Source organism: Chitinophaga eiseniae (genome assembly GCF_012641265.1).
In the GTDB taxonomy this organism is placed as follows: Bacteria; Bacteroidota; Bacteroidia; order Chitinophagales; family Chitinophagaceae; genus Chitinophaga; species Chitinophaga eiseniae_A.
Window position 1 is genome coordinate 519,044 of sequence record NZ_JABAHZ010000002.1, and the last position, 230,686, is coordinate 749,729.

At 45.9% G+C, this 230,686-nt stretch carries 196 protein-coding genes, 2 tRNA genes and 1 riboswitch (2 of these 199 cut by a window edge); of the genes, 87 read left to right on the forward strand and 111 right to left on the reverse strand.

Annotated features, from left to right (window positions below; all coding sequences use genetic code 11):
• On the forward strand, positions 1 to 35 hold the end of the coding sequence (locus HGH91_RS09755) for an AI-2E family transporter (protein ID WP_168738267.1). It extends 1,021 nt beyond the left edge of the window; 35 of the gene's 1,056 nt are visible here — the last part of the coding sequence; its start codon lies beyond the left edge, outside the window; its stop codon occupies positions 33 to 35.
• On the opposite strand, the gene nadD is transcribed toward HGH91_RS09755, so the two are convergent.
• From nadD to paaA, 5 genes are all read right to left on the reverse strand, one after another.
• The gene (gene nadD / locus HGH91_RS09760; RefSeq protein ID WP_168738268.1) at positions 26 to 595 is read right to left on the reverse strand and encodes a nicotinate (nicotinamide) nucleotide adenylyltransferase; all 570 of its coding nucleotides are present in this window, start codon (positions 593 to 595) and stop codon (positions 26 to 28) included. The genes HGH91_RS09755 and nadD overlap by 10 nt on opposite strands.
• Before the next feature lie 81 nt (positions 596 to 676).
• Complete coding sequence (gene paaD, locus HGH91_RS09765) at positions 677 to 1,168, reverse strand: 1,2-phenylacetyl-CoA epoxidase subunit PaaD (RefSeq protein WP_168738269.1); 492 nt, start codon at positions 1,166 to 1,168, stop codon at positions 677 to 679.
• Between the two features lie 3 nt (positions 1,169 to 1,171).
• Positions 1,172 to 1,936 (reverse strand): 1,2-phenylacetyl-CoA epoxidase subunit PaaC, encoded by a 765-nt coding sequence (gene paaC / locus HGH91_RS09770; protein WP_168738270.1) that lies wholly within the window; start codon positions 1,934 to 1,936, stop codon positions 1,172 to 1,174.
• Positions 1,933 to 2,301 carry a 1,2-phenylacetyl-CoA epoxidase subunit B gene (locus HGH91_RS09775; protein ID WP_168738271.1) on the reverse strand — a complete coding sequence of 123 codons (369 nt, stop codon included), beginning with the start codon at positions 2,299 to 2,301 and terminating at the stop codon, positions 1,933 to 1,935. The genes paaC and HGH91_RS09775 overlap by 4 nt, the downstream gene beginning before the upstream one ends.
• Positions 2,302 to 2,333: 32 nt before the next feature.
• On the reverse strand, positions 2,334 to 3,332 hold the full coding sequence (gene paaA, locus HGH91_RS09780) for a 1,2-phenylacetyl-CoA epoxidase subunit PaaA (RefSeq protein ID WP_168738272.1): 999 nt from the start codon (positions 3,330 to 3,332) through the stop codon (positions 2,334 to 2,336).
• A gap of 157 nt (positions 3,333 to 3,489) precedes the next feature.
• Between paaA and HGH91_RS09785 the strand changes: the two genes are divergently transcribed.
• Together HGH91_RS09785 and HGH91_RS09790 are read left to right on the forward strand one after the other, a co-directional pair.
• The gene (locus HGH91_RS09785; protein WP_168738273.1) at positions 3,490 to 4,158 is read left to right on the forward strand and encodes a hypothetical protein; all 669 of its coding nucleotides are present in this window, start codon (positions 3,490 to 3,492) and stop codon (positions 4,156 to 4,158) included.
• A gap of 57 nt (positions 4,159 to 4,215) precedes the next feature.
• Complete coding sequence (locus tag HGH91_RS09790) at positions 4,216 to 5,661, forward strand: S41 family peptidase (protein ID WP_168738274.1); 1,446 nt, start codon at positions 4,216 to 4,218, stop codon at positions 5,659 to 5,661.
• 53 nt (positions 5,662 to 5,714) lie between these two features.
• On the opposite strand, the gene HGH91_RS09795 is transcribed toward HGH91_RS09790, so the two are convergent.
• From HGH91_RS09795 to HGH91_RS09810, 4 genes are all read right to left on the reverse strand, one after another.
• On the reverse strand, positions 5,715 to 6,647 hold the full coding sequence (locus tag HGH91_RS09795; RefSeq protein WP_168738275.1) for a M28 family peptidase: 933 nt from the start codon (positions 6,645 to 6,647) through the stop codon (positions 5,715 to 5,717).
• A gap of 45 nt (positions 6,648 to 6,692) precedes the next feature.
• Positions 6,693 to 8,822, reverse strand: a complete 2,130-nt coding sequence (feoB, locus tag HGH91_RS09800) for a ferrous iron transport protein B (RefSeq protein WP_168738276.1) — start codon at positions 8,820 to 8,822, stop codon at positions 6,693 to 6,695.
• Between the two features lie 177 nt (positions 8,823 to 8,999).
• On the reverse strand, positions 9,000 to 10,775 hold the full coding sequence (locus HGH91_RS09805) for a PspC domain-containing protein (RefSeq protein ID WP_168738277.1): 1,776 nt from the start codon (positions 10,773 to 10,775) through the stop codon (positions 9,000 to 9,002).
• Positions 10,776 to 10,806: 31 nt separating this feature from the next.
• Complete coding sequence (locus HGH91_RS09810) at positions 10,807 to 11,148, reverse strand: PadR family transcriptional regulator (protein WP_168738278.1); 342 nt, start codon at positions 11,146 to 11,148, stop codon at positions 10,807 to 10,809.
• A gap of 364 nt (positions 11,149 to 11,512) precedes the next feature.
• Here HGH91_RS09810 and HGH91_RS09815 point away from each other — a divergent pair, with 364 nt between their 5' ends.
• From HGH91_RS09815 to HGH91_RS09825, 3 genes are all read left to right on the forward strand, one after another.
• Positions 11,513 to 11,806 carry a hypothetical protein gene (locus tag HGH91_RS09815; RefSeq protein WP_168738279.1) on the forward strand — a complete coding sequence of 98 codons (294 nt, stop codon included), beginning with the start codon at positions 11,513 to 11,515 and terminating at the stop codon, positions 11,804 to 11,806.
• 202 nt (positions 11,807 to 12,008) lie between these two features.
• Entirely contained in the window at positions 12,009 to 13,658 is a 1,650-nt protein-coding gene (locus HGH91_RS09820) for a SulP family inorganic anion transporter (protein ID WP_168738280.1), read from the forward strand.
• 92 nt (positions 13,659 to 13,750) lie between these two features.
• On the forward strand, positions 13,751 to 14,431 hold the full coding sequence (locus tag HGH91_RS09825; RefSeq protein ID WP_168738281.1) for a carbonic anhydrase family protein: 681 nt from the start codon (positions 13,751 to 13,753) through the stop codon (positions 14,429 to 14,431).
• Between the two features lie 123 nt (positions 14,432 to 14,554).
• On the opposite strand, the gene HGH91_RS09830 is transcribed toward HGH91_RS09825, so the two are convergent.
• The 3 genes from HGH91_RS09830 to HGH91_RS09840 form a co-directional block, all read right to left on the reverse strand.
• Positions 14,555 to 15,691 carry a methionine aminotransferase gene (locus HGH91_RS09830; RefSeq protein WP_168738282.1) on the reverse strand — a complete coding sequence of 379 codons (1,137 nt, stop codon included), beginning with the start codon at positions 15,689 to 15,691 and terminating at the stop codon, positions 14,555 to 14,557.
• A 101-nt stretch (positions 15,692 to 15,792) separates the two neighbouring features.
• Positions 15,793 to 16,875, reverse strand: coding sequence for a mannose-1-phosphate guanylyltransferase (locus HGH91_RS09835; RefSeq protein ID WP_168738283.1), 1,083 nt, complete (start codon positions 16,873 to 16,875; stop codon positions 15,793 to 15,795).
• Between the two features lie 11 nt (positions 16,876 to 16,886).
• Entirely contained in the window at positions 16,887 to 17,861 is a 975-nt protein-coding gene (locus tag HGH91_RS09840; protein WP_168738284.1) for an SIS domain-containing protein, read from the reverse strand.
• A 156-nt stretch (positions 17,862 to 18,017) separates the two neighbouring features.
• Here HGH91_RS09840 and recQ point away from each other — a divergent pair, with 156 nt between their 5' ends.
• The 3 genes from recQ (at position 18,018) to HGH91_RS09855 (ending at position 21,168) form a co-directional block, all read left to right on the forward strand.
• Positions 18,018 to 20,219 (forward strand): DNA helicase RecQ, encoded by a 2,202-nt coding sequence (gene recQ, locus HGH91_RS09845; protein WP_168738285.1) that lies wholly within the window; start codon positions 18,018 to 18,020, stop codon positions 20,217 to 20,219.
• Positions 20,220 to 20,245: 26 nt separating this feature from the next.
• Positions 20,246 to 21,013, forward strand: a complete 768-nt coding sequence (locus tag HGH91_RS09850; RefSeq protein ID WP_168738286.1) for a DUF3050 domain-containing protein — start codon at positions 20,246 to 20,248, stop codon at positions 21,011 to 21,013.
• 82 nt (positions 21,014 to 21,095) lie between these two features.
• Positions 21,096 to 21,168, forward strand: a tRNA-Phe gene (locus HGH91_RS09855).
• A 50-nt stretch (positions 21,169 to 21,218) separates the two neighbouring features.
• On the opposite strand, the gene HGH91_RS09860 is transcribed toward HGH91_RS09855, so the two are convergent.
• Both HGH91_RS09860 and HGH91_RS09865 read right to left on the reverse strand, forming a co-directional pair.
• Positions 21,219 to 22,019 (reverse strand): lipid II flippase Amj family protein, encoded by an 801-nt coding sequence (locus HGH91_RS09860; protein ID WP_168738287.1) that lies wholly within the window; start codon positions 22,017 to 22,019, stop codon positions 21,219 to 21,221.
• Positions 22,020 to 22,091: 72 nt separating this feature from the next.
• Positions 22,092 to 22,664, reverse strand: coding sequence for an NAD(P)H-dependent oxidoreductase (locus tag HGH91_RS09865; protein WP_168738288.1), 573 nt, complete (start codon positions 22,662 to 22,664; stop codon positions 22,092 to 22,094).
• Positions 22,665 to 22,761: 97 nt separating this feature from the next.
• Here HGH91_RS09865 and HGH91_RS09870 point away from each other — a divergent pair, with 97 nt between their 5' ends.
• On the forward strand, positions 22,762 to 23,127 hold the full coding sequence (locus tag HGH91_RS09870; protein WP_168738289.1) for a winged helix-turn-helix transcriptional regulator: 366 nt from the start codon (positions 22,762 to 22,764) through the stop codon (positions 23,125 to 23,127).
• A 109-nt stretch (positions 23,128 to 23,236) separates the two neighbouring features.
• Entirely contained in the window at positions 23,237 to 24,004 is a 768-nt protein-coding gene (locus HGH91_RS09875; RefSeq protein ID WP_168738290.1) for a hypothetical protein, read from the forward strand.
• Positions 24,005 to 24,195: 191 nt separating this feature from the next.
• Here the strand turns inward: HGH91_RS09875 and HGH91_RS09880 are convergent, their stop codons facing one another.
• Positions 24,196 to 24,738, reverse strand: a complete 543-nt coding sequence (locus tag HGH91_RS09880; RefSeq protein WP_168738291.1) for a hypothetical protein — start codon at positions 24,736 to 24,738, stop codon at positions 24,196 to 24,198.
• A 259-nt stretch (positions 24,739 to 24,997) separates the two neighbouring features.
• On the opposite strand from HGH91_RS09880, the gene HGH91_RS09885 reads away from it, so the two are divergent.
• The 3 genes from HGH91_RS09885 to cls all read left to right on the forward strand — a co-directional run bounded on the left by HGH91_RS09885 (position 24,998) and on the right by cls (position 29,734).
• Complete coding sequence (locus HGH91_RS09885; protein ID WP_168738292.1) at positions 24,998 to 27,139, forward strand: alpha-galactosidase; 2,142 nt, start codon at positions 24,998 to 25,000, stop codon at positions 27,137 to 27,139.
• Positions 27,140 to 27,264: 125 nt separating this feature from the next.
• The gene (locus HGH91_RS09890; RefSeq protein WP_168738293.1) at positions 27,265 to 28,218 is read left to right on the forward strand and encodes a carotenoid biosynthesis protein; all 954 of its coding nucleotides are present in this window, start codon (positions 27,265 to 27,267) and stop codon (positions 28,216 to 28,218) included.
• 37 nt (positions 28,219 to 28,255) lie between these two features.
• A complete protein-coding gene (gene cls, locus HGH91_RS09895) occupies positions 28,256 to 29,734 on the forward strand; it encodes a cardiolipin synthase (RefSeq protein WP_168738294.1) in 1,479 nt (492 codons plus the stop codon).
• On the opposite strand, the gene HGH91_RS09900 is transcribed toward cls, so the two are convergent.
• The 5 genes from HGH91_RS09900 to ybeY all read right to left on the reverse strand — a co-directional run bounded on the left by HGH91_RS09900 (position 29,729) and on the right by ybeY (position 35,630).
• Positions 29,729 to 30,151, reverse strand: coding sequence for a hypothetical protein (locus HGH91_RS09900; protein ID WP_168738295.1), 423 nt, complete (start codon positions 30,149 to 30,151; stop codon positions 29,729 to 29,731). The genes cls and HGH91_RS09900 overlap by 6 nt on opposite strands.
• 102 nt (positions 30,152 to 30,253) lie before the next feature.
• Complete coding sequence (locus tag HGH91_RS09905) at positions 30,254 to 31,570, reverse strand: outer membrane beta-barrel protein (protein ID WP_168738296.1); 1,317 nt, start codon at positions 31,568 to 31,570, stop codon at positions 30,254 to 30,256.
• Positions 31,571 to 31,578: 8 nt separating this feature from the next.
• Complete coding sequence (locus HGH91_RS09910) at positions 31,579 to 32,151, reverse strand: RNA polymerase sigma factor (protein ID WP_168738297.1); 573 nt, start codon at positions 32,149 to 32,151, stop codon at positions 31,579 to 31,581.
• 359 nt (positions 32,152 to 32,510) lie between these two features.
• Positions 32,511 to 34,379, reverse strand: coding sequence for a tRNA uridine-5-carboxymethylaminomethyl(34) synthesis enzyme MnmG (mnmG, locus tag HGH91_RS09915; protein ID WP_168738298.1), 1,869 nt, complete (start codon positions 34,377 to 34,379; stop codon positions 32,511 to 32,513).
• 879 nt (positions 34,380 to 35,258) lie between these two features.
• Positions 35,259 to 35,630, reverse strand: coding sequence for an rRNA maturation RNase YbeY (gene ybeY / locus HGH91_RS09920; protein WP_247651699.1), 372 nt, complete (start codon positions 35,628 to 35,630; stop codon positions 35,259 to 35,261).
• Positions 35,631 to 35,838: 208 nt separating this feature from the next.
• Here ybeY and HGH91_RS09925 point away from each other — a divergent pair, with 208 nt between their 5' ends.
• Positions 35,839 to 36,075 carry a ferrous iron transport protein A gene (locus tag HGH91_RS09925; protein WP_106526548.1) on the forward strand — a complete coding sequence of 79 codons (237 nt, stop codon included), beginning with the start codon at positions 35,839 to 35,841 and terminating at the stop codon, positions 36,073 to 36,075.
• Between the two features lie 1,620 nt (positions 36,076 to 37,695).
• On the opposite strand, the gene nadA is transcribed toward HGH91_RS09925, so the two are convergent.
• Positions 37,696 to 38,697, reverse strand: coding sequence for a quinolinate synthase NadA (gene nadA, locus HGH91_RS09930; RefSeq protein ID WP_168739007.1), 1,002 nt, complete (start codon positions 38,695 to 38,697; stop codon positions 37,696 to 37,698).
• 772 nt (positions 38,698 to 39,469) lie between these two features.
• On the opposite strand from nadA, the gene HGH91_RS09935 reads away from it, so the two are divergent.
• Both HGH91_RS09935 and HGH91_RS09940 read left to right on the forward strand, forming a co-directional pair.
• The gene (locus HGH91_RS09935; RefSeq protein WP_168738300.1) at positions 39,470 to 41,557 is read left to right on the forward strand and encodes a peptidylprolyl isomerase; all 2,088 of its coding nucleotides are present in this window, start codon (positions 39,470 to 39,472) and stop codon (positions 41,555 to 41,557) included.
• A gap of 140 nt (positions 41,558 to 41,697) precedes the next feature.
• Positions 41,698 to 42,204: a DUF2480 family protein gene (locus HGH91_RS09940; RefSeq protein WP_168738301.1), complete on the forward strand. Its 507-nt coding sequence runs from the start codon at positions 41,698 to 41,700 to the stop codon at positions 42,202 to 42,204.
• Here the strand turns inward: HGH91_RS09940 and corA are convergent.
• The 4 genes from corA to HGH91_RS09960 all read right to left on the reverse strand — a co-directional run bounded on the left by corA (position 42,201) and on the right by HGH91_RS09960 (position 46,027).
• Positions 42,201 to 43,307 (reverse strand): magnesium/cobalt transporter CorA, encoded by a 1,107-nt coding sequence (corA, locus tag HGH91_RS09945; protein ID WP_168738302.1) that lies wholly within the window; start codon positions 43,305 to 43,307, stop codon positions 42,201 to 42,203. The genes HGH91_RS09940 and corA overlap by 4 nt on opposite strands.
• A 287-nt stretch (positions 43,308 to 43,594) precedes the next feature.
• Positions 43,595 to 44,854, reverse strand: a complete 1,260-nt coding sequence (locus tag HGH91_RS09950; protein WP_168738303.1) for a DUF3472 domain-containing protein — start codon at positions 44,852 to 44,854, stop codon at positions 43,595 to 43,597.
• 203 nt (positions 44,855 to 45,057) lie between these two features.
• Entirely contained in the window at positions 45,058 to 45,453 is a 396-nt protein-coding gene (locus HGH91_RS09955) for a septal ring lytic transglycosylase RlpA family protein (RefSeq protein WP_211092256.1), read from the reverse strand.
• Positions 45,454 to 45,502: 49 nt separating this feature from the next.
• Positions 45,503 to 46,027 (reverse strand): DUF2867 domain-containing protein, encoded by a 525-nt coding sequence (locus HGH91_RS09960; protein WP_168738305.1) that lies wholly within the window; start codon positions 46,025 to 46,027, stop codon positions 45,503 to 45,505.
• A gap of 174 nt (positions 46,028 to 46,201) precedes the next feature.
• Here HGH91_RS09960 and HGH91_RS09965 point away from each other — a divergent pair, with 174 nt between their 5' ends.
• Both HGH91_RS09965 and HGH91_RS09970 read left to right on the forward strand, forming a co-directional pair.
• Entirely contained in the window at positions 46,202 to 46,498 is a 297-nt protein-coding gene (locus tag HGH91_RS09965) for a thiamine pyrophosphate-binding protein (protein WP_247651701.1), read from the forward strand.
• A complete protein-coding gene (locus HGH91_RS09970; protein WP_168738307.1) occupies positions 46,422 to 46,802 on the forward strand; it encodes a thiamine pyrophosphate-dependent enzyme in 381 nt (126 codons plus the stop codon). Before HGH91_RS09965 ends, HGH91_RS09970 begins: the two co-directional genes overlap by 77 nt.
• A gap of 59 nt (positions 46,803 to 46,861) precedes the next feature.
• Here HGH91_RS09970 and HGH91_RS09975 read toward each other — a convergent pair whose 3' ends face one another.
• From HGH91_RS09975 to HGH91_RS10020, 10 genes are all read right to left on the reverse strand, one after another.
• Positions 46,862 to 49,333 (reverse strand): BamA/TamA family outer membrane protein, encoded by a 2,472-nt coding sequence (locus HGH91_RS09975; RefSeq protein ID WP_168738308.1) that lies wholly within the window; start codon positions 49,331 to 49,333, stop codon positions 46,862 to 46,864.
• A complete protein-coding gene (locus tag HGH91_RS31485; protein ID WP_168738309.1) occupies positions 49,317 to 54,392 on the reverse strand; it encodes a translocation/assembly module TamB domain-containing protein in 5,076 nt (1,691 codons plus the stop codon). Before HGH91_RS31485 ends, HGH91_RS09975 begins: the two co-directional genes overlap by 17 nt.
• 268 nt (positions 54,393 to 54,660) lie before the next feature.
• Entirely contained in the window at positions 54,661 to 55,500 is an 840-nt protein-coding gene (dinD, locus tag HGH91_RS09985; RefSeq protein ID WP_168738310.1) for a DNA damage-inducible protein D, read from the reverse strand.
• Positions 55,501 to 55,605: 105 nt separating this feature from the next.
• Entirely contained in the window at positions 55,606 to 56,226 is a 621-nt protein-coding gene (locus HGH91_RS09990; RefSeq protein ID WP_168738311.1) for a hypothetical protein, read from the reverse strand.
• Positions 56,227 to 56,428: 202 nt separating this feature from the next.
• Positions 56,429 to 57,904 carry a glutamate synthase subunit beta gene (locus HGH91_RS09995; RefSeq protein WP_168738312.1) on the reverse strand — a complete coding sequence of 492 codons (1,476 nt, stop codon included), beginning with the start codon at positions 57,902 to 57,904 and terminating at the stop codon, positions 56,429 to 56,431.
• A gap of 63 nt (positions 57,905 to 57,967) precedes the next feature.
• Positions 57,968 to 62,497 (reverse strand): glutamate synthase large subunit, encoded by a 4,530-nt coding sequence (gene gltB, locus HGH91_RS10000; protein WP_168738313.1) that lies wholly within the window; start codon positions 62,495 to 62,497, stop codon positions 57,968 to 57,970.
• A 511-nt stretch (positions 62,498 to 63,008) separates the two neighbouring features.
• The gene (locus HGH91_RS10005) at positions 63,009 to 64,658 is read right to left on the reverse strand and encodes a M57 family metalloprotease (protein ID WP_168738314.1); all 1,650 of its coding nucleotides are present in this window, start codon (positions 64,656 to 64,658) and stop codon (positions 63,009 to 63,011) included.
• Positions 64,659 to 64,874: 216 nt separating this feature from the next.
• Positions 64,875 to 66,416, reverse strand: a complete 1,542-nt coding sequence (locus tag HGH91_RS10010; RefSeq protein WP_168738315.1) for a glycoside hydrolase family 10 protein — start codon at positions 66,414 to 66,416, stop codon at positions 64,875 to 64,877.
• 88 nt (positions 66,417 to 66,504) lie between these two features.
• Positions 66,505 to 68,370, reverse strand: coding sequence for a mechanosensitive ion channel family protein (locus tag HGH91_RS10015; RefSeq protein ID WP_168738316.1), 1,866 nt, complete (start codon positions 68,368 to 68,370; stop codon positions 66,505 to 66,507).
• Between the two features lie 102 nt (positions 68,371 to 68,472).
• Positions 68,473 to 68,925, reverse strand: a complete 453-nt coding sequence (locus HGH91_RS10020) for a methylglyoxal synthase (protein ID WP_168738317.1) — start codon at positions 68,923 to 68,925, stop codon at positions 68,473 to 68,475.
• 267 nt (positions 68,926 to 69,192) lie between these two features.
• Between HGH91_RS10020 and HGH91_RS10025 the strand changes: the two genes are divergently transcribed.
• The 4 genes from HGH91_RS10025 (at position 69,193) to HGH91_RS10040 (ending at position 72,761) form a co-directional block, all read left to right on the forward strand.
• Positions 69,193 to 69,747, forward strand: coding sequence for a NifU family protein (locus HGH91_RS10025; RefSeq protein WP_262713370.1), 555 nt, complete (start codon positions 69,193 to 69,195; stop codon positions 69,745 to 69,747).
• Between the two features lie 144 nt (positions 69,748 to 69,891).
• On the forward strand, positions 69,892 to 71,589 hold the full coding sequence (locus HGH91_RS10030; protein ID WP_247651702.1) for a PNGase F N-terminal domain-containing protein: 1,698 nt from the start codon (positions 69,892 to 69,894) through the stop codon (positions 71,587 to 71,589).
• A 27-nt stretch (positions 71,590 to 71,616) separates the two neighbouring features.
• Positions 71,617 to 72,240: a nicotinamide riboside transporter PnuC gene (gene pnuC, locus HGH91_RS10035; protein WP_168738318.1), complete on the forward strand. Its 624-nt coding sequence runs from the start codon at positions 71,617 to 71,619 to the stop codon at positions 72,238 to 72,240.
• On the forward strand, positions 72,237 to 72,761 hold the full coding sequence (locus HGH91_RS10040; protein ID WP_168738319.1) for an AAA family ATPase: 525 nt from the start codon (positions 72,237 to 72,239) through the stop codon (positions 72,759 to 72,761). Before pnuC ends, HGH91_RS10040 begins: the two co-directional genes overlap by 4 nt.
• On the opposite strand, the gene mtgA is transcribed toward HGH91_RS10040, so the two are convergent.
• Positions 72,762 to 73,478: a monofunctional biosynthetic peptidoglycan transglycosylase gene (gene mtgA, locus HGH91_RS10045; protein WP_168738320.1), complete on the reverse strand. Its 717-nt coding sequence runs from the start codon at positions 73,476 to 73,478 to the stop codon at positions 72,762 to 72,764. It abuts the gene before it with no gap.
• Between the two features lie 76 nt (positions 73,479 to 73,554).
• On the opposite strand from mtgA, the gene HGH91_RS10050 reads away from it, so the two are divergent.
• Together HGH91_RS10050 and HGH91_RS10055 are read left to right on the forward strand one after the other, a co-directional pair.
• On the forward strand, positions 73,555 to 74,172 hold the full coding sequence (locus HGH91_RS10050; protein WP_145662101.1) for an L-threonylcarbamoyladenylate synthase: 618 nt from the start codon (positions 73,555 to 73,557) through the stop codon (positions 74,170 to 74,172).
• 14 nt (positions 74,173 to 74,186) lie between these two features.
• Positions 74,187 to 74,489, forward strand: a complete 303-nt coding sequence (locus HGH91_RS10055) for a hypothetical protein (protein ID WP_168738321.1) — start codon at positions 74,187 to 74,189, stop codon at positions 74,487 to 74,489.
• A gap of 195 nt (positions 74,490 to 74,684) precedes the next feature.
• Here the strand turns inward: HGH91_RS10055 and HGH91_RS10060 are convergent, their stop codons facing one another.
• From HGH91_RS10060 to polA, 3 genes are all read right to left on the reverse strand, one after another.
• Entirely contained in the window at positions 74,685 to 75,830 is a 1,146-nt protein-coding gene (locus HGH91_RS10060) for an aminopeptidase C (RefSeq protein ID WP_168738322.1), read from the reverse strand.
• A 124-nt stretch (positions 75,831 to 75,954) separates the two neighbouring features.
• Positions 75,955 to 76,479 (reverse strand): GNAT family N-acetyltransferase, encoded by a 525-nt coding sequence (locus tag HGH91_RS10065; RefSeq protein WP_168738323.1) that lies wholly within the window; start codon positions 76,477 to 76,479, stop codon positions 75,955 to 75,957.
• Between the two features lie 126 nt (positions 76,480 to 76,605).
• Positions 76,606 to 79,428, reverse strand: a complete 2,823-nt coding sequence (gene polA / locus HGH91_RS10070) for a DNA polymerase I (RefSeq protein ID WP_168738324.1) — start codon at positions 79,426 to 79,428, stop codon at positions 76,606 to 76,608.
• Positions 79,429 to 79,525: 97 nt separating this feature from the next.
• On the opposite strand from polA, the gene HGH91_RS10075 reads away from it, so the two are divergent.
• Positions 79,526 to 79,855, forward strand: coding sequence for an arsenate reductase family protein (locus tag HGH91_RS10075; protein WP_168738325.1), 330 nt, complete (start codon positions 79,526 to 79,528; stop codon positions 79,853 to 79,855).
• Positions 79,856 to 79,905: 50 nt separating this feature from the next.
• Here HGH91_RS10075 and HGH91_RS10080 read toward each other — a convergent pair whose 3' ends face one another.
• Entirely contained in the window at positions 79,906 to 81,000 is a 1,095-nt protein-coding gene (locus HGH91_RS10080; protein WP_168738326.1) for a glycosyltransferase, read from the reverse strand.
• Between the two features lie 364 nt (positions 81,001 to 81,364).
• Between HGH91_RS10080 and HGH91_RS10085 the strand changes: the two genes are divergently transcribed.
• Positions 81,365 to 81,613 (forward strand): hypothetical protein, encoded by a 249-nt coding sequence (locus tag HGH91_RS10085; RefSeq protein ID WP_089764628.1) that lies wholly within the window; start codon positions 81,365 to 81,367, stop codon positions 81,611 to 81,613.
• A 105-nt stretch (positions 81,614 to 81,718) separates the two neighbouring features.
• Positions 81,719 to 82,858 (forward strand): formimidoylglutamase, encoded by a 1,140-nt coding sequence (locus HGH91_RS10090; protein ID WP_168739011.1) that lies wholly within the window; start codon positions 81,719 to 81,721, stop codon positions 82,856 to 82,858.
• A gap of 122 nt (positions 82,859 to 82,980) precedes the next feature.
• Here HGH91_RS10090 and HGH91_RS10095 read toward each other — a convergent pair whose 3' ends face one another.
• The 7 genes from HGH91_RS10095 to HGH91_RS10125 all read right to left on the reverse strand — a co-directional run bounded on the left by HGH91_RS10095 (position 82,981) and on the right by HGH91_RS10125 (position 89,593).
• Positions 82,981 to 83,382: a lysozyme inhibitor LprI family protein gene (locus tag HGH91_RS10095; RefSeq protein WP_168738327.1), complete on the reverse strand. Its 402-nt coding sequence runs from the start codon at positions 83,380 to 83,382 to the stop codon at positions 82,981 to 82,983.
• Positions 83,383 to 83,438: 56 nt separating this feature from the next.
• Positions 83,439 to 83,840, reverse strand: a complete 402-nt coding sequence (locus HGH91_RS10100; protein ID WP_168738328.1) for a lysozyme inhibitor LprI family protein — start codon at positions 83,838 to 83,840, stop codon at positions 83,439 to 83,441.
• A gap of 1 nt (position 83,841) precedes the next feature.
• Positions 83,842 to 84,648 carry a class I SAM-dependent methyltransferase gene (locus HGH91_RS10105; RefSeq protein WP_168738329.1) on the reverse strand — a complete coding sequence of 269 codons (807 nt, stop codon included), beginning with the start codon at positions 84,646 to 84,648 and terminating at the stop codon, positions 83,842 to 83,844.
• Between the two features lie 136 nt (positions 84,649 to 84,784).
• Entirely contained in the window at positions 84,785 to 86,065 is a 1,281-nt protein-coding gene (locus HGH91_RS10110) for a M16 family metallopeptidase (RefSeq protein ID WP_168738330.1), read from the reverse strand.
• A 43-nt stretch (positions 86,066 to 86,108) separates the two neighbouring features.
• Complete coding sequence (locus tag HGH91_RS10115; protein ID WP_168738331.1) at positions 86,109 to 87,347, reverse strand: M16 family metallopeptidase; 1,239 nt, start codon at positions 87,345 to 87,347, stop codon at positions 86,109 to 86,111.
• A gap of 88 nt (positions 87,348 to 87,435) precedes the next feature.
• Entirely contained in the window at positions 87,436 to 88,350 is a 915-nt protein-coding gene (locus HGH91_RS10120) for an aspartyl protease family protein (protein WP_168738332.1), read from the reverse strand.
• 13 nt (positions 88,351 to 88,363) lie between these two features.
• Positions 88,364 to 89,593 carry an aspartyl protease family protein gene (locus HGH91_RS10125; protein ID WP_168738333.1) on the reverse strand — a complete coding sequence of 410 codons (1,230 nt, stop codon included), beginning with the start codon at positions 89,591 to 89,593 and terminating at the stop codon, positions 88,364 to 88,366.
• 134 nt (positions 89,594 to 89,727) lie between these two features.
• Here HGH91_RS10125 and mqnC point away from each other — a divergent pair, with 134 nt between their 5' ends.
• From mqnC to HGH91_RS10140, 3 genes are all read left to right on the forward strand, one after another.
• Positions 89,728 to 90,852 carry a cyclic dehypoxanthinyl futalosine synthase gene (mqnC, locus tag HGH91_RS10130; RefSeq protein ID WP_168738334.1) on the forward strand — a complete coding sequence of 375 codons (1,125 nt, stop codon included), beginning with the start codon at positions 89,728 to 89,730 and terminating at the stop codon, positions 90,850 to 90,852.
• 204 nt (positions 90,853 to 91,056) lie between these two features.
• Positions 91,057 to 91,659 carry a DUF3300 domain-containing protein gene (locus HGH91_RS10135; protein WP_168738335.1) on the forward strand — a complete coding sequence of 201 codons (603 nt, stop codon included), beginning with the start codon at positions 91,057 to 91,059 and terminating at the stop codon, positions 91,657 to 91,659.
• A gap of 141 nt (positions 91,660 to 91,800) precedes the next feature.
• Complete coding sequence (locus HGH91_RS10140) at positions 91,801 to 92,343, forward strand: GNAT family N-acetyltransferase (RefSeq protein WP_168738336.1); 543 nt, start codon at positions 91,801 to 91,803, stop codon at positions 92,341 to 92,343.
• Here HGH91_RS10140 and HGH91_RS10145 read toward each other — a convergent pair.
• The 4 genes from HGH91_RS10145 to HGH91_RS10165 all read right to left on the reverse strand — a co-directional run bounded on the left by HGH91_RS10145 (position 92,340) and on the right by HGH91_RS10165 (position 99,104).
• Complete coding sequence (locus HGH91_RS10145; RefSeq protein WP_168738337.1) at positions 92,340 to 93,794, reverse strand: amino acid permease; 1,455 nt, start codon at positions 93,792 to 93,794, stop codon at positions 92,340 to 92,342. The genes HGH91_RS10140 and HGH91_RS10145 overlap by 4 nt on opposite strands.
• Positions 93,795 to 93,912: 118 nt before the next feature.
• Positions 93,913 to 94,806 (reverse strand): hydroxypyruvate isomerase family protein, encoded by an 894-nt coding sequence (locus HGH91_RS10150; protein WP_168738338.1) that lies wholly within the window; start codon positions 94,804 to 94,806, stop codon positions 93,913 to 93,915.
• A 583-nt stretch (positions 94,807 to 95,389) separates the two neighbouring features.
• Positions 95,390 to 98,278, reverse strand: a complete 2,889-nt coding sequence (locus HGH91_RS10160; RefSeq protein WP_168738340.1) for an outer membrane beta-barrel protein — start codon at positions 98,276 to 98,278, stop codon at positions 95,390 to 95,392.
• Positions 98,279 to 98,318: 40 nt separating this feature from the next.
• Entirely contained in the window at positions 98,319 to 99,104 is a 786-nt protein-coding gene (locus HGH91_RS10165) for a GLPGLI family protein (protein WP_168738341.1), read from the reverse strand.
• Positions 99,105 to 99,297: 193 nt separating this feature from the next.
• Between HGH91_RS10165 and HGH91_RS10170 the strand changes: the two genes are divergently transcribed.
• Positions 99,298 to 100,734 carry a sensor histidine kinase gene (locus HGH91_RS10170; RefSeq protein WP_211092257.1) on the forward strand — a complete coding sequence of 479 codons (1,437 nt, stop codon included), beginning with the start codon at positions 99,298 to 99,300 and terminating at the stop codon, positions 100,732 to 100,734.
• Between the two features lie 16 nt (positions 100,735 to 100,750).
• Positions 100,751 to 101,437, forward strand: a complete 687-nt coding sequence (locus tag HGH91_RS10175; RefSeq protein ID WP_168738343.1) for a response regulator transcription factor — start codon at positions 100,751 to 100,753, stop codon at positions 101,435 to 101,437.
• Here the strand turns inward: HGH91_RS10175 and HGH91_RS10180 are convergent.
• Positions 101,434 to 102,276: a sensor histidine kinase gene (locus HGH91_RS10180; RefSeq protein ID WP_168738344.1), complete on the reverse strand. Its 843-nt coding sequence runs from the start codon at positions 102,274 to 102,276 to the stop codon at positions 101,434 to 101,436. The two genes, HGH91_RS10175 and HGH91_RS10180, sit on opposite strands and share 4 nt — an antisense overlap.
• Before the next feature lie 92 nt (positions 102,277 to 102,368).
• On the opposite strand from HGH91_RS10180, the gene pheS reads away from it, so the two are divergent.
• The 3 genes from pheS (at position 102,369) to HGH91_RS10195 (ending at position 105,410) form a co-directional block, all read left to right on the forward strand.
• A complete protein-coding gene (gene pheS / locus HGH91_RS10185) occupies positions 102,369 to 103,397 on the forward strand; it encodes a phenylalanine--tRNA ligase subunit alpha (protein WP_168738345.1) in 1,029 nt (342 codons plus the stop codon).
• Between the two features lie 130 nt (positions 103,398 to 103,527).
• On the forward strand, positions 103,528 to 104,376 hold the full coding sequence (locus HGH91_RS10190) for a 3-hydroxyacyl-CoA dehydrogenase family protein (RefSeq protein WP_317166819.1): 849 nt from the start codon (positions 103,528 to 103,530) through the stop codon (positions 104,374 to 104,376).
• Between the two features lie 47 nt (positions 104,377 to 104,423).
• The gene (locus HGH91_RS10195; RefSeq protein WP_168738346.1) at positions 104,424 to 105,410 is read left to right on the forward strand and encodes an NAD-dependent epimerase/dehydratase family protein; all 987 of its coding nucleotides are present in this window, start codon (positions 104,424 to 104,426) and stop codon (positions 105,408 to 105,410) included.
• A gap of 2 nt (positions 105,411 to 105,412) precedes the next feature.
• On the opposite strand, the gene HGH91_RS10200 is transcribed toward HGH91_RS10195, so the two are convergent.
• The 13 genes from HGH91_RS10200 to HGH91_RS10260 form a co-directional block, all read right to left on the reverse strand.
• Positions 105,413 to 106,087 (reverse strand): hypothetical protein, encoded by a 675-nt coding sequence (locus HGH91_RS10200; protein WP_168738347.1) that lies wholly within the window; start codon positions 106,085 to 106,087, stop codon positions 105,413 to 105,415.
• Between the two features lie 88 nt (positions 106,088 to 106,175).
• Entirely contained in the window at positions 106,176 to 107,123 is a 948-nt protein-coding gene (locus tag HGH91_RS10205; protein WP_168738348.1) for a UDP-3-O-(3-hydroxymyristoyl)glucosamine N-acyltransferase, read from the reverse strand.
• A 608-nt stretch (positions 107,124 to 107,731) separates the two neighbouring features.
• Entirely contained in the window at positions 107,732 to 109,090 is a 1,359-nt protein-coding gene (hemN, locus tag HGH91_RS10210; protein WP_168738349.1) for an oxygen-independent coproporphyrinogen III oxidase, read from the reverse strand.
• 6 nt (positions 109,091 to 109,096) lie between these two features.
• Positions 109,097 to 109,804: a sulfite exporter TauE/SafE family protein gene (locus HGH91_RS10215; protein WP_211092258.1), complete on the reverse strand. Its 708-nt coding sequence runs from the start codon at positions 109,802 to 109,804 to the stop codon at positions 109,097 to 109,099.
• A 23-nt stretch (positions 109,805 to 109,827) separates the two neighbouring features.
• The gene (locus tag HGH91_RS10220; RefSeq protein WP_168738350.1) at positions 109,828 to 110,265 is read right to left on the reverse strand and encodes a FixH family protein; all 438 of its coding nucleotides are present in this window, start codon (positions 110,263 to 110,265) and stop codon (positions 109,828 to 109,830) included.
• A 33-nt stretch (positions 110,266 to 110,298) separates the two neighbouring features.
• On the reverse strand, positions 110,299 to 111,684 hold the full coding sequence (gene ccoG, locus HGH91_RS10225; RefSeq protein WP_168738351.1) for a cytochrome c oxidase accessory protein CcoG: 1,386 nt from the start codon (positions 111,682 to 111,684) through the stop codon (positions 110,299 to 110,301).
• Between the two features lie 31 nt (positions 111,685 to 111,715).
• The gene (locus HGH91_RS10230; RefSeq protein WP_168738352.1) at positions 111,716 to 112,792 is read right to left on the reverse strand and encodes a cbb3-type cytochrome c oxidase N-terminal domain-containing protein; all 1,077 of its coding nucleotides are present in this window, start codon (positions 112,790 to 112,792) and stop codon (positions 111,716 to 111,718) included.
• Positions 112,793 to 112,802: 10 nt separating this feature from the next.
• Positions 112,803 to 112,982, reverse strand: a complete 180-nt coding sequence (locus HGH91_RS10235; RefSeq protein ID WP_168738353.1) for a CcoQ/FixQ family Cbb3-type cytochrome c oxidase assembly chaperone — start codon at positions 112,980 to 112,982, stop codon at positions 112,803 to 112,805.
• Positions 112,983 to 112,993: 11 nt separating this feature from the next.
• Entirely contained in the window at positions 112,994 to 115,138 is a 2,145-nt protein-coding gene (gene ccoN / locus HGH91_RS10240) for a cytochrome-c oxidase, cbb3-type subunit I (protein ID WP_168738354.1), read from the reverse strand.
• Between the two features lie 18 nt (positions 115,139 to 115,156).
• Complete coding sequence (gene ccoS / locus HGH91_RS10245) at positions 115,157 to 115,327, reverse strand: cbb3-type cytochrome oxidase assembly protein CcoS (RefSeq protein ID WP_145662210.1); 171 nt, start codon at positions 115,325 to 115,327, stop codon at positions 115,157 to 115,159.
• Between the two features lie 7 nt (positions 115,328 to 115,334).
• Positions 115,335 to 115,625, reverse strand: a complete 291-nt coding sequence (locus HGH91_RS10250) for a cupin domain-containing protein (RefSeq protein WP_145662213.1) — start codon at positions 115,623 to 115,625, stop codon at positions 115,335 to 115,337.
• A gap of 199 nt (positions 115,626 to 115,824) precedes the next feature.
• Positions 115,825 to 118,323, reverse strand: coding sequence for a heavy metal translocating P-type ATPase (locus HGH91_RS10255; RefSeq protein ID WP_247651703.1), 2,499 nt, complete (start codon positions 118,321 to 118,323; stop codon positions 115,825 to 115,827).
• Positions 118,324 to 118,354: 31 nt separating this feature from the next.
• Positions 118,355 to 118,957 carry a Crp/Fnr family transcriptional regulator gene (locus HGH91_RS10260; RefSeq protein WP_317166820.1) on the reverse strand — a complete coding sequence of 201 codons (603 nt, stop codon included), beginning with the start codon at positions 118,955 to 118,957 and terminating at the stop codon, positions 118,355 to 118,357.
• A 135-nt stretch (positions 118,958 to 119,092) separates the two neighbouring features.
• On the opposite strand from HGH91_RS10260, the gene HGH91_RS10265 reads away from it, so the two are divergent.
• From HGH91_RS10265 to HGH91_RS10295, 7 genes are all read left to right on the forward strand, one after another.
• A complete protein-coding gene (locus tag HGH91_RS10265) occupies positions 119,093 to 119,728 on the forward strand; it encodes a pseudouridine synthase (RefSeq protein ID WP_168738356.1) in 636 nt (211 codons plus the stop codon).
• 115 nt (positions 119,729 to 119,843) lie between these two features.
• Positions 119,844 to 120,719 carry a YicC/YloC family endoribonuclease gene (locus tag HGH91_RS10270; RefSeq protein WP_168738357.1) on the forward strand — a complete coding sequence of 292 codons (876 nt, stop codon included), beginning with the start codon at positions 119,844 to 119,846 and terminating at the stop codon, positions 120,717 to 120,719.
• A gap of 16 nt (positions 120,720 to 120,735) precedes the next feature.
• Entirely contained in the window at positions 120,736 to 121,224 is a 489-nt protein-coding gene (locus tag HGH91_RS10275) for a gliding motility lipoprotein GldH (protein WP_168738358.1), read from the forward strand.
• A complete protein-coding gene (locus HGH91_RS10280) occupies positions 121,221 to 122,240 on the forward strand; it encodes a sensor histidine kinase (protein ID WP_247651704.1) in 1,020 nt (339 codons plus the stop codon). The genes HGH91_RS10275 and HGH91_RS10280 overlap by 4 nt, the downstream gene beginning before the upstream one ends.
• A gap of 62 nt (positions 122,241 to 122,302) precedes the next feature.
• Positions 122,303 to 123,013 carry a response regulator transcription factor gene (locus HGH91_RS10285; RefSeq protein ID WP_145662239.1) on the forward strand — a complete coding sequence of 237 codons (711 nt, stop codon included), beginning with the start codon at positions 122,303 to 122,305 and terminating at the stop codon, positions 123,011 to 123,013.
• A gap of 194 nt (positions 123,014 to 123,207) precedes the next feature.
• Positions 123,208 to 124,017 (forward strand): sensor histidine kinase, encoded by an 810-nt coding sequence (locus tag HGH91_RS10290; protein ID WP_168738359.1) that lies wholly within the window; start codon positions 123,208 to 123,210, stop codon positions 124,015 to 124,017.
• 106 nt (positions 124,018 to 124,123) lie between these two features.
• Positions 124,124 to 124,870, forward strand: a complete 747-nt coding sequence (locus tag HGH91_RS10295; protein ID WP_168738360.1) for a LytR/AlgR family response regulator transcription factor — start codon at positions 124,124 to 124,126, stop codon at positions 124,868 to 124,870.
• A gap of 4 nt (positions 124,871 to 124,874) precedes the next feature.
• On the opposite strand, the gene HGH91_RS10300 is transcribed toward HGH91_RS10295, so the two are convergent.
• The 3 genes from HGH91_RS10300 to HGH91_RS10310 all read right to left on the reverse strand — a co-directional run bounded on the left by HGH91_RS10300 (position 124,875) and on the right by HGH91_RS10310 (position 128,482).
• On the reverse strand, positions 124,875 to 125,663 hold the full coding sequence (locus HGH91_RS10300; RefSeq protein ID WP_168738361.1) for a tetratricopeptide repeat protein: 789 nt from the start codon (positions 125,661 to 125,663) through the stop codon (positions 124,875 to 124,877).
• A gap of 7 nt (positions 125,664 to 125,670) precedes the next feature.
• On the reverse strand, positions 125,671 to 127,623 hold the full coding sequence (locus HGH91_RS10305) for a BatD family protein (protein WP_168738362.1): 1,953 nt from the start codon (positions 127,621 to 127,623) through the stop codon (positions 125,671 to 125,673).
• Positions 127,624 to 127,780: 157 nt separating this feature from the next.
• Positions 127,781 to 128,482 carry an SDR family oxidoreductase gene (locus HGH91_RS10310; RefSeq protein WP_168738363.1) on the reverse strand — a complete coding sequence of 234 codons (702 nt, stop codon included), beginning with the start codon at positions 128,480 to 128,482 and terminating at the stop codon, positions 127,781 to 127,783.
• 97 nt (positions 128,483 to 128,579) lie between these two features.
• Between HGH91_RS10310 and HGH91_RS10315 the strand changes: the two genes are divergently transcribed.
• A complete protein-coding gene (locus HGH91_RS10315; protein WP_168738364.1) occupies positions 128,580 to 129,275 on the forward strand; it encodes a YjjG family noncanonical pyrimidine nucleotidase in 696 nt (231 codons plus the stop codon).
• Positions 129,276 to 129,361: 86 nt separating this feature from the next.
• Here the strand turns inward: HGH91_RS10315 and HGH91_RS10320 are convergent, their stop codons facing one another.
• From HGH91_RS10320 to HGH91_RS10340, 5 genes are all read right to left on the reverse strand, one after another.
• Positions 129,362 to 129,577 carry a hypothetical protein gene (locus tag HGH91_RS10320; protein ID WP_168738365.1) on the reverse strand — a complete coding sequence of 72 codons (216 nt, stop codon included), beginning with the start codon at positions 129,575 to 129,577 and terminating at the stop codon, positions 129,362 to 129,364.
• Positions 129,578 to 129,604: 27 nt separating this feature from the next.
• Complete coding sequence (locus HGH91_RS10325) at positions 129,605 to 130,258, reverse strand: phosphatidylserine decarboxylase family protein (RefSeq protein WP_168738366.1); 654 nt, start codon at positions 130,256 to 130,258, stop codon at positions 129,605 to 129,607.
• Between the two features lie 85 nt (positions 130,259 to 130,343).
• The gene (locus tag HGH91_RS10330; RefSeq protein ID WP_168738367.1) at positions 130,344 to 131,228 is read right to left on the reverse strand and encodes a phosphatidate cytidylyltransferase; all 885 of its coding nucleotides are present in this window, start codon (positions 131,226 to 131,228) and stop codon (positions 130,344 to 130,346) included.
• A gap of 107 nt (positions 131,229 to 131,335) precedes the next feature.
• Positions 131,336 to 131,584: a DUF2007 domain-containing protein gene (locus HGH91_RS10335; protein ID WP_168738368.1), complete on the reverse strand. Its 249-nt coding sequence runs from the start codon at positions 131,582 to 131,584 to the stop codon at positions 131,336 to 131,338.
• 26 nt (positions 131,585 to 131,610) lie between these two features.
• Entirely contained in the window at positions 131,611 to 132,555 is a 945-nt protein-coding gene (locus tag HGH91_RS10340) for a CPBP family intramembrane glutamic endopeptidase (protein ID WP_168738369.1), read from the reverse strand.
• A 183-nt stretch (positions 132,556 to 132,738) separates the two neighbouring features.
• Between HGH91_RS10340 and dusB the strand changes: the two genes are divergently transcribed.
• The gene (dusB, locus tag HGH91_RS10345) at positions 132,739 to 133,806 is read left to right on the forward strand and encodes a tRNA dihydrouridine synthase DusB (protein WP_168738370.1); all 1,068 of its coding nucleotides are present in this window, start codon (positions 132,739 to 132,741) and stop codon (positions 133,804 to 133,806) included.
• Positions 133,807 to 133,848: 42 nt separating this feature from the next.
• Entirely contained in the window at positions 133,849 to 134,418 is a 570-nt protein-coding gene (locus HGH91_RS10350) for an NUMOD4 domain-containing protein (RefSeq protein ID WP_145662278.1), read from the forward strand.
• A gap of 86 nt (positions 134,419 to 134,504) precedes the next feature.
• On the opposite strand, the gene HGH91_RS10355 is transcribed toward HGH91_RS10350, so the two are convergent.
• The gene (locus HGH91_RS10355) at positions 134,505 to 137,795 is read right to left on the reverse strand and encodes an AAA domain-containing protein (RefSeq protein ID WP_168738371.1); all 3,291 of its coding nucleotides are present in this window, start codon (positions 137,793 to 137,795) and stop codon (positions 134,505 to 134,507) included.
• Positions 137,796 to 137,882: 87 nt separating this feature from the next.
• Here HGH91_RS10355 and proC point away from each other — a divergent pair, with 87 nt between their 5' ends.
• Positions 137,883 to 138,680: a pyrroline-5-carboxylate reductase gene (gene proC / locus HGH91_RS10360; RefSeq protein WP_168738372.1), complete on the forward strand. Its 798-nt coding sequence runs from the start codon at positions 137,883 to 137,885 to the stop codon at positions 138,678 to 138,680.
• On the opposite strand, the gene HGH91_RS10365 is transcribed toward proC, so the two are convergent.
• The 6 genes from HGH91_RS10365 to rimP all read right to left on the reverse strand — a co-directional run bounded on the left by HGH91_RS10365 (position 138,677) and on the right by rimP (position 148,484).
• Positions 138,677 to 139,174: a SixA phosphatase family protein gene (locus HGH91_RS10365; protein WP_168738373.1), complete on the reverse strand. Its 498-nt coding sequence runs from the start codon at positions 139,172 to 139,174 to the stop codon at positions 138,677 to 138,679. The two genes, proC and HGH91_RS10365, sit on opposite strands and share 4 nt — an antisense overlap.
• A gap of 257 nt (positions 139,175 to 139,431) precedes the next feature.
• On the reverse strand, positions 139,432 to 141,279 hold the full coding sequence (locus HGH91_RS10370; protein ID WP_168738374.1) for an amidophosphoribosyltransferase: 1,848 nt from the start codon (positions 141,277 to 141,279) through the stop codon (positions 139,432 to 139,434).
• Positions 141,280 to 141,436: 157 nt separating this feature from the next.
• Positions 141,437 to 142,822, reverse strand: coding sequence for a peptidylprolyl isomerase (locus HGH91_RS10375; protein ID WP_168738375.1), 1,386 nt, complete (start codon positions 142,820 to 142,822; stop codon positions 141,437 to 141,439).
• 173 nt (positions 142,823 to 142,995) lie between these two features.
• Positions 142,996 to 146,625 carry a translation initiation factor IF-2 gene (infB, locus tag HGH91_RS10380; protein WP_168738376.1) on the reverse strand — a complete coding sequence of 1,210 codons (3,630 nt, stop codon included), beginning with the start codon at positions 146,623 to 146,625 and terminating at the stop codon, positions 142,996 to 142,998.
• A 130-nt stretch (positions 146,626 to 146,755) separates the two neighbouring features.
• Positions 146,756 to 148,003, reverse strand: a complete 1,248-nt coding sequence (gene nusA / locus HGH91_RS10385; RefSeq protein WP_145662295.1) for a transcription termination factor NusA — start codon at positions 148,001 to 148,003, stop codon at positions 146,756 to 146,758.
• 16 nt (positions 148,004 to 148,019) lie between these two features.
• Entirely contained in the window at positions 148,020 to 148,484 is a 465-nt protein-coding gene (gene rimP, locus HGH91_RS10390; protein ID WP_247651705.1) for a ribosome maturation factor RimP, read from the reverse strand.
• 241 nt (positions 148,485 to 148,725) lie between these two features.
• On the opposite strand from rimP, the gene HGH91_RS31600 reads away from it, so the two are divergent.
• From HGH91_RS31600 to HGH91_RS10405, 3 genes are all read left to right on the forward strand, one after another.
• Entirely contained in the window at positions 148,726 to 148,947 is a 222-nt protein-coding gene (locus HGH91_RS31600) for a DUF2752 domain-containing protein (RefSeq protein WP_410493791.1), read from the forward strand.
• Positions 148,948 to 148,957: 10 nt separating this feature from the next.
• Positions 148,958 to 149,308 (forward strand): TM2 domain-containing protein, encoded by a 351-nt coding sequence (locus tag HGH91_RS10400; protein ID WP_168738379.1) that lies wholly within the window; start codon positions 148,958 to 148,960, stop codon positions 149,306 to 149,308.
• A gap of 82 nt (positions 149,309 to 149,390) precedes the next feature.
• Positions 149,391 to 149,633 carry a DUF4834 family protein gene (locus HGH91_RS10405; RefSeq protein ID WP_168738380.1) on the forward strand — a complete coding sequence of 81 codons (243 nt, stop codon included), beginning with the start codon at positions 149,391 to 149,393 and terminating at the stop codon, positions 149,631 to 149,633.
• Between the two features lie 28 nt (positions 149,634 to 149,661).
• Here the strand turns inward: HGH91_RS10405 and HGH91_RS10410 are convergent, their stop codons facing one another.
• Positions 149,662 to 150,291 carry an HAD family hydrolase gene (locus HGH91_RS10410; protein ID WP_168738381.1) on the reverse strand — a complete coding sequence of 210 codons (630 nt, stop codon included), beginning with the start codon at positions 150,289 to 150,291 and terminating at the stop codon, positions 149,662 to 149,664.
• Between the two features lie 131 nt (positions 150,292 to 150,422).
• Between HGH91_RS10410 and HGH91_RS10415 the strand changes: the two genes are divergently transcribed.
• A tRNA-Ile gene (locus HGH91_RS10415) sits at positions 150,423 to 150,496 on the forward strand.
• Between the two features lie 150 nt (positions 150,497 to 150,646).
• Positions 150,647 to 151,846, forward strand: coding sequence for a hypothetical protein (locus HGH91_RS10420; protein WP_168738382.1), 1,200 nt, complete (start codon positions 150,647 to 150,649; stop codon positions 151,844 to 151,846).
• A 60-nt stretch (positions 151,847 to 151,906) separates the two neighbouring features.
• On the opposite strand, the gene HGH91_RS10425 is transcribed toward HGH91_RS10420, so the two are convergent.
• From HGH91_RS10425 to HGH91_RS10475, 11 genes are all read right to left on the reverse strand, one after another.
• Positions 151,907 to 152,713 (reverse strand): hypothetical protein, encoded by an 807-nt coding sequence (locus HGH91_RS10425; RefSeq protein WP_168738383.1) that lies wholly within the window; start codon positions 152,711 to 152,713, stop codon positions 151,907 to 151,909.
• Positions 152,714 to 152,795: 82 nt separating this feature from the next.
• On the reverse strand, positions 152,796 to 154,283 hold the full coding sequence (locus HGH91_RS10430; RefSeq protein ID WP_168738384.1) for a SusD/RagB family nutrient-binding outer membrane lipoprotein: 1,488 nt from the start codon (positions 154,281 to 154,283) through the stop codon (positions 152,796 to 152,798).
• Positions 154,284 to 154,305: 22 nt separating this feature from the next.
• Complete coding sequence (locus HGH91_RS10435) at positions 154,306 to 157,566, reverse strand: SusC/RagA family TonB-linked outer membrane protein (protein ID WP_168738385.1); 3,261 nt, start codon at positions 157,564 to 157,566, stop codon at positions 154,306 to 154,308.
• Between the two features lie 145 nt (positions 157,567 to 157,711).
• Complete coding sequence (locus HGH91_RS10440) at positions 157,712 to 158,050, reverse strand: hypothetical protein (protein ID WP_168738386.1); 339 nt, start codon at positions 158,048 to 158,050, stop codon at positions 157,712 to 157,714.
• An 88-nt stretch (positions 158,051 to 158,138) separates the two neighbouring features.
• Entirely contained in the window at positions 158,139 to 158,807 is a 669-nt protein-coding gene (locus tag HGH91_RS10445; RefSeq protein WP_168738387.1) for a hypothetical protein, read from the reverse strand.
• Positions 158,808 to 158,859: 52 nt separating this feature from the next.
• Complete coding sequence (locus HGH91_RS10450; protein ID WP_168738388.1) at positions 158,860 to 161,319, reverse strand: TIM-barrel domain-containing protein; 2,460 nt, start codon at positions 161,317 to 161,319, stop codon at positions 158,860 to 158,862.
• A gap of 136 nt (positions 161,320 to 161,455) precedes the next feature.
• A complete protein-coding gene (locus HGH91_RS10455) occupies positions 161,456 to 162,994 on the reverse strand; it encodes a RagB/SusD family nutrient uptake outer membrane protein (protein WP_168738389.1) in 1,539 nt (512 codons plus the stop codon).
• Between the two features lie 23 nt (positions 162,995 to 163,017).
• Positions 163,018 to 165,969, reverse strand: a complete 2,952-nt coding sequence (locus HGH91_RS10460; protein ID WP_168738390.1) for a SusC/RagA family TonB-linked outer membrane protein — start codon at positions 165,967 to 165,969, stop codon at positions 163,018 to 163,020.
• A gap of 374 nt (positions 165,970 to 166,343) precedes the next feature.
• Positions 166,344 to 167,942, reverse strand: a complete 1,599-nt coding sequence (locus tag HGH91_RS10465) for a DUF6377 domain-containing protein (protein ID WP_168738391.1) — start codon at positions 167,940 to 167,942, stop codon at positions 166,344 to 166,346.
• A 114-nt stretch (positions 167,943 to 168,056) separates the two neighbouring features.
• Complete coding sequence (locus HGH91_RS10470; protein ID WP_168738392.1) at positions 168,057 to 168,503, reverse strand: copper resistance protein NlpE; 447 nt, start codon at positions 168,501 to 168,503, stop codon at positions 168,057 to 168,059.
• 278 nt (positions 168,504 to 168,781) lie between these two features.
• Positions 168,782 to 168,934: a lmo0937 family membrane protein gene (locus tag HGH91_RS10475; protein WP_168738393.1), complete on the reverse strand. Its 153-nt coding sequence runs from the start codon at positions 168,932 to 168,934 to the stop codon at positions 168,782 to 168,784.
• A gap of 255 nt (positions 168,935 to 169,189) precedes the next feature.
• On the opposite strand from HGH91_RS10475, the gene HGH91_RS10480 reads away from it, so the two are divergent.
• Positions 169,190 to 169,648, forward strand: a complete 459-nt coding sequence (locus HGH91_RS10480; RefSeq protein ID WP_168738394.1) for a PA2169 family four-helix-bundle protein — start codon at positions 169,190 to 169,192, stop codon at positions 169,646 to 169,648.
• Between the two features lie 404 nt (positions 169,649 to 170,052).
• Here HGH91_RS10480 and thiH read toward each other — a convergent pair whose 3' ends face one another.
• From thiH to thiS, 7 genes are all read right to left on the reverse strand, one after another.
• On the reverse strand, positions 170,053 to 171,183 hold the full coding sequence (gene thiH, locus HGH91_RS10485; RefSeq protein ID WP_168738395.1) for a 2-iminoacetate synthase ThiH: 1,131 nt from the start codon (positions 171,181 to 171,183) through the stop codon (positions 170,053 to 170,055).
• 30 nt (positions 171,184 to 171,213) lie between these two features.
• Positions 171,214 to 171,987 carry a thiazole synthase gene (locus HGH91_RS10490; RefSeq protein ID WP_168738396.1) on the reverse strand — a complete coding sequence of 258 codons (774 nt, stop codon included), beginning with the start codon at positions 171,985 to 171,987 and terminating at the stop codon, positions 171,214 to 171,216.
• The gene (locus HGH91_RS10495; RefSeq protein ID WP_168738397.1) at positions 171,969 to 172,607 is read right to left on the reverse strand and encodes a thiamine phosphate synthase; all 639 of its coding nucleotides are present in this window, start codon (positions 172,605 to 172,607) and stop codon (positions 171,969 to 171,971) included. Before HGH91_RS10495 ends, HGH91_RS10490 begins: the two co-directional genes overlap by 19 nt.
• Positions 172,604 to 173,356, reverse strand: a complete 753-nt coding sequence (locus tag HGH91_RS10500; RefSeq protein WP_168738398.1) for a hydroxymethylpyrimidine/phosphomethylpyrimidine kinase — start codon at positions 173,354 to 173,356, stop codon at positions 172,604 to 172,606. Before HGH91_RS10500 ends, HGH91_RS10495 begins: the two co-directional genes overlap by 4 nt.
• Positions 173,332 to 173,916, reverse strand: coding sequence for a thiamine phosphate synthase (locus tag HGH91_RS10505; RefSeq protein ID WP_168738399.1), 585 nt, complete (start codon positions 173,914 to 173,916; stop codon positions 173,332 to 173,334). The genes HGH91_RS10500 and HGH91_RS10505 overlap by 25 nt, the downstream gene beginning before the upstream one ends.
• Positions 173,913 to 175,769: a phosphomethylpyrimidine synthase ThiC gene (gene thiC / locus HGH91_RS10510; RefSeq protein ID WP_168738400.1), complete on the reverse strand. Its 1,857-nt coding sequence runs from the start codon at positions 175,767 to 175,769 to the stop codon at positions 173,913 to 173,915. Before thiC ends, HGH91_RS10505 begins: the two co-directional genes overlap by 4 nt.
• Positions 175,770 to 175,852: 83 nt before the next feature.
• The gene (gene thiS / locus HGH91_RS10515; RefSeq protein WP_168738401.1) at positions 175,853 to 176,056 is read right to left on the reverse strand and encodes a sulfur carrier protein ThiS; all 204 of its coding nucleotides are present in this window, start codon (positions 176,054 to 176,056) and stop codon (positions 175,853 to 175,855) included.
• 53 nt (positions 176,057 to 176,109) lie between these two features.
• A riboswitch (TPP riboswitch) is annotated at positions 176,110 to 176,216 on the reverse strand.
• 74 nt (positions 176,217 to 176,290) lie between these two features.
• Between thiS and HGH91_RS10520 the strand changes: the two genes are divergently transcribed.
• Positions 176,291 to 176,770, forward strand: a complete 480-nt coding sequence (locus HGH91_RS10520) for a lipocalin family protein (protein ID WP_168738402.1) — start codon at positions 176,291 to 176,293, stop codon at positions 176,768 to 176,770.
• Position 176,771: 1 nt separating this feature from the next.
• Here HGH91_RS10520 and HGH91_RS10525 read toward each other — a convergent pair whose 3' ends face one another.
• The 3 genes from HGH91_RS10525 to dnaN form a co-directional block, all read right to left on the reverse strand.
• The gene (locus tag HGH91_RS10525; RefSeq protein WP_168738403.1) at positions 176,772 to 177,023 is read right to left on the reverse strand and encodes a hypothetical protein; all 252 of its coding nucleotides are present in this window, start codon (positions 177,021 to 177,023) and stop codon (positions 176,772 to 176,774) included.
• A gap of 58 nt (positions 177,024 to 177,081) precedes the next feature.
• Positions 177,082 to 177,906 (reverse strand): sterol desaturase family protein, encoded by an 825-nt coding sequence (locus HGH91_RS10530; protein WP_168738404.1) that lies wholly within the window; start codon positions 177,904 to 177,906, stop codon positions 177,082 to 177,084.
• Positions 177,907 to 178,247: 341 nt separating this feature from the next.
• The gene (dnaN, locus tag HGH91_RS10535) at positions 178,248 to 179,366 is read right to left on the reverse strand and encodes a DNA polymerase III subunit beta (RefSeq protein WP_168738405.1); all 1,119 of its coding nucleotides are present in this window, start codon (positions 179,364 to 179,366) and stop codon (positions 178,248 to 178,250) included.
• A gap of 384 nt (positions 179,367 to 179,750) precedes the next feature.
• On the opposite strand from dnaN, the gene HGH91_RS10540 reads away from it, so the two are divergent.
• The 7 genes from HGH91_RS10540 (at position 179,751) to HGH91_RS10570 (ending at position 189,233) form a co-directional block, all read left to right on the forward strand.
• On the forward strand, positions 179,751 to 181,010 hold the full coding sequence (locus tag HGH91_RS10540; RefSeq protein ID WP_168738406.1) for a pyridoxal phosphate-dependent aminotransferase: 1,260 nt from the start codon (positions 179,751 to 179,753) through the stop codon (positions 181,008 to 181,010).
• A gap of 242 nt (positions 181,011 to 181,252) precedes the next feature.
• A complete protein-coding gene (locus HGH91_RS10545) occupies positions 181,253 to 181,858 on the forward strand; it encodes a TetR/AcrR family transcriptional regulator (RefSeq protein WP_168738407.1) in 606 nt (201 codons plus the stop codon).
• A gap of 11 nt (positions 181,859 to 181,869) precedes the next feature.
• A complete protein-coding gene (locus HGH91_RS10550) occupies positions 181,870 to 182,484 on the forward strand; it encodes a TetR/AcrR family transcriptional regulator (protein ID WP_168738408.1) in 615 nt (204 codons plus the stop codon).
• Positions 182,485 to 182,510: 26 nt separating this feature from the next.
• The gene (locus HGH91_RS10555; RefSeq protein ID WP_168738409.1) at positions 182,511 to 183,866 is read left to right on the forward strand and encodes a TolC family protein; all 1,356 of its coding nucleotides are present in this window, start codon (positions 182,511 to 182,513) and stop codon (positions 183,864 to 183,866) included.
• A 44-nt stretch (positions 183,867 to 183,910) separates the two neighbouring features.
• Positions 183,911 to 184,981, forward strand: coding sequence for an efflux RND transporter periplasmic adaptor subunit (locus HGH91_RS10560; RefSeq protein WP_168738410.1), 1,071 nt, complete (start codon positions 183,911 to 183,913; stop codon positions 184,979 to 184,981).
• A gap of 40 nt (positions 184,982 to 185,021) precedes the next feature.
• Positions 185,022 to 188,204 (forward strand): efflux RND transporter permease subunit, encoded by a 3,183-nt coding sequence (locus HGH91_RS10565; protein ID WP_168738411.1) that lies wholly within the window; start codon positions 185,022 to 185,024, stop codon positions 188,202 to 188,204.
• A gap of 156 nt (positions 188,205 to 188,360) precedes the next feature.
• A complete protein-coding gene (locus tag HGH91_RS10570; RefSeq protein WP_168738412.1) occupies positions 188,361 to 189,233 on the forward strand; it encodes a hypothetical protein in 873 nt (290 codons plus the stop codon).
• Between the two features lie 54 nt (positions 189,234 to 189,287).
• Here HGH91_RS10570 and HGH91_RS10575 read toward each other — a convergent pair whose 3' ends face one another.
• The 3 genes from HGH91_RS10575 to HGH91_RS10585 all read right to left on the reverse strand — a co-directional run bounded on the left by HGH91_RS10575 (position 189,288) and on the right by HGH91_RS10585 (position 193,305).
• Positions 189,288 to 190,874: a transferase gene (locus HGH91_RS10575; RefSeq protein ID WP_168738413.1), complete on the reverse strand. Its 1,587-nt coding sequence runs from the start codon at positions 190,872 to 190,874 to the stop codon at positions 189,288 to 189,290.
• 98 nt (positions 190,875 to 190,972) lie between these two features.
• On the reverse strand, positions 190,973 to 192,382 hold the full coding sequence (locus HGH91_RS10580) for a nicotinate phosphoribosyltransferase (RefSeq protein ID WP_168738414.1): 1,410 nt from the start codon (positions 192,380 to 192,382) through the stop codon (positions 190,973 to 190,975).
• 17 nt (positions 192,383 to 192,399) lie between these two features.
• A complete protein-coding gene (locus HGH91_RS10585) occupies positions 192,400 to 193,305 on the reverse strand; it encodes an NUDIX domain-containing protein (protein WP_168738415.1) in 906 nt (301 codons plus the stop codon).
• 211 nt (positions 193,306 to 193,516) lie between these two features.
• On the opposite strand from HGH91_RS10585, the gene HGH91_RS10590 reads away from it, so the two are divergent.
• Both HGH91_RS10590 and HGH91_RS10595 read left to right on the forward strand, forming a co-directional pair.
• On the forward strand, positions 193,517 to 193,675 hold the full coding sequence (locus HGH91_RS10590) for a hypothetical protein (protein ID WP_168738416.1): 159 nt from the start codon (positions 193,517 to 193,519) through the stop codon (positions 193,673 to 193,675).
• A gap of 45 nt (positions 193,676 to 193,720) precedes the next feature.
• Positions 193,721 to 194,299: a GNAT family N-acetyltransferase gene (locus HGH91_RS10595; RefSeq protein WP_168738417.1), complete on the forward strand. Its 579-nt coding sequence runs from the start codon at positions 193,721 to 193,723 to the stop codon at positions 194,297 to 194,299.
• Positions 194,300 to 194,306: 7 nt separating this feature from the next.
• Here HGH91_RS10595 and HGH91_RS10600 read toward each other — a convergent pair whose 3' ends face one another.
• Positions 194,307 to 194,498 (reverse strand): hypothetical protein, encoded by a 192-nt coding sequence (locus tag HGH91_RS10600; RefSeq protein ID WP_168738418.1) that lies wholly within the window; start codon positions 194,496 to 194,498, stop codon positions 194,307 to 194,309.
• 185 nt (positions 194,499 to 194,683) lie between these two features.
• On the opposite strand from HGH91_RS10600, the gene HGH91_RS10605 reads away from it, so the two are divergent.
• Positions 194,684 to 194,911, forward strand: coding sequence for a helix-turn-helix domain-containing protein (locus HGH91_RS10605; protein ID WP_168738419.1), 228 nt, complete (start codon positions 194,684 to 194,686; stop codon positions 194,909 to 194,911).
• Positions 194,912 to 195,042: 131 nt separating this feature from the next.
• Here the strand turns inward: HGH91_RS10605 and HGH91_RS10610 are convergent, their stop codons facing one another.
• The 4 genes from HGH91_RS10610 to HGH91_RS31490 form a co-directional block, all read right to left on the reverse strand.
• The gene (locus tag HGH91_RS10610; protein WP_168738420.1) at positions 195,043 to 195,729 is read right to left on the reverse strand and encodes an NUDIX hydrolase; all 687 of its coding nucleotides are present in this window, start codon (positions 195,727 to 195,729) and stop codon (positions 195,043 to 195,045) included.
• Between the two features lie 10 nt (positions 195,730 to 195,739).
• Positions 195,740 to 196,150: a hypothetical protein gene (locus tag HGH91_RS10615; protein WP_168738421.1), complete on the reverse strand. Its 411-nt coding sequence runs from the start codon at positions 196,148 to 196,150 to the stop codon at positions 195,740 to 195,742.
• Between the two features lie 12 nt (positions 196,151 to 196,162).
• Positions 196,163 to 196,558, reverse strand: a complete 396-nt coding sequence (locus HGH91_RS10620) for a nuclear transport factor 2 family protein (RefSeq protein WP_168738422.1) — start codon at positions 196,556 to 196,558, stop codon at positions 196,163 to 196,165.
• Between the two features lie 107 nt (positions 196,559 to 196,665).
• Positions 196,666 to 197,952, reverse strand: coding sequence for a M28 family peptidase (locus HGH91_RS31490; protein WP_168738423.1), 1,287 nt, complete (start codon positions 197,950 to 197,952; stop codon positions 196,666 to 196,668).
• 202 nt (positions 197,953 to 198,154) lie between these two features.
• On the opposite strand from HGH91_RS31490, the gene gcvT reads away from it, so the two are divergent.
• The 22 genes from gcvT (at position 198,155) to HGH91_RS10740 (ending at position 227,383) form a co-directional block, all read left to right on the forward strand.
• Positions 198,155 to 199,243 carry a glycine cleavage system aminomethyltransferase GcvT gene (gene gcvT, locus HGH91_RS10630; RefSeq protein ID WP_168738424.1) on the forward strand — a complete coding sequence of 363 codons (1,089 nt, stop codon included), beginning with the start codon at positions 198,155 to 198,157 and terminating at the stop codon, positions 199,241 to 199,243.
• 89 nt (positions 199,244 to 199,332) lie between these two features.
• On the forward strand, positions 199,333 to 199,806 hold the full coding sequence (locus tag HGH91_RS10635; RefSeq protein WP_168738425.1) for an SRPBCC family protein: 474 nt from the start codon (positions 199,333 to 199,335) through the stop codon (positions 199,804 to 199,806).
• A gap of 16 nt (positions 199,807 to 199,822) precedes the next feature.
• Entirely contained in the window at positions 199,823 to 200,545 is a 723-nt protein-coding gene (locus HGH91_RS10640; RefSeq protein ID WP_168738426.1) for a 2-phosphosulfolactate phosphatase, read from the forward strand.
• A 279-nt stretch (positions 200,546 to 200,824) separates the two neighbouring features.
• Positions 200,825 to 201,364 (forward strand): RNA polymerase sigma-70 factor, encoded by a 540-nt coding sequence (locus tag HGH91_RS10645; RefSeq protein WP_168738427.1) that lies wholly within the window; start codon positions 200,825 to 200,827, stop codon positions 201,362 to 201,364.
• Between the two features lie 56 nt (positions 201,365 to 201,420).
• Entirely contained in the window at positions 201,421 to 202,608 is a 1,188-nt protein-coding gene (locus HGH91_RS10650) for a FecR domain-containing protein (RefSeq protein WP_168738428.1), read from the forward strand.
• Positions 202,609 to 202,861: 253 nt separating this feature from the next.
• Positions 202,862 to 206,263, forward strand: coding sequence for a SusC/RagA family TonB-linked outer membrane protein (locus tag HGH91_RS10655; protein WP_168738429.1), 3,402 nt, complete (start codon positions 202,862 to 202,864; stop codon positions 206,261 to 206,263).
• 10 nt (positions 206,264 to 206,273) lie between these two features.
• Complete coding sequence (locus tag HGH91_RS10660; RefSeq protein WP_168738430.1) at positions 206,274 to 207,692, forward strand: RagB/SusD family nutrient uptake outer membrane protein; 1,419 nt, start codon at positions 206,274 to 206,276, stop codon at positions 207,690 to 207,692.
• 10 nt (positions 207,693 to 207,702) lie between these two features.
• Positions 207,703 to 208,422 (forward strand): DUF4843 domain-containing protein, encoded by a 720-nt coding sequence (locus tag HGH91_RS10665; protein WP_168738431.1) that lies wholly within the window; start codon positions 207,703 to 207,705, stop codon positions 208,420 to 208,422.
• Positions 208,423 to 208,439: 17 nt separating this feature from the next.
• Positions 208,440 to 209,864: a PKD-like family lipoprotein gene (locus tag HGH91_RS10670; protein WP_168738432.1), complete on the forward strand. Its 1,425-nt coding sequence runs from the start codon at positions 208,440 to 208,442 to the stop codon at positions 209,862 to 209,864.
• Between the two features lie 7 nt (positions 209,865 to 209,871).
• Positions 209,872 to 211,095, forward strand: a complete 1,224-nt coding sequence (locus HGH91_RS10675; RefSeq protein WP_168738433.1) for a TlpA family protein disulfide reductase — start codon at positions 209,872 to 209,874, stop codon at positions 211,093 to 211,095.
• Positions 211,096 to 211,098: 3 nt separating this feature from the next.
• On the forward strand, positions 211,099 to 212,508 hold the full coding sequence (locus tag HGH91_RS10680; protein WP_168738434.1) for a TlpA disulfide reductase family protein: 1,410 nt from the start codon (positions 211,099 to 211,101) through the stop codon (positions 212,506 to 212,508).
• Between the two features lie 188 nt (positions 212,509 to 212,696).
• Positions 212,697 to 213,491 carry an MBL fold metallo-hydrolase gene (locus HGH91_RS10685; protein WP_168738435.1) on the forward strand — a complete coding sequence of 265 codons (795 nt, stop codon included), beginning with the start codon at positions 212,697 to 212,699 and terminating at the stop codon, positions 213,489 to 213,491.
• Positions 213,492 to 213,712: 221 nt separating this feature from the next.
• Entirely contained in the window at positions 213,713 to 217,450 is a 3,738-nt protein-coding gene (locus tag HGH91_RS10690) for an SNF2-related protein (RefSeq protein WP_168738436.1), read from the forward strand.
• 36 nt (positions 217,451 to 217,486) lie between these two features.
• Positions 217,487 to 217,780, forward strand: coding sequence for a nucleotidyltransferase family protein (locus HGH91_RS10695; RefSeq protein WP_168738437.1), 294 nt, complete (start codon positions 217,487 to 217,489; stop codon positions 217,778 to 217,780).
• Positions 217,770 to 218,117 (forward strand): DUF86 domain-containing protein, encoded by a 348-nt coding sequence (locus HGH91_RS10700; RefSeq protein WP_168738438.1) that lies wholly within the window; start codon positions 217,770 to 217,772, stop codon positions 218,115 to 218,117. Before HGH91_RS10695 ends, HGH91_RS10700 begins: the two co-directional genes overlap by 11 nt.
• A gap of 269 nt (positions 218,118 to 218,386) precedes the next feature.
• Positions 218,387 to 218,731, forward strand: coding sequence for a hypothetical protein (locus HGH91_RS10705; RefSeq protein WP_145662448.1), 345 nt, complete (start codon positions 218,387 to 218,389; stop codon positions 218,729 to 218,731).
• A gap of 239 nt (positions 218,732 to 218,970) precedes the next feature.
• Positions 218,971 to 220,683: a potassium-transporting ATPase subunit KdpA gene (gene kdpA / locus HGH91_RS10715; protein ID WP_168738439.1), complete on the forward strand. Its 1,713-nt coding sequence runs from the start codon at positions 218,971 to 218,973 to the stop codon at positions 220,681 to 220,683.
• Positions 220,684 to 220,703: 20 nt separating this feature from the next.
• Complete coding sequence (gene kdpB / locus HGH91_RS10720) at positions 220,704 to 222,749, forward strand: potassium-transporting ATPase subunit KdpB (RefSeq protein WP_168738440.1); 2,046 nt, start codon at positions 220,704 to 220,706, stop codon at positions 222,747 to 222,749.
• Between the two features lie 25 nt (positions 222,750 to 222,774).
• Positions 222,775 to 223,338, forward strand: coding sequence for a potassium-transporting ATPase subunit KdpC (kdpC, locus tag HGH91_RS10725; protein ID WP_168738441.1), 564 nt, complete (start codon positions 222,775 to 222,777; stop codon positions 223,336 to 223,338).
• 122 nt (positions 223,339 to 223,460) lie between these two features.
• The gene (locus HGH91_RS10730) at positions 223,461 to 224,543 is read left to right on the forward strand and encodes a porin (RefSeq protein WP_211092259.1); all 1,083 of its coding nucleotides are present in this window, start codon (positions 223,461 to 223,463) and stop codon (positions 224,541 to 224,543) included.
• Between the two features lie 9 nt (positions 224,544 to 224,552).
• Entirely contained in the window at positions 224,553 to 225,677 is a 1,125-nt protein-coding gene (locus tag HGH91_RS10735) for a sensor protein KdpD (RefSeq protein WP_168738442.1), read from the forward strand.
• The gene (locus HGH91_RS10740; protein ID WP_168738443.1) at positions 225,674 to 227,383 is read left to right on the forward strand and encodes an ATP-binding protein; all 1,710 of its coding nucleotides are present in this window, start codon (positions 225,674 to 225,676) and stop codon (positions 227,381 to 227,383) included. The genes HGH91_RS10735 and HGH91_RS10740 overlap by 4 nt, the downstream gene beginning before the upstream one ends.
• On the opposite strand, the gene HGH91_RS10745 is transcribed toward HGH91_RS10740, so the two are convergent.
• Positions 227,374 to 230,328 (reverse strand): response regulator, encoded by a 2,955-nt coding sequence (locus tag HGH91_RS10745; protein WP_168738444.1) that lies wholly within the window; start codon positions 230,326 to 230,328, stop codon positions 227,374 to 227,376. The genes HGH91_RS10740 and HGH91_RS10745 overlap by 10 nt on opposite strands.
• Before the next feature lie 283 nt (positions 230,329 to 230,611).
• Between HGH91_RS10745 and HGH91_RS10750 the strand changes: the two genes are divergently transcribed.
• Positions 230,612 to 230,686, forward strand: the beginning of a protein-coding gene (locus HGH91_RS10750; RefSeq protein ID WP_145662472.1) for a porin family protein. It continues 627 nt past the right edge of the window; the window shows 75 of its 702 coding nt (coding positions 1–75); the start codon lies at positions 230,612 to 230,614; its stop codon lies off the right edge, out of view.

Below are 230,686 nucleotides of genomic sequence, written 5' to 3' on the forward strand. Positions count from 1 at the left end.
CGCAAACACCTGTTAATCCCGGGCCTCAGCGATAGTAATTGTTATCCGCAATGTAATTGATCACCGGATCCGGCACCATGTAACGTACCGATTTCCCTTCCTTAATCCATTTCCGGATATCTGTAGCGGAAATGTCCAACATGGGCGCATCCAGTATTTCAATAGTAGCCCCAAAGGTGTCACTTATTTCGTGTCCCGGCCGGCGATATACGTAGATGGGATAGTTTTTTATGATCTGCTCATAGTTTTTCCAGCGGGGTAAATTCTGGAAACTATCGCTACCCATAATAATAGCAAATTCCTGGGTGGGAAACTTCTCTTCCAGGTAAGTGAGCGTATCTACAGTATAAGAAGGTCGGGGTAAAGAAAATTCGATATTGCTTGCCCGTAAACGAATCTCGTCTTTAATGGCCATTTCTACCAGGTGAAAACGGTCATGCTCATTGAGCAAGGCAGACTGGGGTTTTAGTGGATTATGCGGAGAAACCACCAACCATACTTTATCGAGATCTGTATTGTAAGCAACGTAATTGGCAATGATCAAATGCCCCGTGTGTATAGGATTAAAAGACCCAAAATACAAGCCTATTCTCATGTTTCATCGTATAAGTTGCCAATGGCGACATCAATAATGCGTGTAAAAGTAGGTATTTAATGCGGGAACATGACAATCAGCTTATTCCAACGGCTTAAACTGCTCAAATACCTGTCCGCAGGACTTACAAAAATGAATGGCCCTGCAAAGCGTAGAGCCAAATGGGGAACGTAAATAGGTTTCCTTACTGCCACAATGCGGGCAGGGCACCGCCAGTAATATTTCAGCATGCATTTCCCCTGCGAGTAGCTGGGGTGGCGCTATACCGAAGTTTTGCAACTTTTCTTTGGCGGCTGCCGTCATCCGGTTGCTTTGCCAGTGCGCCTGCTTATCCACTGTTACGGTGACGGCTATATCCAGTTCCTGCTCCAGTACCGTTTTTATTTGTTGCTGAATATAGCTTACCGCCGGGCAGGCTGCAAAAGTGGGAATCATTTTAACATGCACTCCCCCTTCCTCCAGCTCAACGCCGGTAATCATGCCCAGGTCTATCACACTTAACACCGGTATTTCCGGGTCCATCACGTGTTCCAGCGATTCGTATACCGACGCTATCGTAATTTTTTGTAACATGATTTACCAGCTGGCCTCCGCATCCAGGTTAAATACTTCTCCCATTTCCTTTAACAGCGGCCGTAGATAGGGCGTATGAATGGCCTGTCGGCCGCCATATGCAGGCGTAATGGTTTTCATATCAGGTAAATTGAGCGAGGCCTTTACCAGTATCGGGTAAATCCGGTCCAGCCAGCGCTGGTACAGGGCTGCCTCACCAGGATATATCCGTTCTGCTATCAAGATATTTTCGTATTCGGGAGACGGTTCAAAAATACCGGCTGCCAAGGCCACGGTATTATTCAACGCCTCCTGCATACGCTGGTAGCTTTCCTCTCCTGCCTGGCTTAACTGCATAATCCAGGCATTGGCGTGTAGCGTATGATATTTCAATTCCCCTTTTACTTTTTTACTGAGTATCCGGAATGGCTCAAAACTACTATCTACCAGGCTTTCATACCTGATCGCCTCTGCATGATCAAATAAAAAATGCCGCATCAGGCTAAACCCATATTCTTCGTTGGGCATTTCCACCAGGTGGCTGCATTTGAAGTCCTTTTCCGGCCGGTGAAAAGCAAACTTATCGGGATCTTTTCCTTCCAGGTTTTCGTGCAATATGCGGTACAATGCCCACGCATGGCCTATTTTATCCTGCGCCATGGAAGAAAAGGCAATATCTTCCTCCATTACAGGGCCTAGTCCGGTCCATTCAGAATTACGATGTCCCTGTATCAGTTCATCGTCTGCCATTTTGATGATCAGGTCCGTTAATGCTGCGTTATAGCTCATTTGGATTGTTTGAATTTATTGATCTTTTCCATCACCTTAAATCCGCTCGCATCGCGGTAGGTCTTTTCCAGGTTGTTGGCAAACATATCCTCATCTTCTACATCAAAAGCCAGGATATCCGCACTTTTCACTACCCAGAGGTTCACGCACTTTTTACGGCGGCCAAATTGCTCTTTGGCAAATACCAATGCCAGCTGCGGGTCCGGGGCATGTACGCACCCCACATGTTCGTGATGCGCCCCTCTTTTTTCCTGGTGAAATACTTCATATATGTTCCAGTTCTCCCCCTCTTCTACTTTCACAATTTCGCCCGCTTCTCCCAGTTTCAGCCTGTTTACGCGGGGGTCTAAAGATTCGTTCGACATGTAATTGTTGAATAGTTTTAAATCGAAAAAAATTAAGCTGCCGGGAAAGTCTTTCTTTCAGCCGGCCGCATGAGAGCCTTGCGTACCCAACGTCCATGCTCTTCTGCCCATTTACGCACCTGCAAACGCTCTGCGTTACAAGGACCGCCACCGTTGATAACGCGGAAAAACTCATCCCAGTCGGGGTCTGTATATTCCCAGCGACCGGTTGCCTCATTTTTACGCAACGCCGGATCAGGCAATGTAAGTCCCAGCTCCCATACTTTAGGTACGTAAGCATCCAGGAACTGGTTACGCATATCATCGTTGCTGGCCATTTTCACTTTCCACTGCATGAGCTTTTCGCTGTGACTGGATACTTTATCGGGAGGGCCAAAGAAATGCATAATCGGCTGCCACCAGCGGTTCAGCGCGTCTTGCAACATATCCCGCTGCGCCGGGGTACCCGTAGCCAGCTCAATAAAAGCATCGTGGCCTTGTTTTAAATGAAAACTCTCTTCATAGCAAATGCGTTCCAGTGCCCGGCAATAGGGACCATAGGAACCTTTTGCATTGGCTACCTGGTTTACAATCGCCGCCGCATCGATCAGGAAACCTATAACGGCCACATCTGCCCATGTTTCGGCTGGATAATTAAAGACATTGGAATATTTGGATTTGCCGCTCAACAGGTCGTTGATCATGGCTTCCCGGGATTTTCCCAGTGTTTCCGCTGCGTTATACAACAGCTGTCCATGACCTATTTCATCCTGTACTTTGGCTATCAGCGCGAGCTTGCGCTTAAATCCGGGCGCCCGGGTAATCCAGGTACCTTCCGGTAAGGCACCGATAATTTCTGAATGAGCATGTTGTTCTATCAAACGTATCAACTGTCTGCGATACTCTGCCGGCATCCAGTCGCCAGGTTCTATCTTCTCTCCTTTGGCAATACGTTCTTCGAAAGCAGCGAGTTTTTCGGGCTCATCATGCTGCTCTTCTTCCCGCAACTGTTTCTTGTTGGGTTCATCAAATATATATCCACCGCCGTACATAGTGCGATTGTTTTGGTCGGAAGTAATTTACGGAAAAAAGCCCGGTTTGGGGGGAAATGGTTGTCTAAAAAATGGGGCTAAATGTTATAGAATCGCCAAATTTTTCCGCAATGGAACAGATTTTTATCCATTGCAGTAATTTTAACGGTATCTGGTTTTGCTGATGTTATCTACTGCCACTATACTGTGTTTACTGTTGCTGCCTCCCGGGCATAAACACCCGCATGCCGGCAAAAAGGCGGATCCTCACTATACAGTCATAGAACTGAGTTTTGAAGACGTGCGTACCTCCCCGGCCTGTGGTGCTGATACTCTTTTTTATGATCCGGAGAGACGATTGCAATGGGACGATTTCCTGGCCCAGCCTTCGCCCGCCGGCCCCAGCGCGGCAGTAGCCTACACCAGCTTCGCCTACGATGGCAGCAGCAACCTGGTACATGATACCTTGCGGATTGTACTCCGCCTGCAGGTATTCTTCATCAAAAGCGCCTCCTGGGTACGGCCCGATGCCAAAAACAGCTATACCCTGGCCCATGAACAACTGCATTTCGATATCACCCGGCTGGTAGTGGAACGGTTTAAACAAAAACTCCGGCAAACAGCCCTGAATCGCGACGACTACGATAGTATCATACAATATCAGTACCTTCAATCATTCCGGGAAATGAACCGCCTCCAATATAAATTCGATGAGGAAACCAATCACGGATTAAATCCCGCAGCACAAATACGGTGGCGGGATAAAGTGAATATCGGATTAAAAAATAATGGCGTACTCCCGGAAGAGTTGGGCATTGAAGGCATTAACTTCACCCCCATAGAATAATAATAGCGTTTTTGCCAACGTTTAGCCATACTAGTTATACAGTATAAAAACCCATACATGCAATCTAATTATCTCTACAAATCACTGGTAACCGGACTTTTCCTGCTTTTTCTGCTGCCTGCCTGTAAAAAAAGTAACAATCCTCCGCCTGGTCGCCAGCCCGGAAACAATACAGGCGCCAGCATTAATGATAGCATCTTTTTTATTGCTAAAGATATTTACCTCTGGTACGATGCCTTGCCGGATAGCGCTACCTTTAAACCCAACAGTTTTTCTACCACCGGGGATATGTTTAAAGCCCTGATGTCGTATAAGAAAAACAGTAATAATCAACCGCTGGACCGATACAGCTTCCTCGATAACGGAGGTACTTCCCGCGCCCTGCAGCAGGGAGTAGCAGGCGATGTAGGCTTCGAGGTAGGCTTCCAAACCGCAACAGAGCTACGGGTAGTATATGTATACCCCGGCTCTCCTGCAGATAAAGCCGGAATTAAACGTGGCTGGCAGCTCACCGCGGTAAATGGGGTTACCTCATTCAAGTCAGACCAGGCTACCAACGACTTACTTAACAATGCCCTCGGTGGTGGCGGTAGTAACACTTTTAGCTTCCGCAAAGCTGATGGCAGCACCCAGGAAAATGTATTAACAGCTACCGATTATAAGCTCAATCCCATTTTATACTCGCACCTGTTCAACTTCAACGGCAATAAAATAGGCTACTTTGTATTCAACAATTTCGTGGCCCTGGCTGATGTAAAAACCCAGATAGACTCCATCTTTGGCGCGTTTGCTACAGCCGGCGTAAAACAGGTGATCATTGACCTGCGCTACAATGGCGGCGGACTCATTGAAACAGCCGAATACCTGGCCAACAAACTGGTACCAGCCGCCAAAACAAATACAGAAATGTATTCCCAGTATTTCAACAACAATGTGTATAACAACAAGTATAGCCGCTACTTCACTAATATGAAAGCAGTTCCCTGGTTTCCAACAGCCAACTGGAGCGATATTTTCTATAGTGAAGCCACTACTTATAAAATGGCTAAATTTCAAAAGGATGGCGCCCTGGCACTTGATAAATTAAACTTTCTGGTAACTGGTAATACGGTATCCGCCAGTGAATTATTATATAATGTGCTAAAACCCGTGATGACCACCAAACTGGTGGGTAGCACTACCTACGGGAAACCGGTAGGATTTATCAATATTACCTTCGGGAACTATGATATGTATGCCGTCAACTTCCAGACAAAAAACTCTGCTGGAGAAGGCGATTACTTCAGTGGTTTGCCGGTGCAGGTTTCCGCACAGGACGACTATACAACAGATTGGGGCAACTTAAGCGATCCGCTACTGCGGGCCTCTTTGGTCGATATGGGCGTACCGGTGTCGTCCCTGGGACGCACTGCAAGAGTAGTTAACAGCGAAATGGTTCGCACTCCCGCTAACCGGTTGGCGGCCACGCACTTCAAAGGAATGATACAAACCATTAAACAATAAATGGCGCAATGTAAAACAATAAGGGCTCGCCAAAATGGCGAGCCCTTATTGTTTTACATCTTTCTTGCCCCACTATATTTATTCTCCGGCATGTCACTGTCCATCTTCTTTACCACGTCCAGTATGGTTTGTACCGCCCGGTAATAAAAAGAGTAGTTAATTCGGGTATACTCATCTGTTAACCGGTGATAGTCGGGGTGATCTTCCACACCGAAGTACAGGAAGGGAATTTTCTGCTTAAAGAATTCATACTGATCACTTTGCCCGGTCCAGTCATCCATACCGGTTCCCGGTTTATCATGCCCCGCGATCAGTTGTACGCTGCTACCAGCCGCGATATCATCGATATATTTTTTAAGATCGGGATACTGTGTAGTACCACACACATACAATTCATTTTTATCATTGTGGGCAATCATATCCATGTTAATGTTCTGCCGGATTTGTGTTAAAGGTACCGGTGGTTGCGCCACAAAGGCCTTGGCGCCCTGTAACCCTTCTTCTTCTCCGTCAAAAGCAGCAAAAACAAGCGTATAGCGGGGAGGGTGTTTTTTAAAATACGCAGCAATGGCCAACAATCCACCTATACCGGATGCATTGTCATCCGCGCCATTATACACGGTATCCTGAGCGGCGGGGTCGGACTTCATTCCCAGGTGATCATAGTGGGCCGAAATAACCATTACGGTACTTAGCTTTCCCGGGATATAGCCGTACAGGTTAGTTCCCATTACTTTTTTTTCGCCTTCCTGGAAATAAAAAGGGTATTCGTACGTATCGTGGTAAGGCGTAATGTCGATTTGTTTGAAACGGTCAATAATGTAAAACTGGGCCAGGCGGCTTCCCCGGGTCCCTGCTTTGCGGCCTTCAAACTTATCGGACGAAAGGGTCCGTACATCCTTCATTAACAGGGAAGAATCTACCTTGGTTTGCGCTATGGCAGGCAGTGCTGTTAACAAACAAAAAGGGAAATAAAGCCATTTCATAAACATTGCATTAATGGTTTGACTATACCTGCAATGTACAAGATATTATCTGAAGATATGAAAGATGATATAACTGCAGATATACGCCAGTCCTGTCATGTAGAGCAGCTGTATAGCAGGGAATTTCCATGATTTAGTTTCACGTTTAACAATGGCCATTGTACTCATACACTGCATGGCAAATGCATAGAAAATCATCAGTGACAAACCGGCGGCGAGGGTATACACGGGGCTTCCATCGGGCCATTTAGCGGAAGATAACTTCTCCCGCAGGGTAGCATTGTTGTTGTCCGGGTCTTCTCCCACGCTGTATAGGGTAGCCATTGTACCCACAAACACTTCGCGGGCGGCGAAAGAGGTGATCAACGCGATACCAATTTTCCAGTCAAAACCCAGCGGACGAATAGCCGGTTCAATGGCATGGCCTAACACACCAGCATAAGAGGTAGATAATTTGGCAGACTGAAACTCCTTATTTAACTCTGCCGCCTGCGGAGAGCCTGGCGCCACCTGGGCTAATAACGGTTCATATTTCTGATGCACCGGCTCACGCTTGCTGGCAGGGCCATAAGAAGCCAGGAACCAGAGGACCACAGATATCACCACGATAACTTTACCGGCATCTTTCACAAATATCTTCGCTTTTTCCACCATGGTAGTGCCTACGTTTGCCCAACGCGGGGAACGATACACCGGCAATTCCATAATGAAATAACTTTTCTCTTTAATCCGCACAAACAGCTTCATCAACGCAGCAATGGTGATAGCCATGAAAAAGCCCAACAGGTATAGTCCCATCATCACTAATCCTTGCAGACCCAATATACCAAAGCGTTTATCGGGAATTACCAGGGCAATCATCATAGTGTAAATAGGCAACCTCGCAGAGCAGCTCATTAGCGGTGTTACCATAATAGTGATTAATCGCTCCTTCCTGTTTTCGATGGTGCGGGTAGCCATGATGGCGGGTACCGCACAGGCTACGCCGCTAATGAGCGGCATTACCGACTTCCCATTCAGGCCTACCTGTCGCATTAGTCTATCGGTCAGGAAACTGATACGCGCCATATAGCCAGTATCTTCCAGGATGGTGATAAGCCCAAACAGTATCATAATCTGCGGTACAAACACGGCAAACCCGCTGATACCTGCTAAAATACCATTGATGAAAAAGTCGGTTACTTTATTATCGGGCAAACTACTGCTTAACCAGCCACTCAGGGCCCCAAATCCATTTTCGATCCAGCTCATCGGGTAAGAGGCCAGCCAGAAAATGCTCTGGAACAGGAGGAACATTACTACCAGCAAAATAGCGTATCCCCAGAAACGATGCAACAGCAGGTCGTCTATCTTTTCTGAACGGAGCTGCTTCTGTAGCGGGTCGTTTTCCACTACGGAAGCTTTCATGATATGTTTGATACGGGCATAACGTTGCATGATTTCTTCTGCCTGCATCTTGGTTTTATTAAACTGATGTGCCTGCAGTGCCTTTTTGATTGCTTGCCGTTGTGCTTCATTTAAAAACGGTAAATCTTCCACATTTGTGGCAATATGCAACGCGCCATAATCGCTTTTACAGGGTACTACCCGCTTTACTTCTTCAATCACCTCTTTCGCCAGGGCGGTGTTGTTGATAAAGTCCCGGGGCGGTGGGCTGTATTGCGAACGGATAGCCAGGTCTATTACTTTCTTTATTTCGGTAACCCCTTTATTTTTACGGGGGTTAATAGCCACCACCGGCACACCCAGCTCTCTTTCCAGGCCATCGATATCAATTTCCACTCCTTTCCTGCGCGCAATATCCATCATCGTTAATGCGATGATCACGGGCGTTTTAAGGTCTATGATCTGGGAACAAAAGAGGAGGTTACGTTTCAGGTTGGAGGCATCCGCCACGATAATCACCAGGCGGGGAATATCAGCGTTATTCTGGTTAATCAGCACATCATAGGTTACATATTCATCGGCGCTTTTAGGATAAAGGCTATAGGTACCGGGCAAATCAATAATATTGGCCGTAAGACCAGGTACTATCTGTGCCATCCCGGTTTTCTTATCTACGGTTACTCCCGGAAAATTACCCACTTTCTGATTCAGACCAGTGAGCGCATTAAAAAGGGAACTTTTACCACTATTCGGATTACCTACCAGCGCGATGTTTATGGGAGCCTGCATTCCTTATCTTATCCTATTATTTAATATTATGTGCTGAATACGCAAAGTTAAACATTAATCAGGCTGTTGAATGATCCGATCGGGAAAATCTCAAAAGGTAACCCGCATAAAAAAAGTGTAACGAAAACCGGCGGTCGTTTTCGCTACACTTTTCTTATTATTAATTAATTATGCTTACTAAATACTATGTATGCGTATCAGGGCATCGGCCAGGAAAGACATGCTTCCCTTCATGACCATTGTATTTTTAACGGCTTTCACGGCATTTTCAGCAGAGGGGCCTTTATAACGATAAATCTTGGTGGTATCCTTCTTTTCGTCTTTTTCCGGTTTGTCAGATGGCTCCGTTTTTTCAGTTTCTGCTTTAGGGGCGTTCTGATCATCAGCGCCATCAGGCGTCATTTTCAGGTTGAGCGGTGCGGCATCGTCATCGTCATCATCCCAATCATCGCCGCGACCATACCTGCTGATTGAATAGTTGCGGGAAACTTCATGATCTATTTCGATATTCTTTCCTACCGGAACTTTTATGGTCAGTGTTAACCGTTGTCCGCGGTATTTGGAATGAGGAGCCAGGGAGAAACCATCTGGCAGGTAAATCACGGAGTCTTTCTGATTAAGCTGGAAGGCAATGTCATGCGCCAGTTCCTTGGCTTGTTGTGCATTCCGGCCCCGGGAAAAACGGGATACCTCTACTGCAAAGCTATCATTCCCGCTCTTTTCAATACGAACGTGGATGTCGTTGATTACCACGGTATCATCCGCAATGAGAATGTTGTCATCAAAGAGGCTCATTTCGGCCCTGTCGTTATCTGTTAAGATACCTGGCGATCTTTTCAGGATCAACTTTCCTTTACTGGGCTGTTGAATAGACAGCACTTCTGTTTCTGTGGCCGTTCTTCTGAAGTCTTTCACCAGTGAAGTAGCTACGATGGCTGCAAAAGCCAGTCCCAGCAACCACAGGAAGGTGAGTGTATATCCTGCATAGCGGTTTGTTTCTTTTACACCCGTAAGTTTACGGATGATGAAAATAACCAGCGCTACTATAGGAATACCGATTAACAACCCGATGGCCGGCCATATTAAGAAGGTTTGTGCCGGAGCAGAAAGTAACAGGTTCTTGATGGGGAAAAGGGCCGCGGAAGATACTGCAATGGCTATTCCCACCACGATCAGGCAGATCAGCATCACTACAGCAAAGAAATAAAAGAAGCCTTTGGTAACAGCCACCAGTACAGTACCCAGTACATTGGCCAGATTCACAAAGAAGCGTTCAATATCGCTACCTACTTGCTTTCCGCGGCCCTGCGAAAAATTTCGGATATCATCTCCTACATTTTTCATCTGGCCTTTCATGTGATTCAGTTCATCCTGGATGGTAGATTTGATACTGTTCATGTCTACACGCTCCCCCCGCATTTCCAGCTTTTCAGCAGCGGTGTCGGCAGATGGGGTCGCTATCCAGAGGATAAAGTATACCAGCACACCGGAGCCAAAACCACCGATAGCCAGCAGGGCGAATATGATACGGAAAATAACCGGGTCTACGTTGAAATAGGCGCCTAAACCGCTACATACACCACTCAATACCTTATTGTCAGGATCGCGGTACAGGCGTTTACGTGGACGGGGAGTAAAGTCAAAGGCGTCATCTTTCTGTTGTTGCTGCTGCTGCGCTCCTTCGCTAGTGGCGTCGTCAAACTGCTCTGGCGTGCCCATAGAAGCTTTGATGGCAATTACATCGGCATCGGTAATGCAATGAGCGCCTTTTTTCAATAAGTCCTGGAACACTTCAGCAATGCGGCTTTCAATGTCAGAAACAATTTCATCACCGCCCTCCTCTTTAGAAAAATATTTCTTCAGGCTGCCGAGGTACTGGTTAAGCAGCTCATACGCGCTATCCTCGATGGGGATAAGGCGGCCTGAGAGATTTATATTGATTATCTTTTTCATTATTAGTTGTTTTAGGTTTTAGGTAAGCTGCTTACAGCGGTGTGCTATTGGTTTTAGTTAATTCATGAACCGCGTTGGCCAGTTCGTTCCAGGTGCTTTCCAATTCCTTATAAAAGGTTTCCCCTTTTTCAGTCATGGAAAAATATTTTCTTGGGGGACCGGAGCTGCTTTCTACCCAACGATAGGTGAGCAATTCTGCATTTTTCAATCTTGTTAGTAAAGGATAAAGTGTGCCCTCCAGGATATCCAGCTTCGCCTCTTTCATCTTCTCGATAATATCTGAAGGGTAAGCTTCTCCTTGCTTAATAACGGACAAGATGCAAAACTCCAGCACTCCTTTCCTCATCTGCGACTGTGTGTTATCTATATTCATGGCAAGTGAGCTTTAGTTTTTTAATGTTGGTTTGTGATCAGTTGTGATAGCTATTTTTTCAACTTTACGATACAAAAATAGGAATTATTTACTACTATGCAATACACAATACCATAGAAAGCAAGTTATTTTGCTTTCCACGATACCCGGAAAATCGAGAGGAAAGCAATACCAGCAGGCATTCCAATGGGAAAAGTGATTTTTCGGAGAAAGTTTCAAAAGTGATAAACGGTCGTAAATACTGATAATCGGCACTTCAGAGCCAAACGGGTTGTATTGTTAAAATCCTTTAACATTATTTTAATTACCCTATGCAAGTATTTATGGTCTCCCTCCGTTACATTTGTACAAGCGTAACATACACATGAAGAAAATTATCGGCATATTCCTGTTGGCACTCATGGTGTCTCAACTCCTTCCTATTAAGGAAGTAGGGAAGCTGCTGTTTAATAACCAGATTGTGGAAGAACACCCGGTTGATGCCTGCGGCGACCATGTTAAAATTGCCAAGGATCTTAAATTCTGTAAGCAATTCGACGAACTGCAGTTTAATCCGCAGTTTGTAGTGGATGTTATACACTATCAGTTAATGGAAGATATTCCGAGCAACCCTGCCCAGGAAATACACGCCCCCCCTCCAAATATGCACATAGCATAACCTTCCCTTGCTGTTGTTTCACAACAGTTGTCTTTATTATTCATTTTTTTATTCACCGATCACTGCCAGGACATCGTGTATCCACTATGGAGATACCCGAACAGCGTTCCTGATGGTATCATTATACGAGCAAAGTCGTTTCCACGGTTGCAGCGGATGCTGCTATCCGGAAACGCGATCCTTCAACGGAAAAGCTTATTTTATGAACAAGCAAACATCCTTATTCTCCAATATAAAAGGCGACTTTTCTGCCGGCCTTGTTGTTTTCCTCATTGCAGTGCCACTGTGTTTGGGCATCGCCCTGGCCTCTGGCGCCCCCTTGTTTGCCGGTATGATTTCCGGTATCATCGGTGGCCTCGTAATTGGATTTTTAAGTGGTTCTCAATTGAGCGTAAGCGGCCCTGCAGCGGGTCTTACCGCCGTAGTACTGGTAGCCATTACCAAACTCGGCGCCTTCGATATATTTCTGCTGAGCGTAGTGATAGCCGGCGCCTTGCAATTAGTATTAGGCCTGGTGAAAGCGGGAACGGTAGCCAACTACTTCCCTTCTAACGTTATCACTGGTATGCTCACCGCCATCGGCATCATTATTATCCTCAAACAATTACCGCATGCATTTGGCTATGATGCCAATGCAGAAGGCGATTTCACTTTTTTCCAGGTAGATGGGGATAACACCTTTAGTGCCTTGTTATCTGCTGTAAATCACATCAGTATTGGCGCAACCATTATTACCATCATTTCCATTTTCATTATTCTGTACTGGGGCAAGATCCCAAAGCTTAACATCGTGCCAGCACCGCTGGTAGCAGTAATTACCGGCATATTGCTGAATATGGCATTTTCCGGCAGCGGACTGCTGGCACTGGGATCTAAGCACCTGGTAACCTTACCGGTAGCCAATAGCTTCAGCGATTTCATTCACCAGTTTACACTGCCCAACTTCAGTGCTATTACTAATAAAGAAGTATGGATCACCGCAGTAACCATTGCTATAGTAGCTTCTGTGGAAACCTTGCTGAATGTGGAGGCTACTGATAAACTCGATCCCCTGAAACGCTACACCTCTCCTAACCGGGAACTGAAAGCCCAGGGCATCGGTAACATGGTGAGTGGCCTAATCGGTGGATTGCCCATTACGTCTGTGATTGTTCGCTCCAGCGCCAACATCAACGCCGGCGGCAAAACGAAGATGGCCTCCATGGTACATGGCGCATTACTGCTGATCTGTACTGCCCTGATACCGGTGTTACTGAACAAGATCCCACTAGCCACCCTGGCCGCCGTGTTGCTCGTAACTGGTTATAAGCTTTGTAAGATTTCCATCTTCAAAGAGATGTTTAAAAATGGTAAATATCAATGGGTACCTTTTGTGGTAACGGTAGTAGCTATCGTATTTACCGACCTGCTCGTCGGTATTGCATTAGGTATGGTGGTAAGTGTGCTGGCTATTTTACGCGGTAATATGAAAAGCTCTTACTATTTCCGCAAAGAAAAATACCATACCGGCGATAGTATCCGGCTGGAACTGGCACAGGAGGTTTCTTTCCTGAACAAAGCCAGCATCCTGCTTACCCTGGATCATATGCCGGAAAATATCACGCTGGTAATAGATGCGCATAAAACAGCGTACATCGATTTTGATGTGCTGCAAACCATTCGTGAGTTTAAGGATATTAAAGCACCGCAAAAAAATATCAAGGTGATATTAACGGGGTTTAAGCCGGTGTATAACATACAAAATACGCCTGACCTCTCGGAGGAAGAACAGACGGAGCTTAGCTCCTCTTCTGTACATACTATTTCTTCCGGCAACCATAAAGAATTACTGAAACAGTTACAGTTAAATTAGGACGTAGGCCATGCGTCTCAATTATCAGGGAATCGTAAACGGAACACCATGCTTTTTTCCGTTCATTTTTCAAATTTTAAAAAATGACAATCATGAAAACACTTAATAAAATATCTCAGGCAAATATATCTCCCAGGAAAGCTTTAGAATTACTGCAGGCCGGTAATAACCGCTTTGTAGACAATCTTCGCTTTAATCGCAACCTTCTGCAAATGGTAAACGATACCAGCGACGGACAATGGCCCATGGCGGCTATTGTAAGCTGCATGGACTCCCGTACTTCCGCAGAGCTGATCTTTGACCAGGGCCTGGGCGACATCTTCAGTATTCGTTTAGCCGGGGCTGTTATTTCAGACAACGTGCTGGGAAGCCTGGAATATGCCTGCAAAATAGCCGGTTCCAAGTTCATCGTAGTACTCGGACACACCAAATGCGGCGCCATTAAAGGAGCCTGCGATGCGGTAGAACTGGGCAACCTGACTGGACTGCTGAACAAAATTTCACCTGCTGTTTTCGCAGAAAAAACAATTAAAACAGATCGCCATTCCCATAACAGCGCGTTTGTAGAAGCCGTAAACAATATTCACGTAGAACGCTCTGTACAAGCCATCGTAGAACAAAGCAATATTCTCCGTGATATGCTGCAAAAAGGGGAAATCGGCATTATTGGAGCAGTATATGATGTAGAAACAGGCCTGGTGCGCTTCATGGATCATACGCTGATCCTGGAAAGCAATAAGCCTTCCGAGCCGGCAGCGGCTGTAGCTGTCTAATTGATATGTTTTTTATAGAGGGGAATAAGTTTGCTTTTTCATGAGTAGAGGAGGCATTAATAACCCGTTGGGACATTTTATTTAAAGGCAATTGTCCCGGCAGTTATTAATTGCCTCCTTTTGCTATATCTGTCGCAGCTTGGCCGCAGCCTTTTCCAGGGTTGCCTGCTTCTTGGCAAAGCAGAACCGGATCACATGGTTATCTTTTCCATCGCGGTAAAAGGCGGATACCGGGATTACAGCTACGCCAAAATCTTTGGTCATGCGGACGGCAAAATCTTTGTCGCCCTCATCGGAAATACGATCGTATTTCATCAGCTGAAAATAACTGCCCTCACTGGCTAATGGCGTGAAGCGGGTATCTTTCATCAGCTCCAGAAAATAATCCCGTTTTTGCTGGTAAAACGCAGGCAGTTCGAGATAATGGGAAGGTGTTTCCAGGAACCTGGCCAGGCCATATTGCATGGGGGTATTCACAGAAAAACACAGGTATTGATGTACTTTACGGTATTCTTTCATCAGGTGCTCCGGCGCTACGCAGTAGCCCATTTTCCAACCGGTATTATGAAATACTTTCCCAAAAGAAAAAGTGACGAAGCTGTTACGGTAAATAGCCGGATAGCGTAATATGCTATGGTGCTGCGCACCATCGAAAATCAGGTGCTCATATACTTCGTCCGATAACACCAGCAGGTTAAACTCTTCCACTAACTTCTCCAGCTCCCGGATATCGTTTTCCTGTAAAATACTTCCTGTTGGATTATGCGGTGTATTGAGCATAATCATTTTGGTACGGGGCGTTATTTTGGCGCGCACTTCATTCCAGTTGATCCGGTATTCCGGGAACGATAGCGGGATGAGTACCGGCGTGCCTCCATTTACCAGTACATTGGGAATGTAGCTATCGTATGCCGGTTCAAAAATGATGACTTCATCACCGGGACGTATACACGTAGCAATGGCGGTAAAGATGGCATAAGTGCCGCCAGGTGTAATAGTAATTTCGGTGTCGGGGCTAACGGATTGCCGGTAGAGGTGACTTATTTTTTCAGCGATCGCGGTTCTGAGCGGCATCAGTCCCGGCATAGGCGCATATTGGTTATGTCCTTGCTGCATGGCTTCATTCACCAGTGCTTTCAGCTCATCACTGCAATCGTAGTCAGGAAATCCCTGTGAGAGGTTAATCGCCTGGTGGGTGGCCGCCAGGGACGACATAACGGTAAATATGGTAGTACCTACGTCGGGGAGTTTAGAGATCATTACCTGTTTTTTAGATATTGAAATTTAGCTATTTAGTGGCAAAGCGCAGGGCTTTTCCAGCGCTAAATATCTAAATTTCAATATCAAAAAACATAAAATCTTTAGAGGAACTTTTCGCCTTTATTGCGTTTTATTTCCGCTACATATTCCTTGATCTGTTGTTCATTGTCTTTTTTGCAGATCAGTAGTACGTCGCTGGTATCAATAACGATGAACTCATCGAGGCCCTGGAGCAGTACCAGCTTCTCGTTGGGCACTTTTACCATGCATTTGGTAGCATCGATTACGACTACGTTTTTGCCTTGTACGGCGTTGCCGAGGTAATCCTTTTCCAGGTTTTCGTAAGCAGAGGCCCAGGTACCCAGGTCGCTCCAGCCGAAATTAGATGGGATTACATATACGTTGCTGGCTTTTTCCATGATGCCATAGTCGATAGAAATGTTGGTACACTGAGGATATACCTGTTCAATTGCTTCTTTTTCCTGTGGTGTATTAAGGGCATAGGTGGCCTGTTCAAACAGCTCATCTATTTCCGGAAGATATTGTTTAAATGCCGCCAGGATAGTTTTTACATTCCATACAAAGATGCCGGCATTCCAGAGGAAGTCGCCGCTCTGGATAAAGGTTTTAGCCAGTTCCAGGTTGGGTTTTTCCGTGAATGTTTTCACCTGGTATACATTGTCGGCCACCGTTTGTGGTTCGAACTGTATGTATCCGTAGCCGGTATCAGGGCGGGTAGGCTTGATGCCCAGCGTTAGCAATGCACTGTTTTTCTGCACAAACAGCAGGGCGTTGAGGCAGGCATTGGTAAAGGCGGGTCCGTCCATAATCAGGTGATCTGCCGGTGCACAGATGATGTTGGCCAACGGATCTTGTTTATGGATTTTATGCGAGATATAAGCAACACAGGGGGCTGTATTTTTGCGGGAGGGCTCGCTCACAATATTGGCAGCAGGTAACTCCGGCAGTTGTTCACCCACTTTACCAGTATACTGGTGATGGGTGACTACGAATATGTTTTCCTTGGGAATGAACTGTGCAAAGCGTTCATATGTCCATTGAAGCAAGGTTTTCCCCGTGTTCAGGATATCCAAAAACTGTTTGGGGTTGTCTGTGCGGCTATGGGGCCAGAAGCGGCTGCCAATTCCCCCTGCCATTATTGCCACGTAAAAGTGGCTGTTCATTTGTGTCATTTCTAAATAATTCCTTCTCTAATTAAATCATGTAAGTGAATAATCCCTTGATATCGCGCTCCGTCCATTACCAGCAGTTGGGTAATATCGTGCTGGCGCATCATTTCTAATGCATTGACCGCCAGTTGATCCTGCTGTATCATTTTCGGATGTCGCGACATTATATCTTTGGCCGTTACAGCTGCTGTGGGAACATTTTTCTCCAGCATCCTGCGCAGGTCACCATCTGTAATTATACCTTTAAGTAATCCATTTTCATCCACTACGGCGGTAACACCCAGCATTTTAGATGAAATTTCCACAATTACTTCCCTTAAAGAGCTGTTTTCCAGTACCTGTGGGGAGAGATGTAACTTGCTGAGGTCTCCCACCCTGAGATACAATTTTTTTCCCAGGGCTCCTCCCGGGTGAAATTTTGCGAAATCAGCTGCCGTAAATCCATGCCATTCTATCAGGCATACCGCCAATGCATCCCCCATGGCCAGTTGTGCAGTGGTACTGGTAGTGGGTGCCAGGTTATTAGGGCAGGCTTCCTGGCTAACAGTTGTATTCAGTACAAAATCGGCTTCCAGGGCTAAAAATGAGCTGGTATTCCCCACCATGGCAATTAAAGTGTTGCCAAAATTCTTCACCAGTGGCACCAGTACTTTAATTTCCGCAGAGGTACCGCTTTTGGAGATACATAACACAATATCTTCTTCCCGGATCATCCCGAGGTCGCCATGAATAGCATCTGCCGCATGCATAAACAGTGCAGGGGTGCCGGTGGAATTCAGCGTGGCCACTATTTTCTGCGCAATAATGGCACTTTTCCCGATCCCGGTCACCACTAATCTCCCTTCACATTGTGCAATCCTTTCAACAACTTTCTCAAAATCTGCATTTATAAACTGCTGCAAATCATTAATAGCTGATGCTTCCAATGCAATAGTGCGTTTGGCTACGGCTCCTATATTGATAGTTTGATTCCTTTTCATGACGATTTACAAATTTATCATTTTTTAGTCAGCACTGGTACGCTCCGGTAATTTATATTGATACTCCGGGCTTTTTTAAGTAACTTCGTGTCCCCTAAAAAACATATAAATATATTTCGTCATTTGTTGGTTCTTTAGAGTTAAAATTTGAATGCAATGGCTGTTGTTAAGGAACGTTTGATGGATGCATTACGCGAACACTTCGGGTTCGATTCCTTTAAAGGAAATCAGGAAAAAATTATAAATAGCATCCTCTCAGGCAAAGATACTTTCGTTATAATGCCAACTGGTGGAGGCAAATCACTATGCTACCAATTACCCGCGCTAATGAGCCCGGGATGTGCATTAATAGTTTCGCCGCTTATTGCGCTGATGAAAAACCAGGTAGACCTGGTAAGAGGCTATAGCAGTAAAGACAATGTAGCCCACTTCTTAAACTCGACCTTATCCAAGGCGCAGATTAAAAAAGTGCGGGCCGACCTCACTGCTGGTAAAACCAAACTGTTATATGTAGCGCCGGAAACGCTTACAAAACAGGAAAACCTTGATTTCTTCAAGGAACTGGAAATATCATTTATTGCCGTAGATGAAGCACACTGTATTTCCGAATGGGGACACGATTTCAGGCCGGAATACCGCCGCCTGAAAGAAATGATAGACCAGATCAGTGACAAGCTGCCTATCATTGCCCTCACCGCCACAGCTACGCCTAAAGTACAAAGCGATATCGTAAAAAACCTGGGACTGAATAAAGCCAGTATCTTTATTTCCTCTTTCAACCGTCCTAACCTGTACTATGAAATCAGGCCAAAACGCAAAAAGGACCAGACGATCAAAGATATTGTCAAGTTCATTCACCAACATAAAGGTAAAAGCGGTATCATCTATACCCTGAACCGCAAAACCACCGAAGAACTGGCAGACATGCTGGTAGCCAATGGTGTGAAAGCCGTGGCCTACCACGCCGGCCTGGATCCCAGTACCAGGGCCCAACGTCAGGACATGTTCCTGCACGAAGACACAGAAGTCATTGTAGCCACCATCGCCTTCGGAATGGGTATCGACAAACCGGATGTCCGTTTTGTGATCCATTACAACATTCCAAAAAGCCTGGAAAACTACTACCAGGAAACCGGCCGCGCCGGCAGAGACGGACTGGAAGGGCATTGTATCTGCTACTACTCCCATAAAGACGTACAGAAACTGGAACACCTGATGCGGGATAAATCGCTCAGCGAACGCGAAATGGGCGCACAACTGATCAATGAAACAGTAGCCTATGCGGAAAGCGCTGTATGCCGCCGTAAAGTGATCCTGCACTACTTCGGAGAACATTTCGAAACAGAGAACTGCGGTCAGTGTGATAACTGCCGCAATCCGAAGGAAAAAATAGAAGTGAAAAACCGGGTCGTAATCATGTTGAAAGCTATTCGCGCCCTGGAAGAACGCTTTGGCAGCGAATATGTAATCAACGTTATCACCGGGAAAACCAGCCCCCAGATCAATACTTACCGCCACGATCAGCTGGATGTATTTGGTGAAGGGAAAGAATTTGATGCGCATTTCTGGAACTCCCTCATGCGGCAAATGATGCTGGAAGGACTGATAGAGAAAGATATTGAAGAGTATGGCCTCCTGAAAGTAACCGATAAAGGCACTAAATTCCTGAAAAAGCCCTACTCCATCATGGTAGCGCTCAATCATCAATTTGATGAAGACGCTGTAGACGATGAAGAAGAGGCCGCCGCAGAAGCCCATGCTGCTGCCGACCCCGTGCTGGTAGAAATGCTGAAGGAACTTCGGAAAAAAGTAGCCAAAGAAAAGAATCTCCCTCCTTTCGTGATCTTCCTGGAAACATCCCTGGAAGATATGGCCACCCAATATCCGACCACCGTCCAGGAACTCGAAAAAATACAGGGTGTCAGCAAAGGAAAAGCAATTCGCTACGGCAAGCAATTCCTTGACGTAATTACCCGTTACGTGGAAGAAAATAATATCACCAAGCCGGATGACTTCGTGATGAAGAGCGTGGTAAATAAAAGCGGCATGAAGGTATTCATCATCCAGAATATCGACAAAAAAATACCGCTGGAAACTATCGCCAAAAACAAGGAGCTGAGCCTCTCCCAACTGCTCGATGAAATGGAAACTATCGTTGCCAGTGGTACCAAACTAAATATCGACTACTGCCTCGACGAAGAACTGGACGATTATGCCCAGGATGAAATCATGGAATATTTCAAGGGCTGCGAAACCTCCAGTCTCGCTTTGGCCAGGGAAGAACTCATTGAAAATGATTACACCCTGGAACAACTAAAACTGGTACGTATCAAATTCCTGGTCGTATATGGTAACTAAACCGGCCAACAACAAGTAATAGCAAGATGAACATTCAATATATTCAGGAAACCATTGCTGCCAACCGGCAGAAAGTAGTAGCGCACCCCTTATACGCTGAACTTCAAACACTGGAAGACGTGCGCACTTTTATGCAGTATCATGTTTATGCGGTATGGGATTTTATGTCACTGCTTAAAGCGCTGCAACAACAACTCACCTGTGTAAACGTTCCCTGGGTACCTGTTGGCAACGCCGCCACCCGCTACCTGATCAACGAAATTGTTACCGGGGAAGAAAGTGATATTGACCATACCGGCGCCCGTTGCAGTCATTTTGAATTGTATGAACGGGCCATGTTGCAGGCAGGCGCCGACTGTGCCCCTATAGAAGCGATTATAGCTGATGTAAAAGCAGGGAAGCCTATCCGCCACATCCTGGATAATTCATCGCTTCCTGAGGCTGTAAAGGGGTTTCTTGGCTTTACTTTTGAAGTAATTGCTACCGGCAAAGCCCACGTTATGGCAGCCGTATTTACTTTTGGACGGGAAGACCTCATCCCCGATATGTTCCTGGCACTCGTAAAAGATCTTGACAGAAAATTTCCCGGAAAGCTGGACCTGTTCATTTATTATCTCGAAAGACATATCGAAGTAGATGGCGATCATCATAGCCAACTGGCCATGCAAATGGTGAGCGAACTATGCGGACAAGATACAGATAAATGGCAGGAGGCCGCCGAATATGCCCGCCAGTCGCTGCATTGGCGCCATCAATTGTGGAGTGGTATCCGGTCGGAAAAAGTAGTTTTATAAAATTTCTTGAAAAAAATTTTGCAATTCAAAAGATTGTCTTACTTTTGCAATCCCCTCACGAGAGAGGGCAACAAAAACGGATGGTGCGGTAGCTCAGTTGGTAGAGCAAAGGACTGAAAATCCTTGTGTCGCCGGTTCGATCCCGGCTCACACCACGAAGAAAAAGGGAATTTTACTTTACGGTAAAGTTCCCTTTTTTATTTGTCTATACTTTTTCCGCCAGAAAAGCAATCAATTGTGCACATGGCAGGAACAGTAGCTGCGCAAGTAAAGTCCCACCCACCCTGGCCAGCACCATATAGCTGATATACTTCCGGAAAGAACTTTCCGCCAGCTTTCCCAATACAACATCATCTGTAAGAATGGATAAATGCGGATCAATAAATAACGCCATCAATACCGTTGCCACCCCATTAATGACGCCGGATAAATTACTGGCGGTCGTTCTATAGGAAGGGTTCAGATAGGCCGCATATACACAGGATAAAACTGAAATGGTGATAACAGCTGTTGCCACCAGGTTATATAAAAAAATACGCCAGGGAAAATTACGCTGATCTGGCAACTCCAGTAAATGCTCCCGGGAAGGCATCTTCAGAGTTTCTTTTATAAACAGCATGCCCGCTCCCGAAAATCCCAGGTAAAATAGCCGGGGTATAGACTTATGGACGCTGAAATGAGCTACTGCCCCGGATAATAATCGCTGAAAAGTAGGTATCAAAAAAGCGCCCAAAACAGATCCTACTGTACAGGATAAAATAATATACCTGAATACCAGCATATTGGATGATACGTGCTGCTGCAGATCCTGCTCCACCGTTTTCGCCAATAAAGGCGCCTGCAACGTATTTGCCGTACGGGAGAATAAAACCAATATGTTAAACAATGAAAAAGTAATCGCTATTCTTCCTGTTCTGACGCCTACAATCCGTACCGCATATGACAAGGTAGTGATCAGGTTTATCAGCAATGTGAGAATAAGAACGAAGATAATCTGGGTAGACATAAGTAATTTTTGTGAGGCCTCTTAAAATTACTACTTCCACCCCAACCTTCAAAAGAAAGACTAGTCTTACGGTCAGCTGCTATGCTCCTTACATACTTCAGCTGCTGTGCAGTGAAATGTCTCCATAAAAGCCAGGTACATTTCCAGGCTCTTTTCAATCCTCTCGGTGGTGGCACGATGTTCCAGCCCATAGAAAGCAAACAATGGCTGGTAATCTGCCAGTACATACCGGAAGGTGATTTCAAAAGGGGTGGTTAGCTCGTTTAACGTGTACTTGTACTTACCGTCAGCAGTATAGTCCTGCTCATCAATGCCAACAGAAATGGCCAGCGCCACCTTTTTCTCCTTCATTTTATATCCGCTCTTACTGCCATATGCCCAGCCATGGGTAAGTACCTCATCCAGCCATTTTTTTAGCAGCGGGGGACAATTAAACCAGTAAAACGGAAACTGGAAAACAATGGTCTCATGCTGTTCCAATAATGCCTGCTCCTTTTGAACATCTATTTCACCGGATGGATAAGCCGCATATAAATCATGCACCCGGTATTTATCGGGATATTGCTGCAATGCGGCTGTCCATTTTTTGTTTACTACCGATGTTTCCATATCCGGATGAATCACTATCACCAATATCTTGCTCATATCTTGCTATCTATTTTTAACTCTGTGCAAAAATATTTAAGTTGCCGCTGAAATCGGGCATGGAAGCCCAATGTATGGAGCTAACAAAAGTGTAAGTATGAGCAAAATAAAATCAACATCGACTCACGATGAAAACAAACGCATGCTGGAGGCAGAATGCCCGGAAATATATGCTTCCAACCTGATCAACGGGCAATGGACGGTGGCCATCTGCTGCTACCTCGGCGCCGGGAAAATGCGTTTTGCCACCCTGAAGAAAAAGCTGCCTACCATCACAGATCGGATGTTGACACTAGAGCTGCGCAAAATGGAAGAAAAGGGGTTAATCACCAGAACCATTTTTGCAGAAGTGCCCGTGCGCGTGGAGTACGAATTAACACCTATTGGACATGAACTAACCCCTGTCATTCAACAACTGGAAATCTGGGGTAAAAAGCACAAAGCGTTGTTCGATAAACAATAACCGTCTCTTTTCCTATTGAAATAAGAGTAGGCAAAATCGCACACGATAAGTAAACACCGAACTTTCTTCTTGGGAAGAAAGTATTTCACTACTTTTCCGGAAAAGAACAATGAAATCCCTTCTTTACCTACTTGCCGCAATAGTATTACCTGCCTATGCCTTTGCGCAAAAGATCGACCTGAAAGTAAACGCTGGCGGCAACCTTAGCCTGCTTCCCAATTTTGATAACCAGATTGTTATTGTTAATGGCTTTCTTATCCCAGGCTTTATCAGTGTCAACAATACAGCCAACCCTCTAATGGTCACTACTTCTAAATCTGTTACCAGGACCCAACCAGGCTTTTACCTAGACGTTGAAGCAGGAAAGACTTTTTGCCATAACTGGAAGATTTCCCTTTCACTGGGCGTCAGCCAGATCAGGTATGATTATGATACCCATATTTCACAATCATTCTATAAAAATGATTTTAATCTCAGCGACCTGACCTCCAAATATGGTAATACCAAACTTACTTATCTCACTTCCCGGCCTTTAAACGTTTCTTACAGCTTTGGTAAACTTTCCTTACAAACCGGACCTGTTGTCAGTTACCTGGTCGCTAAAAAGATCTCAAATTATGTAGTGCTCAACAATGCCAGTTCAGGAGAGGCCATTGGTGGCTTCTTCGAAACAAAAGGCGATGCACAGCAATTCCTCTTTGGCGCACATCTGAATGCTCGTCTCGAGGTAGCTAAAAACCTCGAAATTATGTTGGGCAGCCAATATTATTTCAATTCCCTTTACCAGTCAACAGGCACTTACCAACCTTTACATGATAAGAGCAAAGCACTCCAGGTACTACTGGGAATCAGTTATAACCTGAGCTCCCTTTTCTGATAATCAGCATATGATAGCGGGGATATTACAGAACAAACACTTCGGTAATATCCGCCTGAGATATCACTTCCAAAAAAGGTTGCCGCCCTCCCAGGCGACAACCACAACCCCTCAAAATAAAATGCAATGAAGCACTTTATGTAGTGTACAGATACTACGCTACACACCTACCGCCCTTTATCATCCTGGTGTCATTCGCAGTATCGCACCCTACTCTCCAACACAGTCCGCATTAACGCCTCTATTTCCTTCACCCGCTCATCAAAACGTAATTTCGATTGTGTTACCAACCGATCCAATATATGGATGGTTCCTCTATCTACATGTTGTTCCAGCAACAATAAATCACCATCGCTAATAATCCGCTTATCGAACCAGCTATTCCTGAGTACCAGGTAGTGAACATCCAGCCCCGACCGGTTCAAATACGCCAGTATCTCCTTTATATCTCTAATCCCATCATCAAATACAAGGCTGGCCGGAATCAGGAAAGATGTATCCGTTTCTGTATGAAAATGCAATGCCGATCTTATTCGCGCCAGCTGATCATCTGAACGATGGTTAGTATCGGAATTATTAACAACAATAAAGGGCGCATCTCCCAGGGAAGGCGCATGAATGGGTTGCTTAAAGGGGAAGAATAATCTTCTTAGAAATATTTGTTGCAGCGTCTTTGTCTTGCCTATGTGTGGGTAACCAACAATGACAAACAATTTCTTCGGGTTAAAATTCATACCCAAAACAACTATAAAAAAAAGCACAAACTGTTAATCAAATCTTAACAGTCATTTTTTTCTTTCAACAACAACCGGGATGGCTTATTGGCCTTATTCTACACTAAGACTTTTTACCGGGTTGGTAGCTACCAGGCGCCTGGTCATGCCCGTTATCACAACAGACACCAGCACCAACAACAACATATAAATACCGCTATACAACATTCCCTTTTATTTGTATTTTGTACGCTTATTCCTCGTAGATAAATAATCTGGTATGAAAAAACTATTGGCTATAGGCCTGCTCCTGTTGTCTGTCAGGATATCCGCACAGAACATCCGCATTACCACCCACAACATCAGCCTTGTTTACCACGTAAACCAGGAGGGGCGCCTGGTACAACAATATTTCGGGCCACAGCTCCGCCCCGAATATGCCGATACCCTGGTAAAAAAACAACAGGAAGCCTACATCACCGCTGGTATGGAAAGCCTCCTCGATCCTGCCATCCGCGTGGTACACAACGATGGGAACCCGTCCCTGGAACTGAAATATATTTCTCATACCTCAGCGCCAACTGCCCCCAACGTTACAGCTACCACCATTACGCTCCAGGATCCTGTATACCCCGTAACAGTTATCCTCCATTTTGAGGCGTATGATAAGGAAGATATTATCAAAGCATGGACGGAGATAAAGCATAACGAGAAAAAACCAATTCTCCTCACCGCCTACGCCTCTTCCATGCTGCATATAAATGCTGAAAAATACTGGCTAACCCAATTCCACGGCGATTGGGCCAAAGAAGTAAACATGCAGGAACAATACCTCACTGCCGGCATGAAAATACTGGACAGCAAACTGGGAACCCGCGCCAACATGTACCAATCCCCTATGTTCCTGTTGTCCTTAGATCAGCCTACCAGGGAGGAAAATGGAACAGTGCTGGCCGGAACCCTCGCCTGGACCGGTAATTTTAAATTCGGCTTTGAGGTAGATGAACACAATGCCCTGCATATCAACGCCGGCATCAATCCTTACGCCAGCGACTATACGCTAAAACCGGCGGAAGTGTTTACAACACCTGCTTTTATCTTCACTTTATCAGATAAAGGAAAAGGACAAGCCAGCCGTAACTTTCAACACTGGGCACTGAACTATGGTATACTGGATGGACATGGACCCCGGCTTACCCTTCTCAATAACTGGGAAGCCACTGGCATGGACTTCAACGAACAACGTCTTACAGGCCTCTTTGGCGGCGCCAAACAACTGGGAGTAGATCTGTTCCTCCTCGACGACGGCTGGTTTGCCAATAAATTTCCGCGCAACGAGGATAACGCCGGCCTGGGCGACTGGGAACCCAATACAGCCAAACTCCCCCATGGACTCGGCTACCTCGTAAAAGAAGCTGAAAAACAGGGCATTAAATTCGGTATCTGGCTGGAACCAGAAATGGTAAATCCCAAGAGTGAACTGTATACCAAACACCCCGACTGGATACTCCGCCTCCCTAACCGCGCAGAAAACTATTACCGCAACCAGATGGTACTGGACCTCACCAACCCGGCAGTACAGGACTTTGTATTTGGCGTGGTGGATAAAACCATGTCCGAAAATCCGGGAATCGCCTATATTAAATGGGATTGCAACCGTCTGCTCACCAATACCTACTCCCCCTATCTGAAAGAAAAACAATCACATCTCTTTATAGAATATACCCGTAGTCTATATAAAGTGTTCGAAAGGGTAAGAGCTAAATACCCACACCTGCCTATCATGCTTTGCTCCGGCGGCGGTGGACGTACCGACTACGGTGCCCTGAAATACTTTACGGAATTCTGGCCAAGTGATAATACCGATGGGCTTGAAAGAATTTATATCCAGTACGGGTATTCCCACTTCTTTCCATCCAATACCATGGCAGCACACGTTACCAACTGGGGCCATCAGTCGCTCAAGTTCCGTACAGATGTGGCTATGATGGGTAAGCTAGGTTATGATATTAAAGTAAGCGACTTCAATGACAAAGAACTGCAATTCAGCCACGACGCGGTAGAAACGTATAGGCGTATCAGTAATATTGTATGGTATGGCAACCTATACCGGCTGGTTTCTCCTTACCAGGAAAACAGGGCGGTATTTCAATATACCAGCGACGACCAAAAGAAAACAATTGTTTTTAACTACCTGATGAACGTTGGCAAAAATGATGTTTTTACGCCCGTAAAGCTCCTGGGCCTCGATCCTCAGCAGCAATACCGTATCAGGGAAATCAACCTGTTTCCAGGCACACACTCTCCATTTCACCTGGATAAACTGTATAGCGGCGATTTCTTGATGAAAGAAGGCATTCAATTGGCGCCAGGTGGTGGTCGGTCATTAACCAGCAATATCCTCGAAATAACGGCCGAATAAGGCCCTAAAAATAGCATGTCCTGCCTCCCCTTTTACCCCGGGGAAGCAGGGCATTTTTATGTACGCCAGCCACACAGGATAATACTTCCCGATTTACTATCTTCAACCCATCAAAATGCCGGCACATGCTTCCTTTCTCCGATATGCCCTATGGCTATGCACCAGTATACTGCTTTCCGCTCACGGGAATCTGTATGTATGTATTGTTGCTGATCTGCGGCTGGCATGCCGGAGGCAAAGGCATAGGCCACATATCCTGGTTGTTGGGCGGACTGGGCTTTGGTCTGCTACTGGAATACGTGAACGTAACTACCAGTAGCGGTTATCGCTATGGACAATTTTGGTTGATGCTCGGCACAGCACCCCGCAACATTCCTCTTTGTATTGGCTGCGGCTGGGCAGTGATCATTTATTCGTCACGTTTGTTTACCGATAATTTTGGGTTGCCGGTTTGGGCTGCGGCGGCACTGGATAGCCTGTTAGCGCTGAATATCGACCTGAGCATGGATGTAGTGGCATATCGCCTGCATATGTGGCATTGGGATTGGGCGGGCAAAGGACTATCTGCTCAAGCCCTCACAGGACAATGGTTTGGTGTTCCGTATGCCAATTTCTACGGCTGGCTGTTGGTCGTATTCTTCTATTCTCTTTTTGGACGGCTGCTGGAAAAACGACTGGTCACTGCCTCCTGGAAAGCCGCTATCCCGTTGCTTTCCATCTTAATTTCACAGGTAGCATTATGGCTATCACTGTTTCCAATAGCTGATTTACTAAAACAATATTTTGGTATCACCAGCGCACACCGATTGGTGGTATTGCTGTTACTATTCCTTTCATTGACAATTGCTGGGTACCTCAAAAGGAAGCAAACAGGCACGCATTATTTCCCGCTGGCGGCATGGATAGTGCCATTATGGTTCCACGTGTACTTTCTTGCCTGGCTCTTCCTGGGAGGCTTTTCGGGAGAAAACCGGTATATGACGGCTTTCTCCATCTGCAATGTGGTACTCGCTTTGGCTATACATTTGCCTATGTTGACAAAAAAGAAAAACATAACCATTTTAGCCCCAACGCGTTAATAATATATCTTGCTAACTGTTTAAACTCTTACGGCCGGTGAAAACGTTGATAGGCTACCTTACAGGCAACGAATGGCATCTTTATATCAAAATAGGCAGTACCGTGCTGTTGATCCTCATTTTTGTAGGGTTGGTGGCTACTATCCTCCTCGAAAACCGTAATCCTGTTAAAGCGATTGCTTATATCCTGGTGCTGGTATTTATCCCTATTGTAGGATTGATCGTATACTATTACCTGGGCAGGGACCTGCGTAAAAGACGACGGTTTACCCTAAAAGGTAGTAAAGATGAAGTATTGTTTTTACGATACTGGGAATCCCAGCGGGCCCAACTGGAGCAAATGCAGCTGGAGCTACGGCAACAGGCCGGTAGTAAGCAGGAACTTTCTGCTATGTTACTAAACACCCGGCAATCGGTACTGAGTAAGAATAACCAGGTACAATTGCTGATTAATGGAGAAGAAAAATTTCCGGCTGTATTCAGCGCCCTTAGGGCTGCTAAACACCATATCCATATAGAATATTATATGGTAGCGGCAGATGATGTCGGCAATGAGCTCACCGAAATATTGATCGAAAAATTAAATGTCGGCGTACAGGTGCGCTTCATTTACGATGATATGGGAAGCGACCGGATAGGAGATATTCCCAAACGACTACGCGAGCAGGGCGCCAGTGTATACACCTTTTCACCGGTACTGGTCGATTTCTACCTGAATGCCAATTACCGCAATCACCGGAAAATAATTGTGGTAGATGGTACCGTAGGATTCGTGGGAGGCATCAACCTGGATGAACGTTATATCAATAACGGTAAACACCCTACGTTTTGGCGCGACACGCATTTACGTATTGAAGGAGATGCTGTAAATATCCTGCAGCTGCAGTTCTTAATGAGCTACCGCTATTGCAGTAAAGAAATATTTCCTTTTGCGGAACCCTTCTTCCAACGGTCAGCGCTCACCGGCAATTGTTTCACAGACATAGTAGCCAGCGGCCCGGATTCTGAATGGCCGATAGCTATGCAAACCATCCTGATGGCCATCAATATTGCACAAAGGAGTATTCGTATCAGCAATCCTTATTTCATCCCCACGGAAGAATTACTGACAGCTTTGCAAATGGCAGCGCTGGCAGGTAAAGATGTACAACTTATGTTACCCTTGAAAGGGGATTCTTATATCGTACAACATGCGGCACTGTCATACATAAAACCCTTACTGGCTGCGGGCGTGAAGATATTCTTCTATACCCGTGGTTTTATTCATGCTAAAACGATGGTGATAGATAATAATCTTGCCTGGGTAAGTTCTGTAAACTTCGATAACCGCAGCTTTTATCTTAATTGTGAAATCGGTGCGCTGATATATGACCGGGAAGTAGCAGCAAAATTAAACAGGGCCTTTGATGAAGATCTCTTGTATGCTGTACCTGTACAGGAAACCCGTTGGAATAAGCGTAATGTGCTAAAGCGTTTTATGGATGCAGTATGCCGCTTGCTCACGCCATTACTATGAGTTGCGATCTTCCTCATCATCGAAGTCTAGAAATTCCCCGTTGTCTTCTTCCAGGTCCTGGTGCCGGTCGCCACCTATGCTATAAATGTTATTTTCCTCATCTTCCTGCCCTATCGCTTCCTCCTCATCATCTAATTCGGATCCCGGAACATCCAGGTCATCTCCCACTTTGTCCTTACGCCAGGTTTCTTCCTGCTCATCATCCCCTTCAGCACGTTTCTTTTTTTCACTCGGCAATTCGCTGTTATGGCGGAATGAGCCGGTAAGCGCATTCATGTCTACATCTACCTCCATATCCCTGTTTCGCTTGCTCATAATATCCTCTCCGGAAGGGTATTCAGGATATCCCGGAAAATCTTCCTGTTCTTTATCGTTGTATTCAGTAGCCTTTTTGCCTGGTTTATTTTTGTTACTCATAATCAACACATTTTAGCATGAATAATCCTGCGAACGCAGCAGACATTACCATGATTGATAACAACCTAAAATGGTGATTGTTTACGGTAGCAAAAGCGCCGTTCAGCGCTTTTTGCCTACCAGGTTAACCTGAAGAGATACTCCAGCGGAATAGAGTTTTACCTGGCCCAGCCCTACTCCGCGAAGTGGTATTTTGGCATAAGGTTGAACACCTATAATTAATTTCCTGCCGGCAGGATGCTGATAAAGCGCACCTACATTCAGGATAGCCAGGTAATGCTGATTTTCATTCTCCACTGTTTTCTCGGCTTCCGGCCCATATTTGTAATAATACTGGTATTTCTCTTTCAACATAAAATAGTTGGAGAGCCCCAGTGTGGCACTCACCGTATTATTTTTTACTTCTAAAAAGGTATAGTTCGCATTTACCGGTATATCGAGCACATCACAGTTGGCATTTACTTTTACCAATCCATAGGTATTGGGATAACCGGACATATTATAATCCTTATCAGTAGCACCATATATTTTCTTGCTATATACCGCACCTGTAGTTACAAACCAATGTTTGTTAAAATAATAATGTGCCAATATGCCGGCATTGAAACCAACTTTTCCATAGTTCATGGAAGGCGCCACATTCAAGTCAGGACCAAGTGTAACACCTACGTATAATCCCTTACTATTTATTTTCCTCCTGTTAACTTTATTTTCCTGCGTTGCCGGAATAGCTGTATTAACAGGTATTTCATGGATGTCTCCAATTTTCGTATATACGTTAACGTTATTAACATTTTTTATCTTAACCGGATGGATATCTGTATAAATCGCCGGTGTAGCATCAGTGATATCTGTATGCCCGGTTTCCTTACCAGGACTATAAATACCGTTGTCTGATACTGTTTTTTTAGTGAGAGGATTAACTGGGTTAATCACTTGCTGATTCAATTGCCGGGTAGCAACATCAGGTATTGGGAGATGGATAACCGGCGCAGTAGCTTTTCCTTTGTCGCTGGTTGTCACGGGATTACCTATATGCCCAGTGGTTTGCTGAGCAGCAGAGGCATGGTTATCAACACCTGATGCGTGACCTGGTTGCTGGGATGGCCTGCTTTCATTTGCAGGTGTAGTGTTGTTGGTAGTAATTGTTTTATTTGTTGTGGTTTGTTGAGACGCATTTTCTTTAGGGATTTCCAGCACAGCGGTTTGCTGCGGTTGTTTACGTTCTTTTGGCGGCTGTACCATCCACCAACCCAGTCCTCCAAGTATTGGCAATAGTACAAACCACCACCAGGCGGCTGGGCGTTTTTTGCGCTTGCCATCCAGCAGTGATTCCATTTTAGTCCACGCATCCTGGTCAAAAGGAATATCTCCTTCATTCAGCTTATTCCGGATGCTATTTTCAAACGCGTCATTCATTGTTTATACTAATGCATATTTATGTCTATCCCATCTGCAATGTTCATAGATGACTTTATGATTCTCTCCTTCAGTATTTTTTTCGCTTTAAATAAATTCGATTTGGAGGTTCCTTCTGAGATACGCAGCATAGCAGCTATTTCCTGGTGCTGAAACCCTTCCATCACGTATAGGTTAAAGACAGTCCTATAAGCCGGTGGCAATGCTTGTACATGCCGGAGCAGTTCTTCATAGGACAACTTGTCGATTGTTGTTTCATCCGTGGTGGGTTCAGCAACCTGGCTGATATCATCCATAAATATCAGCCGCTTTTTACTACGCAAAAAATCAATGGACGTGTTAACCATGATTTTGCCTAGCCATGTTTTAAATGACCTGCTGGTATCAAATGACTGGATATGATTAAATATTTTGAGGAAACCATCGTTAAGAATCTCCACCGCTTCTTCTCTATTTTGTGCATACCGCAAACAAATACTGAGCCCATACCCAAAGAAGTTTCGGTATAACGCCTCCTGGCTGCTGCGTTCTTTTTTGCAGCAACCGGCAATGAGATCATTAATATTTGTCAGATCCTGCACAAAAAATTTCTTGCCTTCGTTTTTCTTTTAAATGCGTTCCTTCCTATTCGGGAAAATGATGGTTGATACTGATTTATTAAAATCAATCATACTAATGATACGAGCCCGGCATAAAAATGGTTGCTTTTCATTCAAAAAATATATCCATCATCAAAAAACGTATTTTCAGCCCTTTAGTTCACCTCACCCCTGTTTTTAACACATCTATCCGGCTTCTCCCGGTTATGCGAAATTTACCCACTTTATGAAGGCCGATTTTTCGGCTTTTTTACTATTTTTTTTGAAATATATCCCTAAAAAAGAGAAAAGCGGGCAAACTGTAAAACAATCTGCCCGCTTCAAAATGATAGGTAATATTTTTATCGTCCCATGTAAACCATCAGGATTTGTACATCGCTCGGATTTACACCGCTAATACGACTCGCCTGTCCCAAAGTATGAGGACGTATTTTATTAAATTTCTGCCGGGCCTCCGTCGATAATGATACCAGCTTTCCATAATCAAAGTTGGCCGGAATTACCAGGTCTTCCAGTTGACTCATTTTTTGTACCAGTTCATTTTCCTTTTCAATGTATACATCGTACTTGATCTGGATTTCTGCCTGTTCCAATATTTCCTTGTTAAAGCCGGAAAGTGCCTCTCCGATTTTTGCTACCTGTTCTTTCATGGCAAAAATATCCAAACCCGGGCGCAGTAATATCTGGTGTGCCTTCTGTTTTTGGGTTAATGGAGCAGAAGATCTGGCTTCCAGTAATGCCGCTATTTCTTCCGGTTCTACCGATAGTTCCTTCAGGATACGTTTAATTTGTTCTACCCCGCTTTTCTTTTCCTGTACTTTCTGCATCCTTTCTTCTTTAGCGAGTCCCATTTTATAGCTCCTTTCAGTTAAGCGCAGATCAGCATTATCCTGGCGAAGTAGTGTTCTGAACTCTGCCCGGGAGGTAAACATCCGGTAGGGTTCTTCTGTCCCTTTGTTAATCAGATCATCGATAAGCACTCCAATATAGGCTTCACTTCTTTTCAGGATAAAAGGATCTTGTTCGGTTGCCTTCAGGTGAGCATTGATACCAGCCATAATACCCTGGCAAGCGGCTTCCTCATAACCGGTAGTACCGTTTATTTGTCCCGCGAAGAACAGGTTCTGAACATGCTTTGTTTCCAGGGAAAACTGCAGCTGGGTAGGTGGGAAAAAGTCGTATTCTATGGCATAACCTGGTCTGAACATCCGGCAATTCTCAAATCCTGGTACCAGGCGAAGTGCTTTCATTTGTACATCTTCAGGCAGGGAGGTAGAGAACCCATTTACATAGATTTCCACCGTATCCCAACCTTCCGGCTCCACAAATAACTGGTGGCGTTCTCTTTCTGCGAAGCGGTTTATCTTATCTTCAATGCTTGGACAGTAGCGGGGACCTGTTCCCTGGATACGTCCCTGGAACATGGGCGATCTGTCGAAGCCGGTACGTAACATCTCATGTACTGCCTCGCTGGTATATGTAATCCAGCAACTCCGTTGTTGAACTGGTTTAATTCGTTCTACATCCAGGTAAGAGAATCCTACAATTTCATCATCTCCTTTCTGTTCTTCCATTTTGGAATAGTCGAGACTACGTCCATCAATACGGGGAGGCGTGCCTGTTTTAAGACGATCGCTTTCAAAGCCCAGGGAAACTAATTGCTCGGTGATACCTGTGGCGGCTTTTTCTGCCACACGACCTCCACCAAACTGTTTATCTCCAATATGTATTACCCCATTCAGGAAGGTGCCATTGGTTAATACCACCGCCTTTGCCTGTATTTCGTGACCGAGTCCGGTAATTACACCATAACAACGGCCATCTTTTACCAGGAGTCCTTTCACCATATCCTGGTAGAAATCTACGTTCGGGGTTTTCTCCAGGGCTTCCCTCCATTTGGCAGCAAAAAGCATACGGTCGTTCTGTGTGCGGGGACTCCACATAGCAGGTCCTTTAGAACGGTTCAACATCCTGAACTGGATCATCGACTGATCCGTAACAATTCCGGAGTATCCTCCCAGGGCATCTATTTCTCTTACAATCTGTCCTTTTGCAATCCCTCCCATGGCTGGATTACAGCTCATCTGGGCAATAGTTTGCATATTCATGGTCACCAACAATACCTTGGAGCCCATATTAGCGGCAGCGGCGGCAGCTTCACAACCGGCATGCCCTGCGCCTACAACAATTATATCGTACGATGGAAACATAATAACTTTTAGAAAGTGCAAAATTACGTAGAAGAAGGGAGATTGTCTGGATAAACTACAATGTTCCACGTGGAACATACAGAAATGAAGATATCCTGAGATAAGTTAAATGTTCCACGTGGAACATGCGTATCTTTTTAAAATATACCAGGAAGCTTTCGGTATTTATTGCTGAGCTTCATGGTCAAAAATAATTCGCATGAAATAAGAGCCAGAACAACCAATTCACCCTAACACCTCCAAGGTGAAAGTTCTAATGACAATCATCCTCCTTCCTCCCATATACTACATACTATTAAAAGAGATGATCAGAAACCCGGGTATTAATCCCGTTTTTCTCCTTTTGAAACTACCTCTTTTACTATAACCGAAACAAAGGCCGGAGTTTTTCATTAGTTGATATATAGCGATTACTGCCTATTGCTTTGAATCTTTTATTCCCGGAGTAACCCAGCTCTCACCTTTTATTTTTACCAGGTAAGTTTAGGAGGAAATTTCCTTTCTATATAATTAGATCTTTAAACCAGGAAAGTATCTACTACTGTCTTGGGCAATGAATAAAATATCTTAACACTACTGGTTAATATAATTTACCGCCTCGTTGAAACAGTTCCCTTCCTCACGTCGATACTAACCTCCATCAATTCGGGTACTGGTCGAAAAAAAAGAGTAACATCTTCAATTGCAAATCACCCAAAACAACCAATCAAATCATTGTCAAAAGCTCAAAATCCACAAACTATATCCTCTTCAATAAATCTTTAGATCTGCCTTAATGTTCCACGTGGAACATTAAGGCAGATCTAAAACTTGCGCTCTATAAAAAACAAAAAGATGTTCCACGTGGAACATCTTCTGATGTATTTGTTCTGATGAAGACTACTTACCTCCAAAGTATTTCCCCAGGTATTCATCTTCCTTACTTCTCATTAATGCGGCATCCTTTTTACTTTTGTCTTTAAAACCGCAAAGGTGTAATGCCCCATGAAAAATAACCCTATGCTGTTCCTGGGCAATAGATACTTTAAATTTCTCCGCATTTTCCAGCACCCTCTCTATACTTATATATATTTCCCCTTCGGTGACAGCTGGATCCTCGCCCATTTCAAAAGTAACGATATCTGTATAAGTGTCATGCTGCAAAAATTGCTTATTGATCTCTAACAAATAGGCATCAGAACAGAATACAAAATGCAGACTCTTTAATCCCTGTCCTTCTGCAGTAAAAAGATCAACCAGGAAGCTTTTCAACTTCCTTTTATCCTTTAAATAATCCTTTACCTCGTGCGAGGTGAATTGAATGGCCATTTACGCTAAAAAAATTATGTGGATGTAAAAGTAAAGTGAAATTTCCGATTGCTACAGGTTTCTTTTTGACATATTGGTCTTACAGGACTACCTTTGCCTGTACAAGCATCAGTATGCCGGAACTATGTTTAAACAGATTAACAAGCAGGAAATGAAAAAAGGCATTATAAAATTGTCATCCCTGACCACAGGAAAGAGTGCAGTAATCATAGAATTTGAAAAAGACGATCTTCATATTAAACTGATGGAAATGGGTTGCGTACCAGGTGAAACAGTGAAGATTGAAAAAATAGCACCGCTGGGAGATCCCATTTCAATTATGGTGGCCGGCTATAATCTCTCACTTCGCAAAACAGAAGCTGATCATATTTGGGTGGAGGAAATCTAATTTTCCTCTTTTTTTATATCAGACGAAAAAAATTTTTTAAAAAAAAACAAGAAAAATCGGGAAAATTGGCCGTTTTCCCGGTGTTTTTGCCTGTTTTATCCACATTTTTAAGCGTTTTCTGAAGAAAAAAAGAAAATTTTTTGAAAAAATAGCCTCATTTTACAAAACTCATCGTCTTTATCCCCATTTTCTTCTCTTATTTTCAAATAAAATTTTTACGCGCAAAAACCAGCGCCTTATCCCCCATTTCAAGTCAATTACTTTTCTCAAAAAATTTCATTTCGTTAGACCTTCATTGCTAATATCTGCCAAAAAATCTTTCTCCAATAATAAGGCGAAGAATTTAGCGCCAAACATATCGACTTACATCTTCTTATTTTCTGAAATCCTGGCACCCCGCCAGCTAATAAAAAAGTAGCCCATTCTCATCGCCTACTGATTAACCTGTAATTATTTTCCTCCGAACAGTTAACTGGCCAGGCAAAAAATATTCGATTCTCAGCAGCTATCCAGTGAACTGAGAATAAGCTCCCATAAGATATACCGGCGTAGCCAAAGCTCCACCAAAAATATTTGATTCTCACCACGCTCTTGATCGGCTGAGGTTTTCACCAATGTATTTTTCCTAGGTAGTGCCGCAAAATTTTAGAATAGCAAAAGCTCAGCTGACTAGAAAGCCGCTGAGATTCTTGTAAAAAAAAGAATCAATCTCTTACCAGCCCAACCAAAAAACATCCGATTCTCAGCGCTTTAATTGTCTCATGAGAATCCGATATAAAGCACTTATCCACACCATCAATAAAATTGAAAACATTCATTCAATTCTCAGCGCATTGGGAAGACGCTGAGAATTGAATGGAATGAAACACCCCTTCCACATCCCCAGATATGTTTGATTCTCAGTAAACTATGAATGCCTTGAGAATTCAATGAAAACAAATTTTCCGTGGTAACCCCAGGCCAGAGAAAAATATTTGATTCTCATGAGCCTCTTTTAAAATCGAATTTATTTCCCCATTTCCCTTGTTTATACACGCCAAAAGCACAGCGCAAAGAGAGATATCCACTTAAAAACGCGTTCTTAAAATGGACTTATTAACATTAAAATCATTAGTAACGAAAAATAACAAGCGCTGACAATCTAATAAAAGTAAAAGACCCGCCATTACCCAAGGAAAGAGAAGAATAGAAGAATGTCAGGGCCTTCAGAAAATAGGCTCCAGGAAGATGATACTGTTATTCTGCAGATCATTGTACAGAAATAATTAAAATATGGCACTGTCAGCTCAATAGTAGCCCGCTGAGAATTAAAAATTTTTTGAATTCCTTGACTTACTCAAGGGCGTTTTTAAATATTGCATTCTCACAGCCCTCAAAAACATATTCACACTCTTTTTAACAGTATTATTGCTAAATAAAGTAGGTTATCCACATAAAAGTTCGTCGGTATATACCTGCGTGCAGCATCTAAAAAGCTTCATAACTTACTGAGAATTAATTATTTCGCATATAAATACGAAGGCCATGAGAATATCGCATTCTCATGGCCTTCGTATTACTTTCTTCAATTTTATTAACGCAAAATAAAATTCAAATTAAATTGATATTCAAGTACTTATGCTAAAGTCCGGCTTGAGCACTGATCTCTAACATCCGCTCAATTGGCTTTTTAGCCGCTATTCGCAGGTTTTCTTCCATCATAATTTCTGGTTGTTCATACTCCATACACAGGTACAACTTTTCCAGGGTGTTTAATTTCATATGTGGACAATCGTTGCAAGCACATGCATTGTTGGGAGGAGCTGGAATAAAAGTCTTACCCGGATTTTCTTTTTGCATCTGGTGAAGAATACCCGTTTCAGTTACCACGATATATTCCTGGGCATCGTCTTTATGACTAAACTTCAACAGCCCGGTGGTGGACCCGATGTAATCCGCGATGGCCAATACTGCAGGTTCGCACTCCGGATGCGCTATCACTTTGGCTTTGGGGTGACGGATCTTCAGTTTGGTAATCTTTTCCAACGAGAAAATTTCGTGTACCATGCAGGCGCCATTCCACAAAACCATGTCTCTACCCGTTTTTTTGATCAAATAAGCCCCTAAATTCCGGTCCGGGGCAAATATGATGGGCTGATTGTGAGGGACGCTTTCGATGATTTTTTCGGCATTAGAGCTGGTGCAAATGATATCGCTGAGTGCCTTGATACCCGCAGAGCAGTTGATGTAGGAAATCACGATATGATCAGGGTAACGGTCTCTGAACTTCTTAAACAGCTCAGGAGGTGCACTATCAGCCAATGAACACCCCGCTTTCAGGTCGGGAAGCAGTACTTTTTTCTGAGGGCTCAAAATTTTCGCTGTCTCCGCCATAAAGTGAACCCCAGCAAAAACAATCATATCTGCATCGGTTTGAGCGGCCTGCTGGCTCAACCCTAAACTGTCTCCGATGTAGTCTGCGATATCCTGGATATCCGGTTCCTGGTAATAGTGCGCCAGGACAATGGCATTTTTCTTCTTTTTTAAATTTTCAATCGCTTCAAACAAATCCAGTGAAGGATCGACTGCTATATCCAAAAATCCATTGTGTTGCAAATTTTTTTTCGCTTCAGCGATTTCCATAATCATAGCTATATACTTATTTATTTATTTAAAAGAAAAAGCCCACTACTATTAGGGCTGTGAATATGTGGAAATTTAATTTCCGGCACTTGTACAAATGTAGTTGTTATTCCTTTTTACTGTGCTTTCCACATGAAATTAACATGCTCTTCCCGCGTCATTACTGGATTTTCTTACTTTCATCCACATACGTGGATATCGTTGTTCGTGAAAATCTTTTTCGTCAACAGTGTATTAGGAAAATGTTAAAAGAAGCCATTTACTATCCACAAAATCACACTTGGATTTTTAAGGGTAAATTTAACCACAATAACAAAATTAGTTTTACCTGTGAACAAAGGCACCTTTTCCCACCTTATTTTGCGTTTTACAGGGGTTTTTACACATCAACTGTGGAAAAAAACAGACGGGGAATGAAAAATGGTCAAAATGCATACCGTGCTGAAATAGGCTTGTTTTATTCACATTTTTATGTGGATTGCCGAAATAGGTTTTTTAACAATTGTGAATAACCGGATAGCAACCATTTAGCCGGAATTTTACATAAAATGTAGCAATGACTGGGGTTTAAAACAGGAGAAAGGGAAGTAAAAAGGAGGTTGCTGATAATTGATTCATGTGGAAAACCTGTGAATGATACATAGTCCACAAAAGTGTTATAAGCAGCTGAAACTCAATACAGGAAAGGCTTTCAAAGAGAAAAATACTCTTTTGCAGTTACAGTTATTTTATTCTATTTTTGCTATCCTTAAAAATGTAGACTATATAATATATGTCAGTAATTCAGAAAATCAGGGACAAGTACGCCGTCATGATCGTTGTAGTGATTTGCCTGGCTATTGTTAGTTTCCTGTTGCAGGATGCCTTTTTCGGCAAAAGTTCTCTAACCCGTCGCAGCACGAGCGTTGGAAAAGTAAACGGTGAAGATCTGGACTTGTCAGATTACCAACGCCGCATTCAGGACGCAGAAAACAACGCGCGTCAACAAATGCCTAATATTGACGAACAAACCCGTCAATATATCCGCGAACAGGTTTGGAACCAGTTTCTGAATGAAAAAATTATGCAGGCTCAGTACGAAAAGCTGGGTATCGTAGTAACTGAAGCGGAAGTGGTAGATCAGATCAGAGGTAAAAATCCGAACCCGGTGGTTGTACAACAATTTACCCGTGACGGACAATTTGATCGTAATGCATTGCAGCAGGCTATTTCACAAGCCGGCAGCAACCCACAGGTACGTGAAGGTTTCCACCAATTGGAATCCTATATTGCTAAATACCAGGAGCAACTGAAATATACGACGCTGGTGAAGCAGGGTGTATATTATCCAAAATGGTTGGCAAAACAACAACAGGATGATAATAGCCAAACAGCCACTGTTTCTTATGTAAGTGTGCCTTACGCTACTATTGGTGATTCCACTATTAAGATTACTGATGCAGAACTGAACCGATTTATCCAGGATCACAAACAGCTCTTTAAAGTAGAAGAATCCCGTAAGGTAGAATATGTATCCTTCGATGCTATCCCTTCTGCCGCTGATTCTGCCGCTGCCATTTCACAGATTGTAGCTATGAAAGCAGAGCTGGATACCACTAAAGATGTGGCTGGTTTTATCAATCGTAATTCTGATATTAAATATTTCGACGGCTATATTTCTAAAAATGAATCCAAAATTCCGATGAAAGATTCTATCGTGAATCTGCCAGTAGGTGAAATATTTGGACCATATTATGATAACAACCTGATCGTTTATGCGAAAATGGTAGATCGTAAGAATATGCCGGATAGCGTAAAAGTTCGTCATATCCTGATTGCGTCCGGTGCACAGGGTGGTATACCAGATTCTATAGCTAAGAAACGTGCAGATAGCATTGAAGTAGCTGTAAAAGGTGGCGCCGACTTTAAAGCGCTCGTGGCCCAGTATTCCGATGATCCAGGTAGCAAACAAACTGGTGGAGAATATGATTTAACTCCATCGTCCCAATTTGTTCCTGAATTTAAAGCATTTGCTTTCGATGGTACCAAAGGCCAGATCAAAACAGTGAAAACCCAGTTTGGTTATCACGTAATGCAGATCATGGATCAGAAGAATATCGGTCCGGCTGTTAAAGTGGCTTACCTCGGTAAATCTGTAGATGCCAGCAAGGAAACAAACAATGCTGCTTTTGGCGCTGCCAGCGATTTCGCAGGAAAAGCCCGTTCGCAAGCTGCATTTGAGAAAACAGTACAGGAAGGAAAACTGAATAAAAGAATTGCGGATAACGTTCGTCCAATGGACTTCGTAGTACCTGGTGTTGGCCAGGCGCGCGAACTGGTACGTTGGGCTTACGAAGCTAAAAAAGGCGATGTAAGTAACGTATTCACTTTCGATGATAAATACGTAGTAGGTGTTTTAACCAGCACCCGCGAAGAAGGTACAGCTCCACTGGATGATGTAAGACCTCAGGTGGAAGCAGAAGTAAAGAAACACAAGAAAGCTGAACAGATCATCGCTAAACTGCAAACTCCAGCTTCACTGGATGCAGCTGCCAAAACAACCAATCAGCCAGTGTTAAAAGCAGAAGGCGTTTCTTTCGGTACACCATTTATTGCTTCGTTGGGCTTCGAACCACGTGTAGCAGGTGCTGCCTTCAATAAGAAATGGGGAACCAGCGCGGTATCTGCTCCTATAGAAGGTAACGCAGGTGTATATGTTATCAAAGTTGACAGCTTTGCACCGTCTACCCAGCCGGCACAGGATATTGCTTCTCAACAGGCTGCTTACGAACAAGGTGTTAAATCCATGCTGGACCAACAGCTGTTTGAAGTATTGAAGAAGAAGAGCGATGTGAAAGATACCCGTGGTAAATTTTTCTAGACTGCTACATTTTAAACTGACATAGATGAAAGGGGCGCCTGCGGGTGTCCCTTTCTCATTTATCCCCTATCTTTCGTTGGCAACGGATTATGCACATATCTTCCTGATATTCGTAAATTTGTATTCTCAAACAGGAAAAAATGGAAGAAATCATCAATAAAGTAGCTCAAAGTGGATTGGAAACCATAGACCTGGAAGATTATTATCCCCAGGGGGAAACGGTCGTTTTTGATATAAAAGACCACCTGTTTATGGGGCTGATCCTGAAGGAAAAGGATTTCCGGGCGGCGATGCAGTCGCACGACTGGGAGCAATATCGTGGAAAAAATGTAGGATTAATATGTAGTGTGGACGCCATTGTTCCATTATGGGCGTATATGTTAGTAATGACTCAATTAGAACCAATAGCAGCATATGCCGCATTTGGTGATGCCACATTTATTCACCATACTTTATACCTGCAAAACCTGGCTAAAATAGATGTATCGGCCTTTGCAGATAAAAGGATTGTTATAAAGGGATGTGGGGATAAGCGTGTGGGAGAAATTGCCTATGCAGAAATCACCCGTCTGCTTCGCCCGGTAGCCAAGAGTATTATGTACGGCGAGCCTTGTTCTACTGTTCCGGTATATAAAAAGAAAGCTTAAAACCAGCCTCTTTTTCTAAACACCAGTATCATCAATGCCAGGAGTAGCCCCATAGCTCCCAGTGTGTAGTAGTAACCATGTTCGTTTTCCAGTTCGGGCATATTGTGGAAATTCATGCCGTAAATACCGGCTAAAAGTGTTGGCGGGGCCATTAATGTAGTTACCACCGCCAACACTTTCATAATCTCATTCATTTTCAGGTTCAGCTGGGTATGGTACATTTCCTGTAAGTTCAGTACCATATCGCGGTAGTTATCTGCCAGATCGTTACACTGGATAATATGATCGTAAACGTCTTTGTAATATTTAGTGACTTTATCTTCCAGTAAATCGCTTTCGCTTTTAAGGAAACCATTTACCAGTTCCCGTACGGGAGCAATTGCTCTTTTGAATAGAAACACCTGGCGCCGGAGATAATTGATACGGGCCAGTGTGCGGGTATTGGGCTGATGTTGTACCAGGTCTTCCATCATTTCTATCCGTTCTCCCAGTTTATCCATCACAATAAAATAGTTATCTACAATCACATCCAGCAGGGAATAACAGAGGTAATCCGCTCCCCCGTTGCGGATCCGGGAACCTTTTAATAACAGTTTAGTACGCACGGGGTCAAACACATCTCTGACAGGGTCTTCCTGGAAAGAAATCACGAAATTTTTACCCAATATAATACTTACCTGTTCCATATCTACCGAGGAGGTTTCGCTGTTGAAATAGATCATAGGTAGCAGGCAGAACATCCGGTCATTGATTTCATCCATTTTTGCCCGTTGCCCTATGCTTAATATATCTTCTTCAATTAATGGGTGAATCATGAATTGTTCGCAGATAGTATGCACTTCCTCTTTTCGCAGACCATCGATATTTATCCAGCTCAATTGGTCTGATTTGAGGTATTTAAAAGTATCTTCCACTTTATGCAATACCAGCTCTGAGCAAAGATTGGCGCCATAGTCAAAAACGGTAATACGGGTATTGTCCGCCGACTTGCGGGTAGTCAATCCTTCTGCCGGATTGAAATTCATGATACGTTGCTTCTTCACTTTAAACGGATTCAATACCTGTACTACGCCAGGAATAGGTAGTTTGTTTTTCAAGCCCATATGCAACTGCTATTATCTGGATTTAGTACCGAATTTAAAGGAAAATTCGGGGAATAGCTGTTTAAGAAATGATTTACAGCGTCATTAGATCGCCGGAAGCAAGTGGAAAATTGCCCCAGTGGTTATGGAAAAAATCGCAAAAAGGTTAAAAATAAATGCGTCATATCAATCCTATAGGGTATATAGACTTTTTAAATAGCATTTAAAAGACCAGGAAACGCCGTCAAACAAAAAAGCTGTCGACGCTCTTGTCGACAGCTTTCGATATTTCTTTAAAAAGAGCGTCATCAGAATTTCGGAAGGTCAATCACCGGAGGGGTGCCGGTGGCAGGGCGTTCGAAGAGATCGCCATATTGCGCATTGGCGGGTTTGAAACCGCTGTTCCAGAGGTAGAACCAGCCGTTTTCCGAGCCGCCACCGTAATCAATGCGATCTTTGGCCTTAGCCGTGGCATCATTGGAGAACTTCGCTTTGGTGAGCTCTATCCACTCGCCGGTATTTGTTTTAATCCATTCGTTGCCAAAGTAGCCTTTGCGTCCGAGGTGGCCATTTTCGAAGGAAAAGTTTTCCAGGAAGGAATAAAGATGGCCCATGTATTTACCATCTTTAGGGGCGCGGAAGCTGGCGATCAGCTTCCATTCATGATGTTCCGGAACATAGAAGTAAGCGGTATAAGTAGTGGTAGTACCGGAAGGTACGCTGTGCATCAGGAAACGATAGTTTTGGCTCGCTTTCCAATCATATACCCAATGACTATGACCACCAGTGCCCTCTCCTCCAAATCCGCTGGCAATAACGCTGTCGCCTTTCGCTAACATGACTACCTGGTCTTCATACTTTACTTTGTCGCGTTCTTCAGGCTCTCCACCCGCATCCCAAACAGAAAAGATAATTCTTCTTTCAGTAGGTGAATTTACCTGCATACCGAAGTATCCGCGATGAAATCCGCAAGACATGAAGTAAGTGCCTAGCTTATCTTCTCCGGCGGGTACTTTAATTTCTCCATAAAACCATTCTACATTTTTTCCGTCAGGAACAGGATAGTTTAAGTGCACCGAAGCCGCACGGCGCCAGGGTTTGGGATTGTATTGAATATCCCTGGTGGCAGTGCCGCTGAGGGTAATCCCTTTCACATCTGCATATACTTTTCCGTTCTTGCTAATCCCTTTAAGCGATACACAATAGAAACCCGGCGTTTTAATTTTTGTTTGCAATGCCGGAACAGCTACATAATCATTGTTGTTAGGAATGCTAATTGTTTTTTCTGTCCCATTTACAGCGACGGAAATTTTGCTTTCAGCATCGGACTTTGCCTGTAGCGACACTTGTAGCGTACCTGCGGAGGCTACATGGAAGTAAAAATTGACCGTGTTACTGTTACCAGTCCAATCGACAACGCCATTTTTATAGTTGATCTCCACATTTTCTTCTGCCGGATCGGCATAGGCGGTAAACCCAGGAAGCGTTACCGTGGGTGTTTGTGCAAAAACGTGATGGCTTGCCAGGCCAATAGCCAGCAATGTTGCCAGTAAGGTTTTTTGTTTCATTGTTCTTGAATTGTAAATCAACAAATAAAGCAGCATCTATTTCCAAATGCAATCTTACCGGCAAAAAATTACAAACGGATGAGAATGCGTGGATTTTTAACGCAGTATGCGCAGAAAAATGTACAATCTTCAGCCATACTGAACGATTACAATAGTGCACTGGCATTGAGCTGGTAATGGGAGGTATTCACCAGCTGGGGTGATTATTTTTTACTTTTTTTCTTCTTGTATTTCACTTCCACATTCGCGACGCCGGTATTCAGCATGCCTATTTTGGAGGCGGCTTTCTGCGACAGGTCTATAATACGGCCGGTAGCAAACGGTCCTCTGTCGTTGATGCGGACTTTCACGCTTTTACCATTGGCCACATTGGTAACGGTAACGTGCGTGCCAAATGGTAATGATTTGTGAGCGGCTGTTAATCCCCGCTGGCGGAAGGTTTCCCCGCTGGCGGTACGTTTGCCGTCGAAAGAATCGCCATAGTAGGATGCTTTTCCCTTTTCAACAATTTTCCGACTACACGAAGAAGTAACCACTAAAAGTAAGGTAACGAGTAGTAACAACCGGCTACGGAATACGCGAGAAGGAATAGGTTTCATTGATAGCGATTTAGGCGATGTTATAAAAATAAAGCATTTTTTCATGCTTTCATTGAGCAGATGTCCGTAATTGATAAACAGTCTTTTTTAATATGGCAGGAACAATAAGCCGGTGGAAGGGTTTGACAAAGAAAAAATAAAGTTTCCCCCAGGCATTATTGTAGTGAACCGTAGTGGTACATACTAGTTGCTGTGCCGTAGATTCTGACGGTTGGAGGTAGAGTGATACTCTGAAATTCAGATGTTTATCATCTTCTCCCAGGATTAATTCCTGGTCATTTTTATCAAGGATATTAAAAATACCAGCCTTTTCGCCAGGAACAAATGCGAGTTGTGGCTTGTTTTTGCGGTGGGGTGTTGTTTTAAGTCCCATCCGGCGCACAATGCTATCTCTTATCTGCATTAGCTTTGTTACCCAGGAAGGTGTTGAAGAGAAGAAAGCCTTGCCAGTTTGTTCTATGCTCACTGGTTGGGTTCCGGGAATATTGGCCGCAAAAGAATCTTTATAATGGATCGCATCCGGGTGTTTATAAAGCAAGGAATTTCCTGGAAGAGAAGATTTAAAAGCAATCATGGCAGTATGCTTTTCTTTCTATAAAGATACGCCCGGAGTGCAAATAATTTTTATAGGAGGTGATGATTATTTAGTGCAGGCAGGTTGAACAATGTAAAAACAAGGCTGTTTTATCATAGTACATCAGAAAATCAGCACCTTATGGCAAAAAATGTGGCAGATCAATTGGTCGATATGCTGGCGAATGCTGGCATTAAGCGTATTTATGCGGTTACTGGCGACAGCCTAAATCACATTAATGATGCGGTTCGCCGTGACGGAAGGATACAGTGGATACATGTAAGACACGAGGAAGTGGGTGCCTATGCAGCTAGTGCGGAGGCGCAGTTAAATGGACTGGCCTGTTGTGCCGGAAGCAGTGGGCCGGGGCATGTACATCTGATTAACGGTTTATATGATGCGCATCGCTCCGGGGCGCCTGTGGTCGCTGGGAATGGTGAAACTGGAAATGGAAGTTGCAGGGCTTCCTGACTGGCAAACGAATATGGAAAATCCTGATTTTGCGGCGGTGGCTGTTGCGATGGGATTCACCGCTTTTTCCATTCACAAACCGGAAGAAGTAGAAAGTATATTATCCAAAGCTGGTACAACGGAAGGGCCCGTGCTGGTGAATATCTTTACCAATCCCGAATCGCTGGCAATGCCGCCGAAGATAGAGTTTTCACAAATGAAAGGATATGCATTGTGGATGGGGAAACTGATATTGGGAGGCCGGTATGACGAAGTATTTGAGGCGGTGAAATCGAACTATAAGCACCTGAAAGATGCGTTGTAGGGAGTGTATTTACGGAGAAATGCCTTTTATAAAGCATCTTCCCGTAAATACTAATATTTTTAAAAAGGATACCCGATGGCAATATTTAAGATCAGGTTTTTCTTACGCCATTCAGGATCGCCGAAGTTAATTTTATTAATGACCCAGCGTTCATTTTCAGGGAGATAAGGAATGCGCAACGGCATCGCCAGATCCAGGCGCACTACTACGATAGACGCGTCAATGCGTAACCCCACGCCACCACCAACGGCTATTTCCCGGTAGAAGGTATTAAATGTAAATTTACTGCCTGGTTTGTCGGGCACATCTTTTTGCAGCCAGATATTGCCGGCATCGATAAAGGCGGCCACATTGAATACGCTGGCAACGTGTACCCGGAGTTCTGAGTTGAATTCCAGTTTAATATCGCCCGCTTCGTTGGCCAGCAAGGCAGTAGTATCTACTGCCTTGTTATGATACGACCCGGGTCCGAGCGTACGGGCTCTGAAGGCCCGGATACTGCTGCTACCGCCAGTGAAAAACTGTTTCACGAATGGTAGCGTGGAAGAGTTACCATAGGGCAAACCATACCCGATTAACAAACGGTTCACCCATTGCTTTCCTTTGCCGATATGCCAGTAGTGGCGTCCTTCTACGGTGAACCTTTCATATTGTGCAAATGAGTTGCCTAATATCGTTTTTTGCCCGGTATCATTCCTTGGAACAGCTAGTCCGGCAAGGTTTCCGGAGATATCAATATTACCGCTGAGGTAGAAATTGTGTACCCGGTTGGGCCGTTGATTATTGTAAGTGATGGTATAGTTACCGCCGAGAATAAATTGCTTTTCAATAGCGGATCGCTGACTGGGATCGTTGGCCAGGATACTATCGTAGGCTGCTGTTGTTTTCGTTGGCAATACATAGGTGATGGCGATAGGAGCAAAGATGTGGCTGATGTATTGCGACTTCTGCCACAGGTATTGCAATTGTAACGTATATGCGTTAAGGTTATATAGGTCGGCGCGGCTATATAACTCATAGCTGGCGCTTATACGGGTTTTAGGAACATAAGGGGTACGTATATTAAACCCTTTAATGGGTGTAATAAACCGGGGAAAGGTAACCGCTACTTCTGCTCCCAATCCATAAGAGTTAGAAGCGCCAGAAGATTTATTACCGGTTTGCCATTCCATACCACCCCTCAATCCTATTTCCAGCAAGGAAGCAGAATGAAGCCAGTTGCGGTTTTTAGCCGTTATCTGTATCTGGGATCCTATAAATCCGTTGGACTTGGAGGTACCCCGGAGTTCTGTTTGCAGGGAGCGCCGTTTGTAGGGAGTCAGGTAGAATTTGGCATCCAGCCAGCCACTGTCGAGCGACACGCGGTTATTAACCATGGCGCGGTAGTTGGTGGCTATGGAAGAATCCCTGAGATGGAGGGAATCTCGCCGGGTAAAATTCCGGGCGGAATTGTCTCTCCTACCAGGTACCGCATTAGGATTACCTCCTGTTATATTATGGATAGAAGTATCTCTTACAGGTGTAAACTGGCCTTTTACAAATTTAAAAACGCCCAGGTTGATCAGCCTTTGCAGGGTGATATTGTGGGAGCTAAGCCGGTATAAGCTGTCGGGGCGTAAAAATACAGAACGGCTGAAGGTGGTGGTTTTAAATCGTTTCACCGAATCAACAATATATATACCCCTGTATTTCACGGGCGTACCGAGTGTAGAGGTGGAATCGTTATCCAGCGAGTAATCGGGGAACAACGTAATGTCGTGCATACGGTATGGACGCAGTGCCAGCTGGGGTGTATTGTCTTTTATTTTCACATACAGATCTACCGTTCCGTTATTGGTACTGTCGACCTGCACCAGTAAATAATCTGGTGTAAAGTAATAGTAGCCCTGTTCTTTTAACGCTGCGTGTATACGTTCCCGTTCGGCCTTTATGGAATCCAGCGAGTAAGGTCTGCCTACGATCAGCGAGCTTTCTTCTTTGGTGTTGGCAACGGTTTTCCCAATGGCGCTGGTATCTGTGATGAAGGTAACGCTCTTGATAGTATATCGGTGATAGGGTGTGGCGGTGTAGGTAACAGATGCTTTTTTCTTACCGGAAAATTTAACTGCAGATGTAACGTCAGCCTGGAAGTAGCCATTATCGGCCAGGTATTCTTCCAGTACTTTTGAAGTATAGTCGGGCTTCGCTGTACTTAGCAGTACGGGCGGTTCTCCCCACTTTTTACGAAACAGGTAATTCAGCCCTTTTCCCTTGGGTTCTTTTCCCAGGTTGTATAACCAAAGTTTAATAGGCATTCCCAGGAATTTGCGATTTCTGTTGGGGCGAATTCTCTTTTCCATGCCTTCCACCAGCGAGCTATAGTCTTTGGGTTTTTTGTGGGTAACGGTATCATTGATCCATTTCACTGCGCTGCCGGTATACAGGCGATCTCCCTCCGGCACGCTGCGTGTGGTACTACAGGAACTGATTACCAGGTATATCAGGCAACATACTACTGTACAGAGAATGATATGGTTACTTGCTTTTCGCATCGGGTGTAGTCGTATTATTATCTTTATTTTTTTTCCTATCGCGTAGTTTCTGCCTGGTTGCTGCTGTTTTGGTGCGCTGCAGAATTTCCCTGAACTCATCGTAGTCCATTACCAGAGCAAAGGCTACGCCTGTTTCCACTACCTGTCCATCAATCACTGTGGTATTGTCACTGCGTTGATATACACGAATTCTATAGCGTCCATCGCGGGTTAATTTATACTCCAGGGAGATATCCCCGATCAGGGAGCTGGCATTTTGTTGGGTGCCCTGCAACATGATATTGGATCCAACGGAAACGGTTAAACGATCATTGAACAACTGTTTGGATGCACCTACTTTCAGGTTGGTACTTTCCTGGGCGCTGCCGGTGGAATAGTCTTCCTGGTTTTGCAGATCGAAGTTAAGGTCAACGCCTTTGATCAGGTTACCAGCCAGGTTATTTAACTGTTGAGAGAGAATTTTACTCACACTATTTTTGGCTGCCTGCCCTACGCCTCCACCAGAGCCCGCGTCGAGGGTACTCATCGGATCATCTGGAATAAATGTATTGAGCACCAGCAGCCCCATTACTTGTTTGTTCAACTCGGAGGGCACCTGGTTAATTTGTTTCAGGCGGTTATATGGCGTACCGCTCAGGGTGTTCCTGTCTTTTTCTGGCAGATCGAGGCGGAAGCTGATGTCTGGTTTGGCCAGGTTACCCTTGATCATCAGGTACACCAGGAACGGCATACGCTGTTTATACATGTTGCGTTGTTCCTGCGTCATACTTTGCAGCTGGTCGGCCACGAGGTCGTATGCGGGCGCGTTTACAGTGTATTTGGCGGTGATATCCAGGTCGGCATTGGTCGGATCGCCGTTGAAGGTAATGGTGCTACCCTTTTCAATATCGAAAGCGCGCTTGATCAGCTGGTTCAGCGACATTTCATATTTACCTTCTGTTATTTCGTACCGGCCAGTAAGGCTCATTTTGCTACTGGGATCTAATGTGGCATTGATGTTGGCGGTGCCTTTTGCTTGGACGAAGTCGCCGTTTTGTTGATCGATGATAATTTTGATAATGGACTCAGGAGTAATCTCCAGGTTACCGGATAAATACATGCCTTTCAGGCGGGTAGTATGGTATTTGAGGCTGTCTCGTTTAGCCAGCATGGCAGAGTCGACCGGGTTTGACATATCCACAAATTCTACCACTCCTTCCCTGTTTGCCAGGCCAGGTTCATCTTGCGGAAGCATCATAGTAACGCTGGACTTGTCGCGGAGCTTTACCGTGGCATCGATTCGCGGAAGGTCCAGGGTGCCGCGTATTTTTATTTTGCTATCGATAAAGGCGGGGCCATAAATCCATTGATCCGGGTTTTGCTGTTTGCCCAGGGCCATAAAATTGTCGGCGGTAACATTCAGGTTGAAGCGGTAGTTGGTCAGGTCTTTTGTATTGATACGGCCATCCACCACCAGCTCGTTGTTAAGGCTATCGGCGATAACGAGATTATTTAACTGTATCCCATTTTCGTCAATCAAGATATCTTCATCGGGCAGGTGAAAGGTGCTGCCAATCATGGTGACCATGCCCTGGGCGTTGTTGAAATGTAAATGACCGGTTACCTGCGGAGTTGAAGCCGGGCCGGAAATATTGAACTGACCGTTGGCGCTACCCGATATCCGGGTAACGTTACCCATTGTAAAGGGTTCCAGTGCCGCCATATTCAACTTGTTGATATTCAATTGTCCATTGATGATGCTGTCGTAAGTGCCATTTACTTTGATATCGTTGTCGTTGCCGGTCAGGTCGGCCGTTAACTGGTATTGAGAAGGGCTGGTATTTTCCACATTGGCGTGGAAATTTCCCATGCGTGTGTTCTTTACCGTTAGGCTGTCGATATTCAGGTTGGCGCGTATTAGCGGGGACTTATCCCAGTTACGTACCGCGGCGTCGGCATTCAATATACCATTGGCCAACAAGGTATCTGTGGCCAGCAGGCCTGTAATGGTAGATAGCTGGAAATTAGCAATATTCACCTGTAGCGCAGGAACCGCGCTGCTGTCGGGTTGGGTAGCTATCTGTATAGATTGGGCGCCGTGCGACAGCTTGATATTCGCGGTATCCGGAGCGCCATTTTTAATGCGGAGGATATTGTTGTTGGCTACCGTCCAGGTCTGTTTGTTTAACAGCAGTCCTGGTTTAAGCGACAACTCCATAGCGTTTTCCTTCAGGAAGGTAAAGATACCGCCCAGTTGATATTTGGGGCGCCGTTTTACGTCATCCAGCTCAAGGTCGAAGTCAACTTTGCCGGTGCTAGCTGTGGCCTTCAGGAAAGTATGATAAAGAGGAAAAGAAGGGTGTTGCATCCGGGAAAGTGCCACATAGGTTTGCATGGATGTATCTATAATCCGGGCAAACAAGCGCAGGCTATCTATCTGCAGGGAGTCGTAGTTGACCCGGGGCAGATTGGCGCTCAATGTCAGGAGGCTACTGTCGCTATTTAGCCGCCCATTCATTACGAGCGGTACTTCCATATGGAGGGCAGGCATAAGGCCCTGCAGGTTTTTAGGCCATATCAGCGAGGCGTTCCAGGTCAGCAGCTGACCTGTGGGAATGCTGATGTTATTGGAATCTGCAGGCAACAGGGGTTTGCTAATAATCCCGGCAAACGCGCTACCTACTTTTCTATAGTCAATATGTCCATTGGCGTTTATTAGTCCAAATGGGCTTTTAAGCGTAATGTGTTGTTGGTCAGTATACTGTGCAAGCAGGGAAATACTGTCTAATGGAAACACCTGACCTTTGGTAGCAATTTGCCATTTGGTGAGGAAGGCATTTCCTTCTACCCGTTCAGGTTCAATGCTGCTGAAATCGGCCAATAGGTTGCCTTGCAGCGTTAATGGTTCAGTATACCAGTGCGTGGCAAAGAGGTCTGCTTTGGTCAGCGCCATATCTACTTTCAGGTTGTGAACCGTAGTATCTGACAGTTGGCCATTTATATTGAAAGTGGCATCCACATTGCTATCGGCGCTTTCACCGTGGGCTTCGAAAGCTCCTTTGTCTATGCCGGCATCGATATTGATGTCGTTATACGTATAGGCGTTATAGGTAGCTTCCGTTAACTGAAGATTGGCTTTAGCGGCCATTTGTTTCAACGTATAGCCTTGACCGGTAGCGCTCAGTTTTCCGGCTACCCACCCCATAGTGGTGTCATAGAGCATAACGCCCGGATTGGCCCGGAAATAAGGGATACTTACGGTGTAGCTACTACGGATACTATCTGTAATGTTTACCAGTTGAGCGTTGATATTGGCGTTTGCATAGTCGCTTTTCAGTTGCAGCTGTGTAACAAGATTTTTAATACCTCCTTTAAACATACCAGTGATCAGCATATGCTCGGGGAGGCGGGGAGTGTCTGGAAGCGTGCCTGCAGGCAGCCATGAGCGCAGGGCTTTATTACCGGATTGTATATACAGGTTAGGGAGATTGGCGTTGAGAAGATCGGTATTGGTAGCATGCAATACCTGCCCATCGGTGGCTTTGATCAGGTTCCCGTCCTGATCGTTGAGGTATAGTTGTTTAATGTTTAACTCTCCCATGGTACCTTTTAGTATAGCCGCTAGTGTTAGTTCTTTTTTCCACAGGGGGGCAAAGGATTTGTTTTTGCGGGCGTCGGGAACGAAGGGCAACCACTCTCCCAGTGCTATATGTACGGAGTCGAGATTAGCATCGAGTCCCAGCTGATCCAGTTTGTCGGAAATACCTGACCAGGAAGGAACGGTTACCAATATCTGTTTACGTAGAATGCTTTTATTGGTTTGCAGCAGAAAGTTGCGAAGCGCCAGGGAATGCGGCGTAAAAAGCACGTCCATATTGGCTTTACGGATAGAAAAACCAGATTTATCCTGGGCAGTCAGCGTTTTAATATCTACAGAGATGCTATCGGGAGCATAACGGATATTATGGATTTTACTGGAGAAGCGGGTCAGGAACAGGTGATTATAGTCCGGGTCGGGACCCGCAGCTTTCGGGGCCGGGCCGCCGTTATCGTAGCGCATGGACAGTTTATCCAGGTTTACCTGGGTTGCTAATACCTGCCAGGTATTGGGAGTGGTGTCTTTTGGCGAGGATGGCACGGTATCTTTTCCGGGAACCATCATCAGCATCCCGTGGGTATTGCTGATGGCGAGATCTCCTACCTGTATGCGGGTAGAATCCTGATCCAGGCTGCTGTTGCGTACTAATAGTGCTCCTATATGCCAGGCGGTGTTAATGCCTATGCCATCGTCTGTATATACAAAGCTGCTATTATTGAGTTGAAGTTTTTTCAGCAGCAGGTGCAGGGAGGCGCTGTTGGTATCTGCCGGTGGCGGCGGCGGTGCAGCAGAAGAGATGGCTGGTCCGGTATAAGTTTGGCGGAAAAAGCCCTTTAGTCCGTCCAGGGTAATGCCCCTAAAAGCGTAGATACCATCATCTATCAGGAGGTCGTCCGGATCTACATGGAGATTATCCCAGGTGAGTACCGCATGCATGCCACCGAGGTCATCAAGATAACTCATTTTTACTTTGCGGAGGGAAATATCCTTGAGGAGAAACTGCATTGTGGTCCCGGTTTTGGGGGAGATCGTATCCGGTTTGGAAGACGGCGTGACGAAAGCATCTACCGCGAACTGGTAGTTAAAGGCGGAATCTCCGGGATGCCGGTAAACATTTATTACCAGGGTATCCCACTCCAGTTTATCGATTTTTAGCTCGTTGCTGATCAGGGATAGCAGGTTATAGTGTACTTTCAGAGAGCCGGAGTACAAAAGTGCCTGGTTGGAAGTATCGGCTACATATATATTGCGGAGTTCGAGGTATTGCCAGCCCCGTGCCCTTAGGTAACCAATCTGGACTTTAGTGTGTAATTTTTTTCGCAGGTATAGTTCTCCTTGTTGTCTCAGGTAATTTTGAACGCCATCCAGTTGTAACAATAATACCACCATTACGGGCAAAAGGAGCACCGCAACAATTATCCATATTAGCCATCGCCACCAGGGGCGGCCGTGTTTTTCTCCGGTTTCTGCTGGTTCTGTCACTAGGTTATATTACAAAAATTTAATTACAGCATATAAACGCAAAAGCACGCTTATAGTTTACTTTGCCGGCAGGATAGTGTAACCGGGGCGCACGCCGGGGGGTACAACAAAATCCATACCTATAGGGTATAGGAATGAAATAGTTATTGCAAGAATACATTAAATACGGTAACGGACACACTATTTTGGGGAAAATAGTCAAAAGAGGGGACGTAAAATACTGCGATTGGAGGAAGTAAAGATGGATCGGATGAGGAGTTATTGAGGTCTATTCTTTTCGGGATGGTTGGTTGAGTACCTGGCGGTTTTCTTTTTTAATTCGTCGTTTCACTTTATCTACATCTTCTGACTTGGGAAGGCTTTCTGGTTTGACGCCCCGGTCCAGGAGTAATTTTCTGACGGCAGCGTTGTTATCCACATGTTCATCCGTAATAGAGGCTTCTCCCTGAAGGTCTTTTTCGATGACATTATGACTAGTGATACCTGTTGCCAGTGCTTTTGCCTGTATAGTTAACGTTGGAAGAAAATCAGCAAGGGGCCTATTGTTTGGGACTGCCAGTTTTTTCTTCATGTCTTGGGTGGAGAACCCGCCAAATAACGCTTTGTCACCCTTGGACCTGATATTGGCAAATCCTTTTTCATCCACTCCTCTTTCGTAGGCAATACCAGACAGTACTTTTTCAGACTGGGATAATTTTTCCCTTTCCTTAATGCGGTCAATGTCCAGTAATCGTTTTTCAATGATCTCCTGTTTGCGGGATTGCACCGCAAAATAGGTTTGCGCGAAGGCAATCGGATCTTTCTGGGCGTCGCCATTTTGAGCGATGAGGTAACAGGCATAGCGGGTGAGGGCAAAGTCTTGCAATGCCCTTTGGCCTCCCTTAGGCGTATTTATCGTTTTCGTGAGATCACGAAAATGATCCAGAATAGCCCCCCCACTGTTTTCGCAGGAGATTCTTGCTTTTTCAATGACTTTAAAAAAGTTTTCCCATCTCAGATAGCCAAGAATGGGTTGTAGCTCCCGAGCACTCCAGCACTCCACTTCCTGATGTAAATAACATGCCTGCTCAAACTGAGCAAACAATGCGTCAATCAGTTCTTTTTTCATGAAAAGAAAATTTAAAATGATCTCACAAAATTGTGAGACATGAAGGTAGTACTGCGAAGAATGGTAATGGTTAACGAGGCCTAAACAGGATCAAATTGAAATAATTTATTGAACTACCGGTTTATTCCGTTCATTGAACCGGTAAATATAATTAACCAGCTGACCTTTCTTTTCCCTGTCGCCCCTGAATTCATCCAGCAGCGTGCTATCCTGGGGAAGTATGTATTTCCGGAGATTATAGGCAGATAATTCCAGCACCTCGCCGGTAACGATGTTCAATACTTTCCGGAGTACTACCGGGGTACTGATACTATTGACGGTCATGTCGGCCTGGTTCACGTAGTTGGGAGATGGCTGGATAGCGTGGAGGGTATAGATGCAGTAATAGCCGATAGTTTCCAGCTTATTCAGCCCATTGTCTTTTATGTAAATGTTAATCCCGTCGCAATATCCCCAATAGTTTTTCACTTTATGTTCCTGGCCGGCGTCATCGCGGAGTACGAGTTCATTCCGGTTGGCCAGCAGGTAAATCTGCGCGGCGGTACTCCGGTTTTTAATCAGGAGGTCGCCTTCTTCGGAGGGGCTATTGGTTTGAAATTCTGTAAAGGTTTTATAGATACCTTTCTTCAATGGGCCATTGTTGATGAGTACAGCGTGTGGAGCCGTCTGTGCTGTCACAGCGGTTGCTATCCATAAAAGGCTCCATAAACACAGCAGATATTTCATTGCTAACAAAAGTATCTGGTTTCGGGGGTGTTAGCGGGCAGAAATAGCTGAATGGGGGCATTGTTTCTACTGATGTAGGATTTGTGTCTTTAAAAGACGGCAGAGGTATTTTTAAAAAAATTATAGGCCGGGTAAAAACCCGGCCCGGCTGAAGGTTACAACAAAATCTAAACCTGCTTATGAGAAAAAAGATAATAATAATTTATAAGGCCATTGCCTGCAGCGAGTGGTCTTTGCTTTCCAGCTGTGAGCTACCCATGAGGAACTCATCTACTTTCCTGGCGCACTCACGACCTTCGCTGATAGCCCATACCACCAGTGATTGACCACGGCGCATATCGCCGGCAGCAAACACTTTAGGAATGGAGGTCAGGTAATCTTTTTCAGTAGCTTTTACGTTACCGCGTTCATCTTTTTCTACTTCCAGCTGATCCAGTAACCCGGTGTGTTGAGGATGTAAGAAGCCCATAGCTAATAATGCCAGCTCGCAAGGTACATCTCTTTCAGATCCGGGTACTTCCGTGAATTTCGCTGGGCGGCCATCGGCGCTGGCGGTCCATTGCAGGTCTACCAGGCGTAAGGCTTTCAGGTGGCCATTGTCATCGCCGATAAAGGCTTTGGTGGCGATGGCCCATCTACGGTCTGCTCCTTCTTCATGAGAAGAAGAGGTTTTTAATACCATCGGGTAGGTAGGCCATGGCATGTATGGTGTACGCTCGCCCGGAGGTTTTGGTAATAATTCGAGTTGTGTAACGCTGGTAGCGCCGTGACGATTGCTGGTTCCTACGCAGTCGGAGCCAGTATCACCTCCACCAATTACTACTACGTTTTTACCGGTAGCCAGGATGTCTTTACCATCTACGGGCCTGTTGTTTACTCTTTTGTTCTGTTGTTTCAGGAAGTCCATGGCATAGTGAACGCCCTTCAGTTCCCGGCCTGGAATGTTCAGGTCGCGGGGAATGGTAGAGCCACCTGCCAGTACAATAGCGTTGTACTCTCTCAGGAGATCATTGGTACTAACGTTAACGCCTACGTTGGCATTGCATTGGAATACCACTCCTTCTTCTTCCATCAGTTTCACGCGGCGTTCCACCACCCATTTTTCCAGTTTGAAATCGGGGATACCGTAGCGTAATAAGCCGCCGGGAGCATCATCTCTTTCAAATACGGTAACAGAGTGACCGGCATAGTTCAGCTGTGCAGCTGCTGCCAGTCCGGCGGGACCAGAGCCAATTACGGCTATTTTTTTGCCTGTGCGTACGCGAGGTGCTTTTGCCTGTACCAGGCCTTTATCGAAGGCAACTTCAATAATATGTTTTTCTATTTCCTCAATGGCTACCGGTGGCTGGTTTATTCCCAGTACACAGGCACTTTCACAGGGCGCCGGACAGATACGTCCGGTAAACTCCGGGAAGTTATTGGTAGAAGTAAGAATATCGTAAGCATTTTGCCAGTCCTGACGGTATACAGCGTCATTGAATTCGGGTATCACGTTACCCAGCGGGCATCCGCTGTGGCAAAAAGGTACGCCGCAGTTCATACAACGAGCTGCTTGCTGGTTCAATTTATTTTCCGGGTAGCGATCTACAAATTCATTATAGTGTCCCACCCTTTCCCGGGGATCCGCTTTCCCGGGCAGCTCGCGTGTAAATTCCAGGAATCCTGTAGGTTTACCCATAATTTTCCTCCACAAGTCCCTTACTTGCAAGGGATATTTTGATGATGAATGTTAAATTTAATCTCAGTGACCTACTTTCTGTCCCTGTATTTTAGCTGATTTCAATGCAGCCTTGTATTCTTTCGGGAATACTTTTACGAAGTGACGCAGTTGGTTTTCCCAATCTTTCAGGATAAACTTCGCTACGGTACTGTTCGTGTAGGCGTGGTGTTTAGTAATCAGGTCCTGGAGCTGTGCTACATCTTCCTGATCCAACGGATCGAGGTCGATCATATCCCGGTTGCACTGGTTAGCGAAAGTACCTTTCACGTCGTATACGTAGGCAATACCCCCGCTCATACCGGCGCCGAAGTTGCGACCTGTTTCGCCCAGGATCACTGCCCGGCCTCCTGTCATGTATTCGCAACCATGATCGCCCACTCCTTCTACCACTACAGTAGCGCCGGAGTTACGTACGCAGAAGCGTTCGCCTGCTTTACCGCGGATATAGGCTTCCCCGGAGGTAGCGCCATAGAAGCAAACGTTGCCTGCTATGATATTTTCTTCTGCCTTGAATCCGGCTTCGCTCTGCGGATACAGGATCAGCTTGGAGCCAGAGAGCCCTTTACCGAAGTAGTCGTTAGCCTCTCCTTCCAGTTCCAGCGTCAATCCTTTGGTTGCAAAGGCGCCGAAGCTCTGGCCTGCAGATCCGATGAATTTAAAGTGCAGGGTATCTTCCGGTAATCCCTCGCTCTTGTAGCGTTTGGAGATTTCGTTAGACAGGATGGTACCGATGGTACGATCTGTATTTTTTACCGGATATTGCTGGAATACCCTTGTTTTCTTTTCCAGTGCCGGCTGTGCTGCTTTCAGCAGTTGCCAGTCTATTACTTCACTGATACCATGATCTTGTTCTTCCTGTTTGTACAGGCCGGTTTCGGCGGTAGCAGCTTCGTTAAATAATATTGGAGAAAGATCCAGTTTCTGTGATTTCCAGTTGGTGATATTATCACGCACCTTCAGGCAGTCTACCTGTCCCACCATTTCATTGATGGTCCGGAAGCCTAGTTCAGCCATGATTTCGCGGAGTTCTTCCACGAGGTAGGTGAAGAGGTTTACCACGTGTTGAGGATCGCCGCTGAAGCGTTTGCGCAGCTCTGGATCCTGGGTAGCTACCCCTACAGGGCAGGTATTCACGTGGCATTTACGCATCATGATACAACCTTCTACTACCAGGGCGGCAGTGGCAACGCCCCATTCTTCCGCACCCAGCAAGGTAGCGATGGCAATGTCGCGGCCGGTTTTCAGCTGGCCGTCTGTTTGCAATACTACGCGGCTGCGGAGTTTATTTTTTACCAGGGTTTGGTGTGTTTCTGCCAGACCAAGTTCCCATGGTAGCCCTGCGTGTTTGATAGAGCTGATCGGCGATGCACCGGTACCTCCATCGAAGCCGGATACCAGTACTACATCGGCATGTGCTTTGGCCACACCGGCGGCAATGGTGCCTACTCCTGCCTTAGATACCAGTTTTACACTGATACGGGCGGCGCGGTTCGCATTTTTCAGGTCGTAGATCAGCTGTGCCAGATCCTCGATAGAGTAAATATCGTGGTGAGGAGGCGGTGAAATGAGGCCCACACCTGGTGTAGAGTGCCTTACTTTCGCAATCCAGTCATCCACTTTGTGGCCGGGCAGCTGTCCGCCTTCACCGGGTTTTGCACCCTGGGCCATTTTAATCTGTAATTCGTCGGCATTGGTCAGATAGTAGCTGGTTACGCCAAAACGGGCGCTGGCCACCTGCTTGATAGCTGAGCGCATAGAGTCGCCGTTAGGCAACTGTTCATAGCGCAGCTCATCTTCCCCACCCTCTCCAGTATTGCTTTTTGCACCGATGCGGTTCATCGCAATAGCCAGCGTGGAGTGTGCTTCATGAGAAATAGAACCGAAGCTCATGGCTCCTGTAGCAAAGCGTTTGAAAATGCTTGCTGCCGGTTCTACTTCATCGATAGAAATAGAAGGGCGGGTAGGCTTGAACGAAAACAGGCTACGTAAAGTGGCGGCTTTTTCGCTCTGGTCATTTACCGCTTTAGAGTACTTTTTAAAGGCAGCATAATCGCCCATACGGGTGGCCAGCTGCAGGTAGTGAATAGTGGTCGGATTAAAGAGGTGGAATTCTCCTTTACGTTTCCACTGGTATACACCCCCTTCTGTTAAGCGCTGGATAGGTGTTTCCTTACGGCCATAGCCCATCCAGTGTTTTGCCAGTGTTTCACGGGCAATATCATCGAGGCCCAGACCCTGGATACGGGAAACAGCGCCGGTGAAGTATTTATCAACAGTTTGCTGATTGATACCCAGTATTTCAAAGATTTGTGCACCCTGGTATGACTGCAGGGTAGAGATACCCATCTTGGAGAATACTTTCAGGAGTCCATCGCATACTGCTTTGATGTAGTTCTTTTTCAGTTTATCAACATCCAGTGCGGTATCCAGCTTGTTGTTCAGCTTCATATCGCGGATGGTGCTGAGTGCCAGGTATGGGTTGATGGCGGTTACGCCGAAGCCCAACAGGCAAGCAAAGTGGTGTACTTCCCATACGTCGCCGGCTTCCACGATCAGTCCAACCTGGCCACGATAACCCTTGCGGATCAGGTGATGGTGAACAGCGGATGCAGCCAGCAGCGATGGCATCGCAGCATGTTCTGAGTCGATGGCGCGATCGGAAAGGATGATTACTTCGAAACCATCTTCCACGGCATCTACTGCATAACGGCAAAGACGAGCCAATCCTTTTTCCAGGGAGCCGGGTTTACCGTCTGCCTTGAAATAGGTATGTAAAGTTTTGGCCTGGAAAAGACCGGTATCGATACTACGTATTTTTTCCAGTTCGTGGTTGTTGAGGATCGGGTGACGCAAAGCCAGGCTATGGCAGTGCAGCGGATCTTCGTTCAACAGATTACCGTTGTTACCCACAAAAGTAGCCAGCGACATTACCAGTCTTTCCCTGATAGGATCGATCGGTGGGTTGGTTACCTGGGCAAACAATTGTTTGAAATAGTTGCAAAGGTGTTGTGGCTGGTTGCTCAATACAGCGAGTGGGGTATCTGTACCCATAGAGCCAACAGGTTCTTTCCCGTCGATGGCCATAGGAGCAATGATCTGATCCAGGTCTTCTGTGCTGTAGCCAAATGCGCGCTGGTATTTGAAGATTTGCTCATGTTCCAGGTGGCTAAAGGTAACCCTTGGTTCAGGCAGTTCTTCCAGGCGGATCTTATATTTATTCAGCCATTCGCCGTATGGTTGCTGGGAGCAGATTTGTTGCTTCAGCTCTTCGTCACCAATGATGCGGCCCTGTTCCATGTCTACGATAAACATTTTGCCAGGTTGCAGGCGGCCTTTTTCTTTTACATTTTTAGGATCAATCGGTAATACACCGGCTTCAGAAGCCATGATCACGCGATCGTCTTTAGTTACTACGAAGCGGCTGGGGCGTAAACCGTTACGATCCAGGGTAGCTCCGATAATTTTACCGTCAGTGAAGGAAATGGAGGCAGGACCATCCCAGGGCTCCATGAGAGAAGCGTGGTATTCATAGAACGCCTTCTTTTCTTCGCCCATGCTTTCATTACCGTCCCATGCTTCCGGAACCAGCATCATCATTACATGTGGCAGGGAGCGGCCGGTAAGGGTGAGCAGTTCTATTACATTGTCCAGGCAGGCAGAATCGGACTGGCCTTCTTCCACGATAGGAAGCAGCATTTCCATTTCTTCCGGGGTAAAATACTTGGACACAAAGTCCCTTTCTCCGGCGCGCAGCCAGTTGAGGTTACCTTTGAGTGTATTGATTTCACCGTTATGGGCAATATAGCGGTAAGGGTGCGCTAATCTCCAGCTAGGGAACGTATTGGTCGCAAACCGGGAGTGGATGAGGGCAAAGGCAGATACCATTTTCTCATCACTCAGGTCGGTATAATAATGACGTACCTGGTAGGTCGTCAGCTGACCTTTATATACAATTGTTTTATACGAGAGAGACGCAATATAAAACAGCGACTTTTCTTTCGGTACGGTATTACGCACTGTTTTAGACGCGTAATTGCGGAGCACAAATAATTTGCGCTCAAACATTTCAGGGTCACTGATATGATAAGGACAGGCAATAAATACCTGTTCAATTTCCGGTTCTACAGAAAGGGCGGTCTCACCGATGCCATCCGGACGTACCGGTACTTTGCGATAGCCAAGAATTTCAAGGCCCAGTTTCTCTGCGCTGCGCTGGAGAATCTCACGACATTCCTCGCGCCAGCGTGGTTCTTTCGGAAAGAAGACCATGCCTACACCGTATTTTCCAAATTCCGGCAGGCGGATACCCAGTTTCAGGCATTCGTCGTACAGAAACTCATGTGGCATTTGAAACAGTATTCCTGCACCATCTCCTGTGTTTTGCTCACAACCGCAGGCTCCGCGGTGTTCCATGTTTTCCAGCATGGTTAAAGCATCACGAATGATATGGTGAGATTTACGGCCTTTGATATGAGCTGTAAACCCTGTTCCGCAGGCATCATGTTCAAATTCCGGACGGTATAAACCTTGCGTTTGCTTCACTTCATCCATTTGGTTTAGATTTTTTGCTTTGGCACACTCTCTCCCCTATGACTTGCGCCGTGGGTGATGGTGTACGATATAATTCGGGAACGGTTTAAAGATACTAAAGGAATGCGGTATTTTTTATAAAAACTTTTGTTAGACGAATAAAATTTAGAAAAAGATAAAAAGATACCAGTAATTGTTAGAATAATTGAAAAAAATGAAAGGCCGGCGGAGGCAAATTGGGCCGTTTTGAGGAGGAATCTACGAGCAGAGCCATGTGGTTAAATAGGCTATTACGAGATATAATATTTTTAAGACCATCGGCTGAGATATATTATTTTAATATCTCCTGTTTAATGATTTATTATTTAATCCGTTATTTATATACTCATTTTTGTTGATTATTGTTTATATAAATATTATATATGGATAATGTTTTAAATCATTTTTATAAGCAACAGTAGTAAAAAGAAAAAGCTGAGGGCCAACCAATATTTGGTTGGCCCTCAGCCAGAAACGATTTATGATGAACAAGTTATAAACTGATCCACGGACCATAGCCATTGGCTTTTGTCCAGGTTCTTTGAATCAGGTTATCGCTAGGTCCTTTAACAAAGATATCCATCGACAGAGAATCAGGGGACGCTACAGCAGGTGCTGAATAAATACTGGCGCCAATAGACTGCCAACTTTTCCAGTTGTCGGCAACAAACCAATTGGTGGTAATAAGTTGGTGATTGTTTCCCAGGGCGAAAACATCTACATTGAAATTTCCTCTTGCAACGGCTGCTGGTGCAGAATAGATCGTGCCTCCAAGGCTCTGCCACACGGTTCTGTCAGACTCTTTTGTCCATATTCCCTGTAAAAGGTGGTTGCCTGCATCCTGGGCGTACATTTCAATAGAATTGGCATACCGGGAAGCACTGGTGGCTGCTGAAGATACCGTTGTCGCAAAATTTTGCCATTCATGCCACCCCTCTCCTTCTACATAATACCTGGTTTGCAAAACGTTATTTGCACCTTTTACGAGTACGTTGATAAAATTAGCTCCTCTGGAGGCAGCATTGGGAGCTGAATAAAAGGTACCACCAAGATCTGTCCATTGTTGGCTCCATCCTCCATTCGGCGTCCAGGTTTTAAAGATCAGGTTATTGTTGGCTCCTCTTGCGAAAACAGCAATATTGTTTTCATCACGGGAAGTTGCAGACGGGTCTGAGGTAAGCGTTCCGCCAAGATCTGTCCAGGCAGACCAGCCAGTAGCAGGTGTGTATACTTTCTCCAACAACGTATTGTTCTTACTTCTTACAAATAAGTACAGTTCTTTGGTTCCTTTCCTATACGTAGCAGTAGGAACATTGAAAATACCAGTTAAATTATTGTAGAAGTAATTTAGTGCAATAACATCATTTGGATTAAACGGATGATCTTCATTATTCAGGCAGCCGGACATCCAGCTGAAAGCCGCTCCGCTGGTAGGCGTTCCATCAATTTTGATGAGATCAGCCTGGGCATCACCTGCTTTAGCTATCTGTTTATAGGTGCAGTGGTAAAGATCATCTGTATAGGTAGTATGTCTTAATCCAATAGCATGAGCAATTTCATGGGCAATCAATGTAGCCAGCTTTTTTTCATCCAGGCTTCTTCCCAATGCAGTTACATCAAGGGTTATCGGACTGGAAGGATTTTTGGCAACAGCAGGATAAGCTGGAGTTAAGGCTTGCATGCCATCACCCAGTTTACCATCTTTAATTTCAATATCTGCATCTGAAGTATTGGCTACTTTTTTTAAGGTAATACTTAGACTAAGCGCGTTAAACCTGGCAATGGCAATATCTGCTGCATTGGAATAGGCAGCAGGTAAACCAGCTACAGACACATTGATTGTACGTGGTAGTGCTGTCAGTGTATATGACAGCTTGTATTGGTCGGCCTCAGCGATAGACAAAACAGTATAGCCTTGTTTACTTTCAAGATCTTTTTCGGTTAAAAAAAGATCTCCCTCTACTACATACCCTCCATTAAGTTTTTTTGCATTTAGCGTATCAAAACCCAACGCGTTGATTTTACTGATAGTGGAAGTGGATATTTTTTTGTCATCTTCCGGGTTAGTTGGGGTCTTAACACAGGCAGATAGGAAAATAGCACCTGCCGCGACGCAGGCGAGAAATTTAGTGCGTGAATTCATAGTTGAGATTTTTTGACAATCAATATGTTACAGTATAAGTGTTAGTATAGGAAACAATTACTGATCGGGTGATAACAATTTTATCAAAAGTAGCCAAAAAACGCGTACAAAAAAAAAGATATACGATTTAAACATCAACTTATCTACCTGCTTCTGCAAATGTGGTTGGATGACGATTTGCCTGGGCACGGGGTTAAAGCGCCCAGGCAAATGTGATTACGGCTCAAACAGGAAAGCGGTCTTCCCATTCTTTACCTGTACCCGTAAAGGTTCGCCCAACAGGCTCTCATTCTGCATCCTGTCGAGGGCAGTCACCACATAAGTATATGATTTCCCTTTTACATAGGTAAGATCTTTATATACCGGGTCGGGCATTTGGCCCAGGATAGCCAGAATTTTCGTGGGGTCGGTAACGTTAATTGGTTCATTTTGCTCAAAACGATATAGCACGTATTGTTTGGAGCGACCGGTGGTATCTTCATCCGTCCAATGTATTTCCAGTCCGCCACTGCGCTCAATGGCATCTGCAAAATAAGGCGCATCCGGGGTTTCTTTTGGCAGCCAGGGCATAATAGGACGCAATGCCGGGTATCTGTAAACACCTCTGCGCAGTGCATCTTCAATGCCGAGAGGATTGCCCCTGAAAGAAGCCGCGCTATAAAAAATACTTCCCTGTACGGTATTGAGCGTTCTGGCTTCTTCTATCTGGGCAGGTATTTCATTGGGATTTTTCCAGGCAGCATTGCTGTTGATGCGATATACGCCGTGACCGATGTACACCTGCCTGCCATAGCCATGCTGGCTCCACCAGTTGAGTAATATTTCATAATCCGCCAGCCGGTGGCCACGCTCCCAGTAAATTTGAGGAGCTACATAATCGATCCAGCCCTTCTTCAGCCATTTAAGGATATCAGCATATAAATCGTCGTAGTTGGTTTGACCGCCTTTGGTGTAGGAACCTTCAGGGTCTTTGTCTTTGTTACGCCAAACACCAAACGGGCTAACGCCAAATTTTACCCAGGGCTTTTCTGCCTTAATGGCAACACTCAGCATTTGTATGATAGCGTCTACATTGGCCCTGCGCCAATCGTCCTTCATCATATTGCCACCATATTGGCGATAGGAGTTGTTATCGGGAAATTCTTTTCCCGGAACACGATAAGGATAGAAGTAATCATCGAAGTGTACGGCATCAATATCATAGCGTTTCACCACATCACGGATAACTGCCGTTACATAGTCCCGCACCTCCGGGATACCCGGATCGAAATATTTTTTATTGTCGTAGGTCAGGAACCATTGGGGATGAAGCCGGGTAACATGGTTGGGTGCCACGCTGCTGCGGCTTACATTGAATACTGCACGATAGGGATTAAACCAGGCGTGGAACTCCATGCCCCGTTTATGCGTTTCTTCTACCATGAACTGCAAGGGATCATAATATGGATTGGGCGCCTGTCCCTGAACACCGGTGAGGTATTCCGACCAGGGTTCGTAAGGAGAAGCATAAAAGGCATCGGTAGCGGGACGAACCTGCACTACTACTGCATTCATACCATTGCGTTGTTGCTGATCCAGTATGGCAATGAATTCCTGTTTTTGTTGTTCTGTACTTAAGCCACGCCGGGAGGGCCAGTCAATATTTTCAACAGTGGCGATCCAAACTGCCCTTAATTCCCGCTTGGGAGGCAATTGCGCCCATGCCTGTTGCATCAGGACTACACACAAAATAGTCCCTGCTATAAATTGCTTCAACATCTGCCTTGCTTTTAACCTAAGATGCGAAAATAGCAAAAAGAGCGCCTGTTATAATATAAATATGTGATTCTTATGAAGATAGCGTTACTTACTCTTTTTCTGTCTTCACACGAAAGGCCCCAGGCTGGTAGTTTTCAGGCAGATACTCCAATGGAATGGTAGTGGTATTACCATCGCGGTGTGCCAGGTAATTGGGCGACATAATCTCAATACCTGCGGCATTGAAGCAATCCTGTATGTTGCGGTGCAGTTCGGAATAAAGCAGCGCCATCTGGTGGGGCCGGTCAGTATAGGCGTTGATCTCGTAGGCAACGGAGAAATCATTGAGGGCTGTTTGCAGCACAAAGGGCTGTTTTTCTCCCATAACGCCTTCAGTGGCCATAGCAGCCTTTATGAGCTGCTCGTGGACCTGTTTCCAGGGAACATCATAACCGATAGTCACAGTGGTATGTATGATGAGGCCCGGATCTTTGCTGGAGCTGGTAAAGTTGATGGTATGACCATTTAGTATGCTGGCGTTGGGTACCGTAATTTCTTCATTTTTAATGGTGCGCAACCGGGTCACCAGCAGGTTTTTCTCAATTACATCGCCGGTGATATCCCCTATTTTTACCCGGTCTCCTATTTTAAAAGGCCGCATGTAAGTGATCACGAAGCCTGCAATCACATTGGAAATCGCGGATGAGGAGCCCAGGGAAAAGAGAATGCCCAGAAAAACGGATACGCCCTGGAATATTTTAGAGTCCGACCCTGGCAGGTAAGGAAAGATGACTACGAACATAAAGGCGTACAGTAAGAATTTGATGCCACTCCCTGTAGGCCGGGCCCAGTCGGGGTAGAAGCCTTTGATGCTGAGGTTGCCGGAAGCAATTTCTTCTGCCAGGTAGTTGACTAGTTTTGCCAGGTATCTTGTGATAAAATAGATAACAACAATGGTGAGTAGTTTGGGGAGATATTGAAGAAAAGAATAGCCCGCTGACTTCACCGGGGCTAGTGTCCAATTGATAAGTTTATCAGCAATGCCTTTGGTCCAGGGGAAAATGCTGAACACAAAGGGTAAGGTAATGTAGAAGATGAACAGGATTAAAATAATCCGGATAACGCGCAGGGCGCTAAAAACGATCCCCATCTGCTTTTGCTGGTTCAGCAGGGCATAGTCTTTCACTTTTACGCCCTTGATGTAACGGTCTTTTTCCCGCACCACTTTAATGTGCAACCGTTTAAAGAGGCGGTTAATGCCGTATACGATGCCAGAAAATATTGCGATAATAAGGAGTAACCATCCAACCCGGATAAGGATGTTCTCCAGGCTGTTATTCTTCTTTTCCTGGAGTATCGCTTTCCGGATAGCGGCGGTATATTCGGTGGCCACCTGCATTTTGTCCTGGTTAAGCCATAGGGCGTCGTCGTCGGTAATGCTCAGGATAACGAGTTCATTATAGGTAACATCCACATTGCTTTCATTGGCTATGGCATTGAGGGTATCTGGGCTGAAGAAGGGATCGGCCGCGAGTTGTTGCAGTTTGTGGTTGGAGTTCTGGGCTCTTTCGCTGGGCTGTAGCGGGCCTAGCTTATTGTATACGAAAAAGAGGGTATCTCCGAAAGGGGCTACGGGAAAGCCACCGTGGCTGGCTTTTAGCCTGGCGATGCGCTGCAGGCTGGCTGCTTTTTTCAGTGAATCGGCCTGTTCAAAGGCGGCCAGCTTTTCCTGGAGGACTACTTTCCGCTGGTCATTGTCGTTGCTGATGAGCTGCAGTTGTTGTTCCAGCGCTTTTTTCTGCGTTTCGCCGGCTTTCTGCAAGGAGTCATTTTCCCGGAGCAGCCGGGTGGTCTGGGCCAGTTGCAGATCTGTAAGGGAGTCGCGGTAGGCCCGGCTGGTATCATGTTGTGCGATACAGGGCAATGTGGTATTGGTCAGCGCGAACGCAAGTAACAGGGTAAAAACAGCTCTCATTCCCGAAGCTTTTATTTAAAGTACGGAAATTTCCCCGGAGCTGCAGGGGATGCTTATAAAAATAAATGTAATTTATAGAGATTTAATCCTAATAGGATCATTCTATATTTTTCTCTTGCTATACTGGCTATAATCCGGCAAGCTGGCCTCATATTCCTGGTGCATCAGGGGAGACGTGAGGAGAAAGTCGGCAGAAGCACGATTGCTGGCCATGGGAATATTCCATACAACGCCTAAACGCAGCAGGGCCTTGATATCGGGGTCGTGCGGCAGTGCTTCCATGGGATCCCAGAAGAAAATGATCACATCCAGCTCTCCCGTAGCTACCAGGGCGCCAATTTGTTGGTCGCCGCCCAGAGGACCGCTCAGCAATTTACGCACAGATACATCCAGCGCCTGCTCTATCAGCTGACCGGTGGTACCGGTGGCATATAGTTCATGGCGACTCAATACTGTTTTGTTATAAACAGCCCACTCTATCAGCTCTGCCTTTTTGTGATCGTGCGCAATCAGGGCAATTCTTTTGCGTGCTTTTAAGATTTTCGTTGTTTGCATACTTCACAAAAGTAATAAGTGACAGGCAATAAATAAATGTAGAATTCTATCATATTATTTTGTTCCTTATCGGTAATTATATAAGAAAAAAAGCGTATAATTATGAGTGGCAAAGATATCAGGGATACCTATGCGCCAATTGTTTATTTCGATGGCCTACATTTGAACACATCCCTGAAATCTGCCCGAAAAAGATTACCTTTGCAGGAGTAAATCCGGATAAAAATGATTAAAACAGGAAATCCAATCATCAGCATATACACGGAAATGACGCCAAACCCAGAAACAATGAAGTTTGTGGCTAACAAACTGTTGTATCCTGGTAAAAGCATCGATTTCCCGGATGAAGCCAGTGCTAAACCATCTCCTTTAGCCATCGAGTTGTTTAGCTTCCCTTTTATCAAGGGAGTATTTATCATGGCTAACTTTATTACGCTTACTAAGACCAGCGAAACGGACTGGAATGATATCATACCCACGGTAAAAGCCTTCCTGAAAGAATACCTGGAAGACTCCCGCCCTGTTATCAACGAAGACGAAGTAGTAGTTACCAAGTCTGCCGCCAGCAACGAAGTAAGTGCTGATGATACCGATGTAGTAAAACGTATCAAGGAATTATTGGAAAATTATGTGAAACCGGCTGTTGAAATGGATGGTGGCGCCATTCAGTTCAAAGACTATGAAAACGGCACGGTGAAACTGATGTTACAAGGTTCCTGTTCAGGCTGTCCCTCTTCCATGATTACGCTGAAAGCCGGTATTGAAGGCATGATGAAGCGTATGATCCCAGAAGTGAAGGAAGTGGTGGCGGAAGCAGAATAAGCCATAGTTGAGTGAATGATAGTGTTAAACGAAAGCACAGTCTTTATGGCTGTGCTTTTTTTTAGCTGCTACCCCCGGGTATTTTAGCAATAGCTAAAAGGCCCGGATATAGAACATTGAACACTAAAAAAGCGAATAGCCAGCATGAGATTTTTAATGCTACTTACCGGTATCGCTATAGCGATGCAACCGGCACATGCCCAGCAAAAGAGGCGTACAGACAGCACATCCGCCATTATTACCTATGGATTCAGCAGCAATGGGAAGCCAATTCCAGGAAACGAGCTGCAGCTAGCCATCAGCGGACAACGCGCCCATGTTATCCCGGGTGGTCACAAACAGAAAGAACAGCAATACCTGCAAATGCAGGAACAATTTACCCTGCAGGTATTAACACTACCTAACAGCCAGGTATATACGTTGAAGAAAGCGTTTAGCGAATACGCTACCCCCGAACTCCTTCCCGACACCGCTACCATCCTGGGGTATGTATGTAAAAAAGCCAAATTGTTTATCCGTTCCAATACCATCGAAGTATGGTATACCAATGCCCTGGCATTGAAAGGAACACCTAACATTACTATTGCGCCAGGATTGGGGCTGGTGCTCAAAATTGTGCGTAATGGCAATAGCGAAACACTGGCAAAGAAGATCACCTATAAAAAAATCGCTGACTCTACCCTCGCCTGGCCTGTGAATACAGGGACAATGGTAGATGACGCTGCCTACATGCGACAGGTAATAGATAGCCGCTACACCACCCTCCCCGTGTTTGACCAGGAACAGATCAGCTGGGGAAATAATACGGCTAATCCTGCTGGCGAGCAACTGAATCAAACGTATCACTATGCTGGTGGTACCGTGATCCTGAAAAAAGTAACGCTGCCGGCTATACAGAAAGGGCAGACCCTTTTTGCAGAACTCACCCAATTTTCCAATGGTGACGCGTATGACAGAACCGGCTCTGTGTTTATGATACCGGTAGACAAAGCCAGTTCTTTCCTGGATGGATTGCAAAAAGGCGTAGGGATGTTACCGTTATTTACTGCAAAGAACGGCAAGCAATACCAGGGAATGGTGGCTACCGACAGCTACCTGCCTGCATTGGAAATATTGCGCTTTTTCACCCCTTTTGGTGTAAGGCAGTTTAACAACCAGGTAAAAATTGCCGGTTATCATTGGGCCGATTCAGTTATCTACAAACAAGACATTACCGAGCTCCATGGCCGCCTGCAGGGCGAAGTTTGGCTGGGTGTTTACATTGGGAACTATGACAAAGGTGGTCATAAAGTAAGCCTCCACCTGAAATATTATCCCGGCGATCCGGAAGATGAAAATAAGCCCGTTCCCAATTGGATTTACCCGGCATTTAACACCACTAACCTGATGGAGATGGCCGGACAGGAATATGCTACCCTATTTGATAAAGATTCGCTTAAAGTAACGGTGGACATCCCTGAAGGGGTTAAAAATATCCAGTTAAGACTCCTTACTACCGGTCATGGTGGCTGGGGTGGCGGCGATGAATTTAACCCTAAACAGAACGAAATATTTGTAGACGGTAAACGGGTATATCACTTTATTCCCTGGCGTACCGATTGTGCCACCTATCGACTGTCCAACCCCGCATCGGGTAATTTCGGCAATGGGTTGTCCTCGTCTGATCTGAGCCGGTCAAATTGGTGCCCCGGTACGCTCACGTCTCCCGTATACATATCTTTACCGGATATTACGCCTGGTAAGCACACGATACAAGTGGCTATTCGGCAAGGGAAACCAGAAGGCAGCAGCCAGAGTTTCTGGAATGTATCAGGGACATTGATTGGTGAAAAAAAGCAATAATCGTAACTATTTAGCCATCTTCGCACCATGAGTGATTTATACCAGGGTTTATTAGCAGGGCTGCATCAAATGACCTGGCTGGAGGGAATTGCAGTATTCTTTGCAGTATTGTCGGTCATCTTCCAGAAAAATAATAATATCCTGGTATATCCCACGGGCATTATCAGTACCGGCGTGTATACGTACCTGTTATCGCAGGAGCATTTTAAGTTATACGCCGATGCCACGCTGAATGCCTATTACCTGGTGATGAGCGTATATGGGTGGATATATTGGACAAAGAAAGGCCCAACGGAGCCATCAACGCCTGTGATGAGAAGTAGCCGTAACGAACTGTGGACGGCCATTTTTATTGCGCTGGGCGGCTGGGCAATCTTCTGGTTCCTCCTGCGTCATTATTCAGATTCCAATGTACCGGTAATGGACGGTTTTGTTTCTGCTGCCGCCTGTGCCGGTATGTGGTTGCTGGCAAAGCGTAAGCTGGAAAACTGGATACTGCTCAATATATCTAACCTGGTGGCCATACCGTTGTTATTTTATAAACACCTGTACCTGACAGCCCTGCTCACTATCTTTTTATTTATCATTGCTATATTCGGATATCTTGAATGGAGAGAAACGGTGCGGCAAAGAGAAATTTCGCATCCATGAAGAAAGTTGTTATAATAGGACCTGAATCTACCGGTAAGAGCACATTGAGCGAGAAGCTGGCAGCCCACTTTAATACCGTGTGGACGCCGGAATACGCGCGTGAATATGTAGACCGGCTCACTCGTCCTTATGAACAATCCGATTTGCTGGAAATTGCCGCCGGCCAACTGGCGCTCGAACGCCAACAAGCGGCTAAAGCCAATGAGGTATTGATTTGTGATACCGACCTCTATGTAATAAAGGTTTGGAGTGAGCATAAATATGGCGACTGCGATCCACGTATTTTATCACAGATAGCGGAGCAAAATTGCGATTTGTACTTGCTCACTTATATTGATCTGCCCTGGGAAGAAGATCCACAGCGGGAACATCCTGAACCGGAAATGCGTAATTACTTCTACCAGCTGTACCGGGATATTGTGATACAATCCGGTGTGACCTGGGAAGATATCCGAGGAAGTTATGAGGAACGGGAAGCATCGGCTATTGCGGCGGTAAACCGCCTGCTACAACGGCCGTAGTTAGTTTCTGCCGGTAACCAGTTCCGTAATATCCGCATCTGGCGCGAGATTGCGCATCTGGATCAATATTCTGCGCTGGCGATACGCCGTAATTCTTGCAGGCGGGTTGACGGTATATTTAACCGGATTAGGCAGGCAGGCGGCTATCATGGCGGCTTCTTCCCGGTTCAAACTGGCGGCGTTTTTATGATAATTTACCTGGGAGGCCGCTTCAATACCAAATACTCCTTCTCCCATTTCTGCTACATTCAGGTACACTTCCAGGATGCGTTGTTTCCCCCAGATCTTCTCAATCATAAAGGTAAAATATACCTCCAGTCCTTTTCGAAACCAGCTCCTGCCCTGCCAGAGGAATACATTTTTAGCCACCTGTTGACTAATGGTGCTGGCCCCTTTAATCTTTTTGCTCTGCTGGTTATGCTTCATGGCTTTTTCAATGGATTTGAAGTCAAAGCCATTGTGATCGGTGAAGAGTTGATCTTCACTGGCTATCACAGCCAGTTTGGCGTGCTGGGATATTTCATCATAGCTCACCCAGGTTTTCTGTAGTGATTTGTCTGTCCCCCAAAGGCTTACCCAGCTTGATATTTGAGTGATGGTAATAGGCGGATTCACCCATTTCAACAGGACGATATAAACAAATTGTGCAACAATCAGGACCAGCAATACTCTCTTTAGTCTCCTCCACGTTCTGGGAACAATGCCTTTTAAATTCATCGCGTAGGTTTCGAAAATCGGGCTGAAAGGTAGGTTAAAAAGCGGAAAGCATAAAGCAAAAGCCGTAACTTTAAATATGCTATTAAACGTACACCCGGAGAACCCGAATCCGCGCCATTTAAAAACAATCATTGAATGTTTAAAAGATGGAGGGATTATCATCTATCCAACCGATACGGTATATGGTTTGGGTTGCGATATTACACAACATAAGGCTATAGAGCGTATCGCGAGGATTAAGCAGATAGATCCGAAAAAGGCGAACTTTTCCTTTATCTGTTATGACCTGAGTCATTTGTCGGATTATGCCAAGAGTGTGGATACACCCATATTCCGGATGTTGAAGAAAGCGTTACCGGGTCCGTATACTTTTATTTTGCCGGCCAGCCGGATGGTGCCCAAGTTGCTTAAAACAAAGAAGGATACAGTAGGTATCAGGGTACCGGATAATAATATTTGCCGTACTATCGTAAAGGAACTGGGAAATCCCCTGATGAGTACCACTCTGCCCATTGAGGATTATGTAGAAGAATATACAGACCCGGAAATTATTTATGAGAAGTTTGGCAGCCAGGTAGACATTGTCGTGGATGGTGGCCCCGGAGGGATGGGTTTTTCTACGGTAGTAGATTGTACGGGTGAGTTGCCAGCCCTGATTCGTGAGGGCATTGGCAGTTTTGAAGCGATTACCTGATAATAGTGGTTGATATGAAACGATGCTGGATATTGACAGGAAGTATTTTACTCAGCGCTCATGTGGGGGCACAAACGTTTATGCTAAAGCCGGTGAAATTACTACCTACTGTCAAGAAGCCCCTCCTGCTTACAGCGGCGCCTTCACCTGCCCTTCCCACTTACCCCGTTTACATGCTGGCACCTAACGCTTATTACCAGCAGCACTTTGGATTTTTCTGTAAACAGGAATGGACCTGGCAAAAACATACCGGTTTGCCGGTTAAACTGCGCCTGGGAGATTACGGATATACTCAAAGACTGGAGGGGAAACACTAATATTTAATACTGTATTGGGTTTGAAGTCAAATGATTGACTTTGTCAATTAAAAATAGTTGCTCGTGGCAAATATATTTTAATTAAATAAATATATAAATGAGAGGTGTATTTTGAAGAATACTCACAGTAGATAGCATAAAAAAAGAGGATTTACCACCTATGAGTAAATCCTCTTTTCGGTTTATAAATTATAATTATTTAACGCCTAATTTTTTCGCTACATCTGCAGGTAATGCTTTCTTGTTTACCATAAAGCAGGTAGTTTTATAAGCGAAGTAAGGTACAGAGGCATAGAAATAGCCCTGACCTGGATTATCGGTGCCCCAGGAATTTTTAACACGGAAGTACTTATTGCCGTTCTGGTCTTTTGCCAGGCCTACAATGTGCATACCGTGATCATCCTGTGTTTCGTAGTTATCAAATGCCTGCTGGCGCAGTTCCGGCGTGATCGTTTTTTCTTTACCGGGTTCCAGGAAAGCATTTCTTTTCTCTTCAGCAGACATATCAGCCCAGTCTTTTTCAGGAACGATGGCCAGTCCATCTTTAAAATTGAAGCCTTTTTCACTCACATCTGCAGCCCATGCGATAGAATAGCCATTCATAACGGCATTTTCCGCGATATTGGTAAAGTCAGCCAGGTTTACATTGTATGCTTTTTCCCAGTTCCAGTTGTCTGGTACTTCCAGAACGAACTGTGAATTATAAGGGTGGTGGGTAAAAGAGGAAATCAACACATAGTCATCGGCACTGAGTCCCAGCTCTTTAGCGAAAGACTGTGGCGTATATGTTTTGCCGTTATACTGGAATTTTTCCGGAGCGTCGCCCATGTAGGCGTTCAATACACCGTCGAACGCTTTAGACCAGTCGGGGTTGATGGTGCCTTGTGCGTTACCTATTTTATTTACCATGCCTTCCAGCAGGCCTTCCATTTCAGCGTGGTTGTACATTTTTCCTTTGTTGCCATCGTATACGCTCTGGGGTACCAGGCCGTATTCGCGGAGGCATAACAGATCATCCGGGAAACCGCCACCTTCACCGAAGTTGGCTTTACCGTGCATACGTACATAGTTAGCAGCTTTCAGCGGGTACATTTTGCGCACCACAAACATTTCGCTCAGGTTCAGACCTTTGCTTTTGCCGGAGTGCAGTAGCTCTGATTCAAAGAAAGACAGGCCGGAAAAAGACCAGCAGGTGCCGGTACGTCCCTGGTTCTGTACATCTCCTGCATCCAGGTTTTTTAACGTGGTGAACTGGTATTTGCTGCCCTCTACGTTGGTACTGTTTTGTGCAAACGCTCCGATGCTATACAGCATGGTTGCACACATGATCCATTTCTTCATGGTGTATAATGATAAGTTTTAAAACAAAGGACCAAAAATAAGGGAAAGCAGGTACTTGACCCTTGAAAAGATGGATGAACGGAACCGGCTACAGTGGTTACCAGAAGGAATTACAGCATACAGGTTACTTTTCTTCATATTGACTCCGGGTAATTTCCCATTCCCAGAGGTCTTCATTTTCTTTATTTTTTATGGTGCCTACAAACCGCATCCCCGCTTTTTGCAGAATTTTAACCGAGGCATTATACTCTTCTTCCGTATGGGCAATTACGCGATGGACATAGGAGTGACCAAAGGCAAACCGGATCAAAGCTTCTGCCATTTCGGTGCCCAGCCCCTGTTCGCGGTAATCTTCGGTTATTTCATAGCCCATTTCCACCAGCCCGTCTCCATTGGGTTTACCCTTAAACCCGCCGGCGCCAATGAGGCGCCTATCTTCGCGGTGGATGACCAGGTAAAAGAACCAACCCAGCATAGCCGGATCATTCCGTAATTTATCGTATGCTACCAGAACCATTTCAGGATACTCTGTCCATCCTTCCTGGATGGAAATACCAAGCAGGTCGGCCAGATGATCGTTGCCCTGTAATAGCAATTCAAAATGCTCAAGGGAGCACGGCAACAATTGTAGTCGAGGTGTTTGGATCATATTTGAAAACTAGTAAACTGTTTTGGGAAAAGCAAGCGTAGTTACCCTGGCTTTTGGACTTATATGACTGGCTTTTAGTAAATATAGCATTTACTAAAAGCCAGTCATATAAGCCGGAAGTGTTGATTAATGAGCTTCCAGCCAGTTCTTGCCAGTGCCCATTTCCGCCTCAACAGGAACAGCCAATGGCAAGGCATTACGCATAAGATCTAATATAAGGGGTTTAATTATTTCCAGTTCTGAAAGATGCGCATCAAATACCAATTCGTCATGTACCTGCAACAGCATGCGTGATTTGAGGTTTCTTTCCTTGAATGCTTTATGAATAGCAATCATGGCCAGTTTGATCATATCCGCAGCGGTACCCTGGATAGGCATATTGATGGCGTTTCTTTCGGCAAAGCCACGTACTACGGCGTTGGAAGAATTGATGTCTTTTAACCAGCGTTTTCTTCCCAGCAGCGTTTGTACATAGCCTTTTTCCTGTGCAAACTTTACCTGGTCTTCCATATATTTTTTAATAGATGGATACTGGGCAAAATAGTTATCGATCAGGGTTTTGGCCTCTGAACGTGGGATGCCCAGGTTTTCGGATAACCCAAATGCGCTAACGCCATAAATGATACCAAAGTTTACGCTCTTGGCATTACGGCGCATTTCCGGCGTAACGGCATCCAGGGCAACATTGTACACCTTGGCAGCTGTAGCCGCGTGGATGTCGGTCCCGGACGTGAACGCGGCCATCATTTCGGTATCTTCACTGATAGCCGCAATGATACGCAACTCTATCTGTGAATAGTCGGCCGACAGCAGCACATATTCCTCATTGCGCGGGATGAAGGCTTTACGGATTTCCCGGCCTCTGTCGGTACGAATAGGAATGTTCTGGAGGTTCGGATTATTGGAACTTAACCGGCCCGTTACCGCTACTGCCTGGTTATAGGAAGTATGTATACGGTTAGTGCGTTTATTCAGCAATAACGGCAACGAATCTACGTAAGTAGATTTGAGTTTGCTGAGTTCGCGGAAAATGAGAATATCTTCTACGATTTTATGTTTGCTGGAAAGCTTTTGCAGCACATCTTCCCCTGTGGCATATTGCCCGGTACGTGTTTTCTTTGCTTTGGGATCCAGCTGTAGTTTTTCAAACAGCACTTCGCCCAATTGCTTGGGGGAAGCCAGTTTAAACCTCACGCCAGCCTGCTCATACACACTTTCTTCTGCGCGCTTGATTTCTATTTCCAGTTCCCTGGAATAGTCGGCCAGCGCATTAATATCAAGGGCAATGCCTTCATATTCCATGTCGGTGAGTACTTTTACCAGCGGGTTTTCTATTTCATAAAATACTTTTTCTACTGCTTTCTCCGGCAGCAGGGGCGCAAATTTATCTTTCAGCTGGAGGGTAATGTCGGCATCTTCAGCGGCATATTCCTTGATTTTTTCAATTTCCACATCGCGCATATTGCCTTGCCCTTTCCCTTTTTTGCCAATGAGCGCTTCTATGGAAACCGGCTCGTATTGCAGGTATTGGGCGCTTAGTACATCCATGCCCCGGCGGCCTTCCGGTTCTATCAGGTAATGGGCCAGCATGGTGTCGAATACGCTGGTGGTAACATCTACGCCGTACCATTTCAGGATCAGCATATCATACTTGATATTTTGTCCCACCAGGGTGATGCTGTTGTGATGAAACAGGGGCGTAAATTCATGGATAATAGCCCGGGCGGCGCTATGGTCGGCCGGCATGGGAATATACCAGCCTTCACCCTTTTTGACAGAGAAGCTCATGCCTACAATGTCCACTTCGTTAGCATCTGTGCCGGTAGTTTCGGTATCAAAAGCTACTTCTTTTTGTTGCAGTAATTGCTGCAGCAAATCGGCTCTTTTCTCCGGCGTATCGGTGAGGTGATAAGTATGTGGTGTGTTGTTGATATTTTTATCTGCCAGCAGGATATTGGGACTGTCGATGGTTTCTTCTGTTGGAGCAGTTGTTTCTTCCACTATGGTGGGCGTACCAAAAAGATCCGTTTGCACTACTTTAGGCTTAGCTTCTGCAGCGGCGCTGCTACCACCGAATGTATCGCCAAGAATTCGTTTGCCGAGGGTTTTAAATTCCAGCTCTGTGAAAATATCGGTGAGCTTAGCCTTATCGCTTTCCTTGATGCAAAAATCTTCTTCATGGAAGGCAACCGGAACATCCGTGATAATGGTGGCGAGTTCTTTGGAGAGCAGGGCGTTGTCGCGACCTGCTTTTATCTTCTCCCCCATTTTTCCGCCAATGGTATCCGCGTTTTCCAGCACACTTTCGAGAGAATGATATTGTGCCAGCAGCTTCATGGCTGTTTTTTCCCCTATACCGGCAATACCAGGGATATTATCTACGGCATCGCCCATGAGGCCCAGGATATCGATCACCTGGTGTACGTCTTTAATCTGCCATTTCTCACATACCTCTCTGGGGCCCATAATTTCTTCCTTGTTGCCCATGTAGGGAGGCTTGTAGATAAATACATTATCTCTTACCAGCTGGCCATAGTCCTTGTCCGGCGTTACCATGTACACGGTGTAACCGGCATCGGCGGCCTGCCAGGCGAGGGTACCTATCACATCGTCCGCTTCATAGCCATCCAGCTCTACTACCGGAATATTAAAGCCTTCTATGATACGCTTGATGTCGGGTAATGCGTCCAGGAGGTCTTCCGGTGCATCTTCACGATTGGCTTTATAGTCGGTATAAGTGGTGTGGCGTTCGGTGGGGGCGTGCGTATCAAACGCAACAGCCATATGGGTGGGCTTTTCTTTATTGATAAGGTCCAGCAAAGTAGTAGTAAACCCAAATTGCGCATTGGTGTTTCTACCCGCACTAGTGATGCGTGGATTCCTGATCAGGGCGTAGTAAGCCCTATAAATGAGGGCCATCGCGTCCAGTAAAAATAATTTCTTTTCCATCGCTAAACCTACAAGATTTAATTTGAATCTGCAAAATTAAGATAGTACCATGATATACGGTGAGGGTGTAACTTTAGGGTGGAAAAAAATAAAAAGAATGAATAAAATCTATCATTTGTCAACCTGTGGTACTTGTAAGAAAATACTGACAGAAACGGATGCAAAAGAACGGGGATTTATTTTGCAGGACATCAAAAAAGAAAAAATAACACCGGAGCAGCTGGATGAGATGCATGCACTATCAGGCAGCTACGAATCATTGTTCAGCAGAAGGTCCCAACAATATCGCCCTATGGGATTACATGAAAAAGAGCTAACAGAATCAGATTACAGGGAGTTGATCTTGCAGGAATATTCTTTCCTGAAACGCCCGGTAGCGATTGTCGGCAAGAAGATCTACACCGGAGCTGACGTAAAAAATATTTAAGTACCAGGGACGCAAGGCGTCCCTGGCTTATTACAAGCTCATTTAGCAGTTTAAATGGACTGTACAAAATGCTGCACCACCTGTTTGTACTGTTCCATGTCCTGGTCGTGGTGAAACGACCGGAAAGGAAAGCGGGAAGCCTCTTCAAGCGCTGTTTTTAAGTTAAATTCTTCCTGCGGAAGAGAATAAAAGTATCCTTTTTCCATCAGGTATTCGCCCAGGTATACCTGTTCTGATTGCCCGGGGGTGGGAATGAGGATGGCTTTTTTATTCAGTTTGGCCAGATCCATCAGGGTAGTATAGCCGGAGCGGCTTAATACCATGTCGGAGGCCAGCATCGCATCGTTTAGTTCACTGGCGTTCAGGTGGTTAACCTGGGTTACGCCGGGAGCAATCGTTTCATGCTGAGGGCTGCCTGGTTTGCCGCTTACAATGAGGGCGGTAACAGACAATGATTTGATCTGATCTTTTATCAGTTTTTCCAGGTTCGATCTTTGTGGTTCGGGTCCGGAGATCAACACCAACAGATCGTATTTTTTTGTTACGCCAGGCTTAGGCACAAACCTGCTCAGGCAGCCTATATAGGCGGTATGACCGGGTAATTTGCCTGGGTGTGCCAGTTCGCCGGAAAGGTTGTTGTTACCAGAAAAATCGGGAACCCAGCAGGCGCTGTATTTGTTAATGAAACGATAATTTATTTTCTGCAGGGTCCGCTCTATCCAACCGCCGAAAGGTGTTTTGATGAGTAGCTGATGCGTAATAAAAACGGTAGGAATATCTTTATGATACAGGCCGAACCGGTTGTCGGAAATCACTGCATTTATTTGATAATCAGCTACTATCTTCTTTAGCCAGCGTTGTTCATGCTTTACAGCCCGGTAAATTTTAGGGATTTGCTGAATAATTTTCAGCCCGAAAAACTGTCCTTTCTGTGCGTACTGGATGCGGTATCCGGGTAGCGGAAAAATGGTTACCTGTGGGAATTCCTGTTGCAACAAAGCAGCGTGTTTGCCTTCTGCTGCAATAAAAACCTGACAACCTGCGTTTTGCATTTCATGGATGAGGGGAATATCCCGGGTGGCATGTCCAAGGCCCCAATCCAGCGGAACTACAAGAATTTTACGTGAGGAACGAATTGTGGACAAATATTTTAATATTTTTTACGAATTTAGCTTAAATTACAAAAGGGCATTGTTAAGAAAAGGTAAACACTTAAGATAGGTTTTAATCATAGCCAAGTATATTAAACTGCAGTATGAAAAGTATAAAATGGATTGTAGTCTTTTTTCTTTGTGGATGTTTAGTGATGGAAGGTTGTAAGGTTTTTAAGAAAAACGATTGCGGTTGTCCTACCATGAATAAGAAAAGAATGCACTAAGAACGATCTGTTTGACAACTAAAGACGACTTTAACTACGATTGACAGCAAACAATTTTTACCTTATCTTTTTGAACTATCCTTTGATACCTGGCCAAACAATATTTCGGGGAACAGTCAAATTTTTTATTCATGAAACCTGTAGATAGAGATTTATTAATCTTGCTACATGAAGATAGGTACACGGAGCAGCAGATACAATCTGCAGTTAGACAGATCAGTGAAATGCTTTCGCTGATTGAAACGATGGATTATCTCTGTGCAGTTATGGAAGTGATGGATTGTAACAAGAGCCGGATTACCAGCAAACGATCGGTGCTGGAAAAAGCAATTTCACGCAAGTCGCATAAGCCATTCGAATTTATTATTCACAAGAACTAGTAGCACCTCTACAAGATTCCCGTTATAGTAATTTTGACCCGCTGCCTTTCTGCCTGGTTTTTGCTTTTTTTTGTACGTTTGCCATCAACTAAATCCAATTAAGTGATGGTAGATTTTTCGCACCTGCAGGATTTTTTGCGTCCTGTTTCCAAAGCTGTATTAAACGATGATCAGGAGTATGACCCGTTCCAGGTAGGGGGTGTGATCGACGTGTATGAAGAACACCATCAACCGGATATAGAATCGGCCGATATTATTTTGCTGGGTGTGGGTGAAGAAAGAGGGAGCGAATCCGGCAAAACGGGTACTAACGGACCAGATGCCATACGCCGTGAATTTTTCCGCCTCTACAACTGGCATCGTGATATTAAGCTGGCCGATATTGGCAATCTTCAATCAGGCGCCTTTCTCGCAGATGCCTACGCAGCTATGAAGACGGTGATAGCAGAATTATTAGCCATCAACAAAACCGTTATCATCCTGGGCGGTTCTCACGATCTCACCTATCCGCAATATAAGGCCTATGCTTCCCAGCAATTAATTATTGAGGCTACCGTAGCCGATGCCCTGATAGACTTGAAAGAAGAGTCGTCTGTACGCAGTGAACGGTTTTTAATGGATATCCTTACAGAACAACCCAATTATCTCCGTCATTACAATCATATTGGTTTCCAAAGTTATTTCGTACATCCGCGTATGTTAGAAACGCTGGATAAACTGCGTTTCGATTGTTTCCGGTTAGGACGTATCCGTGAAAACATGGAAGAGGCGGAACCAGTACTGCGGCATTCCGATTTATTTAGCCTGGATATCAATATTATCCGGCATACAGATGCACCCGCGAATCAGCTCTCTCCCAACGGCTTTAGCGGAGAAGAAGCCTGTTCCCTGGCAAGGTATGCCGGGATGAGCAGCCGCCTCTCCTCTTTTGGTATTTATGGATATCGCCCCGAAAAAGATAAAGAACAACTTACCGCCCGGCAGATTTCACAAATGATGTGGTATTTTATGGATGGTCGGGCTGTAAGGAATCGCGAAGCCCTGCTGGAAGATCGTGATGCCTTTTGGGAATTTCATATCGCCTTCTCCGATATAGAAACTGTTTTCCTGAAAAGTAAGAAAACAGGCCGCTGGTGGATGCAATTGCCTGACCGGGAATTTGTTCCATGTGCTTATAATGACTATCTCATGGCCAGTAATAATGAAATGCCGGAGCGGTGGCTACGCCACCAGGAAAGACTGTAAAGAGCATAAAGCACAAAGCGGAAAGCATAAAGCTATTGTGGAGGATGATCTTCGCGAATATTTATAAATTGCTTTGATCAATCTGCACAATAGCTTTATGCTTTCCGCTTTATGCTCTTTAGCTAAATATTAAGCAGTGTGGTCAGTCGCTGTTTGATAAAAGAAGCTTTATTGTCAGTAGATATCATATCGTCATCCAGTCCCTCCATGGTGCGTTTATGCATCTTTTCCACCCGCTCGTCTATCTTCTTGAAATACTCTTCTTTCTTTTCTTCCCAGGCCGATTGTTCGGCTTGCAGCTGTTGTTGCCTGCCGGGATTAAGGCTGGAATATAGATGTTGCAGGGTGTTGTGTAACAGGCTGTCCAGCTGTTTGTAATAAATCACGGCGCAATTATACATCTGGTGGCTGTTGCTCAGACACTGCTGATAATGAATTTCCAATGTATCCAGCGCAGCTTTGGATGTTTGAGAATAGGCGCTGGTGCACAGGAATACCGATAAAATAAGGATAAGGTTTCGCATAGGCTCACTGTGAGCGACAAATATACGAAATAATATTATAATTTATAATAATATTATTAGTGGTCCTGTTTATCCCCTATGGAGCCGCTGCAAACATCGCCTGGTGGGAGGCCGTTGAGCCACACCCGCAGGGCTTCTGTACGTTGGTGGGTAAGCTCCGTCAGGTAATTGGCCTTGCACATGGGAAACACGCTGCCATAGGTTTTGGCGGCAGCGGGATACATGGCTTTCACCTGTGCATCGCGGAACTGGATCCAGATCCGCTGTGCTTCTTTCATGTTTTGAATAAATGCCTTATTGGCCGCGTAATCTTTGATGATCAGCTGATAGATTTCATTCAGTTTTTTGTCGGCTTCTTTATATTCTTGCCCCGCCTGTTTGTTCATCTCCCCCTGGGATTGTGAAAAAGCAGCAGCGCTGCCGGTTATCAGCAAAAGAAAAATAAAAAGAGATTTCATGCTATAAAGGTTTAAAGAATTTGAATGCATATACCATTGGTAGCTTTCCTTCCATTCCCTGAATATAAAACCGGCCGTTTTTTTCTATTGTATTATTAAAGCAATTATAAGGAGAATAATCAAATTCCCGGAATACCTGTAGTTGCAATCCCTGCGCAGTTAGCGTTGTGATAATATCACTCAGCGGATGGTTCCAGGAATAAGAGGTACTTTTGATATTACTGTTGCGATCTGTGTAAGTGCCGGTGGTTTCTTCGATCAGGGCTTCGGTATTGAAATAAGAGTAGGCAACCGTTTTAAAGTAATCATCAAACATCCATACCACCGGGTGAAAATCAGCCATCACGAAATGCCCGCCGGGTTTCAGAAAATGCCCGATCACCTCGGCCCATTTATGCAGATCCGGAAGCCAGCCAATGGTGCCGTAAGAGGTAAACACTGTATCAAAGCGGTCGTTGATATGCGCGGGGGCGTTGTATACATCGCAACAAACGAAGCGGGCCTGTTTGGCCAGCTGCATTTGTGCAGCCAGGGCGTTGGCCTGCGCAATAGCGGTATCGGAAAGATCTACGCCGGTTACCTGTGCTCCCATCCTGGCCAGTGATAAGGTATCCTGTCCGAAATGACACTGGAGATGAAGCAAGTTGGTGTTAGCCATATCACCCAGCAAGGATAATTCTATTTCCTTGAGTGAGTTATTACCGGCCAGGAAGCCTGGGACGTCATAAAATGCTGAGTTAACGTGTATGTCTGTCCGTTTATTCCAGAGTGCTTTATTGGCGGTTAAATAGTCATTATTGGGTTCCATGATGCTACTGTTTAGATGAAAAGATACTCTTCATTTTGAGTGATTTCTTAAGACAGAAAATTGAAAATAAGTTATTTAGAAAATAAAAAAGTTTCCATTAATGGAAACTTTTTTATTTTCTAAATAACTTATTTTCTTAAATCACCACCAGTTCATAAAAATCGCTGGGCGTAAAATATTGCTTAGCCAGCTGCTGTAATTCCTCTGCACTGATTGTTTTGATGATTTGTATATTATTATAAAAATAATTCTCGTCTAAATCATTTAAAATCAAATTTTTCCAGCGTTGTATTAATTGAAAAGCACCATCCAGGTCGCCCAGGATAGAACCGATCATGTAGTTACGAACGAGGTCCAGTTCTTCCTTGGGAACCGGCTCATTTTGGAGGTTCGTTAGTTCTTTATATACTTCTTCTATAGTAGCCTCGCATACATCGCGCCCGGCTTCTGTTTGTATATTCAGCGCACTGGTTTGGCGGAAATTGTATAGCTGCGAGAAAATGCCGTAGGTATATCCTTTTTCTTCCCGGATATTACTCATCAAACGGGAGCCGAAATATCCACCGAAGATGGTGTTTAACACCAGCATCTTCGGAAAGTCAGGGTGGTAGCGGTTAGGGAAATGCCTGGCTATGCGGATAGCACCCTGTACGCCATTTTCATCATTGAAGATCCTGAATTTTTTCTCTTCAGCGGCCTGTATGGGCATGTCGAGCTTTACCAGGTTACTTTCCCCATTCCATTGCGTGCTGCCAAAATATTTATTCAGCAAAGAGATGATGTCGGCTGGCATGTTACCGGCCACAAATATTTTGCAGTTGTTGTAAGTGTAATGTTTCTTATAAAAGGCTTTAAGCCCATCTGCCTGCAAGGCATCATAGGCCATCATGGTGCTTACACGACCATAAGGGTGAAAGTCGCCAAAGAGGTATTTATCAATAAAGCGGTTGGCTACAAAATCGCATTTCAGCAGGTTTACTGCCAGTTTTTGCTTTTGATTTTGTTTATACAGACTCAGCTCCTCTTCCGGAAAAATGGGGTCAAGGATCACTTCCTGCAATGTGGGCAACAACACTTCCGTATGTTTAGAAAGACAGTGGAGGGTGTAAGTTGCATTTTCATGGTAAGCATTCCGGTTAAGGTAAGCGCCATGATAATCTATATTTTCATTGATTTCCTGTGCGGTATGTTTGCTGGTACCATTTCTCATCAGGAAGTTAGTGGCGGCGGCTTCCAGGCTTTCTGTCTCATACCAGCTCCCTGCCGGAAATACGAGTTCGAGCTGTAAGGTTTCCTGCTCATCCGACTTCATGGTATACACCGGAATACCATTGTCCAGTGTAAACAATTCATATGGTTTCAGCTTTATATCAAATTCCACTGCATCTTTAATGGGAGGGGAAATAGTTCTGTTCATCGTATCTTATTTAAACGGTGATGGCTGTAAACAAGCCATAGGGTTAGCTTGCTGCGTAATAGTAAATGGTATTCGAATTTTTTTCATCAAAAAGCAATTTAGCTTCTTCATGTAATTCGGAGGTCGTTACTGCTTCATAATTTTCAAATTCGCGGTTCATAAGGGCGGCGTCACCAAGCAGCTCATAAAATGCCAGGTTGTTGGCACGATTTAATAAACTCATGTCTTCGAATGCCAGTAAGCTTTCCACACGATTTTTCACCTTTTGCAACTCTCTTTCGGAGATGGCTTCCTGCTGGATTTTTTCCAGTTCCAGCTGTATCCCTTTTTCAGCATCTTTCATTTTCACGCCCTTTACCAGTTTACCTTCTATGGTGAGTAGGCCGGCATCGAGGCTGCCAAAGTGATAACAGTCAATGTTGCTGAATAGTTTCTTTTCTTTCACCAGTACCTGGTGCAGACGAGAAGAGCTACCACCACCCAGTACGTCGGAAATCAGGTCGGCTGCATAATAACGTTTATCAGTACGGGCATACATATGGTAGCATTTATACAGCGCGTCCAACGGTACGTTGGCTTTTACTTCCAGTTTATGGGCGGCTGATTGTGGTGGTTCTACCGGCAGTTGGCGCTGGTATTTTTCCCCGGAAGGAATATCGCCAAACCACTTTTCCGCCAGGGCTTTTACCTGGTCTGTAGTAATGTTGCCGGCTACTGAAAGGATGGCGTTTACCGGCCGGTAGTATTTAAAGAAAAATGCTTTTACATCTTCCAGTTTAGCATTTTCTATGTGAGATAATTCCTTGCCTATGGTCATCCAGCGGTAAGGATGGGTGTTGTAGGACAGCTCACGCATTTTATGCCAAACATCGCCATAGGGCTTGTTGATGTAATGTTCCTTAAACTCTTCGGATACTACCTTACGTTGTACATCCAGGCTTTTTTCATCAAAAGCCAGCGATAGCATACGGTCGCTTTCCAGCCAGAAGGCGGTTTCAATATTTTCAGCAGGAAGCTGTATGTAATAGTTCGTCAGATCGCTGGTAGTGTAGGCATTGTTTTCTCCTCCGGCCATTTGCAGGGGCTCATCATATGTAGGAATATTGATGGAGCCACCAAACATCAGGTGTTCAAAGAGGTGAGCAAAGCCGGTTTGCTCCGGGTTTTCATCCCTTGCTCCCACATCGTACAAAACATTTACCACCGCCATGGGCGTGGTATGATCCTCGTGAACAACTACTCTCAGTCCGTTTGCCAGCGTAAACTTATTATAATGAATCATATCTTTTTATTAGTCAATAGGGTAAAAATAGGGAATTACGCGAAGCATTCCGCGTTTTCTCCTGCTTTCTGGTTTTTCCTGCGGAGTATTATTCCAGGTACAGCTCTTTTTTATCGTAGTTGATGGTGAGCGTAAAATCCTTCCAGACATCGTAGCCAATGGAGCCGGCTACCTCTGTAAATACGCCAAGGTCGTCTATATCTTTGCTATAACTGACAGGGACATTTTTTATGCTGTGCCCTCCTACTTCCAGTAAAGGGATGGAGCTGTTGATATAGTACAGCACTTTAACCATATCCTGCACCCGGTCGGTATTGATAGTGGGTAAGGTATTCAGCTTGTTCTTATCTACATAAGGCCAGTTAAAGAGAATACCGTAATCGCCCCCGGTGGTGATGTGGTAATGGCCTGCCAGGCGCGTACCATTGGGCAGTTGTATGGATGCATCAATGATGGGGGTAGTAAAGTTGAGCTGAAAATGCAGTAGCCTGCCAGTGTTACCTATAGGCGTTTTACCTGGTCTGTACAGGAGTAATTGCTGATGTTGATAATCCAGTTTTACGATAAATGACTTCATGAGGGCTACACCAATGATACCGTCTACCCGCCCCAAATCGCTGAGATTTTCCAGGTAAACCTTCAGGTAAGGCAGGCGTTGTTCCTGGAGATAAAGGGCATTGATGGTAGTAACAGCTGTTTTAATCATGGCATTGTTGGTGCCTGTCATATAGGCTTCTCCACTGTGTTTAAGGTGTAATTTTTCAGCGGTGGGCATATGCAGTATGGTTACTTCTGCCCCGCTGTCGAAAATAAAATGAAGGGTATCCGTACTGCCCGACAGCAGTACAGGAATGATCACATGTTTATCCACCAGTTGAAAAGGGATCACTGCTACCGGGTTCCTGTTGTCATCCGTTGTTGCAGCCGGGTTTTTACGCTGTGCATAGGCTGACAGCAGGGAACAACAAGAAAACACGGTTACTATCCATAAAAAACGCCACATGACACAAATAACGTCAAAGAATACTTTTTATTGGCAATTTTTTGAGCATCAGGTCATTATCCCGGTTAATCAGGCATACGGCACGGGTGCCAATGTTTTTTAATATATCGCGAAACAACTGGAGGTTAGGCCCCAGGTTATTGTTGATAGCCAGGATGATATCGCCCTTTTTAAAACCGGCTTTTTCTGCCGGAGAGCCCTTGATAATATCTGTAACCTCTACCCGGCCGTTGATCAGGTAAATAACCAGCCCGGTATAGGAGTAGTCGAACATGTCCCGGAAGTGTGAATTTGGGACCATATAAATTTCTTTCTTCGCATAGTTGAGGGTAATGTTAAAGCGGCGTAGCAGGTCATTGCCGATCATGCCTCCGAGGAACGGATAGGCGGTAACGTTACTTTGATCGTCGAAGATGTAGGTCGGTACATTTTTGAAGGCATAGTTACCAATACGGAATTCGTTGATGGTAGTCAGCGACATGCTCATTTTGCCCCCCAGTCCCTGCGCTTCGGTTTGTATAATTTTTCTGCCGCGACGCCTTCTTTTTTCCAGCAGGCTGCTGTCGTTTACAAACTGTTGCGATAACAGCAGGCACATACCGGCGCCGGTATCAAAATAATAGCGGTTGTTGACTGTTCTGACATCGTTTCTCAGGGGAGCCGATACCAGTGGGATTTGCGTGAGAGAAGGCCGTAGTAACTGTCCTCCTCTCGGGTAATTAAATTTTCCTTTGGAGTAGATGATAATTTCCTCGGTATCATAGTCTACAGTGACGATATACCGGCTTAAGAGGCTATATCCGATAATACCATCTACCTGTATCCCATATACCTGGCTGATAAGTTCATAATCGTTGATATGAAAATCGAGGCTATCTACTTTTAATCCTGGTAATATCAGGGAATGATGCCTGGCAAAAGACACCGGTTTGGAGCTTCCCAATCCCTTGATGATCCGGTCTGATGGTTCCATTTTGATGCCCATTCTCAGGCAGGTAGCTGTATCGAGCGAGATGCCTGCACTGCCGGTGTCCAGGATAAACTGGAGGGTATCAGGGTGGCCATCGAGCAGGGCTTGTACAACTACTACCCCGCCGTAATACTGCTTGAAATGAAAACGGGTGATCAGCGTGGCGTCGGGAGTACTATCGGTGACAAAAGAGGTGTTTCGGGCCTGGACATTGGTTGCTCCGGCAATTATTGCCAGTAATAACACAACGTGTAACAGAATTGGTCTAAGCATACTGGGGACTGCAGGAATGTGTATGATGCTAAATTTAACATTAAAAAGTGTTTGTATAAAATATTTTTAATACAAACGGTTAACTGCCTAAACACTACCTTTGTCAAAGTTTTTCCCGGTTAGAAATATAGCACATGGAACTTCAGGATTTATACAAAAAGGCGCAGCATTTCGAGTTTCTGACAGCTGCAGAAGGGGTTTACCTCTTTGAAAATGCACCGCTGGCAGAGTTGATGGAAATAGCCAACGAGTTACGGAAACAACAGGTACCTCATGGAAAGGTAACCTGGCAGATAGACAGGAACGTAAATACCACCAACGTATGTACGGCCAACTGTAAATTCTGTAATTTTTACCGCATTCCTGGCCACAAGGAGGCCTATATTACGCCCATTGAAGAATACAAAAAGAAGATCGACGAAACGTTGAAGTATGGAGGCGACCAACTGCTGCTACAGGGAGGACACCATCCCGAGCTGGGGTTGTCTTTTTACGTGAACCTCTTCAAAGAGTTAAAACAACTATATCCGGAGCTGAAACTCCACACCCTCGGGCCCCCCGAAGTAGCACATATTACCAAGCTGGAAAAAAGTACACATATTGAAGTATTGCGTGCTTTGAAAGAAGCCGGTATGGACAGCTTACCCGGCGCTGGCGCAGAAATACTGAATGACCGTGTACGCCGGCTGATTTCCAAAGGTAAATGCGGGGCACAGGAATGGCTGGATGTGATGCGGGCTGCACACAAACTGAACATTGCCTCCTCTGCCACCATGATGTTTGGTCACGTAGAAACAGTAATGGAGCGCTTTGAGCACCTGGTGGATATCCGGCAGGTACAGAGCGAAAAACCGGAAGGCCACTATGGCTTTACGGCATTTATACCCTGGACATTCCAGGATGTGGATACCTTGCTGGCCAAGATCCGCGGAGTGCATAATATGACTACAGCAGAAGAATACATCCGTATGATTGCCCTCAGCCGTATTATGTTGCCGAATATTAAAAATATCCAGGCTTCCTGGTTAACGGTGGGTAAGCAGGTAGCACAGCTCTGCTTGCATGCCGGCGCCAACGATTTTGGTTCTATCATGATTGAGGAAAATGTGGTAAGCGCTGCAGGTGCACCGCACCGGTTTACCTACTTATCTATGCAGGAGGCCATCCGTGAGGCTGGTTTCGAACCGCAACTGCGTACCCAGCTTTACCAGTTCAGGGAACTCCCGGTATCAATCGAAGAGCAGGTAATCAACTACTAAAGATATCATCTCCTAAAAAAGGGCACTACAGTAATGTGGTGTCCTTTTTTATTTTTTTCACAAGGTATTCATTAGCAATTCGTTAACAATTGAAAAAAAATTGTTAAAACTTCCGGGTGGGTGTTACAAATGGCTGCTTTCTACGTCTAACAGATAGAATTTAATCAAACTAAAGGAGGGAATATGAAAAAGCTGGGTCTTATCATGGCAGGATTAGCAATCATGACCATGGCAGCCTGTTCAAGCACCAAAGTAACGTCTTCCTGGCGTTCCAATAATGCTCCGCAGCTGCAAAAGGATAACAAAATTATGGTGATGGCATTGGTACCTCAAAAAGATCGTACACTCCGTAGCCAGATGGAAAATTATACGGTATCTGAACTGAGAAAGAAAGGATATAATGCAGTATCTGCCCTACAAACTTACGGTCCACAGGAAATGGGTAAAATGACCGAAAAGCAGGTAGTTCAGCAGTTACAGGGAAGTGATGTAAACCAGGTCATGACGATTGTCATGCTGGATAAAGGCAGAGAAAGGACCTATGTTCCCAACTATTCTCCGTACGGTTATTACGGATTCTGGCCTTACTACTCTATGTGGTATTCCAGGATGTACGCCCCGGGATATTTTACCTACAATACGAAATACCAGTGGGAAGGTAACCTGTATGATCTGAAAAGCGGACAGTTGTTGTACTCCGTGCAGTCACAGTCTTTTGATCCGCCAACAACAGAAAGAATGGCCATTTTGTATGCACAGCGTGTAGTAAAGGATATGACCAGACAACAATTATTGGCGAAACAATAACGAGGCTAGTTATATAGTTTTTGAGAGATGCAGCAAGCAGGAGTTCCCTGTCTGCTGCATTTTTTTTATCGTCCATAACTAAATGCTGGTTGGATTTTACATGAAATCGATGTATGTTTAACGCCCTTTATAAATCCAGCTATGTTCGAAGTCACGATCAATGAAAACATGTACCTGCGGCAACTGCAGGTGCAAGATGCTCCCCTGGTGTATAAGCAGCTGGACGTATCCCGGAAAAGCCTGAGGAAGTTTTTACCCTGGGTGGACTATAATACCAATGAAGAACACTCCCTGCGTTTTATACAATTAATGCTGCGTAAGGCGGAAGAACAAGAGGCGGTGGCGCTGGGCATATGGTATCAGCAGCAGCTTTGTGGTGTAATAGACCTGCATGGCTGGGATCATCAGCTGCAAAAAGCTGAAATCGGGTATTGGGTCGGCGAATCCTTTCAGGGTAAAGGTATTGCTACTGCCGCCTGTAAAGGGCTTATATCCTTCGCGTTTAAGAAACTGCACCTGAATAAAATAGAGATCCGCTTTGTGCTGCAAAATGAAAAAAGCGGGCAAATCCCAATCAAGCTGGGATTTGCCAAAGAAGGTACTTTACGTCATAGCGCCAAACTCCATGGACAATATGTTGATATGGTCGTGATGGGAATTTTGCGCCAGGACTGGAAATATTAGCTTTTTATACTTTGTCTTACCTTACTGTGCTTCTTTCCATAAAATTGGTAAATGACCATGCCTATGGCCATCCAGATGATGAGCCGAAGCCAGGTATCCCATGGTAAAAAGGCCATCATCACAGCACAGGTAAGGATTCCCATGATGGGCACGAATGGCACCCACGGAGTTTTGAAGGCACGGGGTGCATCGGGCATAGAGCGCCGCATCATCCATACGCCACCGCATACGATTACAAAGGCCAGCAAGGTCCCTATGCTGGTCATCTCCCCTACCACCCTGATCGGCACCAAGGCTGCGAATAAGCTCACGAAAATACAGAAGAGAATATTCGATTTCCACGGAGTGCGGTAACGGGGATGAACCTCCGAAAATATTTCCGGCAGCAATCCATCTTTAGACATCGAATAAAATACCCTCGACTGGCCCCATAAATCCACCAGGATAACGGAGGTATACCCCACGATAATCGCCAATATAATCATCTGGCCCAGCCATTTATACGGCGTATGCGCAATAGCGATAGCCACGGGCGCAGCGCTGTTTTTAAACGCCTGGTAAGGCGCCAGGCCAGTGAGTACATGCGCAAAAAGAATGAATAGCACCGTACATACCGCCAGCGACCCCAGGATACCAACAGGCATATTGCGTCTTGGGTTTTTGGTTTCCTGTGCAGCTGTACTTACAATATCAAAGCCCAGGTATACAAAGAAGATCACCCCTGCTCCTCTCAGGATGCCTGATACGCCAAATTCACCGAAAGTGCCGGTATTTTTGGGAATATAAGGCGTGAGGTTGGCCGGTTGTATGTATTTCCAGCCCAGGATAATGAAAACAAGTACCACGCCTACTTTCAGCGATACTACCACTGCGTTCCAGAGGGCAGAGCCCTTGCTGCCACGCATCAGGATCAGCGACATGAGTATTACGACCAATGCCGCCGGCAGGTTGAAATAGCCGTGCGTAGTAACGCCATTGGCCAGGGTAACGGCTTCAAAGGGTGAATGTACCAGTTGCGCAGGAAGATAGATCTGGTAGCGCGACAGGAATTCCACCAGGTAGTTAGACCAGCTGATGGCTACTGTAGCCGCTCCCACGGAAAATTCCAGCACCAGGTCCCAGCCTATAATCCAGGCCAGTTGCTCTCCCATAGTAGTATAGGCATAGGTATATGCGCTACCGGCTACGGGTATCATAGAAGCAAATTCGGCATAACAAAGGCCTGCAAAAGCACAGCCAACGCCTGCCACAATAAAGGATAGCGTAACTGCCGGCCCTGCGTTGTTGCCGGCTGCTGGTCCGGTAAGGGAAAATAACCCGGCGCCAATGATTACGCCCAGCCCCAGCATTAAAAGCTGAAACCCATTCAGCGAACGCTTCAGGGTATGTTTGTTTTCACTGGCCGACTCGTCGAGCAGCCAGGACAGAGGTTTCTTGTAGTATTGCTTCATTATATTATCCTACTATTTTAGTGGACTAGTGCGCAAAAGTAGGATATTATTTATGAATTTACGGATTTTGGATGCCGGTGTGTTGATTCCGCATCCAAAATCCGTTATCCTCATATACTTATGCGATATCGCAGATTTCAATAGCCTGTGAAAGGGACGCAATCTGGTCTTTATGCGCGGGGATAAACTCCTGTGCTACATGGCCTGTGAAGCCGGTTTCATGGATTGCTTTCATGATGGCAGGGTAATACAGTTCCTGGGTTTCGTCAATTTCATGGCGGCCAGGTACCCCTCCGGTATGGTAGTGGGCAATATATTCGTGGTGGTCGCGGATGTTGCGGATAACATCCCCCTCCATGATCTGCATATGATAGATGTCGTATAGCAGCTTGAAGTTTGCAGAACCCAATGATTTACAAAGTGCTACGCCCCAAGCGGTATGGTCGCACTGGTAGTCATGGTGGTCTACTTTACTATTGAGCAGCTCCATTACCAGGGTCACTTTTTTCTTTTCGGCATAACCGATAACGCGTTGCAGCCCTTTGGTACAGTTTTCAATGCCTTGCTCATCACTCATTCCATTACGGTTACCGGAGAAGCAGATCAAATTGGTGAAGCCGGCTTTCGCGGTTTCATCGATATAGTGTTTGAAGTATTCTTCCAGTTTGTCGTGGTGAGCAGGATTGTTAAACCCTTTGGAGATACCCCATTCAGGGCCGTTACTGGCCACCATGGCGGTGATCATATCATTTTTCTTCAGGATGCTGAAATCTTTCGGATCTACCAGGTCGATAGAGTGGAACCCGATTTTTTTAGCGGCCTTGCACAGGTCGTCCAGTGGAATATTGTAACACCAGGCGCATACCGAGTGGTTGATTTTACCTTTCAACTTGTAATCAACTGCCTGCTCGTGGGCAGATGCCCTGTTGGACAGGGACGATAGCGCGGTGGATGCTAAGGCCATGGAGGCAACTTTTTTGATCATATCGCGGCGTGAGTTTTCCTGGTGCATAAAATGGTTTGCTTTTAAAGAGCCATCAATGTAATCGAAATAATGCTTATTTGCAAGCCCCTGCTATCTTTTGGGGCGAAAAAGGGGAAATACGCATTTTGCCTTTTGCGTAGAACCAACGGCTGTTCTCCCACGTAAATATGGTAACTTACAGGTAGTATTCAAAATTGGTAAGTAATTTGTTTAACGAAGAGAAAAGCGGAGGTTGAAAATGCAAAAAAAGTATACTCCAAGTTTGTGGGTTTGCATATTGCTGGATTTAATAGGATGCGCCAGTTACGCGGTCCCGGTTTTAGGCGAGGCCAGTGATTTTATCTGGGCGCCGATTTCTGCCATTATTTTTTACCGGATGTTTGGGGGTTCTCCCCTCGCTACTTTTGGTAGCATTTTTAACTTTATCGAGGAATTATTTCCGGGAACCGATTTTATCCCCACATTTACCATTGCGTGGGTATTGAAGCGGGTAATGGCCGGAAGGAGAACTACCGTTTCAGCGCAATAGATGATTCACTAAAATAACTAAGGGCTTTCATTTTGTGGCTGCCGCCGCAAGATGAAAGCCCTTCACTCTTGGTGAAATTGCTTAGAAGCCGCCTCTCTGGCGGAATCCGCCGCCCCGTCCACCCGGGAAATTCATCATACGGGGACCTTTATCCCCCATTTTACCGTTATTGCCACCAAACTTATTCAGGAAGTAAGTGAAGCTGATCATGAAATATTGCTGCAGCACATTGCTTTGTGTGTCCTGGATATAGTTGTCGGAAACGGAACGCGATACACTGATATACTGTTTCAGTAAATCAAATCCCTGCACTTTAATCAATCCCTGCTTTTTAGGGAATACATACTTCGATACATTGGCGTTCCACATTGTAGAAGTAAGGTTATATCCTGCCTGACGGCCGCGGCTCATGGTGCAGGTAACGTCGGTGCCTATCATGAAGCCCAGCGGCAGGTTGATGTTGAAGTCGGTGTTAATATTATAATCCAGGTAGCGGGTATCGCTTAGTGTAGAAGCGGTTTTCTGCGTATAGCTGGTAGCGTTATAATTTACACTACCACCCAGCGATACATCGAACAATTCCTTGTACATATAGTTTACATTGGCCGACTGCGACAGCTGCAATGTATTGGTATAGCTGATCACGTTATTGCTGGCAACCACATCGCGGCTGTAACTCACTGTAGTTCCGGTGTTCAGGTTCTGTCCGGGCGTTTTCGACAAAGGGATAGAATTATGCACCATTCCCCTTATGTTAAAATAGCCGTTAACGTTAATTGGCTTTACGGTCTGTTTCCCTGTTTTAGGATCCAGTGTAGTAGCGTTGATGATCCTGTTTACCGCATAGGATCCGCTCAGGGATGCAAACATACCCCGGAATGTGATATTGTTGAACTGGTTATAGTTAACATTGAGGGAGTTGTTGAAAGTAGGCTTCAGATCAGGATTTCCCAGTTGTACATACAATGGGTTACTGTTGTCTGGCACCGGCGCCAGCTGCTGAACTGAGGGTTGCTGGGTGCTTCCATTATAGTTGATCCGTAACCGTTTGTTTTTTGCAAACATATAATTGAAAGACGCCTGGGGAGAGAAGTTGACGGTATGCTGCCTGATCAGGCTATCCTTGCCGGTGCGGAAGGAATGCGTCATATTATCCAGGTCGTTGAACAATACGTTTAGCCCAAACGAATAATCATATTTTAGCTTGTTGGTACGAAGCGACAGACCCGCCTGTTGATTCACCGTATTGTTGGTGAAAGCGTTGCTGAGCGAGTCATTCAGGATATTATAATCGCCCTTTCCACCATCATAATCGTATGTATATTTTGTACTCTTGCTGTTGTATTTCGTGATACCGTAATTAGCTTCTACATAACGGTCTTTCCCCACGGGCTCTGTATAGGTAACGTTTACACCTTCATTCCAGCTGTCGGTATTGATATCATTGCGTTGGTTAAACGTTACTACGCTATCCGGGTTGAAGTAAGTGATGCTCGATTTATTGAAATTCTGCTGTTGATTATTGCTGTTGCTATAGCTGAAATTGGCGCTGAGTGTCCGGCCTACCTTTTTGAATTTTTTTCGGAAAAGCAGCGACCCGCCTATATTCTGACTATTACCTTGTCCGTCGTTATAGGTAATCCCCTTGTTGATGGTATCGTTTAAATTATTGAGCAGCGATACGTTTTGTGTAACACTGTAGCTATTCCCATTTGTGAGCGAATAGGTAGGTGAAAAGATCAGGGAATGCAGGCTATCGATGGTGTATTCCACACGGGCAGAGAAGCGGTTGTTGCTATTGTCTGTCAGCGATGACGAGTTGTTGTTATCGTAGTTGGTATTAGGATTTTTCAACGAATCGACCGTAAATGTTTGCCTGGCTGTTTTCTGCTCTACGTTCAGTTTGGTATCATTGAAGAAATAGCTGCCGTTTACGACCAGGTTTTTACCAAAGTCCTGGTTGAAGTTAAGGCCGGTGTTCCAGTTGCGGGTAATACCGGCATTGTTACTGCTGCCGCCCAGGCCTTGTACCATCATACGCATCCCTCCGCCCCCGCGGCCGCCTCCCCGGCCTCCACCGCCGCCGGCAGAGCTAAAGCTCATCTGATCCTGTTGGGTATACCCCATGTTGTTAACGTTATTTCCGCCGCCCAATAGCGACAGCTGCTGATTTTCCCGGAAGCGGTTTAGGCTGAGGGAAACGCCGAAGCGGTCGTCGGTACCGTAGCCTGCAGTGGCGCGGCCAAACATACCTTTCTTCTTATCCTTCTTAATAGTGATGTTGATCGTTTTCTCCGTTTGCCCATCATCGATGCCGGTAAACTGCGCCTGGTCAGACTTTTTATCGATCAGCTGTACTTTGTCGATGATATTGGCGGGCAGGTTTTTGGTAGCCAGTTTGGGATCGCTGCCGAAGAACGGTTTACCATCTACCAGTACTTTGGTAACAGTTTCCCCTTGTGCTGTGATGGCGCCGTCTTTATCTACTGTAACGCCGGGCAGCTTTTTCAGCAAGTCTTCTACCACCGCATTTTCGCGGGTTTTGAAGGCGTCGGCATTAAATTCGAGTGTATCTTTTTTCACTACAATAGGCGGCTTCTCGTCTACTATTTCTACGGTATTCAGTGTTACGCCTTTGCGTACCATGGGGATATTTCCCAGCGTAAGTTGTTGATGGTCGGTATTGATCTGTATTAATTTATTAACGGGCTTATAGCCCAGGAAGCTTACGTACAGTCGGTATGCGCCGTTGGGGATATTGGTGATTTCAAAGTTTCCTTTGGTATCTGTCATCGAGGTACTGGCAACACTGGAGTCTTTTGCATTTAACAGTACAACGGTTGCGGCGGGCATGGCTTCCCTGGAAGTAGAATCAGTTAGTTGGCCTTTAATCTTTCCTTGTTGCGACTGAGCATGGGCATGAAGAATGCCCAAACTCAGTATCAACAAGAGTTGTAGAAGTTTTTTCATAAATGATATTAACAGGACGGGGGTAAGTTAGGATGAAAATTTACAATTGTGGTTGCCGCTTACGTAATTTCTCCATCTCTTGTCTCCTGATATCTCTCATCTGTTCCTGGCTTACTTTTTCAGCACCGGCAGGAACGCCCAAATCAGTGTCTGTAATGGGTTTCAGGCTAATATTTTTTGCTGTAAATGCCCGTCTGCTGCCTTCGGCAGATAAAACCACTGCGTTACTATCGGGCAATAAACCGTTTATTGGAGAGAATGCAAATGGCAGTTCGGTGGTATACCAAACGGTGTAGGTATCGTCTTTTAGCTGGATGGTGGCCTTTTTGCAGGTATAGCCAGCTATCTTTTTTGTTTTGTCGGTGGATTTGTTATTAGCGGTATAGATAAAATCTTCTTCGGTATAATATGTTTTCTTATCATCTCCGAAGGTGGTGAACACCTGGTCGTATTTTTTGTTGGCCAGGTCTACGTATTGCGTATTGTTGCCGCGAAAGCCCATACCTCCGCCCATGCCTGGTCTGCGGAAATTGCGGGAACTGGTATCTCCCTCCGGGCGCCGTCTGCCTGCACCGCCGAAGTCGGGCCGTTCGGTGGTAAGTTTACCGAGATTGTTGTTAAAAGTAAAGGTTTGTTTAAAAGTAATGACATCAGGGATTTGTGGGGTCTCTTCGCCATCACCGCCGCCGCGCTGGAAGCCACGCATACGTTCGGGGTCTGTTTTTGCGGTTACTTCGTATTCAATCGTGCCTGATTGCTGTGCCAATACAGGGCTGGCGGCAGATAGCAGCGTAACTGCAAAGAATAAACGGATAGTTTGGTTCATACCTGGTTGTTTTTGTACTACAAAAGTGCTCGTTCGCTTTCATTTTTTGGGTTAAAAAGCTTTATTTACTGTTATTTACTGTTAAGGTCCATGGGCAAGCGTTAATCTTCCTTATTTACTGTTAATTACTGTTAAGGAGTTGACGGGTATTAGGCCGCGATTGGATAGTTTTGTAAGGAGCTTAAAAATTTTCATGCGACAAAGAATCAGAAATATCCTCATCCTTATGTCTGTTTGTATACTGGGCATATTTCTGTTCCAGGGGTACTGGTTGTATAACTCCTACAAACTAAGGGAAGAGCAGTTCAATAAAGAGATTAACGAATCGCTGAGAATGGCGGTGTTTAACAAGCAGTTTTCTGATGTACGCCGCTATATCCGGTATTTTGGCAAGGATAAAGATTCACTGAATTCGCCGATGCGGGGTGTAGCTGAGCAATTGGAAGAAATAGGCATGCCCAGGGGTAAGCGGTTTAAAGGCCATGCCTTTTATCCAGGGCCACCCCCTCCCCCTGAAGCCTTCCACGGCGATTCTAATGTGCGGGTATACGCCGATACCCTGGCCCGGCAGATTTCTGAGATCCTCATTACCAGCAACTTACATGACGATAGCACCAATATGAAGAAGCTGGATTCGGTATTCCGGGTGGAGCTGGCCAACCGGCAAATTGCGACGCCCTATAGGCTGGATACCTTCCACTACAGCTTTACCGGGTTGGGCCGGGAAACCTTCAGGGACAGTATCCGGCGCCGGGAGCCCAGGCAAACGGCTAAAATCCCTTTTAATCCCGCCAGTAACCTGTTTGTTCAGGCTACATTCGACTCTCCCCTGCAGTTTATATTACAGAAGATGATCTGGACCCTGCTCGCCTCCGTGGTGCTGCTGGTGCTGACTACGCTCTGTTTTACCTATATGCTGAGAACCATCCTTAAACAAAAGAAGTTATCCGAGGTAAAGAGTGATTTCATCAACAACATGACGCATGAGCTGAAAACCCCGATTGCTACCGTATCTGCGGCAGTAGAGGCCATGCTCAACTTCAATGCGTTGAATGATCAGCGTAAAACCCAAACCTATCTCGACATTTCAAAAAATGAGCTGCAACGCTTGTCAGACCTGGTGGAGAAGGTATTGCATATTGCTGCAGAAGAGAAGGAAGATATAGAGCTGTTCCGGGAAGAAACCGACCTGAATGAAATCATAGATAATATCTTATCGAATCACCAGCTGAAAGCGGGCAAACAGCTGCAGTTACGCTATGACAACAACCTGGCCGGAAAGCTGGTATATGTGGATAAGACGCACCTGGCCAATGCCATCAATAACCTGGTAGATAATGCCATCAAGTATTCGGGAGAACATGTACAGCTATATATCCAGACCAGCCTGGAAAACGGTATCCTGAAAATCCGGGTGAAAGACAACGGTATTGGCATTCCTAAAGTATACCAAGGTAGTATCTTTGATAAGTTTTTCAGGGTGCCTACCGGCAACCTGCATAATGTGAAAGGGTTTGGGTTAGGACTGAGTTATGTACAAAAAATAGTGGAAATGCATGGAGGCAGTATCCACGTGCAGAGCGAGCCGGAGAAAGGCAGTGAGTTCACGATTATTATTCCATCTGCATAGTATTAAAAAGCGATTTATGGCAAAAGTATTATTGATAGAAGATGAAGTACAACTGGGACAAATAGTTAAAGACAGCCTGGAAATACGCGGATTTGAGATGTTGTACGCTGCCGATGGACGGGAAGGGCTTCGCTTGTATCAGCAGGAGCATCCCGATGTGGTAGTACTGGATATCATGATGCCCAATATGGACGGATTTTCCGTTACGGCGGAAATCCGCAAGCAGGATAAGCTTACTCCGATCATCTTTTTGACGGCCAAATCCCAAACGGCTGATGTGGTGAAGGGGTTTGAGCTGGGAGGTAATGACTACCTGAAGAAGCCATTCAGTATGGATGAGCTGATTGTTCGTATTACCGCGTTGCTGAAGCGTTTTGGTGATAATCCTGCAAGCCGTGAACTGGAAGAAGGCGCTGTATCAATCGGGCAATATGTGTTTAATTATACCAAGCAAACCCTGGCCCGCAATAATTCCATTGAGTTTTTGTCACACCGTGAAGCGGCTATCCTGCGCCGGTTGTATGATAACAAAAATGAGGTAATGGAACGTAAAGCGGTGTTACTGGATCTCTGGGGCGACGATAATTTCTTTAATGCGCGCAGTATGGACGTTTTTATTACCAAACTTCGCCGGTACCTGAAAGATGATTCCCGGGTACAGATTGTGAATATCCGTGGCGTGGGATATAAACTTATATTCTAGTGAACAGCAGTCATAGCAGGAGCTACTTCAAAGATGATATATACCCTGGTACCCCTTACCGTATTTTCGTCTCCCGGGAGGTCGGTAATTTCAATATCAAACCGGGTGTGATACATAGATCTGTACAGTGAAGCCCTTTCCATGCATATTTCCATCCCCCTGGAATGGTGATTATTTGTTTTCAGTCCATCATGATGATATTGCAGGGCTTGTACCCGGCCTATACCGTTGTCGGTAACTTCGCAGGCATAGAGGTTTTGCTGCAGTTGTATCCATTGGATATGCAGTTGCCGGTCGGTTTCTTTATGCATTAGTCCGTGCCAGATGGCGTTTTCTACAAAGGGTTGTACCAGCATACACGGAACCGGCAGGGCGGCAGGGGAAATCCGCGGATCGGTTGTGAGGGTATACACAAAGCCGTTGTTGGTACGGAGTTGCTCGAGTTTGAGGTATAAGTCCAGCATATCCGCTTCCTCCTGCAGAGAGATAAAGTTTTTATCGGCCAGCATGAGTACTTTCCTGAGCAGCAAGGCAAAACCAGAAATATATTCCTGTGCCAGGGCGGTTTCGCCGGTCATCAGCGCCGTGTAAATACCGTTGAGGCAATTGAACAGGAAATGTGGATTTACCTGTGATTTGAGGCCGGATAACTTGAGTTCTGATAGTTGGCGCCCCAGCTGTTGCAGTTCATTTTCCTGTTGATTCATATGGTGGGCAATGACTGCTTCATTACTTTTAAGAAGCAGATACCGGGAGCGGTAACGCAGAAAAAGGAGAAAACAAACTGCCGCCACGGTTGCAGCCAGCAACAGCGAAGTTGTGTGTATGGTTATAGGCATAAAGCTCCTCAATTTGCTAATGAAATTTACGCCTTTTCCGCGAAAATAAGCGTTGTGTTTAAACACGGGAGAATCGCTTATCTTTGTCGTTTATGGAACAGTTAGTACAGCAAATAGCAGCCTACAAAGAAGAAATAGCGGCTTTTACGCCTGCGGGCGCAGCGGATCTGGAACAGTACCGCATAAAATTCCTGGGTACAAAAGGTATCGTAAAAGCTCTTTTCGGGGAGATGAAGCAGGTACCGAATGACCGTAAGAAAGAATTTGGCCAGATATTAAACGAATTTAAGCAACTCGCGGAGTCCCGCTATGAGCAGTTCAGTGACCTGAAAGAGGCTGCCGGCGCGGACCAGGGCGATACAGACTATACTTTACCGGCGGCGCCTCACCGGCTAGGTACCAGGCACCCTATCAGCCTGGTGCGCAATAAAATCATCCGGATTTTTGAGCGGCTCGGCTTTACCATTGCCGAAGGACCGGAAATCGAGGATGACTGGCACAACTTTACCGCGCTTAATTTGCCGGAGAACCACCCGGCCCGCGATATGCAGGATACTTTCTTCATCAGCAAGAATCCTGACTGGCTACTGCGTACCCAAACCTCCTCTGCCCAGGTAAGGGTAATGGAAGAGGGAAAGCTGCCTATCCGTATCATCAGCCCGGGAAGGGTATACCGTAACGAAACTATTTCTGCCCGTGCACACTGTTTCTTCCACCAGGTAGAAGGATTGTACATAGACGAGAACGTTTCGTTTGCAGATCTTAAGCAAACACTGTATCACTTTGTACAGGAAATGTTTGGTGAAAATACCGGTATCCGTTTCCGTCCCTCCTACTTCCCATTTACAGAACCCAGTGCTGAAATGGACATTGTATGTTTCATTTGCGGAGGCACCGGCTGCCCGGTATGCAAACAAACCGGTTGGGTAGAAATTCTCGGCTGTGGGATGGTACATCCAAAAGTGCTGGCCAACTGCGGTATTGACCCGGAAAAGTATACCGGATTCGCTTTCGGGATGGGAATAGAACGTATTACCATGCTGAAATACCAGATTAAAGACTTACGCCTGTTTTCTGAAAACGATACGCGTTTCCTGGAACAGTTTGAAGGCGCGATATAGCTTTTAATAATCAGGCAATATGCAAAAAGGGGAAAGCACCAGGCTATTGTGGTGGATGATAAGGCAAAAATTATGATCTAAACAAGCGCCTTTCGTTTTCCCCTTTCTGCCTGCCAGAAAATCTTCCGATGTGATTCAATCTATTGTAGTATGCGGCGCCGGTACTATGGGCGCCGGGATAGCGCAGATAGCAGCGTATAGCGGATTTAATACGGTATTGTTTGATATACAGCAGGAAGGCCTCCACAAAGCCAGGACGCAGATAGAAAAGAGTCTGAGTGCCGCGGTGGAAAAAGGAAAGCTGACGGAGGCAGATAAGCAGGGAGTACTGCAGCGGATCCGTTTTACCACCGATATGGAAGACTGTGTGGCCGATGTGATCATAGAGGCCATCGTAGAAAAGGCTGCCGCCAAAACCACCTTGTTTAACCAGTTGGCGGCCATTAATACTCCCGATACCATCTTCGCTACCAATACCTCTTCCCTGTCAATTTCCGAAATAGCTGAAACAGTAAGTCATCCCTCCCGGGTGGTGGGCATGCATTTCTTTAACCCCGCCCACCTGATGAAGTTGGTGGAAGTGGTGAGTGGAAAACATACTGCTCCGGAAGTAGCCAGCACAGTATTTGAGTTGGCCCTTAAAATGGGTAAGGTGCCGGTTCGGGTAAAAGATACGCCGGGCTTTATTGTGAACAGGGTCGCCAGGCTTTATTACCTGGAGTCGATGCACCTGGCGGAGCAGGGACTGGCGGATTTCAGCACGATTGATCAATTGCTGGAGAGTGCCGGCTTTAAAATGGGCCCATTTGCGTTAATGGACCTGATCGGTAATGATGTAAACCTGGCCGTTACGCAATCGCTTTACGATGCCTTTCACCATGCACCCCGCTTTAAACCCAATGTGCTGCAGGAGCAAAGAGTAAAGGATGGTAAGCTGGGACGCAAAACGGGATTGGGTTTTTACAGGTACGAACAATAGTTTGTTTTAGTAATTTTGGGCCTCTTTAGTAATAGAATTTAATCTTCATGATTTTAGTTACCGGCGGTACAGGTTTTTTAGGCAGTTATTTAATTCGGGCATTAGTGGCTGAGGGGAAACCTGTCAGGGCTTTGTACCGGCAACAACCTTCTCCCCGGTTGCAGGATCTTTCCGGCAAGATAGAATGGGTACAGGGCGATATACTGGATGTATGTTCACTGGAAGATGCAATGGCAGGTGTTAGCCAGGTATATCACTGTGCGGCGGTGGTATCCTTCCAGGATGGAGATAAAGACCGGTTGACGAAGATTAACATAGAAGGTACGGCCAACGTAGTAAATATGGCGTTAGATGCTGGTGTTAAAAAGTTGCTGTATGTAAGTTCTGTGGCTGCGATTGGAAGAGCAAAGGAAAATGCCGCGGTGAACGAGGAATGTGAATGGGAAGACAGTAAGAACAATTCCCGCTACAGCATCAGCAAGTTCCAGGGTGAGATGGAAATATGGAGAGGTATCGCAGAGGGATTGGATGCGGTGATTGTAAATCCGTCGATTATCCTGGGTGCGGGATTCTGGAACGATGGTTCCGGAGCCCTCTTGAAGAATGCCTGGAAAGAATTTCCCTATTATACTGCCGGCGTAAATGGTTTTGTAGATGTAGAAGATGTGGTGGAGGTAATGATACGGTTAATGGACAGTAATATCAGCGGGGAACGGTTTATTCTTTCTGCCGATAACTGGAGTTATCAGCAATTATTTACCACTATGGCCAGGGAGTTGGGAAAGAAGCCGCCCCATATAGCTGCTAAGCCCTGGATGGCCGAGGTGGTATGGCGGATAGAGAAGATAAAGGGAATGCTCACAGGGAAGCATCCGCTGGTTACCAAAGAAACGGCACGTACTGCCCAGATGAAGGTATATTATGAAAACAGGAAGGTATTAGACACGTTGCCGGGGTTTGAGTTCCGGCCACTGGAAGATACCATTCAACATATTGCCACCGCTTTTTTACAGGAGTGCACCGCTGCTCAGTAACTTTATTGGAACAGGAAGGCGGCAATAGCAGCGGCCAGGGTTTTAGACATTTCTGTTTCCACATCCCGGCCTACCCATACCCGGGGTTTATCGCCAGGAATGACAGCCGCCACGGGTTGTCCGCGATATTGGAACTCATAGCATATATTTTCGTACGAATTTACCTTTCCGAAGCGGTTATGGGCGGTAACGCGTATATCTGTATCGGCACACCGGAGGATACCCACCGGTTTATTGTCGTTTAGTTCCAGGTAATGAGGAGCTTTAACAATCATTTCCCAGCGTTTTAAGGGTTCATTTTTGGTGCCGTTGATCAGGGCATAGCGAAGGTCGGTACTACCCGGCAAACTGTTAAGCCAGCCCGGCAAATTGCGATTGCTGAAGGAAATGGCTGATGCGCTCATGGTTTGGATCAGGAGGTGTTCGCCGTTGCCGTTCAGGTAGAAATTAAAAGCGTTTTTCGGGTCTTTGATGAAGGTAGCTTCCGCTACGCCGTTTTTCCGGGAGGTAGTGGAATAAAGGCCAAAAGAGATGGTTTTAGCCGTGAGCCAGCCATCTTTTATCTTGGTGGCGCATTCCTGGTCGTTGGTGTATAGTGAAGAGGTAGTTTGGGTCTTTTGGGTGGTGGTGCAGCTCCAAAGCAGCAAGGGGATAAAAACAGCGAGTAATTGCTTCATGAAGTGGGTGGTTTAAATTTTTGCGGGTCAATTTTACGGAGATTTGTTTATCTGTGGTAACGTAGATAAACAAATCTCCGGAGAGGATTTATTGGAGATCTTTTACTTTTCCCCAGATTTCGGGAATGCGTTTGATCCAGCTGATTTCTTTTCTTTTTTCACGGGCATCAATTGCCGGGGATCCAAAGTATACTTTGCCACCTTCCAGGGAAGATGGAACACCGCTTTGGGCCATTACCACAGCACCTTTTCCGATGGTGAGATCTTTATTCACACCTACCTGTCCCCAAAGGATTACATCGTCTTCAATTTTGGCTTTACCGGCTATGCCTACCTGGGCCGCAACTAGGACGTTTCTGCCAACCACCGTGCCGTGTCCGATGTGGATCATGTTATCCAGTTTGGTACCGCGGCCAATGATGGTGTCGCCACTTACGCCTTTGTCGATGGTACAGCCGGCGCCTATTTCTACATCGTCTTCGATGATGACTCTGCCGCAGCTTTCCAGTTTGTCGTAGATCACTTCCCGGTCGGCTCTTTTCTTAAAGTAAAACGCATCGGCGCCCAGCACTGTTCCTGCGTGGATAATTACATTGTCGCCGATAACAGTATGGTCGTAGATGGTTACATTGGGATGTATAAGACAGTTACGTCCTATGCGCACATGGTTACCGATAAACACGTTGGGCTGAACAACGGTACCCTCTCCTATCACTGCTGTATCGCTGATGGCTTTGGTAGCTGGCTCAAATGGTCTGAATCTTTTCACCAGTTTTACATAGGCACTGAATGGGTCGTCCAATACTAAAAGTGCTTTCCCTTCCGGGCACTCTACCTTCTTGTTGATGATGATGATGGTCGCTGCTGATTGCAAGCTGGCGTTATAGTATTTTTCAAAGTCAACGAAGGAGATATCTCCCGGCGTTACCTTGTGTATTTCGTTAAGACCAGCAGCCATCAATTGGTTGTTGCCAACTAGCTCTGCGCCTATATATGCTGCTATTTCAGTTACTGCAACAGGTGCTTCGAACTTCATATACTCTGAATTATTGAATAATGTTAAAGAGCAACAAAGGTAGTAAATCAGCAATTGCTTCCATCAAAATATGGAGGGACGACGACGATAAAAGAGGTGTTTTTAATAACCGTTATCCACAATTATTTTAGTAGTGTGAATAAAATTTTTTGTAAATTTTTTCTTTTGTGATGAAATTCTTTTTAATATTGTGTAGGGAATTTTGTTTCCCTGTACTTACTAACCCATTCACATAATAAGAAAGTCTGATTGTTAAAGCAGTCAGACTTTTTTTATTGCCTTTGAAAGCCGCATGAATAAAGCGTTACAGCGGATCACTATTTTCACTTGCACAAAACCATCTCCTTTTCATCATTACTTTTTTACCATTTTCCGGGGATGAAACCCGAGGTATCGTCACCGGTTAATTTTATGTTTTTGGGTGATTCCACCCCCTTTGGGGGAAAAAATGTGCCGGAACCGGCCAATTATTTTTATCACCATAACGGGTGTTTCGTTGTTTGAATAATAGCTGAATGACGCAGGTGTCGTTTTACTTCAGATATTTTCAGTTTTATACCACTCCACACCCTGTTATGATGATGTATGTCAGCACGGAATCCGGATCTCTATATTGCTTTGCTAAATAATTGTGAATGTGGTACTTGTCGCCACAGCCGGGCATCAAAAGCCATACATATATTGCGTATAAACGGCTTGCCTTTGTCAGTCACCTGTACTTTTTGGGGTGTTACCAGTACCAGTTCATCCCGCTCCAGTTCCTGCAATCTTTGCAGGCCATCTATTACGGCGTCGCATTGTGTATCTTCCCGGCGCCAGGTGGTTTCAAAGTGGCACATCAGGTTGTGAATATGCTTCCTCAGGAGCAGGTCTTCGTTGCTCAGTATATGTCCGCGTACTATCGGAAACTCTCCTTTGTTAACCAGTTCCTGGTAGGCGTTTACCTGCTTCTCATTTTGTACATACGCGTACCAGTTATCTCCAATGGAAGAGGCGCCCAGCCCTATCAGCAGCGACGTATGAGAAACGGTATACCCCATGAAGTTGCGATGTAGTTTTCCCTGTTCAAAAGCTTTGTGCAGGGCTTCGCCTGGCAGGGCAAAATGATCCATTCCTATCTCTGTATATCCATTACTGTCGAAAAGTAACTTGCCCAGTTCATACAGCTGGCGTTTCTCTTCATCTTTGGGCAAATCGTCTTCTGTATATCTACGCTGCCCGGTTCCCTTAATCCAGGGTACGTGTGCATAGCTGTAGAAAGATATCCTGTCGGGCCGTAGCCGCACCACCTTATCGATGGTGTGCTGCATGCTTGTTAGGGTTTGCAATGGCAGGCCATAGATAAGGTCAAAGTTGATGGAGGTGAAACCGATCTTCCTGGCGTTCTCTACTACGGAGGCTACCATGCCGAATGGTTGCAAACGGTTAATGATTTCCTGTACCCGCATATCGAAGTCCTGGATGCCCAGGCTGATTCTGCGAAATCCCAGGTTGTATAATGATTGCAAATGTTCCGGTGTGGTATTGCCCGGGTGTCCCTCAAAGCTCAGGCAAGCATCGGGTAGTAATTCGGCCTGCTTATAGATGCCATTCAGCAGCGTGGTTAAATGTTCGGCACTAAAGAAGGTGGGTGTTCCACCACCCAGGTGTATTTCGCGGATGCGGGGCTTGCTCCCAAAGGTGTTTACATACAGCTGCCATTCCTTCAGCAGCGCTTCGATATAAGGACCTTCCACTGCATGATTTACCGTGATGTATTTATTGCAGCCACAATAGGTGCACAGGCTTTCACAGAAAGGCAGGTGGATGTAAATGCTGATACCGTCCCGGTGGTTAGACTCCTGGAAAGATTTTTTCAGTAGTGCTTTCCATTTGTCTGAGTCAAAGCTGCTTTCTTCCCAGTAAGGAACGGTAGGATAGCTGGTATATCGTGGTGCGGCTACATTATATTTGGTGATGAGGCTCATGATAGCTTAAGATTTATGACAACAATTATGAACAACATGTTCGGTATCGGGAGACATAGCGGGACTAATGTAGGGGATGCCCAGGTTCAGGCCGCGAAGGATCAGCAGTACACCCATGATACTGATGACCACGGGGATCAGGCTACGCATGCGGTTACGCACGGAGAGGGTAACGAGGTGACTGAACCAGGTAACACCTGCCATTGCCGGAAGGGTGCCTGCTCCAAAAGCCGCCATAAACAATGCTCCCTGTAGTACTCCGCCGGTTGCGATAGCGCCGGCTATAGCCAGGTACACTAATCCGCATGGCAGGAGTCCGTTCAAAAAGCCAATAGCAAATAACGTCCGGAAGCGTTGTTGCCGGAGCAGGGTGCCCAGGGCAGATTTTATTTTGCTGGTAAATACTGCAGGAAGCGCTCCTCCTTTCCTCCACCCGGCACCTGTATATTTTACGAGGACCGCCAGTAACAAAACAATACCGGTAATAACAGACAGCCATTGTTGCAAACCACCGAGGTACAGCTGTTTACCCAGCCAGCCGAAAATGATGCCCAGTAGCGCATAGGCAGTAATGCGGCCGGCGTTGTACAGGAGCATACCTGCCAACTTTTTCCAGCCAGTCAGATGCTGTATAGGTAAGGTAAGGGCAATAGGCCCGCACATCCCTATACAGTGAAAGCTGCCAACGAAACCCAACATAAAAGAGGCGATCATAATGTTAGTTTTTAGATGGATGATTAGTAAATATGCACCGGTGTTTCCTGGTAAAAAGGCTGGTTGTTCATGGTCCATTGCACTTTTACCTGGTATTGCCCTTTGCTGAGCAGCTGTCGCTTGATCAGCTGATGTCCTGATGGATCGGGTTGGAGGGCTAACTGGATATCTTTACCCGAATCTGAAGGCCGGTAAAAGGTAAGTTTACCGGTTAATGCTTTGCCTTGCAGTTCGGGTGGAAAAGTGATCATTATTCCTTCTTCGGGTTGTGCAATAGTAACAGGAGCAGACAGCTTGCCGGCATTTTGCTTGCCGTCAATTACCTGCTGATATTTCAGTTCTTCGCCATAGTAATCAGGCGTTACCATATCTACCCTGGTGCGCATGCTTTTGGTAACCAATGTGAGGATGCCGGCAGCAAACACTACAAATACGATGATAATCTTGTGTCCCCAGTTCATGATAATCAGTTTAATCGGTTTATATAGCACCGTTTACTGTACCGGCCCCAGGAAGGAGGTGCGTAAACGGGTAATTCTCTCATTATTTTCATACAGGCCGATATAAAGGGTCGACTTGCGTTTATGCACCGCTGTTTTAGGCAGTACCACAAAGAAGGTCCCTTCTCCCTGCCCTTCTGCTTTTACATGGATCAGGGTATTCCCTGCCATGGATATAACGCCGGCTTCATCTTCCAATCGTAGTTCCAGCGGAATGTCTTTTGTTGTTTTATTAATGAGTTTAATGCGGTAGAGGTTTGTGAGGCTATCGGCGCCTCTTTCCTGGTACAGCATCCCGGCGGTACGCATGATAGTGCCACTTACCGGTTTGCGGCTTCCCAGCATAGCGCCAATGGCGATGAGAAGCAATGTCAGTACAGCCGTGTATACCCGTAGCCGGGGAGTAAAGCGCAGTTTTTTCTTTTGCGCAATGCCATTTTCAGAGGCATAGCGTATGAGCCCTTTTGGACGGCCGGTTTGCTCCATCATGAAGTCGCAGGCATCGATACAGGCGGTACAGTTCACACATTCCAGCTGGGTACCGTTCCGTATATCTATCCCCGTGGGGCAAACTTTTACACATTGCATACAGTCTATGCAGTCGCCCTGCGCCCGGGAGGCATCTTTACGGAACTTTCCGCGGGGTTCTCCCCGCTCATAGTCGTAGGCTACCAGTATGGAGTCTTTATCGAGTAAAACGCCCTGTAAACGGCCATAAGGGCAAACAATGGTGCATATCTGTTCCCTCATAAAGGCAAATACGCCGTAAAACACACCCGAAAATACCAGGATGGCAATGAAGCCCCCGGCATGCGCTGATAAGGGCTCGGTGATAATACGTCCCAGGGCTTTAGCCCCGATAATATAGGCGAGGAAGATGTTGGCAATCAGGAAAGATAATGCGTAAAAGGCCAGGTGCTTCCCGGTTTTGCGCATAATTTTATTGGTATTCCAGGGCGATTGCTGCAGCAGTTTTTGTGTCGCTGCATCCCCTTCTATCCAGTACTCCAGCCTGCGGAACAACATTTCCATGAAGATGGTCTGAGGGCACATCCATCCGCAGAAGAGCCGCCCGAAAGCCATTGTAAATACAACAATGAAGAGAATAAAAGCCATCATCGCCAGCCCAAAGATGAAGAAGTCCTGTGGCCAGAAGATAGCGCCAAACAGGATAAACTTCCCTTCTATCACATTCAGCATAAATAAGGGCCTGCCACTTATAGAAATAAACGGCAGGCTAAAAAAAACACTAAAATAAAAGAGGCTCACCCAAGTACGGATGTTATACCAGCGCCCTTTGGGCTGTTTGGCAAATATCCAGTTGCGTTTGCCTTGCTTATCAACTGTGGCTATAGAATCTCTGAATGTATGGTCGCTCATGGTGTATACTTTATCCCCGGTAATCTGTTCCCTATTCTTTTTGTCCCTGTGGCTCCTTGGCGTTTGGGGGATTACTACCGTGTATTGATTTGATGAAGCTGGCCAGTTGTGCCAGTTGTTTAGGCGAAAAGTCTTCCTGCCAGGACTTCATCCCTTTGTCGGCAACGCCGTATTTAATAGTTTTAAACACTTCATTGATCTTGCCGCCGTGCAGCCAATAGTCATCCGTAAGGTTGGGACCTACAACGCCCTGTCCTTGCGGACCATGGCAGGGAGCACAGTTAGAAATAAACATCTTTTGCCCCGCGGCAACATCTCCTGCATCGGTCAGCAGGGTGACGTTATTTTCGTCGATCTTGTTGGCCGCTTTTTTCAGGTATTCGGCTTTGCTTTCCGCTGCTTTTGTTTCTGCAGCAGCCAGCTCTTCCAGTTGGTTGGGAGCTGAATGAGAAATTTCGGTACGCCAGAAGTATACAACGCCAAAGCAGATGCTAAAGACAAATCCCCATTTCCACCAGGGTGGCGTAGGATTATTCAGTTCCCGGATGCCATCGAAATTGTGGCCCATATCCTCGTTTTCTTCTGAGGCGGCGTCCACTGTTTTGGTGTTGTTGAGCTTTTCCATCCAGGATACGGCCGGTTTTCCGGGTACTACTGCTTTCGCCGGTTTGCGCTTGCGTTGAATGCCCACCAGGAAACGCAGGAGGAATAAGAGGCTGATGACTACCGCCAACTCCAGTATGATCACAGATACCAGTATATAGAAGGACGTCTGCGACAGATGAGAGAAATAAGGATTGGCTGCGGCCGGAGCTGTAGCCGCCTCCTGTGCGGAGGCGGAGCTACTCATGAGTGTCATCACGACAATACCTATTGCCAGCAAGGTTTTTCCGGCATCTCTCTTCATCTTTTCCCGGAAAATATCCATGGCTCCCATTACCGCATTGCCCAGCACGGCGATGGCCAGTAATAGTCCTCCGATTACGACCAGCAATACCAGCGCTACGGGGTCAGATAATTCTGAAGGAGCGTTAGCTCCGCCCTCTGCGAAAGCGGGAATGCTGCATAGTAAGCTGCCGGCCAATAGTTTTATACACTGTTTATTCATCATTATACTTTTATAGAGAATGATCGTCATTATTATCTAATGGAATACGGCTGATATGATCTACCATTTTTTTATCGGCTTTAAAAGCCCACAGCGAAGCACCTACGAAAAAGGTGAACAGCAGCAGTAGCGAGGCCATTGGGTAAACGCTGATGCCGGCTATAGATTCCAGGTAATTAATGAATTTCATGATCTGAAGATTTAAAATGCTGCGTTATCGGTTTGAGCTACAGGTTTTGGCGCTGACTTGATATCTTTCCCCATCCTTTGCAGGTAGGCGATTAATGCGATAATCTCACGATCCGCCTTGATGGGCAGCTTATCTTTCTGCAGCCTGTCTGCTATTTCCTGCGCCTGTTTGTCCAGTTCCGCATTGGCACGTAGCTCATAGCCATCGGCATAAGGAACGCCCAGCTTCCGCATTACGCTGATCATAGCAGGCGTTTTACTTTTATCTACCCTTTCTTCAAACAGCCAGGGATAAGAAGGCATGATAGATCCGGGAGACATAGATGAAGGATCCAGCATGTGATTAAAGTGCCAGGAGTCGGGGTATTTGCCACCGATGCGGGCCAGGTCAGGACCTGTACGTTTGGAACCCCACTGGAAAGGATGGTCATATACAAACTCTCCTGCTTTGGAGTATTCGCCGTAGCGGGCCACTTCATCCCGGAAGGGGCGTATCATCTGGGAGTGGCAGGTATAACAACCTTCTCTCAGGTAGATATCACGGCCATGGAGCTCCAATGGCGTATATGGTTTTACGCTGCTGATAGTAGGGATATTACTGCGTATCAGGAAAGTAGGCATCATTTCCAGTAAACCACCTATGGCAACTACTACCAGGCTGAATACCACCAGCTGAATGGGCCGGCGTTCAATCCAGTTGTGCCAGTGGGTTTTACCATGGGTAACAATTACTTTGGGCAATGCTGGCGCTTCGGCCGCTTCGTTGGCAATGAAAGCGCCTTTGCGGATGGTTTTAGTCAGGTTGACAGCCATCAGGATTACGCCACTGATATATAATAATCCTCCTACGGCACGCAGCGCATACATGGGCACGATGGTGGTAACGGTTTCCAGGAACTGGTATTTCAGTTGCCCTTCTTCTGTAAACTGTTTCCACATCATACTTTGTGTAAAGGCGGCCCAGTAAAGTGGGATCACATAGAATATAATACCCAGCGTACCAATCCAGAAGTGGGTATTGGCCCATTTGCGGGAATGTAAGGCAGTGCCGAACAGGCGTGGAATCAGCCAGTAGAGGATGCCAAAAGTGAGGAAGCCATTCCAACCCAGGGCCCCCACATGTACGTGTGCAATGGTCCAGTCGGTATAGTGACTGATAGCATTTACATTTTTAAGCGACAGCATCGGGCCTTCAAAAGTGGCCATACCATAGCAGGTTAGCGCTACCACGAAGAATTTCAGGATGGCGTCTTCTCTTACCCTGTCCCACGCGCCGCGAAGTGTGAGCAACCCGTTGAGCATACCTCCCCAGGAGGGGGCTATCAGCATCACGCTGAATGCGGTACCCAGTGACTGCGCCCATTCAGGTAATGCAGTATATAGCAGGTGGTGCGGGCCGGCCCAGATATATATAAATATCAGCGACCAGAAGTGAATGATAGACCAGCGATAAGAGTACACAGGCCTGTTGGCCGCTTTGGGAACAAAGTAGTACATGAGTCCCAGGTAAGGCGTGGTCAGGAAAAATGCCACTGCATTGTGCCCATACCACCACTGTACCAGTGCATCCTGTACACCCGCATACCAGCTATAACTCTTGAACAGGGATAAAGGAAATTCGAAGGAATTAATAATATGCAGCATCGCAATAGCTACCCAGGTACCGATATAAAACCAGATGGCCACATACAGATGAGATTCACGCCTGCGAAGAATAGTGCCCAGCATATTAGCACCAAATACCAGCCAGATAAGGGTGATAGCGATATCGAAGGGCCATTCCAGCTCCGCATATTCTTTACCGGTAGTATAACCGAGGAATAGGGTGAGCGCGCCACCGGCAATGATGGACTGCCATCCCCAGAAGTGGATTTTACTCAGCAGGTCGCTGAACATACGGGCTTTACATAAGCGCTGTAACGAATAATACACACCCATGAAAATGCCATTGCCCACAAAAGCAAAGATGACCGCATTGGTATGCACAGGACGGAGCCTGCCAAAAGTAATGGGTGCAAAACCCGCGTTAAGACCGGGAATTACCAGCTCCAGTGCGGCCCACAGACCGGCCAGCATGCCTATCAGTCCCCAGAACACACAAGCATAGGCAAACCATTTCACCGGTCGGTTGTCGTAATAAAATTTTTCGAGTGACATAATGGTATTTAATGGTGTTTATAAATTCGTTTGTTCGTTTACGTTATCTTTCTTGTCTTCAAAAAGAATGCGGTGAGCGGGAGAAAAATCATCTTCGAATTGCCCGTTTTTTACAGACCAGATAAAGGCGCCGAGGAACCCTAATGCTACCAGTAAACTGACTCCGAGTAAAATGACGATAACGCTCATAGTATAGTTATTTAATGAGAATAAAGCGTGTTGTTTCTAATGCCTGCAAGGCGTGTAGTTCATTGGCGCCGAAAGAAAATACATCTCCCGTTTCCAGGATGGTTACTTCTTCATTCAGCATAAATGCGATCTTTCCTTCCAGTATCAGTATCATGGCATTGGCGGGAGAAGTATGAGGAGGGATCTGGTATCCCTGCTGCACAATCAGCAGCGTGGCGTCGAAACGTTTGGTTTTAAGAATAGCACAGCTCTTCACTTTTTCATTCCCCGCTTCCTGCATTACGTTTATACCTTTCATTTGCTAGTTTGTTGATTTCCGGCATGCCTCACCCGCTGCGTGTAAACAGTCCTTTTTGCTGACTGTTTACACGCTCATTTCATGCGGGCTTGGAATGGGGGTAGCTTAGATTATACTATGTATGTTTCGTGTCATGTCAAAGGTAGTATCACTATGTAGCTGCGGCAATGACATTACTCAACCGGGAACATGATTTTACTCAACCGGGAACATGACATTTGTCAGGCATTTGTTGGAATGCCTTGGAAGAGAGCTTCTTGCCCTGCCATTCGCTGCATCCGAAACTGATCAGGATAATGCTGATTGAGCTGGCCGGCATTAGTATCGCGGCTACCAGGGGAGATAAAATGCCCTGTACGGCAAAATATAGCCCGGTAATATTGTAAAGCACAGATAAAGCAAAGCTGACGAGGATAATACGTTTGTTGGCCTTGCACAATTGTATAAAGGAAAACAATACTGGCAGCTGTTTGGCGTCCATGATACCATCGCTGGCCGGTGTAAAATTATTGCTGTCTTCCGTTAGCGAAATGCCAATATCGCTTTGTTTGAGGGCGCCGGCATCATTGAGGCCATCTCCTATCATCATCACTTTTTTCCCTTGTTGTTGCAGGGAGATGATATAGGCGAGTTTATCTGCTGGCTTTTGTTCAAAAAGCAAGGTGGCCTTGCTTCCCATCAGTTTCTGCAGCTTGTTGGCCGTATGATTGTTGTCTCCTGAGAGTACAGACAGCGGATATTGTGTCTGTAATTGTTGCATAAGCTGCCGCAGGCCGCTGCGATACGTATTCCGGATGGTGAATAAGCCGGCCAATTTTTCGTTGATAGCAACATATACAACGCTGCCTTCCTGTTCATTCTTTTTATGGGCGCCGGTGAAGTCGGCATTTCCCAGGCGGATAAAGTACCCATCTACCCAGCCGCACACGCCTTTGCCGGTAAAATTCTGAAAGTCATGGACAGCAAGGGGCGCCGGGTTTCCACAATAAGCTACGATGGCTTTACTCAGCGGGTGTGTGGACTGGGCGGCCAACGCAGCTACCAGTACTTCCTGTCCCGGGGTGAGTGAGGTGCCATAATAAACAACCGAGCTACCGGTCTTCCCGGTAAGCGTACCGGTTTTATCAAACACGATATGTGTAGCGTTGGCCATATTTTCAATAGCCTGTGCATTGCGCAGGTATAGCTGATGCCGGCTGAGGATGCGGAGAATATGCCCGTTGGTAAAAGACGATGCCAGTAACAGGGCACAGGGGCAGGCAATGATCAGGATGGCAGTAACCGCGGGCCATATACGCCCTGGCTCATGGATAGCCCAATAGCACGCGGTGATAGCAGCAATAAACAATACAATCCAGGTAAAGTAGCGGCTTAGCAGGTGCACAAATGATACCTCTTTTTCCTCCTTATGTTTTAACTCATCACGGTTCCATAGGCTTGTCAGGTAGCTTTGTGCCACTTCCTTAATGGTAAGAATTTCCAGGCTACCATCTAATTGCCGCCCGCCGGCATAAATAATTTCCCCGATAGATTTGTGAACCGGTGCAGATTCGCCGGTTACAAAACTATAGTCGATCAGTGCTTTTCCCCGCACAATAATGCCATCGGCGGGTACCAGTTCATTATGATGAATACGGATGGTGTCACCGGTTTTCAGGTCAGGAAGCGTAGTTGGCACTTCTTTGTCTTCCTTTAACACGGTAACGGCTATAGGAAAATAGGCAGTATAATCCCGGTCGAAGGAAAGCCCCTGGTAGGTTTTATCTTGCAGGATACGTCCTATCAGCATGAAGAAAACGATACCGGTCATGGAATCGAAATAGCCGGCTTGTCCCTGCCATACTTCTGCCAGGCTACGGATAAAGGTGACAAAGATGGCCAATACGATCGGCACATCAATATTGAGAAACCCATGTTTAAGTCCGCCCCAGGCGGATTTATAAAAGGCTTGTGCGCTGTACAACAACACGGGCAGGGCCAGTACGAGGTTCATATAGCGGAACAGGCGGTTGAAACTTTCATCGAGTCCGCCGGCGCCGGCGAAATAATCTGGAAAGCTGAGCAACATAATGTTGCCAAAACAAAAGCCTGCTACGCCCAGCTGATACACCAGCTGGCGGTTGGTCCGGGGTTTTTTATGCTGTAAATCCTGTAAGCTGATATAGGGCTCATAACCAATTGCGGTGAGTATTTCAGCCACTCTTCGCAGGGAGGTTTGTGTGTGTGAAAAAACGATGAGCACTTCTTTCTTACTGAAGTTAACGGTTACACGCAGTATGCCCGGTTCCAGTTTATGCAGGTTTTCCAGGAGCCATAAGCAGGAGCTGCAATGGATCTGTGGAATGTAAAAATTTACATGGGTTTGAGTATCATCTTTAAACAGGTATAACTGCTGGGCTATTTTTTCATCATCCAGGAACGCAAACTTATCATTCCTCGCAGTAATACGTTGATTTATACCGGGTTTGCTGTTCAGGTCATAGTATTCGCAAAGGTCGTACTGGTTAAGTATTTCGTATACCATTTTACAACCCTGGCAGCAAAATACTTTGTCCTGTATGGTGATATCGGTATCGAAACAATCCTCCCCGCAGTGATAACAGGACGTGAGCGTGTTGGTATGTGAAGAAACAGCCATGCCGTTGGTATTTTGTGTAATTACAAAAGTACCGGTAGTGCTCCCGGGGAGCAATGACATGTGTCAAGGAGGAATATGATATTTGTCAGGGTTATTCCTGCAGGTTGGCGGTCCTGATGATTTCCGGCATATCGAGGAGGCGGATTTTTTTACCTTCCAGCTCTATCATACCATCTTTCTTGAATTCGGAGAGCAGGCGTATGGCCGATTCGGTGGCGGTGCCTACCAGGTTGGCGATCTCCTCGCGGGACAGGCGAACGCTGAGGGTATGTCCGTCGGCTTCCAGTCCGTAAGTTTCTTTGATGAAGAGCAGGGTTTCTGCCAGGCGTTCCCGTACAGGTTTTTGTGCCAGGTGGGTAATTTTCAGTTCGGCTTTGCGGAGTTCACTCGACAAGATGCGCATCATTTCAAAGGAAAGAGAAGCATCTTTTTGTAATATATTGAGAAACAAATCTTTAGGGACAAAGCAAATAGAAGAGTCTTCCAGGGCGGTAGCCGTAGCGGTATATCTTTCATTGCTCAGCAGGGCTTTATATCCCATGATATCACCAGCTTTCACCAGGCGTACAATTTGTTCCCGGCCGTCATCGCCGCTGTGTGACAGCTTTATTTTGCCATCGTTGATACAGTAAACACCGAATGGATAAGCACCTTCGTGGAAAATGACCTGCCCTTTTTTATAAACAGAACACACCTTTGCCTCTGAAAGAAGATCCAGATTGCATTGGTCCGCCTTGCAAAAAATTGAAGAAAAGCGGTCCTTGCAGTTTTGACAGGAAGGATTGTGAATCGATGTAGCCATAATCAATTTGCAAAAGTACTAATTTACATGGCCTTAACCAAAGTAAAAGTATTAGTGGGACTTTATTATTATATTATTTATAAGCCATATGAGGTGCTGACAAGATTTACCCCGGAAGGGAATAAAGCTTGCCTGGCCGACTATTTTAAAGTACCGGGAGATGTGTACCCGGTGGGGCGTCTGGACTACGACAGTGAGGGGTTGTTGATTCTGACTAACGACAAGGCATTGAATCAAAGGTTATTATCGCCGCAATATGCGCATGAGCGGGAGTATTGGGTACAGGTAGATGGAGCCATTACGCCCGAGGCGGTGCAGCGGCTGGAGGCGGGAGTCCGGATCAATGTAGATGGAAAGGACTACCTTACCCGCCGTTGCAAGGCTGAGATACTGGCAGCAGAACCCGTATTGCCACCCCGTAATCCTCCTATCCGGTTCCGCAAGAGCATCCCGGCGCCCTGGATACGGCTGGTTTTAGCCGAAGGGAAAAACCGGCAGGTAAGGCGTATGACCGCTGCCGTTGGGTTTCCTACGTTGAGGCTTGTCCGTTACCGGATGGAGGACATCACCATTGCGGGCATGCAGTCGGGCGACATCAGGCAGCTGAGCCGGGAGGAAATTTACCACGGACTGAAGATAAAAGCCCCTAAAGACGGGCGTTGAGCACTTTGGGGCATCTAATCGTAAAAAATCGTGCCTACCACTTCCCTATTGCTTTTAGCTTAGGCTTTATCCTTTCAGCTTTTTTAACTAGGTTTGTCACCTACAAATTTCTATTATGCTGAAATCAATGACCGGCTTCGGAAGGGCGGAAAGTACCAAAGGCGAAACAAGTATCGTAGTGGAGATCAAATCGCTGAATGGAAAGCAGTTTGAAGTGAATCTGAAGTTTTCTCCTTTGTTAAAACCCTATGAGTTTGACATCCGCGGCCTTATGCAGCAAACGTTGCAGAGGGGTACCCTGGATGCTACGATTAATATTCGTCAGAACGGCGCCACCCGTCCGGTTGTGATTAATACTGATCTTGCCAAATATTATTACCAGTCTATTACCGCGTTGTCCAATGAACTGGAGCTGCCGCAAACTGATATGCTGAATGTGCTGATGAAGCTCCCGGAAGTAGTAACACCGGCTACAGAGCAAATCACAGAAGAAGAATGGAAAGATGTGGAGAATACCCTGCGCCAGGCCCTGACCGATCTCGACAATCATCGTGTTGATGAAGGTCAGATGCTGGAAGCCGACCTGCAGCAGCGTATCGACAATATAGATGCTTCAATGCAAAAAGTGCGTGAACTGGACCCACTTCGCAAAGACCGTATCCGTCAGCGCCTGGAAGGCCTACTGGTTGAACATGTAGGAAAAGAGAATGTGGATGCCAACCGCCTTGAACAAGAGCTGATCTTTTACCTGGAAAAACTGGATATCTCAGAAGAGTTGTCCCGACTGGAGAATCACCTCCGCTATTTCCGGGAAATCCTCAAAGATGCCGACGCCGCCAAAGGAAAGAAACTGGGTTTTGTGTTGCAGGAAATAGGCCGCGAAATCAATACCACAGGCTCCAAAGCTAATGACGCCGGTATTCAACAATGGGTAGTGCTGATGAAAGACGAATTGGAAAAAGCCAAAGAACAAGTTTTAAACGTTTTATAGTAAGGCACATCACCGTATGAAGCAACTTTTTCTGGCCACCGCAGGCTTATTATTGCTGGCAGCAGCTTGTAAGCCTCCCAAAATGGATACTTACGAGAAAAACCTGGAAGTGCCGGGGCATGAGTGGTCCTATGATTACAAACCTACTTTTGAAGTAAACATACATCCGGAAGATACCGCTTACCTGTATAATATCTGTGTAAATATCAGGCATACTGATGCCTACCCCTACAGCAACATATGGGTGCTGGTGGGTACCCAATACCCGGGCGACAGTATACCTAAAGAACAACGGGTAGAACTGCCACTGGCAGATATCACCGGTAAATGGTCTGGTTCCGGTCTGGACGATATTTATGAACACCGTATCTTCATCCAGCAGCGGGCTATCTTCAATAAGCCGGGCACCTACAAATTCACTTTTGAACAGAATATGCGGCAAAATCCGCTCCCTCATGTGATGAATGTTGGTTTACGGATTGAGAAAGCCGGTACCAGGCAATGATGAAAAGATTCTTCAATAAAATGCAGGAAGGAAAATCGGTTTCCTTCGTTTACTTCCTGGTGATGGCTTATACCATAGCCGCACTGGTATGGTGGGGCATTTTATTGTTCAGGCAAAGCGAACAAATCAAAGGCTTCGAACAACAAAACCTGTATCTCCGGGTCGATAGCCTTGCACAACCCGTAGAACATCAGCTGGAGCTGCAAAGGATTAACAAGGAGGAACATATGCGCTCCTTTAAGTACCTGGGAGAAGGGATCATTTTCCTGGGCATAATCTTACTGGGTGCTGTATTTGTATACCGGGCCGTTTGGAAATACATGAAGCTCAGCCGGCAACAGCAGAACTTTATGATGGCCGTAACACACGAATTGAAATCACCTATAGCAGCAGCCAAACTAAACCTCGAAACGATCCGTAAACATAAGCTGGATGAGGAAACGCAGTTGAAGTTGCTCAATAACACGATCCGCGAAACGAACCGCCTCGACCAGCTATGCAATAACATTTTGCTGGCCGCACAGCTGGAAACGCACAAGTACCGGCTGTTTAAGGAGCCGCTCGACTTTTCCTCGCTGGTATCCGGAAGCATTAAAGACCTCGATGGCCGTATAGGCACCCACCAGATCATTGCGGAAGTAGTGCCGGATATATGGCTGGAGGGAGATAAGCTTACCCTGCAGATTATTGTTAATAACCTGGTGGAGAATGCCGCTAAATATGCCCCCAAGAACACAACCATCCTCGTAAAACTCTTTGAAAGCAACAAGGAGCTGAAATTACAGGTAATTGATGAAGGACCAGGTATCCCCGAGGAAGAGAAAGGCCGCATCTTCCTGAAGTTTTACCGGGTAGGCAACGAAAATACCCGCAAAGCAAAAGGCTCTGGCCTGGGACTGTTCCTCACCGCAAAGATCGTAGAACAACATGGCGGCAGTATCGAAGTAAAGGATAATGTGCCGGTTGGTAGTTGTTTTGAAATAACCTTGCCTGAATATTCCATTCAAACAGCGTAAATTAGATGAAGGATTGGTGAATATCAATAACCCGGATTCGATGTAAAATCAAACATTAACACATGAAGGAAGCGACAAAGGCATCAATACTGCTGGTGGAAGATGAAGAAAATCTCCAGGAAGCGCTGAAGCTGAACCTGGAGCTGGAAGGATATGAAGTAACGGCAGTAGACAACGGTACAGCTGCGCTGAAAGCAGTTAAAAACGAATATTTCGACCTTATTATATTGGACATCATGTTGCCCGAAATGGATGGTATTGCTGTATGCGAAAACATACGCATTCAGAATAATGAAATACCCATCCTTTTCCTCAGCGCCAAAAACAGTAGCGCCGACCGCGTACTGGGGCTTAAGAAAGGGGGCGATGATTATATGACCAAGCCCTTTAACCTGGAAGAGTTATTACTGCGGGTAGAGAAGCTGATTGTTAAAAACAAGAAAATCCAGGATAAAGACAGTGTACCCAATGTATATCGCTTCGGAGATAATACCATTGACTTTGCAGCACAGGAATGCATTGGCAAAGATGGTAAACACTATGAACTGAGTAAGAAGGAAGCGATGCTCCTGAAGCTGCTGATCGAAAATAAAGGCGAAGTAGTTACCCGCGAAAAGATATTACAGGTAGTATGGGGATACAACGTATACCCTACCACCCGTACTATTGATAACTTTATCCTCAATTTCCGTAAGTATTTTGAGGAAGACAGCCGCAATTCCCGCTATTTCCACTCTGTAAGAGGCGTTGGATATAAATTTACAGAAGCATAACCAGTTGTTTTTCTGCCTTATACCTACCAAGGGTATAAGGCAGAAAGCAAAATGCTTTTAGCCACTTTTCATCTCAATCTCCCCACTTTCCCCTGAAATTCGACCTCGTAGTAAATCTCACTTTCCTGTAGTGCCGAATTAGCCGATATTTATTCTGCTTATATGAGATGAAGTGCATCCTGTAAACCTAATTTGTGGCACAACATTATACGTACATAGTCTTTGCTGCGGAGTGGCCTTTCTGGCTGTTTTTTTTGTTAAGTCTCGTTACCCTAATAGTATTTTTTGCCCTGCGGGAAAGAAAAATCAGGAGAGCTTCAGCGAAAGAAATAACCAAACACCATGCGCTGGTTAACCTGGAACTACATGCCTTCCAGGCGCAGATGGACCCTCATTTTATTTTTAATAGCCTCAACGCTATTCATCATTATATCCTTACCACCAGTACGGATATGGCCTCGCTATATCTCACCCGTTTTTCCCGTTTGATGCGCCTCATGATAGGGAATTTCAATAAGGAATGGATTTCCCTGCAGGATGAGCTGGACGCGCTGGAACTATATATACAGCTGGAACAACTGCGCTTCGATGAGCAGTTCGATTACCAGATAAACGTACTGCCGGATGTGAATAAACAGTTTACTTTAATACCTCCCCTGATTATTCAGCCTTATGTGCAATACGCTATCTGGCACCGCCTGTTGTTAAGACCCCAGAAGTCAGGCGGACAGCTGCTGATCACCATCTGTAAAGAAAAAGACCGCCTGTTTATACAGCTGGAAGATAATGGCGTGCTGATTACAGAAATACTGGATAGTACCGGCGAGCGCCAGGCATCCGGTATCGACATTGCCTCGGAGCGTTTGTATATGATGAGTGAAAAATATCACATGCAAGCCAGTATCAAAGCGCTGCAGGTATACGACGCCTCCCAGGCGCCTACTGCTAATAGATTGATTATCAGTATGCAGCATATAGGGGCCCGCCAATCTCTGGCAGGCTGAGTCTTTAATTGGGTCATATGCCATTAATTGCTTAATTTCTACGTGGATTTTTAGGCTCAATGACCATATAAACTTCATCTCAGAGCAAACCTGTAATCATAATCTTATGCGTACCATCATTGCAGATGATGAGAAACATAGTCGGGATGCACTACAAATAATGTTGGAAAGATATTGTCCGCATGTTATTGTACAAGCGGTTTGTGGTAATGGCCTTGAAGCCATTCACGCGATTAATGACCTGCACCCTCAACTAGTTTTCCTGGATGTGGAAATGCCCGGAATAGACGGTTTCCAGGTACTTGAAGCCTGTAACCACCGCGATTTCGCCGTCATTTTCATTACAGCCTATGATCAATATGCCCTGCAGGCTATTCATCATAGCGCGCTGGACTACCTGCTCAAACCGATAGACTCAAAAGAATTGCGGCTGGCAGTAGAAAAAGCCGGCTTGCAAACGCATGCCGACAAAACAGAGAAGTTGGATAACCTGTTGCAATTCCTGCAACAACAGCTCAGCCAGGATGAAAGAATGGCATTGCCCACCCTGGACGGGTTGCAAATGGTTACTGCCCGGAATATTATTTATTGCAGATCTATTGGCGGGCAAACCCGGTTGCATTTACAGGTGCCGGAAAAACCAGTGCTGGTATACCGCACCTTGCCCGAAATGGAAGCCTGGCTATCCGATAAAGGGTTCTTCCGGGTGCATAACAGCTTCCTGATTAACCTGTCGTTTATGGACAAGTATATTAAGGGAGATGGGGGTGAAATAATTATGAGTGATGGCTATAGTGTACCGGTAGCCCGCGAAAAGAAACATGACTTTTTACTGCGGATAGAACGACTGTAAAGTGTTACAGCCGCTTAATGTACGAACAACTTATCCAGCCGCTTTTGCCATCTGCCAGCTCTATTTTGCAGAAATCGGCAGTAGCATCTGTAATATGTACTTTCATGCCCTCTCCTATTTCAAAGGCATCCCGGCTGTTTTCGTCAGGCGCCGTTTTCGCTTTGATATTGGCGTTCATGACGATGCCTGTTTGATGATTGTTGGAAGTAAGGTAGGCATCTACTGCCATGAGCAGGTAAAGCGCACATAAAGCGCCCAGCACGTAGGTGCCCCATTTTACAAAACGATTTCTCCATCCGGGTGTATACACATTCATGATGATGCCGGCTATCAGTAGCCAGAAAAGCACTACGGTGCCTATTGCCCAGCCATTTGCTTTGTGCAGGTGTTGTAACTGCAACCACCACTGCTGGAAAAACACCAGTGGTAATTCGTCTACAAAGCCATTTACCTTTTGATTTACCAGGTCGAGGTTATGTTTTACTGCTGCATCGTTGGGAGATAATTCTAAGGCTTTCTCGTAGTTGTATACAGCCAGACCGGTTTTACCGGCCTTATACCAGGCATTGCCTGCGTTAAAATAAAGTGCTTTTTGTGTATGTCCTTCATCCAGCAACGCCTGGTAAGCCCTGGCGGCCTCGGTGTATTTGCTTTGGTTAAAAAGAAGGTTGGCTTCTTCAAAGCGATGCTGTGGATTTGCGCTGGCGGAAGATTGGCTGCGGCCAACGGAAAACGTGAACAGCAATGCTATCGCTAAAAACGCCGGTTTAATATGTTGATGATAGTTCAGCATGGTGCAATTAATTCTTTAACGCCTGTTCCAGGTTACTGATAATAGTCACGGCTTGTTCGTAGGTTCCCTGCATTTTACGATTATCCTGTCCTGGCGCATACAGGGCTACTTCGCAGTTATCGATCAGGCTAAACAGGTCGTGGGTATTGCTGCCATTGATGTGGCGCACATTTAGTTTTTCCTGTACCAGCTGCTTACTCAGGTCGGCCATGGGTATTTTCAGTTTGGTACTGAGATATCCCCAAACGGCACGGGAAGTTTCTTCATAAAATGCTTTGTCCTTTCCTTCCTTCAGGTAGCGGGCGGCCAGTTCCAGCCGTTTCAGGGCTACCTTGTTGGCGTAGCGGAGTTTCAGTGTCGCGGCGTTGGTGGTATTATAGTCTTTTCTGCGTTTATTCAGGATAATACCAGCAGCTGCGAGTAATGGTAGCAGCAGTAAGATATAAAACCAGGGACTGAGGATAAACCAGCTATGATTGCGGGTCCAATCGAGTACGCCGGTATCATTTTTTACCAGCTCATTCCTGGCCACGCCAAAGTCCTGTTTATCTTGTTTTACATGCTTACCCTGGGCTACATGAATATTGAAAGGCTCGGAGCGTAAGGTTTTAAAGCTATTGGCTTCCGGGTCGAAGTAAGAAAATTCTACTGCAGGGATGGTATGATCGCCTGCTTCCTGGGGCATCAATACATATTCAAAAGTACGTTTGCCGGAGAGCGGGTTGCTGTTCTTTTCGATATCGTCGGTCACCTTGGGGTCGTATTTGTCGAAACCTGCGGGGACGTCTATCTTGGGAGAGTTAAGCAGGTTTACGTTGCCCTGGCCGCTGATGGTTACTTTCAGGGTAAGCGCATCATCTGTGGTGAGTTTATTTTTATCTACCACGGCGGTCATATTGAACTTACCCACTGCGCCATTATAGCTAATCGGACGCCCGTCTACTGGTACTGGTTTTACCGTAATGCTGATAGGATTGCTCTGTATTTTATACGGAACATCCTGGTATTCAACTTCCGGACGGTTAAAGAAGTCATCGAAGAAAGGATCTTTAAAGGCAGGATCGTTGAAAAAATCTTCAAACGGATCTTTGCCCCGTCCGCCGTTATTACGTTTGTTGCTCACCATTTTTACGAGTCTTACCTGGTTGTCTACTTCTACCGGGTCCAGCTCCAGGGTGCCTGATTGCAGGGGGAACAGTAATGTTTTACGGATGGTAAATACTTTATAGGGAATGCCATTCACCCGTTCCTCGGTGGCCTGGGGTGGATTGGGCAATTCGATATCTTTTGCGGAAAAGCCTTTAAAGGCAGGTACTTTGGTAACGCTGGAATTAGTTGGGAGCCTGGTGTATAGTTTATACGTTGCCGTTAGTTGCTGTCCTTCGTATAAATTGGTTTTATCCACATCTACTTTCAGGAAGATATTTTTCTTCAGCTTTTCATTGATGTCTTCTCCTTTTTTCAGGAATCCTTCCGGAAGGTCTTCTCCGCCCTGGCCGCGGTGGGATGGATAGGCGCCGGCAGATGCAGGTGGCTGCTGTTGTTGCTGTTGCTGCTGCGCATTGCCTTTTCTGACTTCAATCAATACCGGGTTCGATTTTACCACGTTTCCATTTACGCGGGCCTGTGCGCCGGCAATGGTGAAGCTGCCTATATGCTTGGGTTGAAGGAGATAACTCAGTGCTACATATTCGGAACGTTTACCATTGAAGATGGATTGTCCCTGCATTTGTGAAGGGCCCTGCAGCACTTCAAAATCTTTAAAGCTGGGAGGTGTAAAGCTGGTCACGTTGGTTCCGTTTTCCAGCATAAACTGGATCTGGAACGGTTCATCCTGCGTCACGGTGTTATTGCTCACAGTAGTCGTAAAGCGGAACTCCTGCGCAAACGCGCTGGCTACTAGTCCCAGGCAAAACAAGATGGAGTAAATACACTTCCTTATGCTAATTCTGTACATCATAATTATGTCAACAAATTTAACCAAAGCCGCGCTGGAAGCGAGGCAAGCCCCGTTAAAAGTTAGTTAAAACATTTTAATATGTTCTAATTTAGTTATTTGGATCTTTTACGTTGCTGTCATTATCCGAATAACTAAAATTGCTCATGTGATGAAAGGATCAAATGTCTCCCAGCATGGGTCTGAGCAGGATTTCCTCTACAACCGTTTGTTTGGCCAGCGACCAGGCCGACCAGATCACACTGGCTATATCTTCCGGGGGCATCATCCTGTCGGCGGGCGCCTCGAAGCCATCCCAGGAGGCCGTTAAGGTAGGACCCGGACTTACTGTAGTTACCTTGATATGATGAGGGACCAATTCTTCTCTTAAATTTTTACTGAAACCCAGTAAGGCGTGTTTGGTAATACCATAAGACCCGCCGTTAGGATAAGCTTTATAGCTGGCGGTAGAACAGAGATTGAAGATATGCCCGTTGCGATGAGGGATCATGGCTGGCAACAATGCCCGGGTGAGGTGATAGGCACTGTATACGTTCACCGCCATCAACTTTTCCAGCAGCCCATCTTCTTCTTGTTGCAGGGCGCCGGGGATAAAGATGCCGGCATTATTTACCAGTATATCTACACGGGGGAAAGTGGCTATCACTTTACCGGCAAAGGCCAGTACCTGTGATTTATCTCCCATATCTACACTTTCTGCCAGTATGGTAGCGTTCGGATTCTTTTGCTGGATAGCTGCTTTGGCATCGGCCAATGCGCCGGCATGTCTTGCACAAATGGCCACATTACATCCTTCCTGCGCCAGTTTCTCAGCGATGGCCTTTCCAATGCCTTTGCTGGCGCCTGTAATAACTGCGTTCATATTTTTTCCTCGTTAATGCAGTAAAATAATGAATTTACTTTGAATGCCCTTGCTTATGCTCATCCTTCTGGGCAGTATTTAGTACCTTTGCGGTGCCATGAAGTATAAACATCTTTTCTTTGACCTGGACCATACACTCTGGGACTTTGAAACCAATGAACAGGAGACCTTGCAGGAGCTGTATAGCAGCCATGCTTTAGAGCGGAGAGGAATACCAACTTTTGAGGCGTTTTCCGTTTCTTATGTAGATCATAATGAGCGTTTGTGGGACCGATTCCGCAAAGGATTTATCACCCGCCACGAATTGCGCGACAAGCGCTTTCGCCTTACATTGCTGGATTTCAAAATCGGTGATGAAGCATTGACCCAGAAACTCAGCGAACAATTCCTGGAAATATTACCTGCCAAGAAGGCATTATTCCCTGAAACCAGGGAAACGCTGGACTACCTGGCCGCAAAAGGTTATCCTATGCACATGATCACCAACGGGTTTGAAGAAACCCAGTTGCTGAAGATGAGAAACTCCGGGATTGACCACTATTTCACCCATATCATTACTTCTGAGCTGGCGGGCAGCCTAAAACCCTACCGCGAAATTTTTGATTTTGCGATGGACCGGGCGGCTACCAGCGCCATAGAAAGTATCATGATCGGCGATGCGATGGAACTGGATATTAAGGGCGCCCATGGCGTAGGCATGGACCAGGTATACTTTAACCCCGCTAAGCCACCAGTGGACTTCCAGCCTACTTATGTAATTAATCACCTGCGGGAGTTAAGAAATATCTTATAAGTGCTGGAAAACAGGCACAAAAAAAGCGAAGCATTTTTAAAATGCTTCGCTTTTTTATTATGTTTCAGTTGCCCGTGAGGCATCTACTATTGCGCTTTTGCTTTCGTTTTATTCACGGCAGCCAATCTCAGGTTGACGGTTTTAGCCGGTTGCTGACAACAGCTTTTACCTTTGGCGGTATTACAGGTAGCTGCCGTACAATCCTTTTTAGCGGCAGGTTTGCTCTTGGTTTTCTCCTGGGCCAGTACCACGCCGGCTAACAGCAGGAAGGTGGCAACACCGGTAAAAGCTTTCTTTATCATATGATAACCGTTTATCTTTTAAAGATACTAGATTTTAGCAATAACGGAAATCCCGCCCTGAACCACTTGTTCCAGCTGTACGGCTACTTCTGTACCGATGGGCAGGTAAAGGTCTACCCGGGAGCCGAACTTAATAAAGCCCATTTCCTCATTCTGTTTCACCTCCATACCGGGTTTCAGGTAGTTTACAATCCTGCGGGCCAGCGCGCCGGCAATTTGTCTTACCAGGATATCTGTTTTACCGTTACCAATCACAACAGAATGCCTTTCATTTTCGGTGGAAGATTTCGGATGCCAGGCCACCAGGTACTTACCGGCGTGGTATTGCGACAGCTTTACCGTACCGCTGATAGGGTTACGGTTTACGTGTACGTTAGCCGGGCTCATGAAGATAGACACCTGCAGGCGTTTATCTTTAAAATACTCTGGTTCATACACTTCTTCAATTACCACTACTTTACCGTCACAGGGTGAAACAACGAGCGAATCACCGGTTGTATATTGTCTGGAGGGAATGCGAAAGAATGAAACGATGAACAGGAAGAACACCAGGGAAATAATGGCCACGGTCCAGCATAAGCCGGTGGCAGCGCCAAACCAATAACATACTGCTCCGTTAATTAACGCCAGTACCAGGAATACAAGGGAAATGGTAGCAAATCCTTCACGATGGATCTTCATTGTTTTTTTATTAGATGATTGATGTATGTGTTTAGTCTTGCTGCGAAGTTACTTCAATTCAATTTTTTTAGCATACGAAATTATGTCAGGCCATCATAAAGAACTGAACATAAATCCAGGCGAAGGGAGCGGCCAGGAGCAGTGAGTCGAACCGGTCGAGGAAGCCGCCATGGCCGGGCATAATATTGCCGGAATCCTTTACGCCGGCCATCCTTTTGAGCTTGGACTCAATCAGGTCGCCGATGGTGCCAAAAATGGCAGCAATGAGGGCCAATACTATCCAGTGTTGCAACGCCAGGTATTCACCTCCCCAGAAGTGGCCGTAAATGCCAGCGGTAGCAACCGCCAGGATCATCCCTCCCACCGTGCCTTCTATGGTTTTTTTCGGAGAAATAGCGGGCGCAAAAGGCGTTTTCCCTATGAGCGAGCCTACGATATAGGCCATGGTATCATTAATCCAGATAAAAATAATGAGTAACAGGGGGATCAGCCATCCGGGGGCTGTTCCTACATTATCGGCTGTATAGTGAATATTGATAGCGTTTAAGCGGATATTGATCAGCAGCCCGAAAGGGATGATGGTATACAGCAGGCCAACAGCCGAGTAGCCGATATTTTTTAAAGAGAAGTCCTTACTCATTAACACTTCTCCCAGGGGCATTACCAGCAGGAATATAACAGCGATCCACCAGCCAACGAGCCCGGTAGGGATATGTGCCACGCTGAAATTATTACCGGTAAAGGTGAGCAGTATGGCCGCTCCGGCAATGGTGGCGCCCCATTTATGCCAGGAAGTAATGTTGGCATAATCGGCATCGATATGGCGTATCAGCTTAAAATACTCCTGGAGCGCGCAACAGCCTACCAGGAAGAAGAGTAGGAAAAAGGTATAGTCGGCCCATAAAATACCCCCCAGCATTACTGCCACAAACACAAGCGCTGAGGCAGTGCGGGTGAAAAAAGTCTTCATTATATGTTGTCTGTTGATTAGAATGTACCCGCAAAAGTGGACAAATTTACGGGATGAAGCAAATTTCCACACCGGAGCCCTGGCCCCGGTGTGTTGCTCCGGCCCGTTTACTCAGTATCTACCTGATTGGGGTCGCCGGTGGGCAAATTGTTGTGATTATGCACCAGGCTTTTGGCCGTTTCTTCCTGCGATTGATGCACGTATAGTTCCGCCTGGCCGGGCAGGGTAATATTGTAGGAAGAGGATTGCCGGTTCAGTAAAACAGCGTCAATTCCATTGTCCAACAGCATTCCCTTTACAATTTCCGCCTCAAAGGGCCGGTCGCTCGAAAATATTTTAACCCAGTCTTTTTCCATAATACAGCTTTTAGGTCTTGTTAAGATTACAAATTTCCGTCCTTTCCTATCTCATCCACTTCACCAACGGTGCTTTTATTCTCCCCGGTTATCATGGCTCCGGCGGGCGACTTTTGCTTCAATGCCCAAAACAGGCCAATGGTTACAGGAATACTCAAAGCTACGTAATACCACTCGATATGGCTGTCGGCCTGGGGATCCTCTTTTACTATTCCATGCTGGAAAAGGTACAGCATCACTACCTGCAAGCCATTATTCAATACGTGGGCGCCGATGGCCAGCCAGAGGTTACCACTGATGACATAAATAGCTCCCAGTGCAAAACCCAGCAATACCCGGGGTACGAAGGCCAATATTTCCATATGGATAGCGCTGAAGATAACAGCCGTGATAAATATACTCAGCCATACTTTCCCAGTGGCGTTGATGATTAACCGTTGTAAAACGCCCCGGAAAAACAGCTCTTCCCCGATAGCCGGTATGATAGCCACCAGTATAAGGTTTATAAACAAGTCCTTTATAGTAGGCATTTTGAGCATAACACCCAGCAGCTTTTCAGCTAACGCCTCCATATCCTTAACCGATTGCGGTACCTGCCAGGATTGGTTCCACTCGCCCAGCGCGCCCGACAGCGGTAATACGCCGAACATCGCTAAGAGGGCTAAAACCCACAGAATGGCTTTGGAAGGAAGTTTTAGGCCCAGGTAAGACATGGGATAAGGTTGCCACAGGTAGGCAAAAATGGCCGCCGGCACAATAAAGGCAATAATCGTATAAGCGAGTTGTATTATTTTCAGATAGCCGACAAAGTTAGGATCCAGGGTTCTTTGGAGTGCATCCAGGCTTTGACCGGTGATGGTGGGTGTCAACGATTGGATACCCACTACATACAAAGCAGAGAAGCCAAAGAAAAAGCCAAAGAAGGTAAGGAACTGTAATAAAATGGGTGATTGTTTCAGATAGCCAATCATAAGAGAATACTGTATTAAATTTGCGTAAATTTACAGCGCGAAATTCACTTTGCAGTCAGCTTCCTGGTAACGACAGTTGCCCTCTTTCAGGACATCACTGCAAAAAATCCTGCTTGTAAAAGAAATAGTATATAAAAGATTAAAATAATAACTACCGCGAAACCTGCTGTGGTTATATAAATTATGGTGAAGATAGGAAATATTGAACTGGGAGAATTCCCTTTATTACTGGCGCCCATGGAAGATGTGAGCGATCCGCCTTTTCGTGCGGTGTGCAAGGATAATGGGGCTGATCTGATGTACACGGAGTTCATATCTTCGGAAGGGTTGATCCGGGATGCTATTAAAAGCCGGAAGAAGCTGGACATCTTCGATTACGAACGCCCGGTGGGCATACAGATTTTTGGAGGAGATGAAGAGTCGCTATCGATGGCTGCCCAGATTGTAGAGGCCACCAACCCCGATTTGCTTGATATTAACTTTGGCTGCCCGGTAAAGAAAGTGGCCTGTAAAGGCGCCGGAGCGGGTATCTTAAAAGATATCCCTAAAATGGTAAAACTGACGGCTGCTGTGGTAAAGGCTACCAGGCTGCCGGTAACCATTAAAACCCGACTGGGCTGGGATGAGGAAACCAAGAATATAGAAGATGTAGCGGAAAGATTACAGGACGTAGGCATCAAAGCCCTCACCATTCACGGCCGTACACGTACCCAGATGTATAAAGGAAGCGCCGACTGGACCCTGATCGGAAAAGTAAAAAATAATCCACGCATACAAATTCCTATCTTTGGTAACGGTGACATATGTACGCCCGAGCAGGCAATAGCCGCCAGAGCGAAATATGGCGTAGATGGAGTGATGATTGGCCGTGCTGCTATTGGTTATCCATGGATTTTCCGGGAGATCAAGCATTTTATGAAGACTGGCGAACATTTACCCTTGCCAACTGTTTTAGAAAGAGTGGAGGTTTGTAAAAAGCACCTTCACCACTCTGTTGCCTGGAAAGGAGAGGTAGTAGGCATACTGGAAATGCGCCGGCACTACACGAATTATCTCAAAGGATTACCGCATATAAAGGAATTCAGACAACAATTAGTAACTTACAATACATTAGCTCAGATAGAGGAAGTACTAGACGCGGTTGTGTTACAATACAAAGACCATATATTCGAAAGGGCTGCTCCCCAGTTAGCTGCACACGATTTTCTGCCAGCTGATAATGAAATGGCTGGTTGTAACGTTTACGGATAAACGGATAACCCCAGGATATAAAAAAATAAAAATTGCTTTCACATGACCACAATTAAAAATCTGAAAAACGAAGTCTGGAAAGACTTACAGATTAAAAACAAATCTGCCCTGCGTAAAAAATACGCTGTATCCAATATGGGGAGAGTGATCAGTTATCATGAAAGTACCGAAGATGGCAAGCTGCTCACGGGTTCTACCGTGGAAGGCTATACGGTATTGAACGTAAAGCCGGCCGACAGCTACCAGTCACTCTACCTGCACCGGGAGGTGGCCAAACTTTTCAGTAAAAAAGCCGGACGATCACATAAATATGTGATCCACCTGGATTACGATAAAAAGAATAACAAAGCATCCAACCTCAAATGGGCCACCAAAGAGGAAATGGAAGAACATCAGCAAAAAAGCCCTGCCAAGCTGGCCTATAAGGAAAAACAGCGTAACCGCATCAAAGGGCTGAAACTGAATGTTTCTAAAGTAAAAAGCATTAAACGCCTGCTGAATAAGCCTGGTAAAAAAACGATGAAGCAAATTGCCGAACAGTTTGATATCAGTGAAATGCAGCTTTACCGCATTAAAAGCGGAGAAAACTGGGCACATGTAACACTGGATTAAAGCCTGGTTAGCCAGGAATGATCATATATGATGTTGTCTGAACAATGGCCATACCCCGTGTATGGCCATTGTTATTTCTGAACATCCTACAGCACCCCCCTGCTCATATCTGCCAGCATCCGGCGGTAATGTGCACTATCTTTCAATACTGGCTCGTGGCCCAGGATAATCACCTGTTTTCGTGCACGCGACAACGTTACCAGCAGCTTTCGGTCTACTTCTATTTGCTCCTCCTCCCAGTTAAACTGCCCCAGGCATTGCAGCGTTTGTACCTGCGCCGCATGATATACCGCCAGCGAAACAATAATAATATCGTTTTCCGATCCCTGGAAACGCTCTACGGTATCTATATTGATGTCCTGCAGGACATCATCGTTGGCTATCAGCTCCCTGATAAGGCTGATCTGTGTGCGCCAGGGAGTTACCACTCCCACGGTATCTTTACTAAAGCCAGTCCCATAACGGGCTTTCAGGTGCTGTAGCAAAGAGGCCACCCAGTGAGCTTCTGTTTTGTTCATCTTGGAAGTAGCCTCATAGGGGCTGGGAATAAATATTTTTCTCCCGAGAGATAATACCCGCTCCCAGCCTATGTTTTCATAGGCGGACGAGGGATCGAAAGCCGCCTGTTGCTCAGCCCTTCCCGACGACAGCTGGCCGGCATAGTAGTGATTTACCAATGCCGCAATGCTGTCGTGCATCCTGAAATGGGTGTTGAGCATGCCCCAGGCATGCCGCCAATGGTTGGTTTTACAACGCAGTATCAGGCGCTCAAAGATAGACGTACGCAGGTCGCGTATACCCAGGTCCAGCAGGCAGGGAGCTTTCACCTGACAGAAGTGCTCTTCCTGCGCTACCACAGGGGGCAGCTGATTCTGGTCTCCTATCAGGATAAATTTCCGGAAAGGCATTAATAACCCAAGGAGCTGGGGTTCCGTTAGCTGGGAGGCTTCATCTACCATCAGGGTATCGGTAGGAATCCCCATCATCACCAGCTGTTCTAGCCTGGTGGCCATAGTAGCCACCGTAGCTACAAATACCCGGTGCCCGGTAATATAACGGCGGGCTTCATCCAAAGAGCCTTCCAGGCAGTATTGTTTCAGGGTAAGTGCCGCCTCTGAACTGCGGCCACCCATGCGTAAATGGCCAATTCCTTTAGCCCTGAGCTTATGGCAGATTTCCTCTACCGCCTTGTTGGTAAAGGCTACAATAATTACGTAGGTGTCCTGCTTAACCATTTCGCCCACAATGGTCGTGAGCAGTGAGGAGGTTTTACCTGTGCCGGGAGGCCCCTGCAGCAGGTAATAGTCCTGCGCTTCCAGTGCCTGTTTTACAATCTGTTCCTGGTTTGCATTGAACATTGCCGGGGTATTGTGTTGTAAGGGGTACCAGCGCGGTGTACCCAGGCCCAGCAGCATGTTGGCGCGCTCCCGGTACAAGGGGGAAATCATGTAAAACAGGGATGCGGTGGCCGTCCAATAATTTGATTCGTAGATGTCGTGCTCAATAATCCATTCATCAAATTGCCGGAAGAAGTCGAGTGTCATTTGCCGGTTATTCAGCGAAAAGGCCAGCTGGTCTTTGCCCAGCTCTTCTATCCTGCCCTTTAGCAACTGCTGCTGCATGGGCTGGAGCTCAGTGCTGGTGCGGGGATAGATAATGGCGGTATCGCCCTTTCTGAAATTGTGGCTAACGGGAACGACTATGTCAAACAGCACGGAACTGTTTACCGTGTCAAATTCCCGGAACCGCAGTCCCGGGATGATATTGAAGCGGGATAATTTATCTTTTTCCGGTTGCAGCCATAGTGCGGCAAAGCCGTCGGCATCATCTTCCCGGTTAATTTCGGAAAACATACCACATTTGGCTTGCAGGTATTCCCTAAGCATAAAGGCGAGGAACTCGTGGTAATAGGCTTTATGCACCGGCGGCGCTGTTTGCCAGGCCTGTTCAAAGGCGGTGAAATGTGCGGCGCTGAACGAGGGTAGCCCAATAGCGGCGGCAGTATTAATGGACGACAATATTTCTGCCTCGCCTCCGGCCAGGCGGAGTAACATGGCCACCACTTCATTACGGAGTTGTAACAGGTCGTTTTCCGTAAGATGGGTACTGGTTACATTTCGCAGCGGAGTGGTGGCGGCAGCCGAATACAGGATGGCTGAACTGCCTTTGCGATGCCGCCCAAAAGTAGATTTCAGCAACAGGTTATACCCTACTACCTGCATTTCATGGTTTTTCCAGGTGTGATAGTCCGGACACTTGCCGCTTTTTAGCTCAAATATTTCTTTCCGGTATTCGTCGTGATCGTCTTCGGCCATCAGGTCGAGGCGCCCTTGCAGTCCGTATTGAGCGGAAAAAAAGGTAGGCTCTATCCGGACGGGCTGCTCCTGTAGTTCTTTTACGGTATCATGCAGATTACCCCAGTGTTGTTGCCGGATATCACGAAACATATCATTGATCTTTTCACGGCCGTAGGCGGCAGCTTGCAGTACATTTTCGGCGACGGCTTCTACAAAGGAGGTTTTAAAGTCGATATCCTTGTTACGCAGCATCTCATCCAGCAGGGCATTCACGAGATTTCCTTTGAAAGCGGCGGGACTGGATTGTTGCGGGGTGAGTTTTTTCACCAGGTAGAGCAGCCGGTTGGCGCCTTTATGGGTAAAGCATTCCGCGAGGTCGCTGATATCTATCAACAGGTTGGGTTCGAGGACTACCTGGCTTTCGGCGGTGGTAGCGTATTCGTGCCCGGAAGTGCCCTGGCGGCAGTGGAGTACGTTGATGGTATCATAGGGGCGTAGCAGCTCCTGCAGGGAGGTGATGGTAGCCGGTTCGAGGTGTTCGAGCAGCAGCTGGAAGTCGCCTTGTTCATCGTTTTTTGCAGAGAGCAGCAGGGTATACTTTCCCTGGGCTGTGGTGGTGAGCGATCCCACCGTCGTGACCATACACTTCACCAGGGCGAGGCTGCCGGCACGGTATTGCCAGGCCAGCGATAGCTTATGTACGCCGGCGGAAGCATAAATGGCGATGAGATCATCAGGAGGCTGCACCTGGTAGCACCAGGCCACCGATTCGGTGAGGGCCTTGATGCAAAGCACATGTTCTGCCTCCTGCAGGGGGAACATGCCCCGTGTAGCCTTGTTAGTTAGTATGCGCAGGGCAGTCAGCTGCTGATGGATATCCGGGGGAACCACCTGCCGGTCGAAGAAGAACTGCATGCGGGCAAACAGGTTACCGAAAGTGCGGGTTTCTTTCCGGGTTAACTCCCGGAAGAGGATTTCCAGGATCTGTTTGTAATGACGGACTTTATCTTCCGTATTTTGAATGCTATGTACTTCCTTTATCCTGGCGTAAAACGCGGCTGCTGTTTGTAATGCCTGCATATCTGCAAGTTAAGGAATTCGTTGCCGTTTGCATGGATGCGGCTTTTGTTATACCTTTCTCAGGATTTATAGTGTAAACATTTTTTTATGTCAGCCAAGAAAATAGCCATTATAGGTGGAGGAAACCTGGGATCGGCCATTGCCCAGGGATTGCTGAAGAGCGGTTTTTCGAAGGCCGCAGATATTACGGTTACCAAGCGTAACACCAGTACGCTGGCAGCCTTAAAGGATGCAGGAGTACGGATAGAAACCGACAATGATATAGCGATCCGCGAAGCGGAAGTAATTGTAGTGGCGTTGAAACCCTACAATGTGCGGGAGGTGTTACAGGAATTTAAAGCGTCCTTTGACCCGTCCCGCCATATATTAATCAGTGTGGTTACCGGTGTTAGTATAGATGACCTGGAACATGTATTACCAGGGATGCCGGTGGTAAGGGCTATGCCTAATACCGCTATTGCCATCCAGGAATCTATTACCTGTATTGCCCACAAGCATGCTACGGAAGAGCAGATGCGCTATGTAAAGACGATGTTCGACCAGTTGGGGGCTTCTGTGAGTATTGATGAAAAGCTGATGGACGCCGCTACCGTATTGGGAGCCTGTGGTATTGCCTATGCGCTGCGTTATATCCGCGCCAATATCCAGGGAGGTATCGAAATTGGTTTTGATGCACGTACGGCCAGCCTGATAGCAGCGCAAACCGTGAAAGGGGCAGCAGAGTTACTGATCCGGGAGAACCGTCATCCGGAGGAAGAAATTGATAAGGTAACAACCCCCAAAGGATGTACCATTGCTGGGCTCAATGAAATGGAGCACCAGGGATTCAGTTCTTCCCTGATCAAGGGGATAACCGCTTCGTATAATAAAATTGTAAGGGACTAATCGTCTTTTCGCGGGTATTCAAAGAAGAGGAACTTTTTCTTGGCCATGTCAAAGTCTTTCCAGCTTTGGGTATCAGCCTGTATGCCAAAAATGCCCGTAGTTGGTACATTATCTATCCTGATTTCTTCTGTCAGGTAATTGGCAAAATCGGTAATACCGGGGTTATGGGCAAAAATGGCTACGGCGCCGAAGTCATCATCAATTTTGGTGATTACTTTGAGGAAAGTGGCTGCATAACAGAGGTAAAGTTCTTCTTCCAATAAAATAGCCTGTTTGGGATATTTCCATTCACTGGCCATCATTTTGGCGGTCGTTCGGGCCCTCTTGGCAGGGCTGGAAATGATCAGTTCCGGTACCATTCCCCGGGAAACCAGTCGCTGCGCCATTTCCGGGGCATTTTGTTTGCCCCGTTTGTTGAGCGGCCGGTCAAAATCATCCATGTCCGGATCGTTCCAGCTGGATTTAGCATGACGTATGAGCAGTAATGTTTTCATGGGCTGAAAACCAATAGTTAACTGAGACGAAAATACAGATTTTACAGGAAGTTAACTTCTTAGAATTATACTGTCAGCCACCATGGCGTTATTTAAGATAAAATTAACATGGGAAGAAAAGATTATTTGAAAGAGCCCAAGGCTTAAAGCATAAAGTAAAAAGCTATTGTGAAGAATGACCAACGCGATTTTTAAATATCTGCTAAGATCATTCTTCACAATAGCTTTTTACTTTATGCTTTAAGCCTTGGGCTTGACTAGTATCCTCTTTCGTTTTTACCTTCCATATAGTTCATGAAGGCTTTATTTACTACGCGATTGCCGCCCGGAGTGGGATAATTACCGGTAAAATACCAGTCGCCCAGGTTATTGGGGCAGGCAGCGTGTAAACTTTCGATAGATTGATAAATAACTTCCACTTCGGCACCAATACCTTTCGGTGTGAGGATTTCTGCAATTTTTGCTGAAATCTGCTCTGGAGTAAAGGGTTTATAAACATTCTTTACCACGTTTTGGGCATGGAGGGTGTTGGTACGTGCCAGTTCTTTACAGAGGCCGTAGGCTTCCTGCAGGATATGTTCCTTGCCATGATCTTTCAGGAGGGCAATTGCGGCCTGGAAAGCTACGAAATCGCCCATTTTGCTCATATCGATACCGTAGCAATCGGGGTAACGGATCTGCGGAGCAGAGGAAACCACGATGATCTTTTTAGGGCCTAAGCGGTCCAGCATCTTGATGATACTTTCCTTGAGGGTGGTACCACGAACAATAGAGTCGTCAATAACCACGAGGGTATCGATACCGGGTCTTACCTTACCGTAGGTGATGTCGTACACGTGTTGTACCATTTCATTACGGCTGGAATCTTCGGTGATGAAGGTTCTCATTTTCACATCCTTGGTCGCTATTTTATCGATACGGATGCGGCGATTGACCATTTCGCTGAGTTTTTCCTCATCATAATCATTTCCCCAGGAAAGGATACGTTCTACCTTTATCTTATTCAGATAGGCTTCCAATCCTTTCACCAGGCCATAGAAGGCTACTTCGGCGGTATTGGGGATAAAGGAGAAGATGGTATTACGGAGGTCATTATCGATGGCCTTCAAAACGGTGCCGGATAAGTGACGGCCGAGATCTGTACGTTCCCGGTATATTTTTTCATCGTTCCCGCGGGAGAAGTAAATCCTTTCGAAGCTGCAGGCTTTACGTTCTTTGGGTTCGAGGATCTGTTCAATGGAATAGTCGCCGTTGTTTTTAACGATGAGGGCATTTCCCGGCATCAGTTCCAGTACTTCATTTTCGCCAACATTGAAGGTAGTGCGGATCGCTGCTCTTTCGGAGGCGGCTACAATTACGTCGTCGTTGATGTAGTAATAAGAAGGGCGGATACCATGGGGATCGCGGATCACGAAGGCATCGCCGGAGCCGATAAGGCCACAGGTGTGATAACCGCCATCGAACATGGAAAAGGCCTGTTGAAGTATCTTTTTAACGTCGAGTTCTTTTGTGCCGTCGCTGTCTTCTTTCGCCAGGAAATGGTGTACTACTTCCAGCATGGCGGCGAGGTCACTGTTTTTATGCACGTCACCAGGCTCAGCCTTGGAAAATGCAAACAGTTCGTCGGTGTTGATCAGGTTAAAGTTGCCCGCCATGGTCAGGTTACGGGCGGGGATGGTATTGTAGCGAACGAAAGGATGGCAGAGTTCCACGTTGTTCTTACCCTGGGTAGCATAGCGGATATGTCCCATCATCAGTTCTCCGAGGAAGCGTACATGTCCTTTCATCAGGCCGGGGTATTTGGTGATTTCCGGCTGATATTTTTCTATTTCCTGTATCTCATCGCGTATTTTGGCAAACACATCGCCTATGGCCTGCGGCGCCGCGCTACGGATGCGATGCATAAAAGGTACACCGGGTTCGGTGTTCAGTTTTACGGTAGCCACCCCAGCGCCATCCTGGCCTCTGTTGTGTTGTTTTTCCATGAGCAGGTACAGTTTGTTCAGCCCATAAAAAACGCTCCCATATTTTTGTTGGTAGTAGGAAAACGGTTTTCTTAATCTTATAAATGCCAGACCGCATTCATGTTTGATCGCATCACTCATGGCAGAAAATTGAAGTCGCAAAGGTACGCCAAAAAAGGAGAAAACCAGAAAGCTATAAGGATTTAGCCATTGGGCTAAAATCAGAAAGCGGAGATAAAAGTTTTTCGCTTTTATCTCCGCTTTACTAATTGCTCATAGCCAGGGGCTAAAGCAGCTTTTATTGTTTGGCCAGTGACGACATCCACTGGCTGATTCGATTACAGTTTTTGTACTCATCGTCAACGTGTACATAGAACGTTGGGATCTTTTCCGTGAGCCATTTGTTGATAGCTTCGGCGCGTTTGATATCGAGGGTCCGTTGCTGGATACGGGAATAGTCATCAGTCAGATTTTCCCGGTGTGGTTGCGTACGGGTTTTCAGGTATACGATACGAACGGAGGTACGGCCATTTTCATCGGTAAACTGCACTGGTGCTGATATTTGTCCTGGTTTCAGGGTATCGAGCATCATCACGATATTTTTTTCGCTTGGATCGTCGAGTTGGTCAATAGTGATAAGGGTGCTACCATCGCCGGTTTTGGACTGGAGCATACCACCATCGAATTTCGCGGAAGGAGCATCGCTGTACTTTGCTACGGCTTCGGAGAAGGTGTATTTATTGGCCAGGATACCGCTACGGATCGAGTCCAGCTTAGCGATATTGGCAGCCAGGTCGGATTTGGTAACCGCGGCGCGCAATACTATATGTTGTACGGTTACGTTGTCGCCGGAGCGTTTCACCATCTGGATAAGGTGATATCCAAACTGGGTTTTCACCGGGGAGGAAATTTCACCTTCTTTCAAACGGAAGGAAGCGGCCACGAACTCAGGATCATAGGTGGTTTTATCGTTACGGTTTAATACGTAAATACCTTTGTTATCCTTTACACCTGGATCTTCAGAGTACAAGAGGGCGAGGGAGCCGAAGTCGGACTCTTTATTCAGTACCCGTTTTTTGAATTCGAGGAGGCGGTCAATGGCGTATTGGTCCATTTCGCGGGTAGCTTTGGGCTGCAGCACAAGGGTACCGATTTCCATTTCAGACTCGTAGAACTTGAGACTATCTTTCGGGATGGCGTCGAAGAAGCGTTTTACTTCTGACGGCGTTACTTTTACCGGTTCAATGATTTTATTACGCATGGCCTGGGCCAGCAATCCTTCTTTAATAGGCGTGCGGAAGCGCTCGCGCAGCTGGTAGATGGAGTAGCCGGTAATTTCTTTCATTTTTTCCTTGCTACCGTACATCGATTCAAAGTAACGGATACGGTTTTCCATTTGTGCTTCCACGTCGCCATCACTTACGGGCAAGCTATCTCTTTCCGCCTGTAGCACCATTACTTTCTGGGAAATCAGCATTTCCAGGGTTTTGCAGGCAGCATCGGGCTTCAGGCTTCCATCAGGGGAATTGTGTTGCTGATCGGCGAGAGCGCCGTCCATATCGGATTTGAGGATGATCTTATCCCCTACTACACCGATAATCTTATCTGCCACAAGTTTTTGCTGGGCCGTAGATGCTTGCCATAGCAGTAAAGCACCTGCGGATAATGCTAAAAGTTTCTTCATACAAAAACGGTAAAAATCAAAAATAACCATTTAAAGGTCAGTAGCATAGGGAATGTCGACGGATTTAACAAAAGTTTAGATGAATCCCTGGTGGGGATAGAAACGGCAAAGGCGCCAAGGATATTATGAGATAATTTAATCCTTAACGCCTTTGTGTTTTTTGTGAGATATTATTAGAGAGTTCTCTTTACTTCTACTTCTTCGAAACCTTCGATGTTGTCGTTAGGTCTGAGGTCGCTATAGCCACGAACGCTCAATCCGCACTCCATGTTGGCAGCTACTTCCTTCACGTCGTCTTTATAACGTTTCAGGGAGCCGAGTTCGCCGGTAAATACCACGATACCATCGCGTACCACGTTGATACGGGTGTTCCTGGTCAACTTGCCATCGACCACGAAGCAACCAGCCACTGTAACCTTTTCGAATTTGTAGGTTTCGCGCACCTGGACGTTGCACACCACTTTCTTTTCGATTTTTGGTTCCAGCATTCCTTCCATGGCGCTCTTGATTTCGTCGATTGCGTCATAGATGATGGAGTAGTTACGGATTTCGATGTTTTCTTTCTCTGCCAGTTTAGCTGCCTGAGAAGAAGGACGTACCTGGAATCCGAGGATGATGGCATCAGAAGCGGTAGCCAGCAATACATCGGATTCGGTGATCTGACCTACTGCTTTGTGAACGATACTGATAACGATTTCTTCGGTAGACAGTTTCTGGAGGGAGTCGCTCAACGCTTCTACGGAACCATCAAAGTCGGCTTTGATGATGAGGTTCAGCTGTTTGAAGTTACCCAGTGCCAGACGGCGACCGATTTCATCCAGGGTGATATGTTTCTTGGTACGGATACCTTGTTCACGAACGATCTGGGCTCTGCGGTTGGCCACTTCTTTAGCTTCGGATTCGTCGGTATACATCTTGAATTTCTCACCAGCCTGAGGGGCGCCGTTTAAGCCGAGCACCTGTACTGGCATAGAAGGACCTGCTTCATCCATTTTCTGGCCACGTTCGTTGAACATAGCTTTGATTTTACCGAAGAAGGAGCCGGATACGATGGTATCGCCCTGACGGAGGGTACCATTTTGTACCAGCAGGGAGGCCACATAACCGCGACCTTTGTCGAGTGTAGCTTCCACGATACTACCGGAGCCTTCACGGTCTGGATTGGCTTTCAATTCCAGCAGTTCTGCTTCCAGCAATATTTTTTCGAGGAGCACATCGATATTCAAGCCGCTTTTGGCGGATATTTCCTGGCTTTGGTATTTACCACCCCAGTCTTCTACCAGGAGGTTCATGCCGGCCAGTTGTTCTTTAATTTTCTCTGGGTTGGAACCTTCTTTATCCACTTTGTTGATAGCGAATACCATTGGCAGGCCAGCCGCTTGTGAGTGGGAGATCGCTTCACGGGTTTGAGGCATGATAGCGTCATCTGCTGCGATTACGATAACAGCGATATCTGCTGCTTTAGCACCACGGGCACGCATCGCGGTAAACGCTTCGTGACCGGGGGTATCCAGGAAAGTAATTTTCTTACCACTGGCGGTAGTTACCTGGTAAGCACCAATGTGCTGGGTAATACCACCGGCTTCACCGGCTACCACATTCGCGTTACGGATGTAATCGAGGAGGGAGGTTTTACCATGGTCAACGTGACCCATGATGGTAACGATTGGTGCGCGAGGCAGCAGATCTGCGGGATCATCTACTTCGTCTTCTTCATCGTTTTCCTCTGCATCTTCCAGACCAATGAATTCCACTTCATATCCGAATTCGCCGGCAACCAATTCTATTACTTCCGCGTCGAGGCGTTGGTTGATAGATACCATGATGCCGAGGCCCATACATTTCGAGATTACTTCGGCGAAGCTTACATCCATCAGGTTCGCCAGTTCGGAAACGGAAACGAACTCAGTTACCTGGAGTTTGTTGTCTGTGCCTCCTTCTTTCTCCTTGAGGTTAGCTCTTTCTTCGCGTTTTTCTCTACGATGTTTTGCCTTCACGTTCTTACCGCGGCCAACGCTGAGTTTGGCCATGGTTTCCTTGATCTTATTCTGGATCTCGTTCTTATCAATTTCTTTTTCTTCAGTAGTGCGTTTGTCGTCACCACGGTGTTGGCCGGGTCTGTTGAAGTTGCCGCCTTGTCCTGGCCGGTTGAAATTACCGCCCTGACCTGGTCTGTTGCCACCACCCTGGTGTCCGCCCTGACCGGAGCGGTTATATCCGCCACCTTGTCCGGGAGGTCTGTTACCGCCGCCTTGTCCGCCTTGACCAGTGGGTCTGTTATAACCACCTTGTCCGCCCTGGCCTTGACCAGCAGGTCTGTTGTAGCCGCCGCCGGTTCCGGTGTTACCACCGCCTGGACGGTTGCGGTTATCGCCTTGTGGGCGGTTGCCACCCTGGTGTCCACCGCGGTTATCCCCATGGTGAGGGCGATTGCCGCCTTGTCCGCCATGTTGATGAGGACGGTGTTCGCCTGGGGCGCCGCCTTCTTTGCGGTCACCTTCTTTAAAGTCTTTAGGCTGAACGGGTTCAGGTTTCTTTTCTACGATGATACGCTTGCGTTTGCGTTTCTCGTCCCTGTTAAAGTTGTTTTTATTGTTATCGCGTCTGTCAGACTGAACTGGCAGTTCGATTTTACCGATTACTTTCGGGCCGGTTAATTTTTCGGCCTGGATGTTTTCGATGACTGCGGGGCCAGCATCTTCCTGGGCCTGCGGGGCGACAGGAGGAGGTGTTGGTATATTTTCGGCAGTATTATCGGGTTTGCGATTTTCCGATTTTACGACTTGCTTAACAGGAATGTGCGCCGGTTCTTTGGCTGCAGCCGGTTTAGCCTCTTGTAATACTTCTTCCACTTTATTAACTACAGGTTTATCTTCAACCGGTGCGGCTTTTTCCGTTTTTTCTGTCGTATCGGTCTTATCTGTTTTCGCTACTTTATCAGCCGGAGTAGTGGTTTCGCCTTTAGGGGCTTGTTCCGTTTTTTCGGCTTTCTCAACTGGTTTTTCAGTTGGTGCAGCAGTTGCAACTGGCGCAGGAGTTGGTTTTGGTTCCGGCTGTTTTTCTGCAACTGGCGCAGGAGCTACCGGTTTTTCTTCTTTCACCGGAGGTTTCACTGCTTCAGGTGTAGCGGCTGGAGCCTCGTCCTGTTCAGGTTTTTTGGCAACTGGTTTTTTGCGGTTTAAGGCATCCAGGTCGATGGTTGTAATTACTTTAGGGCCGTTAATTTTCGGCGTTTCTGCTTTTACAACTTCTGGTTCTGCCGGAGGTGGCGTTACCGGGGCTTTAGGAACTTCCGCAACAGGGGGAGCTGTAACAGCGGTTGGTTCTGGCTTAGGTTCAGCTTTTTCCTTTGCGGGAGGCGGAGGTGTTACCGGGGTAACATTCGCCTGTGGTGTTGGTTCCGGTTTAGGGGTTTCCTTTACTGGTTCCGGTTGAGATGTTGGTTTAGCTTCCTGTTTGGGAGCTTCTGCTACCGGGGCAGCAGTTGTTTCCTCATCTTTTTCTTTAGTGGTATTCTTTTTAGCCGCCGCTTCCGCTTCCTCCTTCTCTTTCTTCTTCATCGTTTCTAACACGCTTCCTTTGGGCAGGGCTATCTGGTCGCTTTTGCGCTTGTTAGCCTTGTCCTGCTGGAATTCCGACTGCAGTGCTGCGTACATAACAGCCGTAAGGCGGGCATTGGGAGAACCAAAGCCACCCATGTCGAAGCCTTTATTGCCAAGGAAATCGATGAGGGTTTCCTTACCAATATTAAACTCTTTGGCTGCAGCCAGCAATCGTGGTGTGTTGTTTGTTGTTTCAGGCATATCGTATTTCGGGCCTCCCCTGTTTCCCGTTTCTTCAAAACGGGATGTTTTTTTACGTTTAAACAATAACTCGAAAAAATCAATTCCCTTTCTAATAAGGCCTTTACCTGGGAAGGGTTGTGGCTCGGCTTTATTCTTTGTCAAACTCTTCCTGTAATATTCTTCTTACATCCTGCACTGTCTCTTCTTCCAGATCAGACCGGCGAACCAGTTCTTCGACTGTCAGCTCTAATACGCTGCGGGCAGTGTCACAACCTATTCGCTTCAGTTCATCTATTATCCATTCTTCGATTTCATCCGAGAATTCTTCCAGATCGATATCAAATTCAGACTGTTCCTGTGCTTCATCACGGAATACATCAATCTCATAACCAGTCAGTTCGCATGCCAGCTTAATGTTTACGCCTTTTTTACCGATGGCCAGTGATACCTGGTCAGGGTTAAGGTAAACGGAAGCATATTTATTTTCGTTATCTACTTCCATGCGGCTGATTCTGGCGGGAGTCAGGGAACGCTGGATTAACAACTGAATGTTAGTCGTATAGTTGATGATATCAATATTTTCATTTCTCAGTTCGCGTACGATACCGTGTATGCGGCTACCTTTCATACCTACGCAGGCGCCTACCGGGTCGATACGGTCATCGTAGGATTCTACGGCAACTTTGGCTCTTTCGCCAGGTTCGCGAACAATTTTCTTGATAACAATAAGCCCGTCAAAGATCTCAGGCACCTCAATTTCCAGCAATTTAGCCAGGAAGGATGGATGTGTGCGGGAAAGAATGATGAGTGGCGCGTTGTTCTTCATTTCTACTTTCTTCACCACCGCTCTTACGTTCTCTCCTTTCTTGAAATAATCTGTGGGGATTTGTTCAGATTTAGGCAAAATTAACTCATTCCCTTCATCATCAAGCAATAAAACTTCTTTTTTCCAAACCTGGTATACTTCCCCGTTCACAATTTCGCCTGCTTTATCGGCGTATTTCTTCACCAGGATGTTCTTTTTCAAATCGCCGATACGGGCGGATAAAGTCTGCTTAGCAGCCAGGATGGCCCGGCGACCGAAGTCCATGATCTCTACCTCTTCATATAAATCTTCACCTACCTGGTAATCCGGTTCTACGAGAATAGCTTCGGAATAGGCGATTTGTGCGTTATCATCTTCTACTTCCCCATCATTAACGATGGTTCGACGGCGTAATATTTCAAGGTCACCTTTTTCGGTATTTACAATCACGTCAAAATTCTCATCTGAGCCATATTTTTTCCGCAGCAATGTTTTGAACACATCTTCGAGGACCTTCATCAATGTAGGACGGTCAATGTTTTCCGCCTCCTTGAACTCGGTAAATGACTCAATCAAGTTAATACTAGCCATGTTTAGTTGTTATATTTTAAAACACGATGCACACCTTTGTGTGCTTTATTTCATTAAGTTTTAAATCTGTTGATTTCTTTTCTTTCTTTTTGCCTACCAGCTCTTCAATGTTGACAGCATCTTCTGTTACCGCCAGCAGGGTACCTTCCTTTACGGAACCATCGAGGAGGGTAACTTCCACCTTACGGCCAATATTTTTAAGGTATTGTCTGTGCAGTTTGAGCGGTTCATCCAGGCCCGGAGACGATACTTCCAGAGAGAAATCGTTGTTAGGGAACAGTTCAGCCGCTTCCAGCAAGGGATATAACTGACGGTTGAATGAAACCAGCGTAGCCACCGGTACACCTTTGTCGCCGTCCAGAAAGAGCTTTATATTGTTAGTGGGCTTAATCCTGATGTCTACCAAAAAATTGTCGGGATCATTAACCAGCAGTCCTTCTGCTATTTCCCGGATCGTTTTTATCACGTGTTCGTTTGCCATACAAAAAGCGCGAAGGGGACAATATCTCGTCCCCTTCGTTTGAATCATTTTTCCTCACACAAAATTATGATTTTATTTTGATTGAAAAACTATTTCTTTAACTTGTATGTAAATATTTGCATGAGACGCGCTGCCATCATTCATATGTGTTTTTAAAATATCTGACGTGCGAACCACTTTCTGGCAAAAAATTAACATAGAGTTGATCGCGTGGCCACTGGGTCTGATCCTGTTATATATGATGAAACCCGACCCAAAGTCAGAGAGCCTATGTTTGTTAAAGCGGGCAGGCATTCCCTTCTGTCCCGGTTGTGGCCTGGGTCATGGCATCCATTATTTCCTACACGGTCAATGGGATACTGCTATCCGGCATCACTGGCTATCGCCGCTGGTAGTAGCAGTACTATTATATAGAATCATACAATTAGCCCGATTACAATATACAGACCTTAAACAATTATAAACCTACCGCTATGAGCGATTTTTCATTTGCCATGCTTCCGGGAATAGAAACCGAAGAGATGTTATGGCTCCAGGAACTTACCAAAGGTTACTCATCAGAGAATAAACAACGTTTCCTGGCTGTTTACCAAAGCCGGCGTAAAGACCCGCAAACGATCCTGATCTGCAGCCTGATCGGATTCCTGGGCCCTGCAGGCATACAACGCTTTTTGCTTAACCAGATCGCCATGGGGATCATTTACCTGATCACCCTGGGCTTTTGCTTCATCGGCACCATCATCGATGCTGTCAACTACCGTAAAATGACCTGGGAATTCAACAAAAAAGAAGCCCTGGCATCCGCCGCATTACTGGGCATCTAGCCAGCATGGAAAGTTAAAAAAAACTTAAAATGAGGTGATTTTCAAGGCCGCGGAAAGTATATTCCGCTAACTTCGCATCATTATGTTGAAATTTTTCTTTTCCATATTTATTGCCTGGCTGCTGTATAAACTGGTATTTGACCTGCTCATACCAGGGTATAAAGTAACCAAACAGGTGCGCAGACAAATGAGTGATATGCAGGAACATATGCGTCAGCAGTATGAAAGCCAGCAAGCTGGCTCCCAGCAGTCATCCGCCCCTAATCCTCCCCCACCGAAGAAAGTGGATAAAGGAGATTACATCGATTTTGAAGAAGTAAAATAAAAAAAGGCCGGTGACTCACCGGCCTTTTTTATACCGCACTCTTAGGGCGGAAAATGTCCATGATCGTTTTAGGCGACTGTAAATGAATGGTCTGCAACCCCACTGCCTTCGCTCCTTCGATGTTAGGCAACGTATCGTCAATAAATAAAGTCTCTTCTGCCACCAGCCCGTTCTCATCCAGCACCACCTGGTAACATTCCTTATCCGGCTTACGATAGCCCATGACATGGGAGTAATAAGCCCGGTCGAAGAAACCTCCCAGCGATGGAATGCCCCTGCTCTCCTGTAAGATCCGGTTGAACGCATCCAGGTGAATGGCATTGGTGTTACTCAGTAAATAAAGGTTATAATGCTGCCGTAACTGCTGCAGGAGCTGTAGCCGCTGCAGCGGGAAGTCGAGCAGCATAGCATTCCACGCTGCAACGATCTGCTCGTCGGTTACCGTTGCCGGCACATGCTGGTGCATTTCCGCCAGGAATTCTTCTGTAGTCACATGCCCCGTTTCCAGGGAATTGAATAAATCAGAACCATGAAATTGTGAATAAAGAGAATTAAAATCCTTTACTCCCAACGCCTCAAAAGCCGTCCTGGTAAGCTGATAATTGATATTCAGGATAACACCTCCCAGGTCGAAAATGATATTTTTAATGCCTTGCATATGATCAGAAATAGGGCTCAAATGTATTAAAGTATAGGCGTAAGCGTTGGAAGAAAAAAATAATTTAGGATTTTTCAATAAAATAATTACTTTTGCCGTCCCTTGAAAAAGGGAATTCGTTCTTCGGAACAGGTCCTATAGCTCAGTTGGTTAGAGCACCTGACTCATAATCAGGGGGTCCCAGGATCATGCCCTGGTGGGACCACGCAATAGAAAAGGCTTTCAGCGGATTGGCGCGGAAAGCCTTTTCTTATTTGATACATGTTTTGATACAAACAACATTGCTCACAAAAACAGGAGAATATTTTTGTATCTTCATCTGTAAATGATTGTATAACCTATACCCTATTTATTTATGAAATCGGTATTTGTAGCCCTTCTCTCCTTATTTGCCTGTATTACTGCAACCGCCCAAAATGCCCTACCGGCCGCCAATGGCTATGTAGGCATAGGTACCGCTACTCCGACGAGCCGGCTTCACGTATTGGATAATGGTCGAAATTATTATGTAGATAGGGGAATTCCAGGAATGTCGGATGATAATGTCACTGAAAACTATATCTTATTACATGTTATCTATACAGGCACTATTTTACCTGCCGATAATTATGTAATGGGGCGATTTACTGCAATACGTGGTAGTTCTGTTAGCTCCAACCGGAAATGGATAGTTGATGTAAATACGGCTTCTGCCTACATGGGAAATAGAGGAACCTTAATGTCTTTTAGTGATCGGGCTTCACTGGTTACTTTAACATACAACTCTGTAGCATACTTAGCGGTTTCAATTCCGCAAACATCTTCGCTGTTCAATTTTTCTTTTACCGGGTATGCTCAAAACGATTCATTTAAAATAGTGCGGGGGACTGAAGTTACGGGAGTAAGTACTTTTAATGCTACCGAAGAAATTGGGATGCAGGGTGCTGTCGTTATAAAAAATGCAGCTACTCCTAATCGGTTGGTGCTCGCAGGCTCTGATTCTACCTATTCTAACTTAATAGCAATTACTCACGGGGCCCTCATCAATTCGCAAATGTATATAGGAAACACGAATTCTACTTATCAGGTAATTTCTCAACGCAATTCCAATATTATTGAAAGTTATAGGGATCTCCATATTGGAGCTGCGCTTAGTGGTAAAATTATTTTTGAGATTGGCAGAACGGGGACATCAGTTGGATCTTCTATGGTCATTGCTAACAACAAAAATGTTGGAATCGGCGTCGATAACCCGACCTACAAGCTTACGGTGGATGGTACTATTGGGGCAAGACGGGTAAAAGTCACCCAGGAACAGTGGGCCGATTACGTTTTTCATCCCAGCTACAAACTCCCCACATTGGCCACAGTAGCGAAGTTTATTAAGGATAATAACCATCTGCCCGATATTCCATCTGAAAAAGAAGTAAAAGAAAAAGGTATTGACCTGGGAGAAATGAACAAATTATATCTTCAGAAAATAGAGGAGCTGACGCTTTATATTATCGACTTGCAGCGACAGGTGGATGCATTGAAAGCGAATACTGCTAAATTAATGAAAGAAAACAATCAATAAGCCTCCATTCAAATATTGTCCAGTGCTCTACATGAGTGCTGGACAATGCTCCACTAACAGTTAGCGGATGACCGTAATCGTCATCCGCTCCCCTGTCACCAAATAAATAATCTCTTCTATTTTCTTATCCATATCTGCCTTATTTAAAAACGGGTACTTCCTCCGAATTGCCTCAATTACCCCTAGCTCCTTCAGCAGTGATATTTTATCAAAAGGCATGCTGGTTTCTTCCTGGTTAGGTACATTCTTTTTCAATAGCTGTATATACTCCCCATACATAATCCCCTGTGCATACAGGTACAGCTCTATTATCTTTTTCCTTTTGGGTGCAATAACGGGCATACCATGTGCACTGAAGTCGGTGAGCCCTTTTAGGAATACCAATGCAAACTGAGTGTTTAGGCGTCTCCTGTTATCGCAGGATATCTTTCTTTTCAGCATAACCAACATTTCATTTACAGAGGCCAGCATTGTATTGACAGGTGTTTGGCTTTCACCGATTAGTGCCAGTTCCTGGCGTATTTTCTGTTTAAGCTGAGCATCGGCCTGAAGAAACCGGGAGATGATATAGTTGTTGAAGGTAGCGTAGTGTGCAGGACCTGGTTTGATGCTGAAGCTGTAATGCTCTCTTTCGAAGAAGAAAGTCTTTTGTAATGATTCACTGTTCTTTCGCTCTATGCGCAACAAATTTTCAAATTGCTGCAGGTGTTCTTCTGAGAAAAAGGTAAAGAGATTCGTTTCGAAGTCCGGGAGTGTGAACGGTAGGATATTAAAATGGTCATCGTAGAACTTAAGCCTGTCTTCATATTTGTCAATGCTATAGAATTTTAGAAAGAGCTCATTTATTTCGGGTTGTGTATAATTCATTGTGGTATCATTTACATTCCGCTGAGGGGTAGAAAGCGCCGGCATATTGTATACCGGCGCTTCCGGTAAAAGACAGGGCTATTTATTTTTCCCACCAGGCTTTAAAGGTGGTGATTTCCTTCCCTCCCATTTGCTGCACTTCTGCAGCATAATTTTTACTGTTGATTGTTTGTTCGGATGTTGGGTAGAGGAAGCGGGTGGGGATCATGCCGTTATTCATATTGGCGGCATCTCCTGTTTGGAAGGCAGGGTATCCCGTACGGCGGAACTCAATCCATCCTTCAAAGCCGTTGTTGATGTTGGCCAGCCATTTTTGTGTTATAATTTGTTGCATGGCGCTGTTTTGAGAAGAGTTGTCGAGTGGTACGCCGGCATGTGCGAGGTAGTTGGCCGCCGTGGTGGCATTGATGCCAATTTCTGCGAATGCGCCCATTACGCCGTTGTTGTAGTATGTTAATGCAGCGGCATTGCTTCCACTGATATATCCTTTTAGGGCTGCTTCTGCCAGGATGAATTCCTGCTCTGCATAGGTGATCACTCTTGCTTTAATTAAAGCGGGACTGGTGCCTTTGGTAAAGCTGGGATTGAAGTTAGATGCCTGCTTGCTCTGTGCTTCCGTAGCATCTACCACCATAGGCATGCCTCCGTAATTATTAAAATTAAACGGAGCGCCGGCAGGTGCTGTTGCGTTGGTAGTGAAATACGCCGTGATACGGGCAGTATCCTGGGTGGCCTGTAGTTGACTATACAGGGTGCTATTCATGTATTTAACAGCGAAGTCACCGGAGCGCTCCGTCAGGCTCACAAAATTATAGGGCGTTACTGTGGGCAAAGCCAGTGTACCGCTCTGGGAGGAGCTCTGCATCAATGCCCCATCATTAACAATGGCCTGCATTTCTGCAGCCACATTTGCTTTTGCGGCTACTCTCAGCAGGTAACGTAAGCGCAAAGCGTTGATGAACGCCCTCCAGTTACCAGTGTTGGAGCTGTACAATACATCGCCTTCCATTAACCCGGAAGGATTCGCTTTTAACAGGCTATCGGCTCTTCTTAGGCTGGGAATAATACCCTGCCCGGCGTCCATGTATACGGTTTGCTGAGAGTCATATGATGGCGTATACACGCCTGTATTACCTTTCAGGGCCTGTAGAAAGGGGATATCTCCCCATAACTCTGTCAGCTGGGCAAAGGCATAGGAACGCAAAGTGAGAGCGGCCGCCTGCAATAGCGGGTTGTTTTTCGCCTGCGCCAATGTGTATAAAGTATTGGCATCACGGGCCGCTTCATACATGGGAATCCAGTATGGCTCGTTGGTTACAGGCGAATAACGGGTAGGCTGGTCATAGTACGACTGGCTAAAGGTCATATACTGGTTATATCCATTTCCCAAGGTCCATACAATGTTGGCGTTGTTGTAAAATTCCGTAACAATTGTATTGGATAATAAGGTGGTGGCATCTGGCTTCTCTAATGCATTGGGATTGGTGTTTACCTGTTTCAATTCTTTGGAACAAGCGCCCAGTGTAATGCTTATTATAATGATAGCCAGGAAGTAGCTGTTCTTTTTCATGATGAGGAGTTAGGTATTTACATTAAAAATTAAGACCAAGAGAGAAACCCATACTTTTAGTAGATGGTATGCTCAGGAATTCTGTTCCAGGCAGGATCTGCTGTCCGCGAAGGGCCAGGGTTTCCGGATCTACGTCCTTGTTCTTGGTAAATTCGAGGATATTTCTGCCTATCAGAGATACATTCAGCTTGCTGTCGGACGATTTTCCGAAGATGTTTTTGAAGGTATAGCCAATACGCAGCTCTCTCAGTTTGAGATAAGAAGCGTCGTACATGAAAGCTTCGTTGTTGGAAGCATTGTAATATCCATTGTAATAGGTAGCAGCATCTACTTTTACGGTATTAGGTACATATTTTCCGGAAGAAGCATCCATCATCACGCCTTGCCCGATGATACCAGTTTCCCTGCCAGGTAATGTCTCTACCGACATGCCGCCTGCTAATACGCCTAACTCAGTATAGGAGAAGAACTTGCCACCCTGGTGCCAATCCCACAGGAAGCTCATGGTGAAGTTCTTATAGCTCAACTCATTCGACCAGGCCAGTACGAAGTCGGGGTTGTAGTTGCCGAGTAATGAATTTTGGGTGGTGGTAAATTGCGGTACACCGTTTTTATAAACGATATTGCCCTGGGGATCTCTTACAAAGGCATTGCCATACATATTACCCAGGCGTTGTCCTACCTTGGCATCATACTGTATTGCCCTGTAATAGCGGTCGTATTGGGTAACCTGTGCATATACATAGGTGTTGATACCATCCGGCAGCGATACTACCTTTCCCACATTGTGACTGAAATTGAAGTTCATATCCCAGTTGAAGCCGTTGGCAGCATGGGAGCGGAACGGTGTACCGGTCAGCATGATTTCTACTCCTTTGTTATTGATCTTTCCACCATTTACATAAGCATTGGTATAACCGGAAGACACCGGAATAGGTAATTGTACTACCTCGTCTTTGGTATTTGACTGGTAAATCGTTGCATCGAGGCCTATCCTGTTTTTCAGGAACCGTACTTCGATACCAGCTTCTGTAGTGGTGGTAGAAGAAGGTTTCAGGCTGTTATTGGCCAGCACATTGTTGCCGGTAGTTAATGGCGTACCATTAAACGGCGTGTTGGTAATAAACGTGTTGTTGATGGAATAAGGATCTGCATCGCGGCCTACCTGGGCGGCGGATGCCCTCACCTTCAGGAAGGAAATGGCCTGTGGCAGATGCACCATATCTGAAATGATAGCGCTCAGCGACGCTGATGGATAGAAATAAGAGTTGTTACCGGCAGGTAAAGTGCTGGACCGGTCGTTACGGCCGGTTATATTTAAGAAAACCAGGTTTTTATAATCGAAATCGGCAAAGGCATATAAACTGTATACCACTTTGTCGAACTTCTGATACAACGTAGGCAACTGGTTTTGCGCGTTGGAGAAGTTGTACAGGCCCGGAGTAATCAGCGCATTGGCAATATTCCTGGTATAGGTGATATTCTGCATGAAGCGGTTACCTCCCAGCGACGCATTTACGTTAAATAAATGACTGGGTTTTTTATGATAGCTCACCAGGAAGTCGGTATTATTTTCGAAGTAGTTGACATTATCTGTTCTGAAACCACCTGTCGGGAAACGAACGCTGGTAAAGGCTCTGTGCCCTTCCCGATTGTCAGCATAAAAATCGGAACCTGTTCTCAGCATCACATTCCACTGATCGTTAATAGCGTATTTCAGAGAGGCATTGCCCAATACCCTGTTTTTAGTGAAGCTGTTAGTATTGTCGTTGAGTGTTACGTAAGGATTGTCGTGATTATTCCAGTAACGGAACTGATTTTGCTGATCCCTGCCGGTTTGCCACTCTTTTTTCAACGAGTTAATATCAATGTTTATCGGCATACCATACACCCCGAAGAAGGTATACATCACGCTTTCTGAGCCGTAACCGATATTAGGACGGTTACTACTTCCACTGTTGATATAATTAATAAAGAAATCGGTGCTGAGCCTGTCGGTAAAGTGGTGATCGGCACGAAGCGCAATGCCATAACGTTTTAGATCAGTGCCGGGGAGGATACCTTTATTATATAATTGGTCAACCGCAAAATGGTAACTTCCTTTGTCGGTAGTACCGCCGAAACCGATGCTGTTTTGCGTAGTTAAGCCTGTCTGGAGAAATTGTTTAAAGTGATCGGCATGTCCTACCCAGGGAGTGGGTGTTACGGTGAGACCCGGATTAATACCTCTTGCCACTAAATCACCAGCCTGGTAGCCATCTCCTGCGGGACTGTCGAACTGTATTACTTTTACAGAAGGATCGAATTTAAGACCCCAGTTGGGAATATTGTTTTCGCTGGCCCCCGCTCCGTTTACAAAAGAATAGGTGTTAGGTGTACCAGACAGTGGATAAGCATTTACGCCGGCGCCATATTCATTTTGCAGGCGAGGCAATTTTAAAGGTGACTCAAAGGTAGTAGTAGTATTGAAAGTAACACCCATTTTACCTTTTTCTGTATTGCCTTTTTCTGTAGTAAGTACTACGGCGCCGTTGGCGGCACGGGAACCATATAGCGCGGCGGCGGTAGAACCTTTAAGCACGGTCACTTTGGCAATATTATTCGGATTGATTTCAGCAGCGCCGTTTCCCCAGTCCACTTCTGCCCAGGTTCCTTGGCTGGACGAATTTTCGATGGCGTTGTTGAAGAAAGTTTCATTGTTGATAGGTACGCCATCTACCACAAACAGTGGTTGATTCGAGCCGTTGAAGGAGTTTTCTCCCCGGATCACAATACGGGATGTAGATCCTACCCCCGCACCACCATTGGTGATTACCACGCCGGCTACTTTTCCGCCCAGGTTGTTAATCAGGTTGGGGTCCGGCGCTTGTGTAAGCTGTTTGGTGTTAACTGTTTGTACCGCATATCCCAAAGCTTTAGACTGTTTGTTGATGCCAAGCGCAGTAACCACCACTTCATTCAACGCTTTGTTGTCTTTTTGTAATGGGATTGTTAAGGTAAGCTGCGTACCAATAACGATACTGGACGACTTATATCCTATGAAACTAATATTCAGCGTGCTATTGGCCGGGGCATTGATTTTGAAGTTACCTTCTGCATCAGTTACAGCTCCTTTGGCGGAATTTTTTAGAGTGATTACCGCACCTATGATGGGTGATTGATCTTCTGCATCTACTACTTTTCCGGAGATGAGGTCTGCAGTTTGTGCCTGTGTGATAACAGTATTTAACAACGACACCAGGAATAGAGATAATATAAATAGCAAAGAGGAAGGCTTTCGCATAATTCTGATTTGATTGAAACAAAGTGCTGAGACAATAAACTGCCTGCGCATAACGAATGATATCGTTTGCGGCATAAATAAACAGTCATACAAATGAAACTACAGCGCCATAGAATACGCTGTGGAACCCGATGTTAGCAGGAAATCAAATGCGAAGCACGCAGTGCCGTATAAAAAGAGGAGATAAATAATAGGTATAGTGATAGCTGGGAATGATGGCCACAATATCGGTGAGCGATAACCATCTTTTAATGATGCGTAGTAAACCAGCTAAATTTCTTTGAACTTCGGAAGACGATTCACAAACAATGCTATCATGTAATGCAGGGTCATCGGTAGCGCTGGATCTTCTTTTATGCAAACGCACCTGTTCAAACGCTCTTTCCGGGTGTTGCAGATGCTGTACGTTATAGCTATACCATATCGGGGAAAAGAATACCCTAATAAAAAGTAGCGTAATGAGTATGGTAAAACGCGCATACATGATGCAACAAAGCTATAGCATGGCGTGAATGCTTTGTTAATATTCATGTTAACTTATAATGAATTAAACGTTAACGATGTTAACACATTTATTGCTGGAGAGTTACGACTTTTTTATCTGCTCCGGGGGATATTCTTCTGAAGATATCTGTCAGCGCAGAACTATCCCGGCTAACAGTATCCAGGCGTTGATGTTCCCATTTAACATGGTAGTAGTCGAAAGACTCAAACCCTAAGGTGGTACTATCTGCCGGAGTGGCTTCACTCCCTACATAATTTTCAATAATACCCATCCATTCTTTACCTGTGGTACGATACAGGATAGACGATTTGTCGAGGAAATCGCCTGCATCTCCCCAGGTGTTGGCGAGTTCTGTTTCAAAGGTGATCGTGTTGCCCTGTCGGTGATAAACAAATAATTTAATGGAACTGGAGGCGTATTCGTCAGGACAACGGGTAATTAATCCAATAGTGTTATTGTCGAGGTTGAACTTAAAACAAGCGTAATAAGGATCTGATGAGGGGCCAAATTCAGGAGGTAAAAGCGTGAGCAATGTGGTGTCTATCAGTTTCCCGTGGTAAACGGAAGAAGAATCTTCCAGGGTACCTGGAGTAGTCACTAACAGGGTATCTGTTTTTAGATCAGCATAGCAATCCAGTAGCAGCTGAATATCAGCGGATGCGGCGATATGCTTTTTATCGGTTGACAGATGACATGCTCCAAACGCCAGCAGTAACAGTAGGGGTATGCGCTTCATATACCAAATATAAAGAAGACCCCCCGGAAAATCCAGGGGAGCCGTTCTTTTATTACAAATCCACGTTAATGAGTTGATTACCATTCTCAAAAGTGGCCTGTAGCACGGAACAACGCTCTGCAGGGTTAAAAAATCCCTGTGGATCAAAGCGTGAAATAGGTGATAGGAAAGTATATCCATTCGCCTGCAATGCCAGGGGACTACCATTAACGGATATACTTTTTTGCTCATCAAAACCGTGGAGTAAGAGCTGTATATGATGGAATTTAGAGGAATAGCTGCCATTGACTTTGTCCAGCACAATTTTTTTATCAGCCGGGGAGTAAGTAATTGCTCGTTGGTAAAAGACTCCCTTTTCATTATCAAAGCTTTCACCATCATCTTCATAATAAACAAAGGTGTTGGGTTTATTTCCCTTGTAAATATGCAGGAATAACGTGTCCGTAGGCTTCTCAGCTGTCGACTGTATTAACGATTGCATTGGAATGATGCTGCTTTCTTTTACATATACGGGCAGCGTTTTTATGCTCAGCGGCGTAATGACTTCCTGGTGGCCGTTGGTCACTGCATCGGTATACAGGTTATACCATTTCCCTTCAGGAAAGTAAATTTGACCAAATTCTTTGGTGCTCTCAAAAGGAGCAATCATAAAGGCAGGGCCATAGCCGTATTGGTTTTGGTAGCGGGCATCATACACGTTAGCATCGAAGGTATTGGTGAGGGCCAGTGTACGCATCACGGGCATACCTGTGCGGGTAGCCTCATACATGGAGCTATACAGATAAGGTAGCAGCTCGTAGCGAAGATTCACGTAGTTGCGGGTAATTTCCAGTACTTCTTCTCCATAAGCCCAGGGCTCGGAAGATTTGGTATTAACACCGGTATGATTGCGGAAATAAGGAATAAAGGCGCCTATCTGCATCCAGCGGGCATACAGGCTAACAGTAGGATTGCCGGTGAAACCGCCTATATCCATGCCGGAAAAAGCCATGCCGCTTACTCCCAAACTGTTCAGCAGCCGAACGCCGAGCAGCATATGATCTTCTTCTGCCCGGTTGTCGCCCGTCCAGATAGCGCTATAACGCTGAGAGCCGGAATAGGCAGCCCTGGTTAAAAGAAAAGGACGTTTCTTCAATTCCTCCCGGGCGCCTTCGTAACTGGCGCGTACCATTTGCAACCCGTAAATATTATGTGCCTGCTGATGAGTAACAGGATGCCCCTCGTATCCGAAGATCACGTTGTTAGGCATTTTTTGCCCCCAGGTGGCTATTTCGTTCATATCATTCCAAATGCCCCGCACACCATCATGGATATACGATTTTAACTGCCCTTTCCACCAGTCGCGCCCCTTTGGCGTGGTGAAGTCAGGAAAGTGGCACCAGCCGGGCCATACCTGGCCGGTATAGTTTTGCCCATCACTGTATTTTATGAAGATGTTTTCCTTTTTGCCGTTTTCATAAGCGGCATATCCGTCTTCTACTTTGATGCCCGGATCTACGATAACGGTGAGCTTAAAGCCCATATTATCCAGCTGTTTGGTAAGTTGAGCAGGATTGGGAAAACGGGATTTGTTCCAGGTAAAGAGTTTATAGGCATCCATATAGTGGATGTCGAGGGTAATGCCATCTGCGGGAATCTTTTTCTCCCGGAGCGTTTGTGCAATGCGCAGCACTTCCGTATCAGGATAGTAGCTGTACCGGTTTTGCTGGTAGCCCAGGCTCCAGAATGGAGGCATGGGCATACGACCGGTAAGACTTGTATAAGAAGTAATAATATCGGCCATCTGTGGGTGATAGATAAAATAGTAGTTCATCTCCCCATTCCTGGCGCCAAAAGATGAGAAGCGATTGTTGCTGGCGCCGAAGTTAAAGTCGCTTTGAAAAGTATTATCGAAGAAAATGCCGTAATTAAGGTGGTGGTGAATACCGATGTAAAATGGAATGGTAGCGTAAATCGGGTCCTGGTTGGTAGCATAACCGAATTTATCGGAGTTCCAGTTCGTATAGCCTTCACCTTTACGATCCAGATTACCCGTTTTTTCTCCCAGGCCGATAAACCGCTCGCCTTCCTGCATTTTTTTATAGGTGGTTACCTCATCGCCAATCCAGGAGGTAGTAAGGCCTGCCTCATCTTCATTAATTACTTCCCCGGAAGGCGTTAGGAAATGAAGGGCGAAAGGATTCTTATCGATCCGCAGCTGGAGCGAGTCGGTGACAATATTGATAGCATCATTGTTTTGGGTAGTTTGTATACGAGTAGTAACCGGCCTGGCAACTACCGCATAGGAAAAATCGGTCGTCAATGGCCGCTGGTCCATTCTTACCCGGATAATCGCCGGACTGTATACCGTAATTTCGGCATAAGCATTTTCTGCACTTATACTGATTTGCTGGCCGGAGAGATGGACAGTATTTACTTTACCAATCTTCTTTACCTGGTTTTGTGCCCGGGCTGACAGGCAGGAAAGCAGGAGTATCCATCCGGAACACCTTAACAGAGCTTTTATATACATATGAGCGATTAATTTTCCACGCAAAACTTCCCCTGGCGCATCATTCAGGTAATGCGCTGTGGTAACGAGATAACGGGTAGTGGGAGATTAAACGGGTGCAGGCATGGCATCGCCTGCACCCGTTTAAAGCATATGATTAGTAACCTGGATTTTGTACCAGGTTTTTATTAACAGCAAGATCGCTGGTAGGAATCGGGAACAGCAGATACTTAGGATCGCTGGCTGGTTTCAGTTGCCATGCGTTGAGGAATTTGCCAAATCGGATCAGGTCTTGCCTTCTCCAGCCTTCCCAGTACAATTCACGTCCTCTTTCAGCCAACATCTGGTTGAGATCCAGTGTGGTCAAAGGCGTAGCGCCGCGTTTAACACGCAGGTCATTTACGAGCAGCAATGCGGCAGCAGCATTATTGCTTCTCAGCAACGCTTCGGCCTTCATCAATACTGCGTCGGCATAACGGAAGAATACGAAATCGTTGGATGCTTCGCTACCATTGGAACCCATATCCGGTGGATATTTTACCACCCTGATACCGGCCATTTCCACCTGGTCGCCGGTAGCCCTGAGTTCTACTTCGCGGGTAAAGATGAGCGGACGTTTGCTTCTGTCGAGGATCTTATTACCGTTTTGATCGTATTGCTGCCCAATGAGGAAGCCTACTTTCAGACCGGAAACGTTGGTTACGCCTGGATAACTGCCGCCTTTGCGGGTATCCACTGCTTCAAACGTATCGTAGAAATCAGACAGTGTGGTAAAACCATTCCAGCCACTTGGGTTCTGGCTATAGTGCAGGGTACACATCCAGCGGCAGTATACGTTGTTGCCATTGCGGATATTACTGATACCAGGACCATTTTGCTGTGTGAAAATGTTTTCCTGGGATTTTACATCGTTGTCCTTGGCGAAATTATCGAAGTAATTGGGCTGGATAATATAGCCGCTGGCTTTCAGCTCGTCCGCCAGGGATATTACTTTCTGCATATCGGCGGCATCGAAGGTCGGTGCAGCCCTGTTGAGGAAGGCGCCTTTGTTCAGGTATATTTTCATCAGCAGGAACCTGGCGGCATCTTTATTGGCTACATAGGCCTGTCCGGCGGTGGCTCTGTCGGGCAGGTTAGCCATGATGGCATTCAGTTCGGAGATGATGAAGTCGATGCCTTCGGCTGCTTTATACACTTTAGGCGCTTCCAGCAGGTTATCTCCCGGACTACGGAAGGGCACCTGGCCGTACAGATCAATTACCGAAAACATGGAGAAAGCGCGCAGGAAGCGGGCTTCGGCCTCTTGTCTTGGCGTAGGACGAAAGTTAAGTACGTTGGTAGCGCTGAATTGTTCCAGCAGGAGGGCATTGAAGGTATTCTGTACGTGTGCGTGATCGGGTGTCCATTGATGTTGATGGAGGGCACGCCATACGCCATTATCGTCCCAGTCGCCGCCACGGGTGGGCCCGAGCGCTTCATCGGTACTGATTTCACTCATCCCCCATGTCTGGGAAAAGTCCTGGTAAGCATTCTGGAGATTATCATAAGCAGTTCCCAGCAGCTGAGGTGCTTTAATAAGGGAGTCGGCCTGAGATTTATTCAGGTTGCTCCCCAGGTCTTCTTTCAGGCTGCAGGCGGTGAATCCCAGGCTGCAGGCTATTACCATAGCGGTTTTAAGTATATGTTGAGTCGTCATTGTGGTCAATTTTTAGCGGTAGATTATAAAGTAAACTGTACACCCAGCATAAAGGTCCGGGCAGTTGGGTAGGGAGCATATTCGATACCGAAGGAGCTTACGCCATTTATATTTTTGTCGGTATTTACTTCCGGATCAAAGCCGGTATACTTGGTGATCACGAACAGGTTCTGGCCGGTAAGTGATACGGCAGCTCCTTTAAATACTTTACCTACAGCGCCCAGGTTGTAGATGAGGGTGAGGTTGTCCAGTTTCAGGAAGTTACCGTTTTCCAGGTAGCGGGAAGAAACGGCCGGAGAGTTCGTTTGTGCTTCTCCGTTACCCACCAGTGATTTCGCGATATTCCTGGAGCCGAGGTTACCGATAGGTAATACGGTATTGGCGGTGTTATTATATACCTGGAATCCGAAAGCGCCATGGGAGCTGGCAGACAGGGTCCATTTTTTATAGTTCACTTCTGTATTGATACCCATCAGCACTTTAGGATTTGGGTTGGTCATATAGTAGCGGGTAAGACCATTGTCGGCATACACGCTCATGCCCTTATCATCGAAGCCTTCGAATTTAAGCAGGTAGAAGGTGTTCAGCGGGTACCCATTGGCGAGGCGTTGGGAAGTAGCGCCAGATACACCTTGTCCGTCGATAGAGCCGGTATTCACCGTTGGTCCGGAATAGCCCGACATTTCGTTTTTCAGCCAGGTGCCGTTTACGCCCATACTCCACCTCCAGTTTTTGGTTTGTATGATTTCGCCTCTGAGCGACAGTTCCACGCCGGTGTTCATTACCTTACCGGGTAAGTTGATCCAGTAATTGGAAGCCGGGGCTGGTTGAATGGCGGGGAAGCTGAATAACAGGTTGGTGGTATTTTTCAGGAAGTAGTCGAGGGTACCGCTTAACCTGTTTTTCAGGATGGCGAAGTCCACTCCTACGTTCAGCTGTTTAGAGCTTTCCCATTTCAGATCGGGGTTAGGTACGTTGATCAGGCTGGCTTTACCGCCGGAGGCAAGGCCATATTGGGCTTGAGCTGCTCCTGCGGGGAATTCCTGGTTACCGGTAACACCGTAGCCCGCTCTTAATCCCAGGTTATTGAAGAAGGTATTGCCTTTCATGAAATCTTCATTGGAAATATTCCATTTGGCGGCAAAAGAGGGAAAATAACCGTAGCGGTTGTTGGCGCCAAATTTACTGGAGCCGTCTGCCCTCATAGTAGCGGTGAGGATGTATTTGTCTTTGGCATTTACGGTTACCCTGCCGAAGAAGGATTGCAGTTCTGAGCTGGGATTCCGGAAAGAGCTGATATTGGTATTTACCTGGGTAGGTGTCTGGAAGATGTCAGTATAATCAACGGCATTGGTAGGAAAGCCCTTGGCACCGATGCCTACACCTGAATATGCAAATTTCTGATATTCATACCCTACCATAGCACTGAGGTTCCAGTTGCCAGACAGTTGCTTGTTATAGCTCAGGGTATTATTGAATAACTGGGTATTCAGTTCGGCGGTATTGTATGCGGCAATACCCACACCCATCACCTGGTCGATATTGATAGACGAATCGAGAGAGGCCCGGCGTTGTCCTACCTGGTGGTTTACGCTGTACATCATGCGGTATTCCCAGTTATCGTTGAATTTAAAGTAGGGAGAAATGCTCGCGAGGACGTAGCTGATATTCGCTTTATCATTATATCCCTGCGACATGTTCATGGGGTTGATAGCCTGGTTTTTAGCGAGGACGTTGAGGGAGCCGTCGGGGTTGGTCAGGGATACAGTGGGATTCCATTGTAAAGCCTGGCCAATGAGGCTACCGGTAAAGCCGGCGTTGTTGGAAATGGGCGCCAGTTGCTCAGAAGTTTGTGCTGCCATGATATTGTAGTCGATACCCAGTTGTTTGCTTTCCAGGAATTTACTCTGGCCGCTGAGGGAGGCGGTATATTTTTTCAGGCCGGTTTTCTTTACAATACCCTGTTGGTCCATCATGCCGAAGGAAGCGCGGTACCGGCTGGTTTCGTTGCCGCCACTCATCGATACGCCAATATTGTGGGTAACGCCAGTTCTGAGAATGGAGCTGAGCCCATCGGAGCTGGAACCGCCATCGCCGGTGAGTTTGTATTCTTTTAAGGCAGCGCGGTATTCATCTGCATTTAATACATCGAGCTTTTTCATGATGTTGCTCATGCCCACAGAGTAGTTTACATCTACGGTAGCGGGGCCGGCAGATCCTTTTTTAGTGTTGATGATAATCACCCCGTTGGAACCGCGGGAACCATAGATCGCGGTGGCAGAGGCATCTTTCAATACCTCCATGGTAGCAATATCGTTGTTGTTAATAAAGTTCAGCGGGTTGGCATCTGGTGTTTGTCCCAACCCGGTAAGGTTGAGGGAAGGACGGGCTACGCGGCCATCCAGGGGAACGCCATCTACCACGTACAGCGGCTGGTTGCCGGTACGCACGGAAGATACGCCCCTGATCCTTACGGTGGCGGAAGCGCCTGGTGCCCCGTTGTTATTGAGAATCATTAAGCCGGATACCTTGCCCTGGATCAGCTGATCGGGGGCGCTGGTAATGCCTTTATTGAAGTCGGCCGCCTTTACCTGGGCAATGGCGCCGGTTAAATCCTTTTTGCGGGAGGTACCATACCCCACTACCACTACGTCGGTCAGGGTAGTGTTTTCCTGGGATAATTGTACGCTTACACTTGTTTTGCCTGCAATGCTCACTTCCTGCGGGGTATACCCGATGAAGCTGATTATCAATGCGGTGGCTCCGGGCGCAACAGCAACCTTAAAAGTGCCTTCCGCATCTGCAGTGGTACCGCTCTTGGTCCCTTTGATCTGAACAGAAGCGCCAGGGATGGCGACGCCGTTCTTATCGGTAATTTTCCCGGTAACGGTCTTATTCTGTGCTGCTACGATGCCTTGTATGGCAAGCAATAGCATACCCAGAAAAAGATGTTTGATGAATCTTGTTTTAAGCATAAAGTGGATTTTTTAAGCAGTTTTGGTTGTCTGCTACGTGGATTAAATATGTTTCGTTAAATGAACGGAAATAAAGCGTTGCTCGCAGGGATGCTCCCGGCAGTTTGTCAACGTGGATGCTATTGTTTTCTGGAAACTTTTAAGTTTTCTTTAAATGGTTTTAAACGTCAAGTTAGATTTTTGGCTTTCTTCTTTTTCTACTGATGAATCAAAGTAAAAACTCAATCAGCAGGGCAACAACTTTTACAATCAAAATATAGAAAATAAAGGCGAATAATCCAATATTATCTATTTATGGATATTGATAATCAAATAGTTAATATTATATATAAATTATTTTCATATAAATGAATTGAAAGCAAAAAAGTCACTTTTTACAGGGCTTTGATGTTCATAATTTGGTTTTCGAAGTCTTCGCTGGGCACTAAAGACCGCTTCTTGATTTTGGTTTTATAGGCGTAAATCGTGTTAACGGAATATTCGAGTATCCGGGCTATTTTTTCATTATCAGTGATCCCGATACGGATCAGGGCAAAGATCCGGATGTCGGTATTCAACAATTCATTTTCTTTAAGGATCACCTGGTTTTCTTTATCGAACAGCTGGTTAAACTCTGCTACGAAATGAGGGAATATTTTCAGGAATACCCGGTCAAAATTGGTAAAAAGCTCTTCCCGCTCCTGGCGGATATTAATATTATTAACGAGAAACTTTAACTCAGCAGGCTTGTTGTCGGCAATTTTTTGCTCCAGGGTTTGTTTTAGCTTTTCTATCTTTCCAATATAGGTTGCATTAATATTGAAGCAGTAACCCACATATTCTTCCTTTATTTTATTGGCTTCCAGTAATTGGTTATTGATTTCTGTTTGTTTCAGGTGGGCAGCGGTGATGATACGCTGGGCGGATTTCAGCTTCTGTACCTGCCGGAAAACCGTGATGGCGAGGATCACCACCGCCACCAGCAGTAAAGTAACAATGGTGGCATAAATCAGTAGTGATTTGGTTCTTTCTTCAGCGGTTATGATCCTTTCATGCTCAATAATAGGTAAAATACTACTTACCATTACCTTTCGCTGGCGGGCGCCATAAAATACTGCCTCGCCAATGGCCCGTTCAATACAGTGGGAGGCGTTTTTTACATCGCCCTTTTCAAACAACAGGGTGGCCAGGCTGTAACTGGCCATCGTTTCTTTGGTCGACGAGTGGATGTCCGCTATAGCGGATCGCATCATAAGGATAATAGCCGTATCCGTACGGTGTGAGGCTTCATAAATGGCGCCCAGCGTACAGGCCGAAATAGCCAGCTGCCGGTCACCCAGTCCCGGTTGGTCCAGGTTAGGGTAAATAGCCAGCGCCGCTGGGATGTTTCCCATCTTGAACAGTTGCAGGCCTTTATTGTACCGGTACTCAAAAGAGCCGGGCTTAATCAGCTGGAGGGCAGAGTCGATATATATACTGGCCTGTTTAATATAGGTGGGGGTATAGTATTTATCCTGGTTGTAGTCTGCCAGGTCGAAGTACAGGCGACTCTTCATCAGGTAAAACTCTATTTTAATACTATCGGGCGCGCCTGTGGCATCAATACCGTTTACAAAGGCGGCGGTTTCGGTAAACATGCCGGATGACAGTAACACATACCCCAATTTGATCTTCGCTTCTGTAGTGCGTACCGGGTCATGCAGCTGGGTTGCCAGTTGCTGCAGCCTTTGGGCGTAAGCAAAGGCAGAATCAAAGTTAAAGACCTTATAGGCATTATATAGTTGCAGGCAGATATGGTACTGGCTGGCCGGATCACTGGCTGCCGGCAATCCACGTTTAATGCTGTCGATATCCCTGAGCTTTACCGCATCATAGGCTGCTGATTGCTCCATAGCTTTGTTCAGCTCCCGGAGCAGGCTATCTGTGGGAGCGACGCCATAGGCATGAATAGTACATAGTAAACATAAAACCAGGTAGCCCAGAATTCGATTCATAGCATGATTAAATGATAAAAAATCACAGGTCACCGCTAAATTTAAGCGACTTTTTTGATATAATACAAAGAGCCGGTTTATTTTAAACCGGCTCTTTGTATTATATCAGGAGTATTATAAAACCTTTTTCAGGGTATAGTTATTATTGCCTGTAATTTCCCTCATATCCCCGTCCAGCATCTTCAGCTCATTTTTGTCTACCTGCTGAAAATAACGTTGCAGGTTTTTGTCCTTATCGGGATTGAGCAGAATAACGGTGGCGGCGGGATCGGCTGTGGTGCCATGTTGAATGCTGTAATTGCCTTCACTGGGAAAGGTTTGGTTCTTACCCTGGTAGGTTTCCTTTAAGGTAAACCGCAGCTCGGGTTGCCGGTGAAGCGATAGTTCCATCATAATACCATTGCAGTCGGCACAGGGAATGGTACCGGTATAGGTTATCCAAATAGCTGTATCGGCGTCGCCGGATGCTGTAGCGGAACGATCCCCCTGACCAGCTTTAGTGCCGGTATGCTGACAGGCAGCTAATACGGCACACACGAACAATAGCGGGAGGTATTTCATATAAGTAGGTTTTTTGTTGTTAACAACTATGGGTGATTATTGTTTTTCAGGGCACTATTTCAAATACAGGCAGAAAGTTACGCCTTCCATGTTATCTATATATTTCCCAGGGCGGGAAAATCTAATAGCAACGATTTGGTAACAGGGCTGAATGAGTTATCAGTAAGGGAGTAAAAAAAAAGCGATGTTTTTTAGGTGGGGGCATCCAGGGAATCAGCAACAAAAGCGCTTGGGTTAACCATCGTTAACCCAGGCGTTAAAAAGAGATGGGTTGGCATTTATACAGCTCTACCCCTGATGATATTGATGAGTATAGCAATAATAGCCAGCACAAGCAAAGCGTGTATGAGCGATCCGGCTGAGTATACAAAGAATCCCAATATCCATCCTATAATGAGTATGACTGCTATTAGATAAAGAAGGCTGTTCATGTCGTAAGGATTTGATTCAGAAATTATACTTAAAAATTTATGCCAACCCCTAACTTGCCTGTTCACAGCCCGGTATAGGCCGGCAGTGATGCTTTTTGTGGAAGCTTCTCCACCATACGAGAAAAAAAAGGACCGGATCTTAGCCCTTCTCCGGCTGAAAACACTTCCTGCTAAAGGCTTTACTATTATGGATGGATTTTTGAAAACTTGTAAGGATAATACAGTGACTTATTCTTAAACAACAAATTTTTGATCATGTTACAAGAAGATAAATTGGTGATCCTATTAAACGATCTTGTGAAAATCAATAATGACCGGATAGAAGGATATAAGAAGGCAAAGACTGCTACTGATAATGCAGATGTGAAAGCACTGTTCCAGCATATGATGAATGATAGCGTTAAGTACGTGACGGAGCTAAACCATCTGTTATTGGAGCTGGGCGCCGATACCGGCAACCAGGATACGACCTTCAGTGGTAAGATATACCGCACCTGGATGGCTATTAAAACCACTTTAACCGGTACCGACCGGTACACGCTTTTTTCTGCTTGTGAATATGGAGAAGATGCTGTGCAGCGTGCCTACGGTGATGCATTGAGCAGCGACGTACCCATGTCTTATCATATAAGGGAAGTGCTCGGCAACCAACGGGAACAATTAAAAGAAGCACATGATACGATTAAAAGCTACCGGGATGTAGTGAACCAGTAGCATTTTGTGCATTCAGTATACCCTTGTTCTTTTTGTTCATCTCACGGCAGAAAGTGGTTGTTCAGCTTAGCCATATTACATTTGAATTCATGAGATTCCAATCATACTTATATTAATAAGTAATATGGCAACTACGGGATTTTCGGTACAGGGCTGCTTCTCCATTATCAGAAGCAGCCCTTTTTAATACTTGCCGCGGCCTTCAAAAACAGCGAAAAAACAGATAAACCCGGAAAATAAAAGCACGGTTTGTTCACTTGGCTTCAGGCTGTTCATTTTATTCAGTTTGCTTTTCTGCTTTTTAGTTTCTTTAGGCTGCATTAACTTTAGTGTGATTGAGAGAAGTACTCCTTGTAATACTTTTAACCTCCCCCATGAAAAACAACAATAACTAGTCAGGTGGTCTAACCAGCCACCTTTTTTATTTCCCCTGAAAAAGCAGGATCCCAATCTTTCCATACTGCCTCATACCCTTGCTGTTTCAGCATTGCTGCTATAGCCGCCGCACTGCGATCGTCCGAAATTTCGAACTGTTCCAGCGACTGCGGATCTACGGTATAACCACCGGGATTCGTTTTAGACGCTGCGCTCATAGATGTAATTCCCAGGGGGACAATATGATCTCTGAACACCTCATCTTCCCGGGTCGATAAGCTAAGCTCTACTTCCTGGTTAAATAACCGGTACGCGCAAATCAGTTGTACCAGTTCCCGGTTGCTCATCTCTACCTTGGGCGTTAAACCACCGGAAAATGGCCGTAGCCGGGGAAAAGAAATACTGTATTTGGTTTGCCAATACTGCTTTTCCAGGTAGTTGAGGTGTAATGCGGTGTAGAAGCTGTCGGTTCGCCAGTCTTCCAGTCCTATCAACACGCCGAGGCCCATTTTGTGGATGCCCGCTTTCCCGAGCCGGTCGGGTGTTTCGAGGCGGTAGTCAAAATTAGACTTACGTCCTTTCGGATGATGTTTTTTATAATCGTCCTGGTGATAAGTTTCCTGGTATACCAGCACCGTATGTAAGCCCAGTGCAGACAATTCCCGGTAATCGGCTTCATCGAGGGGCTGTACTTCCATGGAAATGTTGGCGAAATGCGGACGGAGTAATTGCAACACCTTTTTGAAATAATCGACTCCCACCAACTGGCTGGCTTCGCCGGTTACCAGCAATACATGTTCAAAGCCCATTTCCTTGATGGCGGCTGTTTCCATTAATATTTCCGTAGAAGAAAGGGTTTTTCGCCTGATTTTGTTATCCAGGCTAAACCCGCAATAAGTACAGATGTTCTGGCATTCGTTTGACAGGTACATGGGAATATACAGCTGCATCGTATTGCCAAATCGCTGCCGGGTAAGGGCATGGCTGATAGCTGCCATCTGCCCCAGGTATGGCGCTGCCGCAGGAGAAATAAGCGCCGCAAAATCATCGAGGGTACGGCGTTGGTGATGAAGCGCCTGCTCCACATCCCGGGATGTTTTAGCATAGATACTGGCTTTCACTTCCTCCCAATCATACTGGTCAAATATGCTTTTAAACATGATATAGCGTTAAAGAGATGATGAAATAGGTTAAGCCTCATCCAGGAATGCAATCAACGGGCTGGAAGCCACTGCATGCTGACTGCTGCCTGCCAGTCCGGCTTCATAGGCCATGCGCCCGGCCTCTACTGCAGCCTTGAAAGCAGCCGCCATTTGCACCGGGTTGCGGGCCACTGCAATGGCCGTATTGACCAATACCGCACTGGCGCCCATCTCCATAGCCTGTGCTGCATGTGAAGGGCTACCGATGCCGGCATCTACAATAACCGGTACATTGCTTTGAGCAATAATAATTTCCAGGAAGTCGAATGTTTTCAGGCCCTTATTGCTGCCAATAGGCGCGCCCAGTGGCATTACGGCGGCTGTTCCCACCTCTTCGAGGCGCTTGCAAAGCACGGGGTCGGCATGCACGTAAGGCAATACCACAAATCCCAGCTTTACCAGTTCAGCGGCCGCCTGTAGCGTTTCCACCGGATCGGGCATCAGGTAGCGGGGATCAGGATGTATCTCCAGTTTTATCCAGTTGGTTTCCATGGCTTCCCGGGCCAGCTGGGCGGCATATACTGCTTCCCTGGCAGTGCGTACGCCAGAGGTGTTGGGAAGCAAATGCAGCCCTGGATGCGCCAGGTGCTGTAGCATGTCGTCGGCTTTATTATCCATATCGACCCGCTTCATGGCTACCGTTACCAGTTGGCTGCCGGAAGCCAGCAGCGCGCTTTCCATGACTTCGGGCGAAGAAAATTTCCCGGTGCCGGTAAATAGTCGGGAGCTGAACGATTTGTCGGCTAAGAGGAGTGGTTCCATGTGGCTGTTTGGTTTAATTGTGCCTGAATATGATGTACTACCGCGCGTTTGTCGTTGGCGGCGGAGATCAGTCCGCTTACGGCTATTCCATGTATCCCCGTTTCCAGCAGGGCAGGGATATCTTCCGCCAGTATACCGCCAATAGCAATAACGGGAATGGATATATTTCTTTCTCTCAGCCCCTGCATAATAGACTGGTAGCCCTTTAGCCCCAGTATGGGGCTGAGATTTTGTTTGGTGGTGGTAAACCGGAATGGCCCCACTCCTACATAACTGGCGCCATCCTGTACATGTTGCAGGATGTCTTCCAGCGTATTGGCGGTGCCGCCGATAATGAGCTCCGGACCAGTAACAGCCCGTGCTGCCGCCACAGACATGTCCAGCTTGCCTACATGTACGCCGGCAGCACCTACCGCGATGGCGATCTGTGGATAGTCGTTAATAATCAGCCGGGCCTGATAACGGTCGCAGATGGCCTTGGCCGCCTCGGCTACCGGCAAAATAGTTGCCGGCGATTCATTTTTGATACGCAGCTGTATCCATTTGCAGCCAGCATCGCAGGCCGCCTGGATATGGTTGGTATGTGGTGTTTGTGATATGTAATGTAAGTGACTGATCATATGTAATGATATCCTGTTAGTGATGAATGACTGGCTAATAATTTTTCCGTATATACTTTCCCGTTATAGCAGGCTTCTGATAGCGACAACCCATTGGCTAACCCGGCTGTGATGGCGGCCGATAATACGCACCCGGAGCCGTGTTTGGGATATACCGATGTCAGTACCGGTGGAAAGGTCTGTATCACATCGCCCGTGTATAGCATATCGTACCCTGGCTTGTTTTTATGATGACCTCCTTTCAGCAATATGGCACAGCGTTCTGCCAGGGTTCTGGCCGCCGCTTCCCCATCGTTAAGCCCGGATAATAACAACGCTTCATCGTAGTTGGGCGTGAGCAGAAAGATGTCTGACAGCAGCTCCAACCAGGCTTGCTGCTGTATACTGTTATGGAAAGAATGGCCGGCAGAGGCTTTCAGCACCGGATCCAATATGATGCGGATGCCGGGAACCAATAGTTTTACCTGTCGCACCAATTCCTGCATCGACTGGATATCTGCCATGATACCAATTTTGCAGTACCTGGGCTGATGTAATGCCAGTAATGGCCTGGCCTGTGCCAGTATCTGCGAAACCGGCAGCCATTCTACTGATACAAACTGTTCGGCAGTTTGTACGGTAATAGCGGTACAAGCCCCCAATCCATATACCCTGTGTTGTTCAAATGTTTTGATATCTGCCAGCAAACCTGCACCCCCGCTGGGGTCCAGGCCTGCAAAACTCATCACATAAGGGCGCTCTTGTTCCATAATTGCTGAATACGGGAGTAACGCTCCACTGCCTTTTCCGGCGTTCTCCAGATGCTTCCCAAGAGGGCTGCACCCGAAAAATGCCATTGTCTTAATAAATGTATATTGGTATGATCCACACCACCCAATGCTAGTACCGTTCTGCGGTTATTGACAGGAATCGCCTGGTGCCGGCCGGCATAGCCTGGTTTGGAAATGCTGTCGAATACCGGGCTAAGTAACAATGTATTGTAGCGTATATCCGTCGACGTTATTTCACTTACTGTGTGTATGCCGATGCTATTCTCCCTGGTAGTTACCAGCATATTTTTATTGGCGGCTGCCCGTATTCCGCTCCAGTGAACGCCTGCGAGGCCATAAACGCCTGCCAGTAAAGCATGGTCCCGGATAACAATACGTGGATAGCATACCGGGTCAATATGGGCCAGCAGACTAATGTATTGCTCCATGGTCCATCCGGGTTTCCGGATTAACACCCGGGAAGCGCCGGCCTGCAATAGTTCACCGATGATGATACCTTCACCGGGTACGGCATCAGGAGATGTGATCACCCAAATCATAAATAAATTTCTCCTCCCTGTGCTGCAAATGCGGCGGCTTTCTCCTGCATGCCAGCCGTTACGGCCGCTGTTTCTTCCAATCCTTCTCTGGCGGCGAAATCTCTTACTTCCTGGGTAATCTTCATAGAGCAGAAGTTGGGTCCGCACATAGAGCAGAAGTGCGCTATTTTGGCACCTTCGGCAGGAAGCGTTTCATCGTGATAAGCCCTGGCCGTTTCAGGATCGAGTGATAAATTAAACTGGTCTTCCCAGCGGAATTCGAAACGGGCTTTGCTGAGGGCATTATCCCTGTGTTGTGCGCCGGGGTGGCCTTTGGCCAGGTCGGCTGCATGTGCGGCTATTTTATAGGTAATTACACCCTGCCGTACATCTTCTTTATTGGGTAATCCCAGGTGTTCTTTGGGGGTGACATAGCAGAGCATGGCCGTACCAAACCAGCCAATCATAGCGGCGCCTATACCGGAAGTGATATGATCATATCCAGGGGCAATATCGGTGGTGAGGGGGCCCAGGGTATAAAAAGGTGCTTCATGGCAATGTTCCAGCTGCTTGTCCATATTGGCTTTGATGAGGTGCATGGGCACATGGCCGGGACCTTCAATCATTACCTGTACCTGGTGTTTCCAGGCTATTTTGGTGAGTTCGCCCAGGGTTTCGAGTTCGGCAAACTGCGCGGCATCATTTGCATCGGCGATGCTGCCGGGGCGTAATCCATCTCCCAGGGAAAATGCTACATCATAGGCTTTCATGATCTCGCATATTTCTTCAAAGTGAGTATAGAGGAAGTTTTCCCGGTGATGCGCCAGGCACCATTTGGCCATAATGGAACCTCCACGGGATACAATGCCGGTAGTGCGTTTAGCCGTTAACGGTATATACCTTAGTAATACGCCCGCGTGAATGGTGAAGTAGTCAACGCCTTGTTCTGCCTGTTCTATTAGCGTATCGCGGAAGATTTCCCAGGTAAGGGCTTCTGCTTTTCCGTTTACTTTTTCCAGCGCCTGGTAAATGGGCACAGTGCCGATAGGCACGGGGGAATTGCGGATAATCCATTCACGGGTTTCATGAATATTTTTTCCGGTGCTGAGATCCATGATAGTATCGGCTCCCCATCTGCAGGCCCATACAGACTTTTCCACTTCTTCTTCGATGCTGGAGCTCACGGCAGAGTTGCCGATGTTGGCATTGATTTTTACCAGGAAGTTGCGTCCAATGATCATGGGTTCACTTTCGGGGTGGTTGATATTGGAAGGGATGATAGCTCTGCCGGCAGCTATTTCCTGGCGTACAAATTCCGGCGTAATATATTTAACCGGGGTATTAGCGCCAAAGCTGTGGCCGGCATGTTGCTGCCAGAGTGCGTTATTTTCTTCGTATAGTTTATCGGCACATTGATTTTCCCGGATGGCGATGTATTCCATTTCCGGGGTAATAATGCCCTGTTGCGCATAGTACAACTGGCTTACATTGCGGCCGGTTTTGGCGCGCAACGGGCGGTGGGTATGGCTCATAAGCGGCATTTTGCCACCTTCTTTCATCAGGCTCCGTACAAAGGGGCTGCTGTATTCGGGTAGTTGTTCCACGTCATTCCGTTGTGTGATCCATTGTTCGCGGATACGGGGAATGCCGGTGCTTACATCAATGTCAATGGCAGGGTCTGAAAAGGCGCCGCTGGTATCGTATACAATAACGGGCGCGTTGGGTACCGCTGCAGCGGTTTTTCCATGAATGCGTGTATCCGTTAGCGTTATTTTGCGCATGGCTACTTTAATAGGGTGCAGCTGACCGTCGACATAAATTTTTTCTGACGCAGAAAAAGGAGTACGGCTCAATGCCGCAGGCTTATTTTGCATGATCGGTAGATTTTTAGAGATAGCAATGCCCGTTCCGTAGCAGCAACTACGGAAATGGTTATACGAAAAAGAATATGCGGCGTTTATCCGCCTTGTGTGGCCCTGATAATAGTGATGTTATCGGCAGCAGATAAGGATTGGTTTTCCCAGTGGCTTTTAGGAATTACCTGGTTGTTGATGGCCACTGCGATGCCTTTTTGAGCAGAAATTTGAATAAACTGTAAGAGTGCAGCAATGGTTGTTCCTGGCTGCACCGCATAAAGTTTATTGTTTACATGCACTTCCATGTTGATTTGGAATTTAGGTGAAACAATAAACTTTAAGGATGTGGAAAGATGAGAAAGGTTCAGTTACTTTTCCCTACGGCAGTATGAGCTGCTTCAGGTACTGAGGGTATCATCTCAGTTTATCCGGGTATAATCCGGATAAACACCCCTAAAGTGTGGGCGTAAAAGTAAATAAAAAAAACAGGAAATGCGAATTAGAATTTGATAGATGCCAGTAATTCGTATTTTTAATTTATGGGAAGAATCTATTTAGGGTGTTTATTGATACTGGCCATTGCCTGTAACCGTGCCAAGCAGCATGCGGAGGAGGAGGAATTACAGGGTGATAGTAGTTTGATAAGTATCGTAGACAGCAGTAATGCCGGCATTACTGACAGCATTACCGCTGTGGCAGATACAACGCTGCAGGTGGATGCAGCTAAGCTCATAGGAAAGTGGATACAGCCTGTAGCAGGCCTGGACAAGGAGATGCAGGGTTTTCAATTAAGAAAGAACGGAACGGCCAGGTCTATTAACATGTACACCCTGGTGTACGAAAAATGGGAACTGGCGCACGACACCTTATTGTTATGGAATCATTCCGAAGGTGTAAAAGATACTTCTACGATTGTTGATACTACCATTATTAAAGAGCTTACAGACACTTCCCTGATACTGTTCCCGGTGAAGGCCGCCGAAGGGTACAGAGAAAAGTACCTGAAACGGAACGGGTAGATCAGTTGTAGATCTGCCAGAGTCCTACCAGGCAGGCTACTACCGACATAAATATACCGGCCGCGGCGAGTTGCATATCATCGATATTTTTTCTTCCTATAAATAAGGAAATCAGGCCTATAATGATGGCTACACAACCGGCGCTTACTGCATATGCAGGTGTTTTGGTAGTGAATGCAAATGCGGCGGATAATACCCCGATAATGAGAGCTGAGATACAGGCTGTCTTTGTTGCGGTTGTTGAGTGTTGCATATATATTCAAGTTTTGAAAAACAGGTGGAGGAATATTGTTCATCTATAGCTTATCGTATTAACTGCTTACATTTTCTTTAATGGTCGCCGCATGTTCCCAGGGAACTTTTAAGAGTGTGCCTACGTCCTGGTAGCGGGCGTCCTGGTATTCATCCAATCCATATTTGAGGGCAAGCGTGTCTGGTACTTTTACGAAGGTGCCAAAGAGCCGGTCCCAGATAGAGAATATATTGGCGTAATTGGCGTCCGTTTCCGGTTGGTAGCGGCTGTGGTGCACCTTGTGCATGTCGGGCGATACAATGACCCAGCTCAGCGCGTTATCCAACCATTGCGGCAGGTGGATATTGGCGTGGTTAAACTGGGAGAGGAAGGCCGACAGGCTCTGATAAAACATCACCATCCAGAAAGGGACTCCCATGGTAATAATGGCCACGAAGAGCGCTATGACCCGCCAGAGGCTTTCCACCGGATGATGCCGGAGAGCGGTGGTGGCATCTATCTGGGTATCTATATGATGAATTTTATGGAATTGCCATAGCCAGGCGGTTTTATGTTGTACCCAGTGAATAGCCCAGGCGCCGATAAAATCGAGCATCAGCAATGCGAGGATGGTATGTAGCCAAAGTGGAAGTGGTACCAGGTAAAGCGCCCCAAAATGGGTTTCGCCGGTCCACCGGGAAGCTTTTACAATAAGGAACGCCAATCCTGTATTTACAATTACCGTAGTCAGTGTAAAAAACAGGTTGGTACCGGCATGACGGTAGCGGTTGGCTCCAAACCGGAACCGTGGAGCGATCCCTTCTATTATCCATAACAGTACCAGCCCACTTATGAGTATAGCGGTACGCCAGGCGGAAGGAATATGTTCAAAAAAGCTTACCATAACTGGTAAAGTATATGTTGTCGAAATATTACGCTACGCTTATGTTGGTTTTCCTGACCAGGCAAACAAAATCAATACGGGTGGATATGGGGAGCGATCTGAATGATTATAATACACAGTACGTTATAAGTTACTGTTATTATCCCTGCGTTACTGTTCTGAACCTTTCGGGTGTATTCCCCGGGTTGATTCCGGGTAAAAATTACAACTATTTGGGGAATAAATAAAGGGCTTTAAGGGCCATGGGTAAAGAAAAAAGCAACCTCTTTGTGGGAGATTGCTTTATGTATATTTTTTTAATTATAAGTATTTTCCTTTTAGCGTTTCGCTAAGAAAGAATACTAGTTATTCAACATTAGCGGCATTACCAACATGAGCAGGTCTTCATTTTCTTCTTTTTCAGAAGGTCTGAGGATACCGGCTTTAGTAGCGGTGGCGAGGTCGATGGAAATTTCATCGCCTTCGGCAGCGTTGAGCATTTCGATGAGGAATTTGGCGTTGAAGGCAATCTGCATATCATCGCCGGTGTACTGGCAGCTCATGCGTTCGTTACCTTCAAAGGAGAAGTCCACATCCTGGGCAGATAACTGGAGTTCGCTGCCGGTAATGCTGAGGGCTACCTGGTTAGTGCTCTTATTAGCAAATACGCCTACGCGTTTCAAAGCGTTCTGGAAGTCGCTTTTCACGACGGTGAGCCGATATGGATTGTCTTTAGGTATTACCACCTTATAGTCGGGGAACCGGGCGTCGATGAGGCGGCAGATCATCTGGGCGCCTTCGTGCTGTACAAAGAAGTGGTTCTGGCTATAGGCAATTTTAATTTCGGTTTCGTTGTCTGGCAGAGCGGTTTTGAGCAGGTTCAAAGGCTTTTTAGGTACAATGAAGCTGTCGGCTTGCGGGCATTTCACGTCTGTTCTTACGTATTTTACCAGGCGATGGGCGTCGGTAGCTACGAAAGTGAGGCTCTCGGGGGAGATTTCGAAGAATACGCCGGTCATAGCGGGGCGCAGATCATCGTTGCTCACGGCAAACAGGGTTTTATTAATCGCCGTTACCAGGCCGGTAGCAGCCATGGTAAAGGAGGTAGTATCATCGGCAGCAGGTTCTTTCGGGAAGTTTTCCGGATTTTCACCCATTACCTTGTACTTACCGTTGTCTGAAGTGATTTCTACTGCGTAAGAATTCAGGTCAATATGGAAGGTCAGCGGTTGATCAGGCAGATTTTTCAGGGAGTCCATCAGGATTTTCGCCGGAATACAGATTTTTCCGCTTTCCTTGGCTTCCACCTCCAGCTTCACCCGCATAACAGTTTCCAGGTCAGTAGCAACTACAGTCAGTTCATTTTTGTCAATCAGGAACAGAAAATCCTCCAGTATTGGTAATACTGTGTTAGAATTGATCACCCCGCTGATTTGTTGTAATTGTTTTAATAAAGTAGAGGAAGAAACAATAAATTTCATGATCTATATAAGTTTGCTTATCATTTTTTGGTGATGGGTAACCATAGAGGGACTGGCCTGACTCAAAGCGTTACCTCCCATAAAAGGTCAAATGTACAGTAAACAAAGATAGAAAGTTTCGACATTCGCCCTAATTTCATCACATCTTATACACTAAGATAATGTGGTTTTACACAACGATTTGCAGGCCTTCATATATTTATTTTTAAGATAATACTATGCGTTATTGTTAAAAAGGACTGTCTTTATTAGATGGTATTTAATGGCGACATATTATTATTGATGAATGTGAAAAGAATTAGCCCGTTCTTTTAAATTATCTTCAAATCGGTTACTTTTGCCGCGCTGAAAAATTATTCCAAAACCAACAAAAAAAAGCAGGTTATGAAACTGTCTCATTTAGCCGAAACACTGATTGGATCCGAAATCATTAAGTTAGCAGCTGAAATAAAGGAGAAACAGGCCAAGGGTGAGAAGATTTACAATTTCACGATTGGCGATTTTGACCCGAAGGTATTTCCCATCCCGGTTGAATTTGAACAGGAAATCATAACAGCCTATAAGGAGCACCTGACGAACTATCCTCCTGCAGATGGTATTGCGGAGTTAAGACAGGCAGTAGGTGGTTTTATAGCTGAACGGGAAGGGTTGACTTATGATCCGGCTAAGGAAATCGTGATTTCCTGTGGTGGTCGTCCGATCATTTATGCTACCTTCCGTACCATTGTGGATCGCGGTGAAAAAGTAGTATATGCCACGCCTTCCTGGAATAACAATCACTACACCCATTTCCTCGAAGCGGAGCACGTAGTATTGGAAACCACGCCGGAAAACGACTTTATGCCTACGGCGGCTGAACTGAAGCCACTGTTAAAAGGTGCTACTCTCCTGGCGCTTTGCTCCCCGCAAAACCCTACCGGTACCGCCTTCCATAAACATCAGCTGGAAGAAATCTGTGACCTGGTACTGGCGGAGAACAAAAGCAGGGGTGCCGGTGAAAAGCCACTCTATGTAATGTTCGACCAGATGTATTGGGTGCTTACCTTTGGTGAAACACATCACTACAATCCCGTTTCTCTCCGTCCGGAAATGAAGGATTATACCATTTTTATCGATGGTATGAGTAAAGCCTTTGCTGCTACCGGCGTAAGAGTGGGTTGGGCTTTAGGTCCCGCACACGTAATCGGTAAAATGAAATCCATTCTCTCTCACGTAGGCGCCTGGAGCCCGATGGCAGAGCAAAAAGCTGCCGCCCGCTACCTGGTACAGAAAGAGAATGTGGATAAATACCTCCAGCACTTTAAAGGAGAAATCGAGGAAAGACTGGTAAAAATCTACAATGGCTTCGATAAGCTGAAGAAAGCTGGTCATCAGGTAGAAGCGATTGCACCACAGGCGGCCATCTATCTCACCGTTAAATTTGACCTCGTAGGTAAACAAACGGCTGAAGGTACGGTGCTGGCTGACCAGGCTGCGGTTACTTCCTACATCCTGAATGAAGCAAAACTGGCACTGGTACCGTTCTACGCATTCGGATCTGCTAAAAACTCACCCTGGTACCGCCTCAGCGTAGGGACCTGCGTGAAGGAAGAAATTCCGGCAATGTTCGAAAAATTACAGAGCGCACTGGAAAAACTGAAATAACCAGGTCACTTCCTGAAAATATATTTTGAAGGAGAGTGAAGACAGGTAACTGTCTTCGCTCTCCTTTTTTTGTGTCTGATTATCAATCATATACGAGCTTTCACTCTCTTCCCATCTTCTCTTTTTTGACTTTTTGACTTTTGTCATCAAAAAGTTAAATAGCTGTTAAAAGGTCAACTCGCGCTACTAATTCAAAAAAACTTTCTAATTTTGACTTTGAAACTAAAAAAGTCAAAAGGTTAATGCACACAGAAGCTAAAGATGAAATGAGGGATAAAATCCTCGAAGCGGCTCTGAAGCGTTTTACTCACTATGGCGCTTCTAAAACAACGATGAACGAGATAGCAGATGATCTTCACTGCTCCAAGGCTTCGCTGTACTATTATTTTCCTGATAAGAAAGCTATGCACGTTGCCGTACTCCAAAAGATTGCGGAAGCATACTTCAGTAAAATGGAAAAAGAAGGGGAACTGTTGACATCCGCCACCCAGGCTTTATATAATATTATAGATCTCCGGAAGGAATTCATCATCAGATTTTGCCGGCTGGAAATATTTAAGATCCTACAGGACAATACCGCCCTCTTTCAACAGGAAAAGCGGAAAGCACGGGAAAGGGAGATACATCTCCACACCCGTATTATTGAAGCAGGTATTGCCTCAGGGGAATTTAAGACAGACAACCCTGCACAGGTAGCAGAACTGCTGGTACTGTCAGGAATAGGAATACGTTTCTCGCTGATGGATGACCCCAGGGAAGATTTTGAAATGGATGAAGAAGAAATGGATAAGGTGGTAGAAAAACAAAAGCAACTGCTGGATATCTTTATAAAAGGATTAAAAGCATAACAACGGAAACCATGGAAATGAGAGAAAGGATACTCGGAACAGCACTGAGAATGTTCAAAACCTATGGTGTTAAAGGAGTAACCATGTTTGATATTGCGCGTGATTGCGGTATTTCCAAGAAAACAGTATACGAGCATTTTGTAGACAAACAGGCGCTGATAGACGAAGGTATGCAGCAGTTGCTTAATAATCATATGGCGTATTTCAACGAATGTATGGCCACCACCGACAATGCGATTGAAGAAATGGTACGCAATATGAAGTATGTCACCAATATCGCGAAAACGCAGAACCCTGTGATGTTGTATGAAATCCAGAAGTATCATCCCGATACCTGGAAAAGTGTGGAAAGCTTTAAGGCTGAGGGGATATTGTGTAACATCCGTAAAAATTTAGAAAGAGGTATGACGGAAGGCCTATACCGTCAGCATCTTCATACAGATATTGTAGCACGTATGCGCCAGCTGCAGCTGGAGGCAGCATTTGACCCGATCCAATACCCGGCAGATCAATTTGAAATGCACACGGTAATGGAACAAGTAACCGCCCATTTCATCCTGGGCATTGCTACACTCAAAGGACATAAACTGGCAAACCAGTACCTGCAAATTAAAGAAGACGAATAAACTACTACCGCTAACAGATTTATTTTATGAAGCGATTAAAGTTAACGCTTATCCTCCTCGTAGGGATAGGGGTATATAATGGCTATGCCCAAGCGCAGCTTACCTTACAGGAAGCACTGAAGTTTGCCCTGGCAAATAATAAACAACTGGCCAGGACAAAAATGGACGAAGAAATGGGTAAGTACAAAACCCAGGAAGTTCGCTCCCAGGCTCTGCCACAGCTGAATGGTAATGCCTCTTACACCGATAACCTGATGCTGCAGAAATCACTGCTTCCAGGTGCCATTTTTGGTAAGCCGGACAGCTCCATTTTAGTGGCATTTGGCGTGAAATACAACGCCACCGTAGGTGCGGAACTGAACCAGCAAATCTTTAACAAGGCTGTATTCACAGGATTGAAAGCGGCTAAATCGGGCGAAGAATATTATCGGCTGCAAACAGCGCAATCCACCGAAACCGTGATCTACAACGTGTCACAGTTGTACTACCAACTTTTGGTAACACAGGAAAAGATTATTACCATCAACAGTAATATCGAAAAACTTACAGCACTGGTAACTGCCACCAAATCGCAGTTTGATAATGGCCTGGCAAAAAAGATTGACCTGGACCGTATCCGGGTAAATCTTACCAACAACCTGACTCAGCGTACACAGTTACAGAATCAATATGCTACGCAAACCAACAACCTGAAAAAGGTGATGGGCATGCCTTTGCAGTCAACCTTCCTGTTACCTCCAGCTTCGCTGAAGGAGATAGAAAACAAAGCTGCCGGCGTATTGCAATATGATGATATGAACCTGAGCAACAGAACTGAATATAAATTACTGAAGAAGCAGGAAGAGCTGCAACAGTTGCAGAAGAAAGCTTACCTGGCAGAATATTATCCTTCGTTGTCATTGTTTGGAAGATACTCCTACAATGGTATGAGTCAGCAGTTTGCTTTTCAGAAAGATCCATCTAATTCTACCAGTTGGTATGGCGCTGCCGCCATCGGCGTTTCCCTGAAGATACCCATCTTCGATGGTTTTGGCCGCCGCTCAAAAGTGAACCAGTCCAATGTAACATTGCGTCAGCTCAACAAACAGCTGGAAGATACCGAGCTGTCACTGAACACCGACTACGAAAATGCCAAGTTGATGGTACGTAGTAATTTATCTACCATCACTACACAAAAAGAAAACGTAGACCTGGCTAACGAAGTGTTCTACTCTACCCAGAACAATTATAAGCTGGGCCTGGCAGGCTTAACAGACCTGCTGAATGCAGAAACGTCGCTGACAGACGCACAAAACAGCTACAACGAGGCACTGTTGCAGTATAAGCTGGCAGAGCTGGAAATCATAAAAAGCAAAGGAAGTCTGAGAGACCTCCTAAACTAAATGTATAAACGAAAACAAGGATAGAACACACAAACTATTTGCAGATGAAAAAGTTTATAATATGGGGAGTGGTAACGGTAGGTGCAGTGGTACTGATCATGTGGAAGCTCAACGCTAATAAAAAGGCTAACGAAGCTAAAACTGAATTTGTAAAACAAAGTAATATCGGCGATATTCCTGTACTGGTGCAGAAAGTAACCCGCAATGATTTTTCCCAGGGCTTCCTGGCCAACGGAAACTTTGCGCCCGTGCGCGAATTGTCGTACCTGGCAGAAACCGCCGGCCGTATTACCCGCCTGCTCGTAGATGAAGGCAGTGTAGTAAAACAGGGACAAGCCATTGCCTACATTGATGGTGAGATCTTGAATACGGATCTTGCATCTGCAAAAGCTAACCTCAACCAGCTGAAAGTAGATAAGGAAAGATATGAAAGCGCGTTCCAGACAGGTGGCGTTACCCAGAAACAAATGGATGATGCCCGGTTACAGTACGACGTGGCCAAAACCCGTTATGAAGCCGCTAGTCGCCGCGTAAGCGATACTTATGTAAAAGCGCCTATCTCCGGAATTATCAATAAAAAATATATAGAACAAGGGGCTTATCTCTCCGTTGGAACAAAAATGTTCGACATCGTAGATGTATCCCGTCTTAAACTGGCGGTATCTGTTCCTGAAGCACAGGTAGTGACCCTGAGCAAAGGACAGAAAGTATCTGTTACCTCCAGCGTATTTCCCGAAACAACGTACGAAGGTACCATCACCTTTATTGCTGCAAAAGGCGATAACTCCCTCAACTACCCGGTAGAAATGGAAGTAGGCAATATTGCCGGGAAAGACCTGAAAGCAGGTATGTACGGTACTGCCCACTTCGTAGACCCGAAAGCAGATAAAGCTATTTTCATTGCCCGTACCGCCTTTATTGGTGGTGTAAACAGTAACGAAGTGTATGTGATGGAAGGCAATATGGCGAAGAAACGTAAAGTAGTAGCCGGCCGCATTGTAGGCGACCAGGTAGAAGTACGGGAAGGACTGAACGAAGGAGACATAGTAATTACCAGCGGTCAGATTAACCTGACAGATGGCGCTACGGTAGCCGTTCAGCAAACCGTTAAGTAACCGAGGAAATGTATCTGGTGTTTGACCAAATTTTTGCAACATGAAGATTACTGAAGTATCGATTAAGCGACCCACAATAGTGGTGGTGGTATTTACCATCCTCACCCTGTTGGGCGTGATGAGTTATAAATCGTTGAACTACGAGCTGTTGCCCAAGTTCAGCTCCCCTATCGTCACTATTGCTACCATTTATCCGGGAGCTTCTCCCAATGAAGTGGAGAGCAGTGTCACCAAGAAGATTGAAGATGCCGTAGCGTCTATGGAAAAGATCAAAAAGATCACTTCCAAATCATCCGAAAGTTTGTCGGTTATTACCGTTGAGCTGAATAACGATGCCGATGTGGATATTGCCCTGCAGGATGCACAGCGCAAGGTAAATGCGATCCTGGCCGACTTGCCTGGTGATGCAAAGCCACCATCGCTGAATAAATTTTCGCTGGATGACTTGCCGATCATGACTTTGTCGGCCACTGCTAAAATGGATGATAAACAGTTTTATGACCTGGTAGATAAGAAGCTGCAACCTTTACTATCCCGTTTACCGGGCGTAGCCCAGGTGTCGTTGATTGGCGGCCAGGAACGTGAAATACAGGTAAACGTAGATCCGAAGAAACTGGAGGCATTCAATTTATCTATTATGCAGGTGCGCCAGCTGATCACCAATGCCAACCTGGATTTCCCTACCGGTAAGGTAAAAACGGCCAATGAGCAGATCCTGATCCGTTTGGCAGGTAAATATAAAAACGTGGATCAGCTCCGCAACCTGGTGCTGAAAACAACGGCAGATGGTACACAGGTGCGTCTTACAGATGTAGCGGATGTACAGGATGCACAGAAAGACGCAGACCGTATTGCCCGTGTGGATGGTGTAAGCGCCATTGCGTTGCAGGTGCAGAAGCAAACGGATGCCAACGCAGTAACCGTGAGCGAGGAAATGAAGAAGTCCATTGCCCAGATAGAAAAGGATTATGCAGCTAATGGCCTCAAAATACTGGTGGCCAATGATTCATCCGACTTTACGCTGGAGTCTGCTGATTCTGTGATACATGACCTTATCCTTGCGGTAGTGCTGGTGGCGGTGGTAATGTTGTTGTTCCTGCATAGTGTGCGCAGCGCCTTGTTCGTAATGATCTCCATTCCGGCCTCGCTGATCGCTACTTTCATTGGTATGAAGCTGATGGGTTTCTCTCTCAACCTCATGTCGCTGTTAGGATTATCGCTGGTGGTAGGTATCCTTGTGGATGACGCCATCGTGGTACTGGAAAACATCTATCGCCATATGGAGATGGGTAAAAACCGTGTGCGTGCTGCATTTGAAGGGGTGAAAGAAATTGGGTTTACCGTTACATCCATTACACTGGTAATTGTGGTGGTATTTCTGCCGATCTCTTTAACGAATGAACTGGTATCAAAGATCCTGCGGGAATTCTGTGTGGTGGTAATGATATCAACGATGTTGAGCTTGTTGTCGTCCTTCATGATTGTACCGTTGCTATCCTCCCGTTTTGGTAAACTGGAGCATATTACAGGTAAGAATGTGTTTGGGAAATTTATCCTTTGGTTTGAGGCACAGCTTACAAAGTTCACCAACTGGATGACTGGGTTGCTCAAATGGGCGCTGGCACATAAGGCCATTACGCTGATTGCAGCGATAGGCCTGTTATTCGCATCTTTCATGCTGTTGGGTAAAGGTTATATCGGAGGTGAGTTTATTCCGAAAGGTGACCGCGGACAGTTTATTGTGATGCTGGAAATGCCGAAAGATGCGTCTGTGGCGCAAACAAACCTGGCCACCAGAACAGCTGAAAAATATTTGAATAAAAAACCAGAGATCACCCGTTTGATCACTACGGTTGGTCAAACCAGTGAAGATGGGTTTGGTAACTCCCAGTCCACCGCCTATAAATCAGAGATCACAGTGATGCTGGTGGATCCTGAGAAACGTGCCGACGCTTCAGATATTTATGCCGCAAAGATCAAGAAGGAACTGAAAAACATTTTGCCCGGTGTTAAAGTGAAAACGACTGCTGTAAGTATTATGGGTACTGCCGAAAGGGCGCCGGTGGAGCTGATTGTGATGGGTACAGAGCTAGATAGTGTAATGAATTACGCCAAAAGAGCAATGGATACCCTTAAAACCATCAGTGGTGCTACAGAGGTGAAACTGTCCGTGGAAGACGGGAACCCGGAAATCAATGTGCAGGTAGACCGTGATAAGATGGCCGCACTGGGGCTTACGCTCGACGGGGTGGGTGGAACTATGCAAACTGCATTCAGTGGTACTGCCGATGATTCCAAGGTGAAATTCCGCCAGGGAGACTATGAATATGATATCAACATCCGCTTTGATGAGTTCAATAGAAAGAACCTACAGGATGTTTCTAACATACAGTTTATTAATGATAAAGGTCAGCTCATCAAGTTATCGCAATTTGCCGCGGTAACAGAAGGTTCCGGTCCGAGCCACCTCGAAAGAAGGGATAAAAACACATCCGTATCTGTGCAGGCACAGGTAATGGGGCGCCCTTCCGGTACAGTAACGCAGGAGTTCACCGATAAGCTGGCAAAAATGGGGAGACCGACAGGCATCAGTTATGTATTGGGTGGAGATGCTGAGAACCAGGGTGATTCCTTTGGCACATTAGGAGCGGCATTGCTGATTTCTATTGTGCTGGTATACCTGATCATGGTGGCGCTGTACGATAACTATATATATCCGTTTGTAGTGTTGTTCTCTATTCCGTTGGCGATTATCGGCGCCCTCCTGGCACTGGCATTGACCAACAATACGCTGAACATCTTTACCATATTGGGTATTATCATGCTGATCGGCCTGGTGGCGAAGAATGCGATTATCCTGGTCGACTTTACCAACCAGATGAAAGAGCAGGGCCAAAGTACCTATCATGCGCTGATACATGCCAACAATGCGCGCTTACGTCCCATCCTGATGACGACGATCGCTATGGTAATCGGTATGTTGCCTATTGCGTTGGCAACGGGTGGTGTAGGTGCTATTAAAAATGGATTGGCCTGGGCTATCATCGGAGGATTGATCAGCTCCATGTTCCTGACCCTGATTGTGGTGCCGGTGGTATACATGGTGGTGGATAAGGCAATGGCTAAGTTTGGTATTGGTCGTTTGTCTACCAAACGTTATATCAGGCAACGGATGGTGGCTTCTTACGAAGAAGTGCCTTTAAATGAAATTCATGTTAATTAAAGATATGTTACTAACAGTGTAACAGTTGTAGGTTTAGGTAATAGCCGGGATAATCATATCCCGGCTTTTTTTTTCTTTGATATTAACAATAAGTTCTTTCGTTTCCACAAATGAGATGAAAATGCCGTGGAGTATTTTTGCGGCAAATAACATCTTATGAAAAAGTATTTCCCCGCTTTTCTCTTTTTATTCGCTCCTTTTATCTCCTATGCGCAGCAAAGCATTTCCGGCCTCTCTAACCCGGAAAGTGTGGTGGCGGCCAATGGTGGCTACTTCGTATCGGATATAGGCCCAAAGCTGGATCCCGTAGCCAAAGATGGAGATGGTTTTATTTCTTATATAGATAGCAAGGGTAAGTTATCCCTGAAATATTTTGATGATGTACTCAATGCCCCCAAGGGATTGGAGGTTATCAATAATGTGCTGTATGTAGCTGATATTGACCATATAAAAGGTTACGATATATCTACCCGGAAGAAAATATTTGACCTGAACCTGGAAGGGAAAGCCGCGCTGCTCAATGATTTGAGCCGGGTAGATGACAGTACCTTAGTTATTACAGATTCATTTAAAGACCAGGTGTTATTGGTGAATGTGCGTACCAGCGACTTTACTATTCTAAAAGGAAATATTGTAACGGCTAATGGTGTGCTGTATGATGCGCATAGCGACAATATTTATGTATGCTCCATGGGAGCCAACCTGGACGGTACCGGTAAAATATTTGCTAAAAAATTACACGATGACAACGCCACCTTTGAACCGGTAGAAGGTACGCCAACCGGGCTTTTTGATGGTATTGTGCAGCTGGATGATCACCGCTTACTGGTATCTGACTGGATTACGATTAAAGATCCGGTGAAAGGGAACTTTTACGTGTACGATACTAACAGTAAGAATTATACGAAAATAGAGGGTATGCGTTCTCCGGCGGATATTGCGTTGGATGCGAAACACCATACTTTGCTGGTGCCTCAATTGCTGGATAATAAGCTGGTGATAGTGCCGCTGAAAAAATTGGGTTTATAATATCCTATATATAGCAATGCCGCAGGCTTTGGCCAGGGGCCTGCGGCAGGCTCATTATTTCCTGGCCATCAACAACATATGTGAAACAGGGAAAGGGATAGGTAAAGGTACATCATTAATGCACGGGCGCATCAGTTGTACCTTTCCTTCCAACCTGTTTTTTACAATCCACTCATTTCTCCAGGTAGTGGAGAGGTTGTCTAGCCGGAGTCCCGCTTCTTCCAGGGCTGATTTCCAGTCGTTATAATTCCAGAAGCAGAAGGTTTCATGCATTTCGCTGAGCCAGTTGTCGTGGTAATCTTTCTTAAATAAAAACTCACATGCGTTTTGCATCGACAGCTGGGCATAAGTTTTTCCGGCTATGCTAATCCATTCGTGCGGTAGTTGAAACCCTTCCTGGTGGCGAAAGTCTTTTGCAAATTGTTTGAACAGCGCCATGGTAGAAAGTTGCCCCAGCCAGGCTGCCAGCGCCTGTGTGGTGTGGTTTTCGGGCATGGGCAGGTTGTTTTCTCCGTCTTCGTCATTTAACCAGAGTAAGATGGTTTCATCTTTGTTTTCCGGTCCTACTACATCGCGGTTAATCCATACACCGCCGGGAACGAGTTCATTATAACGATTACGTATAAACGCTATCAGGTCTTCCCTGCTGCCATAAGATTCTATTTCATGGGTGAGAGAAGAGGTGTGAATGGTATTCATGCTACCGGCTTCAAACACCAGGCTGGTGACGGCATTTTTTTGAGAAAAGAATACCGAAGGGTTGGCAAATTCCCCATTATGTTTCCGTTGCAGGCAGATATCGTAGAGGTGGCGGGATACTTCGATGCCGTAGAAGTCGCACTCATGGAGGCGATCGTCTTCGCAGGCTATTTTTATCCAGGAGCCTGCGGCGCAGCCAATATCGCCGATATTGCCGGGTTGTATATATGGCGCGGTTTCACGGTATTTCTGTGCCGCGATATCGTCCATTTGTTTCACGTATACGTTATAATCGCGGGTGGCAGTAAGGTCGCCATCAGCGCCTATGATAGGATCTTTCAGGATATGTTGCACCTTCTCCCCTACGCCGTATAGCGACCATATTTTGAACGATGCCGGGTGCATCTGATCGAGGATGGTTTTATTTTTCCGCCAGTCGCCTGTCTGTGCAATGAGTTTTACCACATCCCAGGGCATGGGTTGTGTAAACTGGTTGCTGGCGGGGTCCCATTCGGCGGGCAATACCCGGAATCCATGCTGGAGGTACATTTCCTTTACGCCGGTAGAGCAAATAACGATGGTATTTTCCGGGGTGAGCGCATGTAGGCCTTCGCTGGAATGGCGAATGGTTTTGATGGTGTATTCCGGGAAATCGTTGATTACGCCAACGTCGTCAATTCCATACACGAAGGCTGGTACATCCAGTGAATTGGAGAATTCCTGTATGATCATGGACCGGAGGTAGAATGGAACGGGGTTGCGCTTAGTACCCAGGTGATTGGCCGAAGTAACGGCGAAGATCACTCCCTGTATAGTTTGGGGCACTAACGGCGTGCCATATACGTCCTTTTCGCCATCCAGCTGGCATTTGATAAGACGGTTTAAATATTTGAATTGAAAGTCAGTCAGCAGGTGGTGACGGCCGGGTATGAGTAAATGCATGCCCTGAAGTTAAGAAATGTTAGTAAAGAAAAAAGGTTGTATCGTTTGATGATACAACCCGCTGAGGTAAACGTTTTCTGGAAGAAATAAGGATATTTTTATAAAGTGGCAGCCTTGCGTATCTCCTCGAAGGTGTAGGTACGTACCACTTCCCCATTTTCAAACACTGTTTGCAGCAGATTTGTTGCCTGGGTAGAGGCGGCTACCGTTTTAAATTCGCCGTTTTCTTTTATCAGGGCCAGTTTACCGGCTTTTGACTTTTTAAAAGAAGTACGAAGTTGGCCGTTCGCATCCATTTCCACCGGCATTTTCTGTACATCAATGGGTTGGCCGTTTACTACGGCGTAAGCGCATTTGAGTGCAAACTCCTGAGTGTCGCGGTTTACGCGTTGGAGTAAGGCGCCGCCCATGCCCAGCACCAGGTTTTCGGCGCTGATACCAGCTTGTTTCAGGGCTTCAAATATACCAGGAATGGAAGAATAGCTGATGCCATCGCCTTGTATGACCCTCACCTGTGGTGGCAATACTTTAAAGCCTTTTTCATTGGTGGTATAGCCAAACTTCTCCATGAGGATGGTAAATATGCGGAGCAGCGTTTGTACCGGATCGCCGCTATCGGGGCGGATAACCAGGGTGCCGTCTCTTTTAAGAATTTTTTCTTTCAGCTCGGTTCCCCAGTATTCCTCGCAGGCCCGGAAAATATTGTAAGAATCGGATACGCAGGCGATGGTGCCGGTTGGATATGTATCGAGAATGTGTTTGAAGATGTCCAGTTCTCCTTTTTCACCCAGCAGGGTTACCACGGAGTGTTCTGTGGCTGGGATAGAGAGTCCCGGTGCGGTAGGTGCGCCGTAGTATCTTTTGGCAAACATGGAGCCGGGGATGGTGTCGCTGCCGGAAAAGCTTACCAGGTGAGCGCTTCCGCCGATACCGGCGCTTTCTACGGAGCTGGCGCCCCGGAAGCCGAAGTCGTTCAGTACAAAGTCGATGCCTGCGTAAGCTGCTGCACTGGCGGTTTCATCGTAATATTTCTTTACTATTTTTTTAATTTCTCTTGATACAGAGGCTACGGTGCATGGGTACCATACCTGCATGAGCAGTGTTTCGAGGAAGTTGGTAAGCCAGAAGCATTCCGGGTCGGTGTTTTCGATGGTCATCAGCACATTCCGTACGGGTACCACCGTGCCTTCGGGAACTGCTTTGATACGGATGGGCAGTTTACCGCCATGTTTTTCAATAATATATTCAAAGCGGCTGCGGTCGAATACGTCTTTACGTCCGAATACTTCTGTGAGCATGGTTTCGGCTTCGTCCAGCTTTTCTTTGGTAAATACAATGCCCGCGAGGTATTCTTTCAGGAAATATTGGAGTCCGTAGAACACAGTTTCATCAAATTTACCACCGCGACTTTCGAGGTAAGAATAAATGTACTCAGTGCCAGGGATGTATAATTTGTGGTGAGAGTATTTGTAAGCGTCGGCGAGGAGAATGAGGTTTTCCTTTGTCATATCTCAATATTTTAGTCTTAGTAAGTATATTTTTCAGTGAGTTTAGCGATCAGCGGAAGATGTGTATCCACGATTTCGTTCCGGCTGATCATGCCTGGTATATCCTTTACTGTTACCCATTTTACTTCTTCGAGATCGTCGTTGGCGGCGGGTTCTCCGAATACGAGGTCAGTGCTGAAGAGAGTGGTGATAATTTTATTTACTTCAGCGCGATAGCGCCAGTCGTTTACCCGTATGGAGGCTACATATTGCATAGGGCCAATTTCCAGTGCGCCGCATTCTTCCTGCAATTCCCTGGTAGCAGCCAGTTCGAAGCTATCGTCGGTTGGGTCGGAAAAACCACCCGGGAGCCGCCATACGGCTTCATTTGGTTTGCGGCCCAGCAGCAACTGTGTTTTATTGTTTCTATATAATGCAATATCTACAGTAGCATATACGGACGGAAATAGGTTATAGGTGTTATAGATGATGCCGGCGCGGAATTCTTCCGTATCAAACACTTTATCTGATATGGCTTCCCGCATGGCGGTGGCGTTATAATCTTTTACAGGTGGCAGTGCTGTGGTGGTATAGCGACCGGAATAAGTACCCATAAAGCTATCGCGGCTGCCGTATAATAAAAAGGTTTCGTGAGGAAAATTGTTGTGAAGCAGTTCATCCAGTTTCTGTGACCATACGGTATCGCTTTTCTGATCGCTCAGGGGTAATACAATGATTTCTGGAAACGCCTGTTTGATCATCCGCTCGCGGGTGTAGTAGTCGAGCGGATTTTTGCGGCTGCCTCTCACCGGACTAACGCCAAGGATGATGAGGACACGGTTATGTTTTTGTTTAACCTGCCGGATCAGCTCCAGGTGGCCTTCATGGAGGGAAGGTGTTTGGAAGCGGGCGATGATCACTCCTGTGGGTTTTGTGTTTTGCATGTCCGATCTATTTTGTGTAATTGTTACACAAATATAGAAAGGGAATTTGAATCAGCAAAATGTTTTTTGTAAAAAGTACACAAAATAAAATCACTAGATCAAAATGATAATATATTATTAGTCTGTTGTTAAAATATTATTGAAAATTTTCTTGTCGTGAAATAAAACCGCTATTTTTGTAGTCATTAATCACCATTAATCATATCTGAAAATGCCTAGAAAAATTAGACCAACCATTTTAACAGGAAAGGCCGCCACTCGATTTCTTGCAGCTATTCGGGCCAATAAAGACAAGAAAATTAGTCAGGAACGATTTGAAGAATGGCAGAGAAATGTTCAGCTGTTTAACGCGATGCTTAAAAAGGATTAACTGTTGTATTTGAAAAGATTGTTTGTTTGATTAACCCTTATCAACATGAATTTTACTGGATTAACCCTTACTAAGATAGACACACAGTCTATTGCAAAAACTTTTGATTGTGGAGATACTGAATTAAACGAATTTTTACTGTCGAAAGCTCTTCATTACAAAAATGAATTGCTGGCTGTAACCTATCTGCTAAAAGACAAGGAAAGAACTGTCGCTTTCTTCAGCGTTTTCAATGATAGCCTTTGGATACGGGAGCAGGATTTTGTTTCAAAGAGTGCATTCAAGAAATTTCGTAGAGGAATTGTGAGCCATCCCAAAAGGCATTTGGAGTATTATCCTGCCATGAAAATTGGGCGGCTAGGTGTATCTAACCAAGTGCAAAAAGGAGGTATTGGAAAGGGAATCATTGACTGGATTATCGGTCTGGCCGTTAAACATAATAACGAATGCGCCTGTAAGCTGATAACTGTTGATGCCTATGCGCAATCTACCCGATTCTATGAAAGAAACGGGTTTCAATATCTTGACCATATGGATAAGAACGTAGATACCAAGCAGATGTATCTCGACCTTACGCCATATGTTAATACGATGCCGGAATCGCCTATAGTGTTGATGAATTAAGCGGTGATTATTTTCTTCTTACAGCTTTGGACGTTTGCTCAATTGATACTCGTTTTTTGAGCACTGCTGCTGCTTGTTCAGGAGAGATCGTAATCCCTTCAATGCTGAAGGATGCTACCATAGACTCCACTATCTTCTCTGCCAGCGATTTTTCATTTTTCGTGGAAACAACAGCTGTTTGTTTGGAAGTATTCGACATGGTATCAATTTAATGAAATATGAGCTGACTAAGGAATATTTACTTTAGTCAGCTCTATTCTATTTGTATGACGAAACGTTTAAGGTTTTAAACAAAGAAGAATGAATACCCAGAACGGTGAATGTTCACATTTCATTGACATCTTGTAAGCAGTCATTTTTTAAATTAGATGAAATATTCATCCAATGTTGGCAGTTAACCGAAACAAGGAAGATTTAAAGAAACTCGGCATAAAAATCCGTGAGTTGAAAACGGGAAGAAATATTACAGATAAAGCATTATCGCGATTGGCAAGAATTGGTACCTCCCAGGTGTGGCGGATATTAGAAGGTCAGGTCAACCCCACCTACTCTACATTAAAAGCTATTGCAGAAGTATTGGAGGTGCATCCAGGGGTTTTCTTTGATCTATAAAATCGAGCCCTGTTCCTCATCAGGGGAAATAGCTGGCTCAAATAGTCTTTGATTTTAATCCCCTCGAATTCGAGGGATAAGAAAAAGGCAGGGGCTATGAAAGCAATTGTGTTAATTGCCGGAGCTCCAGGTCATATCTCAAACGTCATCCCTTCCTTCTTCAGCTTAAAATACCTCTCTTCATCAAAACTGAACAAATTCGCGGGTCTTCCCTGCGATACCTGTTTTTGTTTTTCGTTATGGGCAATCAATATCCCCAGGTGGTTTATTTTTTTCTGGAAGTTGCGACGGTCTATAGGCCGGTCCAGCAGGGTTTCGTAGAGTTTTTCCAGGTCGGCGATGGGAAATTTTTTATCCAGCAGCTCGAAGCCGATGGGTTCGTAGCGGATTTTATTGCGTAGGCGTTGCACGGCTACATCGATGATGGTAGCATGATCGAAAGCCAGGGATGGGAGATCTTTAATATTGAACCAGCTGGCATCTTCGGCATCGGAGCTGGCTGCCAGCTTAAAGTTGGTAGGGTTTACCAGGCCGAAGTAGGCCACGGATACTACCCTGCCCCTGGGGTCGCGCCCAGGGAGCCCAAAGCTGTATAGTTGTTCGAGGTAGTTGATATTTACGCCGGCCTCTGTGAGCAGCTCGCGGGTAACGGCTTCTTCGAGCGATTCATTGTTGAGAACGAAGCCGCCGGGCAGCGCCCAGCTATGCAGATAGGGCTGAATGGTGCGCTTAATGAGCAGCACTACGATCCCTTCTTTGGGAATATATCCAAATACTACCGCATCTACGGTCAGTCTGATGTTTTGTATAATGGGCAAACCTTTCTGATTATTTTGCTTGTATATATTGTTCTATCTGGGCAGTGCCTTTGTGCAAATTTACGAACAAAGGATTTTTTACCGGGTCAAAAACGATAATGGTGCTTTGTTCCCAGATATCTTGCGGCGTAGGTAGTTCAATGATTACTTCCTGGCCATTCTGCCGATGGAAGAGCAGGCTGTCTTTTCCGGCCATATGGGCCTTGAACTGGTGCTGGTCCAGGTAATCGGTCAGTTGCTTGCGGAGTTGCAGTACGGAGTCGGTCAATGCGCCGGGGGCGGGTTTAAACTCGCGGTATACGTAACATTTTTCGTTGATAACGTCATACGCCGACCGGTCGGTATTTTGTTCTTTGTTGCGGGCACTGTTGCAGGCAAACAGCACTACGGTCATTGTGAGGAGTGATAATATCTTTTTCATGAGTACATAAGTTTAATGTTCGTAGCAATCATAGTTACGCTGACGGTAAATTTTTCCATCGCGAAATTCTATGATGGTGCAAATAAATGCTTTCATCACCTGGCCCCGGCGGAATTGCCCGGCATCTACGCCTATTTCACCGGTCCATTTGGCTTCTACTACCAGGGTATTCCCTGATTCTACTACTTTCAGCACGCTGAAGTGCTGGGATTTCAAAATTATTCTATTGGTGGCCATGCTTTCCAGCATGATCTCAAAATTGCGTTGTTTGATCTCATTCGAGAGCTGGTTTGGATATTCAGTCTGAATGATGTTCGGATGAAAAATCCTGGCAAATTCAACGGGATCTGCTGAAAAAGTTTCCAGCAACTGGAAATACCGGTATATAAGCGCCAGTTTCTCTTCCATTTAAAGGGATAAATTGAAATATTACGAATAGCGTATTTATGCGAAAATATACATTTCGCACCTATATGTAACTCTCAAATTTTGAGTGGTTCGTAATTATAGGGTGATTATTGGGCGCTGGTAAAGGCCAGCTTGTCTTTATTATTTGTTTTATCGATGATGTTATATACCAGTTTGAGGATGTTGAGGGTGCCGGTATAATTTATCTTGTCGTCGGAGGTAGCCGTTCCGGTATAGAAATAAAGTACTGGTATATTTTTTTTGTAGAAGGACGCATGATCAGAGTTGGCTGCCAGGGTGGAGTCGTAGGCCAGTGGCAGCTCTTTGTTGGTGGCGGCTTCCTGCAGGATGGCGGCCCATCCGGGGGAGGTGCCTGTTCCGCCTATCTGTAAAGCCTTACCTGGGTTGAGTTGCCCGATGCCATCCATATTTATCATATAGTTTACCTGGGCCAGGTTTACGGTGCTATGGGAGGCAAAGTATTTAGAGCCATATAGTCCCTGTTCCTTCCCGGAAAAGGCGATAATCACATAGTTATTGTTATGGAGACGGGAGCCTGCCAGGAGGCGGGCTAATTCCAGTAAAGCGGCTGTTCCGCTTACATTATCATCTGATTTAGCGGTACTTTCCCAGCCGGGAAAATCGTAGTGTGCGCCGATGATGATGGTATGGGGGGCTTTGTTATCCACATAGCCGATTACGTTAGTACCGGTACGTTTGGTGGCTTTAAAGGCAATCTGCATATTTACCTGGAAGCTGCCGGCATCGTCGGCGCCCAGCTTTTTGCTGATTTCCCTGCTAACCCATACCGCTGGAATGCCAGTAGCGGCGGGATGTTGATCGAGCCATTGCTGTACTTCGGCAATAGATTCTCTCCCGTTAAAAAATATTACGCCGGTGGCGCCCGACTTTTCAGCTATCTGTGTTTGGTGCAGGTACTGCTCCAGGGGCGTTTTCCGGCTGTCGGTATCCATTTCTGCCACGTTGATAAACCAGATATTGTCAGGTTCATTTACGCTGGGCATTACTTCTCCTTTGACCGATTTTTCTGCGCTGAAAGGCAGGGGGAGATATTGTTGGCCGGCTACCAGTTTATCTTCGTTGATGGCCAGGTGGCAACTGGTAGCGGGTTCCTTGCTTTCTTTGACGGTAAATTGCTGTAAAAAGCCATCCTCCCCTTTGGGGCTGAGACCAATTTGTTTCATCTGAGCGGAAATATACGCGGCGGCCAGTTGCTCGCCGGGAGCGCCTGTGCTGCGGCCTTCCAGCTTATTGCTGCTCAGGTAATTAATATGTAGTTGTAGGTTACCAAGGGTTTTTCTGTCCTCTTTTCTTTGGGCATAAACATGGAAGGTAACAACTACCAGTGGTAACAGCCAGGTGATCTTTTTCACAGCAATCTGATTTGGGTGTTGTGGCAAAATTACGAATTACCCTGGTTGAATGGCCAAATCTGTCAGAAGATCTTTTGACTATATCATTGTATTTTAAGTATTTATAATACATTGCTTTCGTCTGAAAACCGTCATTCGCCAAATAGAGTGTAAGGTTGGTAATTCTCAAAATGCTATTTTTGCCCCGTTTTAAAAACAAAGTATGAAAAACACGCCTTTTACTGAGAAACACATTGCGCTGGGCGCCAAGATGGCCGCCTTTGCGGGTTACAACATGCCTATTTCCTACACTGGTATTAACGACGAGCACCAGGCGGTACGTACAAACGCCGGTGTGTTCGATGTAAGCCACATGGGCGAATTTATTTTAAAGGGCGAACATGCATTGGACCTGATCCAGCGCGTTACCAGCAACGATGCCTCCAAACTTACTGCCGGTAAAGCGCAGTACAGCTGCCTGCCCAACAACGAGGGCGGTATCGTAGACGATCTGCTGGTATATTGCATTGAAGAAAACAAAGTATATATGTTGGTGGTAAACGCCAGCAATATTGAAAAAGACTGGAACTGGATCAGCCAGTTCAATACCAACAACGTGGAAATGCACAACATTTCCGACAAAACCTGCCTGCTGGCCATCCAGGGACCTAACGCCACCAGCATGCTCCAGCCACTCACCGACGTGGACCTGGTAAATATGAAATATTACACTTTCGCCAAAGGCACCTTTGCCGGCGTACCTAATGTGGTGATCAGCGCTACAGGCTATACCGGTGCAGGTGGTATCGAAATTTATTTTGAAGATACCGACGGTGCAGCAGATAAGATATGGGAGGCTATTTTCGCCACTGGTGGTCCTAAAGGACTGAAACCTATTGGTTTAGGCGCTCGCGATACCCTCCGCCTGGAAATGGGCTTCTGCCTCTATGGTAATGATATTGACGACACTACTTCCCCTATGGAAGCAGGTTTGGGCTGGATCACCAAATTCACCAAACCATTCACTTCCAGCGAAATATTTGCAAAACAAAAGGCCGAAGGCGTTACCAAAAAGCTGGTTGGTTTTGAAATGGTAGATAAGGGTATTCCCCGTCACGATTACGAAATCAAGGATGCTGCCGGTAATGTGATTGGCCGTGTAACCTCCGGTACACAGTCGCCTTCTATGCAAAAAGCTATCGGCCTGGGCTATGTAAATACGCCATTTGCCGCACAGGACACTGAAATATTTATTGCGGTAAGGGACAAGGCCCTGAAAGCAAAAGTGGTAAAAGTACCTTTCCTTAGCTAGGAATAATAGGAATAGCCGGCTAAAAGTTGTTAATTTCGGTGCCTGAAAGTTTTCGGAGCACCGAAATTTTTATATTTACTACCATATCTATGCCTACTATCCACTTAACTACCGTTATCCATGCTCCGCTGGAGCGGGTCTTTGACCTGAGCAGGAGCATTACGCTGCACAAGAAAAGCATGTCGCACCGGCAGGAAGAAGCGATTAAAGGTCGCATCAACGGCCTGATTGCTTATAACGAAACCGTGACCTGGCGGGCTAAACACCTCGGAAAGATGAGGGAGCTAACCACCAAAGTCACTGCGATGCGACAGCATGAGTTTTTTAGTGATGAGATGACCGATGGCGACTTTACCCATATGAGTCATGAGCATCATTTTAAAGAAATCGGCAACGGTACTGTCATGATCGATATCATGGATTTTGGTACACCTTATGGCTGGTTTGGAAGAGTATTTGAAAAGTTTTACCTGCAAAAGTATATGACCAAGCTGTTGCAGGAGCGAAATAATACTATTAAGGAGTTTGCCGAAAGCGAGAAGTGGAGAGTGATCCTTGATTAAAGTTAAAAGCATTTGAATGACAGAAAGCAATAAACCCAGCCTGGAAGTGTGTTTATCCCCGGCATTGTTACACTTATTTGATGTGAAAAGCAGCATTGTCGTTATTATCGATGTGTTGCGGGCTACTTCTACTATCTGTACTGCCCTGTACAATGGCGCTTCCCGGGTAATCCCGGTGGCCAGCGTGGAAGAGTGCGTGAATATTGGCCGCGCTATTGGTGGCATTACCGCTGGCGAAAGAGATGGCAAAATTGCAGAAGGATTGGTACACGGCAACTCTCCTTTTGAATATCCGCGCGAGTTTATAGAAAATAAAACCCTGGTACTTACTACTACCAATGGTACCAAGTTATTGCATATGGCCAAAGATGCGGTGCAGATCATTACAGGGTCTTTTCCTAACATCAGCGCAGTGTGCGAGTACCTGGTGGCGCAAAAGCAAAACGTTATCCTGGGTTGTGCCGCCTGGAAAGACCGGGTCAACATGGAAGATACCCTCTTTGCGGGGGCAGTGGTGAACCGTATTAAGGAACATTTTGACGTTAACTGCGATTCCGCTATTGCCGCTGAAGCCCTTTATACTTCCTCCAAAGACGATATTTATACTTTTATGAAACAGGCCTCCCACTACCAGCGTTTAGCGAAGTACGGGCTGGAAAAAGATATACACTACTGTCTCACACCGGATGGCGCTAATGTGCTGCCGTTGTTCAGGGATGGGGAACTGATTGCCGGGTAGTTTGTATTAAACTTTTTTCAAGAATAGTTTTGATTTTAGAGGATTAGCGAAGACCGATGCGGATATCCGTGCTGGTCTTCGCTAATTTTTTAATAAATAATCAACTTAATCCTGACCATGGCGAAATACGCCAGGAATAATTATGTTGATTTTAGTTGGCATCCATGATTGAATCGAAATTATTACCCGGCATAAGGCTGGTACTTTCTCATAATTTTTTATAGTTTGCAGCGTATATAACCAGTATTGTCAGCCAATCAGTCATATAACGAGAATGAGTTGCTTTTGCGTCTTGCAGAAGGAGAGAATGCTGCATTCCGGAAATTGTATGATATGTATTATAGTGCACTGATGGATTTTGCACATAAGCTGACCGGAAACATGGCTGAAGCAGAAGACATCACTTTGCGCACCTTTGCCAAGCTCTATGAGCGCCCCCCTGAACTGTCGAACATGACGCATCTCCGGCGATGGCTTTTCCTCACCGTTCGGAATGATTCCCTGAATTATCTCAAGAAACGGAAGTATATACAGTCCAACGAGCGCAATCTACAGGATAGCTACTACAGCCAGGCTTCCCTCGACGCTATTATGACAGAAGAAGAACTAGTTCGCCGGTTATATAATGCAATAGAATTACTCCCTGCACAACGCCGGCGGATATTTATCCTCACTTACCTTGAAGGCTATAAAGCCCGCGAGATCGCGGAATTACTCGGTATTTCAGAAAATACGGTTAATACACAAAAGAAACGGGCCCTGGTGGGTCTTCGCAGCAGCCTGGGTATTGTCGTGTTCTATCTGTTGTTCTACCGGTAAAATTTTTTTTCTCCAGCTGTCACCATTTTTGATTTCCGGATTGTAATTACTAGCACATGGAAGAGAAAGACCACATTCAAGAGGTTGCAGGTTGGGTCCTTCGGGAGCTGCAGGGCGACGAAAGCCGGGAACTGAAGCAGGAGCTGTCGCGATTTGTGGCGGCATCCGAAGAAAATGCCCGTCTTTATGCCCGATTGAAGAACCAGGATTTCCTCGCTACAAGGTTACAGGAATACCGGGCATACGAAGAGAGCAAGGAACGCAATTGGGAACGGCTACAGGAGTATGTTTCAGCGGGTAAGCGAAAAACAGCCCGTACTTTTTATCTGCCTCGCGTTTGGTGGGCAGCGGCTTCCATTATGTTGTTATTAGGAGCTGGTTTTTATTTCTGGCGTTCCCGTCAAATTCCAGCTTCATCTCAACAAATTGCACATGTAACGGATGTTCCGGCAGGTCAGGCAGGCGCGATTCTCACGTTGTCAGATGGCAGGCAAGTCTCTCTGGATACCATTACTAACGGCGTAATTGCCCTGCAGTCTGGTGTTACAGCGAAAGTGGTCAACGGCAATCTCTACTACGAAGGTAATGGTACTAAAATCGCCTATAATATAATGAACACGCCCAGGGGCCGTCAATATCAGTTGACGCTGCCTGATGGTACGCAGGCATGGCTGAATAGTTTTAGTTCCATCCGCTATCCTACCGTATTTACAGGGAATAAACGGGAAGTGGAGATAACCGGAGAGGTTTACCTGGAGGTGGCCAAAGATGCGCAGGCGCCCTTCTATGTAAATGTAAAGAACAAGGCGAAAGTGCAGGTGCTGGGCACCAGCTTTAATATTAATGCCTATGAAGATAATAGCGAGATCTATACCACACTGCTCGAAGGTAGTGTGCGGATATCAAAAGATAATGCTGCTGTAAACCTGCACCCCGGTCAGCAAGCCATTTTACGCGAAGCCCCGCAGCCGATAAATGTGTTGGATAATGTGGAGATAGATAAAGTGCTGGCCTGGAAAAATGGTGCTTTTAATTTTGAGGATGTAACATTGGCAGAAGCCATGAAACAGCTGGAGCGCTGGTATGATATTGAAGTGGTAATTGAAAAAGATGTTCCTGCCAATCTACCCTTCTATGGAAAAATAAGCAGAACACTCAGCCTGCAAAAGTTGCTGGATGCACTGGACCAAACAGACCTGAAATTTCGTATTGAACAGCACCGGAAACTTATTATAACTAAATAACGACCACCATTAAAAAGAAAGCAAGTGACGGAGGCACGTATCTGACCTTAATTATGCCTATTAAAAAACCGGAAGTGTTGACACCACTTCCGGAAGCTGTTTAGCTGACCAAAGTGCTTGAGCACACCTCTTATTTATATCAACCAAACTGATGCAAGTTATGCAAAAAAAAGTTTATGTGCATGGCTGCCGGACCAGGCTACTATTGGGCCTGGTTTGCGGTAGCCGAAGACTAACCAAATCTATTTTAGTAATGAAGCTTAGTGTAATGATACTGTTGGGAGCACTACTCCAGGTACAGGCATCAAGTTTAGCTCAAACCGTTTCTTTCTCTGGCAGGAATGTTCCTATAAACAAGGTTCTTCGGGAAGTGGAAAAACAAACCGGGTACTTCATTTTCTACAGCAGTAACGAAATCAGGGAAATGACAGCATCGCGAATGGTTTCAGTGAACATGAAGCAGGCGCCCCTGGATGTTTTCCTGAAATCTCTTTTTAACGGGCAACCTCTTTATTTCCGGTTAGAAGACAAAACCATTTTTATTCTAAAAGATAGAGCACCTGCTGCAGTGGCAACTACTGAAAATCTTACGCCGCCGGTTACAGTAGCAGGACGGGTAACGGACCTCGAGGGAAATCCAGTACCCGGTGTTACAATAATGGTGCAGGGAACCAGGATTGCTACTACGGCAAATGATCAGGGGCAATTCAAGCTGGAGGGCATTCCCGAAAAAGCGATGATCGTGTTCTCCGCTGTGGGATATATGCCCACATCTGCCAGGTATACTGGTAATACTGTAGTACCAGAGCCGTTGTACGTAATGGGCAGAAATGGACAACGGGAGGAAACTGAGGGAAACACGCGCAGTACGGTATTGCTGGAAGACGGCGGCAATTTATCCGTAAAGCTGGCTCGTATGGTAAAAGGCATCGAAACGGTAGTAGTAACGGGGATTTTCCAGCGTAATATCAACAATTTTACAGGTGCATCCAAAACTATTTCCGGGGCCGAAGCCAAGAAAATAAGCGCCAATAACGTGTTTGCTGCCGTGGCAGCACTGGATCCATCATTCAGGATTGTACCCAACAACGTTGCAGGAGGCAATATTAATCAACTGCCGGAGATCCAGATGCGTGGCCAGAACTCATTCCCCAATCTGAGCGGGCAGCTTTCCAATAATCCCAATGCGCCTTTATTCATATTGGATGGTTTTGAAGTAAACCTGCAGCGTATTGTAGATCTCGACATGAACCTGATAAATAGTATCACGTTGCTGAAAGATGCATCTGCAACGGCGATATATGGATCAAGAGGAGCCAATGGCGTGATGGTAGTTACCACAGTAACTCCTAAAGCAGGAAAAATGCAGGTTACGGTAACAAACGATTTCCGTGCGACCACTCCTGATCTTTCTGTGTACAATTTGCTGAATGCTGCCGAGAAACTGGATTTTGAGAAGAGAGCGGGTGTTTATTCATCCACCAGTCTTCAGTTACAGCAGAAGCTGGAAGCATTATACTATGAACGGTACCGCGCCATGAAAAGCGGGGTGAACACAGATTGGTTAGCTATTCCTGTACAGAATGGCTATAGCAACCGTACCACACTTTATATGCAGGGAGGCGACCAGTCTATCCGTTATGGCCTTCAGCTGGGCGCAGATCTGCAATCCGGCGTGATGAAAGGGCAGAACAGAAAGAACTATACCGGTCAGTTTGATCTGAACTACATGATCAAAAAGCTGCAGTTCCGAAACTCTATCCGGATCATGGCTAATAATGCCAATGAATCGCCCTATGGTAATTTCAGTGATTATGTACGCATGAATCCCTACTGGACACCTTACGATGGAACTGGTAACGTAAAGCCTTTGCTGGAAGATCTGAGTTATAGTGGTACCATTTACAGGCAAACGAACCCGGTTTATAATGCTACTTTGCACTCGGTAAACCGTGCGCAGTATTTCGGTATTTCAAATAATTTCAGCGCAAGATATGCCCTGTTGCCTTCTCTTTATTTTGAAACCAATTTCAGTCTGAATAGGCAAAGTGGTTCGTCTGACCAGTTCTATTCCGCACAGGATGGCCGGTTTGCCAATATCACAGATGTATCACAAAAGGGTAGTTATACCGCGCGGAACGATAATAGTTTTTCTTATGAAAGTCTTACCACCGGTAACCTGAACATCTCTTTCGGGCCACACCAGGTTTTTTCTACGCTGGGCTTCAATTTCGCTAACAACAGCAATAATTATTATCAGTTAGTAGCACAGGGTTTCCCTTACGACCGTTTAGACAACCTGCTTTTTGCCGCTCAATATCAGGCAAACTCACGTCCTACGGGCGATGAAAGCACAATAAGACGTGTGGGGGTCGTTTACAGTGGTAACTATACCTATGATAACCGCTTCCTGGCAGATGTTTCCCTTCGTCGTGACGGATCTTCACAGTATGGTACGAAAAAAAGATTCGGCACCTTTTGGTCTGCAGGTATCGGTTGGAACATCCACAACGAATCGTTCTTTACCCAAAGTGATGTGGTGAACAGGTTGAAGATCAGGGCAAGCTATGGTTCTACGGGCTCTCTGAACATCCCCGCCTACAGCGCTCAGAACCTCTATACATTTGGTGTGGGCACCGCTTATTATAATGAACTCGGCGCGGTGTTCAGCGGACTGGGTAATGAAACTCTCAGCTGGCAAAGCGTATACAAGACTAACCTGGGAGCAGACCTTGTGTTGTTCCGAGAGAAAGTGGATGCCCGGGTAGATGTTTACCGCGAAAATACCCGAAACTCCCTGACACAAATAACGCTGGCGCCCTCCACCGGCTTTGCCAGCTATTCAGAGAATCTCGGTCAGATACAGAACACCGGATTCGAGTTCTCTGTACGCTATAAAATCATGGAAAAACGCGCGGATGGCTTGCTTTGGTCCGTAAATGTGAACGGTATTACGAACAGGAATGTACTGAAAGAGATATCCAACAAGCTGAAAGCGTCTAATGATAAACTCAACGCCGGCTCCAACCAAACCACGCCCAATATCCTCCTGCAGGAAGGTCAGTCTACCAATACTATTTATGCTGTGCGGTCCCTGGGTGTAGACCCTGCTACCGGTTCCGAAGTATTTCTGTCAAAAGATGGTAAGCCAACATATATATGGAATGTGGCAGACAAGGTGCCGGTAGGCATTGCACAGCCTAAGTGGAATGGCAACTTCGGCACCAATTTTATGTTCAAAGGCTTTGAACTGAACATGATCTTCAGTTGCCAGTTTGGTGGACAACTATATAATCAAACATTGATAGACAGGGTTGAATCAGTAAACCCGGGCTTCAATGTGGACCGGAGAGCCTATGACCTTGGCTGGAAGGGCCCCGGCGATGTTAGTAGGTACACAGCCATCAAAACAGATAAGCCGGTTACCTTACTAACCTCGCGTTTTGTGCAGGATGATAATACTGTGAACCTCTCCTCTGCCTCACTGGGCTATAATTTCTACCGCAGTGCATTTGTAAAAAGGATTGGTTTCAGAAGCCTGCAGGTAACAGCAATCACCAACGATGTGTTTCGCGTGAGCTCTATACAGATAGAACGCGGAACGGGTAATCCATTTGCAAGAACGTATTCACTTACTGTTCGTGCGGGCTTATAAATAGATGCATATGAAAAGGAATATTCTTATCACCTTATATCTGGCTGGCAGTATGATAATCGCCGGCTGCAACAAGTACCTGGATGTTACACCGAAATCACAGTTATCGGAAAGCCAGATGTTTGAATCTGAGGTCGGATTTCAACAGGCCTTGATGGGTATTTATTCGCAAATGGCCAGCCGGAGCCTTTATGGCGACAACCAGTCTATGGGCTTCGTTTCTGCACTGGCACAGAATTACAGCGTTTCTGGCGCCGGTGCGCCTCTGGCAGAAGCACGTGCGCTTAATTATACCTCGCAACAGGTGATCAATTATACAACAGCGATCTGGTCTGCCAGCTATACTGCTATCGCAGGAGTGAATAATATTATCAGCAATGCGGATGAGAACAGAACGATGTTCACCGGAAATAATTACGGGATGATCAAAGGCGAGGCGTTGGCGCTTCGGGCTTTCCTGCATTTTGAACTGCTCCGGCTCTTCGGACCGGAATATACGTTGGGAAAAGACCAGAAAGCAATCCCTTATAGAATGACCGTGGATCAGTATTCCCAGATACCGGCTACTACCGCAGAAGTGGTGAAACTTGCGCTGGATGATCTTGCGGCCGCGGCGAACTTACTTGTGAAAGTTGATCCCATTGTTTCCGGATCTCCCAACAGAAGGATCAAAATGAACTACTACGCAGTAAAAGCGCTGGAGGCCAGGGTCAGGTTGTATATCGGAGATAATGCCGGCGCAGCTGCTGCCGCGCACGATGTAGTAGATGCGGGTAAATTCCCTTTTGTTACCGCATCTGCCGCTTCGCAAACAATGGGGTCCAGAGACAGACTGTATATTACCGAACAGGTATTCTGTTTGCGGGTGCCTAATATCAAGGACTGGGCGGAGGTTTCTTATTTCAGATTTAATGGATCTACCAGTGTAAAACTCACACAGTCAGATGCTAATTTCAAATCGTTGTATGAGGCAGGCACCGGGGGAACAGGTGCAACTGATCTTCGTTACCGCTTTCTCATAGAACAGGATGGTGGCGCCCCATTTCCATCCAAATTCTGGCAAACTTACCAGTTCTCCACCATGGACTCCAATAGACTGGACCAACTGGTGCCGGTGATCCGCCTGTCTGAAATGTATTACATTCTGGCTGAAGTGGCGGCCACCCCCCAGGAAGGCGTGGGTTATCTCAATAAAGTGCGGGTAGCAAGAGCACTTGCGGAATTGCCAGCGAGCATTACAGCCACTACGCTGCAAAACGAAATTACCAAAGAATATCAGAAGGAATTTTACGCGGAAGGCCAGTGGTTTTACTATTACAAACGCAAAAAGATGGTGCGGATGCGCTTTATGACCAAGGATATACCGCTTAGCAAGTATGTATTGCCTATTCCTCCGTCTGAACTAGAGTTTAATCCTAATTACAATTAAACCCGGCATTATGAAGAAGCTTTTATTTTTAATCAGCATAGTGATAGCGGCATTTGGGATAGCCTGTAAAAAGCAGGATGTACCCTTGTTCAGCGGCAAGAATGGTATCTCTTTTTATAAGGGGCCTTATGATCCGGACAGCCTGGGGTATTCCTTCGCATTTTCGTTGGTGGAGAAGCAGAGAGATACGATATTCATTCCCATGCGTATTACCGGTCCTGCCAATCATGTAGCCAGAGCAATCGCTGTAAAAGCAGGAGACGGTACCACTGCCCGCGAGGGGAAAGATTTTATCCTCCCCGAAGCCACGCTGCCTGCTGATTCTTTGACCGTAAATTATCCCGTGATCGTACTGAACTCCCCTGAAATGAAGAACGGCACCTTCCGCCTTGTAGTACAAGTGGCGCCCAGCAAGGATTTTGAGCTGGGCGCCCTGGGAAAAGAAATTGGAGGTACCACGAATGTGGCAAGTATGATCATTAACATATCCGCACAGCTGATACGGCCATCTTATTGGCCTGCCGGTGGATATGGTGACTTTGGCCTCTTTAGCCAGGTGAAATTTAAATTCATGATGGAAGCCACAGGCCTTACCAATTTTGATTCCGACGTGATCGGTATCGACCAATACTATAACCTGCCGGTTGTATTACAGCGCAAGTTAGCCGAATATGAGGCTATTAATGGTCCATTAGTGGATGAAGATGGCTTACGTGTCACATTTAATTGATTTCAAAAAAACAAATTATGCGCAGACATATATTTAGCGATGTTCTTTGGTTGTGCGTAGTGGCAATAGTAGCTTTTTCCTGCCAGCGCGATAAACAGAATTACGTTTTTGAAAAACTGAATAAGGTGAGTATTTCCCCTGATTCAGCATTTGCTATTACACAGTATGATACATTGAAATTTGCACCGGTTTATACAGACACGAAACCGCCCGGTGTTCCATATAAGTACGAGTGGGTCATCTATCTGCAAAACGGCTCAGGAAGCCCGGTTACATTATCCGCGGAAAGGAATCTGAAAGCGGCCATTAAGCAATCGCCGGGAGTTTATACCTTGCAATGCCGGGTTACGGACCCCGAAACCGGTATCGTTGCGGTAAAGCTGTACAAGGTTACTGTGAATGGGAAGTTCTATAGCGGCTGGATGGTGGCTAATACCAGGAATAACAGTGCTCATCTTGACTTTATCCGCGTTGATGATGCTTTGATTTTAGATCCTGCCGGGTTGGCCAACAATACTACCTATTCAGGTAAAGCCATTGCTGCACTTTCTACCAACAACTCCGGTACGGCTATCATCCTGTTCTTTACCACCAATGGGGTCTTCAGGTTTAATGGAAACGACTTTTTTCAAAACGCCGGCACAGACAAGCTGCTCCCGGGTGCTAGTGCTTTCAGTACGTTGCCTGCATATTCATTGAATGTGTTGGCTTCGGAGCAGTTGTTGATCAGCGAAGGAGGATTGTATGGTGGTATCAGTACCGGGTTTGGAATGACTGAAGCGCAGGCGCTAAAACCCTTCTCTGACCGGTATAACGGGGATTACTACCTATTCCCCGGTCTTGCAGCGTCCAGTTTCTATACCACTTATGTATACGACAATAAGTACAAGCGCTTCATGCAAACCGGGTACGACACCAGAACATTGCTTCCATCTGCAGTCAATGGAAGTTTTGATATGGGAAATGTCGGTAAGACTGCCATAGGCTTTGACCGGGGAGCACTAGATAATGCTTATCCTACCGGTGAGTACTTTTTTATCATGCAGGATGAAAACAATAATCGTTATGTGTATTCTATCAATAAAGATGCACCTGCTATGAACCAGCTGATCGGGAACAGTCCTGAAATTGGTACTGCGAAATATTTTGCTACCGCCAGCAGTTTAAAGCAACTCTACTATGCTACCGATTCAAAGATTTACCTGTATGATATGATTGCCAATTCCAGTGAATTGCTGTATACATTCCCTGCAGGATACAAGATCGCAGACATCAAGATACAACGCACGGGAACTGCTCGCCTGGTAGTTGCTGCCAATAAAGGCACAGCTGGTGAAGTATTTTATTTTGAATTGAATGTGCGTGGCAGATTGGTAAATGAAACCTTCTCTAAAAAATTCCAGGGTTTTGGGGAGATCGTACAGGTTGGATTTAAAAACTAAAGAGATAATGAGAATACTTTCAATAATGCTATGTGCCGCACTTTTCACGGGTGTAGTACGGGCGCAGACATTTTCCGATCTATATAATGCCGTGAAATCCGAACCTGATCCTGTGAAGATGGGCGGGATCGTTAAAATAATGGAAAAACGGGTACGGGAAGGTAAAGGCGAAGAACATCAGGTTCAATATTGCCGGCAGTTGGTGGCCGTAGCTTTTGCTAACGAGGAGAATTTTGAAAAGGCCCGGCAGTGGGCCAACCAGATTGGCGATACAAGTATCAAGCTAACGGCATTGTACAACGTAATAGACAGGATGATAGCTGTAGGGAGATTTGAAGATGCTGAAAAACTACTAAAGCCAACATGGGAGCAGGTAAAGAAGAATGGATCCAGACTTCAGGGCGCTGGCGGGCCTTTTGAAGACAGGGGGCCGGGTGCTGCCGAGTTCGGCGCACTATACGGAAAGATACTATATGAAAAAGGGACCTATCGTGAATCGCTTGAATATCTCGCTCCTGCATTTGCCGGCAGCAGCCGGAGAGCTGGACGGGAACTCTATGCCATGGCGCTGGCCAAGGCCGGAGAAACAGACAAAGCGCTGGAGCAGATGAACCAGCTGATGTTAAGCCAGGAATCCCGGTCGGAAGAGTTTAATGCAGTAACCAGGAAGATATTTATAGAGAAATATGGTGACGATAAGCGTTATCTGTGGCTGAAAGACTCTATTACTGCCGATCATAAAAAGAAGTTGGAAGAAAAAATATCCAAAATGAAAGTGAATATACCGGCGCCGGATTTCACGCTGACAGACCTTACGGGTAAAACCGTTTCGCTGCAAAGCCTCCGCGGAAAAACTGTAATCCTCGATTTCTGGGCTACCTGGTGTCAGCCCTGTGTGGGCTCATTCCCCGGTATGCAAAAGGCGGTGGATTATTACAGGAATGATACGTCAGTAGTATTTATGTTCATTCACACTTTTGAAAGGAGCGATCATGCCACCGACGATGCCAAACGTTTACTGGCCTACCGGAAATACAGATTTGACGTGTATATGGACCTTAAAGATACAACTACGGGGAAAAATGAAGTAGTGAACAAGTATGGCGTAAAGGCTATTCCTACCAAGTTCATTATTGACAGGAATGGTATCATTCGCTACAGGAATACAGGATATATTTCCGTGGATGAAGCTATCCCGGAAATCAGTATGATGATTCAATCAATCAATTAAATTATGAAAAGAATAATTGGAGTATTTTGTTTTTTAGTGATCTCCTGGGCTGCCGTTGCACAAAATGGGATGGAGGGAGTGCGGGAGTTGAGGGCGATTACCGACAGTGCCCAGCTGAAAATGAAACTGGCGGAGTTAGAAAAGGGTAAAACGGAACAGGACCTGGAAACTGCCTACTTTTATTACCGCTATGCTAAAGATGGTGCCGCCAGGGCGCAGCAGGTGCTGGACCGGGCAATAAAAGAATATCCCCAAGGTCAGCTTGCATTCAATCAGGAAGTCCAACCGATAGAAGAGTTGCGGGATCTGAAGGAGATAGAAAAGCAATATCAGGCATTAATCAGAAAGTTTCCCGGTAAAAATTCGCCTGTTATTTTAGCGGAATTGGTGAATGCCAGTGCAGAAAAGGGGGATGCCAGGAAGATGTTGGAATATTGTAATCAATTGGATGTTAAAAAGTATCCGAGCGTATATGCCAGTGCACTGGCAGCACTTGCGGGATCAAATCCCCGGGAGGCAGCACCTCTCTTGAAAGATGCGGTAACAAATAGCCCTGTAACACCGGCAAATATATCCCAGGCTAAACCTCGCGCAGCAGCTATTTTTTATTCGATGGCGGGTGCTTATGGAAAATCTTTGCTTGCCAATGGAAAGGCCGAAGACGCCTATCAGTTTCTATACCTGCTTGCGAAAGACAACAGCGCACTACCCCCGCGCATTTCAGAGGTGTACATTACGGCTTTGCTGCAAACAAAAAGATATAAAGAAGCCCTGCCGCTCATAACGGATGCGATAAAAGCGTCCACCGCTTCAGCAGATTTGAAAGCCCGGCTGAAGGAAGTGTATACCATTGCAAAAGGCTCGGCAGCAGGGTTTGAGACGTATGAGCAGCAATTGCTCCAGGCTTCAGACGAGAGAATAGCAGCCGATGCGGTACAACATGCTGTAAGTTTGCCGGCTGCGGATTTTGCCATAAAAGATGTAGATGGTAACCTGGTTTCGCTACAGGATATGAAAGGCAAAGTAGTCGTGCTGGACTTCTGGGCAACCTGGTGCGGCCCTTGCAAATTATCTTTCCCGTCTATGCAGGCGGCCGTGGATAAGTACAAAAATGATCCGGATGTAAAATTCTTCTTCATTCATACGCTCGACAAGACAAAAGGGGATGCTGCAAAGGAGGCAAAGGCCTATGTTACAGACAATCACTACTCATTTCATGTGTTAATGGACTGGAGGAATAAGGAAACGGATAAATCTCCGGTGGCACAGCGCTTCAATGTAGACGCGATTCCGGCTAAGATCGTAATTGATCCTCAAGGTAATATCCGTTTCAGGAAGATCGGTTTTGACGGGAATAATGAAGTAGCATTTAAAGAACTTTCAGCCATGATAGAATATGCAAGGAGCAAATAGAAAGAAATAGTGTTGTCTGCCGGACATTTTAAAGATCTCCGGCAGGCAGCCTATCGCTCCAAAGTCGCCGTGGAGACGGATTTCTTTCGCTGTGGGAGGCTAAAAAAGACTGAACAACGCTCCCTCACGATGATGGGCTTGCCGGTGCTGTTTAAAAATGCTTATATTCTCCCCGCAAACGATAAGCTATGATACATTTTATCTGCACTACCTGCGGGGTGCAATATGAAGCCCGTGAAAAGACACCGGAATATTGCCCGGTTTGTGAAGATGACCGCCAGTATGTAAACCCCGCTGGTCAAAGCTGGACCACGCTGGAGCAGGTGCAAAAAACACACAGAAATATAATAGAGCTGGTAGCACCCGACTTGTACGCCATTTACAGCACACCGGATTTTGCCATTGGGCAGCGGGCGCATTTGCTCATTACGCCGGGTGGAAATATTCTCTGGGATTGCATTGCTAACCTCGACGCCTCTACGATAAAGATTATTCAACTGCTGGGTGGAATTAGGGCTATTGCCCTTTCCCACCCGCATTATTTTTCTACGATTGTGGAGTGGAGCCATGTTTTTGGCAATATTCCTGTATATGTACACCAGCTGGATGCGCAGTGGCTACAGCGCCGCGATGATGCTATTAAATTATGGTCAGGTAATGAATTCCCTTTATGGGATGGTATTAAGCTGGTATTGTGTGGAGGGCATTTTCCCGGTGCAAATGTGCTCTATACCCCTGCGGGTAAAGGCCTGTTGCTGGTGGGTGATGTCATCCAGGTGTCGTCCGACCGGAAAACGGTGTCGGTGATGTACAGTTATCCCAATAATATTCCGTTATCCGCCAGGGAAATTAACACGTTACATGTAGCCATAAAGCCGTTGGCATATGACGCGATGTATGGCGCTTTTGGAAAATATATCAAAACGGGGGCGCAAGCAGCCGTAGATTTTTCTTTAGAGAGATATCTGCAGCGAATTAAATGATTGATAAACAAGCATCTATATTTATAAAAAAAGATATTGGAAAATAGCCGCTTCCCCGCCATGGCAAACGGGAAGCGGTTAATCAGTTCTTAATGTGTGGACTGCGGGTTATTAGGAATTTTCTGCTTACTTTTGTGGATTGCCTTTTTATCAGCTGTTAAGTTTTTTTGATATATCTAGCAACCCTTTGCTGATAATAAAAGCAGGCAACAACGAATAGTATGTCGCTACCCCATTTGCTAAAATATGTTTACAACAACGGCACTGATGAAGTGATCCGCAGGGGGAAGCGTATTTTCTCGACCGGGGGTGTTGAACTCATTGAGGCAGACCCGGTGCTAAAAACAGCTACCTTCCGCGTAAAAAGCGACACACACGCCAATTATTACCGTGTTTCCATCAATAAATACGGGGAAACCAGCGGTATGTCCATCCGTTGCCAATGTCCGTATAACCTGGGCGATATTTGCCGGCACGAAGCTGCCGCACTTTTCCAGCTCCAGGAAATGCTTGACAAAAACCATTTTGAAAGCTTCGATACCCAGTTTGACCAGCAGCACACACTGGTGAAAATGAAATCTATCGATATCAAAAGTATCAAACTGCTTACCTCCGGCGCCATCCTGGCCCAGGCCGAAGAAATTGCCAAAAAGCATCCGGCTAAGATCAAACATGCGAAGGATGAAAAGGTGGAAGCTGTGCTGACACTGGATGGACAAGAATTTCCACTGATTATTCAGCGAAACGAAGAACGTTTTTTTGATACCCACTGCACCTGCGATGAAACGGAACACGCGCTTTGTGTGCATAAAACAGCCCTGTTCCTGCAACTACTGCAGAAGCACGGACCGTTCTATTTCGATACGCTGCGTAACTGGGACAAGGAAAAGAATAAATTGTTGTCGCTGTACGGTTATTCCCTATCGGACGACCTGGAAGGGAAATTTGCCTTTTCTTACATGGATGGCAAGCCGTTCTTAAGAGTGCTGGACCCTACCATCAAGCGGGTAGATGGCGCTACTGCCGGCCGGCAGCCGGTAACAGCTCCCCCACCCCAGGAGGAAACAATTACCATTTCACAGCGACTGGCCACTGTTTTCAACGCCAATGAAACGCTGTACCCCTACTTTAAAATAGACCTGGTAAGCGGCGAAATCAACGAAGAGCAAACCGCCTTTGTATCGCTCGCCAGCAAACTGGATCTCACGAAATACGTTGACTTTTACCAATACAAGGAAAAAGACAGGGAACTCATAGCGCCTATACGAAAATTACAGGGCAGCGAAGTGAGTAAATTCCTCAGCAAAAACTCCCCGTTTGCCGGCATCTGGGAAAATATTACGCATGAAAATGCGGAAGAATTGCCCACCGAAACGAAAGAGTTGATGCTGGAATACCTGCACCCTAAGCTGGCCAAACTGTTCCCACAGCTGGCAGAGCATGGACTGGTATTCGAACTGCCCAACCGGCAGGCCTTTAAAACAAAGAACCTGCAACAGCTGCAAATCGGCGCTGATCGCCTGAAATTGGTGATCAAAACCACTACCGGCGATACCCATGTTACGGTAAACTGTTACGTGAGTATCGAAGGAGAGCTGATAAATGTGGCTGATAATCAATGGGATAGTCCGCTTTTGTTCCTGCATAAGCAAGTGATTTATTTGTTTGAAAGTCCGCAGGATGCCCTGCACGTAGAGCTTTTCAAACAAAATGGTCAGTTGCGCATCGCCAACAACGAATGGCCTACCTACCTGAAGGACTACCTGTTGCCACTGAGCCGGCAGTATGATATCCAGTTCGACAAAGGATTGCTGGCAGAGGTAAAAGATATTGCCCCAGAGCCTCGTGTATTTCTGAAAGAGTTGGGAGAAACATTTATTATACAACCCGGATTTGCCTATCGCGGCCAGGAAGTAGAATGGAATGACGAAGGCAAGATTACCGTGCAGGAAGGCAATAAGGTGGTGATTATTCACCGGAATAAACCGGCTGAAGAAGAGTTTGTCGCAAAACTCCGCACATTACATACCAACTTCGCCCAGCACGATAACAACAACTATTTCTACCTGCGGGCAAAAGAAGCGTTGAAGAACAACTGGTTTTTCCTGTTTTTCGATGCGCTGAAAGAAATGAATGTGCGGGTATTTGGATTTGATTCCCTGCGCAATTTCAAATTCAGCTCACATAAACCGGTTACCAACCTGCAAATCAGCTCCGGCATCGACTGGTTCGATGCCCAGATTGAAGTGCTGTATGGCGATCAGAAAGTAAGTATCAAGGATATCAAAAATGCGCTGGCCAATAAACAGAACTATGTTCAGCTGGCAGATGGCTCCCTGGGGCTGTTGCCGGAAGAATGGCTGCGTAAATATTCCCTGCTGTTTAAAGTAGGGGAAGAAAAGGATAAAGGACTTAAACTCAGCAAATACAATTTCAGCGTTATTGATGAGTTGTATGAGTTTATAGATGACGAAGCAGTAGTGCTGGAACTGGAGCAAAAGCGGCGCAAGCTGTTGCAGTTTGATGAAATCCGCAATATAGCCCTGCCGGAGAATTTAAAGGCCAAATTGCGGCCTTACCAGGAAAGCGGCTTCCAGTGGCTCAACTACCTCGACGACATTAAATGGGGCGGTATATTGGCAGATGATATGGGTCTTGGTAAAACCATCCAGGCGCTTACCTTCCTCCAATATTACAAGAATAAGCACGGTGGTAAAACCATGGCGTTGATAGTTTGTCCTACTACGCTGATTTACAACTGGGAAAATGAAATCAAGAAATTTACACCGGATATCCGGCATCATATTCACCATGGCCCGGCGCGATTCAAATCGGCTGAGGAGCTGGTAAATTTCGATGCTATCATTACTACCTACGGTACCCTGCGCAGCGATATCCAGCTGCTCATGAAGATAGAGTTCGACTATGTGATCCTGGATGAATCGCAGGCGATAAAGAACCCGCAATCGAAGGTGACCAAGGCTGCGCAACTGCTGCAAACCCGCAACAGGCTCGCGTTGAGCGGTACGCCGATGCAGAATAATACCTTCGATATTTATGCGCAGATGAACTTCCTCAACCCGGGCATGCTGGGTAGTGTAGACTTCTTCCGCAATGAGTTTGCAACGCCTATCGACAAGTTCCAGGATGAAGAGCGAAAAGAACACCTGCGTAAGCTGATCTATCCGTTTATCCTGCGTCGTACTAAAGAGCAGGTGGCGAAAGACCTCCCAGAAAAAATAGAGACCGTGATCTTCTGTGAAATGGATGCGGAACAAAGGCATATCTATGATGCTTACCGTAATACCTACCGCTCCAAGATCCTCGGGGTTATTGAAGACCAGGGCATGGAACGTTCACAGCTAACCATCCTGCAAGGCTTGATGAAATTGCGGCAGATCTGCGACTCGCCGGCTATCCTGAACGATACCGAACAATATCCGAATCACTCAGTAAAATTGCACGAGCTCACCCGTGAAATTTCTGAGAATATCGGCAACCATAAAGTGCTGATCTTCTCCCAATTCCTCGGCATGCTTGGATTGATCCGCGACCGGATGCAACACCTGAAAATACCTTACGAGTATTTTGATGGTAGCACTTCCACTGTAGATCGTGAAAAGGCCATTCAGAACTTCCAGCATAACGAAGAGTGCCGCGTATTCCTGATTTCACTGAAAGCCGGTGGTGTAGGTTTGAACCTCACCGCAGCCGACTATGTATATATCGTGGACCCATGGTGGAACCCGGCTGTAGAGCAGCAAGCAATTGACCGTACTCACCGTATCGGGCAAACGAAAAATATCTTTGCTTACCGCATGATCTGTAAGGATACAGTAGAAGAGAAGATATTGCAGCTGCAGGAAAGGAAGAAATCGCTGGTGAAAGAGATCATTTCTGATGATAGCGGTTTTGTGAAGAAGCTGACGAAGGAAGATGTGTTGTATTTGTTTAGTTAATATTGAAGTATAGGCATTAAGTGCTAAATTAGCTTTATGAAAATTTCGCAACAAGAAATCCAAATCATTCAGCATTATTTCGCAGACAAACCTGTGAAAAAGGCCTTTATTTTTGGTTCTCAGGCGAGAGGAGATGCTAACGAGTTAAGCGACATTGATATTTTGGTGGAGTTGGATTATTCCAAATATATAGGTTTAGGATTTGTAACAATGCAACAGGACCTGGAAGATCAATTACATAAAAAGGTAGATCTTATTTCAGAGAAGGCTTTGTCGAAATATATTTTACCGTTTGTAGAATCAGATAAGCAATTGATCTATGAAAGGTAAGATGGGTGATAGGCAGCGCTTGCAGCATATCGCCGAAGCGATAGGAGAAATAGAAGCCTATGCCGAAGGCAAATCTCTTTCCGATTTTATAGAGAATTCAATGATGCGTTTTGCTTCTGTAAAGCAAATTGAGATTATTGGAGAAGCCGCGAATTTGCTAACACAGGAGCTGAGAGATAATAATAATGATGTTGCCTGGCGACAGATTATAGGACTTAGGCATGTTCTCGTTCACGAGTATTTTGGAATAGATGCTGAAGTGATATGGCAGATTATCGAGAACGATATTCCTATTTTAAAAGAAAGGATAGATGAGATGTTGAATAATTTAGAATAGCTTATTTTAAACGAAACTATAAGGAGGGAGATGTTTTTAAACAAAACATCTCCTTTTTTTGTGCCCGTCAATTTCCAGGAACCCCTTTTCATTTTCTGCATATACCCTTCCGTTTCTGCATGGTTTCCCCGACTGGCACATTTCACGTTAATACCGTTATATACTATTAAATAATTGATATACAATTATTTATATGCTTTCAAAAGCATCTTTCCCAACACTGGCACTCCGCTGGCATTACCCCAATTGTATCAAAACAATTGATCCATATGCTACCAGACTCAAAAATCTCTCAACTGATAGGTTTGCAGATTCCAGGGTTAACATTTCCTGCCGCACAACAGGAGCCGGTAAGAGGCTCCATTAGTAAGGTGATCCACACTTTTGCGGATTATACCAGCCGGATGATCAGAAGTGAACAATTACATGAGGTAAAGCGTTGCTTCACTGTGGCGGGTGTATTATATCATAATGGGAGCAGTGCGTTGCGCAATGCTATTGAAAGCGCTTTTATGTATACGTTATCTCCCCTGCTCTGTGGCAAGCATAAGGAACTATTGCCTTTATCATTGAAGAACATCAGGATTCAGCATTTACAAACAATCGCTATATAAAACAACTTTTATGATGATGACTATTCTCCTGGTACTGGCAGGAATCGCCTGCTTTGCCGTGTTTTTTAAATCGGTAGACTATTTCGAAAAGATCTAATTAAAACTACTATGAACGCATTATTTGTTTTATCACTTTTCGTTTTCGGCTACATGATCTATGTACTGTTGAAACCTGAAAAATTCTGAGTAACAGATTACTCCTACGCCTATACGCAAAGCTTTTTTAACTCACTATTGAAATGACAACAGAAATTTTAGGCGTTATAGCCACCTACGGTATTACGCTGTTATTAGCCTGGCCACTGGCGAGGTACATCGTAAAGATATTCAGGGGCGAGCGTACCTGGTCCGACTTTATGGCGCCACTGGAACGCCTCTTCTTTAAGATATCGGGTATCAATCCTCATGAAGAAATGAACTGGAAACAGCACATGAAAGCTATGCTGACCATCAACTTAGTATGGTTTGTGTATGCGTTTTTTGCGCTGATGTTCCAGGATAAACTGCCGCTGAATCCGGATGGAAACCCGGGGCAGTCGGCCGATCTGGCGTTTAATACCGCCATCAGTTTCGTAGTAAACTGTAACCTGCAACACTATTCCGGTGAAACAGGCGTCACCTATTTTACACAGTTATTTGTACTGGCCTTCCTGCAATTTGTGAGCGCTGCCACCGGTATTGCTGCATTGGTGGTAGTGTTTAAGGCGATGAAAGAAAAGACGACCACTCAGCTCGGCAACTTCTGGGATATTTTTCTTAAAACGATTACCCGTATCCTGTTGCCCATCAGCATTGTGATAGCGCTCATTTTCATATTTAATGGTATGCCCGCCAGCTTTGCCGGTAAAGATACCCTGGTGACCATGCAGGGCGATACTGTAAACGTATCCCGCGGCCCTGTTGCGGGTTTCGTGGCCATCAAACACCTCGGTACTAATGGTGGTGGTTTCTTTGGCGCTAACTCCGCACATCCGCTTGAAAACGTCAATTATGTTACCTGGATGACCGAAATGGTAGCACAGGTGGTGATCCCTATTGCGATGGTATTTGCCCTGGGCATGTTTATACAACGAAAGAAATTTGCGTACGTCATTTTCGGGATCATGACGATAGGGATGATTTGTTTGCTCATCCCATCTATGCAGCAGGAAATGGCCGGCAACCCCGAAATAGCCAAGATGGGCATACACCAGGCTACAGGGGCCATGGAAGGTAAGGAAGTGCGGTTTGGCCCGGCCGCCACTGGCTATTGGAGTACGGTGACCACCATTATATCTACCGGCTCTGTATGTGGCTGGCACGATAGTACGATGCCGCTCACAGGTTTAATGCAGCTGCTGGGCATGATGCTAAACTGTTTCTACGGAGGTTGCGGTGTAGGTATCCTTAACTATTACATCTACATCATCATAGCAGTATTTATATCAGGATTGATGGTGGGCCGTACGCCTGAGTTTATGGGGCATAAGCTGGAAGCCAGGGAAGTAAAGATTGCCGCGTTGATTACGTTGTTATCTCCCTTCCTGATCCTGGCAGGTACCGCGTTATCTTCCTGGGTATTGTCGCACCACCCGGATATTAACTGGGCAGTGAAACCATCAGCCTGGTTGAATAACCCTGGCTATCACGGTTTCTCCGAAATGCTGTATGAATATACCTCTGCCAACGCCAACAATGGTTCTGGTTTTGAAGGTTTGGGAGATGGTAACATATTCTGGAACGTATCTACCGGCTTTGTGCTGATCCTGGGCAGATTCCTGCCAATAATCGGCCCGGTGGCGATTGCAGGCCTGATGGCATCCAAGAAGTATGTGCCTGAATCGGCCGGTACGCTGAGAACAGATTCACTCACTTTCGGCGCCATGACATTTGCCGTGATTGTTATTCTCACTGCCTTGGCTTATTTCCCAGCCCTGGCATTGGGACCTATCGCAGAGTATTTTTCCCTGTAATTTTTTAATGACTGACTACCATGAAGCATGATAATAAATTGTTTCCGAGAGAACAGGTGATGGAGAGCCTGAAGCAGTCTTTCGTGAAGCTGCATCCAAAATTGATGATTAAAAACCCGGTGATGTTCACCGTGGAGATAGGTACCGCAGTAATGGCTATCGTAGCATTGTATACCATTTTTACCGGTAATCGTGAGCAGGGCAGTGTGGCTTATAACATTTCCATCTTTGCTGTGCTTTTCCTCACGGTATTGTTTGCCAACTTTGCAGAAGCCATTGCCGAGGCACGTGGTAAAGCACAGGCCGAAAGCCTGCGTAAAACAAGGGAAGAAACACCTGCCAAAAAGATAGAACTGATAGGTGAAATATTCACCAATGAAATTAAAATAGTGTCCTCCTCTACCTTGCGCAAAGGCGACATCTTTGCCTGTGACCCCGGCGATATCATCCCGGCCGACGGGGAGATTGTACAAGGACTTGCCAGCATCGACGAATCGGCCATTACCGGCGAAAGTGCGCCGGTGATCAGGGAAGCTGGTGGCGATAAATCGAGCGTGGTAGGCGGTACTAAAGTACTGTCTGATCACATCAAAGTAAGGGTAACCACCGAACCTGGTGAATCCTTCCTGGATAAAATGATTGCGCTGGTAGAAGGCGCCAGCCGCCAGAAAACGCCGAATGAAATAGCATTAACGATCCTGCTGGCCAGCTTTACACTGATATTTATTATCGTGTGCGTAACGCTGAAACCTTTTGCCGACTACGCACAAACCCCTATCACTATTGCGGCCTTTATTTCACTGTTTGTTTGCCTGATTCCTACTACCATTGGCGGTTTATTATCTGCCATTGGTATTGCGGGTATGGACCGTGCTTTGCGCGCCAATGTGATTACCAAATCCGGTAAGGCAGTGGAAACAGCCGGAGATATTGATGTGCTGTTGCTTGATAAAACAGGAACTATTACCATTGGCAACCGTAAGGCGACTAACTTCTATGCTACCAACGGCATTTCTACTGAAGAGTTTATCCGTCTCTGCGCATTGAGCTCTTTATCGGACGAAACACCGGAAGGGAAGTCAATTGTAGAGTTGGCAGGTAAAGAAGTTGTAAACAAATTGACCGTAACTGGTGCCAGCCTGGTGAAATTTACTGCCGAAACCCGTAGCAGCGGTATCGACTTGCCCGACGGTAATCGTATCCGTAAAGGTGCTTACGACGCTATCCGCCGGTTGACCGAAAAAGAAGGATTTGTTTTCCCGGAAGAGACCCGCTCCCGCGTGGAAGCTATTTCGAAAGATGGCGGTACCCCGCTGGTGGTAGCACTTAATAGTAAAGTACAAGGGGTGATAGAGTTACAGGACATTATCAAACCTGGTATCAGCGAGCGTTTCGACCGCCTGCGCAGGATGGGTGTGAAAACCGTGATGGTAACCGGAGACAATCCGCTCACCGCCAAATATATTGCTACGAAAGCCGGTGTGGATGACTTCATCGCAGAAGCCAAGCCGGAAGATAAAATGAGTTATATCCGTAAGGAGCAGAACGAAGGCCGCCTGGTAGCCATGATGGGCGATGGTACTAATGATGCGCCGGCGCTGGCACAAGCCGATGTGGGAGTAGCGATGAACAGTGGTACACAGGCCGCCAAAGAAGCCGGCAACATGGTGGACCTGGACAATGACCCTACCAAGTTGATTGAGATCGTAGAAATTGGAAAACAGCTGTTGATGACGCGTGGTACACTCACCACTTTCTCCATTGCCAACGACGTGGCCAAGTATTTTGCCATTGTTCCTGCGCTGTTTGTGGCGTCTATCCCGGCTTTGCAGGGTATTAATATCATGAAACTGCATAGCCCTGAAACAGCCATCCTGAGCGCGGTAATATTCAACGCCATTATTATCCCGCTGCTGATACCGCTGGCATTAAAAGGGGTGGCCTATAAACCAATTGGCGCCAGTGCCTTGCTGCGCAGGAACCTGCTGATTTATGGTGTAGGTGGTATTATAGCGCCTTTCATTGGCATTAAGCTGATTGATATGGTGATTGCCCTTTTCATGTAATTCTAAATAGAAAAAATTTAAAGAGATGAAAAAATATTTGTGGCCTTCTATAAAACTGACACTGTTGCTGGTGATTGTACTGGGCGGATTATATCCCCTGTTCCTGGCGGCAGTTGCTAAACTGGCCCCTGGTAAAGGTGATGGTGTAACGGTAACGCATAATGGAAGAGTGGTAGGTTATGAGAACATCGCGCAGAAATTTACAGATGATAAGTATTTCCAGCCACGCCCTTCTACGGTAGATTACAATGCGGCAAGTTCCGGTGGTTCCAATAAATCGGCCGGTAACCCTGACTATTTGAAAACAGTACAAGCCAGGATTGACACTTTTATGGTGCATAATCCCGGAGTAAAGAAAGAAGATATTCCCGCCGAACTGGTTACAGCTTCAGCGAGTGGACTGGATCCACATTTATCGCCGGAAGCGGCTTATGTGCAGATACCACGGGTAGCCAGGCTGAGAGGTATTCCAGCCGACCGCCTGAAACAACTGGTAGACGCTAATACCAAGCCCCCTGTTTTAGGGGTATTGGGTGTGGCCACCGTAAACGTGTTAAAATTGAACATAGCACTCGACGATTTGAAGTAAGCCGGGTGTAGTCCTATTATTCCTTTAACCTGTGATATCCTGTGAAAACCCTTGACTGGCAGTCCGTAGCTGCGGATTGCCAGGATTTATCACCATCAGCCTATATTTAAAAGTCAACTTACATGAAGAAAATTTTATTGCTGGGCGGTTTGCTGGCAGCAGCTATTACTATGTTTGCCCAGGAAGCGCCTACGGCCGAAAAAGAGAAAGGAAAAGTAACCTTTTCAGGATATGCGGAAGCTTATTACAGCTATGATTTTAACAACCCGGCTAATCATCTCCGGCCAGGCTTTTTATACAACTTTAACCGGCATAATGAGCTGAATCTGAACCTGGCAATGGTAAAAGCCAATTATACCAGCGACCGGATAAGAGCAAACGTGGGATTGATGGCCGGCACCTACCCGCAATATAACCTGGCCACGGAGCCTACCCTGATGCAGTATGTATATGAAGCCAATGTAGGCGTTCGGGTGGGTAAAAACGTATGGATTGATGCGGGTGTAATGCCGTCGCATATTGGCTTTGAAAGCGCTATCGGAAAAGATTGCCCTACCCTCACGAGGAGCATACTGGGTGAAAATTCGCCCTACTATGAAACTGGTGTAAAGGTGACCTGGACTCCGAACGACCAATGGACATTTGCGGCCATGTACCTGAACGGATGGCAAAGAATTAAAAAAGTAGATGGTAATCAAACCCCCGCTTTTGGTACACAAATCACCTTTAAACCCAGTGACAAAGTACTGCTCAACTGGAGCACCTATGTAGGAAATGATCTCCCGGATAGTATAAGGCAAATGAGGTACTTTAATAATGTTTATGGTACCTTTAGTATAACAGAAAAGTTCAGTGTCATTGCTGGATTTGATTTTGGATTACAGCAGAAAGCCAAAGGATCTTCTGATCTGAATAGTTGGTATAGCCCTGTTGCGATTGCGAAATATGCTTTTACCAGCAAATTTGCGATGGCCGGCCGTGTAGAGTATTACAACGACCAGCATGGCGTGGTGATCAACACCGGTACTGCCAATGGATTTCAGACAACCGGCTACTCCCTTAACCTTGATTTTACCCCGGTGGATCATGTCATGTTTAGATTGGAAGGAAGAACATTTGATGGTAAAGACAAGACCTTTATGAAAGGAACCCAGATGAAAAATACCAATACAGCGATTACAGCGTCGCTGGCAGTATGGTTCTAAGTATATCGTATGACAGATAAAGAACACTCGGTACAGCACTTTCTTAACCTGGCCAACCGCGCTGGCAGAGGTAAGTTTAAGATATACATCGGCATGAGTGCCGGTGTGGGAAAAACATACCGCATGTTGCAGGAAGCGCATGCCATGTTAAGAAATGGTGTTAATATCCAGATCGGATATGTAGAAACACATGGGCGTGCGGAAACGCACGCCCTGCTGGAGGGGTTGCCCCAGATACCCCGCAGGACGGCATTTTATAAAGGTAAAATGCTGGAAGAGATGGATCTCTCTACCATCCTGCTCCTGTCGCCCGAGTGGGTAGTGGTAGATGAACTGGCGCATACTAATATCCCCGGCTCAAAGAATGAAAAGCGTTGGCAGGATGTGGTAGACTTACTCAATGCGGGGATTAATGTGTTATCGGCTGTTAACATACAGCATATAGAAAGTATTAACCAGGAAGTAAAGTCCATTACCGGTATTGAAGTACAGGAGCGGATTCCGGACCTGGTGTTACAGATGGCCAATGAAGTGGTGAACATAGATCTTACGGCAGACGAGTTGATTACCCGTTTGAAGGAAGGGAAGATCTACGACCGCTCCAAAGTGGAGAGCGCGCTGAGCAACTTCTTCCAGGCCGATAAAATTTTGCAGCTGAGAGAGCTGGCGCTGAAAGAAGTAACTACACAGGTAGAAAGAAAGGTAGAATCAGAGATTCCACGTAATTTGCAAATGAGGCATGAAAGCTTCCTGGCATGTATTTCTAGCAATGATGAAGTGGCGAGAAAGGTGATCCGAAAAACGGCGAGGCTGGCCGCCTATTATCATGCAGACTGGTTTGTGCTATATGTACAAACGCCGCGGGAAAGCGCGGATAAGATTGCACTGGCCGCGCAACGTCATCTCATTAATAACCTGAAACTGGCTACAGAACTCGGTGCAGAAGTGGTACAGGAGCACAATGCCAATGTATCGGAAACGATTATCAAAACAGCCCTGGATAAACGGGTGACGACCATTTGTATGGGAAAGCCACATATCAATCTTTTCCGTATTATATTACGTACTAACCTGTTTAACCAGCTACTGAAAACGCTTTCTACCAACGACATTGATATTATAATACTATCATGAGTAAGTTCAGATTAAAAACGAAGATTACGCTGGGGGTATTATTCCTCTACATTATGCTGCTGGTGGTGAGCATTCTGGGCTATTACTATCTGAACCGCCTAAACGAAAAAGCGAAATTTATCCTGAAGGATAACTACGAATCCCTGGAGTACTCCAAAAATATGCTGGTAGCACTGGAAGATTTGCCACAGCACCGCACCGCAGCCATGGAAATGTTTTCTGCCAACCTCCGGAAACAGCAGGCCAATGTTACCGAACGAGGGGAAATGGCTGCTACTGCAGAGGTAAGCCGCATTTTTGAGTTGTTGAGAAAGGATTCTACCGCAGATATCAGTGATATCAAAAAGAGTATCTATACTATTATGGATCTCAATATGACCGCTATTGTGGGGAAGAACGAACTGGTGAAGAAAACGGCCGACAATGCCCTGTTATACATCGCTATCATCAGCGGTGTTTGTTTTTTATTGGGTTTTACATTTGTGTATAATTTCCCTGGATATATTGCCAACCCTATCCATGAACTAACAGAAGGTATCAAGGGGATTGCCAATAAACAATATGGCAAGCGGCTTTATTTCAAATCGGGCGATGAATTTGGAGAGCTGGCCACCGCTTTTAATGTGATGGCGCAGCGGCTGGATGAATACGAACATAGTAACCTGGCCCGCATCATGTTTGAAAAGCAGCGTGCAGAGGCGGTGATCAGCAGCCTGAAAGATGCTACCATCGGGTTTGATAACAACAACATCATCCTGTTTGCCAACACGCAGGCGCTACAGTTGCTCAGTATGCCGGAGAAAGATGTAATAGGGCAGGCAGCAGAGGCCATATCTAAAAGGAATGACCTGTTACGGTACCTGATCAATACCCAGGAAAACGCCCCGCTTAAAATAGTAGTAGATGGGAAGGAATGTTTCTTTACCCGGGAAACGATCGACATACAACACGAAGAAAAACGTATAGGCTATGTAGTGATACTCCGCAACATTACTACGTTTAAAGAGCAGGATATTGCGAAAACACATTTTATCGCTACCATTTCACATGAGCTGAAAACCCCGCTGGCAGCATCTGACTTTAGTATTAAGCTACTGGAAGATGAGAGAACCGGCGCGCTGAGTACAGAGCAACGGGAGCTGGTAGATAGCCTGAAACAGGACAACCGGCGTATGATAAAGATTGTAAGTGAGTTGCTGGATTTGTCGCAGGTGGAAAGTGGTAATATACAACTGCAGCCGCAGCCGGTAACTGCTTTAAGTATTGTACAATACGCCATGGATACCGTACGGCAGCAGGCAGCCCAGCGGGAAGTTGCGATACATACGGCAGTGCCGGATAACCTGCCCAGGGTGCTGGCAGATGTGGAAAAAACCGCCTGGGTATTGGTCAACCTGTTGACCAATGCTATCCGGTATTCTGAACATGGCGCCGTTATCGACCTGGTGGTGAGTCCTACGGGTATAGAGATGGTATCTTTCGTGGTGCAGGATTATGGGAAGGGTATCCCTGCGGCTTTCCGGGACAAGATTTTTGAGCGATTTTTCCAGGTACCGGGCATGAAAGGAAACCAGGGCAGTGGCCTAGGGTTAGCTATTTCCAAAGAGTTTATAGAAGCACAGGGGGGCGTTATCGGGGTAGAAAGTAATGAAGGAAAGGGCAGTCGTTTTTATTTTACTTTACCGGAGGCGCCTGATCAGCATTGATCGATATGTTCCCTGATCAGGTGTACTTTTGAGTAATATATCTTCGTTAACTCATCCAGCCGGGAAGCAATCGTGTCAACATTTTCTTCCAACCGGGCATCTCTTTCTATTTCCCAGGCGATATCAGATGCGTGCGAAAGGCCAGCCAGGTTGAGGTTGAACTTCATTTGGTGCGCCAGCATATACAGGGGTTGCCAGTTTTTTTCTATCACCAGTTGATTCATTTCTGAAAATTTCTTCGGGATGCTGGACAGTAGTTCTTCCAGCAACATTTTGATGTGCTCAGACTCGCCGGACATCATGTTATAAACGGCGGTGAAATTGAGGGAGGTATCGTTATCGGGCATATGATGGATGGTTTGTATGAGAGAAGGAGGTTCTGGCAGTTGTTCTTCTAACCCCTTCAATATTTTGAGAAGGAGGTCGGTACGTTCAAAGGGTTTGGAGATGTAATCATTCATGCCGGCATTCAAACAGCGCTCCCTCTCCCCTTTCAGTGCAGAGGCGGTCATCGCGATGATGCAGGTTTGTATGCCCTCTTCCCGGATAGCCCTGGTGGTTTGATATCCGTCTATCCCGGGCATTTGTATGTCCATGATGATACAATCGTACACTTTGTGGTGGAGCATTTCGAGGGCGGACCGGCCGTTGCTGACCACATCTGTTCTGGCGCCGGCATCTTGAAGGGTAAAGAATACTACCTGCTGGTTAATTTCATTGTCTTCTACTACCAATATGTTTTTGCCCTGTAATGGTTTGGCAATGTGAAATAGCTGGTCTTTTTCTATTTTTTCGGTGAGGTTACCACTGTGCCGGGTAAATGGCACCTCAAAATAAAAAGTAGCGCCTTCATTGAGATTGCTGGTTACCTGGATAACGCCATCTTGCAGCTCTATCAGTTCTTTGCTGATGGCGAGTCCCAGGCCGGTGCCGCCGTATTTCCGGGTATTATCAGTATGTGTTTGGGAGAAGCTTTTAAAGATGAGGTCATGTTGCTCGGGTGCAATGCCAATGCCGGTATCTGTTATTTCGAAGCCCAGTCTTGCTACATCCGGATCTTCGTTTCCTTTTACCAGTGACGCTTTGACCGTTATCTTTCCCCCGGGAGTAAATTTGATGGCATTTTCCACGAGGTTGGTCAAGACCTGGTTCAGGCGGATACCATCTCCCAGCAAGGTGGTAGGGACAGCATTGTCTATTTCATCAAAAAAGGACAGGCCTTTTTGTTGGGCCTGTAATCTGAGGGGAAACAGGGCTTTGTCTATCACTTCGTATACATCGAACGGCTCGTGTTGCAGGTGAAGCTTGCCTGCTTTTATCTTAGAGAAATCCAGTATTTCATTGATGATGACCAGCAGGTGATTGGCGGAAGCTTTGATGGCATTGGTATATTCGAGTTGGGCCGGGGATAGTTGATTTTGTTGTATCAGGAGATTGGTCATCCCCAGGATACCGTTCATAGGCGTACGAATTTCATGGCTCATATTTGCCAGGAACATTTCCTGTGCGTTGATAGCTTCCTGTGCGGCCTTGCTGGCTTCTTCCATTGCTTTGATATAGTTGGCCTTTTCGGTGAAATCCTGCCCTATACCACATATGCCGATGATTTCTTCTTCGGTATTTCTCAATGGAAATTTGGTGATCAGGAAATGGTAATCTTTACCGCCTACTATAATCTCATCTTCCAGTTTTACCCGGTTGCCGGTAGTCATCACCTGTTCGTCCAGTTTAGCATAGCGGGGTACCCAATCGTACGACAGTTCTTCATCTGTTTTACCGATGATATCTTTTTTATTAATTCCCATGACATCGGTAAAGCGGTTATTGACCAGGAGGTACTTGCCGGGGGCGTCTTTTATAAACATCATGGAGGGCATGTAGTCGATGATAGCATCGAGCCGTTTCTGGAGATATTCCGTTTGGCCGGCATCTCTTTTGCGCTTGTCGATATCCCTGACAATGCACTGGAATTCCTGTACCCGGCCATCGGGGCCATAGATCAGGGCTGCGAGTTGTTCTACCCATTTTCGGTTGCCCGATTTCGTGATGATTTCGAATTCCTGGAAGGTATAGTCATCGCCGGTTTGCATTTGGTTCACGTAGAGCGCTTCGAGTTGCTGATGGGTTTCATCGTCGAGAAAGAAGGAGTAATGTTTACCGATCAGCGCTGTGTTGTTGTAACCGGTGATTTGTGCTGCGCGTTTGCTCACGGAAATAAAGTGCCCATCTATAGTTGCCCTGAATACGATGAGTTCTGTTTCTTCCGCCAGGCGCATAAAGGATTGTTCTCTTTTAAGGAGGCGGTTGGTATGTATTTTCAGTTTGAGGAAGAGGCGGTAGATATAGCGGGATTCTCCCAGCAGCAGGATGAGCATGAACAAGCTGATGAAGATGGTATTCCTGAACAGGAGCCGGGTATACTCATTGTTATTTTCCACCTGGGTCACCAGTTTATCCCGGTTGATGTGGATATAGGTGTTGAGATGCTCCAGGATACTTTTTCTAAAATCAGTGTTTTTAGGTGTTGTGATCAGTTGTTTGGCCAGGGCGGGCTGTTGTGCAGCTGTGTTGAGAATTTGCCGGTTATAATTGAACTTTTCTTCTAGCAGGGTATGGAGGTCGGTCAGTATTCGTGAGGAGGGGGTATCGTTTTGGGTGATAGTCCGGAGGCTGGAAAGGATATGCCTGATGCTGTCGGGAATGGTGTAGGCAGCGGGTGGAAGGGCCACTTTATCTGTCAGGAGCATGTCCCGGATACTGTTGGTGTAGCTGCCTTCCAGGTTGATAATGCTTCTGACCATATCGATTTGCTGGTTGGTTTGCACCATCCATTGAGCGGTGCTTTTGCATCTTCTTTGCATATCCCAGGCGTAGTAAACGAAACCAATGAGCACCATGAGCACCGCAAGAATGAGTGCCATGACAGGATTGACAATTTTTTTCATGCTTTGTGTTTCAACGACTCTTTAAAAGCATTGGCAGGGGTTATGGTCCGGGTGATGGATTATATTATTCAAATTAGGAATTTTTGGACCAATATTGCTATTCATCTTGTTCAGTATGAAAGGGGGATCAGGAAAAGAATATGGGTTCAATATCACTTTTTCTGTAACTTTCGGGCTGGGAATGTATAATATGGAGTATGTTTTTGCAATATTTTAACCAATTGTGTTACAATCATTCCATTATATTTGCCTAATATTCTTTTTCCTAAGTATGTATTCTTATATGAAGAAAATAATTTTTACCCTGGGTCTGATAGCTGTATCTATTGGAGTTTTTGCGCAGGAAGGTGGCTCTCCG

What these genes read in the sequence shown, in the direction of transcription:
- HGH91_RS10110 (WP_168738330.1), bottom strand. Translation starts at nt 86,065, where the DNA reads ATGAACAGAACTATTTCCCCTCCCATTAAAGATGCAGTGGAATTTGAT.
- HGH91_RS10125 (WP_168738333.1), bottom strand. Translation starts at nt 89,593, where the DNA reads ATGCTTAGACCAATTCTGTTACACGTTGTGTTATTACTGGCAATAATT.
- HGH91_RS10085 (WP_089764628.1), top strand. Translation starts at nt 81,365, where the DNA reads ATGAAACCTGTAGATAGAGATTTATTAATCTTGCTACATGAAGATAGG.
- gltB (WP_168738313.1), bottom strand. Translation starts at nt 62,497, where the DNA reads ATGGATGAAGTGAAGCAAACGCAAGGTTTATACCGTCCGGAATTTGAA.
- HGH91_RS10165 (WP_168738341.1), bottom strand. Translation starts at nt 99,104, where the DNA reads ATGAACCAAACTATCCGTTTATTCTTTGCAGTTACGCTGCTATCTGCC.
- HGH91_RS10310 (WP_168738363.1), bottom strand. Translation starts at nt 128,482, where the DNA reads ATGAACGCAGTTATTACAGGCGCCAGCAAAGGCATTGGAAAGGCCATC.
- HGH91_RS09795 (WP_168738275.1), bottom strand. Translation starts at nt 6,647, where the DNA reads ATGAAATGGCTTTATTTCCCTTTTTGTTTGTTAACAGCACTGCCTGCC.
- HGH91_RS09840 (WP_168738284.1), bottom strand. Translation starts at nt 17,861, where the DNA reads ATGAAAAGGAATCAAACTATCAATATAGGAGCCGTAGCCAAACGCACT.
- infB (WP_168738376.1), bottom strand. Translation starts at nt 146,625, where the DNA reads ATGCCTGAAACAACAAACAACACACCACGATTGCTGGCTGCAGCCAAA.
- HGH91_RS10575 (WP_168738413.1), bottom strand. Translation starts at nt 190,874, where the DNA reads ATGCATTTACTCATACCCGGCCGTCACCACCTGCTGACTGACTTTCAA.
- HGH91_RS10280 (WP_247651704.1), top strand. Translation starts at nt 121,221, where the DNA reads ATGATGAAAAGATTCTTCAATAAAATGCAGGAAGGAAAATCGGTTTCC.
- HGH91_RS31600 (WP_410493791.1), top strand. Translation starts at nt 148,726, where the DNA reads ATGAAACCCGACCCAAAGTCAGAGAGCCTATGTTTGTTAAAGCGGGCA.
- HGH91_RS10330 (WP_168738367.1), bottom strand. Translation starts at nt 131,228, where the DNA reads ATGAAGACTTTTTTCACCCGCACTGCCTCAGCGCTTGTGTTTGTGGCA.
- HGH91_RS10705 (WP_145662448.1), top strand. Translation starts at nt 218,387, where the DNA reads ATGCTACCAGACTCAAAAATCTCTCAACTGATAGGTTTGCAGATTCCA.
- HGH91_RS10440 (WP_168738386.1), bottom strand. Translation starts at nt 158,050, where the DNA reads ATGTATGCGCGTTTTACCATACTCATTACGCTACTTTTTATTAGGGTA.
- HGH91_RS10600 (WP_168738418.1), bottom strand. Translation starts at nt 194,498, where the DNA reads ATGTCGAATACTTCCAAACAAACAGCTGTTGTTTCCACGAAAAATGAA.
- HGH91_RS10400 (WP_168738379.1), top strand. Translation starts at nt 148,958, where the DNA reads ATGAGCGATTTTTCATTTGCCATGCTTCCGGGAATAGAAACCGAAGAG.
- HGH91_RS10435 (WP_168738385.1), bottom strand. Translation starts at nt 157,566, where the DNA reads ATGCGAAAGCCTTCCTCTTTGCTATTTATATTATCTCTATTCCTGGTG.
- polA (WP_168738324.1), bottom strand. Translation starts at nt 79,428, where the DNA reads ATGGAAAAGAAATTATTTTTACTGGACGCGATGGCCCTCATTTATAGG.
- HGH91_RS10685 (WP_168738435.1), top strand. Translation starts at nt 212,697, where the DNA reads ATGATACATTTTATCTGCACTACCTGCGGGGTGCAATATGAAGCCCGT.
- HGH91_RS10650 (WP_168738428.1), top strand. Translation starts at nt 201,421, where the DNA reads ATGGAAGAGAAAGACCACATTCAAGAGGTTGCAGGTTGGGTCCTTCGG.
- HGH91_RS10220 (WP_168738350.1), bottom strand. Translation starts at nt 110,265, where the DNA reads ATGAACTGGGGACACAAGATTATCATCGTATTTGTAGTGTTTGCTGCC.
- HGH91_RS10530 (WP_168738404.1), bottom strand. Translation starts at nt 177,906, where the DNA reads ATGGTAAGCTTTTTTGAACATATTCCTTCCGCCTGGCGTACCGCTATA.
- HGH91_RS10040 (WP_168738319.1), top strand. Translation starts at nt 72,237, where the DNA reads ATGAAGAAAGTTGTTATAATAGGACCTGAATCTACCGGTAAGAGCACA.
- HGH91_RS10270 (WP_168738357.1), top strand. Translation starts at nt 119,844, where the DNA reads ATGCTGAAATCAATGACCGGCTTCGGAAGGGCGGAAAGTACCAAAGGC.
- HGH91_RS09905 (WP_168738296.1), bottom strand. Translation starts at nt 31,570, where the DNA reads ATGAATGACGCGTTTGAAAATAGCATCCGGAATAAGCTGAATGAAGGA.
- HGH91_RS10365 (WP_168738373.1), bottom strand. Translation starts at nt 139,174, where the DNA reads ATGAAAACATTACTGCTCATACGTCATGCTAAATCCAGCTGGAACGAT.
- HGH91_RS10275 (WP_168738358.1), top strand. Translation starts at nt 120,736, where the DNA reads ATGAAGCAACTTTTTCTGGCCACCGCAGGCTTATTATTGCTGGCAGCA.
- HGH91_RS10285 (WP_145662239.1), top strand. Translation starts at nt 122,303, where the DNA reads ATGAAGGAAGCGACAAAGGCATCAATACTGCTGGTGGAAGATGAAGAA.
- HGH91_RS10695 (WP_168738437.1), top strand. Translation starts at nt 217,487, where the DNA reads ATGAAAATTTCGCAACAAGAAATCCAAATCATTCAGCATTATTTCGCA.
- dinD (WP_168738310.1), bottom strand. Translation starts at nt 55,500, where the DNA reads ATGAAAAAAGAACTGATTGACGCATTGTTTGCTCAGTTTGAGCAGGCA.
- HGH91_RS09880 (WP_168738291.1), bottom strand. Translation starts at nt 24,738, where the DNA reads ATGAATTTTAACCCGAAGAAATTGTTTGTCATTGTTGGTTACCCACAC.
- HGH91_RS09865 (WP_168738288.1), bottom strand. Translation starts at nt 22,664, where the DNA reads ATGAGCAAGATATTGGTGATAGTGATTCATCCGGATATGGAAACATCG.
- HGH91_RS10025 (WP_262713370.1), top strand. Translation starts at nt 69,193, where the DNA reads ATGACGCCAAACCCAGAAACAATGAAGTTTGTGGCTAACAAACTGTTG.
- HGH91_RS10150 (WP_168738338.1), bottom strand. Translation starts at nt 94,806, where the DNA reads ATGCACCAGGAAAACTCACGCCGCGATATGATCAAAAAAGTTGCCTCC.
- dusB (WP_168738370.1), top strand. Translation starts at nt 132,739, where the DNA reads ATGGTGAAGATAGGAAATATTGAACTGGGAGAATTCCCTTTATTACTG.
- HGH91_RS10325 (WP_168738366.1), bottom strand. Translation starts at nt 130,258, where the DNA reads ATGAAGATCCATCGTGAAGGATTTGCTACCATTTCCCTTGTATTCCTG.
- HGH91_RS10215 (WP_211092258.1), bottom strand. Translation starts at nt 109,804, where the DNA reads ATGATCGCCTCTTTTATGTTGGGTTTCGTTGGCAGCTTTCACTGTATA.
- mnmG (WP_168738298.1), bottom strand. Translation starts at nt 34,379, where the DNA reads ATGTTTCCATCGTACGATATAATTGTTGTAGGCGCAGGGCATGCCGGT.
- HGH91_RS10700 (WP_168738438.1), top strand. Translation starts at nt 217,770, where the DNA reads ATGAAAGGTAAGATGGGTGATAGGCAGCGCTTGCAGCATATCGCCGAA.
- HGH91_RS10590 (WP_168738416.1), top strand. Translation starts at nt 193,517, where the DNA reads ATGCCTAGAAAAATTAGACCAACCATTTTAACAGGAAAGGCCGCCACT.
- HGH91_RS10580 (WP_168738414.1), bottom strand. Translation starts at nt 192,382, where the DNA reads ATGACAAAGGAAAACCTCATTCTCCTCGCCGACGCTTACAAATACTCT.
- HGH91_RS10335 (WP_168738368.1), bottom strand. Translation starts at nt 131,584, where the DNA reads ATGGAAAAAGACTGGGTTAAAATATTTTCGAGCGACCGGCCCTTTGAG.
- HGH91_RS10355 (WP_168738371.1), bottom strand. Translation starts at nt 137,795, where the DNA reads ATGCAGGCATTACAAACAGCAGCCGCGTTTTACGCCAGGATAAAGGAA.
- HGH91_RS10410 (WP_168738381.1), bottom strand. Translation starts at nt 150,291, where the DNA reads ATGCAAGGCATTAAAAATATCATTTTCGACCTGGGAGGTGTTATCCTG.
- HGH91_RS09995 (WP_168738312.1), bottom strand. Translation starts at nt 57,904, where the DNA reads ATGGGTAAACCTACAGGATTCCTGGAATTTACACGCGAGCTGCCCGGG.
- HGH91_RS10500 (WP_168738398.1), bottom strand. Translation starts at nt 173,356, where the DNA reads ATGGAACAAGAGCGCCCTTATGTGATGAGTTTTGCAGGCCTGGACCCC.
- HGH91_RS10620 (WP_168738422.1), bottom strand. Translation starts at nt 196,558, where the DNA reads ATGGAAGAGAAACTGGCGCTTATATACCGGTATTTCCAGTTGCTGGAA.
- HGH91_RS10200 (WP_168738347.1), bottom strand. Translation starts at nt 106,087, where the DNA reads ATGAAGCAATTACTCGCTGTTTTTATCCCCTTGCTGCTTTGGAGCTGC.
- kdpA (WP_168738439.1), top strand. Translation starts at nt 218,971, where the DNA reads ATGACAACAGAAATTTTAGGCGTTATAGCCACCTACGGTATTACGCTG.
- HGH91_RS10050 (WP_145662101.1), top strand. Translation starts at nt 73,555, where the DNA reads ATGCTATTAAACGTACACCCGGAGAACCCGAATCCGCGCCATTTAAAA.
- HGH91_RS10595 (WP_168738417.1), top strand. Translation starts at nt 193,721, where the DNA reads ATGAATTTTACTGGATTAACCCTTACTAAGATAGACACACAGTCTATT.
- HGH91_RS10540 (WP_168738406.1), top strand. Translation starts at nt 179,751, where the DNA reads ATGAAACTGTCTCATTTAGCCGAAACACTGATTGGATCCGAAATCATT.
- HGH91_RS09815 (WP_168738279.1), top strand. Translation starts at nt 11,513, where the DNA reads ATGAAGAAAATTATCGGCATATTCCTGTTGGCACTCATGGTGTCTCAA.
- HGH91_RS10730 (WP_211092259.1), top strand. Translation starts at nt 223,461, where the DNA reads ATGAAGAAAATTTTATTGCTGGGCGGTTTGCTGGCAGCAGCTATTACT.
- HGH91_RS10490 (WP_168738396.1), bottom strand. Translation starts at nt 171,987, where the DNA reads ATGGAACCACTCCTCTTAGCCGACAAATCGTTCAGCTCCCGACTATTT.
- HGH91_RS10095 (WP_168738327.1), bottom strand. Translation starts at nt 83,382, where the DNA reads ATGCGAAACCTTATCCTTATTTTATCGGTATTCCTGTGCACCAGCGCC.
- HGH91_RS10470 (WP_168738392.1), bottom strand. Translation starts at nt 168,503, where the DNA reads ATGAAATACCTCCCGCTATTGTTCGTGTGTGCCGTATTAGCTGCCTGT.
- HGH91_RS10235 (WP_168738353.1), bottom strand. Translation starts at nt 112,982, where the DNA reads ATGAAATTCATTAATTACCTGGAATCTATAGCCGGCATCAGCGTTTAC.
- thiH (WP_168738395.1), bottom strand. Translation starts at nt 171,183, where the DNA reads ATGTTTAAAAGCATATTTGACCAGTATGATTGGGAGGAAGTGAAAGCC.
- HGH91_RS10655 (WP_168738429.1), top strand. Translation starts at nt 202,862, where the DNA reads ATGAAGCTTAGTGTAATGATACTGTTGGGAGCACTACTCCAGGTACAG.
- HGH91_RS10340 (WP_168738369.1), bottom strand. Translation starts at nt 132,555, where the DNA reads ATGATTGGCTATCTGAAACAATCACCCATTTTATTACAGTTCCTTACC.
- HGH91_RS10670 (WP_168738432.1), top strand. Translation starts at nt 208,440, where the DNA reads ATGCGCAGACATATATTTAGCGATGTTCTTTGGTTGTGCGTAGTGGCA.
- rimP (WP_247651705.1), bottom strand. Translation starts at nt 148,484, where the DNA reads ATGGCAAACGAACACGTGATAAAAACGATCCGGGAAATAGCAGAAGGA.
- HGH91_RS10060 (WP_168738322.1), bottom strand. Translation starts at nt 75,830, where the DNA reads ATGAAGAAATGGATCATGTGTGCAACCATGCTGTATAGCATCGGAGCG.
- paaC (WP_168738270.1), bottom strand. Translation starts at nt 1,936, where the DNA reads ATGAGCTATAACGCAGCATTAACGGACCTGATCATCAAAATGGCAGAC.
- HGH91_RS09805 (WP_168738277.1), bottom strand. Translation starts at nt 10,775, where the DNA reads ATGAAAAAGATAATCAATATAAATCTCTCAGGCCGCCTTATCCCCATC.
- HGH91_RS10145 (WP_168738337.1), bottom strand. Translation starts at nt 93,794, where the DNA reads ATGAAGCAATACTACAAGAAACCTCTGTCCTGGCTGCTCGACGAGTCG.
- HGH91_RS10315 (WP_168738364.1), top strand. Translation starts at nt 128,580, where the DNA reads ATGAAGTATAAACATCTTTTCTTTGACCTGGACCATACACTCTGGGAC.
- HGH91_RS10135 (WP_168738335.1), top strand. Translation starts at nt 91,057, where the DNA reads ATGGCAGGATTAGCAATCATGACCATGGCAGCCTGTTCAAGCACCAAA.
- HGH91_RS10420 (WP_168738382.1), top strand. Translation starts at nt 150,647, where the DNA reads ATGAAATCGGTATTTGTAGCCCTTCTCTCCTTATTTGCCTGTATTACT.
- ccoS (WP_145662210.1), bottom strand. Translation starts at nt 115,327, where the DNA reads ATGAGCGTTATCGTCATTTTACTCGGAGTCAGTTTACTGGTAGCATTA.
- HGH91_RS09950 (WP_168738303.1), bottom strand. Translation starts at nt 44,854, where the DNA reads ATGAAACAAAAAACCTTACTGGCAACATTGCTGGCTATTGGCCTGGCA.
- ccoG (WP_168738351.1), bottom strand. Translation starts at nt 111,684, where the DNA reads ATGAGCGACCATACATTCAGAGATTCTATAGCCACAGTTGATAAGCAA.
- HGH91_RS10255 (WP_247651703.1), bottom strand. Translation starts at nt 118,323, where the DNA reads ATGTCATTGCTCCCCGGGAGCACTACCGGTACTTTTGTAATTACACAA.
- HGH91_RS10495 (WP_168738397.1), bottom strand. Translation starts at nt 172,607, where the DNA reads ATGATCAGTCACTTACATTACATATCACAAACACCACATACCAACCAT.
- mtgA (WP_168738320.1), bottom strand. Translation starts at nt 73,478, where the DNA reads ATGAATTTAAAAGGCATTGTTCCCAGAACGTGGAGGAGACTAAAGAGA.
- HGH91_RS10560 (WP_168738410.1), top strand. Translation starts at nt 183,911, where the DNA reads ATGAAAAAGTTTATAATATGGGGAGTGGTAACGGTAGGTGCAGTGGTA.
- mqnC (WP_168738334.1), top strand. Translation starts at nt 89,728, where the DNA reads ATGGAACTTCAGGATTTATACAAAAAGGCGCAGCATTTCGAGTTTCTG.
- HGH91_RS10475 (WP_168738393.1), bottom strand. Translation starts at nt 168,934, where the DNA reads ATGAACAGCCTTCTTTATCTAATAGCAGTCATACTCATTATAGGATGG.
- HGH91_RS10320 (WP_168738365.1), bottom strand. Translation starts at nt 129,577, where the DNA reads ATGATAAAGAAAGCTTTTACCGGTGTTGCCACCTTCCTGCTGTTAGCC.
- HGH91_RS10550 (WP_168738408.1), top strand. Translation starts at nt 181,870, where the DNA reads ATGGAAATGAGAGAAAGGATACTCGGAACAGCACTGAGAATGTTCAAA.
- HGH91_RS10120 (WP_168738332.1), bottom strand. Translation starts at nt 88,350, where the DNA reads ATGTGGCGTTTTTTATGGATAGTAACCGTGTTTTCTTGTTGTTCCCTG.
- proC (WP_168738372.1), top strand. Translation starts at nt 137,883, where the DNA reads ATGTCAGCCAAGAAAATAGCCATTATAGGTGGAGGAAACCTGGGATCG.
- HGH91_RS10585 (WP_168738415.1), bottom strand. Translation starts at nt 193,305, where the DNA reads ATGCAAAACACAAAACCCACAGGAGTGATCATCGCCCGCTTCCAAACA.
- kdpB (WP_168738440.1), top strand. Translation starts at nt 220,704, where the DNA reads ATGAAGCATGATAATAAATTGTTTCCGAGAGAACAGGTGATGGAGAGC.
- HGH91_RS10195 (WP_168738346.1), top strand. Translation starts at nt 104,424, where the DNA reads ATGATTTTAGTTACCGGCGGTACAGGTTTTTTAGGCAGTTATTTAATT.
- HGH91_RS10520 (WP_168738402.1), top strand. Translation starts at nt 176,291, where the DNA reads ATGGGAAGAATCTATTTAGGGTGTTTATTGATACTGGCCATTGCCTGT.
- HGH91_RS10605 (WP_168738419.1), top strand. Translation starts at nt 194,684, where the DNA reads ATGTTGGCAGTTAACCGAAACAAGGAAGATTTAAAGAAACTCGGCATA.
- HGH91_RS10635 (WP_168738425.1), top strand. Translation starts at nt 199,333, where the DNA reads ATGCCTACTATCCACTTAACTACCGTTATCCATGCTCCGCTGGAGCGG.
- HGH91_RS10015 (WP_168738316.1), bottom strand. Translation starts at nt 68,370, where the DNA reads ATGAGAGCTGTTTTTACCCTGTTACTTGCGTTCGCGCTGACCAATACC.
- feoB (WP_168738276.1), bottom strand. Translation starts at nt 8,822, where the DNA reads ATGCAGGCTCCCATAAACATCGCGCTGGTAGGTAATCCGAATAGTGGT.
- HGH91_RS09875 (WP_168738290.1), top strand. Translation starts at nt 23,237, where the DNA reads ATGAAATCCCTTCTTTACCTACTTGCCGCAATAGTATTACCTGCCTAT.
- HGH91_RS10675 (WP_168738433.1), top strand. Translation starts at nt 209,872, where the DNA reads ATGAGAATACTTTCAATAATGCTATGTGCCGCACTTTTCACGGGTGTA.
- HGH91_RS10690 (WP_168738436.1), top strand. Translation starts at nt 213,713, where the DNA reads ATGTCGCTACCCCATTTGCTAAAATATGTTTACAACAACGGCACTGAT.
- nusA (WP_145662295.1), bottom strand. Translation starts at nt 148,003, where the DNA reads ATGGCTAGTATTAACTTGATTGAGTCATTTACCGAGTTCAAGGAGGCG.
- HGH91_RS10305 (WP_168738362.1), bottom strand. Translation starts at nt 127,623, where the DNA reads ATGATGTACAGAATTAGCATAAGGAAGTGTATTTACTCCATCTTGTTT.
- HGH91_RS09900 (WP_168738295.1), bottom strand. Translation starts at nt 30,151, where the DNA reads ATGAGTAACAAAAATAAACCAGGCAAAAAGGCTACTGAATACAACGAT.
- HGH91_RS10075 (WP_168738325.1), top strand. Translation starts at nt 79,526, where the DNA reads ATGAATAAAATCTATCATTTGTCAACCTGTGGTACTTGTAAGAAAATA.
- HGH91_RS10375 (WP_168738375.1), bottom strand. Translation starts at nt 142,822, where the DNA reads ATGAAGAAACTTTTAGCATTATCCGCAGGTGCTTTACTGCTATGGCAA.
- HGH91_RS10545 (WP_168738407.1), top strand. Translation starts at nt 181,253, where the DNA reads ATGCACACAGAAGCTAAAGATGAAATGAGGGATAAAATCCTCGAAGCG.
- pnuC (WP_168738318.1), top strand. Translation starts at nt 71,617, where the DNA reads ATGAGTGATTTATACCAGGGTTTATTAGCAGGGCTGCATCAAATGACC.
- HGH91_RS09790 (WP_168738274.1), top strand. Translation starts at nt 4,216, where the DNA reads ATGCAATCTAATTATCTCTACAAATCACTGGTAACCGGACTTTTCCTG.
- HGH91_RS10680 (WP_168738434.1), top strand. Translation starts at nt 211,099, where the DNA reads ATGAAAAGAATAATTGGAGTATTTTGTTTTTTAGTGATCTCCTGGGCT.
- HGH91_RS10105 (WP_168738329.1), bottom strand. Translation starts at nt 84,648, where the DNA reads ATGGAACCCAATAATGACTATTTAACCGCCAATAAAGCACTCTGGAAT.
- HGH91_RS10525 (WP_168738403.1), bottom strand. Translation starts at nt 177,023, where the DNA reads ATGCAACACTCAACAACCGCAACAAAGACAGCCTGTATCTCAGCTCTC.
- HGH91_RS10250 (WP_145662213.1), bottom strand. Translation starts at nt 115,625, where the DNA reads ATGAAAGGTATAAACGTAATGCAGGAAGCGGGGAATGAAAAAGTGAAG.
- HGH91_RS10160 (WP_168738340.1), bottom strand. Translation starts at nt 98,278, where the DNA reads ATGAAAAAACTTCTACAACTCTTGTTGATACTGAGTTTGGGCATTCTT.
- HGH91_RS10295 (WP_168738360.1), top strand. Translation starts at nt 124,124, where the DNA reads ATGCGTACCATCATTGCAGATGATGAGAAACATAGTCGGGATGCACTA.
- HGH91_RS10455 (WP_168738389.1), bottom strand. Translation starts at nt 162,994, where the DNA reads ATGACGACTCAACATATACTTAAAACCGCTATGGTAATAGCCTGCAGC.
- HGH91_RS10735 (WP_168738442.1), top strand. Translation starts at nt 224,553, where the DNA reads ATGACAGATAAAGAACACTCGGTACAGCACTTTCTTAACCTGGCCAAC.
- nadA (WP_168739007.1), bottom strand. Translation starts at nt 38,697, where the DNA reads ATGGAAATCGCTGAAGCGAAAAAAAATTTGCAACACAATGGATTTTTG.
- thiC (WP_168738400.1), bottom strand. Translation starts at nt 175,769, where the DNA reads ATGCAAAATAAGCCTGCGGCATTGAGCCGTACTCCTTTTTCTGCGTCA.
- HGH91_RS09890 (WP_168738293.1), top strand. Translation starts at nt 27,265, where the DNA reads ATGCTTCCTTTCTCCGATATGCCCTATGGCTATGCACCAGTATACTGC.
- HGH91_RS09850 (WP_168738286.1), top strand. Translation starts at nt 20,246, where the DNA reads ATGAACATTCAATATATTCAGGAAACCATTGCTGCCAACCGGCAGAAA.
- HGH91_RS09775 (WP_168738271.1), bottom strand. Translation starts at nt 2,301, where the DNA reads ATGTCGAACGAATCTTTAGACCCCCGCGTAAACAGGCTGAAACTGGGA.
- HGH91_RS09960 (WP_168738305.1), bottom strand. Translation starts at nt 46,027, where the DNA reads ATGATTGCTTTTAAATCTTCTCTTCCAGGAAATTCCTTGCTTTATAAA.
- HGH91_RS10555 (WP_168738409.1), top strand. Translation starts at nt 182,511, where the DNA reads ATGAAGCGATTAAAGTTAACGCTTATCCTCCTCGTAGGGATAGGGGTA.
- HGH91_RS10370 (WP_168738374.1), bottom strand. Translation starts at nt 141,279, where the DNA reads ATGAGTGATGCGATCAAACATGAATGCGGTCTGGCATTTATAAGATTA.
- HGH91_RS09925 (WP_106526548.1), top strand. Translation starts at nt 35,839, where the DNA reads ATGAAAAAAGGCATTATAAAATTGTCATCCCTGACCACAGGAAAGAGT.
- HGH91_RS10565 (WP_168738411.1), top strand. Translation starts at nt 185,022, where the DNA reads ATGAAGATTACTGAAGTATCGATTAAGCGACCCACAATAGTGGTGGTG.
- HGH91_RS09820 (WP_168738280.1), top strand. Translation starts at nt 12,009, where the DNA reads ATGAACAAGCAAACATCCTTATTCTCCAATATAAAAGGCGACTTTTCT.
- HGH91_RS10180 (WP_168738344.1), bottom strand. Translation starts at nt 102,276, where the DNA reads ATGCCTATAACCATACACACAACTTCGCTGTTGCTGGCTGCAACCGTG.
- pheS (WP_168738345.1), top strand. Translation starts at nt 102,369, where the DNA reads ATGGAACAGTTAGTACAGCAAATAGCAGCCTACAAAGAAGAAATAGCG.
- HGH91_RS09965 (WP_247651701.1), top strand. Translation starts at nt 46,202, where the DNA reads ATGCTGGCGAATGCTGGCATTAAGCGTATTTATGCGGTTACTGGCGAC.
- HGH91_RS10205 (WP_168738348.1), bottom strand. Translation starts at nt 107,123, where the DNA reads ATGAAGTTCGAAGCACCTGTTGCAGTAACTGAAATAGCAGCATATATA.
- HGH91_RS10660 (WP_168738430.1), top strand. Translation starts at nt 206,274, where the DNA reads ATGAAAAGGAATATTCTTATCACCTTATATCTGGCTGGCAGTATGATA.
- HGH91_RS10140 (WP_168738336.1), top strand. Translation starts at nt 91,801, where the DNA reads ATGTTCGAAGTCACGATCAATGAAAACATGTACCTGCGGCAACTGCAG.
- HGH91_RS10010 (WP_168738315.1), bottom strand. Translation starts at nt 66,416, where the DNA reads ATGTTGAAGCAATTTATAGCAGGGACTATTTTGTGTGTAGTCCTGATG.
- HGH91_RS10450 (WP_168738388.1), bottom strand. Translation starts at nt 161,319, where the DNA reads ATGTATATAAAAGCTCTGTTAAGGTGTTCCGGATGGATACTCCTGCTT.
- HGH91_RS10350 (WP_145662278.1), top strand. Translation starts at nt 133,849, where the DNA reads ATGACCACAATTAAAAATCTGAAAAACGAAGTCTGGAAAGACTTACAG.
- kdpC (WP_168738441.1), top strand. Translation starts at nt 222,775, where the DNA reads ATGAAAAAATATTTGTGGCCTTCTATAAAACTGACACTGTTGCTGGTG.
- ccoN (WP_168738354.1), bottom strand. Translation starts at nt 115,138, where the DNA reads ATGTCACTCGAAAAATTTTATTACGACAACCGACCGGTGAAATGGTTT.
- HGH91_RS09955 (WP_211092256.1), bottom strand. Translation starts at nt 45,453, where the DNA reads ATGAAACCTATTCCTTCTCGCGTATTCCGTAGCCGGTTGTTACTACTC.
- HGH91_RS10065 (WP_168738323.1), bottom strand. Translation starts at nt 76,479, where the DNA reads ATGATCCAAACACCTCGACTACAATTGTTGCCGTGCTCCCTTGAGCAT.
- HGH91_RS10405 (WP_168738380.1), top strand. Translation starts at nt 149,391, where the DNA reads ATGTTGAAATTTTTCTTTTCCATATTTATTGCCTGGCTGCTGTATAAA.
- HGH91_RS10230 (WP_168738352.1), bottom strand. Translation starts at nt 112,792, where the DNA reads ATGAATAAACAGTGTATAAAACTATTGGCCGGCAGCTTACTATGCAGC.
- HGH91_RS10460 (WP_168738390.1), bottom strand. Translation starts at nt 165,969, where the DNA reads ATGCTTAAAACAAGATTCATCAAACATCTTTTTCTGGGTATGCTATTG.
- HGH91_RS09885 (WP_168738292.1), top strand. Translation starts at nt 24,998, where the DNA reads ATGAAAAAACTATTGGCTATAGGCCTGCTCCTGTTGTCTGTCAGGATA.
- HGH91_RS10100 (WP_168738328.1), bottom strand. Translation starts at nt 83,840, where the DNA reads ATGAAATCTCTTTTTATTTTTCTTTTGCTGATAACCGGCAGCGCTGCT.
- HGH91_RS10505 (WP_168738399.1), bottom strand. Translation starts at nt 173,916, where the DNA reads ATGATTTGGGTGATCACATCTCCTGATGCCGTACCCGGTGAAGGTATC.
- HGH91_RS10115 (WP_168738331.1), bottom strand. Translation starts at nt 87,347, where the DNA reads ATGATTCATTATAATAAGTTTACGCTGGCAAACGGACTGAGAGTAGTT.
- HGH91_RS10170 (WP_211092257.1), top strand. Translation starts at nt 99,298, where the DNA reads ATGCGACAAAGAATCAGAAATATCCTCATCCTTATGTCTGTTTGTATA.
- HGH91_RS09810 (WP_168738278.1), bottom strand. Translation starts at nt 11,148, where the DNA reads ATGAATATAGATAACACACAGTCGCAGATGAGGAAAGGAGTGCTGGAG.
- HGH91_RS10020 (WP_168738317.1), bottom strand. Translation starts at nt 68,925, where the DNA reads ATGCAAACAACGAAAATCTTAAAAGCACGCAAAAGAATTGCCCTGATT.
- HGH91_RS10640 (WP_168738426.1), top strand. Translation starts at nt 199,823, where the DNA reads ATGACAGAAAGCAATAAACCCAGCCTGGAAGTGTGTTTATCCCCGGCA.
- HGH91_RS10665 (WP_168738431.1), top strand. Translation starts at nt 207,703, where the DNA reads ATGAAGAAGCTTTTATTTTTAATCAGCATAGTGATAGCGGCATTTGGG.
- HGH91_RS09835 (WP_168738283.1), bottom strand. Translation starts at nt 16,875, where the DNA reads ATGAACAGCCACTTTTACGTGGCAATAATGGCAGGGGGAATTGGCAGC.
- HGH91_RS09940 (WP_168738301.1), top strand. Translation starts at nt 41,698, where the DNA reads ATGGAAGAAATCATCAATAAAGTAGCTCAAAGTGGATTGGAAACCATA.
- HGH91_RS10480 (WP_168738394.1), top strand. Translation starts at nt 169,190, where the DNA reads ATGTTACAAGAAGATAAATTGGTGATCCTATTAAACGATCTTGTGAAA.
- HGH91_RS10300 (WP_168738361.1), bottom strand. Translation starts at nt 125,663, where the DNA reads ATGCTGAACTATCATCAACATATTAAACCGGCGTTTTTAGCGATAGCA.
- HGH91_RS10005 (WP_168738314.1), bottom strand. Translation starts at nt 64,658, where the DNA reads ATGAATTCACGCACTAAATTTCTCGCCTGCGTCGCGGCAGGTGCTATT.
- thiS (WP_168738401.1), bottom strand. Translation starts at nt 176,056, where the DNA reads ATGGAAGTGCATGTAAACAATAAACTTTATGCGGTGCAGCCAGGAACA.
- HGH91_RS09860 (WP_168738287.1), bottom strand. Translation starts at nt 22,019, where the DNA reads ATGTCTACCCAGATTATCTTCGTTCTTATTCTCACATTGCTGATAAAC.
- HGH91_RS10465 (WP_168738391.1), bottom strand. Translation starts at nt 167,942, where the DNA reads ATGAATCGAATTCTGGGCTACCTGGTTTTATGTTTACTATGTACTATT.
- HGH91_RS10175 (WP_168738343.1), top strand. Translation starts at nt 100,751, where the DNA reads ATGGCAAAAGTATTATTGATAGAAGATGAAGTACAACTGGGACAAATA.
- nadD (WP_168738268.1), bottom strand. Translation starts at nt 595, where the DNA reads ATGAGAATAGGCTTGTATTTTGGGTCTTTTAATCCTATACACACGGGG.
- HGH91_RS10030 (WP_247651702.1), top strand. Translation starts at nt 69,892, where the DNA reads ATGAGATTTTTAATGCTACTTACCGGTATCGCTATAGCGATGCAACCG.
- HGH91_RS10615 (WP_168738421.1), bottom strand. Translation starts at nt 196,150, where the DNA reads ATGAAAAAGATATTATCACTCCTCACAATGACCGTAGTGCTGTTTGCC.
- HGH91_RS10445 (WP_168738387.1), bottom strand. Translation starts at nt 158,807, where the DNA reads ATGAAGCGCATACCCCTACTGTTACTGCTGGCGTTTGGAGCATGTCAT.
- HGH91_RS10265 (WP_168738356.1), top strand. Translation starts at nt 119,093, where the DNA reads ATGGCCTTAACCAAAGTAAAAGTATTAGTGGGACTTTATTATTATATT.
- HGH91_RS09975 (WP_168738308.1), bottom strand. Translation starts at nt 49,333, where the DNA reads ATGCGAAAAGCAAGTAACCATATCATTCTCTGTACAGTAGTATGTTGC.
- HGH91_RS10740 (WP_168738443.1), top strand. Translation starts at nt 225,674, where the DNA reads ATGAGTAAGTTCAGATTAAAAACGAAGATTACGCTGGGGGTATTATTC.
- corA (WP_168738302.1), bottom strand. Translation starts at nt 43,307, where the DNA reads ATGGGCTTGAAAAACAAACTACCTATTCCTGGCGTAGTACAGGTATTG.
- HGH91_RS09935 (WP_168738300.1), top strand. Translation starts at nt 39,470, where the DNA reads ATGTCAGTAATTCAGAAAATCAGGGACAAGTACGCCGTCATGATCGTT.
- HGH91_RS09970 (WP_168738307.1), top strand. Translation starts at nt 46,422, where the DNA reads ATGATGCGCATCGCTCCGGGGCGCCTGTGGTCGCTGGGAATGGTGAAA.
- HGH91_RS09990 (WP_168738311.1), bottom strand. Translation starts at nt 56,226, where the DNA reads ATGAAATATCTGCTGTGTTTATGGAGCCTTTTATGGATAGCAACCGCT.
- HGH91_RS10055 (WP_168738321.1), top strand. Translation starts at nt 74,187, where the DNA reads ATGAAACGATGCTGGATATTGACAGGAAGTATTTTACTCAGCGCTCAT.
- HGH91_RS09825 (WP_168738281.1), top strand. Translation starts at nt 13,751, where the DNA reads ATGAAAACACTTAATAAAATATCTCAGGCAAATATATCTCCCAGGAAA.
- recQ (WP_168738285.1), top strand. Translation starts at nt 18,018, where the DNA reads ATGGCTGTTGTTAAGGAACGTTTGATGGATGCATTACGCGAACACTTC.
- HGH91_RS10745 (WP_168738444.1), bottom strand. Translation starts at nt 230,328, where the DNA reads ATGAAAAAAATTGTCAATCCTGTCATGGCACTCATTCTTGCGGTGCTC.
- HGH91_RS10090 (WP_168739011.1), top strand. Translation starts at nt 81,719, where the DNA reads ATGGTAGATTTTTCGCACCTGCAGGATTTTTTGCGTCCTGTTTCCAAA.
- gcvT (WP_168738424.1), top strand. Translation starts at nt 198,155, where the DNA reads ATGAAAAACACGCCTTTTACTGAGAAACACATTGCGCTGGGCGCCAAG.
- HGH91_RS09830 (WP_168738282.1), bottom strand. Translation starts at nt 15,691, where the DNA reads ATGATCTCTAAACTCCCCGACGTAGGTACTACCATATTTACCGTTATG.
- HGH91_RS09870 (WP_168738289.1), top strand. Translation starts at nt 22,762, where the DNA reads ATGAGCAAAATAAAATCAACATCGACTCACGATGAAAACAAACGCATG.
- dnaN (WP_168738405.1), bottom strand. Translation starts at nt 179,366, where the DNA reads ATGAAATTTATTGTTTCTTCCTCTACTTTATTAAAACAATTACAACAA.
- hemN (WP_168738349.1), bottom strand. Translation starts at nt 109,090, where the DNA reads ATGAGCCTCATCACCAAATATAATGTAGCCGCACCACGATATACCAGC.
- paaD (WP_168738269.1), bottom strand. Translation starts at nt 1,168, where the DNA reads ATGTTACAAAAAATTACGATAGCGTCGGTATACGAATCGCTGGAACAC.
- HGH91_RS10430 (WP_168738384.1), bottom strand. Translation starts at nt 154,283, where the DNA reads ATGAAAAAGAACAGCTACTTCCTGGCTATCATTATAATAAGCATTACA.
- HGH91_RS10425 (WP_168738383.1), bottom strand. Translation starts at nt 152,713, where the DNA reads ATGAATTATACACAACCCGAAATAAATGAGCTCTTTCTAAAATTCTAT.
- HGH91_RS10570 (WP_168738412.1), top strand. Translation starts at nt 188,361, where the DNA reads ATGAAAAAGTATTTCCCCGCTTTTCTCTTTTTATTCGCTCCTTTTATC.
- paaA (WP_168738272.1), bottom strand. Translation starts at nt 3,332, where the DNA reads ATGTACGGCGGTGGATATATATTTGATGAACCCAACAAGAAACAGTTG.